At 62.0% G+C, this 226,407-nt stretch carries 208 protein-coding genes, 1 tRNA gene and 1 pseudogene (2 of these 210 running past the window's edge); 126 read left to right on the top strand and 84 right to left on the bottom strand.

What is annotated here, in order from left to right; all coding sequences use genetic code 11:
* From ACMUVN_RS25215 to ACMUVN_RS25205, 3 genes are all read right to left on the bottom strand, one after another.
* On the bottom strand, positions 1-786 hold the 5' portion of the coding sequence (locus tag ACMUVN_RS25215) for a hypothetical protein (protein ID WP_414815600.1). Its footprint begins 72 nt before the window's first position; only the first 786 of its 858 coding nucleotides appear in the window; the start codon lies at positions 784-786; the stop codon falls past the left edge of the window.
* Between the two features lie 323 nt (positions 787-1,109).
* The gene (locus ACMUVN_RS25210; RefSeq protein ID WP_414815599.1) at positions 1,110-1,601 is read right to left on the bottom strand and encodes a hypothetical protein; all 492 of its coding nucleotides are present in this window, start codon (positions 1,599-1,601) and stop codon (positions 1,110-1,112) included.
* Between the two features lie 49 nt (positions 1,602-1,650).
* A complete protein-coding gene (locus ACMUVN_RS25205; protein WP_414815598.1) occupies positions 1,651-1,974 on the bottom strand; it encodes a helix-turn-helix domain-containing protein in 324 nt (107 codons plus the stop codon).
* A 159-nt stretch (positions 1,975-2,133) separates the two neighbouring features.
* Here ACMUVN_RS25205 and ACMUVN_RS25200 point away from each other — a divergent pair, with 159 nt between their 5' ends.
* The 14 genes and pseudogenes from ACMUVN_RS25200 to ACMUVN_RS25135 all read left to right on the top strand — a co-directional run bounded on the left by ACMUVN_RS25200 (position 2,134) and on the right by ACMUVN_RS25135 (position 19,001).
* Positions 2,134-2,739 carry a hypothetical protein gene (locus ACMUVN_RS25200; protein ID WP_414815597.1) on the top strand — a complete coding sequence of 202 codons (606 nt, stop codon included), beginning with the start codon at positions 2,134-2,136 and terminating at the stop codon, positions 2,737-2,739.
* Between the two features lie 22 nt (positions 2,740-2,761).
* On the top strand, positions 2,762-3,184 hold the full coding sequence (locus tag ACMUVN_RS25195) for a hypothetical protein (RefSeq protein ID WP_414815596.1): 423 nt from the start codon (positions 2,762-2,764) through the stop codon (positions 3,182-3,184).
* Positions 3,181-4,371 (top strand): PfkB family carbohydrate kinase, encoded by a 1,191-nt coding sequence (locus tag ACMUVN_RS25190; protein WP_414815595.1) that lies wholly within the window; start codon positions 3,181-3,183, stop codon positions 4,369-4,371. Before ACMUVN_RS25195 ends, ACMUVN_RS25190 begins: the two co-directional genes overlap by 4 nt.
* A complete protein-coding gene (locus ACMUVN_RS25185; RefSeq protein ID WP_414815594.1) occupies positions 4,368-4,964 on the top strand; it encodes a 7-cyano-7-deazaguanine synthase in 597 nt (198 codons plus the stop codon). The genes ACMUVN_RS25190 and ACMUVN_RS25185 overlap by 4 nt, the downstream gene beginning before the upstream one ends.
* Complete coding sequence (locus ACMUVN_RS25180) at positions 4,964-5,674, top strand: restriction endonuclease (RefSeq protein ID WP_414815607.1); 711 nt, start codon at positions 4,964-4,966, stop codon at positions 5,672-5,674. Before ACMUVN_RS25185 ends, ACMUVN_RS25180 begins: the two co-directional genes overlap by 1 nt.
* A 321-nt stretch (positions 5,675-5,995) precedes the next feature.
* The gene (locus tag ACMUVN_RS25175; RefSeq protein WP_414815593.1) at positions 5,996-7,375 is read left to right on the top strand and encodes a hypothetical protein; all 1,380 of its coding nucleotides are present in this window, start codon (positions 5,996-5,998) and stop codon (positions 7,373-7,375) included.
* 171 nt (positions 7,376-7,546) lie between these two features.
* Positions 7,547-7,699 (top strand): hypothetical protein, encoded by a 153-nt coding sequence (locus ACMUVN_RS25170; protein WP_414815592.1) that lies wholly within the window; start codon positions 7,547-7,549, stop codon positions 7,697-7,699.
* Positions 7,696-9,078, top strand: a complete 1,383-nt coding sequence (locus tag ACMUVN_RS25165; RefSeq protein WP_414815591.1) for an anti-phage deoxyguanosine triphosphatase — start codon at positions 7,696-7,698, stop codon at positions 9,076-9,078. Before ACMUVN_RS25170 ends, ACMUVN_RS25165 begins: the two co-directional genes overlap by 4 nt.
* Before the next feature lie 331 nt (positions 9,079-9,409).
* Positions 9,410-12,820: a type I restriction-modification system endonuclease gene (hsdR, locus tag ACMUVN_RS25160; protein WP_414815590.1), complete on the top strand. Its 3,411-nt coding sequence runs from the start codon at positions 9,410-9,412 to the stop codon at positions 12,818-12,820.
* An 80-nt stretch (positions 12,821-12,900) separates the two neighbouring features.
* Positions 12,901-14,449, top strand: a pseudogene (locus tag ACMUVN_RS25155) (N-6 DNA methylase).
* On the top strand, positions 14,446-15,774 hold the full coding sequence (locus tag ACMUVN_RS25150) for a restriction endonuclease subunit S (RefSeq protein ID WP_414815589.1): 1,329 nt from the start codon (positions 14,446-14,448) through the stop codon (positions 15,772-15,774). The pseudogene ACMUVN_RS25155 and the gene ACMUVN_RS25150 overlap by 4 nt, the downstream one beginning before the upstream one ends.
* Positions 15,767-17,032, top strand: coding sequence for a metallo-hydrolase/oxidoreductase (locus tag ACMUVN_RS25145; protein WP_414815588.1), 1,266 nt, complete (start codon positions 15,767-15,769; stop codon positions 17,030-17,032). Before ACMUVN_RS25150 ends, ACMUVN_RS25145 begins: the two co-directional genes overlap by 8 nt.
* A 167-nt stretch (positions 17,033-17,199) precedes the next feature.
* Positions 17,200-18,069: a GIY-YIG nuclease family protein gene (locus tag ACMUVN_RS25140; protein ID WP_414815587.1), complete on the top strand. Its 870-nt coding sequence runs from the start codon at positions 17,200-17,202 to the stop codon at positions 18,067-18,069.
* Between the two features lie 8 nt (positions 18,070-18,077).
* On the top strand, positions 18,078-19,001 hold the full coding sequence (locus tag ACMUVN_RS25135; RefSeq protein ID WP_414815586.1) for a restriction endonuclease: 924 nt from the start codon (positions 18,078-18,080) through the stop codon (positions 18,999-19,001).
* 42 nt (positions 19,002-19,043) lie between these two features.
* Here the strand turns inward: ACMUVN_RS25135 and ACMUVN_RS25130 are convergent, their stop codons facing one another.
* On the bottom strand, positions 19,044-19,964 hold the full coding sequence (locus ACMUVN_RS25130; RefSeq protein WP_414815584.1) for an HNH endonuclease: 921 nt from the start codon (positions 19,962-19,964) through the stop codon (positions 19,044-19,046).
* A gap of 364 nt (positions 19,965-20,328) precedes the next feature.
* On the opposite strand from ACMUVN_RS25130, the gene ACMUVN_RS25125 reads away from it, so the two are divergent.
* The 8 genes from ACMUVN_RS25125 (at position 20,329) to ACMUVN_RS25090 (ending at position 30,606) form a co-directional block, all read left to right on the top strand.
* The gene (locus ACMUVN_RS25125; protein ID WP_414815583.1) at positions 20,329-21,555 is read left to right on the top strand and encodes a hypothetical protein; all 1,227 of its coding nucleotides are present in this window, start codon (positions 20,329-20,331) and stop codon (positions 21,553-21,555) included.
* Between the two features lie 346 nt (positions 21,556-21,901).
* Complete coding sequence (locus ACMUVN_RS25120) at positions 21,902-23,008, top strand: hypothetical protein (protein WP_414815582.1); 1,107 nt, start codon at positions 21,902-21,904, stop codon at positions 23,006-23,008.
* Positions 23,009-23,123: 115 nt separating this feature from the next.
* Positions 23,124-23,669 (top strand): hypothetical protein, encoded by a 546-nt coding sequence (locus ACMUVN_RS25115; protein ID WP_414815581.1) that lies wholly within the window; start codon positions 23,124-23,126, stop codon positions 23,667-23,669.
* Positions 23,662-25,641, top strand: a complete 1,980-nt coding sequence (locus ACMUVN_RS25110) for an AAA family ATPase (RefSeq protein WP_414815580.1) — start codon at positions 23,662-23,664, stop codon at positions 25,639-25,641. The genes ACMUVN_RS25115 and ACMUVN_RS25110 overlap by 8 nt, the downstream gene beginning before the upstream one ends.
* A complete protein-coding gene (locus ACMUVN_RS25105) occupies positions 25,638-26,414 on the top strand; it encodes an ATP-dependent Zn protease (RefSeq protein WP_414815579.1) in 777 nt (258 codons plus the stop codon). The genes ACMUVN_RS25110 and ACMUVN_RS25105 overlap by 4 nt, the downstream gene beginning before the upstream one ends.
* Before the next feature lie 44 nt (positions 26,415-26,458).
* Positions 26,459-27,397 (top strand): DUF429 domain-containing protein, encoded by a 939-nt coding sequence (locus ACMUVN_RS25100; RefSeq protein ID WP_414815578.1) that lies wholly within the window; start codon positions 26,459-26,461, stop codon positions 27,395-27,397.
* A 319-nt stretch (positions 27,398-27,716) separates the two neighbouring features.
* Positions 27,717-28,031, top strand: coding sequence for a hypothetical protein (locus tag ACMUVN_RS25095; RefSeq protein WP_182562302.1), 315 nt, complete (start codon positions 27,717-27,719; stop codon positions 28,029-28,031).
* Between the two features lie 238 nt (positions 28,032-28,269).
* Positions 28,270-30,606 (top strand): hypothetical protein, encoded by a 2,337-nt coding sequence (locus tag ACMUVN_RS25090; RefSeq protein ID WP_414815577.1) that lies wholly within the window; start codon positions 28,270-28,272, stop codon positions 30,604-30,606.
* A 44-nt stretch (positions 30,607-30,650) separates the two neighbouring features.
* Here ACMUVN_RS25090 and ACMUVN_RS25085 read toward each other — a convergent pair whose 3' ends face one another.
* Both ACMUVN_RS25085 and ACMUVN_RS25080 read right to left on the bottom strand, forming a co-directional pair.
* Positions 30,651-32,741 (bottom strand): DUF6538 domain-containing protein, encoded by a 2,091-nt coding sequence (locus ACMUVN_RS25085; RefSeq protein WP_414815576.1) that lies wholly within the window; start codon positions 32,739-32,741, stop codon positions 30,651-30,653.
* A 158-nt stretch (positions 32,742-32,899) separates the two neighbouring features.
* Positions 32,900-32,973: transfer RNA gene (locus tag ACMUVN_RS25080), tRNA-Gln, on the bottom strand.
* Between the two features lie 244 nt (positions 32,974-33,217).
* On the opposite strand from ACMUVN_RS25080, the gene ACMUVN_RS25075 reads away from it, so the two are divergent.
* The 3 genes from ACMUVN_RS25075 (at position 33,218) to ACMUVN_RS25065 (ending at position 36,057) form a co-directional block, all read left to right on the top strand.
* Positions 33,218-34,783, top strand: coding sequence for a Ppx/GppA phosphatase family protein (locus ACMUVN_RS25075; RefSeq protein ID WP_414815575.1), 1,566 nt, complete (start codon positions 33,218-33,220; stop codon positions 34,781-34,783).
* A gap of 8 nt (positions 34,784-34,791) precedes the next feature.
* Entirely contained in the window at positions 34,792-35,511 is a 720-nt protein-coding gene (locus tag ACMUVN_RS25070; protein WP_047613760.1) for an RlmE family RNA methyltransferase, read from the top strand.
* A 162-nt stretch (positions 35,512-35,673) separates the two neighbouring features.
* The gene (locus ACMUVN_RS25065) at positions 35,674-36,057 is read left to right on the top strand and encodes a VOC family protein (protein ID WP_168332590.1); all 384 of its coding nucleotides are present in this window, start codon (positions 35,674-35,676) and stop codon (positions 36,055-36,057) included.
* Positions 36,058-36,167: 110 nt separating this feature from the next.
* Here ACMUVN_RS25065 and ACMUVN_RS25060 read toward each other — a convergent pair whose 3' ends face one another.
* On the bottom strand, positions 36,168-37,592 hold the full coding sequence (locus ACMUVN_RS25060; protein ID WP_414815574.1) for a DHA2 family efflux MFS transporter permease subunit: 1,425 nt from the start codon (positions 37,590-37,592) through the stop codon (positions 36,168-36,170).
* 251 nt (positions 37,593-37,843) lie between these two features.
* Here ACMUVN_RS25060 and ACMUVN_RS25055 point away from each other — a divergent pair, with 251 nt between their 5' ends.
* From ACMUVN_RS25055 to ACMUVN_RS25045, 3 genes are all read left to right on the top strand, one after another.
* A complete protein-coding gene (locus tag ACMUVN_RS25055) occupies positions 37,844-38,836 on the top strand; it encodes an MBL fold metallo-hydrolase (protein ID WP_414815573.1) in 993 nt (330 codons plus the stop codon).
* 302 nt (positions 38,837-39,138) lie between these two features.
* On the top strand, positions 39,139-40,623 hold the full coding sequence (gene guaB, locus ACMUVN_RS25050; RefSeq protein WP_047613763.1) for an IMP dehydrogenase: 1,485 nt from the start codon (positions 39,139-39,141) through the stop codon (positions 40,621-40,623).
* Positions 40,624-40,625: 2 nt separating this feature from the next.
* On the top strand, positions 40,626-41,180 hold the full coding sequence (locus ACMUVN_RS25045) for a hypothetical protein (protein WP_414815572.1): 555 nt from the start codon (positions 40,626-40,628) through the stop codon (positions 41,178-41,180).
* 8 nt (positions 41,181-41,188) lie between these two features.
* Here ACMUVN_RS25045 and ACMUVN_RS25040 read toward each other — a convergent pair whose 3' ends face one another.
* Positions 41,189-42,106 (bottom strand): LysR family transcriptional regulator, encoded by a 918-nt coding sequence (locus ACMUVN_RS25040; RefSeq protein WP_097630492.1) that lies wholly within the window; start codon positions 42,104-42,106, stop codon positions 41,189-41,191.
* A gap of 92 nt (positions 42,107-42,198) precedes the next feature.
* On the opposite strand from ACMUVN_RS25040, the gene ACMUVN_RS25035 reads away from it, so the two are divergent.
* The 3 genes from ACMUVN_RS25035 (at position 42,199) to ACMUVN_RS25025 (ending at position 44,327) form a co-directional block, all read left to right on the top strand.
* Positions 42,199-42,954, top strand: a complete 756-nt coding sequence (locus tag ACMUVN_RS25035) for an SDR family oxidoreductase (protein WP_414815571.1) — start codon at positions 42,199-42,201, stop codon at positions 42,952-42,954.
* Between the two features lie 112 nt (positions 42,955-43,066).
* The gene (locus ACMUVN_RS25030) at positions 43,067-43,483 is read left to right on the top strand and encodes an MAPEG family protein (protein ID WP_414815570.1); all 417 of its coding nucleotides are present in this window, start codon (positions 43,067-43,069) and stop codon (positions 43,481-43,483) included.
* Positions 43,484-43,685: 202 nt separating this feature from the next.
* A complete protein-coding gene (locus ACMUVN_RS25025) occupies positions 43,686-44,327 on the top strand; it encodes a TetR/AcrR family transcriptional regulator (RefSeq protein ID WP_047614404.1) in 642 nt (213 codons plus the stop codon).
* 6 nt (positions 44,328-44,333) lie between these two features.
* Here the strand turns inward: ACMUVN_RS25025 and ACMUVN_RS25020 are convergent, their stop codons facing one another.
* A complete protein-coding gene (locus tag ACMUVN_RS25020; RefSeq protein ID WP_003588350.1) occupies positions 44,334-45,290 on the bottom strand; it encodes a LysR substrate-binding domain-containing protein in 957 nt (318 codons plus the stop codon).
* A 256-nt stretch (positions 45,291-45,546) separates the two neighbouring features.
* Here ACMUVN_RS25020 and ACMUVN_RS25015 point away from each other — a divergent pair, with 256 nt between their 5' ends.
* Complete coding sequence (locus ACMUVN_RS25015; RefSeq protein ID WP_028757089.1) at positions 45,547-45,846, top strand: DUF1127 domain-containing protein; 300 nt, start codon at positions 45,547-45,549, stop codon at positions 45,844-45,846.
* Between the two features lie 90 nt (positions 45,847-45,936).
* Here the strand turns inward: ACMUVN_RS25015 and ACMUVN_RS25010 are convergent, their stop codons facing one another.
* The gene (locus ACMUVN_RS25010) at positions 45,937-46,794 is read right to left on the bottom strand and encodes a DUF937 domain-containing protein (protein WP_028757088.1); all 858 of its coding nucleotides are present in this window, start codon (positions 46,792-46,794) and stop codon (positions 45,937-45,939) included.
* 230 nt (positions 46,795-47,024) lie between these two features.
* Here ACMUVN_RS25010 and ACMUVN_RS25005 point away from each other — a divergent pair, with 230 nt between their 5' ends.
* Positions 47,025-47,909, top strand: coding sequence for a hypothetical protein (locus ACMUVN_RS25005; RefSeq protein WP_414815569.1), 885 nt, complete (start codon positions 47,025-47,027; stop codon positions 47,907-47,909).
* Positions 47,910-47,940: 31 nt separating this feature from the next.
* Here ACMUVN_RS25005 and ACMUVN_RS25000 read toward each other — a convergent pair whose 3' ends face one another.
* The 4 genes from ACMUVN_RS25000 to ACMUVN_RS24985 form a co-directional block, all read right to left on the bottom strand.
* The gene (locus tag ACMUVN_RS25000) at positions 47,941-49,314 is read right to left on the bottom strand and encodes a glutamate--cysteine ligase (RefSeq protein ID WP_028757086.1); all 1,374 of its coding nucleotides are present in this window, start codon (positions 49,312-49,314) and stop codon (positions 47,941-47,943) included.
* A 146-nt stretch (positions 49,315-49,460) separates the two neighbouring features.
* The gene (locus ACMUVN_RS24995) at positions 49,461-50,198 is read right to left on the bottom strand and encodes a 16S rRNA (uracil(1498)-N(3))-methyltransferase (protein WP_127430571.1); all 738 of its coding nucleotides are present in this window, start codon (positions 50,196-50,198) and stop codon (positions 49,461-49,463) included.
* 16 nt (positions 50,199-50,214) lie between these two features.
* Entirely contained in the window at positions 50,215-51,711 is a 1,497-nt protein-coding gene (locus ACMUVN_RS24990) for an inorganic phosphate transporter (protein ID WP_047615309.1), read from the bottom strand.
* Between the two features lie 62 nt (positions 51,712-51,773).
* Complete coding sequence (locus ACMUVN_RS24985) at positions 51,774-52,322, bottom strand: NUDIX hydrolase (RefSeq protein WP_184390426.1); 549 nt, start codon at positions 52,320-52,322, stop codon at positions 51,774-51,776.
* A 264-nt stretch (positions 52,323-52,586) separates the two neighbouring features.
* On the opposite strand from ACMUVN_RS24985, the gene ACMUVN_RS24980 reads away from it, so the two are divergent.
* Together ACMUVN_RS24980 and ACMUVN_RS24975 are read left to right on the top strand one after the other, a co-directional pair.
* Positions 52,587-53,465, top strand: coding sequence for a LysR substrate-binding domain-containing protein (locus tag ACMUVN_RS24980; protein WP_414815568.1), 879 nt, complete (start codon positions 52,587-52,589; stop codon positions 53,463-53,465).
* Positions 53,466-53,563: 98 nt separating this feature from the next.
* A complete protein-coding gene (locus ACMUVN_RS24975; protein ID WP_414815567.1) occupies positions 53,564-54,721 on the top strand; it encodes an adenosylhomocysteinase in 1,158 nt (385 codons plus the stop codon).
* Between the two features lie 14 nt (positions 54,722-54,735).
* On the opposite strand, the gene ACMUVN_RS24970 is transcribed toward ACMUVN_RS24975, so the two are convergent.
* Positions 54,736-55,731, bottom strand: a complete 996-nt coding sequence (locus ACMUVN_RS24970; protein ID WP_414815566.1) for a zinc-dependent alcohol dehydrogenase family protein — start codon at positions 55,729-55,731, stop codon at positions 54,736-54,738.
* Between the two features lie 143 nt (positions 55,732-55,874).
* On the opposite strand from ACMUVN_RS24970, the gene ACMUVN_RS24965 reads away from it, so the two are divergent.
* Positions 55,875-56,726 (top strand): LysR family transcriptional regulator, encoded by an 852-nt coding sequence (locus tag ACMUVN_RS24965; RefSeq protein ID WP_047613770.1) that lies wholly within the window; start codon positions 55,875-55,877, stop codon positions 56,724-56,726.
* A 13-nt stretch (positions 56,727-56,739) separates the two neighbouring features.
* Here ACMUVN_RS24965 and ACMUVN_RS24960 read toward each other — a convergent pair whose 3' ends face one another.
* Complete coding sequence (locus ACMUVN_RS24960; protein WP_097595312.1) at positions 56,740-57,636, bottom strand: LysR family transcriptional regulator; 897 nt, start codon at positions 57,634-57,636, stop codon at positions 56,740-56,742.
* Between the two features lie 161 nt (positions 57,637-57,797).
* Between ACMUVN_RS24960 and ACMUVN_RS24955 the strand changes: the two genes are divergently transcribed.
* The 4 genes from ACMUVN_RS24955 to ACMUVN_RS24940 all read left to right on the top strand — a co-directional run bounded on the left by ACMUVN_RS24955 (position 57,798) and on the right by ACMUVN_RS24940 (position 62,344).
* Positions 57,798-59,237: an FAD-linked oxidase C-terminal domain-containing protein gene (locus ACMUVN_RS24955; protein ID WP_063476397.1), complete on the top strand. Its 1,440-nt coding sequence runs from the start codon at positions 57,798-57,800 to the stop codon at positions 59,235-59,237.
* A complete protein-coding gene (glcE, locus tag ACMUVN_RS24950; RefSeq protein ID WP_063476398.1) occupies positions 59,234-60,433 on the top strand; it encodes a glycolate oxidase subunit GlcE in 1,200 nt (399 codons plus the stop codon). The genes ACMUVN_RS24955 and glcE overlap by 4 nt, the downstream gene beginning before the upstream one ends.
* A 53-nt stretch (positions 60,434-60,486) precedes the next feature.
* Positions 60,487-61,797, top strand: coding sequence for a glycolate oxidase subunit GlcF (gene glcF / locus ACMUVN_RS24945; protein WP_063476399.1), 1,311 nt, complete (start codon positions 60,487-60,489; stop codon positions 61,795-61,797).
* A 106-nt stretch (positions 61,798-61,903) separates the two neighbouring features.
* Complete coding sequence (locus ACMUVN_RS24940; protein WP_047613775.1) at positions 61,904-62,344, top strand: hypothetical protein; 441 nt, start codon at positions 61,904-61,906, stop codon at positions 62,342-62,344.
* A gap of 142 nt (positions 62,345-62,486) precedes the next feature.
* Here ACMUVN_RS24940 and ACMUVN_RS24935 read toward each other — a convergent pair whose 3' ends face one another.
* From ACMUVN_RS24935 to ACMUVN_RS24925, 3 genes are all read right to left on the bottom strand, one after another.
* Positions 62,487-63,161, bottom strand: coding sequence for an outer membrane protein (locus ACMUVN_RS24935; RefSeq protein ID WP_047613776.1), 675 nt, complete (start codon positions 63,159-63,161; stop codon positions 62,487-62,489).
* A 123-nt stretch (positions 63,162-63,284) separates the two neighbouring features.
* Positions 63,285-63,977 carry a L,D-transpeptidase gene (locus ACMUVN_RS24930; protein ID WP_047613777.1) on the bottom strand — a complete coding sequence of 231 codons (693 nt, stop codon included), beginning with the start codon at positions 63,975-63,977 and terminating at the stop codon, positions 63,285-63,287.
* A 136-nt stretch (positions 63,978-64,113) separates the two neighbouring features.
* Positions 64,114-64,863 carry a L,D-transpeptidase gene (locus ACMUVN_RS24925; protein ID WP_047613778.1) on the bottom strand — a complete coding sequence of 250 codons (750 nt, stop codon included), beginning with the start codon at positions 64,861-64,863 and terminating at the stop codon, positions 64,114-64,116.
* A 246-nt stretch (positions 64,864-65,109) separates the two neighbouring features.
* Here ACMUVN_RS24925 and ACMUVN_RS24920 point away from each other — a divergent pair, with 246 nt between their 5' ends.
* On the top strand, positions 65,110-65,739 hold the full coding sequence (locus ACMUVN_RS24920; protein ID WP_047615316.1) for a DNA-3-methyladenine glycosylase I: 630 nt from the start codon (positions 65,110-65,112) through the stop codon (positions 65,737-65,739).
* Positions 65,736-66,239 carry a hypothetical protein gene (locus ACMUVN_RS24915; protein ID WP_047615319.1) on the top strand — a complete coding sequence of 168 codons (504 nt, stop codon included), beginning with the start codon at positions 65,736-65,738 and terminating at the stop codon, positions 66,237-66,239. Before ACMUVN_RS24920 ends, ACMUVN_RS24915 begins: the two co-directional genes overlap by 4 nt.
* Before the next feature lie 4 nt (positions 66,240-66,243).
* Here the strand turns inward: ACMUVN_RS24915 and ACMUVN_RS24910 are convergent, their stop codons facing one another.
* The gene (locus ACMUVN_RS24910) at positions 66,244-66,948 is read right to left on the bottom strand and encodes an HAD family hydrolase (protein ID WP_047613781.1); all 705 of its coding nucleotides are present in this window, start codon (positions 66,946-66,948) and stop codon (positions 66,244-66,246) included.
* 236 nt (positions 66,949-67,184) lie between these two features.
* On the opposite strand from ACMUVN_RS24910, the gene ACMUVN_RS24905 reads away from it, so the two are divergent.
* Complete coding sequence (locus ACMUVN_RS24905; protein WP_183844721.1) at positions 67,185-68,234, top strand: aldo/keto reductase; 1,050 nt, start codon at positions 67,185-67,187, stop codon at positions 68,232-68,234.
* A gap of 65 nt (positions 68,235-68,299) precedes the next feature.
* On the opposite strand, the gene ACMUVN_RS24900 is transcribed toward ACMUVN_RS24905, so the two are convergent.
* From ACMUVN_RS24900 to ACMUVN_RS24890, 3 genes are all read right to left on the bottom strand, one after another.
* Positions 68,300-68,659, bottom strand: a complete 360-nt coding sequence (locus ACMUVN_RS24900) for a DUF305 domain-containing protein (RefSeq protein WP_414815565.1) — start codon at positions 68,657-68,659, stop codon at positions 68,300-68,302.
* Positions 68,660-68,734: 75 nt separating this feature from the next.
* A complete protein-coding gene (locus tag ACMUVN_RS24895; protein WP_183844720.1) occupies positions 68,735-69,100 on the bottom strand; it encodes a hypothetical protein in 366 nt (121 codons plus the stop codon).
* Between the two features lie 57 nt (positions 69,101-69,157).
* The gene (locus ACMUVN_RS24890; protein ID WP_063476687.1) at positions 69,158-69,919 is read right to left on the bottom strand and encodes a hypothetical protein; all 762 of its coding nucleotides are present in this window, start codon (positions 69,917-69,919) and stop codon (positions 69,158-69,160) included.
* Between the two features lie 129 nt (positions 69,920-70,048).
* Here ACMUVN_RS24890 and hisS point away from each other — a divergent pair, with 129 nt between their 5' ends.
* The 3 genes from hisS to hisG are packed head-to-tail and all read left to right on the top strand — an operon-like array spanning position 70,049 to position 73,431.
* Positions 70,049-71,572, top strand: a complete 1,524-nt coding sequence (gene hisS, locus ACMUVN_RS24885) for a histidine--tRNA ligase (protein ID WP_414815564.1) — start codon at positions 70,049-70,051, stop codon at positions 71,570-71,572.
* Positions 71,573-71,617: 45 nt separating this feature from the next.
* Complete coding sequence (locus ACMUVN_RS24880) at positions 71,618-72,739, top strand: ATP phosphoribosyltransferase regulatory subunit (protein ID WP_047613786.1); 1,122 nt, start codon at positions 71,618-71,620, stop codon at positions 72,737-72,739.
* The gene (hisG, locus tag ACMUVN_RS24875; protein ID WP_047613787.1) at positions 72,736-73,431 is read left to right on the top strand and encodes an ATP phosphoribosyltransferase; all 696 of its coding nucleotides are present in this window, start codon (positions 72,736-72,738) and stop codon (positions 73,429-73,431) included. The genes ACMUVN_RS24880 and hisG overlap by 4 nt, the downstream gene beginning before the upstream one ends.
* A gap of 81 nt (positions 73,432-73,512) precedes the next feature.
* Here the strand turns inward: hisG and ACMUVN_RS24870 are convergent, their stop codons facing one another.
* The gene (locus ACMUVN_RS24870; protein ID WP_047613788.1) at positions 73,513-73,950 is read right to left on the bottom strand and encodes a DoxX family protein; all 438 of its coding nucleotides are present in this window, start codon (positions 73,948-73,950) and stop codon (positions 73,513-73,515) included.
* A gap of 211 nt (positions 73,951-74,161) precedes the next feature.
* On the opposite strand from ACMUVN_RS24870, the gene ACMUVN_RS24865 reads away from it, so the two are divergent.
* Entirely contained in the window at positions 74,162-74,872 is a 711-nt protein-coding gene (locus tag ACMUVN_RS24865; RefSeq protein WP_047614411.1) for a glutathione S-transferase family protein, read from the top strand.
* Between the two features lie 67 nt (positions 74,873-74,939).
* Here the strand turns inward: ACMUVN_RS24865 and ACMUVN_RS24860 are convergent, their stop codons facing one another.
* The 3 genes from ACMUVN_RS24860 to groES all read right to left on the bottom strand — a co-directional run bounded on the left by ACMUVN_RS24860 (position 74,940) and on the right by groES (position 78,173).
* The gene (locus ACMUVN_RS24860) at positions 74,940-75,386 is read right to left on the bottom strand and encodes a hypothetical protein (RefSeq protein WP_127430558.1); all 447 of its coding nucleotides are present in this window, start codon (positions 75,384-75,386) and stop codon (positions 74,940-74,942) included.
* Between the two features lie 780 nt (positions 75,387-76,166).
* Entirely contained in the window at positions 76,167-77,804 is a 1,638-nt protein-coding gene (gene groL, locus ACMUVN_RS24855; RefSeq protein ID WP_008529514.1) for a chaperonin GroEL, read from the bottom strand.
* A gap of 72 nt (positions 77,805-77,876) precedes the next feature.
* Positions 77,877-78,173, bottom strand: a complete 297-nt coding sequence (gene groES / locus ACMUVN_RS24850) for a co-chaperone GroES (protein ID WP_004675403.1) — start codon at positions 78,171-78,173, stop codon at positions 77,877-77,879.
* Between the two features lie 396 nt (positions 78,174-78,569).
* Here groES and ACMUVN_RS24845 point away from each other — a divergent pair, with 396 nt between their 5' ends.
* From ACMUVN_RS24845 to ACMUVN_RS24830, 4 genes are all read left to right on the top strand, one after another.
* Complete coding sequence (locus tag ACMUVN_RS24845) at positions 78,570-79,418, top strand: TIGR01459 family HAD-type hydrolase (RefSeq protein WP_414815563.1); 849 nt, start codon at positions 78,570-78,572, stop codon at positions 79,416-79,418.
* 14 nt (positions 79,419-79,432) lie between these two features.
* Positions 79,433-80,416, top strand: a complete 984-nt coding sequence (locus ACMUVN_RS24840) for a bifunctional riboflavin kinase/FAD synthetase (protein WP_414815606.1) — start codon at positions 79,433-79,435, stop codon at positions 80,414-80,416.
* 286 nt (positions 80,417-80,702) lie between these two features.
* Complete coding sequence (gene ileS, locus ACMUVN_RS24835) at positions 80,703-83,594, top strand: isoleucine--tRNA ligase (RefSeq protein ID WP_414815562.1); 2,892 nt, start codon at positions 80,703-80,705, stop codon at positions 83,592-83,594.
* Between the two features lie 129 nt (positions 83,595-83,723).
* On the top strand, positions 83,724-84,353 hold the full coding sequence (locus ACMUVN_RS24830; protein ID WP_047613796.1) for a hypothetical protein: 630 nt from the start codon (positions 83,724-83,726) through the stop codon (positions 84,351-84,353).
* 49 nt (positions 84,354-84,402) lie between these two features.
* On the opposite strand, the gene ACMUVN_RS24825 is transcribed toward ACMUVN_RS24830, so the two are convergent.
* Complete coding sequence (locus tag ACMUVN_RS24825; RefSeq protein WP_097595301.1) at positions 84,403-84,840, bottom strand: nucleoside deaminase; 438 nt, start codon at positions 84,838-84,840, stop codon at positions 84,403-84,405.
* Positions 84,841-84,930: 90 nt separating this feature from the next.
* Between ACMUVN_RS24825 and ACMUVN_RS24820 the strand changes: the two genes are divergently transcribed.
* From ACMUVN_RS24820 to ACMUVN_RS24810, 3 genes are read left to right on the top strand one after another with little or no spacing between them, the layout of a single operon-like run.
* Positions 84,931-86,955 carry a pseudouridine synthase gene (locus ACMUVN_RS24820; protein ID WP_414815561.1) on the top strand — a complete coding sequence of 675 codons (2,025 nt, stop codon included), beginning with the start codon at positions 84,931-84,933 and terminating at the stop codon, positions 86,953-86,955.
* Positions 86,936-87,496 (top strand): 16S rRNA (guanine(966)-N(2))-methyltransferase RsmD, encoded by a 561-nt coding sequence (gene rsmD, locus ACMUVN_RS24815; protein WP_047613800.1) that lies wholly within the window; start codon positions 86,936-86,938, stop codon positions 87,494-87,496. Before ACMUVN_RS24820 ends, rsmD begins: the two co-directional genes overlap by 20 nt.
* Positions 87,497-87,509: 13 nt before the next feature.
* The gene (locus ACMUVN_RS24810; protein WP_047613802.1) at positions 87,510-88,391 is read left to right on the top strand and encodes a patatin-like phospholipase family protein; all 882 of its coding nucleotides are present in this window, start codon (positions 87,510-87,512) and stop codon (positions 88,389-88,391) included.
* Here the strand turns inward: ACMUVN_RS24810 and ACMUVN_RS24805 are convergent.
* The 3 genes from ACMUVN_RS24805 to ACMUVN_RS24795 all read right to left on the bottom strand — a co-directional run bounded on the left by ACMUVN_RS24805 (position 88,380) and on the right by ACMUVN_RS24795 (position 91,170).
* Positions 88,380-88,859: an EVE domain-containing protein gene (locus ACMUVN_RS24805; RefSeq protein ID WP_047613804.1), complete on the bottom strand. Its 480-nt coding sequence runs from the start codon at positions 88,857-88,859 to the stop codon at positions 88,380-88,382. The genes ACMUVN_RS24810 and ACMUVN_RS24805 overlap by 12 nt on opposite strands.
* Positions 88,860-88,862: 3 nt before the next feature.
* The gene (locus tag ACMUVN_RS24800) at positions 88,863-89,234 is read right to left on the bottom strand and encodes a VOC family protein (protein WP_047613806.1); all 372 of its coding nucleotides are present in this window, start codon (positions 89,232-89,234) and stop codon (positions 88,863-88,865) included.
* A 121-nt stretch (positions 89,235-89,355) separates the two neighbouring features.
* Entirely contained in the window at positions 89,356-91,170 is a 1,815-nt protein-coding gene (locus ACMUVN_RS24795) for a monovalent cation:proton antiporter-2 (CPA2) family protein (protein WP_047613808.1), read from the bottom strand.
* A gap of 119 nt (positions 91,171-91,289) precedes the next feature.
* Between ACMUVN_RS24795 and ACMUVN_RS24790 the strand changes: the two genes are divergently transcribed.
* From ACMUVN_RS24790 to lpxK, 6 genes are all read left to right on the top strand, one after another.
* Positions 91,290-92,636 carry a TldD/PmbA family protein gene (locus ACMUVN_RS24790; RefSeq protein ID WP_414815560.1) on the top strand — a complete coding sequence of 449 codons (1,347 nt, stop codon included), beginning with the start codon at positions 91,290-91,292 and terminating at the stop codon, positions 92,634-92,636.
* 76 nt (positions 92,637-92,712) lie between these two features.
* Positions 92,713-93,522, top strand: coding sequence for a 3'(2'),5'-bisphosphate nucleotidase CysQ (locus ACMUVN_RS24785; protein ID WP_184390456.1), 810 nt, complete (start codon positions 92,713-92,715; stop codon positions 93,520-93,522).
* 62 nt (positions 93,523-93,584) lie between these two features.
* A complete protein-coding gene (locus tag ACMUVN_RS24780) occupies positions 93,585-93,833 on the top strand; it encodes a DUF4170 domain-containing protein (RefSeq protein ID WP_047613812.1) in 249 nt (82 codons plus the stop codon).
* Between the two features lie 236 nt (positions 93,834-94,069).
* Complete coding sequence (gene waaA, locus ACMUVN_RS24775; protein WP_414815559.1) at positions 94,070-95,389, top strand: lipid IV(A) 3-deoxy-D-manno-octulosonic acid transferase; 1,320 nt, start codon at positions 94,070-94,072, stop codon at positions 95,387-95,389.
* Between the two features lie 9 nt (positions 95,390-95,398).
* Positions 95,399-96,121, top strand: a complete 723-nt coding sequence (locus ACMUVN_RS24770; protein WP_047613816.1) for an HAD family hydrolase — start codon at positions 95,399-95,401, stop codon at positions 96,119-96,121.
* A 182-nt stretch (positions 96,122-96,303) separates the two neighbouring features.
* Complete coding sequence (lpxK, locus tag ACMUVN_RS24765) at positions 96,304-97,380, top strand: tetraacyldisaccharide 4'-kinase (protein ID WP_184390459.1); 1,077 nt, start codon at positions 96,304-96,306, stop codon at positions 97,378-97,380.
* A 13-nt stretch (positions 97,381-97,393) separates the two neighbouring features.
* On the opposite strand, the gene ACMUVN_RS24760 is transcribed toward lpxK, so the two are convergent.
* Both ACMUVN_RS24760 and mutL read right to left on the bottom strand, forming a co-directional pair.
* Positions 97,394-97,624, bottom strand: a complete 231-nt coding sequence (locus ACMUVN_RS24760) for a DUF2093 domain-containing protein (protein ID WP_003545832.1) — start codon at positions 97,622-97,624, stop codon at positions 97,394-97,396.
* Between the two features lie 172 nt (positions 97,625-97,796).
* Positions 97,797-99,599 carry a DNA mismatch repair endonuclease MutL gene (gene mutL / locus ACMUVN_RS24755; RefSeq protein WP_414815558.1) on the bottom strand — a complete coding sequence of 601 codons (1,803 nt, stop codon included), beginning with the start codon at positions 99,597-99,599 and terminating at the stop codon, positions 97,797-97,799.
* A gap of 290 nt (positions 99,600-99,889) precedes the next feature.
* Between mutL and ACMUVN_RS24750 the strand changes: the two genes are divergently transcribed.
* Positions 99,890-101,611 carry a response regulator gene (locus ACMUVN_RS24750; RefSeq protein WP_063476421.1) on the top strand — a complete coding sequence of 574 codons (1,722 nt, stop codon included), beginning with the start codon at positions 99,890-99,892 and terminating at the stop codon, positions 101,609-101,611.
* A gap of 127 nt (positions 101,612-101,738) precedes the next feature.
* On the top strand, positions 101,739-103,103 hold the full coding sequence (locus tag ACMUVN_RS24745) for a putative bifunctional diguanylate cyclase/phosphodiesterase (RefSeq protein ID WP_414815557.1): 1,365 nt from the start codon (positions 101,739-101,741) through the stop codon (positions 103,101-103,103).
* A gap of 68 nt (positions 103,104-103,171) precedes the next feature.
* Here the strand turns inward: ACMUVN_RS24745 and ACMUVN_RS24740 are convergent, their stop codons facing one another.
* From ACMUVN_RS24740 to ACMUVN_RS24720, 5 genes are all read right to left on the bottom strand, one after another.
* Entirely contained in the window at positions 103,172-103,789 is a 618-nt protein-coding gene (locus ACMUVN_RS24740) for a PRC-barrel domain-containing protein (RefSeq protein WP_063476423.1), read from the bottom strand.
* 222 nt (positions 103,790-104,011) lie between these two features.
* Entirely contained in the window at positions 104,012-104,899 is an 888-nt protein-coding gene (locus tag ACMUVN_RS24735; RefSeq protein ID WP_097542864.1) for an SMP-30/gluconolactonase/LRE family protein, read from the bottom strand.
* Positions 104,896-105,537 (bottom strand): 2-dehydro-3-deoxy-6-phosphogalactonate aldolase, encoded by a 642-nt coding sequence (locus tag ACMUVN_RS24730; RefSeq protein WP_414815556.1) that lies wholly within the window; start codon positions 105,535-105,537, stop codon positions 104,896-104,898. Before ACMUVN_RS24730 ends, ACMUVN_RS24735 begins: the two co-directional genes overlap by 4 nt.
* 13 nt (positions 105,538-105,550) lie before the next feature.
* Positions 105,551-106,468, bottom strand: a complete 918-nt coding sequence (locus ACMUVN_RS24725) for a 2-dehydro-3-deoxygalactonokinase (protein WP_414815555.1) — start codon at positions 106,466-106,468, stop codon at positions 105,551-105,553.
* Positions 106,468-107,235, bottom strand: coding sequence for an SDR family NAD(P)-dependent oxidoreductase (locus tag ACMUVN_RS24720; RefSeq protein ID WP_414815605.1), 768 nt, complete (start codon positions 107,233-107,235; stop codon positions 106,468-106,470). The genes ACMUVN_RS24725 and ACMUVN_RS24720 overlap by 1 nt, the downstream gene beginning before the upstream one ends.
* 121 nt (positions 107,236-107,356) lie before the next feature.
* Between ACMUVN_RS24720 and ACMUVN_RS24715 the strand changes: the two genes are divergently transcribed.
* The 11 genes from ACMUVN_RS24715 to ACMUVN_RS24665 all read left to right on the top strand — a co-directional run bounded on the left by ACMUVN_RS24715 (position 107,357) and on the right by ACMUVN_RS24665 (position 118,666).
* Entirely contained in the window at positions 107,357-108,154 is a 798-nt protein-coding gene (locus ACMUVN_RS24715) for an IclR family transcriptional regulator (protein ID WP_414815554.1), read from the top strand.
* A 261-nt stretch (positions 108,155-108,415) separates the two neighbouring features.
* Positions 108,416-109,150 carry a LuxR family transcriptional regulator gene (locus ACMUVN_RS24710; RefSeq protein ID WP_047613834.1) on the top strand — a complete coding sequence of 245 codons (735 nt, stop codon included), beginning with the start codon at positions 108,416-108,418 and terminating at the stop codon, positions 109,148-109,150.
* 639 nt (positions 109,151-109,789) lie between these two features.
* On the top strand, positions 109,790-110,950 hold the full coding sequence (locus ACMUVN_RS24705) for an Mrp/NBP35 family ATP-binding protein (RefSeq protein WP_028756719.1): 1,161 nt from the start codon (positions 109,790-109,792) through the stop codon (positions 110,948-110,950).
* A 454-nt stretch (positions 110,951-111,404) separates the two neighbouring features.
* The gene (locus ACMUVN_RS24700; protein WP_028756718.1) at positions 111,405-112,382 is read left to right on the top strand and encodes a magnesium transporter CorA family protein; all 978 of its coding nucleotides are present in this window, start codon (positions 111,405-111,407) and stop codon (positions 112,380-112,382) included.
* Positions 112,383-112,400: 18 nt separating this feature from the next.
* The gene (locus ACMUVN_RS24695; protein ID WP_047613836.1) at positions 112,401-114,299 is read left to right on the top strand and encodes a potassium transporter Kup; all 1,899 of its coding nucleotides are present in this window, start codon (positions 112,401-112,403) and stop codon (positions 114,297-114,299) included.
* A 239-nt stretch (positions 114,300-114,538) separates the two neighbouring features.
* The gene (locus ACMUVN_RS24690) at positions 114,539-115,750 is read left to right on the top strand and encodes a cell wall hydrolase (RefSeq protein WP_127430542.1); all 1,212 of its coding nucleotides are present in this window, start codon (positions 114,539-114,541) and stop codon (positions 115,748-115,750) included.
* Between the two features lie 271 nt (positions 115,751-116,021).
* Positions 116,022-116,360 (top strand): AtpZ/AtpI family protein, encoded by a 339-nt coding sequence (locus tag ACMUVN_RS24685; RefSeq protein ID WP_028756715.1) that lies wholly within the window; start codon positions 116,022-116,024, stop codon positions 116,358-116,360.
* A 62-nt stretch (positions 116,361-116,422) separates the two neighbouring features.
* Entirely contained in the window at positions 116,423-117,175 is a 753-nt protein-coding gene (locus tag ACMUVN_RS24680) for a F0F1 ATP synthase subunit A (RefSeq protein ID WP_018245007.1), read from the top strand.
* Between the two features lie 67 nt (positions 117,176-117,242).
* Complete coding sequence (locus tag ACMUVN_RS24675; protein WP_003545854.1) at positions 117,243-117,470, top strand: F0F1 ATP synthase subunit C; 228 nt, start codon at positions 117,243-117,245, stop codon at positions 117,468-117,470.
* 77 nt (positions 117,471-117,547) lie between these two features.
* Positions 117,548-118,171, top strand: coding sequence for a F0F1 ATP synthase subunit B (locus ACMUVN_RS24670; protein ID WP_028756714.1), 624 nt, complete (start codon positions 117,548-117,550; stop codon positions 118,169-118,171).
* 3 nt (positions 118,172-118,174) lie between these two features.
* Positions 118,175-118,666, top strand: coding sequence for a F0F1 ATP synthase subunit B (locus ACMUVN_RS24665; RefSeq protein WP_028756713.1), 492 nt, complete (start codon positions 118,175-118,177; stop codon positions 118,664-118,666).
* Positions 118,667-118,820: 154 nt separating this feature from the next.
* Here ACMUVN_RS24665 and ACMUVN_RS24660 read toward each other — a convergent pair whose 3' ends face one another.
* On the bottom strand, positions 118,821-119,510 hold the full coding sequence (locus ACMUVN_RS24660; RefSeq protein ID WP_063476428.1) for a ribonuclease HII: 690 nt from the start codon (positions 119,508-119,510) through the stop codon (positions 118,821-118,823).
* A 276-nt stretch (positions 119,511-119,786) separates the two neighbouring features.
* Positions 119,787-120,944, bottom strand: coding sequence for a PA0069 family radical SAM protein (locus tag ACMUVN_RS24655; RefSeq protein WP_028756711.1), 1,158 nt, complete (start codon positions 120,942-120,944; stop codon positions 119,787-119,789).
* 139 nt (positions 120,945-121,083) lie between these two features.
* On the opposite strand from ACMUVN_RS24655, the gene ACMUVN_RS24650 reads away from it, so the two are divergent.
* Entirely contained in the window at positions 121,084-121,602 is a 519-nt protein-coding gene (locus tag ACMUVN_RS24650) for a glycosyltransferase family 2 protein (RefSeq protein ID WP_047613840.1), read from the top strand.
* Between the two features lie 188 nt (positions 121,603-121,790).
* Positions 121,791-122,105: a hypothetical protein gene (locus ACMUVN_RS24645; protein ID WP_028756709.1), complete on the top strand. Its 315-nt coding sequence runs from the start codon at positions 121,791-121,793 to the stop codon at positions 122,103-122,105.
* A 22-nt stretch (positions 122,106-122,127) separates the two neighbouring features.
* On the opposite strand, the gene moaB is transcribed toward ACMUVN_RS24645, so the two are convergent.
* The 4 genes from moaB to ACMUVN_RS24625 all read right to left on the bottom strand — a co-directional run bounded on the left by moaB (position 122,128) and on the right by ACMUVN_RS24625 (position 126,573).
* Complete coding sequence (moaB, locus tag ACMUVN_RS24640; protein ID WP_063476429.1) at positions 122,128-122,679, bottom strand: molybdenum cofactor biosynthesis protein B; 552 nt, start codon at positions 122,677-122,679, stop codon at positions 122,128-122,130.
* The gene (locus tag ACMUVN_RS24635; protein ID WP_063476430.1) at positions 122,679-123,575 is read right to left on the bottom strand and encodes a 4-(cytidine 5'-diphospho)-2-C-methyl-D-erythritol kinase; all 897 of its coding nucleotides are present in this window, start codon (positions 123,573-123,575) and stop codon (positions 122,679-122,681) included. Before ACMUVN_RS24635 ends, moaB begins: the two co-directional genes overlap by 1 nt.
* 12 nt (positions 123,576-123,587) lie before the next feature.
* On the bottom strand, positions 123,588-125,423 hold the full coding sequence (locus ACMUVN_RS24630; protein WP_063476431.1) for a tetratricopeptide repeat protein: 1,836 nt from the start codon (positions 125,421-125,423) through the stop codon (positions 123,588-123,590).
* Between the two features lie 133 nt (positions 125,424-125,556).
* Positions 125,557-126,573 (bottom strand): polyprenyl synthetase family protein, encoded by a 1,017-nt coding sequence (locus ACMUVN_RS24625; RefSeq protein ID WP_028756705.1) that lies wholly within the window; start codon positions 126,571-126,573, stop codon positions 125,557-125,559.
* Positions 126,574-126,681: 108 nt separating this feature from the next.
* On the opposite strand from ACMUVN_RS24625, the gene ACMUVN_RS24620 reads away from it, so the two are divergent.
* Both ACMUVN_RS24620 and ACMUVN_RS24615 read left to right on the top strand, forming a co-directional pair.
* Positions 126,682-126,909 (top strand): DUF2007 domain-containing protein, encoded by a 228-nt coding sequence (locus ACMUVN_RS24620; protein WP_414815553.1) that lies wholly within the window; start codon positions 126,682-126,684, stop codon positions 126,907-126,909.
* Between the two features lie 6 nt (positions 126,910-126,915).
* Positions 126,916-127,692 (top strand): tRNA1(Val) (adenine(37)-N6)-methyltransferase, encoded by a 777-nt coding sequence (locus tag ACMUVN_RS24615; RefSeq protein ID WP_028756704.1) that lies wholly within the window; start codon positions 126,916-126,918, stop codon positions 127,690-127,692.
* On the opposite strand, the gene ACMUVN_RS24610 is transcribed toward ACMUVN_RS24615, so the two are convergent.
* Entirely contained in the window at positions 127,689-129,029 is a 1,341-nt protein-coding gene (locus tag ACMUVN_RS24610) for an Nramp family divalent metal transporter (RefSeq protein WP_063476432.1), read from the bottom strand. The genes ACMUVN_RS24615 and ACMUVN_RS24610 overlap by 4 nt on opposite strands.
* Before the next feature lie 196 nt (positions 129,030-129,225).
* Between ACMUVN_RS24610 and ACMUVN_RS24605 the strand changes: the two genes are divergently transcribed.
* The 10 genes from ACMUVN_RS24605 to ACMUVN_RS24560 all read left to right on the top strand — a co-directional run bounded on the left by ACMUVN_RS24605 (position 129,226) and on the right by ACMUVN_RS24560 (position 140,269).
* Complete coding sequence (locus ACMUVN_RS24605; RefSeq protein ID WP_047614425.1) at positions 129,226-130,086, top strand: S49 family peptidase; 861 nt, start codon at positions 129,226-129,228, stop codon at positions 130,084-130,086.
* An 18-nt stretch (positions 130,087-130,104) separates the two neighbouring features.
* The gene (locus ACMUVN_RS24600) at positions 130,105-130,296 is read left to right on the top strand and encodes a membrane protein (RefSeq protein ID WP_047613848.1); all 192 of its coding nucleotides are present in this window, start codon (positions 130,105-130,107) and stop codon (positions 130,294-130,296) included.
* A 292-nt stretch (positions 130,297-130,588) separates the two neighbouring features.
* Complete coding sequence (locus tag ACMUVN_RS24595) at positions 130,589-131,545, top strand: glycine--tRNA ligase subunit alpha (protein ID WP_028756701.1); 957 nt, start codon at positions 130,589-130,591, stop codon at positions 131,543-131,545.
* Positions 131,542-132,093: an AAA family ATPase gene (locus tag ACMUVN_RS24590; protein ID WP_047613850.1), complete on the top strand. Its 552-nt coding sequence runs from the start codon at positions 131,542-131,544 to the stop codon at positions 132,091-132,093. Before ACMUVN_RS24595 ends, ACMUVN_RS24590 begins: the two co-directional genes overlap by 4 nt.
* Before the next feature lie 62 nt (positions 132,094-132,155).
* Entirely contained in the window at positions 132,156-132,707 is a 552-nt protein-coding gene (locus ACMUVN_RS24585; protein ID WP_047613851.1) for a LemA family protein, read from the top strand.
* Between the two features lie 161 nt (positions 132,708-132,868).
* Entirely contained in the window at positions 132,869-134,131 is a 1,263-nt protein-coding gene (locus ACMUVN_RS24580) for a 3-phosphoshikimate 1-carboxyvinyltransferase (protein ID WP_063476433.1), read from the top strand.
* 37 nt (positions 134,132-134,168) lie between these two features.
* Complete coding sequence (locus tag ACMUVN_RS24575) at positions 134,169-136,103, top strand: DUF2207 domain-containing protein (protein ID WP_414815552.1); 1,935 nt, start codon at positions 134,169-134,171, stop codon at positions 136,101-136,103.
* A gap of 64 nt (positions 136,104-136,167) precedes the next feature.
* Positions 136,168-137,439 carry a phosphoribosylamine--glycine ligase gene (purD, locus tag ACMUVN_RS24570; protein ID WP_047613856.1) on the top strand — a complete coding sequence of 424 codons (1,272 nt, stop codon included), beginning with the start codon at positions 136,168-136,170 and terminating at the stop codon, positions 137,437-137,439.
* Positions 137,440-137,544: 105 nt separating this feature from the next.
* On the top strand, positions 137,545-138,006 hold the full coding sequence (locus ACMUVN_RS24565) for a plant virulence effector HPE1-like domain-containing protein (protein ID WP_047613858.1): 462 nt from the start codon (positions 137,545-137,547) through the stop codon (positions 138,004-138,006).
* A gap of 439 nt (positions 138,007-138,445) precedes the next feature.
* On the top strand, positions 138,446-140,269 hold the full coding sequence (locus tag ACMUVN_RS24560; RefSeq protein WP_414815551.1) for a methyl-accepting chemotaxis protein: 1,824 nt from the start codon (positions 138,446-138,448) through the stop codon (positions 140,267-140,269).
* 79 nt (positions 140,270-140,348) lie between these two features.
* On the opposite strand, the gene ACMUVN_RS24555 is transcribed toward ACMUVN_RS24560, so the two are convergent.
* Both ACMUVN_RS24555 and glyS read right to left on the bottom strand, forming a co-directional pair.
* Entirely contained in the window at positions 140,349-140,837 is a 489-nt protein-coding gene (locus ACMUVN_RS24555; RefSeq protein WP_183904241.1) for a DUF523 domain-containing protein, read from the bottom strand.
* A 54-nt stretch (positions 140,838-140,891) separates the two neighbouring features.
* Positions 140,892-143,006, bottom strand: a complete 2,115-nt coding sequence (glyS, locus tag ACMUVN_RS24550) for a glycine--tRNA ligase subunit beta (RefSeq protein ID WP_414815550.1) — start codon at positions 143,004-143,006, stop codon at positions 140,892-140,894.
* A gap of 228 nt (positions 143,007-143,234) precedes the next feature.
* On the opposite strand from glyS, the gene ACMUVN_RS24545 reads away from it, so the two are divergent.
* The 5 genes from ACMUVN_RS24545 (at position 143,235) to ubiA (ending at position 149,626) form a co-directional block, all read left to right on the top strand.
* Positions 143,235-145,544, top strand: coding sequence for a Tex family protein (locus ACMUVN_RS24545; RefSeq protein ID WP_047613865.1), 2,310 nt, complete (start codon positions 143,235-143,237; stop codon positions 145,542-145,544).
* A 133-nt stretch (positions 145,545-145,677) separates the two neighbouring features.
* The gene (locus ACMUVN_RS24540) at positions 145,678-146,937 is read left to right on the top strand and encodes an SAM-dependent methyltransferase (protein WP_028756694.1); all 1,260 of its coding nucleotides are present in this window, start codon (positions 145,678-145,680) and stop codon (positions 146,935-146,937) included.
* Positions 146,938-147,001: 64 nt separating this feature from the next.
* The gene (locus tag ACMUVN_RS24535) at positions 147,002-147,583 is read left to right on the top strand and encodes a histidine phosphatase family protein (RefSeq protein WP_028756695.1); all 582 of its coding nucleotides are present in this window, start codon (positions 147,002-147,004) and stop codon (positions 147,581-147,583) included.
* Positions 147,584-147,694: 111 nt separating this feature from the next.
* Positions 147,695-148,507 carry a MipA/OmpV family protein gene (locus ACMUVN_RS24530; protein ID WP_028756696.1) on the top strand — a complete coding sequence of 271 codons (813 nt, stop codon included), beginning with the start codon at positions 147,695-147,697 and terminating at the stop codon, positions 148,505-148,507.
* A gap of 159 nt (positions 148,508-148,666) precedes the next feature.
* Positions 148,667-149,626, top strand: coding sequence for a 4-hydroxybenzoate octaprenyltransferase (ubiA, locus tag ACMUVN_RS24525; protein WP_414815549.1), 960 nt, complete (start codon positions 148,667-148,669; stop codon positions 149,624-149,626).
* Positions 149,627-149,721: 95 nt separating this feature from the next.
* Here ubiA and ACMUVN_RS24520 read toward each other — a convergent pair whose 3' ends face one another.
* Positions 149,722-150,288: a DUF6101 family protein gene (locus tag ACMUVN_RS24520; protein ID WP_028756683.1), complete on the bottom strand. Its 567-nt coding sequence runs from the start codon at positions 150,286-150,288 to the stop codon at positions 149,722-149,724.
* Positions 150,289-150,589: 301 nt separating this feature from the next.
* Here ACMUVN_RS24520 and ACMUVN_RS24515 point away from each other — a divergent pair, with 301 nt between their 5' ends.
* Positions 150,590-153,919, top strand: a complete 3,330-nt coding sequence (locus tag ACMUVN_RS24515; RefSeq protein ID WP_414815548.1) for a DUF1217 domain-containing protein — start codon at positions 150,590-150,592, stop codon at positions 153,917-153,919.
* Between the two features lie 117 nt (positions 153,920-154,036).
* Here the strand turns inward: ACMUVN_RS24515 and ACMUVN_RS24510 are convergent, their stop codons facing one another.
* The 3 genes from ACMUVN_RS24510 to ACMUVN_RS24500 form a co-directional block, all read right to left on the bottom strand.
* Positions 154,037-155,473 carry an FAD-binding oxidoreductase gene (locus tag ACMUVN_RS24510; protein ID WP_414815547.1) on the bottom strand — a complete coding sequence of 479 codons (1,437 nt, stop codon included), beginning with the start codon at positions 155,471-155,473 and terminating at the stop codon, positions 154,037-154,039.
* 62 nt (positions 155,474-155,535) lie between these two features.
* Positions 155,536-156,510, bottom strand: coding sequence for an L-threonylcarbamoyladenylate synthase (locus tag ACMUVN_RS24505; protein WP_414815546.1), 975 nt, complete (start codon positions 156,508-156,510; stop codon positions 155,536-155,538).
* Positions 156,511-156,571: 61 nt separating this feature from the next.
* Entirely contained in the window at positions 156,572-157,180 is a 609-nt protein-coding gene (locus ACMUVN_RS24500) for a DUF6656 family protein (protein ID WP_028756679.1), read from the bottom strand.
* A gap of 430 nt (positions 157,181-157,610) precedes the next feature.
* On the opposite strand from ACMUVN_RS24500, the gene ACMUVN_RS24495 reads away from it, so the two are divergent.
* Both ACMUVN_RS24495 and ACMUVN_RS24490 read left to right on the top strand, forming a co-directional pair.
* Positions 157,611-158,855 carry an aromatic ring-hydroxylating oxygenase subunit alpha gene (locus ACMUVN_RS24495; protein ID WP_028756678.1) on the top strand — a complete coding sequence of 415 codons (1,245 nt, stop codon included), beginning with the start codon at positions 157,611-157,613 and terminating at the stop codon, positions 158,853-158,855.
* Positions 158,856-159,001: 146 nt separating this feature from the next.
* A complete protein-coding gene (locus ACMUVN_RS24490; protein ID WP_028757704.1) occupies positions 159,002-159,472 on the top strand; it encodes a BA14K family protein in 471 nt (156 codons plus the stop codon).
* Between the two features lie 295 nt (positions 159,473-159,767).
* On the opposite strand, the gene ACMUVN_RS24485 is transcribed toward ACMUVN_RS24490, so the two are convergent.
* Positions 159,768-160,763 (bottom strand): transporter, encoded by a 996-nt coding sequence (locus tag ACMUVN_RS24485; RefSeq protein ID WP_183905856.1) that lies wholly within the window; start codon positions 160,761-160,763, stop codon positions 159,768-159,770.
* Between the two features lie 211 nt (positions 160,764-160,974).
* Here ACMUVN_RS24485 and ACMUVN_RS24480 point away from each other — a divergent pair, with 211 nt between their 5' ends.
* Both ACMUVN_RS24480 and ACMUVN_RS24475 read left to right on the top strand, forming a co-directional pair.
* Positions 160,975-162,753, top strand: a complete 1,779-nt coding sequence (locus ACMUVN_RS24480) for an acyl-CoA dehydrogenase (RefSeq protein ID WP_414815545.1) — start codon at positions 160,975-160,977, stop codon at positions 162,751-162,753.
* 9 nt (positions 162,754-162,762) lie between these two features.
* Positions 162,763-163,518 (top strand): crotonase/enoyl-CoA hydratase family protein, encoded by a 756-nt coding sequence (locus ACMUVN_RS24475; protein WP_063476442.1) that lies wholly within the window; start codon positions 162,763-162,765, stop codon positions 163,516-163,518.
* A 20-nt stretch (positions 163,519-163,538) separates the two neighbouring features.
* Here ACMUVN_RS24475 and ACMUVN_RS24470 read toward each other — a convergent pair whose 3' ends face one another.
* From ACMUVN_RS24470 to ACMUVN_RS24460, 3 genes are read right to left on the bottom strand one after another with little or no spacing between them, the layout of a single operon-like run.
* Positions 163,539-164,549 (bottom strand): MBL fold metallo-hydrolase, encoded by a 1,011-nt coding sequence (locus ACMUVN_RS24470; protein WP_183905854.1) that lies wholly within the window; start codon positions 164,547-164,549, stop codon positions 163,539-163,541.
* A 2-nt stretch (positions 164,550-164,551) separates the two neighbouring features.
* Entirely contained in the window at positions 164,552-165,802 is a 1,251-nt protein-coding gene (locus ACMUVN_RS24465; RefSeq protein ID WP_047615384.1) for a class I SAM-dependent RNA methyltransferase, read from the bottom strand.
* On the bottom strand, positions 165,799-166,584 hold the full coding sequence (locus ACMUVN_RS24460) for a TlyA family RNA methyltransferase (RefSeq protein WP_244604797.1): 786 nt from the start codon (positions 166,582-166,584) through the stop codon (positions 165,799-165,801). The genes ACMUVN_RS24465 and ACMUVN_RS24460 overlap by 4 nt, the downstream gene beginning before the upstream one ends.
* Positions 166,585-166,677: 93 nt before the next feature.
* Here ACMUVN_RS24460 and ACMUVN_RS24455 point away from each other — a divergent pair, with 93 nt between their 5' ends.
* Together ACMUVN_RS24455 and ACMUVN_RS24450 are read left to right on the top strand one after the other, a co-directional pair.
* On the top strand, positions 166,678-167,715 hold the full coding sequence (locus tag ACMUVN_RS24455; protein ID WP_245434913.1) for a DUF4424 domain-containing protein: 1,038 nt from the start codon (positions 166,678-166,680) through the stop codon (positions 167,713-167,715).
* 218 nt (positions 167,716-167,933) lie between these two features.
* Positions 167,934-169,871: a methyl-accepting chemotaxis protein gene (locus ACMUVN_RS24450; RefSeq protein WP_097622951.1), complete on the top strand. Its 1,938-nt coding sequence runs from the start codon at positions 167,934-167,936 to the stop codon at positions 169,869-169,871.
* Between the two features lie 231 nt (positions 169,872-170,102).
* Here the strand turns inward: ACMUVN_RS24450 and dxs are convergent, their stop codons facing one another.
* Positions 170,103-172,019 carry a 1-deoxy-D-xylulose-5-phosphate synthase gene (gene dxs / locus ACMUVN_RS24445; protein ID WP_097542842.1) on the bottom strand — a complete coding sequence of 639 codons (1,917 nt, stop codon included), beginning with the start codon at positions 172,017-172,019 and terminating at the stop codon, positions 170,103-170,105.
* A 317-nt stretch (positions 172,020-172,336) separates the two neighbouring features.
* Here dxs and ACMUVN_RS24440 point away from each other — a divergent pair, with 317 nt between their 5' ends.
* A complete protein-coding gene (locus ACMUVN_RS24440; RefSeq protein WP_097622950.1) occupies positions 172,337-174,325 on the top strand; it encodes a phospholipase D-like domain-containing protein in 1,989 nt (662 codons plus the stop codon).
* A gap of 39 nt (positions 174,326-174,364) precedes the next feature.
* Here ACMUVN_RS24440 and ACMUVN_RS24435 read toward each other — a convergent pair whose 3' ends face one another.
* The 4 genes from ACMUVN_RS24435 to ACMUVN_RS24420 form a co-directional block, all read right to left on the bottom strand.
* The gene (locus ACMUVN_RS24435) at positions 174,365-175,288 is read right to left on the bottom strand and encodes a pirin family protein (RefSeq protein ID WP_047613896.1); all 924 of its coding nucleotides are present in this window, start codon (positions 175,286-175,288) and stop codon (positions 174,365-174,367) included.
* 176 nt (positions 175,289-175,464) lie between these two features.
* Positions 175,465-176,232, bottom strand: coding sequence for an SDR family NAD(P)-dependent oxidoreductase (locus ACMUVN_RS24430; protein WP_047613898.1), 768 nt, complete (start codon positions 176,230-176,232; stop codon positions 175,465-175,467).
* Between the two features lie 86 nt (positions 176,233-176,318).
* Positions 176,319-176,570 carry an exodeoxyribonuclease VII small subunit gene (locus ACMUVN_RS24425; RefSeq protein ID WP_047613900.1) on the bottom strand — a complete coding sequence of 84 codons (252 nt, stop codon included), beginning with the start codon at positions 176,568-176,570 and terminating at the stop codon, positions 176,319-176,321.
* Positions 176,571-176,572: 2 nt separating this feature from the next.
* Positions 176,573-177,508, bottom strand: a complete 936-nt coding sequence (locus ACMUVN_RS24420) for a histone deacetylase family protein (protein WP_047613902.1) — start codon at positions 177,506-177,508, stop codon at positions 176,573-176,575.
* 243 nt (positions 177,509-177,751) lie between these two features.
* Here ACMUVN_RS24420 and ACMUVN_RS24415 point away from each other — a divergent pair, with 243 nt between their 5' ends.
* The gene (locus tag ACMUVN_RS24415) at positions 177,752-178,153 is read left to right on the top strand and encodes an acyl-CoA thioesterase (protein ID WP_047615391.1); all 402 of its coding nucleotides are present in this window, start codon (positions 177,752-177,754) and stop codon (positions 178,151-178,153) included.
* Positions 178,154-178,203: 50 nt separating this feature from the next.
* On the opposite strand, the gene ACMUVN_RS24410 is transcribed toward ACMUVN_RS24415, so the two are convergent.
* Positions 178,204-178,854: a GntR family transcriptional regulator gene (locus tag ACMUVN_RS24410; RefSeq protein WP_047614433.1), complete on the bottom strand. Its 651-nt coding sequence runs from the start codon at positions 178,852-178,854 to the stop codon at positions 178,204-178,206.
* 175 nt (positions 178,855-179,029) lie between these two features.
* On the opposite strand from ACMUVN_RS24410, the gene ACMUVN_RS24405 reads away from it, so the two are divergent.
* The 3 genes from ACMUVN_RS24405 (at position 179,030) to ACMUVN_RS24395 (ending at position 183,474) form a co-directional block, all read left to right on the top strand.
* The gene (locus ACMUVN_RS24405; RefSeq protein WP_132574129.1) at positions 179,030-180,418 is read left to right on the top strand and encodes a malonyl-CoA decarboxylase; all 1,389 of its coding nucleotides are present in this window, start codon (positions 179,030-179,032) and stop codon (positions 180,416-180,418) included.
* Entirely contained in the window at positions 180,415-181,929 is a 1,515-nt protein-coding gene (locus ACMUVN_RS24400) for a malonate--CoA ligase (protein WP_414815544.1), read from the top strand. Before ACMUVN_RS24405 ends, ACMUVN_RS24400 begins: the two co-directional genes overlap by 4 nt.
* Before the next feature lie 198 nt (positions 181,930-182,127).
* Positions 182,128-183,474, top strand: coding sequence for an SLC13 family permease (locus tag ACMUVN_RS24395; protein WP_047613909.1), 1,347 nt, complete (start codon positions 182,128-182,130; stop codon positions 183,472-183,474).
* Positions 183,475-183,540: 66 nt separating this feature from the next.
* Here ACMUVN_RS24395 and ACMUVN_RS24390 read toward each other — a convergent pair whose 3' ends face one another.
* Genes ACMUVN_RS24390 through ACMUVN_RS24380 form a run of 3 tightly spaced genes read right to left on the bottom strand, consistent with a single transcriptional unit; the run spans position 183,541 to position 187,221 of the window.
* Positions 183,541-184,809: a glycerate kinase gene (locus ACMUVN_RS24390; protein WP_183905853.1), complete on the bottom strand. Its 1,269-nt coding sequence runs from the start codon at positions 184,807-184,809 to the stop codon at positions 183,541-183,543.
* Positions 184,810-184,820: 11 nt separating this feature from the next.
* Positions 184,821-185,894, bottom strand: coding sequence for a tartrate dehydrogenase (locus tag ACMUVN_RS24385; RefSeq protein WP_047613913.1), 1,074 nt, complete (start codon positions 185,892-185,894; stop codon positions 184,821-184,823).
* Positions 185,895-185,922: 28 nt separating this feature from the next.
* On the bottom strand, positions 185,923-187,221 hold the full coding sequence (locus ACMUVN_RS24380; RefSeq protein WP_183905852.1) for an MFS transporter: 1,299 nt from the start codon (positions 187,219-187,221) through the stop codon (positions 185,923-185,925).
* A gap of 139 nt (positions 187,222-187,360) precedes the next feature.
* On the opposite strand from ACMUVN_RS24380, the gene ACMUVN_RS24375 reads away from it, so the two are divergent.
* From ACMUVN_RS24375 to ACMUVN_RS24360, 4 genes are all read left to right on the top strand, one after another.
* Complete coding sequence (locus ACMUVN_RS24375) at positions 187,361-188,275, top strand: LysR family transcriptional regulator (RefSeq protein WP_183905851.1); 915 nt, start codon at positions 187,361-187,363, stop codon at positions 188,273-188,275.
* Between the two features lie 245 nt (positions 188,276-188,520).
* Complete coding sequence (gene metG / locus ACMUVN_RS24370) at positions 188,521-190,065, top strand: methionine--tRNA ligase (RefSeq protein ID WP_414815543.1); 1,545 nt, start codon at positions 188,521-188,523, stop codon at positions 190,063-190,065.
* Positions 190,066-190,360: 295 nt separating this feature from the next.
* The gene (locus ACMUVN_RS24365; protein ID WP_097595263.1) at positions 190,361-190,726 is read left to right on the top strand and encodes a hypothetical protein; all 366 of its coding nucleotides are present in this window, start codon (positions 190,361-190,363) and stop codon (positions 190,724-190,726) included.
* Between the two features lie 316 nt (positions 190,727-191,042).
* Positions 191,043-191,240 (top strand): hypothetical protein, encoded by a 198-nt coding sequence (locus ACMUVN_RS24360; protein WP_132574118.1) that lies wholly within the window; start codon positions 191,043-191,045, stop codon positions 191,238-191,240.
* Between the two features lie 152 nt (positions 191,241-191,392).
* Here the strand turns inward: ACMUVN_RS24360 and ACMUVN_RS24355 are convergent, their stop codons facing one another.
* The 6 genes from ACMUVN_RS24355 to ACMUVN_RS24330 form a co-directional block, all read right to left on the bottom strand.
* Positions 191,393-192,532, bottom strand: a complete 1,140-nt coding sequence (locus ACMUVN_RS24355; protein WP_414815542.1) for an ATP-binding protein — start codon at positions 192,530-192,532, stop codon at positions 191,393-191,395.
* A complete protein-coding gene (locus tag ACMUVN_RS24350; protein ID WP_414815541.1) occupies positions 192,532-193,320 on the bottom strand; it encodes an alpha/beta fold hydrolase in 789 nt (262 codons plus the stop codon). The genes ACMUVN_RS24355 and ACMUVN_RS24350 overlap by 1 nt, the downstream gene beginning before the upstream one ends.
* Positions 193,321-193,407: 87 nt before the next feature.
* Positions 193,408-193,944: a GXWXG domain-containing protein gene (locus ACMUVN_RS24345; protein WP_097595260.1), complete on the bottom strand. Its 537-nt coding sequence runs from the start codon at positions 193,942-193,944 to the stop codon at positions 193,408-193,410.
* Positions 193,945-194,097: 153 nt separating this feature from the next.
* Positions 194,098-194,661 (bottom strand): biotin transporter BioY, encoded by a 564-nt coding sequence (locus ACMUVN_RS24340; protein ID WP_047614436.1) that lies wholly within the window; start codon positions 194,659-194,661, stop codon positions 194,098-194,100.
* A gap of 24 nt (positions 194,662-194,685) precedes the next feature.
* Positions 194,686-195,294: an energy-coupling factor transporter transmembrane component T family protein gene (locus ACMUVN_RS24335; RefSeq protein ID WP_047613924.1), complete on the bottom strand. Its 609-nt coding sequence runs from the start codon at positions 195,292-195,294 to the stop codon at positions 194,686-194,688.
* Positions 195,294-195,968: an energy-coupling factor ABC transporter ATP-binding protein gene (locus ACMUVN_RS24330; protein WP_127430512.1), complete on the bottom strand. Its 675-nt coding sequence runs from the start codon at positions 195,966-195,968 to the stop codon at positions 195,294-195,296. The genes ACMUVN_RS24335 and ACMUVN_RS24330 overlap by 1 nt, the downstream gene beginning before the upstream one ends.
* A gap of 272 nt (positions 195,969-196,240) precedes the next feature.
* On the opposite strand from ACMUVN_RS24330, the gene ACMUVN_RS24325 reads away from it, so the two are divergent.
* Together ACMUVN_RS24325 and ACMUVN_RS24320 are read left to right on the top strand one after the other, a co-directional pair.
* On the top strand, positions 196,241-196,411 hold the full coding sequence (locus ACMUVN_RS24325; RefSeq protein ID WP_156148411.1) for a hypothetical protein: 171 nt from the start codon (positions 196,241-196,243) through the stop codon (positions 196,409-196,411).
* A 7-nt stretch (positions 196,412-196,418) separates the two neighbouring features.
* Positions 196,419-197,609: a winged helix-turn-helix domain-containing protein gene (locus ACMUVN_RS24320; RefSeq protein ID WP_047615408.1), complete on the top strand. Its 1,191-nt coding sequence runs from the start codon at positions 196,419-196,421 to the stop codon at positions 197,607-197,609.
* A gap of 198 nt (positions 197,610-197,807) precedes the next feature.
* Here ACMUVN_RS24320 and ribB read toward each other — a convergent pair whose 3' ends face one another.
* From ribB to ACMUVN_RS24305, 3 genes are all read right to left on the bottom strand, one after another.
* Positions 197,808-198,911, bottom strand: a complete 1,104-nt coding sequence (gene ribB / locus ACMUVN_RS24315) for a 3,4-dihydroxy-2-butanone-4-phosphate synthase (RefSeq protein ID WP_029867871.1) — start codon at positions 198,909-198,911, stop codon at positions 197,808-197,810.
* A gap of 12 nt (positions 198,912-198,923) precedes the next feature.
* Complete coding sequence (gene aroC / locus ACMUVN_RS24310) at positions 198,924-200,021, bottom strand: chorismate synthase (protein ID WP_097595257.1); 1,098 nt, start codon at positions 200,019-200,021, stop codon at positions 198,924-198,926.
* A 201-nt stretch (positions 200,022-200,222) separates the two neighbouring features.
* Positions 200,223-203,396, bottom strand: a complete 3,174-nt coding sequence (locus ACMUVN_RS24305) for an EAL domain-containing protein (protein WP_168333489.1) — start codon at positions 203,394-203,396, stop codon at positions 200,223-200,225.
* Between the two features lie 255 nt (positions 203,397-203,651).
* Between ACMUVN_RS24305 and ACMUVN_RS24300 the strand changes: the two genes are divergently transcribed.
* A complete protein-coding gene (locus ACMUVN_RS24300) occupies positions 203,652-203,912 on the top strand; it encodes a DUF1344 domain-containing protein (RefSeq protein WP_003569889.1) in 261 nt (86 codons plus the stop codon).
* 288 nt (positions 203,913-204,200) lie between these two features.
* Here the strand turns inward: ACMUVN_RS24300 and ACMUVN_RS24295 are convergent, their stop codons facing one another.
* The 4 genes from ACMUVN_RS24295 to ACMUVN_RS24280 form a co-directional block, all read right to left on the bottom strand.
* Positions 204,201-204,791, bottom strand: coding sequence for a histidine phosphatase family protein (locus ACMUVN_RS24295; protein WP_097595254.1), 591 nt, complete (start codon positions 204,789-204,791; stop codon positions 204,201-204,203).
* 24 nt (positions 204,792-204,815) lie between these two features.
* A complete protein-coding gene (gene fabI, locus ACMUVN_RS24290; RefSeq protein WP_003588115.1) occupies positions 204,816-205,634 on the bottom strand; it encodes an enoyl-ACP reductase FabI in 819 nt (272 codons plus the stop codon).
* Positions 205,635-205,756: 122 nt separating this feature from the next.
* On the bottom strand, positions 205,757-206,932 hold the full coding sequence (locus tag ACMUVN_RS24285; RefSeq protein WP_028756336.1) for a J domain-containing protein: 1,176 nt from the start codon (positions 206,930-206,932) through the stop codon (positions 205,757-205,759).
* A gap of 298 nt (positions 206,933-207,230) precedes the next feature.
* Positions 207,231-207,689: an RT0821/Lpp0805 family surface protein gene (locus ACMUVN_RS24280; RefSeq protein WP_029867866.1), complete on the bottom strand. Its 459-nt coding sequence runs from the start codon at positions 207,687-207,689 to the stop codon at positions 207,231-207,233.
* 65 nt (positions 207,690-207,754) lie between these two features.
* Here ACMUVN_RS24280 and pdxH point away from each other — a divergent pair, with 65 nt between their 5' ends.
* Positions 207,755-208,375 (top strand): pyridoxamine 5'-phosphate oxidase, encoded by a 621-nt coding sequence (gene pdxH, locus ACMUVN_RS24275; protein ID WP_414815539.1) that lies wholly within the window; start codon positions 207,755-207,757, stop codon positions 208,373-208,375.
* Between the two features lie 5 nt (positions 208,376-208,380).
* Here pdxH and ACMUVN_RS24270 read toward each other — a convergent pair whose 3' ends face one another.
* Positions 208,381-209,418, bottom strand: a complete 1,038-nt coding sequence (locus ACMUVN_RS24270) for a polysaccharide deacetylase family protein (protein ID WP_414815538.1) — start codon at positions 209,416-209,418, stop codon at positions 208,381-208,383.
* Between the two features lie 262 nt (positions 209,419-209,680).
* Here ACMUVN_RS24270 and ACMUVN_RS24265 point away from each other — a divergent pair, with 262 nt between their 5' ends.
* Both ACMUVN_RS24265 and ACMUVN_RS24260 read left to right on the top strand, forming a co-directional pair.
* On the top strand, positions 209,681-210,964 hold the full coding sequence (locus ACMUVN_RS24265) for a D-alanyl-D-alanine carboxypeptidase family protein (RefSeq protein WP_028756244.1): 1,284 nt from the start codon (positions 209,681-209,683) through the stop codon (positions 210,962-210,964).
* 82 nt (positions 210,965-211,046) lie between these two features.
* A complete protein-coding gene (locus tag ACMUVN_RS24260; RefSeq protein ID WP_097595250.1) occupies positions 211,047-211,358 on the top strand; it encodes a pyrophosphatase in 312 nt (103 codons plus the stop codon).
* Here ACMUVN_RS24260 and maiA read toward each other — a convergent pair.
* The 4 genes from maiA to ACMUVN_RS24240 form a co-directional block, all read right to left on the bottom strand.
* Positions 211,355-212,002, bottom strand: coding sequence for a maleylacetoacetate isomerase (gene maiA / locus ACMUVN_RS24255; RefSeq protein ID WP_028756246.1), 648 nt, complete (start codon positions 212,000-212,002; stop codon positions 211,355-211,357). The genes ACMUVN_RS24260 and maiA overlap by 4 nt on opposite strands.
* Before the next feature lie 22 nt (positions 212,003-212,024).
* Complete coding sequence (locus ACMUVN_RS24250) at positions 212,025-212,516, bottom strand: GNAT family N-acetyltransferase (RefSeq protein ID WP_028756247.1); 492 nt, start codon at positions 212,514-212,516, stop codon at positions 212,025-212,027.
* Between the two features lie 17 nt (positions 212,517-212,533).
* Positions 212,534-213,949 (bottom strand): metalloprotease TldD, encoded by a 1,416-nt coding sequence (tldD, locus tag ACMUVN_RS24245; RefSeq protein WP_029867862.1) that lies wholly within the window; start codon positions 213,947-213,949, stop codon positions 212,534-212,536.
* Positions 213,950-214,025: 76 nt separating this feature from the next.
* Positions 214,026-214,685: an invasion associated locus B family protein gene (locus ACMUVN_RS24240; RefSeq protein ID WP_028756249.1), complete on the bottom strand. Its 660-nt coding sequence runs from the start codon at positions 214,683-214,685 to the stop codon at positions 214,026-214,028.
* 316 nt (positions 214,686-215,001) lie between these two features.
* Here ACMUVN_RS24240 and coxB point away from each other — a divergent pair, with 316 nt between their 5' ends.
* The 6 genes from coxB (at position 215,002) to ACMUVN_RS24210 (ending at position 220,305) form a co-directional block, all read left to right on the top strand.
* Positions 215,002-215,886 (top strand): cytochrome c oxidase subunit II, encoded by an 885-nt coding sequence (gene coxB, locus ACMUVN_RS24235; protein ID WP_029867860.1) that lies wholly within the window; start codon positions 215,002-215,004, stop codon positions 215,884-215,886.
* An 18-nt stretch (positions 215,887-215,904) separates the two neighbouring features.
* Complete coding sequence (gene ctaD, locus ACMUVN_RS24230; RefSeq protein ID WP_028757356.1) at positions 215,905-217,605, top strand: cytochrome c oxidase subunit I; 1,701 nt, start codon at positions 215,905-215,907, stop codon at positions 217,603-217,605.
* A gap of 67 nt (positions 217,606-217,672) precedes the next feature.
* Positions 217,673-218,623, top strand: coding sequence for a heme o synthase (locus ACMUVN_RS24225; RefSeq protein WP_028757357.1), 951 nt, complete (start codon positions 217,673-217,675; stop codon positions 218,621-218,623).
* Positions 218,623-218,763 (top strand): hypothetical protein, encoded by a 141-nt coding sequence (locus ACMUVN_RS24220; protein WP_028755765.1) that lies wholly within the window; start codon positions 218,623-218,625, stop codon positions 218,761-218,763. The genes ACMUVN_RS24225 and ACMUVN_RS24220 overlap by 1 nt, the downstream gene beginning before the upstream one ends.
* Positions 218,760-219,368 (top strand): cytochrome c oxidase assembly protein, encoded by a 609-nt coding sequence (locus ACMUVN_RS24215; protein ID WP_414815537.1) that lies wholly within the window; start codon positions 218,760-218,762, stop codon positions 219,366-219,368. Before ACMUVN_RS24220 ends, ACMUVN_RS24215 begins: the two co-directional genes overlap by 4 nt.
* Positions 219,369-219,429: 61 nt before the next feature.
* A complete protein-coding gene (locus tag ACMUVN_RS24210) occupies positions 219,430-220,305 on the top strand; it encodes a cytochrome c oxidase subunit 3 (protein ID WP_063476466.1) in 876 nt (291 codons plus the stop codon).
* Positions 220,306-220,576: 271 nt separating this feature from the next.
* Here ACMUVN_RS24210 and ACMUVN_RS24205 read toward each other — a convergent pair whose 3' ends face one another.
* Positions 220,577-221,218: a chloramphenicol phosphotransferase CPT family protein gene (locus ACMUVN_RS24205; protein ID WP_028755762.1), complete on the bottom strand. Its 642-nt coding sequence runs from the start codon at positions 221,216-221,218 to the stop codon at positions 220,577-220,579.
* Between the two features lie 134 nt (positions 221,219-221,352).
* Here ACMUVN_RS24205 and ACMUVN_RS24200 point away from each other — a divergent pair, with 134 nt between their 5' ends.
* The 6 genes from ACMUVN_RS24200 to ACMUVN_RS24175 all read left to right on the top strand — a co-directional run bounded on the left by ACMUVN_RS24200 (position 221,353) and on the right by ACMUVN_RS24175 (position 225,701).
* Positions 221,353-221,733, top strand: a complete 381-nt coding sequence (locus ACMUVN_RS24200; protein WP_063476467.1) for a DUF983 domain-containing protein — start codon at positions 221,353-221,355, stop codon at positions 221,731-221,733.
* Positions 221,726-222,481: an SURF1 family protein gene (locus ACMUVN_RS24195; protein WP_097595246.1), complete on the top strand. Its 756-nt coding sequence runs from the start codon at positions 221,726-221,728 to the stop codon at positions 222,479-222,481. Before ACMUVN_RS24200 ends, ACMUVN_RS24195 begins: the two co-directional genes overlap by 8 nt.
* A gap of 77 nt (positions 222,482-222,558) precedes the next feature.
* Entirely contained in the window at positions 222,559-223,560 is a 1,002-nt protein-coding gene (gene ispH, locus ACMUVN_RS24190; protein WP_028755759.1) for a 4-hydroxy-3-methylbut-2-enyl diphosphate reductase, read from the top strand.
* A gap of 71 nt (positions 223,561-223,631) precedes the next feature.
* The gene (locus tag ACMUVN_RS24185) at positions 223,632-224,597 is read left to right on the top strand and encodes a homoserine kinase (RefSeq protein ID WP_063476469.1); all 966 of its coding nucleotides are present in this window, start codon (positions 223,632-223,634) and stop codon (positions 224,595-224,597) included.
* Positions 224,594-225,049, top strand: coding sequence for a ribonuclease HI (rnhA, locus tag ACMUVN_RS24180; protein ID WP_028755757.1), 456 nt, complete (start codon positions 224,594-224,596; stop codon positions 225,047-225,049). The genes ACMUVN_RS24185 and rnhA overlap by 4 nt, the downstream gene beginning before the upstream one ends.
* Before the next feature lie 463 nt (positions 225,050-225,512).
* Positions 225,513-225,701 (top strand): hypothetical protein, encoded by a 189-nt coding sequence (locus ACMUVN_RS24175; protein ID WP_183905845.1) that lies wholly within the window; start codon positions 225,513-225,515, stop codon positions 225,699-225,701.
* A gap of 214 nt (positions 225,702-225,915) precedes the next feature.
* On the opposite strand, the gene ACMUVN_RS24170 is transcribed toward ACMUVN_RS24175, so the two are convergent.
* Positions 225,916-226,407, bottom strand: the final stretch of a protein-coding gene (locus tag ACMUVN_RS24170) for a putative zinc-binding metallopeptidase (protein WP_414815536.1). The gene runs 579 nt beyond the window's last position; only the last 492 of its 1,071 coding nucleotides appear in the window; its start codon lies off the right edge, out of view — the gene reads right to left on this strand; it ends in the stop codon at positions 225,916-225,918.

Raw genomic sequence — 226,407 nt, 5'->3', positions numbered from 1 at the left:
TTTAAATGGCATCACGCCTGCGGTGCGCGATTCGAACGATCCGCCGGCAACGGCCTCGAAACCGGCCATGATATGCAAGAAGTCTCCGGACTTGCCTCGTATGTTCTCGCCGGTGGCAACGGCCACCCGGAATTCCCGGACCTCCTCCCAGAATACTTCATCGACCGCGGACTCGGCGTCGATGTCCGGGACGCTCTTCAACAGCGTGACAAGGTCCGCTAGTATCTCGTCATCGCGCTCTCCGCGCCGAATGGACGCGACATCTTCCCATACGCTCGATTTTATGAGACCTCGCGGTGCAATCGAAGCCTTGTCCTCGCAGAGCACGATGCGGCTTATCTCGTTGGTACTCGCGTCGAACTCGATGATGAACCCGTCGAACCCCTTGTCCGCCTGCCGGACGTGGGGCGAGGTCATACAGCCGCTGGGGAAGGCAAGCCTCGCCACGATCCATGACACGTGCTGGAACAGAAGGCCGTCCCGATGACTGATCGCGGTGTCGACCCTGTGTTGCGCCGAAGCCTTCTCCTTGGCTGTACCTGTCCGCAGGAGATCCACATCTTCCTGTTTGGGCGCGGTCAGTTTGTCGATGACGTTCTGCGCCACTCTACCCTTTGGGACGCGGCGACGCGGCTCCAAGGCGTTGATCACTCGCAATGCATTCTCTTCCTGCCTCAAGTAGAGGTAGGCGATGATCTCGACAAGCGTGGCGCGGCCTTTCTTGTCGATCGACCATTCCGCGAAGCCGCATTCCGTCGACGAGAAAGGTGTGAGTGTCAGCGGCATCCCGGATCATCCCTGGCCGCAACGGCCCCACCGCGTTTCTGCAACAAAGGCTTTGGCTTTGCAATCCGGGCCGGCCTAAGGACAGCCGGAAAACGCTCCAACCAGCTTCTTCATTCGGCGATCGGATGCTGGTGCTCAGCCGCGTCGATCTAGGCGTTTTTCCCGGGAGTCAGCTACTATCTGCCCTGAAGCGACCGTCAACGCCAGACCGATAGGGATGACTTCTTCCGCATGATTGGATCGAATTTCTGAACGCCTCGCGTTATTCCACGACAGCAACTGCATTGGGACAATGAAGGTGGGGGATGGTTGAGCAGCAGCAGTCAGGTGAACGAAAGACTTACGTTCATGGCAGAGGACTGGCGAGAGTAGACCACTCTCGTCGTCGAGCCATTCTGCACGATCCGGAACCCGTGGCTTATGTACCAGTGGATCAGAACCTCCAGCCGGCCGTCCCATTTTCGGTCGGCCGCCCAATCCCGCGGCTTTAACCCGACAGGCTCCCCGACGAGAAGGAGGTCGCACCTGCCGCAGGCTCGTTTCAGAGCGTCAAGGAGACGTCCGCCATCTCCGGGGACATCTGACGTTATCATCTCCAACCAGACCACCTTGTCGTCATCCACCCATTTGCCGTCCAACCCCTTGTACTTGCCGAACGTGAGGCTCGCCAAAGCGCCCAGAATTTTGGTCGACCTGCGCAAGGCTTTCGGGACGTCCCAATGCGCGAAATAGAAATCCTCTGGGATGCTGCTTCGTTGCCAGCCATCCCTTAACCTCGAGAGCCTTTCAGCGTTGGTCGTTGGTGGCTGGCCCATATGTTCTCCGAATATTAATGGATTGGCTGATGAGAACGCAAAACAGATCTTATTCGTTTTCATTCAATAGCTGAAGCGCGGCGTTGACGACGTCGAAAAAGAGCGGCGAGCGGCCGGCAGCCTCTGCCACCACCGCCAGCCATTCGTCTGAAACCGCCCGAGCGGGGACTTTTTTGAGCTCTACCTCAATGCGAGCCTTAAGAGCAGGTCTCGGAAACGACGTGCCTGCAATGATCTTGGAGACTGTGGATTGACTGGTGCCAAGTTTGCGAGCCAGCTCGGCCTGCGTCCAACCTTTGCTGTCCCGAAGCCGCTTGATGCCACGGCCTAAGTCGGCGCGCGTTGTAGCAATCTTCGCTGAATCCTCTTGCATGAAACGAATATAAACGAATAATAGCGCTAGAAGTCAAGGTGCGTCGCACTGACTGCCAGCAAGGACGGAGCGAGGATGCTTAACCCTAACGCAGAGGTTTTGCCCGGAGTGAGATGGGGGAGGCCAGAGTGGGTCCCTAGTCCTGCGTTCTGGGCTGCAATGGCAGAGCAGGTGACGGAAGCAAGTCATGGTTTTGTGAATCCGAACGCGACTTTGCACGAGGAGGTCGGTTTCTGCCTATTGGGAGGCTACGGCGTGACCGCCGAAATGAACCACGCCTTCTTCGATGTGCTATGCAATGCGGGAGTATTCAAGGACGGCGCGCTTATCCCAGCCGCGGATATCGAGGCTCTCTTGATGACTCCCGTTTCGGTCGATGGACGGTTGCGACGCTATCGTTTCCCCAGGCAGAAAGCTCAGAGGATCGAAGCGGCAATTCGAAAATTGGAGGCTGATCCTCCAACGCTAGATCAACCGATTGCTTTCCGTGATGCACTGCTTGGCATACCGGGGATCGGACCCAAGACGGCGTCTTGGATTGCGCGGAACCTGCTTGGTGCGGACGATGTCGCAATACTGGATATTCACGTTATCCGGGCGGGGAAAATTATGGGCCTGTTCGGCGAAGATCTCCGTCTTCCGCGTGACTACTTTGCAATGGAGAAGCGCTTTCTTGACCTATGTCACGCGATGGACCTGAAGGCTTCGTTGCTCGACGCTATTATCTGGGGAGAAATGCGGAAACTGAACCGTACAGACTTTTAACTTGTGCCGATACTGTCGTTTCATGGTGCTGCAATCTTCACGCGAAGGTGAGTCGATGTCAGGCAGTGGGCGCAGAAGGTCTTCCGGTTCCTCTCAAGTAAAGGTTTCAACTACGAAAGGCAAAGCAGCCGGGGGAGCGGGCGGCGGAGCCCTCGGATCATACGATCCCTGTGCGCTGGAATTCGATGTCAACCTATCGGGTATTATTGTTGCGACCCTGCCGACCTTAAGCATCGGCATGTCGATGTCCGTCGATCTCACTACCAGCAACGGCTTCGACGTGGTGGTTTGCCTTACTCCAGCGAACGCCATAGTTGGATCGTTGGCCGCTTTTCCTGGTCTTTCGGACTTGATCGGATGTCTGCGCAGCGGCCGCCGATACGTCGCGCAAGTCACCGCAGTCAGCGGATTTACCGTCAGCGTTCACGTCGAGCCTAAACCATGATCGTCGTCGGCGGGTCCTATCGCGAAATCTGTCAGTACCCCGTGTGGGATCGCTTCTTTGGATCAGGCCTCAGGGCTGCGGCGGCGGTCAGCAAGCTTTCGGCAGACGTAAGCTTGGTCACCTATTCTTCGCCTGCGTGGCGTAACGACATCCGTAGTTCGGCCGCAGCTTTCGAAGTGAAGTCATCGCTCACAGACTCTACCGACGGCGTCTCGTTCGAGTACTTCCATCCTCTTTCGACTGCGGTGTTGCATTATGACGCCGGCGTCGACGTTGAGCCCCTTCGCGTCGAGGGAAGTGTCGTTCTGAGGTTCGGCATGGTCGAAGGCACCGCCGTCGTGCGCTCGACATATGCAGTCTATGATCCCCAGACAGGCGTCCTCCCGGAGTCTTTCCATTCGAACGGTTCCCAGGCGGAACATCTCGCTATTGTCCTTAATGGATGGGAAGCTGAGCAGTCGACTGGGTTGCCTTCCCACGAAGCTGGCGAGCTGGTGCTGGCACGGGAGAACGCCGAAGCTGTCATCGTCAAGCTAGGACCCCGCGGAGCGATGGTTCACACCAGAGGCGGAGCCCCTGTTTTGATCCCGCCCTATCGCTCTGACAAGGTCTTCAAAATCGGCTCCGGCGACGTCTTCAGTGCGGCTTTCGCCCACTACTGGGCCGAGGGCGGTCTGCAACCCGCGGAAGCCGCGGACCTTGCGTCGCGCGCCGTCGCGCATTTCGTCAACGGCCATCGATTGCCGCTGCCTACTAGCGAGCATCTTGATCATGGCCCGGCATTCCTTCCCCGCGATTGCTCCGCACAGGTCTATCTTGCAGGCCCATTTTTCACGATTTCGCAGCGCTGGCTTGTCGAAGAGATACGTGACATCCTAACCTCCATGGGCGTGTCAGTCTTTTCTCCGCTTCATGAGGTTGGAACGGCGAAATCGTCTGTGGAACTGGCCTCTGGCGATCTTCAAGGGCTCGAGAGCAGCGCCGTGGTCTTGGCGGTGCTCGACGGCGCCGACCCAGGAACCTTATTCGAGGTCGGTTATGCCCGCAGGGCGGGAATTCCGGTGATCGCGTTCGCCGAGCGAATGGAAGACGCCAACCTCACTATGCTCGAAGGCAGTGGTTGCGTTATCGAGGACGATTTCACGACGGCCCTTTACATGACGGCGTTCGAGGCGTGGTCGCAATGAAGCTGCTTCTTCATTCCGGCGGGCTCGACTCGACCGCGCTTGCATGGAAGCTCAGGCCCGACGTGTGCTTGACCGTGGACTACGGACAGAGACCTGCCCAAGGAGAAATCCGCGCGGCCGGTAGCCTCTGCGATCTGATGGATCTCGATCACCAGGTGCTACGAGTCGATCTCTCCCATCTTGGCGTCGGCTCCCTCGCTGGATCCGTCAGTTCGGACGTTGGATCGGCCCCTGAATGGTGGCCATATAGAAACCAGATGCTGATAACTCTGGCAGGCATGCGCTTCGTCCCCCAGGGCCTCAGTGAAATTCTGATCGGCGCGGTCGCGACCGACGTCCACGCGGATGGCAGGAAGCCCTTCCTCGACGGGATCGACTACCTCATGTCCATTCAGGAAGGGGGAGTTCGCGTATGCGCGCCTGCAAGCCCCGTGGATCCAGTCGACCTCATCCGCGAGAGCGGTATTCCTCACGAGCTGCTCGGGGCGACGTTCTCCTGTCATGTCGCCGAATACCCATGCGGTCAGTGTCGGGGCTGTGAGAAGCATCTGATGACCATGGAAGAACTCGGAAGCGGAGGAGATCGTAAGTGATGCCGCCCTGGCGCACCTATCAGACTGACGTAGCCCGATATCTCACTGAACTTGGATTTTCGGTCGAAGTCGAGAAGGAGGTCGTCGGAGCCCGAGGGGTGCATGAGGTCGACGTGGCTGCGAAGACCGAACTCTTCGGAGTTCCCGTTCTGTGGATCGCCGAATGCAAACTCTGGAATGCCGCCGTTAAGAAGGAACAGGTTACCAGTCTTTACCAAATTGCGCAGGACGTAGGCGCGGACCGGGCATTCCTCCTCTCCGAAAGTGGATTTCAGAGCGGTGCAATCCGGATGGCGCAAAATACCAACGTCACTCTGACAAGCCTCCCAGACTTGATTGATCACGGTCGCGACTCGCTGACAGAGACCCGGTTCCATCGAATCAATCGTGTGGTCGGAGCCGTTCGCAGCCAGTTGCATCCCATCCTTTGGACCGTCCAAGATGCTACTCCCAATCGAAAGCTGATTCCACTATTCGACACAGTCACGGAGCTCTTGGGGGCCTGTTTCGGAGCTCAGCTTGCGGTCGCCAAGGCTCTGAACGATGATTTCCCGGTTAGTTTTCACGGGTTGCCCGACGACAGTGTCGAAAGTGTTTTCCACGACAAGGTCACCCTGGTTGATCGCATGACCTTGGATATGCAGACAGTGGCCGAAAGGGCTATCGAACTAAATGCGTTGTGGGAAAGCGCCAACACCTTCGAGAGTTAGTTCCGAAGGCTGCACTACGCACGCTGTTGAGACCGGTCGCCCTTCCTTTGTCACTATCTGAGCCACCACGACCGCTACCCGACATGATTCCATCCTGCATTGGTTCCAGAAGCCAATTCGCCCGAGGCGCAAGTCAACGGCCGCGCGAACTTAAAGGCGTCCCGGGCGTTGTAGCCCTCAAGAGATTGTTGGGGACTCGCGCCTCAGGGGCTGTCATCGTTTTTGTATTTTGCTAAAGGGAGTGTACGTTGAAAACGCTAATCATCGTTGAGGTGTTGGGCTTGAGTAGAGAGCGGCTACGTGAGTGAGTATCGAAACCCGATGCCGGATTTCCGCAAGGACTACAAGCTTGATCGGCTGGCCGAGCATTTCAACGTTGCCCAATTCGTAAGCTTCGCACCGTCGCAGACTGAGCCGACCCAGCAATACTGTAGGCTCGCCAACCTTCCAGAGAACACGTCGTTCGCGTCCCTGTCATCGGCACTTCAGGCATTGTTCGAAAGGAGCGTCGATGGCACCGTCAACGTCCGTAGTTTCAGTGAGGCAGAATCTCAGAGCCGTGAATTCCTGTATGCGTTGAAAACCGTCGACGAAGCAGAATCGGCGATCAAGCGCATCGCACGCGAGGGCGCTTTTACCATTGCCAACGAAACCATCGATGTATCCGATGGTGGCGTTTCGGGAGTTGCGATGGGTGGTCTGGTCGAGTTTCGTCCGGACGCTACGCCGCGCGGTGTAGAGCGTCCAGGCTTTGCGAGCCTGCCCACGACGTGGGCGACGCAGCTCTTCAAAATCGTCTACGGTTTTGACCCTGCTCTGGACGCCAGCGAAAATGCGCGGATCGAGTTTAGCCTGCATCCACGCGCCCGGGGTTGGCGGCAGACGAATACCATCTTCTGGGAATATGGTGAGGTCGACAATTTCGAACGAGCCGCGGATGTTCGATGGCCCAACGATTTTAGCCGGCTGATTGGTGACAAGGTCTATGGCCTTCTCATCGGCCACATCGCTGGCCTGCCTGTTCCTCGTACCACGGTCATCTCGCGTCGCGTCGCGCCGTTCATATTTGGCAGCGACACCGGGACCGCAGAACAATGGATTAGAACCAGTCCCTTTGTTCAGATTCCAGGAAAATACACGACTGCCCGCGGCTGGCATGACCCGTTCCGCTTGATGCAAAACGAAGACCCTGAAGGTGCGGCCCTCGCGTCAGTGCTCGCTCAACAAGGTGTCAAAGCCGAATACTCGGGCGCGGCCATCGAGGCTTCGGATGGCGAACTGATCATTGAGGGGACAAAGGGCACGGGCGAGGGGTTCATGCAGGGCAGTGTGGTGCCGCAGCCCCTTCCGAGCCATGTCCTTGACGCCGTCAACGCGACCCACGCGGAACTACGTCGCGTACTTGGCAATGTACGTTTCGAATGGGTATTCGACGGAAACACTGCGTGGGTCGTACAGCTCCATATCGGTGTCAGCCAGTCGCTCGGTCGGGCGATCGTACCAGGCGAAGCAAACGAATGGGTTGTTTTCGACGTGAAAAACGGTCTGGAGGCTCTCCGACAGTTTGTCGCAAGCTTGGCGCAGGATACGGGCATCTATCTGAATGGAAACGTCGGTCGAACGAGTCACATCGCGGACGTGGTTAGAAAAGCGGGAATTCCAACGCGCTTAATGGAGTCGGAAGATGACGGAAAATCTTGACGGCGTGGGGGAAGTAAGCGTGGCTGGGGTTGCGCCACTCAATTTTTCGTTCATTCCTTTCAAAATTCTATTGACATACCAAGCACGTGAAAACGTGAACGAAACATAAACGAATTTCATTTATAATGATTCTGTAGCACTGATTTGGTGGTTGGCACACAGGAGGGAAGCATGGCTTACGCAGCAGTAATTGACGTCAGAGAAATAGCCGAGAAGAAAATGGCCACATTTAAGGCGGCCATGAAGCAGCGGGAAGAGCGGCTTGCAAAGGAAGCTGCCAAAAACGCTAAAGCTGAACAGAACAAGACGCGCGATCCCAAGTGAGCACCGGTCAGTTGTACGTCGATGGGGATTTCGAGCGCCCGGCCGAAAAACCCGATGCCCAGCATAAAGAATGGCGCACCCACATAAAGCGTGACTACGGGCGTATCGTGCACAGCGCCAGCTTCAGGCGTCAGCAAGGGAAAACGCAGGTATTCCCGGGACACGAGTCGGATTTCTTTCGAAATCGACTGACTCACTCTCTCGAGGTGGCGCAGATTGCCGAAGGTATCGCTGACCGCCTTAACATCGTCTACAACGACCAGTTAGGCGGCCAAGAAATCGATGGTCGCCTTTGTGCTGTCGCTGGGTTGGTGCATGACATTGGCCATCCACCGTTCGGCCACAATGGCGAACGGGCACTCGATGAGCAGATGCTGGAGTTCGGCGGCTTCGAAGGAAACGCACAAACACTTCGCATTCTTAGTCGCTTGGATAAGAAGGTGAAGTACGCTGAGGCCGTCGGTGGAGATGATCGTGCAGGTTTGAACCTTTGCTATCGGACGCTCGCATCGATCCTTAAATACGACACGGCGATTCCGAAGAAGCGGCCAGAAGGAAGCAAGCCTGTCAAGGGCTATTATGAATCCGAGCAGGTGATCGTGGACGCGATCAAAGAGAAGGTTCTGCGCGGAAAGAACCTGCCTGGAGGCGAGAAGTTCAAGACCATCGAATGTCAAATCATGGATATCGCAGACGACATCGCATATTCGGTCTATGATCTTGAAGACAGCCTAAAAGCTGGGTTCTTGACGCCAGCTACGATCTTTGCTTCGAACGATAAACTGCTCGAGACGGTCGTCGCAGCGGTCGCCAAACAAATCGGCGAACCAGTCACGAAGGAAGATATCCTCACGACTTTCCTGGAAGTTTTCCATGAAATGATCCCTGGTGAGGGAGAGGACGATCCCCTTCAGTTTTTCATAAAGGCGAGCCAGACCTCTGATCAGTTCTGCAGCAATGGTTACGTCCGAACGGAAAAGTCGTCCAGCCTGGTCCATGAATTCATTAACGGGGTGGAGTTCGAGTTCAATCCGGAGTTTCCTGCTCTGTCCAAGGCTTGGTTGAAGCCGGATGTGCGCAAGACGGTAGAGGTGTTGAAGCAGTACACCTTCAATGCGATCATCTATTCGGCACGCGTAAAGCTCGGAGAATATCGAGGCACGGAACTCGTATCGGACATCTTCAAGGCTTTGAAGGCCGACAAGGGCCACCTGCTGATGCCTGATGACGTCCGTGAACGTTATTTGGATGCAACAGATGACGAGACTAAGGCCCGAACGATCTGCGATTTTGTCGCTGGGATGACGGACCGGTATGCCGTGGAATTCTGGGCGCGTCTACGCTCCGACGGCGCGGAAAGCATCTTCAAATCGGTTTGATTCTAAGGGGCAATGATGCCCTAGCGACTAAACTTGCAGTGTCAACCATACCCAATGTGATCGTGGGCGGCGCTTCGTGCTCCCAGCGGAGCAGATGTTGTTGAATTCGATAGGTGGCCTCTGTGCTCGGCCCTTTTGCCACCTACGATATCGACTTCACGAACATTACAATTGCGGCTTTTGGAGCTAGAGGAAATAATTTCCGGATTCGGCCCAAGTTGTCTCATGGTCTCAATTCACAACCGCTGAAAGCTTGCAACTCCAATTTGCTCACCCCGTCAACCTATGGCATGTTTCGATCTAGGGTATTGCGAAGCATCTGGGTGGGGCATTGTCGGCGAATTTCGATCATCTGAAGGAGATCAGCCCTGAACTCCATCGCCTCGGCGTGCTTGCGGAACGGTTCTTTGCCGAAGATGCCAACACCTCGTTGATCAAAGGCCGTCAGTTCGGCGAATACATGGTCAAAGAGATCGCAGCTCTTTCCGGCGTTTATGATCCGACTGCGCGCGAGACCACGCACGATCTGCTTCGACGACTAGCGGCACAACAGGTGCTGCCGCGCGAAGTGTCGGATATTTTTCACGCAATCCGGAAGCGAGGCAATGATGCGGCGCATAGCTTGGCCGGATCGCCAGCGGAAGCGCTCGCCGCATTGAAGTTCTGCCGCGCCCTCGGTGTCTGGTATCGCCGTACCTACGGGCGTGACCCGGATTTCAAACCAGGTCCTTTCGTTCCTCCCAAGCCGTCGTCCGGCATTGATCAGACGACGAAGTCCGAACTTGAAGCGCTTCGCCGTCAGGTGCAGGAGGCAGAACAGAAGCTCGCCGCTGCGCATGCTTCAGCAGAAGAGCTTGCCAAGGCTCGTGCGGCTGCTGAAGAGCTGGCTCGTCAAGCGGCTGCAGATAATGCGGTTTGGGAAAAGACGGCTGTCGAGATGGAGGCCAATCAGGCCTCACTTTCCCGCAAGCTGGCAGAGCTGCAGCAAGCGGCCGAGGTACAGCCTCAGCAATTGCAGATGGAGTTCAAGCAGGCCGGCCTGCAGGCTGCAAGCCGCCTGGAGTTGGACGAGCGGCAGACTCGTCGCCTGATCGATGTCCAGCTTATGGATGGTGGCTGGGAGGCGGACAGCGATCGCTTGAGCTATCAGAAGGGTGCGCGTCCGGAAGAAGGGCGTAATCTGGCGATCGCCGAATGGCCGTCGGATGGCGGACGCGCCGACTACGCCCTGTTCGCCGGCCTTACCTGCATTGGTGTCATCGAGGCGAAGCGCGAGAGCGTGGACGTTCCCTCGACCCTGCAGCAGGCAGAACGCTACGCCCGCACAATTGATCTGCCTCTGGAGCATCGCCATCCCCATGGACCGTGGAAGCACGGGCTGGCCGATCCCTTCCGCGTCCCCTTGGTCTTCGCCACCAATGGCCGCCCCTTCGTGCGCCAATGGCAGACCAAATCAGGCATCTGGTTTTGCGATCTGCGCCGCGATGCCAACCATCCTCGACCGCTGACGGCCTGGTTCTCGCCCAAGGACCTGATCGATATCCTGGAGACCGATCTCGACGCCGCAGCACAAGGCCTTGCCGAGGAAAGCTTCGGCAAGGGCAGAATGCGTCCCTACCAGGAAGAGGCGATCGCCGCGATCGAGGACGCTGTCGTTGCCGGCCAACGCGATATTCTCGTGTCCATGGCCACCGGCACCGGCAAGACGCGCACCAGCATTGCGCTGATGTACCGCCTGCTGAAGCACAGACGCTTCCGCCGCATCCTCTTTCTGGTCGATCGCAAGGCGCTCGGCAAGCAGACGGCCGACGCCCTGGAGACGACCGAGATCGAGGGCCTCTTGAACTTCGCTCAAATCTACAAGGTCGCAGGCCTGGACAAGAAGGTGCCAGAGGATGAGGACCAGGTGCAGGTCGCGACCGTGCAGTCGCTGATCGCCCGCATCCTCAACGAGCCGGATCCGGCAAAACGCCCGACGCCTGGCACGTTTGATTGCATCATCGTCGATGAGGCCCATCGCGGCTATACGCTGGATGCGGAGCTGCGCGAAAGCGATATCGGCTTCCGAAACCTGGATGACTACCAGTCGGCCTATCGCCAGATCCTCGATTATTTCGATGCCGTGAAAGTGGCGCTGACGGCCACGCCCGCGCTCCATACCCGCGAGATCTTCGGCCACCCGGTCTTCCACTACGGCTATCGCCAGGCCGTCGTCGAAGGCTACCTCAACGACCACCTGCCGCCAAAGCGCATCACCACGGCGCTCTCTGAGGCCGGTATTCATTTCGAGGGTGGCGAAGAGGTCGAGATCATCGACCGCACGACCGGGCAGATCGACCTGTTCGAACTCCCGGATGAAGTCTCGCTTGATTATGACGTAGCCGATTTCAACAAGCGGGTTTATTCGGAGGCTTTCAACCGCATCGTCTGCAGGGCGATTGCCACCGAAATTCCGCCGTCAAAGCCGGGCAAGACCCTGATCTTTGCCGCCCGCGACGCGCATGCGGATGACATCGTGCGCCTGTTGGTGGAGGAGCTGCAGGAGGAGCACGGCAAGGACGCCGTGCCGCATAACATGGTGATGAAGATCACCGGCAATGTCGACAAGCCGGATGACCTGATCCTGAAGTTCAAGAACGATCCGTATCCGAAATATGTCGTCACGGTGGACCTGCTCACCACCGGCATCGACGTCCCCTCGATCTGCAATCTGGTCTTCGTGCGCAGGGTCAAGAGCCGCATCCTTTATGACCAGATGATCGGCCGTGCCACGCGGCTTTGTCCCGAGATCGGCAAGGAGCATTTCCGCATCTTCGATGCTGTCAATCTCTATGCCGAGCTGCAGGAAATGACGGACATGCGCCCCGTCGTCGTCAAGCCGGATATCGCGCTTGGCCAGTTGGTCACCGATCTCGACAAAGCGGAGACTGACGAGGACAAGAACTGGGTCGCGGGTCAGGTCATCGTGCGCATGCGCGCCATGGCAAAGCGCATGGACGAGGAAACCCGCGAGAGCTTCGAGCGCCAGACGGGGGAGGCGCCGGAACTGGCCGTACAGCGGCTCGCCACCCTCTCCGGTGTCGAACTGCAGGCATGGCTTGCGGCCCATCCCCGCGCCGTCGATCTTCTGGAGCGCCGCCCGCTGCGCACCGGCAACGGCGATGATGGCGTGGTCATCTCCACCCATGAGGACGAGCTACTGCGCATCGAGGAAATCTTCGGCAAGAACACGACGCCGGAGGATTACATTACCGGCTTCGAGCGTTTCGTGCGCGAGAACATGAACCAGGTGCCGGCGCTGATTGCCGTCACCCAGCGACCGCGTGACTTGACCCGCAAGGAACTCTCGGAACTCGCAGGCCTGCTCGACGAGAAGAACTATTCCGAAGCCATGCTGCGTGCCGCCTATGGCCGCGCCCGCAATGCCGATATCGCAGCCCATATCATCGGCTTCGTGCGGCAGGCGGCGCTGGGCGATCCGCTCATTCCCTATGCCAAGCGCGTGGAAGACGCGATCGGGAAGATCGAGGCCTCGCGCGCGTGGACGGTCAAGCAGAAGGAATGGCTGCGCCGCATCGGCCGGGCGCTGAAGGACAAGCCGGTGGCCGATCCGACTTTGCTCGATCAGGGCGTCTTTGCCGACAAGGGCGGTTTCAGGCGCATTTCGCAGGAGTTCGATGGCGGGCTGGAGGACGTGCTGCACGCCTTCAACGAGGCGATCTGGGGGCCATCCGCCGCCTGAACATACGCGCCTTCAGTTGACCCCCGCCATCCGCCCACTACAAACACGACACGCGATCCCTGATTTGAAAGAATGCCCCCATGAATGCCAATGCCATCGTCCAAAAACTCTGGCGTCTCTGCACCGTGCTGCGCAAGGACGGCATCACCTATCAGCAATATGTCACCGAGCTGACCTATCTGCTGTTCCTGAAGATGATGGCCGAGCGCAATCGCGAGACGGGCAGCCTGCCCAAAACCATGCGCTGGGCGGATCTGGTTGCGGCCAACGGCCTTGCCAAGCTGGAGCTTTACCGCAAGACGCTGGTGACGCTCGGTACTGTCAGCACGCGCCTCGGCAAGGACGATGCCCTCGTGCTGCCGCCCGGCGACAGCGCGACGTCGGAGGAGCGTAAGCGTTATGCCGATGCTCGGCCGCTGCCGGAGATGGTGCAGGAAATTTTCGACAACGCCTCCACCTTCATCCGCGAGCCGCAGAACCTCACGACGCTTGTCACCGCCATCGATGAACTGGACTGGTTTTCCGAGGAGCGCGACCAGTTCGGCGATCTCTATGAAGGCCTGCTGCAGAAGAACGCCGAGGAAACCAAGCGCGGCGCCGGGCAATATTTCACCCCCCGCGTGCTGATCGAGCTTCTGGTGCGCCTCATGCAGCCCAGGCCCGGCGAGGTGATCCAGGACCCCGCCGCCGGCACTGGTGGCTTTCTCATTGCCGCCGATCGTTTCATGCGTGCAGCGAGCGGCGACTATTTCGATCTCGACGGAAAAGAGCAGGAGTTCCAGAAGCGCCAGGCCTTCCATGGCATGGAAAACGTGCCGGGCACGCTGCGCCTGCTGCTGATGAACCTTTATCTGCACGATATCGATAGCGATCATGTGCATCTGGGCGATACGCTGTCGGACAAGGGAACGGCGCTCGGCCGGGCCAACCTCATCCTCACCAATCCGCCCTTTGGTCCTGCGGGCGGCGCACCGACCCGGCAGGATCTGTCGGTCACCGCGTCAGTCTCCTCCTACCAGCTTCCCTTTGTCGAACATTGCATCCGCGCGCTTCAGCCCGGCGGACGTGCCGCCATCGTCGTGCCGGATAACGTGCTGTTCGAGGATGGACGCGGCAAGGCGCTGCGCCAGATGATGATGGACTGGTGCGACCTGCACACCATCCTGCGCCTGCCGACCGGCATTTTCTACGCACAAGGGGTGAAGACCAATGTCATCTTCCTCACGCGCGGCAAGACCGAGACCGGCAATACCAAGGCCGTCTGGATCTATGACCAGCGTGCCCAGATGCCGAAATTCGGCAAGACGACACCGCTGACGCAGGCTCATTTCGAAGGGTTTGGACAGGCCTTCGGCAAGGACCCGCATGGCAAGGAGCGCCGACCTGACGAAGGCGAGCAAGGCCGCTGGCGCAAGTTCACCCGCGAGGAGATTGCCGCGCGCGGCGATAACCTCGATATTTCCTGGCTGCGCGAGGCGGAGGAAGAGGCGGAAGAAGGCCTGATCGAACCCGACGACATTGGCCGCCGCCATCCTCGGCCATCTGCAGGCCGCCATGCTGGAGATCGAGGCGCTGGTGGCGGAGCTGGATGGTGACGATGTCCTCACTATGCGGGAGCTAGCGGAGTGACACCCACCGTACCATCCAACTGGGGTGCGCCTGCCCTTGAAGAACTATGCATTTCGGTCAGTGATGGTGATCATCAAGCGCCACCGAAATCTGTCACCGGAATTCCCTTCATCACGATTTCATCGATAGCAGATGGAAAAATTGCTCTGGAGCGCGCTTCGAGGTTTGTTCCACTCGCCTATAAGGAAGCTTTGGAACCCAACCGTGACCCACAAACTGGGGACATCATTCTATCAGTAACTGGCTCCATCGGAAGAGCAGCGATCGTTGAGAACGCGACCTTTGTTTTTCAACGCCACATCGCGTTGATCAAGACAGCCAGTTCAATCGAACGAAAATACATCTATTACTTCCTCACAAGTCCGTCCACAGGGAGCCATTTGGAAGACTTGGCAACCGGAACGGCGCAAAAGACCCTTCCGTTGTCGAAACTCAGAACGCTGAGAGTTCCCCTCCCACCCCTGGCAGAGCAAAAGCGCATTGTGGCCAAGCTGGATGCGCTGAACGCGAAATCCGCCCGCGCCCGCACCGAACTTTCCCGCATCGAAACCCTCGTCTCCCGCTACAAGCAGGCCGTACTCAGCAAGGCGTTCAGCGGGGAGTTGACGAGGAAGGACTTGCGAGAGCTTGTCGCTCGCATCAAGGCTGGGAAAAACCTTCGGTGCGATGAAAGGCCACCACAACCGCACGAGAAAGGCGTTGTAAAGGTGAGCGCGGTGACATGGGGCGAGTTCCGCGCCGACCAGTCGAAAACGCTTCCCCCGGATTTCGAACCGGACGAGGATACTCGCATCAAGCCGGGTGACTTTCTGTTCTCGCGGGCCAACACGATTGAATTGGTTGGCGCGGTGGTTATCGTCGCCAACGCACCCGACAATCTGTACCTCAGTGACAAGATCCTGCGACTTGAGTTCAACGAACCCGTTGAAGCGTGGCTTCTGTGGTACCTGCGATCCCCGATGGGTCGCGAAGCGCTAATGAACATCTCCTCCGGGAACCAGCTTTCCATGCGCAATATCGGCCAGAAAAGCCTGCTTTCTCTGTCCGTTCCCTACACAGACGCGGCATTGAGAACCGAAATCGTCCGCCGCATCGAATCCGCCTTTGCCAAAATCGACCGGCTCGCCGTCGAAGCAAAGCGCGCGTTGAAGCTTTTGGGCAAACTGGACGAGGCGATCCTCGCCAAGGCCTTTCGCGGTGAACTGGTCCCCCAGGACGAGAATGACGAGCCGGCGGAAAAGCTGCTGGAGCGCATCCGCACTGAGCGAGAGGCGGCACCGAAGGCGAAGCGCGGGCGGGGAAACGGTAAGGGCTTAGATGGGTAGTTTCCTCACATCTGCGGTAGAATCGGAGGAACCGGTCAGTCTGATCGCGCGGCTGGTTCGCTCAGAACCCCTGATTAATGAAAAGCTGGTCCGCACGAAAGCCAATCGCGTCTCCTTCGAGTTCGATACGATAGACGCGAGGATGAGTGCCGATGAGGCGCTCGCCACCATCGCAGACAAGGCCGACCGATCTCGTCTGGCTGTGCTGAAGGTTTTGACGACCGCGGAGCACTTTCGATATCTGACGGATGCCGAGGAAGTTCGCGATGGCCAGTGGTACTTGATCACTTTATTGCCTCGAGGACGGCAGCCAGGTCCTTTCGCTTGGGCGTCCTCACTCGGCGATGGCGGATATGAGGAAAACGTGCCGCTGGTGCTGGATGAGATCCGCTATCTTTTTTCGGAGGGCGACAGTCCTCTGAGCCCAGTCGGAGCGGCCGTCGGAAATGAACGTGCTCTCGCACAGGCGATTGCGGAGGCATGCAAGTTTCCAGAAAGTGCAATTGGAAAGAGCCGAGCTGCGGGCAATCTACTCAGCGGCATAAGCACTCCCCACAAAGTTGTCGTCAGGGATGTGGGGCAGGCGAGCTTCTGCAGCGCCGTCGATACGCGCGGAAATGAACTGTTTCACTTGGATGCGGGCTGGCCGATCTCTTACAACAAGAAAACGGCGTCCAGTAAACCCAGGCTAAAAGTTAGCGATGTCCCAGTGATCCTGTCTCACTGGGATTGGGATCACCTTCATGGTTATCACGCAATTGTGGGCCTTGCTGGTAGTACCTGGATCGCACCAGTGCAGCGGCTTGGACCAGGCGCAAAACTGGTTGCTGAGAAGCTTGCCATCAACAATCGACTTCTGGGTGTGAGCTCCGCGAACGTGACGGCCGGCCCCCTGCGGCTCGGCCGCTGCAAGGTTAAAGCCGGCAATCTCAATCAAACGGGCCTCTGCGTTAGCGTCACCTTGCAATCGGGAAAGACGATCCTTTTCATGGGCGACGCTGACTACGAACTCACTCCGCCCAAATTGTCGAGCCTGCCTGACTTCGTCGTTGCAACCCACCATGGAGCCAAATTTAACGGGGCTGTAGTCTCGCCATATGGGGGCAGTGGCCTGTCCGTAGTTTCGGTCGGCAAAGGAAATGGCTATGGCCATCCCTCAAATGCAGCTATCGCGAGCCATTCAACTGCTGGCTGGTCGATAAGCTACACGTGCGAGCGGGATTGGGTGCCGCGAGGCAACAGGTACCTGGGGCCTTAGCTGGACCTTGATGACCCAAGTGGTTATGCGCCCCACCGGGTTCTGTTCCTCTACCGCCGACTTGCGCGACCGCAGATGAGGACGCTTCCTGCAGAGGCAACAATTGCGTGTATTCGACTGGGCGGCTACATACGACTCTGGGGATTGAAATCTTTTGGGGCGCGTGCATGTCGAAGGTCTTTTTCACCTATGTCTGGGGGAAACCCGGCAACCCCTGCTGGCCCTTGACCTTCGGCACCAAGGCGGCGCGAACGTTGGCGAAGAAGGCACTGTCCGAGGGCGACTACGTCTTCACCGTCGGCACCAGAGGTGAGCCGACCTTGCCGGAATGCAAGGGGCGCGTGCTGGGCCTCTACCAAGTCACCTCGCTCGAAGTGAACACGCAGGACTACATCGAGCAGATCAACAGCGAGGATGTCTCCGAGCGGGCCGTGACCGAGTTTCCTTACGCCCTCCACCCTATCGCGGTCTGGGAAATCGCCGACGAAAACAACGTATTTTCCAAGCTCGCAGGCCCGCTGACGGGCGCGCATCACATGCAGGCGCGTTCGACCGTCGTCGACCTCGAGGCGGAGATCGGCAACAAGCTCCTGGCACTGGACCGGCATCCGGTCATCCTCGCGGAACCCGCGACGATGCTTGGGCGTGGGCTCGTCGCGCTGAAGAACAGCAAGCTCGCACCGAAGCATGAGGGTGAGTTCACAGGTCGCTTCAGCGACCACGACATCTGGTACGTCTACGCGCTTGCCCTCAGGGACCGTCAAGGCCGCGACCTCGCTTTCAAGATCGGCTATGCGAGCGATCCTATGGCCAGGCGCGACGCCTACTGCGCTCCGCTGGCCGCCGAAGTTACGGGCCTCCGTTGGGAGCTGGCGATGAAACAGCCCACGTCCAATGAAGATGAGGCGCGCAGGGTCGAGCAGGCGCTGTTAGCACATTTCACTAGGCACAAGCTCGCCAGCAATGGCGAGATCGTTAAAGGCCCGTCACAGTCAGATATCATGTCGACCATGGCTGTCATCCTGCGCAAGAATTGAGGCGATCAATGATCCCCGACTACCAGACTCTGATGCTCCCGGTTCTGCGCCTCGCCGCCGAGGGTGAGACACGGGTGGCAGCGGTCGCCGAGCGCATCGCCGATGATCTGGGTCTGACGCCGGAGGAGCGTGACGAGCTTCTGCCGAGCGGGCGCCAGCGTCTGCTGCACAACCGCATTCACTGGGCAAAGTTCTACATGAGCAAGGCCGGTCTGATCGCTTCGCCCGCGCGAGGCCGCTTTGTTGCGACGGACAGGGGCAAGGCGCTGCTTGTCACGGCGCCGGAGCGGATCGATGTAGCGCTCTTGATGCGCGAGCCGGAATTCCGCGAATTCTACAGGAACGAAGGTGGCGCCACCGAACAGGAAGGCGCAACCGTGAAGTCGAGCGTCAGCGGGCCTGCAGCGACGACGCCGGAGGAGCAGATCGACGCAGCCCATGCGGCATTAATGGCAGCTTTGCGCGACGAACTGCTGCAGCGCATCCTCTCCAGCAGCCCGGCCTTCTTCGAGCAACTGATCGTCGATCTCCTGGTTGCCATGGGCTATGGCGGCAGCCACAAGGACGCCGCCGCCCAACTTGGTCGCTCCGGCGACGGCGGGGTTGACGGCATCGTCAATGAGGACCGCCTCGGCCTCGACCGCATCTATGTCCAGGCTAAACGCTATGCGCCGGGCAATCCGGTGGGTCGCCCGGATGTCAACGGCTTCGTCGGAAGCCTTGTCGGCCTCGGCGCCACCAAGGGTGTCTTCGTCAGCACGTCGACCTTCAGCCAACCGGCTCGTGACTATGTCAAGCACCTTGCGCAGCGGGTCATCCTGATCGATGGCCGAGAGCTGGCGGACCTGATGATCGAGCACGGCGTCGGAGTGCGGGGCTATCGCACGGTCGAGTTCAAGCGACTCGATGAGGATTTCTTCGGCGAGGAGTGATGGCGGGATCTCGTTACCGGACCGGAAATCAGTTCCGCTGCTTCACCCCTTGAACACGTCGTTGCGATGATACTGCAGGAACTGCGAATGAGGCCGTTCGTCGAAACGTGACGGGACCAGCAGACGCCGCTCCGGATTGATCAGCCGAGTGATGGTGTCGGGGACGCCACCGTCGGCAATCAGCAGGCTGTAATCATCATCGACCGTGATCAGTCCGCGGTCGAACATCCAGTGTACTGTTCCTGACAGCGCGAGGCCGTTGCGAACGCTATCCGGGCCGCCGTCGGCGACAGGTCGAATGTGGGCGGCCTGGACCTCGGAGCGTCCGCCACCATTAATCAGTTTGATGCCCGTGACAGCGCAGGTGTCGTGGTAGACGGTCTTGATGGCCGCGGCGAAGGCTCGGTCCCGGAAAGGACGGTTGACCACCTGCGAGATGATCCGTCGATCGAAACTGTCGACTTCAAAAGGCGCCTGAGGATTGTCCGCAAAGCCGATCCGAGCCTCTTCTGCCGGGTCGGGCGTCGGCCGCTCCCTATTCCGGTGACCAAGCACATGAGCGAAGCCCGCAGTCAGGATGAGGTCGTACTCGGCGTCAGGAACATTTCGTACCGCTCGACCGAACGCGCCCTTGTTGGTCGAGCCGTCCTCCTTGCGCAGGCCACTCTCGTAGTAATGGTCCGCTTCCTTAAACGGGACCGCGTGATCGAAGGGCAGGAAATCCTCGATCAGCGCATAGAAATGATCCGGTGTCGCCGGATCTGGAATGATGTTGACGATCCGGGCCGTCGCGAAATAAGCCTGCTTGCCACCAGACTTCATCAGGTCGCCGCTCGGACGCCTGGGTTCATAGTAGATTATCCAGTCTCCGAGAGCGGCTTCGACTTGACGCAGATAAGTCCGCGGAAAGTGATACCGCTGCTCCGGCAGGTCGTCGTAGGTCGGGTCGATCTTGGTGGTCAAAATGGCCTTCGCCATCGGATGGACGTGCTCTCTCGCTGGAAAATCGGGCTCTCTCGAACTTGCTACCAGGTGGCAGGCTGACGTGAAAGAGCCCGAGTGAGTGTCCCTTTCCGGCCTCGTTTGCGTGATGTGAATGCACGTATTAATTGTTTGCTTTACTTGGGTCTCCCGCAAGCAAGATTCCGCGCCGGTGCGATCGAAGCGGCAAAATTCATAGTATTATAAGTACTTATTTCGATACATTACTTGGCTACATTTATTTACAAAAACCATAGATTGGTGGTCTTGCAGGTTGATACTTGAGATAATGGAGGGGTAGAAGCGAATATGCTTTTACGATCATTCCTCTTACATGGAGTTACCCATGACAAAGACTACCAACGCATTCGCTCTCCCATCCGCCGCTCGCACGTTCTACGAAGCCAACGCTGTCGCAGAAGACATCAAGAACCAGCTCGAAGAGACGGCCATGTTCCTCATCAGCGTTTCGCGCCGTTCGACCGAAGAGACCTTCAAGCTCGGCGAGCATCTTGAACGCGCAGCCGGGCTGCTCCCGGAAGTAACCTTGGAAAAATGGGCTGTGGAGCGCTGCGGTTATACCGCGCGCCACGTCCGAACCCAGCGCGCGGTGTTTCGTAACCTGCGTCGCTACAAGGACATTCTGGTGGAACTGGCCGTCGGTCCGACGGTTCTTGGAAAGTTGAGCGCTGCTGAGCCCGAGCAGATCGAACAGGCCATCGGCATTGCTGCCCAGAACGGCAAGCTCAGGGTGCAGGACGTCGCAGCGATTATGGCCGGCTCGAAAAACGAGGCCAACGCAAAGCCGCAGGTCGATCCGTACGATGTTGGCGGCATTGACGGGCTGAAGGCGATCATTGCGATCAAGGTCCGGGATGGCCTCAAAGCCTTCATCGGGCATCTCGAAGAAATCCGCACGCATGTCAGTGAGGCGTTGCCGAAGAAGAACATCGTCAAGAAGACGCTCGCTGAAAAGACACATCTGACGGCACGTCTTGCGCACAAGGAACTTGAAAGTCTGGCGCAGTTTGTCATGCCGCATTCCAATGCGGCATACGTGATCTCTTGCACGCCCCTTCCTCGAAAGTCTCGCTGGGCCGAGGTAAGCGGGCTGCTCTACAAGATGGGTAGCGAAACGACGTGGCCGGATAAGGGCGAGCTTCGGGCCTGGTTGGAAACGGAAGTCGTACCGATCCTGGAATGGGCCACCTCCAAATCCAGCGCCCCGGCTTGGCCTGGCGCTGAAACCAGTGAAGCGCCGAGCGCGAATGTTCCGGTTGAGGTTGGTGCGGACCGGCCGGTTCCTGCGGATGTCAGCGGCAGCCCTGATCCGGTTGTCATGGGTATCCCCTCGGTAGAGGAAAGGATGGAGTCTATCGCTGCGGCTTTTGGAGCTACTGCCACGATAGAAGCGCCTAGGTCCAAGCTCACACTGGAGGATGACGTTCCTTCCGTCGCTGAGGCTCTTTCCAAACCCGGAAAGCACGTGACGCGTCCGGAGATCGTCGGCCGGATCAAGTCCGCGTCAGGCACTGCGACGAAATCGGCAACACCGCCGACCGCCGCGGCATGATGCGCTTGGCCTAAGACTGGACGGCCGGAAACCCCGGCCTTCCCATAGATATCGAGAGGGCCGCTTGTCGGCCCTTTCTCATGCTCGGCTTTAATCCGCAGTTGAACGGCAACGTTCGTAGGCTGCCAGTCCGCTGAAGATCGAACGCGAAGCGCCATTGTGGCCGTGAGCCCACCGTTAACCTTGTACCGGCTTTGTTCTTTTTTTGCCGATCGGGTGCTTGAGCCCGGTCGCCGGTCCTGCCAGGTTAGGGCCGTTCGGAAGACCGGACACAAAGCGGCCCAAGCCGATGCTACCAACATCGACAAGGGCCTGACCCTCAGCCTTCGTACAAAGGAATCGGGCTATGAGCACGTTTACATCTGCACTCCCCATTGGGGAAGTTCTCCGTTCGACCATCAACACCCACGCCGGCGCCGTCGCTTCGGCCGCCGGATTGCGCGAGCGCCCCTTCGGCTTCAGCCGCGCTTCGGTTCATGCAACGGCTTCCGTTAGCGAACCGGCTGCGCTGCGCCGCCATCCGCACATCGTTCGCCTTCGTGACGTCGAGGCCGATCTCGATCTGCTGATCGATCGCGCCATTGCGGCGATTGCAGACGGCGAACCGGTTGAAGACGAGATCCTCGGTCACTACGTTCACATCGCGTCGCTGGTCCGTGCGGTATCGTTCCGGGAAGGCAAGCTGCTGGAGCAGGCGGTCGAGCGTCTGGCGAAAGCCAATCCGAATGTCACGGTGCTCACCCAGTCGCTCAAACTGCCGCTGGTCAAGGCCGCGCTCGAAGCCGTTTCCGGCAACGACTGGTCTTGCCTCGATGGCATCAAGCTCGACTGCGAGGCGCCGGCCAAGGGAAGTTATACACCGGACCTCATCGTCGTGAACCGGGCACGCCACACCGCCTACATCCTCGACCTCAAGCGCTCGCTCGCCTCCTACGGTGACACCAGTCGTCTCGAAGAACTGAAGATGAAGATGATGGCGTCGGCGATGGTTCTGCCGGATTGGCTCTACAAGAACCACAAACGCCTGATGGTCGACACGGTCGAGGTCGCCATCGTCGATGGCGCCAGCCGCCCGAGCGACCACGCGACCGGTATCTGGGCTCTGTCGGAGATCGACGACCTGTTGGATATCGATGGTGTTGCTGCCTGCATGGCTGAACTGCGCGCCCGCTTCGGCCGCCGCGTTCAGCAACTTCTCGAAGCGGAAGCCCGCAAGGCGCTTGGTGTCGTGGAGGCGGTCGTGTCGAATGCGGCGCCTGCCTCGGCTATGCCAGGCAAGCCGCTGATCGCGTTGAACGGTCCGGCGCGCGGCTACGAGGAAGAGCAGGCGATTGCCGCGCGGGACGAAGACGATAGTGATTACGATCTCGGTTGCTTCGACGAGGATCAGGACGACGAACCGGAACCGGTCCGTATCCGGATTGGGTTTGCCCGCCGTCCCCGCCGGCACTGATCGGCCGCTCGTCCGACGGCACTGATCGCGGCCGCGCCGTGAGCGCGCGGTCTGCTTCCCCATTCTTCCATTCCATGAAAGCCGGATGCCGATGGGCTCCGGCGAGGAGACAGTCATGTCCATTGATACCCACAGCCCGACTGTGGCTGGCTTCCATTGCGAAGCGGTCACGTTCGATATCGTCCGTTCGAAGCCCTGCGATCACAGCAGGTTGGCGAATGTGCCCCACCTCCATTCCGGCGACACCAGGATTGGGCATCGTCATGGTGACGATCCGGCGGTCCTGATCGGCCTGGCGCTTGCCTTTGTCCGGCAAGGCCCTCTTCTGGATGGCATTGTGCCGGAGCCTCTGATGCTGCGGTTGAATGCACTTGCCGATGGTGGCAACCCGGCATGCCGCATACTGCTCGACTGGCTGCGAAGCCGCAACCGGGATCTCGGTCGGTCCCGGAATGAGCATTTGACCCAGTTGGCCCAAGTCATTGCTTCGGCTGAGACCTACCGGCTGCGTCGTTCACCGCGCGAGCGTGTGTTGGCGGCTTCCACCAAGTTTGCCCATCGCGAACGTCGAAAGCGCATCCGGACACGGCCGCGCGATCCAGCGCAGAACCCCGAAACGGCAATTTTTGCCGCGGAGACCGGAGGGCGCGCCGATGGATAAGGTCGCCCGTCTGTTCATCCGCCGTCTTCGGCATCTTGCCCGCCGCGAGGCGCGCCGGATCGCGCTGCGCAACGGTCTGGTGGAGGGCAAGATCGTGGATGTCGAAGGTCATCTGCTCTTCCGCTACACACCGGCCTTCGATACGACAAGGCTGACCGGCAATCCGGGCCGGGATGGTGCCTGGTTCCGGCAGAACTTCGGTGCTTGGCTTGTCGCGCCGAAGGAGAATAGCAATCCGGCTTCTGGCACGGGTGGCGATGTTGCCGTGACGATGAAGATCAGCGACGTGAAGCCCACCTCGCCGCTGGTTGCCTTCCCCCGCAAGCGCCACGGCGCAATCGCAGAGGAGGTGACGCTGGCCAACGGCATCGATCGGCGCGCTTACGCGGTCGGCCTTGTGGATCGGGCAGCGGCAACGCCGCTGGTCAGTCATGTCGTGACGGCCCTTGTGTTGGCGCGCGCGGTACGGAGTAGCGGCAGATCGCTTCGGGAGATCGTTCACACCCTGATCCATGTGACGCCGGTCATCACGCTCCACGCGCCGCTGGATGGCTTCGAGCGGGAAGTGCTGCGGCTCCTGGAGAAATCCGGGCTGGTGCCTGGCGGTCCCTTCGCGATCATCGACGCGGACCACATGTTCGACGACAACCACTTCGATGTTTACGAAGGAGAGGTTCGCAAACGTCTTGTGGTGTTCTCGGGCGCCGGCGTGCATCGCGTCACGGGCAACGCCTTGCGTCGGCGGATGATCAGCGCGCTGTCCCGCGACTTTCCCATCCTTGCCATCGCCGAAAAGCGGTCGGACATTCCCTCCCTGCTGCGCATCTCCGCCGATCTGTCGCTGGAGACGGGAAAGCTTGATCGGAGGTTGGTCGCTGATCTGGTCGACGTGCTCTATCCGGACACGGTGATCGAGAGACTGGGGCTGCCGTCGGATTCCGATGCGCGCTGGTTGTCGCTCGAGGACCTGGTCCTTGCCTTTCGTCCGGGGCGGCATGTTCGGGACGCCCTGTCTGTCGTTGCCACGCTTATCGAACGCAATCGCGGAGACTTCGAGGAACAGGACGGCGATGGCGGCGGGGGTGGCGAAAAGGCATCCGGGTCGGGGCCTTCCAACACCCCCACGGAGAAACCCCAAGGGTCGGGCGATAAGCCGAAGCCTTCCGAGAGTGAGGGTAGCGGTCGCTGGAAGAAGGACAAGCCGTCAGGTGCCGAAGTGATCCAGCCGGAGCCTCTACCGACGCCCGCCGAAATCGGACGGAAATCGCCGGTGACCGTCGAAGCCCTTTCCGGATATGGCAAGGCAAAGGACTGGGCGCTCGATCTCAAGGCTGATCTGGACGATTATCGGGCCAGCATCCTTTCCTGGTCGGAGATGAGCACCAAGCTGTTGTTGTCCGGCCCGCCCGGTACCGGCAAGACGACCTTTGCCCGGGCGCTGTGCAACAGTCTGCAGATTCCGTTGGTCGTCACGTCCGTTTCCACCTGGCTGCAGGGCGGACATTTGAACGATGTGATCGACAAGATGGCGAAGACATTCATCGAGGCCCGGGCCATGGCGCCGGCAATCCTGTTCATCGATGAGATCGACGGCATCGGCAAGCGGCAGTCGGCGGAGCGGGAGTACTCAGACTATTGGAATGCCGTTGTCAACAAGGCGCTCGAACTCCTCGACGGTGCGGTCAAGAGCGAAGGGCTGATCATCGTCGGCGCAACCAATCGGCCGGATGACATCGACGCGGCCATCAAGCGATCCGGGCGGCTGGAGACCCATATAGAAATCTCCAAGCCAGACGTGCCGACGCTTGCAGAAATCCTGGCCCATCATCTCGGTGATGACGTGCAATCGCTTATCCGGGAGCGGATCCCGGACGTCCGGCCAGAAGCCGACGATGGATTCTCCCTCAAGAAGCTCGTCGCCGACCATCTGAGAGAAGAAGCCGAAAGGGAACGCAAAGGAGCAGGTCGATGACAGCGACGCAGAACACCAACACGACGGAAACGCCGGCAGCCGTGCCGCAGGGCAATTCCGTCGACGTGATCCTGAGGCGTCTCGCCACGCGCGCGATGGGTCTGACGGGCGCGGATATCGAACGCATTGTCCGCGAGGCGCGGTTGAAGGCGCGTCGCGGCAAGCGGGAGATCAGCTACGAGGATATTGAAGAAGGTATCCGCGGCAATCGTCCGCCTGTGCCCTATGACCTGCGCTGGCGCTGGGCTTTCCACGAGGCGGGACATGCGGTTGTCCATCATGCCCTCGATCTCGGTCCCGTCCGCGGTCTCAATATCGATACCGGGCAGGGTGGCTACAATCTCGTCGGCTTCCACCTGTGGGCGACCGATACCCGTGACTGGTACGAACACATGCTGACCATGCTCATGGCCGGGCGGGCTGCCGAGGCGCTGGTGCTCAAGCGCATATCGAGTGGCTCCGGTGGCACCGACGATAGTGATCTGGCGCGGGCCACGCGGATCGCCTTCGATATGGAACGGACCCTTGGCTTCGGGACCGAGCATCCGCTGCTCTATCGCCCGCATCGCGATCCGGGCGAAGTGTTCGGTCGTGAACCGGAACTGATGGTGCGCGTTCATGCAAGGCTGGACGCGGCACTCGACCGGGCGGCGGTGATTCTCAGGAGGCGCAGGTCGACCTTTCATGCCCTGGCGAAGGCGCTGTTCGATGCACAGGCAATGGATGAGACAGCGGTGATGCACATCCTGGCAGACGGTGATCTGCCGCCCTAAAGCTGATAGTCATGCGGCCGATGAGGAGAGAAGCGGAGTGCAGGATGAGTGTCGCGGTCGTCGCCCATTGCGATTGGAGCATGGACCACAAAAAGCGCTGGATGGCTGTGGCCATCAAGCGCGGTGGACAATGGCACGTTCAGCCTCCGGAACTTGTCAGTGACACGTCGAGCTTGTTCGACCGGCTGCGGCGTCGCGCCATCGAACCTGGCGCGCTTCTCATCGGCTTCGACTTCCCCATCGGCCTGCCGGAGGCCTATGCGCGAGCAGCCGGCCTCGGTTCTTTCCGGGAGGCACTGACATCATTCGGCTCCGGGATCTGGTCGGATTGGTACAATGTCGCTGATCATCGCGAACGTATCTCGCTGCAGCGCCCGTTCTATCCCGTCCGCCCTGGTGGCACGGTGCGCGCGCATCTATTCGATGCCCTGGGGATCTCTAACGCGTCCTCGCTTTTGCGCATCTGTGAGCGGGCGACCGCCGATCGGCAGGCTGCCTGCATGTTGTTCTGGACGCTTGGCGGCAATCAGGTCGGCAAAGGAGCGATCTCGGGATGGCGGGAAATCATCGTGCCGCGGCTGAATGAGATGGGGCTATGGCCGTTTGACGGAAGCCTGGCCGATCTCGCGGGCAGCAAGCCGGTCATCGTCACTGAGACCTATCCTGGCGACGTGTATCGTCAGATCGGCATGCCCCGAAGTGGATGGAGTAAGCGGCGCCACACAGACCGGATACGGATGGGACAGATTATAGTGCCGTGGCTTGCAGCGCGGCCGAACCTCGATACCGGTCTGCTTCAGCCGTTCATCGACGATGGCTTCGCCTCGGACAAAGCAGGAGAGGATCGTTTCGATGCCGTCATCGGACTGCTGGGGATGCTCGATGTCGTTGACGGCCGGCGGGGTGAAGGCATTCCGGCAGTCGATGCCGTTCGAAAATGGGAAGGCTGGATACTCGGACATCATCGTGATGATGTGGCGTGACTTGAAATGAGGTGTGGCACGTTGGCGTCAACTCACATCAAGTTTCCGGCAACCTGAAACAAATTGCGCTCATTTGATTCCGAACACCGGATTTTTGATTCGGAACTCGGAGTTAGCGATTCGGCAACGCCGTTCGCCGCCGAACAGCTCGTCTTGACGTGAGATGACGTGCCTGCAACTCGAAACAAATTGCGGTCATTTGATTCATGGTTCTGCGCCGGCGATTCAAAGGTCGATATTTCCGATTCAGCCGAACAAGGCTTGCGCCGGTAGGCCGGTCCCCTGACCATTGAAGAGGTCGAGGATCGGGAGGAGCATCATGAACCTGAAGGCAGCAAGGCAGCGACAGAAGGCACTTCGCGACGCCAACAGAAGGGCAAAGCGGCCTGACCGAGATGATGTGGCTCGGGTGGCGCTGTTCTGGCTGATCCGGCGGGCGATTGAGAAGGGTCAGCAGATGGAGCTCGAGAAGTTCCAGAACAAGATCGTCTCAATGCTGACGGATCAGGGTTTCGATGAGCGCGAATGCGACGTAGTGTTCGACGATCTGGTCGCCAAGTACCGGATGGGCGGCTCGCCGTTTCGCAGGAAAATCCACCTGATCTATCCCAACGGCCCCGACCAGGAGGTCTGAGCGCGTCCGTGTCCACTTGGTCTGTTGTTACCGGATCTGCTTGCTCGACGAAGCCGATCAACGCCTAACGGCGTTTGCTTCCTTTACGACTTCTCCCCCCATTACTCCCGAGAACGCCGTTTGATTCTGAATCGGATTTATGGAGAAGCAGACGGCTCCAATCCTTCGTTAATCCGCTTCGCTTAGCTCGGCGGGCCCCTCGCATAGAGGGTCCGAGTAACGAACATGATGAAGTGAAATGACCAAGCTAACTGCAATCAAAGCCTTCCAACGTAAGATCGACGCCTATTGCGAACTGCGTCTCTCGACCGCCTTCTCCGGCGAAGAGGCCGAAGCCCTCAAGGCTTATATGCGGCGACTTATCGAAAGACGGTGTGCGCCACCGCGGACGGCAGGCCGCACCGAATGGGATGTCATTGCCCGCATGACCGGGATCGATGCTCGATCGCTTGCATCGCACCACCGTTTGATCGACCCCGGGTTTGATGCCATCGTTCGTTGGAACAGGGACGACGGGAAAACAGCCGGAGACGCGGAAGAGGGCTCCCGGAAGCCTGTAGGCGCAACGAGAGCAAAAAAGGCCAGCGCCGAGAAAACGAAACCGACAATCAAGTCGGCGCCCCCGGAAACTGCGCGTTCCCAGGCTGCCCCCGTGGTGCATAAGTCTGGCGTGAAGGTCGATTTTCCGGAACCTCTGTTTCGCGAGTGGGATGACCCCGCGGATTTCGCCGAAGCACTCCAGCTCCACATGCGTCGCCACGGTGAGACCTACTGGGTTCTCTATCGATCGGTCGTGCGGGCTGACGAGCCCATGGACAAGAATACACTGTTGAGTTGGATCGAAGGCCGGCGCGTGCCGCGAAGCACAGACAGCTTCGATGTGCTTGGTCGTATCCAGCGCCGTTACCGTCTCCCGGAAGGCTATTTTAAAGCGAAGCTGCCGCATCAGTCGCGATCGGCGTCCGGGTTTAATCTATCGGGTATCGAGCCTGCCGAGCGACGCAGGATCGCGTGGCATCTACCAGATGACTTCAATTCGCTTCCGTTCGCCAAGCGCGAGGAGATACTGGATTGGGTCCGTCGCGTCATCATCAGCGGGTCGACGGATTACCGCAAGTTCCAGGCTGCCGCGGTTAAGCAGCGCTACGCCATCCGTTTTCCCGGCGTATCCTACGGTGGACGCGCGCCGCATGATGGAAAGATCGCGGTACCGGCGAACTACGAGGAGACCTGGATAGAGGATCCTGACCTTGTGTCGGGTGTCGTCGATGCGCCGCCTGCGCTAGCGATGGAAATGGTGGACCTTGTCCGCTTCAAGACCTCGGCACTGACATCGATCGGTTTCCAGCGCAACGGTGTCTGGGGTGAGGATACAGCATCGCAGAAGATCGAGCATCTGGGCCTGATGTTCGGTGCCTTGGCCGCATCCAAGACGGGGGAGATCAGGGGATATGGCGTGCCGGTCCGTCACCTGACCTTCGGGCTGCTCATCTTTCCGGGTGTCTGGGACTGGTATCTGCAATGGCGGGAGAGCCGTCGGGGTTTCTATACGGCGTGGGAAGTCGACATGCTGCGGATCGCCCTGGCGATCACAAAGGAGAGCACCGGATGGCTTCGGCAACATCCTGAACTCTTGGTGCGCGTGCAGCCTATTGCCGGTCTCGTCTCGCAGAGCGAGATCGACTATGCCCGGGAGGATTGGCACGGCGCCTGCGAAGACTTTCATAAACACGCTTCCCACCGTGTGAAGGAAATCCAGCGCATTGCCCGGGTCCATCGTGATCCGTTCGAGCCGATCATGCCGGTGCTTGAAGCCGACAGTCCTGTCGGCGAATATCGGAAGATCACCGAGGAGATCATCCGGCTGATGCCCGACGAGGAGCGCTATCCGCGCCCGGCTGCAGAGGCGGTTCGCTCTTTCCTCATGCTCCGATTGGGGCTGCATTTGGGACTTCGTCAGAAAAACCTGCGGCAGTTGATGCTGTGCCCACGGGGCCACACGCCGCGTCCGGAACGCACGCTCGAAAAGCTAAAACGCGGCGAAATTCGCTGGAGTGACCGGGACGGTGGCTGGGAGGTGTTGATCCCGGCGGTGGCTTTCAAGAACGCCCATTCGTCGTTCTTCGGAGACAAACCATTTCGACTTCTTTTGCCCGATCTGCTCGATCTCTACCGTCATATCGACGACTACGTCGAGCGCCATCGCTCGGTCCTTCTTAAAGGCGCCGCCGACCCCGGGACGTTTTTTGTGAAGACGGTCAAGACGACGAGTACCGACGCGGCCTACGACATCACGACCTTCTACGAGGCATGGCGGCTGACAATCCAGCGCTATGGAATCTACAACCCTTACACCGGGCGAGGGGCGATCAAAGGTCTCCTTCCACACGGTCCCCACAATGTGCGCGACGTGCTGGCAACGCACATCCTGAAGCAGACCGGCTCATACGAGCAGGCGAGCTACGCCATCCAGGATACGGCAGACATGGTCGCCAAGCATTACGGCCGCTTCCTTCCGCAGGACAAAGCGGCGTTGGCAGCACGAATTCTCAATCAGGTTTGGGAAGCAGCCTAGTTTCGCGGCAAGCCGAGGCGGAAATCATTTCCGCCTCGATTGCTTCACTTCTTGCCCTCTCGCGCCCATGGCGGCGGCTGCTTGTTCTCGACCCATGGGAGAAGCTGCAGTGGCTTCGGTTCAATGGTCGCGGTAATGATCGGATAGTGTTTGAGTGCGCTCCGCATCAACGGGAGGCCGGCTGGATTGGTGTATCGCGTGTTCGTTTCACTGCCTTCGCTCAGTCGGCCCGAAATATCATCGATCACCTCAGGCGAAACGCCGGCCTGCTTCAGGGTGTCTGCCATACCATGACGAAGGGCATGAATGGATCGCTCCCACAATTTTTCACCGAGGGCGCCACGCATGACAGGAATGAAGGTGTTGTAGAAACGATTGCCCGGATCGTTCTTCGTCTTATGCGAGAAAAGATCCGGAAAGAGAGCTTCGTATCCCAGTCCCTTGATCGCCTGATAATAGTCGAGGAAGCCCAATCGAACCATTTCGTCGGGCATGGGTAGCAGCCGTTTTGATTGTGCGGTCTTCAATCGCCTAATGCCGTTCGTGCGTAGGATGATGACATATCCGTCCTCGTCCTTCGCAATGTCATCGACTGAGAGGCCGGCGAACTCTTTGCGTCTCGGCCCCAGATAGGTGAACAGGATCGGTAGGTAATAGAGCGAATCGTGGAAGACTTGCTTGCCCGGTTGCCGCCGTTTTCCCCGCAGATGATCCCGCGAGCCCGTATAGATCGGACTCGAGAAAATCGGAGCGATGTCTTGAGGCTTCGGTTTGTACTGCTGGTGACGGATGTCTCCGGCTTTGGGCTTTCTCGGGCGAATGCCTTCGAACGTCCAGTCCTCGATTGCGAAACCGTGGCCTTTCAAATGCTTCAGGAAGTGCTGCAGGTTTCCGAAGTGCTTGCGGATCGTTGTGGAGGCGAGGCCAACCTTCGCCTTGGCTTCCGAAGTCTCGGCCGCCTTGCGCAGTTTCTCGCCTTCGGCACGAAGTTCCGGCGCTGACATGATGCGCATCCGGCTGCTCCGGCCCCAGTCCGTGGGAATGTCATTGAAGTGCTGACGCAACTGACCGATGTGATATTGCTCGATCTGCCCGGAATGCTCCACACCATGCTCGATGAGCACCGATTTGAACATCCGCACCAGCGCCATGGCGTCTCGCCCCGTTTCCGGTGTCCATTCTTCGCCCATGTTCGCGATGAGCTTCTCGCACGCTTGCTCGAAATCTGCGACGGCTACGACCCTCTGGTTTTCGCTTTGAGCTTCAGGCGTTGTTGTTTTTGCCTTCGGCGCCACGCGTGGCGACAGGTCGAGAAAGGCGATTTCCTCTGCCTCCGGGATATCGGTCGCAGTCGGTGCCGGCTTGCTCTCTTTTGCCAGCATCAATGAGGGAGGGGCAGCAGGTTCGACCTCGTTGGGCTTCTCCTCGACCACGGACTTGTTCGCTCTGCCGCCACCCGTGAATTCGCTTAAGGTCCGGTCGACGAGATCGTGTCGATCGTCGATGTCAAGCAGGGCTGCGGCACGGCCTTCGAACATTTTCGACATCGCGCGCTCGCGATTGACGGCGGTGTCGGCAATATCGAACTGATAGATCAATTGCCGGATGCCGTCCTCGAAGCCGGCGCTGCGTGCAATCGTGAGCTCGGCGAGATAGTTTGCCCGGATAGCGTCGATATGCGAAGAAGGCACGCCATTCTTGAGCAGGTAGGTGAGCCCGGGGCAGTCGCCATCGAGGCTGAGGTCCGAGCGGGTCCCGAACTTCGCCAGGAGCTGACAGGCCCAGCCAGCCTCGAGATCGAGTTCCATCTCGACGACGTCGCCGCCCCGGCCATTGCGCTTGGCCATCGTGCTGATGTCATCGAGCCTCTCGAGCTCTTGGTCCCGCACGTGCTCTAACAGGATCTGGAGCTGCTTCTTGGTGGTCATCGCGTCCTTCGAATTCATCTTCAGTTCGGCCAGCCGGGTGTTGAGCTTCCGGCCGATGATCTGAGCCTTTCTATGGTCCGAACAATGAAGGCTGAGTGAAAGACGGCTGCCCGGACGGCAGTGAACGAATGCGGCGGGGATGCGCGGCCGCCAGTAGAAGATGTTTCCGCGGCGGATCAGATTCTCGACCTCGTGGCGCACGGCCATGACGAATACCCTGTCTTCGCCTGAGGGATCTGCCGCGACGCGCTAAGCGCCTGGGCATCACCTTTGGGCACCAGTTCTGGGCATCAGGTCGCCAGTGATGCCAAAACAGGATCCGGCACGACTGGAAAATCAAGGAATTAAGGGCTTTTCGGGAGAATTGGCTGGGGAACCTGGACTCGAACCAAGATTAACGGAGTCAGAGTCCGTCGTTCTACCATTGAACTATTCCCCAGCAGTTGCCGCCGAAGCATGGCTTGGCTGCTGTGCGGCGCTTATAACCAAAAGCGGGCGGATTGCAAATACCCGTTTTGAAAAAATTCGGTGCCGTGCGGAGGACGTGAAACCAGCCGCAAATCCCCTGTCCAAAAAAGAATTTGGCGAATTCGGCGGGCGCTGATATTCTTGCGGCAACGCAAAAATCGAATGAGCGCCTGCTGCATACCTTAGGGACTTGCGCGGCGCGATGGAAAAAGAACGTGGAAGACCCCGAAGGCGGCGCCAAGCCGCAATTAGACGGGGCGTCGGCGGCAGGGCGCAAGGACGGCAAGAAGTCCAGGCGCCGCAAGGGCAAACGTGGCGGGCAATCCCGCAACGCTGCTCATCCCGCTTCGCATGAGCATTCCGGCGGTGCCGGACAGCCTGCGCGCCCGATGGAAGATGCAGCCGGCAATCCGGCCCGCAAGCGCAAGCGCCGCCGTCGTGGCGGCCATGGTGTTGCGCAGAACGGTTCACCTCAACCTCCTGTGATGGAACAGGCCGCAGCGGCAGAGCATGCCGCCCGGTCCGACGGTGATTCGGCGCCGAGCCGGCGCAATCGCCGCAAGCATCGCGGCAAGCGCGGTCTGCAGGGCCGGCCGCTGACATCGGCAAAGCCTTCCAGTGCTCCGCAACAGGAAAGCCGCGTGGAAGAGACGGCGCGCATATCGGTTCCGCGCGAAACGCAGAACGGCGCGGCCGCCAGCCGCAAGGGCTGCCAGGATGGCCCTGTCAATCCGGGTTTTCAGGGGGATCGCCAGGCCGGCGACCATGCCTGGCCGGAGGAACTCTATGCCGCTCTCGATCTCGGCACCAACAATTGCCGTCTCCTCATTGCCCAGCCGACCCGCCCGGGTCAGTTCCGCGTCGTCGATGCCTTTTCCCGCATCGTGCGCCTCGGCGAAGGCCTTGCGGCAAGCGGCCGTCTCTCCGATGAGGCGATGGAGCGGGCGATCGAGGCGCTGCGGATCTGCGCCTCCAAGCTCAGGAACCGGGAGATCCGCCGCATGCGGCTGATCGCCACCGAAGCCTGCCGCCAGGCGGTCAACGGTGAGGAATTCCTCAGCCGGGTCGTTGCCGAAACCGGCCTGACGCTCGAGATCATCGATCGCGAAACCGAAGCGCGGCTTGCCGTCTCCGGCTGCTCCTCGCTGGTCGGTCGCGAAACGCGCTCCGTCGTGCTGTTCGATATCGGCGGCGGCTCGTCGGAGATCGCCGTCATCCGCATCGGCGACAATCGCTTCAGCCGCCTCGCCAACCACATCACCCACTGGACCTCGCTGCCGGTCGGCGTGGTGACGCTGTCGGAGCGCCATGGCGGGCACGACGTCACGCCGGAGGCTTTCGAGGGCATGGTGCGCGAAGTCGAAGGCATGCTCGGAGGCTTCGATTGCCCGGAGATCGAGGTCGCCCAGACCGGCGACTTCCACCTGATCGGCACATCGGGCACGGTGACGACGCTTGCCGGCGTCCATCTCGACCTGCCGCGTTATGACCGGCGCAAGGTCGATGGCATCTGGCTGTCCGATGACGAGGTTTCCGCCATGCAGGCAAAGCTTCTCTCCTGGGATTTCGAAAGCCGCGCCGCCAATCCCTGCATCGGGCCGGATCGGGCCGATCTGGTGCTGGCCGGCTGCGCCATCCTCGAGGCGATCCGCCGCCGCTGGCCGAGCCCGCGCATGCGCGTTGCCGATCGCGGCTTGAGGGAAGGCCTGCTGACAGACATGATGGCCGATGACGGCGTGTGGCGGCGCCACCGCAACCGACGCGGCCAGAGAGCGAGATAGAGGAAGGCATGACCAAGGCACCGATCGCGGGAAACCGCACCGGCCGCAAGCTCGGCCAGCGCGTCAAGAACAAGAAGATGAAGGCCTCTTCGCGCCAATGGCTGGAGCGCCATATCAACGATCCCTATGTGCAGCGCGCCCAGCTCGAAGGTTATCGCGCCCGTGCCGCCTTCAAGCTGCTGGAGATCGACGAGAAACACCATATCCTGCGCGGCGCCAGGCGCATCATCGATCTCGGCGCTGCACCGGGCAGTTGGTCGCAGATCGCCGCCAAGGTCACCGGCTCGACGGATGAGGATATCCGTGTGGCCGCGATCGATTTCCTCGAAATGACCCAGCTGCCCGGCGTGAAGATCCTGCAACTCGACTTTCTCGATCCCACTGCGCCGGAAAAGCTGCTGGAGGCGGTAGGCGGCACGCCCGATCTCGTCATCTCGGACATGGCCGCACCCACCACCGGCCATCACCGCACCGATCATCTGCGCACCATGCATCTCTGCGAAGTGGCGGCCCATTTCGCCGTCGAGGTGCTTCAGGAAGGCGGGCACTTCCTGACCAAGACCTTCCAGGGCGGCACCGAGCGTGAGCTGCTCGCCATGCTGAAGCAGAACTTCCGCCAGGTCGTGCATGTCAAGCCGAACTCGTCGCGCGCCGAATCGGTCGAGATGTTCCTGCTCGCCAAGGGCTTCAAGGGGCGCAAGGCGGAAGGTGAAGCAGAGCAAGCTTGATCTTGGGACCGGTCCTGTCCGATGATGCGACCCTGAGATTAGAGCGCCGTGCGTCCTTTCGGACGCACAAAGGACGCTCTAACACTTTAAACCTGCGCATCGTGCTTTCCGAAAAGCGATTCCGATTTTCGGGAAGCACGATGCGCTAAAACCGCTGATCCCATGCTTCTTTACGTCACGCTCGGAACCAACGACCTTTATCGCGCAGGGCATTTTTATGATGCCGTGCTGCCCGTGCTCGGCTATCGCCGCCAGCGCGGTTCGGAGGAGGAAATCGGCTATGCCGCCGATGGCGATACGCGCTGCCGCTTCTGGGTGGTGACGCCCTTTAATCGCCGTCGGGCGACGTCGGGCAATGGCGTCATGGTGGCCTTTGCGGCCGAGCGCCGGGCGGATGTCGACGCCTTCCATGCGGCGGCGATAGCGGCGGGCGCCGTCGATGAGGGCGGGCCGGGCCTGCGCTCCTACCATGCCCATTTCTATGCCGCCTATGTGCGCGATCTCGACGGCAACAAGCTCTGTGCCGTCTGCGAAAGCCCCGAATAGAGCATGTCGCGCAAAAGTGTGCAGCGGTTTTGCGCTATAGACATGCGAAAAACTAAAGATCTAAAGCCTGGCAAGCGAATCTGAATGATCGCGACACGCTTTAGGCTGCCTTATTTCACCGCGTGCTGCTCGGCTTCAACAGTTGCTGCCGCCATCGCCTTCGAGCGGTGGCCGGAAACGAGCGCGCCGGCATTGCGGTCCATACGGATGAAGGGAATGGTCGCAATAACAGTCAGCCCGGCGATGATGTAGAAGGCGAGGTGGAAGTCGGCGACCTGCAATTCCTCGCCGCTGAGATAGATCGAGCTCTCCAGGATCGCGGCGGCGACCGCGACGCCGAGCGCCAGGCTGATCTGCTGCATCACCGAGCTCATCGAGGTCGCCTGGCTGGCTTCGGCATCATTGATGTCGGCGAAGGCGAGCGCATTGACGCCGGTGAACATGAAGGAGCGGGAGAAGCCGCCGAGTAGCAGCACGCCGATGATGACGAGGTGCGGTGTCGACGGCGTGAACAGGCCGGTGACGACAGTCACCAGCGTCGTCACCATGGCGGCGGCAAGCAGCGTCGTGCGGAAGCCGGCGGCGGCGAAGACGCGCTTCGCCATGAATTTGGTGGTGATCGCCCCGATGGCTCCCACAAAGGTGATGAGGCCGGATTGGAACGGCGTCAGCCCGAATCCGAGCTGCAGCATCAGCGGCGTCAGGAAGGGCATGGCGCCGACGCAGATGCGAAACAGCGTGCCGCCCAAGGTGGAGGCCCGGAAGGTCGGGTTCTTGAACAGGTTGAGGTTGAGGATCGGGGCCGGATGGCGCTTGGCGTGGCGCACATAGAGAAAGCCGCAGGCAAGGCCGATTAGAGTGGCGGTGACGCCGATAATCGGGGGCAGGGCCGGCAGGCTCACCACCGACAGGCCGAAGACGACGCCCGCGGCCGAAAGCGAGGTGAGCACGAAACCGGTGAAATCCAGCTTCGGCGGCGCCGTCGCCTCCACTTCCGGCAGGAAGATCGTCGCCAGCCAGATGCCGATGATGCCGACCGGCACGTTGATCAGGAAGATCCAGTGCCAGCTGAAATAGGTGGTGATGAAGCCGCCGAGCGGCGGTCCGGTGAGCGGGCCGACGAGCGCCGGGATGGTCAGCAGCGCCATGGCCGAGACCAGATCGCTGCGCTTCGTCGTGCGCACCAGCACCAGGCGACCGACCGGGGTCATCATCGCGCCGCCCATGCCCTGCAGGAAGCGGGCGAAAACGAATTCGACGAGGTTGGAGGAGATGGCGCAGAAGATCGAGCCGATGACGAAGACTGATATGGCAAGCCGGAAGATCTTCTTGGCGCCGAACCGGTCGGCCATCCAGCCGCTCACCGGGATGAACACCGCAAGCGCCACCATGTAGGAGGTCAGCGCCAGCTTCAGCGTGATCGGCCCGACATGCAAATCACTAGCGATCGCCGGCAGCGCCGTCGCAATGACAGTCGAATCCATCTGTTCCATGAAGAGGGCGACGGCGAGGATCAGCGGGACGATACGATTCATAGGCGGGAGCCTTGATGGGGCAGCGGATTGAAGCTGGGAAGGCCAGTGCTGTTTAGTCCCAGTTCCCAGCCGTGCCAATCCCCAAATCCGGGTCGTTGACGCGTTCGCTTCACGTCTGCGTGAGACGACTTGCGCATCAACGTCGGCAGTCAAGATTGACATATGTTTACTTGGCCGGAGCAAGAAATCCGGCTGGGATCGACACCGCGGGCCGTGCGGTGACGCATCGCACGTCATAAGAGGATGGACATATGGCAATTTCATCGGGAATAAAGCGGCGCACCCTTTTTGCCGCAGGCTTTGGCATGCTCGCGGCGCCGGCAATTTTCAAAGAGAGGGCCGAAGCGGCCGCAACTGGAGAAAGCAATCATATGGATGGAACGCTTTTGCCCGAGATCAATCAATTCAAGCTCGGTTCCTATAAGTTCACCGTGGTCCGTGACGGCACCAGCATCGTCGAAAAGCCCTATGAAACCTTCGGCACCAATCAGAACCCCGAAACGGTCCAGGCGTTGCTGACCGCAAACTTCCTGCCGGCCGACAGGTTCATGAGCTTCTACACGCCGGCTCTCATCGATACCGGTTCGGATGTCATCCTCGTCGATACCGGCTTCGGCGCTGCCGGCCGCGCTCGCGGCGCCGGCCAACTGACCGAAGGCCTGAAAGCGGCAGGCTATTCGGCCGACGACGTCACGCTGGTGGCGCTGACCCATCTGCACGGCGATCATATCGGCGGCCTGATGGAAAACGGCACGGCTGCCTTCAAGAATGCCCGCTATGTCGTCGGCCAGGCGGAATATGATTTCTGGTCGGACAAGGCACGCGAGGGCACGCCGACCGAAGGCAGTCACAAGGCGGTGCTCGCCAATGTCGCACCGCTCGCCGAAAAGACCACCTTCATCAAGGACGGCGATAGCGTCGCGCCCGGCATGACGGCGATGCTGGCGGCCGGCCACTCGCCGGGGCACATGGTGTTCCACGTCGAATCCGAGGGCAAGCGCCTGGTGCTGACCGGCGATACGGCCAATCATTATATCCTGTCGCTGCTGCGGCCGGATTGGGAGGTGCGCTTCGACATGGACAAGGCGCAGGCGGCGGCTACGCGCCGCAAGGTTTTCGAGATGATCGCGACCGACAAGATCGCCTTCCTCGGCTACCACATGCCGTTCCCGGCGGTCGGCTTCGTCGAGAGGCAGGATGGCGGTTATCGCTTCGTGCCGAAGACCTATCAGTTCGACATCTGATCCGGAGCAATTCCAGCAAAGTGCGCAGCGGTTTTGCCGGGAAAAACGCGAAGCGACTTTCTCGGGAATGCGTAGGAAGAAGGTTCTGAAGCGCGAGCAGCGAATCTGAAAGATCGCGATGCGCTTTAGACGCATGGCACCCATGACGAGCCCGGCGGACGCGTCGGGCTTTTTGCTATTTCCTTCCTGTCATAGACGTGTTACCAGCCCTCGCCAACTTCCAAGCAACTCATGCACACCGCCGGGGCGGACGATTCGTTTCCGGGCCGGGTTGCATTTTTCTTAAATGAAGGAATTTGGCCATGGCACGCATCATAGAAACGGCAACCGGCGCGGACGCGCTTACCTTTGACGACGTGCTGCTGCAGCCGGGACATTCCGAGGTCATGCCCGGCCAGACGAATATCTCCACGCGCATCGCTCGGGATTTCGAACTCAACATCCCGATCATCTCATCCGCCATGGATACGGTCACCGAGAGCCGCCTGGCGATCGCCATGGCCCAGGCCGGCGGCCTCGGCGTCATTCACCGCAACCTGACGCCGATCGAGCAGGCCGAGCAGGTCCGGCAAGTGAAGAAGTTTGAAAGCGGCATGGTCGTCAATCCGGTGACGATCGGCCCCGATGCCACGCTTGCCGATGCACTCGGGCTGATGAAATCCTACAGCATTTCCGGCATCCCCGTCGTGGAGAAGTCCGGCCGCCTCGTCGGCATCCTGACCAACCGCGACGTCCGCTTCGCTACCGATCAGGAACAGAAGATCCATGAACTGATGACCAAGGACAAACTGGTCACCGTCAAGGAAAACGTCGATCAGCAGGAGGCCAAGCGCCTGCTGCATTCGCATCGCATCGAGAAGCTCCTGGTGGTCGATGCCGAAGGCCGCTGCGTCGGCCTCATCACCGTCAAGGATATCGAGAAGTCGCAGTTGAACCCGAACGCTTCCAAGGATGCGCAGGGCAGACTTCGGGCTGCGGCCGCCATCAGCGTCGGCGATGACGGCTTCGAGCGCGCCGAACGGCTGATCGAGGCCGGCGTCGATCTTCTGGTCGTCGACACCGCCCATGGTCATTCGCAACGCGTCCTCGATGCCGTCACCCGGGTCAAGAAGCTTTCCAACTCGGTGCGCATCATGGCCGGCAACGTCGCCACCTATGACGGCACCAGGGCGCTGATCGATGCCGGAGCGGATGCGGTCAAGGTCGGTATCGGTCCGGGTTCGATCTGCACGACGCGCATCGTCGCCGGCGTCGGCGTGCCGCAGCTCGCCGCCATCATGTCGGCGGTGCAGGCCGCGAATGATCAGGACGTGCCCGTCATCGCCGATGGCGGCATCAAGTTCTCCGGCGATCTGGCCAAGGCGATCGCCGCCGGCGCTTCCGCCGTCATGATCGGCTCGCTGCTGGCCGGCACCGATGAGAGCCCGGGCGAGGTCTATCTCTACCAGGGACGCTCCTTCAAGGCCTATCGCGGCATGGGCTCCGTCGGCGCCATGGCCCGCGGCTCGGCCGACCGCTACTTCCAGGCCGAGGTGCGCGACACGCTGAAGCTCGTGCCGGAGGGCATTGAGGGCCAGGTGCCTTACAAGGGGCCGGTCTCGGGCGTCATCCACCAGCTCGCCGGTGGCCTCAAGGCGGCCATGGGTTATGTCGGCGGCAAGGACCTCAAGGATTTCCAGGAGCGGGCCACCTTCGTGCGCATCTCCGGTGCCGGTCTTCGCGAAAGCCATGCCCATGACGTGACGATCACCCGCGAGAGCCCGAATTATCCGGGCGCCGGCCTCTGATCATGAAGGCGGGCAGCGGGATTCCTCTCTGGATCGTCGCGCTGCTCGCAGCCCTCTGCCTTGCCGTGCTCGCCTGGACGACCTTCGGTTTCGTCGTTCCGTTCAAGCACGAAACCGGGCAGGCGGTGCTCGATACCTATTTCGCCGGTTACGATGAGTCGGCGGTCTTCCACATGCAAAAGCTGCTCGATGAGAACGAGACGGCGACCAGGTTGCTGCGCGCCATGTATTTCGGGCCGGAGCTGATCTTTCCGGCACTGCTGACGGCGCTGCTGTTCCTCGCCTTCCTCAAGCTCGGTCCTGCCGGTGCGTGGTTTGGCCGATCGGTGCATCCGCTTGTCGGCAGGGCGATCTATCTGCTGCCGTTCATCTACGGCATCGCCGATTATGGCGAGAACATCTCGAGCCTCATCGCCTTCGGTAATGGTGCGCCCTCAGCGCTTGCAACGCAGCTGCTGCCGTGGATGACGCGGCTGAAATTCGCAAGCCTCGCCATCTGCTTCATCCTCATTGTCCGGCTTGCCATCGGCCGCTGGCTTGCGCCGCGTGAAGATTGAGGGTGCCATCAGCCTGTCCACCGCCACGTCGGATTTGAAAGCCGCGCCACCATGAAATCCGAGAGCACCTCCACCTTCGCAGGTCGAGCCCGGGCAGAGGGCGTGACGAAATAGAGCGCTCCGCTCGGCAGCGTCCAGTCGGGTAGGATCGCTTTCAACCTGCCATCGGCGAGATATTCGTGCGCCATGAATTCCGGCAGCTCTACAACCCCAAGGCCGTGCAACGCCATTGGAATCAAGGCTTGCGAATTGGTGGAGCGCAAGGGACCGGCCGGCACGACAACTTCCTCTTCGCCTGCCTTATTGCGAAAGCGCCAGACGTCCTGGCGCGGCCGATAGGCGTATCCTAGACAATGATCGGCCTTAAGCTCGCGCGGATGTCGCGGCGTGCCGTATCGATCGAGGTACGCAGGTGCAGCGAGAATGAAGGGAGCGACCGCTGCCAGCCTCCGGGCGACCAATGAGGAATCCGGCAGAACGGCAATTCTCAGGGCAGCATCGAATCCGTCTCCCACCAGGTCGACGACGGCGTCGCTCATATGCAGGTCGATAGAAATATCGGGATAGAGGTCGAAAAAATCGGGCAGGATCGGCGCCAGCCAGCGTGTGCCGAAGGCCATCGGCGCGGCAAGCCGGATAAGCCCTCGCGGTCGGCTGGACAGCTCGCGCGCTGCATTTTCCGCAGCCTCTGCCTCCGCATAGAGCCGCGAGGCACTGTCGACCAATCGCAAGCCGAAATCGGTCAGCGCCAGTTGCCGCGAGGTGCGGTTGAAAAGCCGTGCGCCAAGTCTCTCCTCCAGCCGGCTGACGGCCCGCGAAACGGTAGGCACCGATACACCGAGCGTCCTAGCGGCGCGAGCGAAAGAACGCTCTTCGGCCACCTTGGCGAACATGGCCAGGCCTTCGAAATCCGGAAAGTTCGTCATTTCATTCCTGTAACGATAGCTTTCATTTCTTTCTATTTCGAAACGTTTCCCGCGTCCATATCTCAGTCTCGGTCGAACAACAGGAGACGACAATGACACAGAGATTGAGTGGAAAGATCGCAGTGATTACCGGCGCGACATCGGGCATTGGCCTTGCCACTGCCAAGCGTTTCGCCGCCGAAGGCGCCCAGCTTTTCGTGACCGGCCGGCGCAAGGACGTGCTCGACGCGGCGGTTGCGGAAATAGGGGGTAAGGTTGTCGGCATCCAGGCGGACTCGGCAGAGCTTGCAGACCTTGATCGGCTCTATGAACGCGTGAAAGCCGAAGCCGGCCGGATAGATGTGCTGTTCGTCAATGCCGGCGGTGGTTCGATGCTGGCGCTCGGCGAAATTACCGAAGAGCAGTATGACGACACGTTCGACAGAAATGTGAAAGGTGTTCTTTTCACCGTGCAGAAGGCTTTGCCGCTGCTCGGTCCGGGCTCATCGGTTATCCTGACGGGATCGACGGCGGGCTCGACCGGCACACCCGCCTTCAGTGTTTACGCCGCCTCGAAGGCCGCGTTACGAAGCTTTGCTCGCAACTGGATCCTTGATCTCAAGGATCGCGGCATTCGTATCAATACGCTGAGCCCCGGTCCTACAAAGACAACTGGTCTCGTCGAACTCGCCGGCAAAGATGAGGCGCAACAGCAGGGCTTGCTCGAGTATCTCGCAACCCAGGTGCCAATGGGGCGCGTCGGCCGCGCCGAAGAGATCGCCGCCGCCGCACTCTTCCTCGCTTCCGACGATTCGAGCTTCGTCACCGGTATCGAACTCTTCGCCGACGGCGGTGCCGCGCAGGTGTGATGAAATCCGGCGGCCTGCCAATGTTGGATGGCGGGCCGCCGACGCTGGTATCCAGATCGTCTTTCGACTAATGCTCGCGTTGAAAGCAGAAGCGGAAAGGAAACGGCCACATATGACCGGCTATCAAATCTTCTGGCCACTCCTCGCCCATGTGGCCCTGGTCTACGGTCTTTATGCGCTACTCGGCGTGCGGCGCGCGAAAATGGTCCGCGCCGGCAGTATCGCCAAATCGGATTATCGCGAAAACCGGGGCGAGCCGGCCGAAAGCCTCATCGTCAAGAACTGCCTCGCCAATCAGTTCGAACTGCCCGTGCTGTTCTACGCCTGCTCAATTCTTCTCTATATCACCGAGGCCGACAATCTCATCTCTGTCGTCCTCGCCTGGGCCTTCGTCGCCCTGCGCTACGCCCATGCCGCCATTCACGTCACCAGCAACGATATGCGCTATCGCAGCCCGATCTTCGCCGCAGGTTACATCATACTCGCCGCCATGTGGGTGTGGCTCGCCGCATGGATGGGGATGAGCTGAGGCGCGCGTGCGCCTCGTCCGTCACTGACCGGTCACGCGGCTGACACCGTATCGGTACCGGTTGCGATGGGTAAAATCACATCCTGGAATCGTGATCGTCACGGGCTTTTCCCAACCGTTAAAATGCGAGCATTTCCATTTACCGCCGATGAACACCCTGCATGTCATGCCTTCCGCCGCGAACAATAAAAATGGGAACGACATGGGCGCGGAAAGCATGGATCGGATCGGCTTGCGCAGGAAGCCGAAGCAGGAACGCAGCATCCAGAGGCTGGATCTCATTCTTGCCGCGGCTGCCAGGATCATTGCCGAAAAGGGCGTCAGCGCCATGCGGATGACGGAACTCGCCGTCGCCGCCAAAGTGCCGATCGGTTCGGTTTACCAGTATTTTCCCGAGAAGGCGGCGATCGTCAAAGCCCTGTTCGACCAGCACGCTTCGGCGATCCAGGCGAAGACGGCGGCGATGTTTGCCGACGTCAGGTCGCTCGACCAGGCGCTCGACCGCGTCTGCGCCATCATCGACTGGTATTACGATTCCTACCATGACGATCCCGTTTATCTCGGCGTCTGGATGGGAACGGAGACCGATCAGGATCTGCTGCAGCTGAACATCGAGCATAGCGGCCGCGTCGCCGGTATCTTCCACGACGCCGTGCGCGATCTCACTCCCGACCTTTGCGACGAGGATATGTACGCGCGCACTTACCTGTTCAGCCACCTGATCGGCGCCGTCATCCGGCTTGCCGCCGTCAGCGACAAGGAGTTGGCGCGGCGCATGCTCGACCAATGGAAGCGCGTCATCCGCGCCTCCCTTTTCACCACGAGCGTGCCTGCCGCTGCTTGAGTCGGCTTACCAGCTCGGCACCATATTGGCGGCCTTCAGCCGCGGATAAAGGCGTGCCTGGGCGGATTTGACATCGGCCTCGAGAGTATCGTCGACGACGGCAGGGGTGATGTTGTCGAGGCAGGCGGTGATATGCGCCGTGATCGCGTTCATCAGTGAGAGCGAAACGCCCGGCCGCTTCATGATGCCGATTTGCACCGGCGGCAGCGCCGGAAAACCGTCGGCCTGGCTCAGTACTTTCATGCCTGTTCGCAATGCCGATTCCGGCATGACCGAAACCGCCATGCCGGCAAGCACGGCAGCGGCAACGACGGTGCAGGACCAACTGGTGAACAGGATCTGGTGCTCGCGTCCCACAGCATCGAGCGCCGAGCAGGCGAGCTGGCGCCACTGGCAGTCGCGCCGGCCGACGGCAAGCGGCACCGGCGCGTCGTCGCGGATCGGATGGTTGGCCGAGCCCACCCAGCAGAGCGGCTCGGTTCTCACCACATCGGACATGCGCTCGCGCGGATTGTGGGTGACGAGGGCGATGTCGAGCTCGCCTTTGTGCATGCGCTCGGCGAGATCCACCGAAGGCTCGCAGACGATGTAGAGTTCGACATTCGGATGCGTCTTGGCGAAGCGGCCGATGATTTCGGGCATGTAGCGGTCGGCATAATCGTCCGGCGTGCCGATCCGCAGCGTCCCCTCCAGCCTGTTGTCGTCGAAGGCGGCGATCGCCTCATTGTTGAGGCGGATGATGCGCCGGGCATAGTTGAGCAGCTTTTCACCCTCGACCGTCAGCCGGTTGCCGCGCCCATCCTTGATGAACAGCTGCTTGCCAATGCGCTCTTCGAGGCGGCGCATCTGCATGGAGACGGCCGATTGGGTCTTGTAGACCCTGTCGGCCGCCTTGGTGAAGCTGCCGGAATCGACGATGGCGATGAAAGTCTGCAGTTGGTCGAGATCAAGAGGTGCGGACATGGTTTCACCCATAAAGATAGCTGATGATAATCATTAGAAACATTCGTTGGACTGATCAATAGGTCTTTGGCATCTTCGGGATGCAAATCAAAGCAAAGTGAAGGACAGACACCCTGCCTGTCCAAGCGGAATTCAGCTTGCTCCTTCCCGCACGACCTCGCGGGAGGGGTGGGTTGCGTTGCGCGCCGATCTAAAACGTTACAGCGCCCTTCATGCGTCTAAAAGACGTGCGGCACTGTACAGAAAGGAGAGTTCAATGCGCATGACAGACCGGACACTCGAACTCGACTGCGGCAAGCCGACCCCGACGTTTTTCCAGCGTCTGGCGGCAGGCCTCGCACCGTTGGCCTCTCTCTTTCGCGTGTTCCGCAATCGCATGGAGATCAACGCGCTGCATGATCTGAACGACACGCAGCTGAGGGATATCGGCCTTACCCGGGCCGATCTGACCTCCGCGTTCCTGGCGTCGACCTTTTTCGAGGACCCGTCGGAACATCTGACGCGTTCGGCGCGCAATCGCTGGCGCCTGTCGTCTCTTTTGCGCTCCTACGAATAGTAGGAGCGTCGAGTTTCCCCGCAGGGTGATAGCCAATAGCCCTGCCGCTTGACCCGGTGATAGGCTTTCCCAAGCCATCTCCGGGTTTTTTTATTCGGAGGAGGGCTTCGGCCGATAGGTTTCGAAGATCGCTTCCAGGTTCTTCTGGTAGCTCTTCTGCACTTCCAGTCCACTGTCGAACATGGCGTTCAGCATCTGGGTATAGCTGTCGGCATTGACCTTCGCCTCTTCCTTCGACGCCTCCGGCGTCTTGGTCTTGGTCTTGGTCGGGGCCGCCGGCTGCTGGCCGAGCCCGCCCATCATCTCCTGGAAGGCCTTGGCGAAGGGATTGTCGAGGAAGGGGTTCGGCGTCGGCGTTGGCGCAGGCTTCGGCACCGAAAACATCTGCTGCATTGCCTGCGTGAAGGGATTGTCGAAGATGCTGGGCTCCGGGGCCGGCTTCGGCGCGAAGCCGGTACTCTCAAGCCATTTCTGGATGGTCTCGCCCATCGCTGTGTTGACGAAGGGGTTGACCGGCGAGGCCATCTGTCCGGTCGTCTGCTTGAAGAGCCCGCCCATCAGCGTGTCGGCCAGCACCGGCAGCATCCGCTTGTAAATATCCTGGCCGATGCCGGTCATCTGTGCGGCCTGGGCGGCGACCGCGCGCGAAACTTCCTTCGAACCGAAAAGCTGGGCAAGGATGTTGTTGCCGTCGGAAATTCCTTCCGGCGTGAAGGCCCGGCTCATATCCTCGAAATATCGCCCATAGTTGCCGGAGGAGACCGCCTGCATCAGCCCGACGAAATCGTAAGGGTTGCTGGTGCTGCGCTTCAGCCCGGCAGAAAAGGCCGGCATCAGCGCCGCCATCGCCTTCGTCGCCTGTTCCTGCGCGAGGTTGAACTGCCGGGCGATCGCTTCCATCGCCGCGCCGTTCTGCGCCTGCATCATCATGTCGAAGAGTGGCAGCATGGAGGTCCCTTTCCCCGAGTCGTGACGCGTGTCACGTCACTATATCCGGAAATGGTAATGTGCAAACGGCTTTTTGCCATAAGAACTTAGGGAGGAATTTTGCTGGAGCATGCGGCCGAGGCGCCAACGAACGGAGCTGATGAGGCAAAAGCGGCCACAACGACGGCAAGTTGGTCGGGATATATGCTATCCTCACCGAAACCGATCCCTGCGCGCCGGCGTTTCCTTCTATGGCCGAGACGAAATCCCCCGCTGGTCACGACGACGCGCCGCCCGGTGAAGACGGTGAAAAGCCCGGCGCGGATATTTCCTTTCCCTATGACAGGATGACCGTCGAGCAATTCCGAAGACGCTTTCCCCGTGCCCGCTGGAGCGATGCCCGCAAGGCCTGGTTTGTTCCCGGCCGGACGGCGTCCAGCCGCATCGGACGATGGCTTGCCGAGATGGAGGCCGAAGCCGACGCCCACGCCGATGCGAAGGGACGCGACGCCTTCGTCTTCGATCCGATCGACAGTGCCTATCTCGAATTCGGCAAGGCAGGTTTCCGAATTCGCACACCCTATTCGAAAACTGTCGTTGACGAACTGCGCGAGGTGCCGTTCTCACGGTGGGACGGTGATCTCAGAATATGGCACGTTCCTTTCCGGTCCTATGAGGAACTCCGACGCCGGTGGCCTGATATCGAGGCTGCGGCGCGCAGAAACGAACCGGAGGAGAGACGGCGTCGCGCCGAGGAGCGCAAGGGGACCGAACTGGATATACGCAGCAAGCGCCGCTCCGCGGAACGCAAGCGTCATCGTTACCCGCTTCAGAGCGATGACTTGCCGCCGATCGGACGTCCGGTGGCCACCGCCTATGGAATCGTCGTCTTTACCGACATCTCAGGCGAACTGGTCGAACCGGACGTCGTTGCGGACTTCTATCCCGGCGTAACCGAAGATCACGTCTGGGGACATTGGCGGGTTCCCACACTCGAAGAACTCGTCCGCACCTGGCCGTCGAAAGTTCCTCCGGTTGAGGACGCCGAGTGGTGGCTGCCGACGATCGATGAACTGAGACCGGCTCGCCGTACGGCACGATCGCGCGAAGCCAGGAAGCGCGCGAAGGCGCCGTGAACCAACTTGAATTCCTTGAATCAGTCTCGCCTTAGTACTGATAGTCCTCGAAGACGGGTTCCACGGAACCGTTCCAGCGGCCGTGATAGAGCGACAGCAGATCCTCGGCGAGCGTTGCTTTCTTGGCGAGCACTTCGTCGAGCGGCGCAAGGAAGATGGTCTCGTCCTGGCCTTCGCCGTTGAGCTTGCCGCGCGCCTTGAGGCCGGCCTTTGAAATGCCGATCACCTCGCGCGCCATGTCGAAGAGCGGATGGCCGCGGAATTGCGCCTTCAAGCCTTCGGCGGGAACGGCATTGCGCAGGGCGCTGATCTCGGCAAAGCTCCAATCCTTCGTCAGTTCGTCGGCGGCCTCAAGGGCCGTATCGTCGTAGAGCAGGCCGACCCAGAAGGCCGGCAGCGCACAGATGCGCCGCCAGGGGCCGCCGTCGGCGCCGCGCATTTCCAGGAAACGCTTCAGCCGCACGTCGGGGAAGAGTGTCGAAAGATGGTTCGTCCAGTCCCCCATCGTCGGCGCCGGATCGGCGACCTCGCCCTTCAACGCGCCGTTCATGAACTGGCGGAAGGTGACATGGGTACAGTCGTGATAGTGGCCGTCGCGGACGATGAAATACATCGGCGCGTCGAGCGCCCATTCGGCATAATCGCGGAAGCCGAAATCGTCGCGGAAGGTGAAGTCGAGCAGGCCGGCGCGTTGGTTATCGACATCGCGCCAGATATCGCCGCGCCAGGAAAGCAGCCCGTTCGGCTTGCCTTCAGTGAAGGGCGAAGATGCGAAGAGGGCGGTCGCCAGTGACTGCAGCTTCATCGAGACGCGCATCTTTTTGCGCATGTCGGCTTCCGAGGAGAAATCGAGATTCACCTGGATCGTGCAGGTGCGGTACATCATGTCGAGACCCTGGGTGCCGACCTTCGGCATATAGCGGGTCATGATCTCGTAGCGTGATTTCGGCATTTGCGGGGTTTCCGCATAGGTCCATTTCGGACTGCCGCCGATGCCGAGGAAGCGGATGCCCATCGGCTCGGCGATTTCCCGCAGCGTCGCCAGATGCTGGTTCGATTCCTTGCAGGTCTCGTGGATCGTCTCCAGCGGTGCGCCGGAGAGTTCGAACTGGCCGCCGGGCTCGATCGAGATCGCGCCCATGCCGTTCTGCTCGGCAAGGCCGATGATGTTGCCGCCGTCGGTGATCGGCTCCCAGCCGCTTTTCTTCTGCAAGCCGGTCAAAAGGGCCGAAATACTGGCATCGCCGAAATAGGGAACCGGACTGTTGTCGGCGCGGAAGAAGGCGAACTTCTCGTGTTCGGTGCCGATCCGGAAGCGCTCCCGCGGCTTGTTGCCGGCGGCAATGTAATCGGTCAGATCCTGGACCGAAGAGAGCGGTGTCTGGTCGGTAGTGTCGCGGGCCATGCGGGATACCTGTATTCAAAAAGGCGCCCAGGGGGCCGGGCAGTTGGAAGGCTGATTAGGACCCAAGCCACCCATGTTGCAAGTGAAATTGTTTCAACGACGCATCAAAAAAATAGCAGCGATTTCTATGTCAACCCGTTTTCGCCCTAATTCCAGTCGCCGATCGCCGCCTGGACCACCGCCAGCGCCGCAACGGCCGCCGTATCGGCCCTGAGGATGCGCGGTCCGAGCGGAATGGCGGTGACGAAATCGAGGCTTCGAAGCCGCGCCCGTTCCTCTTCCGAAAAGCCGCCTTCCGGCCCGACGAGCAGAGCAAGATGCTTTTCCCGGATCGCCGACAGCACCGGCAGCGGGTTCTGCCCGGCGTCGCCCTCGTCGCAATAGATGATGCGACGCTCGCTCGGCCAGCGGTCGAGCAGGTCGAGAAGCCTCACCGGCTCGGTTACATCGGGGATGCCGAGAATGCCGCATTGTTCCGCCGCCTCGACGACATTGGCGCGCAGCTTGTCGAGATTGGTGATCTTGCCCTGGACGTGCTGGGTCATGACCGGCTGCAGCAGGCCGGCTCCCATTTCCACAGCCTTCTGCACGAGATAATCCATGCGGCCGACCTTGAGCGGCGCAAAGAGATAATGCAGGTCGCAAGGCTGCGGCTGCGGCCGGGTCTCTTCGGTTGCCGTCAAGAGGATGCGTTTGCGCGTAGGAAAAGTGAGGGTCGCCTTCCACTCGCCGTCGCGGCCGTTGAAGAGCAGGATCTCCGCCCCTTCCTCCATCCTCAGCACATTGGCGAGATAGTTGAACTGGTCGGTATTTGCCTCGAGGACGGCGCCGCGGGAAAGCGGCGCGTCGACGAAAAGCCGTTGCATACGGAAATTGGCGCGCATTCGAAAACTCGGGGTTTCACACGAAGAGCGCGAACATAGCCCAATAAATCATTGCCGCAAGCGCCCCCGAAACCGGCACGGTGACGATCCAGGCAGCGACGATCGTCATGAAATGCGACCGTCGCACGAGATAGCGCCGCCGCGTCTCGTGAATGTTCGGCTCCTCCGGCTCGTCGATATCAAAGCTCTCGGCCTTGCGCCTGATATAGGCGATGCGGCGCTTCGAATGACGCGTGTACCATTCGCGGAAGAATCCGACGCCGAAGACCGAGCCGACGGCGATATGCGTGGTGCTGACCGGCAGACCGAGCCAGGAGGCGACGATGACGGTGAAGGCGGTCGACAGCGCGACGCAATAGGCCCGCATCGGATTGAGCTTGGTGATCTCCTCGCCGACAAGGCGGATGAGGCGCGGCCCGAAGAGCAGCAGGCCGACCGAGATGCCGAAGGCGCCGATCAGCATCACCCAGAGCGGCGGATGGCCGATGGCGTCGCCGCCGACGCCGACCGAATGGACGATCGCCGACAGTGGCCCGACCGCATTCGAAACGTCGTTGGCCCCGTGCGCGAAGGACAGCAGCGCCGCAGAGCCGATCAGCGGCAACCGGAACAGCACCCGCAGCGAGCTGTTGCGGTTTTCGAGATCCCGCGCCTGGGCGAGAACGAGCGGCCGGGCGGCAAGCCAGCTCACCAGCCCGATGCCGATCCCGATGAGGATGATGGTGTAAGATTGATATTTGCCGGTGGGCGACAGCTGCAGCACCATATAGGCCATGAAACCGCCGGCCATCACCGCGACCAGCACCGGCACCCAGCGCTTGGCCGCCGCGACCTTATCGTCGCTATAGATGATCAGCGTCTTGACGAGATATAGCAGCCCGGCTGCGATTAGCCCGCCGATCAGCGGCGAGGTGATCCAGCTCGAAGTGATTTCCAGCATCACCTGCCAGTTCACCGGTTCCGGCCCGACGGCTGAGATGCCGGCTCCGATCACTGCCCCGACGATCGCATGGGTGGTGGAAACCGGCGCATTCATCCACGTCGCGAGATTGATCCAGAGGGCCGCCGCCATCAGTGCCGCCATCATGATCCAGCCGAGTATTGCCGGCGGCACCTGGACGGCGTCGACTAAGTTCGAGGAAATTGTCTTGACGACCTCGCCGCCGGCGATGGTGGCGCCAAGGATCTCAAAAATCGCCGCGATGACCAGGGCCTGGCCCATCGTCATGGCGCGCGCGCCGACCGCGGCACCGACATTGTTGGTCACATCATTGGCGCCGATGTTCATTGCCATGTAGCCGGCAAGCGCCGCCGCCGCCACCACCAGCATCGCTCCCGGCCGGTCGAACACGTAGACGCCGGCAAAAAGCATGGCCAGACCGAGAAAGATCAGTCCGAGACCGGGCGCCACCAGCCGCCGCAAAACATGCTTCGCCACGTCCTCGGCATGGGTGATCTTGTCGAGGTCCTTGTCGAGCGTGCGTTTCGTGAGGACTGCGGGACGTGGCGGCATTCTTGTTCCTGAGAATGAATCTGCTTCTACGCTGCTTTTCTAGCAGTGCAAGATGGCAGGAATCATTCCGCCGGAATTTGCTTGGCCGCCGGAATTTGGTTGTCCGTTGAAATCTGCGTCGCCGCGTTGGCCGAAAGCCTGTCGGTCATCTTTTTCTTGAAAGCAAGGAAGAGGTGACGGAGCTCCGGTTCACGCACCCGCCGGGCCGCCTCGTCGAACGACACCCATTCGATGCGGCGCTCGCCTTTTTCCTTGAAGTTCTTCATCATATTGGTGACTTCGAGCGCATAGACCTGCACCTTGCAGACCACCTGCACCCCATCGCGCAGCACTTTGGGATAGGTATAGGCGCCAAGCGTCTCCGGCTCGACCACGCCGCGCACGCCGGCTTCCTCGAAGGCCTCCTGCATCGCGACCTCATGGGCGCATTTGCGCGTCATCGGCCAACCCTTGGGAATGACCCAGCGGCCGGTGTCGCGACTCGTCATCAACAGCACCTCGACCTCGCCGCTCTTCTTCTTAACCCGGTAGCAGAGCGCACCATATTGCTGTCGCGGCGGGCGCCGGAACATCAGTTGCACATCGGAAGCCAGTCGGGCGAAAAGAGTCAATTGTCGGGTCACCTTCACAGTCGTCGTTAGGAATCACTCATATACGTATATCACGGAAAGCTTACGCAATCCAAAATGGCATGACGATTCGAAACGCCATTTGATCGTCGTTCATAGGGAAAATCGAGGTAGGACAGGTTCGGAGAATCCGTCACGCCCTGTCTCGAATGCGTCACATTGCACAGCTGTACAATATGGCGTGATCTTGCCTTTCGTTCAATGGCAAGATCAAGTGATGCACTATGATTTTCGAATGTGGTAATCATGCGTCTACCTCCTCTCAACGCCGTCCGCGCCTTCGAGGCCGTCTGCCGTCACGGCAGCATTCTGAAAGCTGCCGAAGAGCTGAATGTGGTGCGTGGCGCCGTGCGTCAGCAGATCGCCACGTTGGAGAATCACCTCGGCCGCAAGCTCTTCACGCGTGACGGCCGCCGGCTGGTTCCGACGGTGCAGGCGAGCGCTTTCGCCGCCGCAGCGGGCATGGCTTTCGACATCCTGCAGCGCGCCGTTTTGGAGCTCGAAGGCGCCGAGCAAAACCGCATTCGGCTCGGCGTGCCCTCCGCCTTCGCGGTCTGGTGGCTGATGCCGCGCGTCGCGGATATGCAGGCAAGTCTCGGCGATACGGCGGTCGAGATCGTGCCGATGACCGTGGTCGAACCGCTGCAGATGCACCCGGAGTTGGACGCTGTGATCATGGGCGGTGAATACCGGCCGGCCCCGGGGATCACCGCTCTGCGATTCATGGAGGACGAGTTCGGCCCGGTCTCCACACCTTCGCTCGCCGCGACACTATCCAAGGACCCTGCAGCGATGGGTGCACTGACGATGCTCGCCAGCCGCAGCGTTCCGAAGCTCTGGGACGAATGGTTCGCCGAAAGCGGCACGCCGCCGGTCGTCTTTTCCCGCGTCCAGGAATTCGAGGATCTGCTGCTGGCGCTGGGGGCTGCCCGCTCCGGGCTTGGCATCGCGCTTGCGCCGCGTGCTTCGATCGAAGACGATCTCGAACGCCGGCATCTGGTCGCGCCCTACGGCTTCATCTCCCGCCCGTCGGGCTACAGCCTCTGCTGCCGCACGCCGGATGCGAAACGGCCGGCCTTTGTGGCTTTGTCCGGCTGGCTGCTTCGTTGCGGGACGTCGGCCTGAAAGGGCAGATTTTCTGCCCCTTCGCCAGAATTACTTCCATATTCGCAGCCCTGTTGCTCCGCTAAAAACAGCACCAAGGCGCAAATAGGAAAGAGATGATGGAAAAGACCGCAACCCGTATCGATTGGATCGGCGGCAGCTGCCGGCTGCTCACGGCGACGGCCGCCGAATTCGAGCGGACGCGTCCTTTCGAGGGTCTGTCGATCGGTACCGGCATCCATCTCGAGCCGAAGACGGTGGCGCTGTTGATGACGCTGCGCGCCGGTGGCGCGCGTCTCGTCTGCACCGGCAATCTCAACAGTACCCAGCCGTCGACGGTCGAGTTCCTGCGTTCACAAGGCATCACCGTCTTTGCCACGCAGACGACCGATCCCGCCGCCCATCATCAGAGCCTCGAAGCGGTCATCGCCGAGAAGCCGGATCTGCTGCTCGACAATGGCGGCGATCTCTTCGCCATCGCGGCGGAAAAGCCCTATGCCAATCTCCTGGGCGGCACCGAGGAGACCACTTCGGGGCGCACCCGTCTGCTGCCGCTGCGCGAGCGGCTGGAGATGCCGATCCTCGTCATCAACGACAGCCCGATCAAGCAGTTCGCCGAAAACAGGCATGCCGTCGGCCAGAGCCTGTTCGAAAGCTACCTGCGCTTCACCAACCGCTCCACCAACGGCAAACGCGTGACCGTCTTCGGCTACGGCGCCTGCGGCAAGGGCACGGCCGCCTGTTTCCGCAATGCCTTTTCAACCGTCAGCGTCGTCGACATCGATCCGGTGACGACGCTCGAAGCCCATCTCGACGGTTTCGTCACGCCGCTGCGCGACCAGGCGATCCGTTCGGCCGACATCATCATCACCGTCACCGGTTTTGCCGGGATCGTGACGGCAGCCGACCTGCCGCTCGTCAAGGACGGCGCGATCCTGATGAATGGCGGCCATTTCCCGCATGAGATCGATGTCGAGGCCCTTCGCCGCCATCCCGATGTCACCGGCATCGATCGCTACGAGGCCGATCATATCGAGACCTTCCATCTCGCCGACGGCCGCTGCTTCCATGTGCTCGGCGGCGGTCACATGGCCAATCTCGCCGGTCCGCGGCCGCTCGGCAATACGGTCGAATCGATGGATCTCGGCTTCACCCTCCAGGCCCGTTGCCTGGAACGCATCGCCAGGGGCGAGGCCGGTTCCCAATCCTGCGTCGTTCCCGTACCCCGCGATATCGATGCGATGGTGGCGAACGCCTATCTCGATCTGGCGCGCTAATTCTCTCGTCGAGATTAGTCGATCTCGACGACGAGCTTTCCATCCGCCTGCCGGCTTTCGATCAGCCGATGCGCCTCATCGGCATCGGCAAGGGCGAACCGGCGCATGTCGAGCTTGGGCATCACCTTGCCGGCTTCGACGAGCTTCGTCATCTCCCGCATGATCTGACCGTGATGGACGCGTCCCTCGCCGGTCAGAAGCGGCAGCAGCGTGAAGACGCCGGAATAGGTGGCGGCCTTGAAGGAGAGTGGCGCCAGCGCGTGGCTTCCCCAGCCAAGACAGCTCACGACATGGCCGAACCGACTGACGGCACGGAATGCCGTATCGAGCCCCTGGCCGCCGACCGTATCGTAGACCAGATCGAAACCCTTGCCGCCGGTGTGTCTTGCGACATAGGTTTCCACCGTTTCCACGTCACGATCGATCGGTGTTGCGCCAAGGCCGGCGAGATAATCCGCTTTCGAAGCGCCGTCGACCACATAGACCTCGGTTCCGGCAGCCTTGGCGATCTGCGCGACGATATGGCCGACACCGCCGCCGCCGAGTACGAGAACCTTCTGGCCGGCCTTGACCCCGGCGCGGTCGACAAGCCCTTCCCAGGCGGTGATCGAGATGAGCGGCAGGGCGGCTGCCTCGCGCATCGACAGATTCTGTGGCTTTGGCGCCAGCAGCGCGGCGTCGACGGCTGCAAATTCGGCAAGCGATCCCTGAATGCCGCCGACCCCACCGGTCATGCCGTAGACCGCGTCGCCGCGGCGGAAACCACTGACGCCAATTCCGATCTCTTCGACGATGCCGGCCATATCGATGCCGAGTATGGCGGGAAGCGGATGGCGGGCATGGACCGCATTACCGGCCCGGATCTTGAGGTCGAGCGGGTTGACGCCGCTTGCCTTGATGCGCACCAGAACCTGGCCCTCGCCGAGCGACGATTTTGCAATATCGGCGATCCGCAGCGGCGAATTCGGCGTCTCCGCCAGCAGTGCTTTCATCGTTGATTGGACAGGCATGGAACTCTCCTTCGTTCGCAGCGCGGCGTCTGCTGGGGCGTCGGCAATGGCTTTGTGCTGGAAGAAGATGGTGCATTGAAGCGCGAATGAAAATAAAAGATAATGACTGAAATCCATGCATTTTTGTTTGACGGATGCGGGCGATGGAATGGAGCGACCTCAAGCTGTTTCTGGCGATCGCGCGGTTCGGCACGCTGGGGGCAGCAGCCCGCAGCCTCGGGCTGACACAGCCGACGATGGGCAGGCGGCTGCGTGCTCTTGAAGCCTCGCTCGGCCAGACGCTTTTTCAGCGCACGACGGATGGCTTCGTGCTGACTGACGAGGGCACCGCCGTGTTCGCCGGCGCTGAACGCATCGAAGAAGAGGCGCTCGCCATGGAGCGCGTCCTTGCCGGCGGCAGTCGCCAGCTCGATGGCTTTCTCAGGCTGTCCTCATCCGATTGGTTCGGTGCACATGTGCTTTCGCCGGTACTGGCGGAATTCTCGCAAGTCCATCCGAAGGTAGAGATCGAATTGCTGACCGACAGCCGGCTTCTCAACCTGTCGCGACGCGAAGCCGACCTCGTCTTCCGCATCCGGCCTTTCACGGAGGCGGAGGTCATATCGCGCAAGCTCATCCATATCGAATACGGCCTTTACATCAGACGCGGCGCGCCGCACCCCGAAGCTGGCGATGGCACGGGCGCCCGCCTCATCACCATGGACGAGGCTTTCAGCGACATGCCGGATGTCGGCTGGCTGCAGCGCCTGTTGCCGCGGGCCGATACCGTCATGCGCAGCAACAGCCGCGACGTGCAGGCAGCGCTCTGTGCCAACGGTGCCGGGCTCGCCGTTCTGCCGCGGCCGCTCGGCGATTCCCTTGCGGTCGTCGAACTGGTCGATCTCGGTGAACCGCCACCCGGCCGCGACACCTGGGTCGGCTATCACCGCGACATGAAGCGGCTGGCGCGGCTGCGCGCCCTGCTGGACCTCGTCATCGAGAGGCTGGCGCGCTGAACCGGCACTGCCATCAGCGCTCCCAATAGGGGACGGGGCCATAAAGCTCTGCCAGATAATCGATGAACAGCCGCACCTTGGCCGGCAGGAACTGCCGGCTGGGATAGACGGCCGACAGCGCGACATTGTGCGAGCCTTCATAGGCCGGCAGCACCTGCACCAGCCGGCCGGCCTTGAGCTCTTCGCCGATATCCCAGGTGGAGCGCAGCGCGATTCCGAGACCGGCGATGACAGCCTCGCGGATCACCTCGCTGGAATTGGTGATCAGCATGCCTTCCGGCCTGAGACTCAGCGCTCCGTCCGGTCCGTTCAGCCGCCAGGTGTCGTTATTGTGCGCCGGCAGGCAGCGGTGGTGTTTCAGCTCGTCGATATGCTGAGGCGCGCCATGCGCCGCCAGGTAATCCGGCGAGGCGCAGAGCAGCCGGCGCACCGGCGCCAGCCTTCGGGCGACGAGGCTCGAATCGGTGAGTTCGGCGATGCGGATCGCCAGATCGAAGCCGCCGCCGACGATGTCGCTGAATTCGTCCGTCAGCACCAGGTTGATCGCAAGCTCCGGATGCGCCTCCATGAAACCCTTCAGATGCGGCGCAATATGCATGCGCCCGAAGGAGGTCGGCGCCGAGATCTTCAGCGTGCCGTGCATCTGTGCCGAGCGGCCGGAGATATAGAATTCCGCTTCCTCAAGCCCGGCGAGAATGCCGAGGACGCGGTCGTAGAAACCCTGTCCGGCTTCCGTCAGCGAGATCTGCCGCGTCGTGCGTTGCAAAAGCCGGGTGCCGAGCCGGTCCTCCAGCCGCTTGATCCGCTTGGAGACGACGGCCGGGGAAAAGCCGAGCGCGCGCCCGGCGAGAGACATGCTGCCTGTCGAAACGACCTTGGCAAAGATTTCGAGATCACCCAGATTGGTCATAAGGTTTTGCGACTTTTTCCCCTTTTGGCATAAGTGCTTAGCATTTGCGCCGCTTTCGGGAAAGTGCTAAGCCGGTCTGGCGGCGGCAGGGAGGTTCGCGGCCGGTTCCGCTACCCTCTTCCCGCTGTTATTTCCCCGTCGTCAGGGCCAGGGAGAACGCCATGTCCGACGCCATTTCGTTTCTCAGCCCCCGCGCCGATGTCCTGGCGCGCAGAGCCCAGATCGTCGCCGATCTGACCGATCTTCTGCCGCCGGAATGCCTGGTGCATGAGGCGCGCGAGCTGGTGCCGTTCGAGACCGACGCCTTCGTCTCCTACCGCCGTCTGCCGCTCGCCGTGGCCCTGCCGCGCACGACAGCCGAGGTTTCGGCCGTCATGCGCTATTGCCACCGCTACGGCATTCCCGTGGTGCCCCGCGGCGCCGGCACCTCGCTTTCCGGCGGCGCCATTCCGCAGGAGGATGCGGTTGTGCTCGGCCTGTCGAAGATGAACAGCATCCTCGAAATCGATCTGCCGAACCGCGTCGCCGTGGTTCAGGCCGGCGTCACCAATCTCAACATCTCCGAATCCGTCTCTGCGGACGGCTTTTTCTATGCGCCCGATCCAAGTTCGCAGCTTGCCTGCACCATCGGCGGCAATATCGGCATGAATTCCGGCGGCGCCCACTGCCTGAAATATGGCGTCACCACCAACAACCTGCTCGGCGTCAGGATGGTGCTGGTCGACGGCACGGTGATCGAACTCGGCGGCAAGGCGCTGGATGCGGCGGGGTATGATCTGCTCGGCCTCGTCTGCGGCCATGAAGGCCAGCTCGGCATCGTCACCGAGGCGACGGTGCGGCTGATCGCCAAGCCGGAAGGCGCCCGCCCGGTGCTCTTCGGTTTCGAGAGCTCGGAGGAGGCCGGCGCCTGCGTTGCCGATGTCATCGCCGCCGGCATCGTCCCGGTTGCGATCGAATTCATGGACAAGCCGGCAATCGAGATCTGTGAAGCCTTCGCCCATGCCGGTTATCCCCTCGATGTCGGCGCGCTTTTGATCGTCGAAGTCGAGGGGTCGGAAGCGGAGATGGACGCCACGCTGAAGGACATCGTCGAGATCGCCCGCCGGCACGCGGTGAAGACCGTGCGCGAATGCCAGTCGGCGACCGAGGCGGCATTGATCTGGAAGGGCCGCAAATCCGCCTTCGGCGCCACCGGCCGCATCGCCGACTACATCTGTATGGACGGCACCGTGCCGCTCAGCCAGCTTTCCTATGTGCTGAGGCGGACCGCCGAAATCGTCGATCATTATGGTCTGCGTGTCGCCAATGTCTTCCACGCCGGCGACGGCAACATGCACCCGCTGATCCTCTTCAACGCCAACGATCCCGAGGATGCCGCTCGCGCGGAAGCCGCCGGCAACGACATCCTGAAGCTCTGCGTCGATGCCGGCGGCTGCCTGACCGGCGAACATGGCGTCGGCATCGAGAAGCGCGACCTGATGCGCCACCAATATTCTGAGGCTGACCTTGCCCAGCAGATGGCGGCGCGCGCCGCCTTCGATCCCGGCTGGCTCCTCAACCCGTCGAAGGTCTTTCCGCTCGAAGGGCGCCCCGCCGCATGATCGATCTGATGCCGACGAGTGAGGAAGAGGCGGCGGCAATCGTCCGCGCCCACGCGGAAAGCGGCCAGCCGCTCGCGATTTGCGGCGGCGATAGCCGCTCGGGCTTCGGCAATGCCGTTGTCGCCGAAGGCCGGCTGCGCTCGACCGGGCTTTCCGGCATCGTCGCCTATAATCCCGGCGAAATGGTCATGACCGTTCGAGCGGGCACGCCGCTCGCCGAGGTCGAGGCGGCGCTGTCTGAGAGCGGCCAGATGCTCGCCTTCGAGCCGATGGATCATCGCCCTGTGATGGGGACGTCCGGCGAGCCGACCATCGGCGGCGTGTTTGCCGCCAATGTCTCCGGCCCGCGCCGGCTCATCGCCGGTGCCGCCCGCGACAGCCTGCTCGGTGTGCGCTTCGTCAACGGCAAGGGTGAGATCATCAAGGCCGGCGGCCGGGTGATGAAAAATGTCACCGGCCTCGATCTCGTCAAGCTGGTCGCCGGCTCGCATGGCACGCTGGCTTTCCTCACCGAAGTCACCTTCCGCGTGCCGCCGCGCCCGAAGACGGAACAGACGGTGGTTCTATCAGGCCTCAACGATGCCGAGGCGGCCAACGCCATGGCGGCGGCGATGGCGCTGCCGGTCGAAATCTCCAGTGCCGCCCATCTGCCGTTGACGGTGACCTGGAAATTCCTCGCCGGCACATTGCCCGAGGGCGAGGCGACGGTTCTGCGCATTGAGGGCCTGGCCGGTTCGGTCGACGTGCGCATTGAAAAGCTTGTCGCGGCAATGTCCGCCTTCGCCACGGTCACCAGGCTGGAGCAGCCCGACAGCCGCAGGCTCTGGCAGGAAATCCGCGACGTGCTGCCCTATGCCGACGGCACCGCGCGGCCGGTCTGGCGCGTCTCGGTCGCCCCCGGCACCGGCCATCAGCTGGTCGCGGCGCTGCGCCTCGAGGCCGGCGTCGACGCTTTCTATGACTGGCAGGGCGGTCTTGTCTGGATGCGCATGGAGGCCGGTCCTGAAGCCGAGCTGGTCCGCCGCTTCATCAAGGCGCTCGGTGGTGGCCATGCGACGCTGATCCGCGCATCGGCCGAGGCGAGGGCAGTCACCGCGGCCTTCCACCCCGAGCCCGAGGCGGTGGCGATGCTGTCACGGCGGGTGAAGGAGAAATTCGATCCGGCCGGCATATTCAATCCGGGGAAGATGGGGTGAGGGAGAAGATGAGCACAACCCCCGATATCCTCCAAAAGCGGAGGTCCCTCTAAATGCAAACCAACTTCACCCCGAGCCAGCTGCTCGATCCCGCTGTCGCCGAATCCGAGCAGATTCTGCGCAAATGTGTACATTGCGGTTTCTGTACCGCCACCTGTCCCACCTATGTGACGCTCGGCAACGAGCTCGACAGCCCGCGCGGCCGCATCTACCTGATCAAGGACATGCTGGAAAACGGCCGCCCCGCCGATGCCGAGGTCGTCACCCATATCGACCGCTGTCTCTCCTGCCTTGCCTGCGTCACCACCTGCCCCTCCGGCGTCGATTACATGCACCTGGTCGATCACGCCCGCGCCCATATCGAAAAGACCTATAAGCGCCCGTTGATGAACCGGCTGACGCGCGCCATCCTTGCCGCCGTGCTGCCCTATCCCGGCCGTTTCCGCCTGGCGCTCAATCTCGCCCGTCTCGGCCGGCCCTTCGCCGGCCTGATGCGGGGTGGCGCACTGAAACCTTTCGCCGCCATGCTGGCGCTTGCGCCGCGCCGCATCCCGGCCGCTTCAGCCTTCGCAAAACCCGGCAGTTATCTGCCCGAGACGGAACGGCGCGGCCGGGTGGCGATCCTTTCCGGCTGCGCCCAGCCGGTGCTCGATCCCGGCATCAACGCGGCGGCGATCCGGCTGCTGACGCGGCTCGGCGTCGAGGTCGTACTGCCGGAGGGCGAGGTCTGCTGCGGCTCGCTGGTCCATCACATGGGCCGCGCCGAACAGGCGCTTGCGAGCGCGCGCGCCAATGTCGATGTCTGGACACGCGAGATCTACGGGCAGGGCCTCGATGCGATCATCATCACCGCCTCTGGCTGTGGCACGACGATCAAGGATTACGGCCACATGCTGCGCCTCGATCCCGCCTATGCCGCAAAGGCGGCCAGGGTCTCGGCGCTCGCCAAGGATATCACCGAATATCTCGCCACTCTCGAGCTGCCGGCACACATGCCGAAGGGCATCACGGTCGCCTATCATTCCGCCTGTTCCATGCAGCACGGCCAGCGCATCACGCTCGCGCCGAAGCAATTGCTGAAAGCGGCGGGCTTTACAGTGCGCGATCCGGCGGAAGGTCATCTCTGCTGCGGCTCTGCCGGCACCTATAACATCATGCAACCGGAGATCTCGGCTGCGCTGAAGGCACGCAAGGTCAAAAACATCGAGGCCACCAAGGCCGATATCATTGCCACCGGCAATATCGGCTGCATCACCCAGATCGCCACCGGCACCGGCATGCCGATCCTGCATACGGTCGAACTGCTCGATTGGGCTTATGGCGGCGCTGTGCCGGAAAAATTAACAGGTTTGCCGCTAGGCTGAAGCTACTACAGCGCCGCGCGTCTTTTCAGATGCGCAAAGGACGCTGTAGCGCTTTAATTGCTGCATATGCAGCAGGCCCGTCGGGCCGGTCTCGGGAGGTTGGGCGATGTGGCGGGGAATGATCGTGCTTGCGGGACTGCTCGGAGCGGCAGGCGCCGCCCATGCCGACAGTCGTTTGTTCTGTTCCGCCGACGACAAGGAAGCGCGTTTCACGCTCGAAAGCGGTTTCGAAAGCGATGCCGGCCACAAGCTCAACCATTTCCGCGGTGCGCTTGTTGTCAAGGACCAGGCGCAATCGACGGTATTCGGAAAACGTGTTTTCGAATCGCAGCATCTGACCAATCACTGGTCGCGTGACGGCGAACTGCTCCTGGAGGTTCTCGACGGTGGTGATGACGACACCGGCGGAGCAACGCTGGATCTCGTCGTGGTTGCCGGCGAACGCGGCAAGCCGTCGGCAAATTTCAGCGGCACCTATTCCCTGACGATCGCAGGCGGTGAAAAGCCCTATGCCGTCCAGGGCAAGGTCAGCTGCGGCACGAAATAGAGCAATTTCAGGAAGTACGAAGCGGTTTTACCAGGCAAAGCGCAAGGCGGTTTTGCCTGGGAATTGCGTAACGATAAAAGGTTAGAGCGGTTTTGCGCTTTTATGCGCTGAACCGCTCTCACGTCGCAGCCGAAATTTGTTCTTACCAGTGGAATGAAACGCCGACGTTGACGGCATTCGTGAAGATGTTGGTCTTCAGGTCCACGCCGTTGTCGATCGGCACGTCGATGCGCGAATAGGTGCCCTTGTATTCGACGAAGGTCGACCAGCGCTCGGTCACCTTGAAGTCGACGCCGGCCTGGGCCTGCAGCGTCACGCCGCCGAATTCATATGCCCAGGTCTTGCCCTCGGGGCGAATCACTTCGACATGCGGAATGTTCACGCCGATACCGGCGCCGAGATAGGGCGTCCAGCGGCGGGTCGGATCCTGGAAGCGGTAGAGGCCGTTCACCGTGAGCAAGTTCAGGCCGTCGGTGAATTCGAAGTGCGACCAGCCGGTCTTGGCCAGCGTATCGTCGTCGGCATAGACCTTGTCATGGGTATAATCGAGCGAAATACCCCAGTTCGGCTTGTTGAAGTTCTCGAGCCACCAGGTGACGCGGCCGCCGTAATAAGGCGGGCTGCCGAAGGACTTGCCTTCCCAGCCGGCGGTAAAATGGGTGCCGTCGGAGAGATCGACGCCGCTGTGCGGTGCGGTCTGATAACCGCCATAGACAGAGAATTGCAGATCTTCCGCCGAGGCGGAAACTGCTGAACAGATTGTCAAAAACGCGATGCCCGCAAGTAGCGAAGCGGAGGAACGCAGCGCATATGTCATTGAATAGCCCCGATATTGCAAATATGTCGACTCTTAGGCAGGTGTGCCAGCTTTCGGCCGCAAAGTCTAAGCAAAACAAAAGGCGCGTCGAAATGCGCCTTTCGTTTTTTTCGTCAGTGTTGCTCAGCCGCCAAACATCGTGCGCAGCACGTCGATGCCTCGGTCCTCGAAAGCCACCTTGCCCTGCCGGTTGCCGGGGCCGATGACGATCACCTTGGTGCCGACAGGCGCGCGGTCGTAGAGGTGCGTCACATCCTCGTTCATCATCCGGATGCAGCCGGAAGACATGTTGAGGCCGATCGTCCAGGGCTGGTTGGTGCCGTGGATGCGGAAGATCGTGTCGCGGCCGCCCTGGTAGAGATACATGGCGCGGGCGCCGAGCGGATTGTCCTCGCCGCCTTCCTGGAAAGCAGGGATGATGTGGCCCTTGGCGGCTTCGCGGCGGCGCATCTCGGCCGGCGGCGTCCAACTCGGCCATTCGGCCTTGCGGCCGATCTTGACGATCCCCGACCAGCCGAAGCCGTCGCGGCCGACGCCGATGCCGTAGCGGGTGGCGCGGTTGTTGCCTTCGACGAGATAGAGATATTTGTTGTTTGTATCGATGATGACGGTGCCGGCCGCTTCCGTCGTCACCAGGCGCACTTTCTTGCGCTTGAACTGCGGCTTCACGTATTTCGGCATCTGCGCCACGCGCACGATCTGCGCCGGGGCTCGTGTATTGTCCGGCGCGGAGCCGGCGGGTGCAGCAAAGGCGGATGTGGACATCAAGGACAGGACAAGTCCGGCGGCAGCCAGACCCGGCATCAATTTGATCATGATCGATTCCCCTCAAGCAAATTCGCTCGAAGCTACATGAACTTCTCCCCGATTCAAGATCGGCGTGGCCGGATAAAGCTCTTTTGGAGAAGGGAGCCGGCTATTCTCTACGGCTCCCCAGGTATTTGCCCGGTCGTTACATGACGATGACGCGGGTTCCGACGTTGACGCGGTCATAGAGATCGACGACGTCTTCGTTGCGCAGGCGGATGCAGCCCGAGGAGACGGCACTGCCGATCGACCAGGGCGCGTTGGTGCCGTGGATGCGGTAAAGCGTCGAGCCGAGATACATGGCGCGGGCGCCGAGCGGGTTTTCCGGGCCGCCGTCCATGCGCGCCGGCAGGTAATGGCCCTTGGCGGCTTCGCGGCTGATCATTTCGGAAGGCGGCGTCCAGTCCGGCCATTCCGTTTTGCGGGTGATCTTGTGGGCGCCGGCCCATTCGAAGCCGGGCTTGCCGACGCCGACGCCGTAGCGCCTTGCCTTGCCGCCTTCCATCACCAGATAGAGGAAGCGGTTGTTGGTATCGATGACGATCGTGCCGGGCTTTTCCGTGGTATCGTAATCGACCATCTGCGGCAGGAATTGCGGCTCGATCGGACGGCGGATCGACGGGATGCCGGGATTGATCGCCGAAACGGTCTGCGGTGCGGCCTGCGGCGCCTGGCGCAGCGCGCGGCGCTGGAAGATTCCGCGCTGCGGCTGCCGGATGACCGGCCGCTGATAGACGACGGGACGAACCGCGCCGCCGCCGAGCTGGTTGATCCAGGGCGCCGTCAGATCCGGGCTGAGCACGACCGGCGGGCGGGTGGCGTAGCGGTCGTCTGCAAGGGCGGCCGTGGAGACGATGCCGAAGAGGGCTGCGGCAAGAACAAGCTGTTTCATCATCGGACGAACTCTCTACAAATGACCGAAAATGGCTGGCGGGACTTCTCCGCCCGGGCGGACATGTTCCGCCCGCAAAGACGCTGCCACTCTATCCGCCAGCGAATGGTAAAGATCGATTCATGAAAAGCCGACCGACCGGATAAACTTTTCGTCAGGGTTACCGTTCGGTTTGGAAAGACGGTTTGCAAATGGTAAAGCCGGAATCATCAGCGGAGAACGAAGCGGACCCCCGCAGAATGAAGGATCATGAGCGCGACAGGCATCATCATCGGCGAGGACGGCAGGAGCCGCTGCCACTGGCACGCCAATCTGCCCGACTACCTCCGCTATCATGACGAGGAGTGGGGCCGCCCCGTCACCGACGACATCCGCCTCTTCGAGAAGATCTGCCTCGAAGGCTTCCAGTCCGGCCTTTCCTGGCTGACGATCCTGCGCAAGCGCGAGAATTTCCGCGCCGCCTTTTCAGGCTTCGATTTCGACAAGGTCGCTCTCTTCGGCGACGAGGATGTCGCTCGCTGCCTTGGCGATGCCGGCATCATCCGCCATCGCGGCAAGATCGTCTCGACCATCAACAATGCCAAGCGCGCGATCGCCCTCAGGGACGAGTTCGGCTCGCTCGCCCGTTATTTCTGGCGCTATGAGCCGGGCCATAACGAGCGGCCTGTTGTGGTCGACCGCGAGCATATCGTCGCCAATCCGACGACGCCGACATCGGTGATCATTTCGAAGGATCTGAAGAAACGCGGCTGGACCTTTGTCGGCCCGACCACAGTTTATGCTTTCATGCAGGCGATGGGTCTCGTCAACGATCATCTGGAAGGCTGCTTCTGCCGGCCCGAGGTCGAGGCGATGCGCAGCGCCCTGGTCCGTCCATGAAAGATCTGTCCGTGAGAATATTGATAACAGCCGCTGCCCTGTTTTTCCTGCCGGTCTCCGCCATGGCGCAGACACCGCAGCTCGATCCCGGCGAGAAGCTGGAGAAGCTGCAATTCCCGGCCGTCACCATGCAGCTGAAGGGCTGGACGAAGTTCGGCAATAGCCATGTCTACACGCTGCCGGTGCGCACCGGCCAGCACGTGAAGGTCAGTTTTTCCACCAAGAGCAAATTTGCCTTCCTGGCGATCTTCGACCTGTCGAAGCCGGATGACGAGGCCTTCTTCGGCACCGACGAGGATGGCATGAGCTTCGAGACGACGGTCAAGGAAGACGCCACCTGGCTGCTGCGTCCCTATTATTCCAAGGTCTCGCCGCGCCGCGGCCTCGGCGCTCCGTTCAGCATCCTGATCGAGCCCTTGGCGGCCGCCCCACAACCGCCGCAACCGCCGGCCGAGCCCGAACGCCCGTCGCTGTTTCCGAAGGCGCCTGCCAAGCAATGAGGCTCTAGCCGAGCCGGTCGATCAGTTCGCGCAATTCCCCGAGATGGCCGATCTTGCGGAAACGCGGCGCTTCTTTCGGTTCATCGACATGTTCCAGCACCCAGGTGAGTTCGTGCGGCACGAAGACGCCATAGCTGCCGGCGGCGATTGCCGGCACGATGTCCGATTTCAGCGAATTGCCGACCATCATCGCCCGCTCCGGCCCGTCGCCGACCTTGGCGAAGATGCGCCGATAGGTGACGGCGGTCTTGTCGGAGACGATCTCGACGGCATCGAAGAAATCGCCGAGCCCGGATTGGGCAAGCTTGCGTTCCTGATCGAAGAGATCGCCCTTGGTGATCATGACAAGCAGGTACTTGCCGGCAAGCCCCTCCAGCGTATCGCGCACATGCGGCATGGTCTCGACCGGATGGGAGAGGAGCTCGCGGCCGATATCGAGGATCTTGGCGATCACGCCCGAGGGAACCTTGCCCTCGGTGATCTCGATCGCCGTCTCGATCATCGACAGCGTGAAACCCTTGATGCCGAAGCCATAATGGCGAAGATTGCGTTTCTCGGCCTCCAGCAGCCGCTCGGAAATCTTCGGTCCTTCGGCGAAATCGGCAAGAAGCCTGGTGAAATGCGCTTCCGTCAGTCGGTAATATTGTTCGTTTTGCCAGAGTGTATCGTCGGCATCGAAGCCGATCGTCGTCAGTGGTCGCGTCGTCATATGCGCACCTCTTAAAATATGGCCGGCAATCTATCGGCTGCCTGTGTCGAGACAAGGGCGTCATCTTCGGCACGGTTGGGCGCAGCGTTGAAAAGCGCCGCTGCCGCACTAAATGCACTTTGCCTCACCCTGCAGCCAGCCACGGCTGTGCCTGTCGCGCGCAGGCCAATAATCAAAAAATGAAGTTCAGCGGTTCGCAAGCCCTCTTGCGGCAGACACAAAGGAATTTTTCCACCATGCGTTACAACCAGCTCGGAAATACGGGACTTTTCGTCTCGGAAATCTGCTTGGGCACCATGACCTTCGGTGAAGCCAAGCAAGGCAGCATGTGGGGCGCCATCGCCGATGTCGACCAGAATGCCGCCGACCGGATCGTCGAACGCTCGCTTGCTTCAGGCGTCAATTTCATCGACACGGCCGATGTCTATTCGGCCGGCGAGTCCGAAAGGCTGCTCGGCCAGGCGCTGAAGAACCTCGACGTCCCCCGCAAGGACGTCGTCATCGCCACCAAGGTCTATGGTGTGATGGGCGACAAGCCGAACGACCGCGGCGCCTCGCGCGGCCACATCATGGATTCCGTCGAGGCGAGCCTCGAGCGCCTGCAGACCGATCACATCGACCTCTATCAGATCCACGCGACCGATACGGTGACGCCGATCGACGAGACGCTGCGCGCCTTCGACGATCTCGTCTCCCGCGGCCTGGTGCGCTACATCGGCGTCTCCAACTGGCAGGCCTGGCGCATCTCCAAGGCGCTCGGCCTGTCCGAACGCCGCGGCTTTGCCCGTTTCGAAACCGTGCAGGCCTATTATTCCATCGCCGGCCGTGACCTCGAACGCGACATCGTGCCGATGATGCAGGAGGAGAAGCTCGGCCTGATGGTCTGGTCGCCGCTCGCCGGCGGACTGCTCTCCGGCAAGTATGGTCCCGGCGCGCCCGGCAACGGCGAGGGCCGCCGCGCCAGTTTCGATTTCCCGCCGGTCGACAAGGACAAGGCCTGGGCCTGCGTCGCCGTGATGCGCGAAGTCGCCGAAAAGCACGGCGTCAGCGTCGCCACCGTGGCGCTCGCCTATATCCTCGCCAAGCCCTTCGTCACCACAGTCATCATCGGCGCCAAGCGGGTCGACCAGCTCGACCAGAACCTCGCCGCCGTCAAGCTGAAGCTCGATGAAGACGATATGAAGAAGCTCGACGAGGTGAGCGCGCTTGCTCCGGAATATCCCGGCTGGATGCTGGCACGACAGGGCGCCGGCCGCCGCCCGGCCGATTTCGAGCCGAAGGACTGACCTCGCCAACATAAGTCTTGGGGAACGCCTGACATCCCGGCGTTCCCCTTTTCATCCACGATCGACTATTTGCCGTGGGCCTTGAGCCAGGCGGTCATCTGAGCGATCTCGGCTTCCTGCGCCTTGATGACGGCTTCGGCGAGCTTGCGGATATCGGGATTTTTTCCATATTGAAGCTCGATCCTGGCCATATCGATCGCGCCCTGATGGTGCGGGATCATGCCGCGGACGAAATCCGCATCGGCATCGCCGCTATATTCGATCATCATATCCTTGTGCATCTTGGCATTGGCCTCGCTGAAGGCGTGGCTTGCCGCATCGTGATTGCCCATCGGCTTGCTCATATCCATCGGTTTGTCTTCGGCAAAGACGGGAGCGGCAATGATGGCGAGCATGGCGGTGAGGGCGATGATTTTCAAAGACATGAGAGTTCCTTCCTCTGTCTGACAATAGGTTTGCCGGGCGGCTGAGCCACCCGATTGGCATGGATTGCTATGGTGTCAGGACAATCGGGGAGGGGGCGACTGCGGTGTCGGCTTTTCGTCGTCGAGGGCGTGGGCAGGCGCCGGGGCGGGATAGCTGAAGGTCGGCTTTCCGCCATCAGTGACCATCACCGCCGGTGGCAACAGCAGGCAGGCGGCGCAAAGCGGCATATGCGCGGAATTGCCGCCGGCGCAGGGGCCTTTCGAGGGCTCAGTCTTGCCCGCCGCCTCGGACATAGCCATGCCGTGCATTTCGTGATGCATGCCGGTTTTGACGGCAACCGGTGCATTCATCGATGCGCAGGTCGGACAGCCTGCCCATGCGGACATGGCGCTGTAGACCAGCCAGCCGAGAAACATCGCGATGAGGGCGAGCATGCGCATGCTGTTTTATAGGCGAATGACTGATGCAAGCCAAGCCGATCGGCGATCACATCCTGATCACCAGCTGGCAATGACCTTGTGCTCGATCCGGTAATCCTTGCTCTCTTCGCCGAGCGGCGCCACCGGCCATGTCCAGGTAGCTTTTGCCGGCGGCGGCAATACGCCATGCAGCAGGTCTGCCTCCTCATGCGTCCTGCCGTTGCGGTCGATGACGGCATAGGCGATGTCGGTCACCAGGCAACTGCGGCAGGAGAGGCCCGAAAGCCCGGTCAGATGCGCCGCGATCAGCCTTTCCACCGTGTCTTCGGGCATTCGCCCGGTCTCGGCGTCCGAGCGCCGTTTCACGCCGCGACCGATCTGCGACAAGAGGTTGGCCGAAACCACCAGATCGAGATAGGGCACGCTCCTGAGGAAGCCGAGCGGTTCGGGCTGCCGGCCGGCGGCAAGGTCGTCATAGCCGGAGAGGTCGCGCTCGATCAGCCGGACATTGCGGTAGCCCTTGGCCGACAGCCACAGCCGCACCGAGGCGAGATGAACGAGATCGACCAGCACGACGGTATCGAAATCGCGCGCCAGTTCCTCGATCGGCACGTCCCGCAACAGACCGGAACCGAGCACGACGGCGGTCCGCTTCTGCCTGAGACCGGCCGCAGCCGCGCGGATCGCAGTCCGGCTCTTCTCCTCATGTTCGGCCCAATCCGCCGCACAGCGCCCGGCCCGCGACCACAGATTGACGGAATAGCGGATGAACTTTCGATGCGGCTTGCCGGTCAGCGGCAAGGTCGCGGCATAGAGAAGCGCTTCAGCGATCATGAGCATATCCGCATTTCTGATGAATGCCTCCGGTTCAATCGATTCTCCCTGCGGCATCAAGACCCTTCGCCCTTGCCGCTCCCCGCCCGATCGGTTAGGAAACCGCCACTGTCACAGTCAGCGGAATTCCCGGAAATGAACGACAAGCAGAAGAAACCGCAAAAGCTCAAGGCCCGCCTGCCGCGCGGCTTCGTCGACCGCACGGCCGCCGACATCCGCGCCGTCAACGAGATGACGGCAAAGATCCGGGAAGTCTATGAGCATTATGGTTTCGATCCGCTCGAAACGCCGCTGTTCGAATATACCGATGCGCTCGGCAAATTCCTGCCCGACAGCGACCGGCCGAACGAGGGTGTCTTCTCCCTGCAGGATGACGACGAGCAATGGATGTCGCTGCGTTACGACCTGACGGCGCCGCTCGCCCGTCATGTCGCCGAGAATTTCAACGAGATCCAGCTTCCCTACCGCACCTATCGCGCCGGTTACGTCTTCCGCAACGAGAAGCCGGGCCCCGGCCGCTTCCGCCAGTTCATGCAGTTCGATGCCGATACGGTCGGCGCGCCGGGTGTTCAGGCCGATGCCGAAATGTGCATGATGATGGCCGACACGCTTGAGGCCCTCGGCATCAAGCGCGGCGACTATGTCATCCGCGTCAACAACCGCAAGGTTCTGGATGGCGTGCTCGAGGCGATCGGCCTCGGCGGCGACGACAAGGCCGGCCAGCGGCTCAACGTGCTGCGCGCCATCGACAAGCTCGACAAGTTCGGCCCGGAAGGCGTGGCATTGCTGCTCGGCCCCGGCCGCAAGGATGAATCCGGCGATTTCACCAAGGGCGCCGGGCTTGACCAGGAGAAGATCGACAAGGTGCTGTTTTTCGTCGGCATCAAGGATTATGCCGAAAGCGCTCAACGCCTCGCCGAGCTCGTTGCGGGAACCTCGAGGGGTGGCGAAGGCGTCGAGGAGCTGAATTTCATCGCAGCGCTCGTCACCAGCGCCGGCTATCAAGCCGACCGGATCAAGATCGATCCCTCGGTCGTGCGCGGTCTCGAATATTATACCGGCCCGGTCTATGAGGCCGAACTCAGCTTCGACGTCACCAATGAAAAGGGCGAGAAGGTCGTCTTCGGTTCGGTCGGCGGCGGCGGCCGTTATGACGGTCTCGTCTCTCGTTTCATGGGCCAGCCGGTTCCGGCGACGGGCTTTTCGATCGGCGTCTCTCGCCTGATGACGGCGCTGAAGAACCTCGGCAAGCTCGGCGCCAGCGAGGTGATCGAGCCGGTGCTGGTCACCGTCATGGACGGCGATGTCGAGGCGATGGGCCGTTATCAGAAAATGACGCAGCAACTGCGCGCCGCCGGCATCCGCGCCGAGATGTTCCAGGGCAACTGGAAGAAATTCGGCAACCAGCTGAAATACGCCGATCGCCGCGGCTGCCCTGTCGCCATCATCCAGGGCGGCGACGAGCGCGCCGAAGGCGTCGTGCAGATCAAGGATCTGATCGAAGGCAAGCGGCTTTCCGGCGAGATCGAAGACAATGCCAGCTGGCGCGAAGCACGCGTGGCGCAGGAGACGGTGCCGGAAGCCGACCTTGTGGCCAAGGTGAAGGAAATCCTTGCTGCGCAGGCTGAGGATCGGAAGAGGGCACCATCGAATGTCTGAGGCGTACCTTCAGGCACGCCCTTCGCCTACTATTTGGAGCTCGGCATGCCCCTGATCAACCTCCCCGAATTCTCCAACGACCTGCTGGCCGAATTTACCGCGCGCAACGCCGAGCGCATCGATACGCCTGTCATTCAGCCGGCCGAACCTTTCCTGGACATCGCCGGTGAGGACCTGCGCCGCCGCATCTTCATGACGGAGAGTGAAACCGGCGCCAGCCTTTGCCTGCGTCCCGAATTCACCATTCCCGTCTGTCTGCGCCACATCGAGACGGCGACCGGTACGCCGAAGCGTTATGCCTATCTCGGCGAGGTTTTCCGCCAGCGCCGTGACGGCGCCAATGAATTCTACCAGGCCGGCATCGAGGATCTCGGCGATATCGACCTGTCAAACGCCGACGCCCGCGCCATCGGCGATGCCACCGGCATCCTCGCTCGCCTGCTGCCGGGCCGGCGACTGTCGGTGACATTGGGCGACCAGGCAGTGTTCGAGGCCGTCGTCCAGGCGCTCGGCCTGCCGCTCGGCTGGCAGAAGCGCCTGATCCATGCCTTCGGCAACATGACGCAGCTGGAAGCGCTGCTGGCCAGCCTCGTCAGCCCGCAATTCGTCACCGGCCTGGACGACGATATTGCCAGGCTGGTCGCATCCGGCGACGAGCAGGCGCTGGTCGTCCATCTCGAGCGGGAGATGCAGAAGACCGGCTATTCGACGAATGCCAGCCGCTCGCCCCTGGAGATCGCCCGGCGCCTCAAGGAAAAGCTGATCCTCTCCGAAACCCGCCTCGACGATGCGGCCTTCCAGGTGCTGGAAGAGTTCCTGTCGCTCGACGTGCCGCTCATCAACGCGTCCGCGGCCCTTGCCGGTTTCGCCGATGCTGCCGGCCTGAAACTCGGCAACGCGCTCGCCCGCTTCAATGGCCGGGTCGCAGCCCTTGCCAATGCCGGCGTCGATCTTTCCTGCCTCGACTACCGCGCCGCCTTCGGACGGCCGCTCGATTATTACACCGGCCTCGTCTTCGAGGTGACGGTGGAAGGCTCGAGCGCGGTGCTCGCCGGCGGCGGTCGCTTCGATCGGCTGCTGACCTTCCTCGGCGCCACGGACCGCATTCCTGCCGTCGGCTTCTCCTTCTGGCTCGACCGTATCGAAACCGAAAGGGCAGCCGCATGACCATCACCATTGCGCTTCCTTCCAAGGGCCGGATGAAGGACGACGCTTCGGCGATCTTCGAGCGTGCCGGCATGCCGATCTCGGCTGTTGGTAACGACCGCTCCTATCGCGGCCGCGTCGAAGGCTGGGACGATGTGGAAGTCGCCTTCCTGTCGGCTTCCGAAATCTCTCGCGAAATCGGCAACGGCAGCGTCGATTTCGGCGTCACCGGCGAGGATCTGATGCGGGAGGGTTTTGCCGAGATCGACAAGCGCGTCGAATTCTGCGCCCGGCTCGGTTTCGGCCATGCCGATGTCGTCGTCGCCGTGCCGGAGATCTGGCTGGATGTCGACACCATGGCCGATCTCGTCGATGTCGCCGCCGATTTCCGCGCCCGCCACTCCAGGCGGCTTGCTATCGCCACCAAATACTGGCGGCTGACCCAGCAGTTCTTTTCGAGCCAGCACGGCATCCAGCTTTATCGCATCGTCGAAAGCCTGGGGGCCACCGAGGGCGCTCCCGCCGCAGGCTCGGCTGACATCATCGTCGATATCACCTCCACCGGCTCGACATTGCGCGCCAACCACCTGAAGGTGCTCCAGGACGGCGTCATCCTGCATTCGCAGGCCTGCCTCGTGCGCGCCCGCAAGGAGAGCCATGCCGACGAACCGGCGGTGCAGGCGATCATCGATGCGGTGCGCGCCGCCCTCTGATCTCGGCTACATAACGGCACAAGAAAAACCCGCCGTCGGATGACGGCGGGTTTTCTGTTTCTGGGAGGATGTCTGCTGGTGTCAGGCCGTTGCGTAGGCGCCGCGGCGGGCGTCGAGCGAGTAGGCGCCTGCGCCATTGGTGGCGAGCATGATATAGGCGCCGGCGAGCGTGATGTTCTTCATGAAGTTGACGAAGTTCAGGCCGCTCAGCCAGGCGTTAGCGGCGGCCGGGAAATCAGGAACGTTGATCGGCGAGAAGTGGAAGACGAAGCCGGTAAAGACGCAGAAGACGGCAAGCAGCCAGCCGACGATGCGGACCTGGAAGCCGACGAGCACGGCAAGGCCGGTTGCAAGCTCGAACAGGCCGGCGAGATAGGTGAGCGCGGTGGAAGCCGGCAGGCCGGCGCCGGCGATCATGCCGGCGGTCGATGCCGGATCGGTCAGCTTGCCGAAGCCGGCGAAGATGAACATGAAGGAAAGAAGGATACGGGCGATCAGGATGATGACGTTGTTCGACATGGACGTTGTCTCCGTTTGATTGGCTCTGGAGATCTTGGTGCCCCGGCACCGGTTGGACCTCGGATGCTTCTATGTCGCTCTTTTCCTTCGTTGTGGAAAGATAAACGGAAGCGGACAGATCGTTCAACAATATGGAACGATCTCCTGGTCGCCGCGGCTTGCCTTTACCGAGCCCGGTCTTTTATGGTCGGCGCCCAACATGGAGATTCCGATGGCAGATCTTTCCGCATTTCCGATCACGACGCGCTGGCCGGCGAAAAATCCCGACATCATCCAGCTCTATTCGCTGCAGACGCCGAACGGGGTGAAGGTTTCCGTCGCCCTCGAAGAACTCGGTCTCGCCTACGAGCCGCATTATGTTTCCTTCGCCGCCAACGAGCAGAAGTCGCCGGAATTCGAATCTCTCAACCCGAACGGCCGTATCCCGGCGATCATCGATCCGAATGGCCCGGACGGCAAGCCGATCGGCCTTTTCGAATCCGGCGCCATCCTGCTTTATCTCGCGGAAAAAACCGGCAAGCTCATCCCTGCCGATGCTGCCGGCCGCTACGAAACCATCCAATGGGTGTTTTTCCAGATGGCGGGCATCGGTCCGATGTTCGGCCAGTTCGGGCATTTCTACAAATTCGCCGCCGACAAGGTCGCCAACAATTCCTACCCGGTGGAGCGTTATCGCGACGAGTCCAAACGTCTGCTCGGCGTGCTCGAAGACCGGCTGAAGGGCCGCCAGTGGATCATGGGCGATCTCTATACGATCGCCGACATCACCACCTTCACCTGGGTTCGCGGCGCCGATATCTTCTATGGCGGCCGCGAGGTTCTGGAATATGCGAAATTCCCCGCCGTCTCGGATTGGCTGGAGCGCTGCATCGCCCGTCCGGCAAGTGCGAAGGGCCTCAACATACCCGTCAAGCCGGAATAACGGAGAGGCCGACCGGAAATGCCGAAGGCCGCCCTTGAGAGCGGCCTTTTCTTTGCGCTGGCGGTTTTTATCGGCGGCTTGTGATCTGCCTTGCGCCTTCAAGCTTGAAGCGCGGGAAGATGAAGACGCCGGACATGCTGCCGCTGTATTTCTCTTCGAGCCCGTTCGACTCGCCCATGCAGAACAGCGGCTGGCGGAAGCCATTCGGCATGATGATCGTCGTCGAAAAACAGAAGGAGGAATTGAGCGTCGCCGCCTGTTCGAACAGCTCCAATATGTGGCTGCGGTCTTTGGTATCGTAGCAGCGTATCAGGCTTAACAGCCCGCATTCTTGTGCGGAGAGGCCATGCAGCATGCCGCTCCATTCGCCGAGGCGGAGCATGCCGCTCGACAAATCTCCGATCCAGCTTTCGGAGATGGAAAACTGCGCCAGCATCTCGTGATTTTGATTGGTGTCCTCAAGCGAGCCGGGCATCAGGGGCAGGGCTGCATTGGCTTTGGCGATCTTAAACAAGGCGTTCTCCCGTTCGCATGCGGCTTCTCCGCCGCACGTTCGGCAAACACAAAGAAACAGGATCATGTCGCTGCGGACATGATGTCCGCCCATCCGGCAATCGTCACCGCGTTCACGGCCTCCGGAAGCGGAGCCGTTGAAGCCGAACATTCGCGTATCGCCGTTTCGCGCTCCGACCTCGTCTATTAGCGAAAAATTATCGCCGGGCGCACTTTAATTGCAGCGCGGATTTATAGGAGCTTTTGGCCAAACGGCAACGGCTTTTTAAGGGGTATTCGGATCGGGATCATTTCTCGTGAGGCCGCGCTTCCGGGACATTTCAGGAGAATCGGCGGTGGAGGATCATCTTCGAGGGCATTGGAAGCGTTTTCACCTGATGCGGAGGCCGGAAACGGCACGGCAACGCCGCGATCTCGCACCGATGTCGGCATACTGCAAAGGTGCAGCGACGCAAGCTTCACGCAAGCTTCGGCCCGGGGGCGGGCAATAGACGGCTGGTTAGATGGGTTGATCAGCTGAATCGGGCGTGCCGCGTGGTCGAATCGCCGCTGCATCATTCCTGAAATCGGAAGCGGCTGAAAAGACATCGGCGGTGCCGTAAGGGAAACGAAAAGGGCGACCCGAGGGCCGCCCTTCCTGTTCCGGATGCCGGAATGGTGTCAGTGCAGGCTTTCGCCTATCACATCATGTCCATACCGCCAGTTCAGCGCGCTTGACGCGCTGAACCATCTTAGATGATGGGCGGTTTCATGAACGATGCTGTGAAAGGCCGTTGGCCTATCACATCATGTCCATACCGCCCATGCCGCCCATGCCGCCCGGCATAGCCGGAGCGTCTTTCTTCGGCAGCTCGGCGATCATGGCTTCGGTGGTGATCAGCAGCGATGCAACGGAAGCTGCATCCTGCAGGGCGGTGCGAACGACCTTGACCGGGTCGATGATGCCCATGCCGATCATGTCGCCATATTCGCCGGTCTGGGCGTTGTAACCCCAGTTGTCCTGATCCTTGTCGAGGATCTTGCCGATGACGATCGAAGCTTCGTCGCCAGCGTTTTCAGCGATCTGGCGAGCCGGAGCCTGCAGAGCACGGCGAACGATGTTGATGCCGGCTTCCTGGTCGTCGTTGATACCCTTGGAGGTGATCTTGACGGAAGAACGCAGCAGGGCAACGCCGCCGCCCGGTACGATGCCTTCCTGAACGGCAGCGCGCGTCGCGTTGAGAGCGTCGTCGATGCGATCCTTCTTTTCCTTCACTTCGACTTCCGTCGAGCCGCCGACGCGGATGACGGCAACGCCGCCGGCGAGCTTGGCAAGACGTTCCTGCAGCTTCTCGCGGTCGTAGTCGGAGGTGGTTTCTTCGATCTGCGCCTTGATCTGGGCAACACGGCCTTCGATGTCGGACTTGGCGCCCGAACCGTCGACGATCGTGGTGTTTTCCTTGGAGATCGACACCTTCTTGGCACGGCCGAGCATGTCGAGCGTGACGGATTCGAGCTTGATGCCGAGGTCTTCGGAGATGACGGTGCCGCCGGTCAGGATGGCGATGTCTTCGAGCATGGCCTTGCGGCGGTCGCCGAAGCCAGGCGCCTTGACGGCAGCGATCTTGAGGCCGCCGCGCAGCTTGTTGACGACGAGCGTTGCAAGGGCTTCGCCTTCGACGTCTTCAGCGATGATGAGGAGCGGCTTGCCGGTCTGGACGACGGCTTCGAGAACCGGCAGCATCGACTGCAGGTTCGACAGCTTCTTCTCGTGGAGGAGAATGAAGACGTCTTCGAGGTCGGCGATCATCTTTTCCGGGTTGGTCACGAAGTAGGGGCTGAGGTAGCCGCGGTCGAACTGCATGCCTTCAACGACTTCGAGTTCGGTTTCGGCGGTCTTGGCTTCTTCAACCGTGATGACGCCTTCGTTGCCGACCTTCTGCATGGCTTCGGCAATGTCGAGACCGACCTGACGTTCGCCATTGGCGGAGATCGTGCCGACCTGGGCGACTTCTTCCGAGGTGTTGATCTTCTTGGCCTTGGCCTGGAGATCCTTGACGACTTCGGCCACGGCGAGATCGATACCGCGCTTCAGGTCCATCGGGTTCATGCCGGCGGCAACGGCCTTGGCGCCTTCGCGAACGATCGCCTGGGCAAGAACGGTTGCAGTCGTGGTGCCGTCGCCGGCGATGTCGTTGGTCTTCGAAGCAACTTCGCGGACCATCTGGGCGCCCATGTTTTCGAACTTGTCTTCGAGTTCGATTTCCTTGGCGACGGAGACGCCGTCCTTGGTGATGCGCGGTGCGCCGAAGGACTTGTCGATGATGACGTTACGGCCCTTCGGGCCGAGCGTGACCTTGACTGCATCGGCGAGAATGTCGACGCCGCGCAGCATCTTTTCGCGCGCGGTGCGGCCAAACTTGATTTCTTTAGCTGCCATGTTTGTGACTCCTGAATTCGAGTTGTTCGGGCAAAAGGCCCGTCAGCCATTTCGGGAAAGCAGGTCGGCCGATCAGCCGATGATGCCCATGATGTCGGCTTCCTTCATGATCAGAAGGTCTTCGCCGTTGATCTTGACTTCGGTGCCGGACCACTTGCCGAACAGAACGCGGTCGCCAGCCTTGACGTCGAGTGCAACGACCTTGCCGGACTCGTCACGAGCGCCGGAACCGACGGCGACGATTTCGCCTTCCTGCGGCTTTTCCTTGGCGGTATCGGGAATGATGATGCCGCCCTTGGTCTTTTCTTCGGACTCGACGCGACGAACGACGACGCGGTCGTGAAGCGGACGGAAATTGGTGCTTGCCATTGTCTAATCCCTCGATCGAATGACATTCGCGGACCGGAGCGGCCCACATGGATAGGTGTTAGCACTCCCTTGCGGTGAGTGCTAGCGACGAGCATTTAGGGATGGCTCCGAAAGGAGTCAATGAGAGCAATCACGAATTTTTGTGCCGGAATTGTGAAGAGACCGGAGAATAGTCGGAGATTGCAGGCGAAACCATGGCGCGACCGGGCTTTGCCGGAGTCCGTCCGCCCTTGACGATCTGCCGCTTCGGGATGAGATCGGCAAGCCCCATTTGCCATCCGCGCCATCGGATTGCCGTTTGGGATCTTCGCATTGGCCCGGCAGCGAAGAAAATGCCTTGCCATCGCCTTGCGCCTTTGCAATGTCACCGTGACCAAAGCAAATCGGGAAATCGGAATGGCCAAGCGGATAGAAAACTTCTCTAACATAACAGGTCACTATGATGTGGTGCTCTGCGATGTCTGGGGCGTCGTTCATAATGGCGTCGATCCGTTTCCGAAGGCGGCTGCCGCCCTTGAAGCGGCCCGCGCAAGCGGCGCCGCCGTCGTCCTCATCACCAATTCGCCGCGCCTTTCCTGGCAGGTGGTCGAGCAGTTGCGCCAGATCGGCGTTCCCGACAGCGCCTATGACCGGATCGTTACCTCGGGCGACGTCACGCGCCGGCTGATCTCCGAAGGGCCGAAGACGGTCTTTCTGCTCGGCCCCGAGCGCGACAAAGCGCTACTCGAAGGCATTGGCGTCGAGCGCCGGCCGGCGGGCGAAGCGCAATCGCTGGTCTGCACCGGCTTTTTCGACGACGAGACGGAGAAGCCGGAGGATTACACCGACATGCTTCTCGAGTTCAAAGCCCGCGACGTGCCGATGATCTGCGCCAATCCCGACCTCATCGTCGAGCGCGGCCATCGCATGATCCCCTGCGCCGGCGCCATGGCCGCCTATTACGAGCAGCTTGGCGGCAGCACCCGCATCGCCGGCAAGCCGCACCAGCCGATCTACGAGGCGACGCTGGCCGCTGCCCGCGAGCTTCGCGGCGATTTCCCGGTCGAGCGCGTGCTGGCAATCGGCGACGGCATGCCGACCGATGTGCGCGGCGCCTTGAATTACGGCCTCGACCTTCTCTACATCAGCGGCGGTATCCACGCCAAGGAATACACCTTGAACGGCGAGACCGACGAGGCGATCCTCCACGCCTATCTCGAACGGGAAAGCGCCGCGCCGAAGTGGTGGATGCCCCGCCTTGCATGAAGAGAAGCCAGCCGATGACCGTCTTCCACCGCAATGAAACCCGCGAACCCTTGCCCGCCCATCTGAAGGGCGGCGTCATTGCCATCGGCAATTTCGACGGTGTGCATCGCGGCCATCAGTCGGTGCTCAATCGCGCGCTCGAAATCTCCAAGGCCCGCGGTATCCCCGCTTTGGTACTGACCTTCGAGCCGCATCCGCGCACGGTCTTCCGGCCGCAGACGCCGGTCTTCCGCCTGACGCCGGCGCCGCTGAAGGCCCGCATCCTGGAAACGCTGGGGTTCAGCGCCGTCATCGAATATCCCTTCGACTACGAATTCTCGCAGCGCTCGGCCGATGATTTCATCCATTCGATCCTGAAAGATTGGCTCGGCGCCTCCGAAGTCGTCACCGGCTTCGATTTCCATTTCGGCCGCGGCCGCGAGGGCGGCCCCGCCTTCCTGATGAATGCCGGCCATAGCTACGGCTTCGGCGTCACCCTGATCGATGCTTTTCGCGATGAAAACGCCGATGTTGTCTCGTCGAGCCATATCCGCGCGCTGCTGAAGGAGGGCAATGTCAGCGAAGTCGCCGGCATGCTCGGTTACCGCTATACGGTCGAAGCCGAAGTGATCGACGGCGAAAAGCTCGGCCGGCAGCTCGGTTTCCCCACAGCCAATATGCGCCTGCCGCCCGAGGTCGATCTTGCCGCCGGCATCTATGCCGTGCGTTTCCGCCTCGAAGACGGCACGCTCCACGATGCCGTCGCCAGCTACGGCCGCCGCCCGACGGTGACGGAAAATGGCGCGCCGCTGCTCGAAACCTATCTTTTCGATTTCAGCGGCGATCTCTACGGTCAGCTTTGCTCCGTCTCCTTCTTCGGCTATCTCAGACCCGAACTGAAATTCGACGGCCTCGATCCGCTCGTCGCCCAGATCAAGCGCGATGAAGAAGAGGCGAGGGCGCTGCTTGCGGGCGTCAAGCCGCTCAGTGCGCTTGATGGGAAACTGTGCTTTTCCTGAGGTCGCCTTGAGCGCGGCTGTCGCTGGGGCACCGGCGATTCCAGCCGCTGATGCCGACTGCAGGCCGCGAATTCTTCTCTTCCTTTTCCCGGCAAAAACGCCTATGAACCGGCGCGATGATGAAATTTTGGCTGGCGATGACGATGCGAATTATCGGCCCGGCCTTCCGCGCGCGCTAAGCGGCCGGAAGGTCCGGGTTTTTGGCGCTTGGATACGAGCGCTGCCGTCACCAGCTATTTCACGCCCGTTGCGCCCTTCCTGGGCTGCCAGAAAACGATTGTCAGACATGACCGACACAGCCGAAAAGATCGACTATTCGAAGACCCTCTATTTGCCCGAGACCGATTTCCCCATGCGCGCCGGCCTGCCGCAGAAGGAGCCCGAACTCGTCAAGCGCTGGCAGGAGATGGGTCTCTACAAGAAGCTGCGCGCTTCTGCCGCCGGCCGCGAGAAGTTCGTCCTTCACGACGGCCCGCCCTATGCCAATGGCAACATCCATATCGGCCACGCGCTGAACAAGATCCTCAAGGACGTCATCAACCGCTCATTCCAGATGCGCGGCTACGACGCCAATTACGTGCCCGGCTGGGATTGCCACGGCCTGCCGATCGAATGGAAGATCGAGGAGAAGTACCGCGAGAAGGGCAAGAACAAGGACGAGGTCCCGGTCAACGAATTCCGCCGGGAATGCCGTGAGTTCGCCACCGGCTGGATCAAGGTCCAGGCGGAAGAGTTCAAGCGTCTCGGCATCGAGGGCGACTTCGACAATCCCTATACGACGATGAACTTCCACGCGGAATCGCGCATCGCCGGCGAGCTTCTGAAGATCGCCGCGAGCGGCCAGCTCTATCGCGGTTCCAAGCCGATCATGTGGTCGGTCGTCGAGCGCACGGCGCTGGCCGAGGCCGAGGTCGAATACCAGGATTATGAGAGCGACACGATCTGGGTGAAATTCCCGGTCGTCGAAGGCCCGGCCGCGCTCAAGGACGCGTTCGTGGTCATCTGGACGACCACGCCCTGGACGATCCCCGGCAACCGCGCGGTCTCCTTTTCCGCGCGCGTCTCTTATGGCCTTTACGAAGTGGCGGCCGCCGAGAACGACTTTGGTCCGCGTCCCGGCGAAAGGCTGATCTTTGCCGATAAGCTGGCCGAAGAATCCTTCGCCAAGGCCAAGCTGCAGTACAAGCGCCTGAGCGATGTCTCTGCGGCCGACTTCGCAGCGATGACCTGCGCCCATCCCTTCAAGGGTCTCGACGGCGGCTATGAATTCCATGTGCCGCTACTCGATGGCGATCACGTCACCGACGATGCCGGCACCGGCTTCGTGCACACCGCACCCAGCCACGGCCGCGAGGACTTCGATGCCTGGATGTCGGCTGTCCGCACGCTCGAGGCGCGCGGCATCGAGACCAAGATCCCGTTCCCGGTCGACGATGGCGGCTTCTACACATCGGATGCCCCCGGCTTCGAAGGCGCCCGCGTCATCGACGACAACGGCAAGAAGGGCGATGCCAATGACCGCGTCATCAAGGAGCTGATCGCCCGCGGCGCGCTCTTTGCCCGCGGCCGGCTGAAGCACCAGTATCCGCATTCCTGGCGTTCGAAGAAGCCGGTGATCTTCCGCAACACGCCGCAATGGTTCGTCTATATGGACAAGACCCTTGCCGACGGCACGACGCTGCGGTCGCGCGCGCTGAGCGCGATCGACGACACCCGTTTCGTGCCCGCCGCCGGCCAGAACCGCCTGCGCGCCATGATCGAAGGTCGCCCGGACTGGGTGCTGTCGCGTCAGCGCGCCTGGGGCGTGCCGATCGCCGTCTTTGCCGACGAGCATGGCGAGGTCCTGGTCGATGACGCCGTCAACGCCCGCATCCTCGAAGCCTTCGAACATGAGGGCGCCGACGCCTGGTTTGCCGAAGGCGCCAAGGAACGCTTCCTCGGCAATGACCACGACCATTCCCGCTGGAAGCAGGTCATGGATATCCTCGACGTCTGGTTCGATTCCGGCTCGACGCACACCTTCACGCTCGAGGACCGCCCGGACCTGAAGTGGCCGGCCGACCTTTATCTCGAAGGTTCCGACCAGCATCGCGGCTGGTTCCATTCGTCGCTCTTGGAATCGGCCGCCACCCGCGGCCGTGCGCCTTACAACGCCGTCCTCACCCATGGTTTCACCATGGACGAGAAGGGCGAGAAGATGTCGAAGTCGAAGGGCAACGTCACCGCACCCCAGGAAGTGATGAAGGATGCCGGCGCCGATATCCTGCGCCTCTGGGTGATGACCTCGGATTATGCCGACGACCTGCGCGTCGGCAAGACGATCATCCAGACCAATGTCGACGCCTACCGCAAGCTGCGCAACACCATCCGCTGGATGCTCGGCACGCTCGCCCACGACAAGGGCGAGGAGATCGCGCTCGCCGATCTGCCGGAGCTGGAGCAGCTGATGCTGCATCGGCTTGCCGAACTCGACGAGCTGGTGCGCGAGAACTATGACAGCTTCGACTTCAAGAAGATCGCCCGGGCGCTGATCGATTTCGCCAATGTCGAGCTTTCGGCCTTCTATTTCGATGTCCGCAAGGATGCGCTTTATTGCGACGCGCCGTCGAGCCTGCGCCGGCGCGCCAGCCTGCATGTCATCCGGCAGATCTTCGATTGCATGGTGACCTGGCTCGCTCCGATGCTGCCCTTCACCACCGAGGAGGCCTGGCTGTCGCGCAACCCGTCCGCCGTGTCAGTGCATCTGGAGCAGTTTGCCCCGGTCGCCAAGGAATGGCGCAACGATGACCTGGCCGAGAAGTGGAAGAAGATCCGCGCGGTGCGTTCGGTTGTGACCGGCGCGCTGGAAATCGAGCGCAAGGACAAGCGCATCGGCTCCTCGCTGGAAGCGGCTCCCGTCGTCCACATCGCCGATCCGGACCTGCTGAAGGCGCTCGAAGGTCAGGACTTCACCGAAGTCTGCATCACCTCGGCGATCCAGATCAAGACCGGCGAAGGCCCGGCGGATGCCTTCCGCCTTGCCGAGGTGCCTGAGGTCAGCGTCGTGCCGAAGCTGGCCGAGGGTGAAAAATGCGCCCGCTCCTGGCGCATCACCCGGGATGTCGGTTCCGATCCTGAATATCCCGATGTCTCGGCCCGCGACGCCGCCGCCCTTCGCGAACTCGCCGCGCTCGCGTGAAGAATATTACCGGGTGAATTGCGCTTTCGCGGTTCATCCGGTAAAAGCTGCCTGAAAATGGCCGGATTTTTGCGTCAGGGGGACGGTTGTCCGGTTGGGCGACGATTGCACCGGGGTGGAAGGGTTTTCATGTTAACATCGCATTGGTTCCGTATGGGCGCCTGCCTGTCTGTCGTCATGGCGGGATGCTCGATGGTGTCCGGTTGCGCCAGCAGCCCGACCTACGGCACCGACAAGACCGCCATGGAACAGCTGACCGACGATCTCGGCCAGTCCGTGTCGTTGACCGGACCGGACCCGAAGAACAAGGGCGTCAAGTACACGCCGCGTCCGACGCTGGTGCTGCCGGCCGAGGCGCAGAAGGAAAACCTGGTTGCGCCGCAGCCGACGGTCGCCAACAAGGACAATCCGCAATGGCTTGAATCGCCGGAGGAGACCCGCGCCCGCCTCGTTTCCGAGGCCGACGCGAACTCGGACAATCCGAATTACCGCTCGCCTCTCGCCAGCTCGGCGATCGAAGGCGGCCGGCGCACGACGGAAGCCCAGACCAAGGCCTATCGTGAAGCCCGCGCCCTGCAGAAGGGCTCCTATGTCGATCAGCGCCGCTATATATCCGATCCGCCGCCCGGTTACCGCACTGTCGACGATCCGGCAAAGCTCGATGATCTCGGCGAGCCAGAGCTCAAGAAGCAGAAGAAGCGCAAGAAGGATGCAGCGGTCGCCAACACCGGCAAGCAGTGGTGGAACCTCCTGCAATAGCTTTTTCGGCGCCGACAGGAATGACGGCGCCGCGCACAGACGCCGCTGATTACGGCGCCTCTCTCCGTTGCGAAAAGAATCTCCGCAAGATCTCGGCCGATTGCACCTCGTTGAAGCCGGAATAGACCTCCGGGGCGTGGTGGCAGGTCGGCTGCGCATAGAATCGCACGCCATTGTCGACGGCGCCGCCCTTCGGATCCTCGGCGCCGTAATAGAGCCTGCGGATACGCGCAAACGAGATGGCTGCCGCGCACATGGTGCAAGGCTCGAGCGTCACATAGAGATCGGCGCCGACAAGACGTTCCTGCCCAAGCGCGTCGCAGGCGAGCCGGATTGCGGCGATTTCGGCATGCGCGGTCACGTCATTGAGCTCGCGCGTGCGGTTTCCCGAGCGTGACACGGCAATGTCGTCGACAACGACGACGGCGCCGATCGGTACCTCGCCGCGTTCTCCGGCGGCGCGCGCTTCTTCAAGCGCCATCTCCATGAAACGATTTGTCTTCACGATCGCACGAATTTCCACTTAACCGCAGATGCGTGACCTGATAGACAGGCCCAAAAGGCAGGCAAACAACAAATGACACCCAAAGACAAGCCAAAACGCCCGGGCGCAAAGCCGTTTTCACGGGACACCGAGCCGAAGACCGGCGCCAAGCCGGGCGGTGGCAAGCCGGCAAAGGCTGCGATCGCCGCCGAGGCCGATGGCGAGGCCAAGGCCGAACGCATTTCCAAGGTGATGGCGCGCGCCGGCGTCGCCTCCCGCCGCGACATCGAACGCATGATCATGGAAGGCCGGGTAACGCTGAACGGCAGGGTTCTCGAAACCCCCGTCGTCAACGTCACGCTCGCCGACCGCATCGAGGTCGACGGCGTGCCGATCCGCGGCATCGAGCGCACCAGGCTCTGGCTCTATCATAAGCCGGCTGGCCTCGTGACCACCAATGCCGATCCGGAAGGCCGGCCGACCGTCTTCGACAACCTGCCGGAAGAATTGCCGCGCGTCATGTCGATCGGCCGTCTCGACATCAATACCGAAGGCCTGCTCTTGCTGACCAATGACGGCGGTCTTGCCCGCGCGCTGGAACTGCCGGCGACCGGCTGGTTGCGGCGCTACCGCGTCCGCGCCCATGGCGAGATCGATCAGGACGCGCTCGACAAGCTGAAGGACGGCATCGCCGTCGACGGTGTGCTCTATGGCTCGATCGAGGCGACGCTCGACCGCACCCAGGGCTCGAACGTCTGGATCACCATGGGCCTTCGTGAAGGCAAAAACCGCGAAATCAAGAACGTGCTCGGCGCGCTCGGCCTCGACGTCAACCGCCTGATCCGTATTTCCTATGGCCCGTTCCAGCTCGGCGACTTGCCGGAAGGCCATGTCGTCGAAGTGCGCGGCCGCACGCTGCGCGACCAACTCGGCCCGCGCCTCATCGAAGAAGCCAAGGCGAATTTCGACGCGCCGATCTACAATGCGCCAGCTGTCGCTGCCGAGGAAGAGGCAGAGCCTGCAGTGCCGGAAAAGCGCGAGCGACCGCGCCGCGACGAGGACAAGCGCGAACGGGCGCTGAGTCGCCTCGACACCAAGCGCGACGACCGCCACGGCGGTGGGCGCAGAGATGACGATCGCCGCGACAGCGGCCGCAGGGACGACGACAAGCCGAAGCGTCCCCAGCCGCTCGGCCAGCGCCGCAGCGCCAATGTCTGGATGGCGCCGGGCGCCCGGCCGCTCGGCGAAAAGGCCGCGGCGAAAGCCGCCAAGAATGCACAGACAGCACGCAAGCGCGGCGAGCAGGCGCCGGCAAAGAACGCTTTCGACCGCATCGAGGACCGCCCGCGCACGCAGGTGAACCGCGTGCGCGAAGATGATGGTGAATGGATCCGTTCGAGCGAGCAGCCCCGCCGCAAGGATGAGGCTGAAGGTTCCGGCCGCAAGCGTTCCTTCGGGGACCGCCCCGCCCGTGAAGATCGCGGTTTTGGCGACCGCCCGGCGCGCGGCGAACGCCGCCCGCGCGAAGCGGGTGACGAACGTCCGCGCACCAGAAGCTCCGCCGGCGAAGGCCGTCCGGAGCGCCCGCGCGGCGACCGGCCTTTCGGTGACCGTCCCTCGCGTGGGGATCGCCCCTTCGGCGACAAACCGCGCGGTGATCGCAGGCCGCGTGCCGACGGCGACGAGCGTCCTCGGGCTGCCAGAGCCTCCACCGGTGAGACCCGTTCTGAGCGTCCGCGCGGCGAGCGGCCCTTCGGTGGCCGTCCCTCGCGTGGCGATCGTCCCTTCGGCGACAAGCCACGTGGGGATCGCAAGCCGCGTGCGGATGGTGACGAACGTCCGCGGGCAGCCAGAAGCTTTACCGGCGAGGGCCGCTCGGAGCGTCCGCGCGGTGAAAGATCGTTCGGCGACAAGCCGTCGAGTGCCAGGCCTTCGGGTGATAAGCCGCGCGGCAAGGGTTTTGCCGGCAAGCCCGGCGGGGCCAAGAATTTTTCCGGCAAGCCGAAAGGCGCCAAGTCGAGCAGTGACAGGCCGGGCGGTGACAGGCCTGCAGGCGGGCCGTCCAAAGGTGGTGCGAAAGGAAAGGGAATGACACGCGGTGCGGATCGTCGGCGGTGAGTTTCGCGGACGGCCTCTCGCCGTGCCAAAATCCAACGATATCCGGCCGACTGCCGACCGGACGCGCGAGAGCCTGTTCAATATATTGAGCCATGCCTATCCGGAATGTGTTGACGGCACCCGGATCCTCGACCTTTTTGCCGGAACCGGCGCTGTCGGCCTCGAAGCCGTTTCGCGCGGCTGTCGCCACGCGCTCTTCGTCGAAAACAGCGTCGAGGGCAGGGCGTTGCTCTGGGAGAACATCGATGCGCTCGGCCTGCACGGCCGCACCCGCATCCTGCGCCGGGATGCGACCGATCTCGGCAGCGTCGGCAATCTCGAGCCCTTCGACATGCTCTTTGCCGACCCGCCCTACGGCAAGGGGCTCGGCGAAAAGGCGATGGCGGCGGCGGCCGAGGGCGGTTGGCTGCGGCCGGGCGCGATTGCGGTGCTCGAAGAACGCGCCGATATTGTCGTTTCCGTCCACCCTTCCTATGTTTTCCTCGAAAACCGCATCTTTGGCGATACGAGGGTGCATTTCTTCCGATATCAGCCGCAATAAGCGGGGGCGGGGCGTGCAGCAGGCAGAGATCATCAGTCCGAAACTGCCTGCGATCAGCGATTTGCCGACGGTTGCGGTTGCCTTCGGCGGCGGCGGCGCGCGCGGGCTTTCCCATATCCACATCATCGAGACGCTGGATGAACTCGGTATCCGCCCGGTGGCGATATCGGGTTCCTCGATGGGCGCGATCATGGGCGCCGGCATGGCGGCCGGCATGTCCGGCGCTGAAATCCGCGAACATGCGCTGGCGACCGTCGGCAACAAGACGGCCGTCATCGCCCGCATCTGGGGCCTGAGGCCGGCGACGGTGCGCGATGCGGTGGCCAAGGGCGTCCGCATCGGCCAGTTCAATCTGGAGCGGATCCTCAAGGCCTTTCTGCCATCCGAGCTGCCGGCCCGTTTCGAGAACCTGCTGGTGCCGATGAAGGTGATCACCACCGATTATTACGGGCAGTGCGAGGTGATCATCGAGCAGGGCGAGCTGTTCCCGGCGCTCGCCGCCTCTTCCGCCATTCCCGCCGTCTTCATGCCGGTGCGCCTGCGCGACCGCGTGATGATCGACGGCGGCATCAGCAATCCCGTGCCCTATGAATGCCTGATGGATCTTGCCGACATCGTCATCGGCATCGATGTCGTCGGCGCGCCGGAAGGCGATGGCACCCATATTCCGAACCGCATGGAAAGCATCTTCGGCTCCGGCCAGCTGATGATGCAGACGGCGATCACGCTGAAACTGAAGCTCCGCGCGCCGCATATCTTCCTGCGCCCGACGGTGGGCCGCACCGGCGTCATGGATTTCCTCAAGGCCCGCGAAGTCCTCGCCATGTCCGTCGGCGTCAAGGACGACCTCAAGTTCGCCCTCGACCGCGAGATCGAAGCGCGGCTAAAGCGCTAAAGTGCACTGCACGGGAACCGTTGCTTGTTTCCGGGCGACATCCATGCGCGGTTCAGTGAGCATCGCTTCGGCTATGAGTTCGGCATCGTCATTGTCGATTTCGAAGAGACCAAAGCGCAATCGATAGCCCCAGCCTCCCCGGTCGCTTGTGAAAGACAGCCGGCCGAGCAACGGCCGGATCGGCGTTTCCACGGCTCGCCACCAGGCGACATCGCGCCTCCAGGGGCGGAAACCGGGGTCAACGTCCACCTGATATGCCGCCGTCTCCTCGACCACGCCAATTGCCGTGAACGCCTGCAGGCGATCCTTGCAGCCAAATGTTTCGGTCGGCGAATAATAGATCACCCGGTCGCCAGGCGCGCTTCGCTTAAGCGGTGCGGCCTTGCCATGACAGACCTGCATGAACCCGGCTTCGCGGCCGATGCGGACATGATTTGCTGATGCGACAGCGATCCAGCTGCGGGACATGTTTCAGTCCTCCGCAACGTTGTAGACGCGCAGGCGATGCCCGTCGGGGTCGGCTGCAACAAAGGTGCGGCCGAAATCCAGGTTGGTCGGCGGCAAGAGGATGGTCGCGCCCTTGACTTGCCATTCGGCGTGAAGCGTATCGACCTTATCAGCTGTCGCGACCTTGAAGCCGACGTCGCAGCCGCCGCCCGTGGCAGCCGGCGCCGGCTCCACGCCCGCTTTGCCCCAAAGTCCCAGGGCCAGACCCGAGGGCAGGATGAACATGGCGAAGGTCGGGCTGAACTCAACTGGATTCTGCCCGAGCAGTTGGCCATAAAAGCCGGCGCTTTTTGGCACGTCGGCTACGAAAAGTAGAATGCTGTTGCTGTCGATCATTGGTGAGCCTCCTGTTTGGGTCAGGAGGATCGTCTACAGAGACATGCTGACAGATTCTGGCAGTAGCATTCGCCTCTGCCACCGTTCAATCCGGTCAAGTTTCGCACGTCCCGGAATGGATTTATGCGTCCGCCGTCGCATCCGCGGTGCCCGCCAGCAGATCATCCTCGAAGGGATCGACGGCGCGCTTCGGCTTGACCAGCGGTTCGGGACGGACCGGGTGGGAAAACAGCATGTCGCGCCCGGCCTGCAGCCCTTCGGAAACCTGCAGCGCCAGGCGGGCCTCGTCGCGCTTGCGGATATCCTCGCCGATTTCGTAGGCGTCGACCTCGGAAACGCCGAGCGCCTCCAGCGTCCGCCGCCCGAAGAGCAGGCCGGATTCCAGCGTTTCACGCAGCTCGTAATCGACGCCCTTGTTGCGCAGTTCGATGGAATGGATGCGGTCGTAGGAGCGCACATAGAGCCTTGTGTGCGGATAATCCGCCTGCACCAGCTCGACCACCTTGTCGGTGACTTCCTTCTTCTGGGTGCAGACGAGCACGATCTTTGCCCGGTCGATGCCGGCCGAGCGCAGCACGTCCTTGCGGGTGCCGTCGCCGAAATAGATGCGGAAGCCGAAGGAGGAGGCCTGGCGGATGCGGTCGGCCGAAAATTCGATGACGGTGACGCTGCGTCCGCCGGCAAGCAGGATCTGGGCGGCGATCTGGCCGAAACGCGAGAAGCCGACCATCAGCACGTCGGCGCCCGCGCCCTCGAAATCCTCGTCCAGCTCCTCCCGTTCGTCGCCGTTGAGCAGCCGCTTCGAAAGCGCCGCCCCGATCGGCGTCAGCGCCATCGACAGCGTCACGATCGCGACCAGCAGCGATGCCGTGCTGGTCGACATCAGTCCGGTCGTACCCGCGGCGGTGAACAGCACGAAACCGAATTCGCCGCCCTGCGGCAGCAGGAAGGCGATGCGGATCGCATCGTCGTGTGGCGAGCCCGAGACCCGGCAGAGCCCGTAGATGATGATCGCCTTGACGGCCATGACGATCGGCACGGCGACGATGACGAAGAGCCCGTTATCGAAGAGAACGTCGAGCTGCAGCGACAGGCCGACGGCGATGAAGAAGATGGCGAGCAGCACGCCGCGGAACGGCTCGATATCCGCCTCCAACTCGTGCCGGTAGGAGGATTCGGCCAGCATCACGCCGGACAGGAAGGCGCCCATCGCCATAGAAAGTCCGGCAAGCTGCATCAGGCTCGCCGATCCCATGACGACGAAGAGCGCAGCGGCGATCATTGCCTCGCGCGCGCCGGTCCGGGCGATGATCTGAAAGAGCGGCGTCAGCAGGTAGCGCCCCGCAACGATCATCGCCGCGACCGCGCCGACGGCCACGGTGAAATCCAGGAGCGGCGCGTTGCTGCCTTTGCCACCGCCGTCGAGAATGGTGATCAGCGCCAAGAGCGGCACGATCGCCAGATCCTGGAACAGAAGCATGGAGAAGGAGCGCTGCCCGTATCGCGTATTGACGTCGCCGTCGCCTTCGAGGATCTGCATGGCAAAGGCCGTCGAAGACAGCGCCAGGCCAAATCCGGCAACGATGCTGCCGCGCCAGTCGAGAACGCCTGAAAGCCACGCCAGCGCGGTCAGCGCCAGCCCGCTTACCACCACCTGCGCCGTGCCGAGGCCGAAAATGTCACGCCGCATCTGCCAGAGGCGCGAGGGTTTCAGCTCCAGTCCGATGATGAAAAGCAGGAAGACGACGCCGAGCTCGGCGACGGCGAGGATCTGTTCGCCATCGGTGATCCCGTGGAAGACAGGGCCGATGACGATGCCGGCGGCGAGATAGCCGAGCACCGTGCCGAGCCCCAGCTTCTTGAAGATCGGCGCGGCGACCACGGCTCCGCCGAGCAGCAGGATCGTTTCGGAAAAAAGGGCATTGGGCGCTGACATGCTGGCAATTTCTTTCAACGGCGGGAAGCGAGCAAGCAGCCCCGATAAAGAATCGGTGGCGGCGGCCTTGATGCTTGGGAGAGTGCACAATAAATGGAAGCCGAAGGAAAGGCCAAATCATGTCCTCTGAAATTGATTCCTCGACACTTCTTTCCCGCGCAAGTCAACTGATCGATCTGGCAAGGAAGGCAGGGGCCGATGCCGCCGACGCCGTCGTCGTCCGGTCGCGCTCGCAATCGGTGAGCGTCCGCCTCGGCAAGGTCGAGGGCACGGAATCTTCCGAAAGCGACGACTTTTCCCTGCGCGTCTTCATCGGCAAGCGCGTCGCCAGCGTTTCGGCCAATCCGGGCTTCGATCTCCAGGCGCTGGCCGAGCGCGCCGTCGCTATGGCCAAGGTTTCGCCGGAAGATCCCTTCGCCTGCCTGGCAGATGAGGCGAGCCTGTCGAAATCCTATCCCGACCTGCAATTGCTCGACACCACCGAGGTCTCCTCCGAACTGCTGCGCGAGGCGGCTCTTGCCGCCGAAGCCGCAGCCCTTGCGGTCAAGGGCGTCACCAATTCCTCCGGCGCCGGTGCGTCGGCCGGCATGGGCGGCCTCGTTCTTGCCACTTCGCACGGTTTCGAGGGCAGTTACATGGCCTCGCGTTTCGGCCATTCCGTCAGCGTCATCGCTGGCGAAGGCACTGGCATGGAGCGCGACTATGATTACGACAGCCGCCTTTATTACGGCGAGCTCGACGATCCCGCCGAAATCGGCCGTCGGGCCGGCGAGCGGGTGATCAAGCGGATCAATCCGCGTCAGGTGCCGACCGGCAAGGACGTCACCGTCATCTTCGACCCGCGTGTCGCCCGCGGCTTCGTCGGCCATATCGCCGGTGCGATCAATGGTGCTGCCGTCGCCCGCAAATCGAGCTTCCTGCGCGACAGGATGGGTCAGCAGGTGTTGAAGTCAGGCCTGTCGATCACCGACGATCCCTTGATCGTGCGTGGGCCCTCCTCGCGGCCCTTCGACGGCGAGGGCGTGTCCGGCGAGCGGCTTGTCATGATCGAGGACGGCGTGTTGAAACACTGGTTCCTTTCGACCTCGACGGCGCGTGAATTGGGTCTTACGACCAACGGCCGCGGCGTGCGCGGCGGCACATCAGTCTCGCCTTCCTCCAGCAACCTTGCCTTGGAACCCGGCGACATCTCGCCGGAAGAGCTGATCCGCAGCGTCGGCAACGGTTTTTATGTCACCGAATTGATCGGCCACGGCGTCAACATGATCACCGGCGAATACAGCCGCGGCGCCACCGGCTTCTGGATCGAGAACGGCGAACTGACTTTCCCGGTTTCCGAGGTGACGATCGCCTCGAACCTCAAGGACATGTTCATGCGCCTGACGCCGGCAAACGACATCGATCGCAAGTTCGGCGTCGCAGCCCCCACCTTTGCCATCGAAGGCATGACGCTTGCAGGGCGCTAGAGCATGATGCCGAAAACTGTGCGCGGCTTTCGGACGACATCATGCTCTCATGATAGTTCAGAAACGGATTGATCTGATGAGCGACATGGAGAAAGCCCGCTGGCAGAGCGATCTCACGCTGATCGTCGATGCTGCGAAGGAGGCGGGTGCCGTCGCTTTCGGCTTCTTCAACCAGTCTCCGGAAGTCTGGTGGAAGAATGACGACCGCTCGCCCGTCAGCGCCGCCGATTTCGCCGCCAACAAGACGCTCGAGACCATTCTGCGCAAGGCCCGGCCGGATTATGGCTGGCTGTCTGAGGAAACCGACGACGATGCCGACCGTCTCTCACGCGAGACCTTGTTCATCATCGATCCGATCGACGGCACGCGCGCCTTCCTCGGCGGCCAGAAGGTCTGGTGCGTCAGCGTCGCGGTGGTTCATCGCGGCCGGCCGGTTGCCGGCGTGCTCTATGCCCCGGCGCTCGAAGAGCTCTATGAGGCGGTCGAGGGCGGCGTGGCGCTGAAGAACGGCGTGCCCTTCACCGTCTCTGTCGCCGGCCCGGAGGAAATGAGCCGTCTTGCGATCGGCGAAGACTTGCTGAAGACCTTGCCGCCGGAATTCCAGGAGCGGGTGACGCGCGAGAGATACATCCCTTCGCTGGCCTATCGCATTGCCATGGTGGCGGACGGTCGTCTCGAAGGCACCTTCGTCAAGGGCAATTCACATGATTGGGACCTTGCCGCCGCCGATCTGATCCTCGCCTGCGCCGGCGGCGGTCTCGTCGATCTCGAAGGCCGGGCGGTCGTCTACAACAGCGTCGAAGTCACCCACAAGGTCCTCTGTGCAGGTCCGGCGCCCCGCCTCGGCGAATTCCTCGCGGCCTTTGCAGGACGACGAGACAGTTGACGTTTCCGTCAAAATCCCGCAGATGGGATGGCGGAGGAGAATAGGCAGAAAGAGAAGAAAAAATGACTGAATCCGGTGACAAGAAGCAGCTTTTGCATCTCGTTTTTGGCGGCGAACTGGAAAGCCTCGATGACGTCCAGTTCCGTGATCTGAAGGGTCTCGATATCGTCGGCATTTTCCCGGATTATGCCACGGCGCTGACGGCCTGGAAGTCGAAGGCGCAGCAGACGGTCGACAATGCGCATATGCGCTACTTCATCGTCCACATGCATCGTTTGCTCGATCCGCAGGAAAAGGCCAAGGGCAACTGACCTCGGCCACGAAGCTGAGTCAGGGACCTCGGCCAGGAGCTTCGGCCGGGCACCTCGGGATGTGCCGCCGGCGCGGCCGCTCGTCGAGCGGGCTTTCGTGCATCGGGCGCCGTCGATCCGGATTGGTCGATCCGGATTGTTTGACGCATTCTGAACAAATTGATCGGCCATTGCGGCCGCAACGATAATTAGGGAATGGGTGTGATGTCGATCGGTTTTGATCGGAGGCTGGCGCAATGAGCTCCCGGATGGCGCGGTTCGGTCTGAGCGCATACCGTCTGGCGGGAACCGTGGCCTCTCCGGTCGTCGGCCTCTATATCACCTACCGCACCGCCAAGGGTAAGGAAGACCGGGCGCGCCGCCTGGAGCGCTTCGGTTATCCGAGCGCCAACCGGCCGCAGGGTCCGCTCGTCTGGTTCCATGCCGCAAGTGTCGGGGAAACCAACGCCGTCATCCCGCTGATCCGTGAAATCCGCCGCCGCGATATCCACGTCATCCTGACGACCGGCACCATCACCTCCGCCAAGCTCGCCGCCGAGCGCCTCGGCCAGGAGGCGATCCATCAATATGTGCCGCTCGACCTGAAACCCTCCGTCAGCCGCTTCCTCGATTATTGGCAGCCCGACTGCGCCATCATCGCCGAATCCGAGATCTGGCCGGCAACAGTGCTGGAGCTTGGCCGCCGCCGCATTCCGCAGATCCTGATCAATGCCCGCATGTCGGATCGCTCCTTTGCCCGCTGGCGCCGCCGCCCGGCGATCGCCGAAGCCTTGTTCGAGAATCTTGCCCTCGTCATTGCCCAGTCGGATGTCGATGCCGAACGTTTTCGCGATCTCGGCGCTGTCCCGGTCATCACCTCGGGCAATCTGAAGGTCGATACCGACGCACCGCCTTATGACAGCGCCGTCCTGTCCCGCTATAAGAAGCAGATCGGCGACCGCAAGACATGGGCGGCGATCTCGACCTTCGACGGCGAGGAGAATGCCGCCGCCATCGTTCATCGGGCGCTCAAGGAGCGTGATCATCAATTGACGATCATCGTGCCGCGTCATCCCGAGCGCAGCGACGAGATCGAGGCGGCTCTGGTCAAGCAGGGGCTGAAGGTCGCCCGCCGCACCCGCGACGACGTCTTGTCCGCCGATGTCGATATCTTCCTCGGCGATACGATCGGCGAAATGGGCCTCTATTTGCGACTGACGGAAATCGCTTTCGTCGGCCGCTCGCTCTTTGCCGAAGGCGGCCAGAATCCGCTGGAGCCTGCCATGCTCGGCTGCGCCATTCTTTCCGGCGGCCATGTGCAGAACTTCCGCGATGCCTATCAGAAGCTTGCCCGCAGCGGCAGCGCCCGCATGGTGCGCGATACCGAAATGCTGGCCAAGGGCGTGCACTACCTGCTGATCAACGACGAAGCCCGCCGCAATATGATCGAGGCCGGCATCACCGCCGTGCACGAGATGCGCGGTGCGCTGACGGCGACAGTGAAGGGGCTGGAGCCCTATATCAACCCGTTGACGGTGAAGGCGCGGCTGCTGCCCAAGGCCGTGGCCCAGCTCTGAGGAACGAAGATGTCGGCAGCCGCCCCCATCAAAGGCATTCTTTTCGACAAGGACGGCACGCTGCTCGACTATGACGAGAGCTGGCTGCCGGTAAACCGCGAGCTGGCTCGCATCGCCGCCGAAGGGGATCCGCTTCTCGCCGACCGGCTGCTTGCCGCCTGCGGCATGGATCCGGTGACCGGTCATATCGTTCCCGACAGCCTGCTTGCCGCCGGCAATACCCGCCAGATCGCCGAGGGCCTCGTGGCCGCCGGCTCGATGGTCGATGTCGGCGAACTGACGGTGCGCCTCGACGCGCTCTTTTCCAGCGCCGCCGAATTTTCCGTGCCGGTAACCGACCTTGCCGGCTTCTTTTCCCGGCTGCATCGGCGCGGCTTCAAGCTCGGCGTCGCCTCCAGCGACAATGAGCGGTCAATCCGCCAGACGGCGGAGCGCTTCGGTTTTGCCCGCTATATCGACTACGTCGCCGGCTATGACAGCGGTTTCGGCGTCAAGCCGGAGCCGGGCATGGTGCTCGGCTTCTGCGCCGCGACCGGTCTTTCGCCTGAAGAGGTCGCCATGGTCGGCGACAACAATCACGATCTGCACATGGGCCTGAATGCCGGGACGGGGCTGAGGATCGCGGTGCTGACCGGCACCGGTTCGCGGGATTCGCTTGCCGCCGCCGCCCATCACGTGCTCGACGATATCACCGCCATCGAGACGCTTTTGCCGGACCTGCAGCCGGCCTGACCGGTAAGGGCTTGCATTTTTTCAGGTTTTGGCTTCTCAATCCAGCCGATCGAAAAGCAGGGGACCGGCTGCGGCTGGAGCAATTCCAGCAAAAGTGCACAGCGGTTTTGCCGGGAAAAGCGCGCAGCGACTTTCCCAGGAATGGCGTGAGAACAAGGCCGGCAGGGGAGCGGGACGGCAAGATGATATCCGAAGCGCCGCCGTTCTGGTGGAGGAAAGCCGATTGGCGAGCCTGGCTGCTGCTGCCGCTTTCTTTTCTCTATGGCCGCATCGCCGGCCACCGCATGGCCCATGCGCGCCGCGCCTCCGTTCCGGTTCCGGTCATCTGCGTCGGCAATTTCACCGTCGGCGGCGCCGGCAAGACGCCGACGGCGCTGACGATCGCCCGTGCCGCCAAGGCGAAGGGGCTGAAGCCCGGTTTTCTCAGCAGGGGTTACGGCGGTTCGCTCGATGTAACCACCGTCGTCGATCCCGATCATCACCGGGCGGTTGCAGTCGGCGACGAGCCGTTGCTGCTTGCCCAGGAGGCGCTGACGGTGATTTCCCGAAGGCGTGTCGAGGGTGCTGCGCGCCTGGTGGCGGAGGGCGCCGATCTCATCATCATGGATGACGGGTTCCAGAGCGCCCGGCTGGCGATCGACTATGCCCTGCTCGTCATCGATGCGACCCGCGGCCTCGGCAACGGCCATATCGTGCCGGGCGGCCCTGTGCGAGCGCCGATCCGCCAGCAGCTGCGTCATGCGACGGCGCTGCTGAAGGTCGGCGGAGGCAATGCGGCCGACAGGATCGTCCGCATGGCGGCGCGGGCGGCAAAGCCCTATTTCACCGCATCGCTGAAAGTGCGGGGCGACAATACGCTCGCCGGCACGAAGGTGCTCGCCTTCGCCGGCATCGCTGATCCTTCGAAATTCTTCCGCACAGTGGAATCACGCGGCGCCGAAATCACGGTCGCCAAATCCTTCGGCGACCACGAGCACCTGACCGAGGAAGAGATCGACGACATCCTGACGACCGCCGAGCACCAGGGCCTTCTGATCGTCACCACCTCCAAGGATTTCGTCCGCCTCTCCGGCCATCCTGGCAAGGCAGCACGGCTCGCCGAAAAGAGCCGGGTGATCGAGGTCGACATGGTGTTCGACGATCACCTCGCGCCCAGTCTCATCATCGACCGGGCGATCATCGCCTGTCGCGAGCGGCGCCTGCGGGAAATGAAGCCTGCCAGCCAGGGCAATCCAGGAAAAGCTGAGCCGCAGTTTTAAAGTGATAGAGGGCTTAACGCCGTTGGTTCGGCAGCACGCCGGCGCGTTTGTCGGCATCGATGGCCGAGATCACGTCGGCATAGGGCTCCTGCCGGGCGACGCTCCAGTAGCGCAACTCGTCGAGCGGGATCTGTTTCCCCGTCATCGCGCAGACGACATAGGAGCCGGGCGAGAGAATCTGGAAATCGCCATCGAGATACCGGATCTTCGCCTCGCGGTTTCCGTGCCCTTCGAACAAATTCATGCGCTCCGTTCCCTGCAGTCTGTCATTAGAGCATGTCGCGCAAAAGTGTGCCGCGGTTTTGCGATCACGACATGCGGAACACCAAAGATCTAAAGCGAGGCAAGCGAATCTGAAAGATTCGCGACACGCTTTAGTCTGCCATACTCTCGAAAGGGCTGCTTTTCCAGCTTTTTTAGCTTCTGCCGAAAAGCCGCTCGATATCGCTGAGCTTCAATTCGATATAGGTCGGCCGGCCGTGATTGCACTGGCCGGAGCCGGGCGTCACTTCCATTTCCCGCAGCAGCGCGTTCATTTCCTCCGGCCGCAGCCGCCGTCCGGAGCGCACCGATCCGTGGCAGGCCATGGTCGCCGCCACATATTCGAGCTTGGCCGACAGGCCCGACGCCGTATCCCATTCGGCAATCTCATCGGCAAGCTGGCGGATCAGGCCATGCGCATCGACCTCGCCGAGCATCGCCGGCGTCTCGCGCACGGCGATCGCCCCGGGGCCGAAACGCTCGATCGCCAGGCCGAGTTCGGAAAGCTCCGCCGCATGCTGCATCAGCCGGTCGCAATCCTCTTCCGGAATGTCGATGATCTCGGGGATCAGCAGCACCTGCGAAGCGAGCCGCTTCGAATGCAGCGCCTTGCGCATCGCCTCGAAGACCAGCCGCTCGTGCGCGGCATGCTGGTCGACGATGACCAGCCCGTCCTCGGTCTGGGCGACGATGTAATTTGCGTGGATCTGCGCCCGCGCCGCGCCGAGCGGATAGCGCGCGGTTGCTTCGGGGGCGGCCGGCTGCGGCGAAAACTGCGGCTCGGCCCGCGCCGTCGGCATCGACAGCCCGTCGAAGGACGCCTGCGGCCGTTCGCTGAGACCCGTTGCCGGCTGATGCGGCCGGAAGGGCGAGGTCTCGGCCGACCATGGCGCCTGCGGCCGCTGCGCCTGCGGCTGGAAGCCGGGGCGGAAGGAGCGCAGCATGTCGCTCGCCCCGGTCGTTGCCGCCCGACTGCCGTCGCGGGCCAAGGCCTCACGGATGGCGCCGACGATCAGGCCGCGCACCAGACCCGGGTCGCGGAACCGCACGTCGGATTTTGCCGGATGCACGTTGACGTCGACAAGAGCGGGATCGAGCGTGATCGACAGCACCGCCACCGGATGGCGTCCGGAAGGGATCGTCTCTGCATAGGCGCCGCGGATCGCCGAGAGGATCAGCTTATCCTGCACCGGTCGACCATTGACGAAGGCGTACTGATGGGCGGAATTGCCGCGATTGAAGGTCGGCACGCCGGCAAAACCGGTGAGCGAAATCTCCTCGCGCACGGCGTCGAGCGCAATGGCGTTGTCGCGGAATTCCTTGCCGAGCACCTGCGCCATGCGCGCCAGGTGATCGTCGCCGGTCGCCGGAAATTCCAGCGTTGTGCGGTCCGAGCCCGACAGCACGAAGCGTACGGCGGGAAAGGCGATCGCCATGCGCTTGACGATCTCGGTGATGGCGCCGGCCTCGGCCTTCTCCGTCTTCAGGAATTTGAGCCGGGCCGGTGTGGCGAAGAACAGGTCGCGCACTTCGACGATCGTGCCGGGATTGGCGGCGGCCGGCCTGATATGCGCGATTTTGCCGCCGGCGACAGCGATCTCGTGGCCGCCGGCGCTGTCGCGCCTGCGGCTGGCGATGCTAAGCTTGGCGACAGAGCCGATCGAGGGCAGCGCCTCGCCGCGGAAGCCGAGTGTGCGGATGTCCTCGAGCGTCTCCGATATCTTCGAGGTGCAGTGGCGCCTGACCGCCAGTTCCAGATCGGCCGCGTCCATGCCCGAGCCGTTGTCGCTGACGCGCAGCAGCGCCTTGCCGCCGCCTGATGTGGCGATCTCGATGCGGGTCGCGCCCGCGTCGAGCGCGTTTTCGATCAGTTCCTTGGCAGCGCTCGCCGGCCGTTCGATGACTTCGCCGGCGGCAATCTGGTTGATGAGCGTTTCGGAGAGCTGTCTGATGGCCATGGGCTATTTTCGGGGATTCGCGGGCTGGAGGGAAGGGGTTGGCGCAAGCTTTCCCTAGGCGTGATCGGGGCCTCCCTCAAGATCGGGGGCGCCGCTGCATAATTTCATCCTCAAATCGGAACCGATCTAAGGATGAAATTATGCAGCAGTTCAAAGTGTTACAGCGTCCTCTGCGCGGCTGGAAAAGACGCGCGGCGCTGTATTGTTAAGCCGGTTTTAACATAAAAATGGCATTTCTATTCATATACCTCCGGAAGCTGCGAAATCGAACAGATGTGGGACGCAATAGCATGAGTGCCGGCTTCGAAAAGGCGGACACATCATCAGAAATCGATGGGACCTCCGTCGAGGCCGATCTGCAGACGGCGCTTTTCGATGTGGTGTGCGACAGCCTTTCCGCAGCGTTCATCATCTACGACAAAAACGACCATCTGATCTTTGCAAGCCGCCAGACGCTGGAGTTCTTCCCGCTGCCGCCGGAGATGCTGAAACCGGGCACCCGGCTTCGCGATTTCCTCGGGGCGATGTATGACACCGGCATTCGTCAGCAATATGCTGCGAAGCAGGGCGGCTCGCTGAGCCGCGAGGACTGGCTGTCGCAGAAAATCGCCTCGCATTGGCGCGAGCGCTTCGAATCCGTCGAGCGCCATGGCGCCGACAGCTGGGTCCGCTTCGTCAAGCGCAGGCTGCCGGGCGGTTACGGCGTCACCATCATCTCCGACATTTCCGAGGACAAGAAGCGCGAGGAGCAATGGCGTTCGGATCTGGAGCGCGTACAGCTGACCGAGGACATTCTCGACAATCTGCCGTTCCCGCTCTTCGTCAAGGACCGCAATCTCACCTATGTGGCCGTCAATCTCGCCTTCTGCGAAAAATATCAGACGACCGCCGACGAGGTGCTCGGGCGCAAGAGTGGCGATCTCTTCTCACCGGAGATCGCCAAGCGCTTTGAGGAAAGCGATCGTCATGTGCTGGAGACCGGCGAAATGTCGGTCTCGCGCCAACGACAGATCTCCCGCGACGGCATCGAGCGCGACATCGTCAGCCGCAAGCACCGTATCGGCAAGCCCGGCCGCTATTTCCTGGTGTCGACCACGCAGGACCTGCCGCGCGACGGCGCCGATCTCGACGAGTTCGGCCGGGCCTCGGCGATCACCACGTCAAGCAATCAAAGCTATCGCCGGGCCTATGTGCCGGTGCCGAGCGCCGTCGAGCGCCGCGAACCGGCGGCAATGGAAGCGATCGTTCCGGAGAATTTCTCGGGCCGCAAGGTCCTCGTCGTCACGGCCGACCTCGCCGCCGAGACCGCCGCGCTGCGGACCCTGTCGAAATACGGCTTCGAATCCTGCTCGGTCCGCGGCGAGGACGAAGAGGAGCGCTTCCTGGAAATCGCCACCTCCTCCGGCATCTCGCTCGATCTCCTGATCATCGACAATCAGATGGGCATGCGCTGCCTCGAACTCGCCGAGCAATACGGCATCCCGGCGCTGGTCATGGACGGTTTCCAGATCGCCAACGAGCTCACCTTCCAGATCGCCCGCCATTTCAATCGCAACAGCCGCAGTGCTGCCGGTTCGGATACGGATTGGGAAATCAGCATCTCCGACGACGTGGTCGGCCTGCAGGTTCTCGTGGCCGAGGACAATGATATCAACCAGATCGTTTTTTCGCAGATCCTCGAAGGCCTGGGCTACAGCCATATGATCGCGGCGACCGGCGACGAGGTCGTGCGGATGTGGGCCGAACACCGGCCGCAGATCGTGCTGATGGATATTTCCCTGCCGGGCTTCAACGGCTTCGAGGCAGCGCGTCTCATCCGGCAGATGGAGGAAACCGGTGGCGGAGCCCGCACCCCGATCATCGGCGTGCTCACCCAGGCCTTCGAGCGCGACCGCGCCGAATGCGTCAAATCAGGCATGGACGACGTCATCATGAAACCCGTCAGCCCCGACATGCTGGAGACCGTATTTCAGAAGTACCTGATGGATGAGGCCGTGCGGGCGCGAGGCTAGGCGGAGAGCCCCGTCAATTCCCTAAATTTTGGGGCGGTTCAGGCGGCAGAAGCCGATGATTTACTATCGAATTGTTAAGACATGCCGGTCATTCTTTGCATGGCTCCGGAGGAAAGCTCGGGTTTGGATGATAAAATCGGCGGACATAGCCTTCTTGACCGTCGGTCAGAACGAGCTTCAGGCGATGGCCTATACCGATCCGCTGACCGGATTGGGAAACCGCAATCGCATGCGCGACAAGGTCTTGCAGATCTCTTCCGAGCGTGCCAGCGACCCGGCCCCCTTCACCATCGGCATCGCCAATCTCGACAGTTTCAAACCGATCAACGATCTCTTCGGCTCGGCAGCCGGCGATGAAATCCTTTGCCAGGTCGCCCACCGCCTCAAGGCTTGTATTCCCGATGGTGCATTGGTCACCCGTCATGATGGTGACGAATTCGCTTTCGTGCTGCCGCTGATTTTCGAGCGGGCGAGTGCCGAGAAATTCGGTCAGATGATCCGCGAGGTTCTGTCGGCTCCCTATGACCTCGGTGACCGCAACGTCCGTCTCTCCGCTTCCCTCGGCTTCTCCATCTATCCCTTCGCCGGAGAGGATTGCGATGAACTGCTGAAGAGCGCCGAAACCGCCCTCTACCGTTCCAAGCGCCGCGGTCGCGGCCAGATCACCGTCTACTCGCGCGAGATCGCCCAGGAGATGAAGCGCGCGACGCAGCTGGAGCAGGCGCTCAGAAACGCCATCATCTCCGATGCGATCGATGTGCATTTCCAGCCGATCGTCTCGCTGTCCAACAACCAGGTCGTCGGTTTCGAGGCGCTCGCCCGCTGGAACGATCCCGATCTCGGCGTCGTCCCGCCCGGCGTCTTCGTGCCGCTCGCCGAAGAGCGCGGCTTCATCGACGCGCTGTCGGAAGCACTGCTGCGCAAAGCCGCCGAAGCCGCCCTTTCCTGGCCACGCGACCTCTTCCTGTCGTTCAATCTCTCCTCGGCTCAGCTGATGGATCCGGGCACCAGCGGCAGCATCCTGTCGATCCTCGGCCGCGTCGGCTTCGATCCCCATCGCCTGGAGCTGGAGATCACCGAGACCGCGGTGATGAGCTCGGCCGATACCGCCCATCGCATCATCGCCGATCTGCGCGCCGCCGGCGTGCGCATCTCTCTCGACGATTTCGGCACCGGCCAGTCGAGCCTCGGGCGCCTGCGCGACTTCATCTTCGACAAGATCAAGATCGACCGGGCCTTCGTCTCACGCATCAATTCCGACCGCGCCTCCGAACATATCATCAAGGCGATCCTGACCATGTGCGAGGGTCTGGAGCTGGAGGTCGTGGCGGAAGGGATCGAGGATTATGCCGAGGCGGTGAAGCTGCGCACGCTCGGCTGCGGCATGGGCCAGGGCTATCACTTCGGCCGTCCGGCCGACGGTATCGCCACGCTGCGCTTCCTGCACGAGAACTATTACGATCCGACCATGGTGGAGCGGGTCAGCGCATAAAGCGATGGCGCCCCTAGGAGCGCCATCGCCTACGCTATACTACCGCGCGTGGTTTAGTTGACCCCGGTCTACTTGGCCGTGGTCGAGCCTGTTGACGTGGCGTCGGTCGGCAGGGCGGTACCGGTGGCCGGTGCCTTTTCAGCCGACTGCATGGCCAGCGTCTTGAACTCAGGTGCGGCCTTCAGCGATTCAGCCGTTTCGCTTGTCGTCAGTTTGACGCTGCCGTCCTGGGTGTTCTGGGCGACGGTGATCTTGTCCATCGGCACGGCGACGTTCTTTTCGCCGATACCGAGGAAGCCGCCGACGCCAACGATCGCGGCAACCAAGCCGCCATCCTTCTTCATGATCAGGTCGTTGACGCTGCCGATACTTTCATTGTTGCCGTTATAGACCGACTGGCCGATATAAGTATTGGCGCTGATCTGATCAGGAGCCTGTTCGGTGATATAGCCGGCCTGAGCCGTGTCTGTCGTCGCGGCCGGGGCGGGAGCCTGTGCGGCATCGCCTGCGGGCTTGGTGACGTCAGGAGTGATCGGCGGCTTCGGGGCTGCCGGATCGGCAGGCGCCGCTTGGGTCGGAGCGGCGGGATCCGCCGGCTGCGGGGCCGTCTGTGAGAATGCCGCCGGTGCGAAAGCCGTGGCAAACAGCGCGCCAGCGGCAACGGTCGTCAAGAGTTTGCGTGTCATTTCGAACCTACCTTCAGTTCCCTAGAGTGATCGCTGACCCGGCAATATCTGTGTGATTGCCGCGCCGGTTCGAAGGGAAAATGACTGGTGGGCCGATTGGTTCCGGTTGAAAACACGGAAAATTTCTCGATTCTCACGGAACATTTATCGAAGAACTGCTGCAAAAACGAGAAAAGGCGCCCCGGTCGGGAGCGCCTCTGGAGGTCGTTGGCAAAGCCGGATTCAGATCACATAGACCGGATCGAACGCGCCTTTGACCTCGATGCCGAGTTCCAGAAGCGCGCCGGCGCTCGGCTGGGCCGAACGGGCATTTTCATCCAGCCCTTCCCAGGCGGTGGTGACCGCCAGCCGGTCGGCATTGACGCCGATGAAGGCGGGGCAGGAGGGCTGGACGGCAGGAACCTTGTAGCGGGAGATGCGCAGGCCATCGGGATTGTAGCGGTCGACGACCCCCGCACCCCAGCGTGCATTCCAGATATAACCATCGGCATCGACCACCGAGCCGTCGATGTCGCCGGGCTCGTTCATGCTGTCGACGAGCACGATCGGTTCGCCCGAGGGCAGGCCGGTCTGCGGATCGACCATGACCCGCATCAGCCGGTTGATGCGGGAATCCGTATAATAGCCGACCGTGCCGTCCGGCGAGAAGCAGATTGAATTCGGGATGCTGATGCCGTTGAAGATCTTCGTCACCTTGCCGCTGGCGACATGATAGATGGCGCCGGCCTGGTTTTCCGCCCGCTTGCTCATCGTGCCGATCCAGAGTGCACCGGAAGGATGGGTGCGGCCGTCGTTCGAACGGTTTTCCGGCCTGTCGTTTTCGAGCGCGGCGTAGAAGGTGAGGTTGCCGCTGGCCACGTCGCGCACGAAAAGCCCTTCCTCCGTCGCGATCAGCTGCCGTCCGGCGTCGATGCGGGCAAGTACGCTCGCCATCACAGGCAGCGGATGCACCTTTTTCGCGCCTGTCGAAAGATTGAGCTCATGCAGTTCCTTGCCCAGGATGTTGAACCACCAGACGGTATTGCTGTCCGGATCATAGGTCGGGCCTTCGCCGAGGACGGAATTGGTGTTGCAAAGGGTTTTGCCCTCGAACTCATAAATATCGGTCATACGCTCACGCTCCCAATGGCTGCATCATAGGCGTAAATGGTCGCCTTGGCGCGCTCGGCAACCTCTGACGCGGTCATTCCGGGTTTGTAGATGCTGGTGCCGAGGCCGAAGGCGAAGATGCCGGCCTTGGTATAATCGCCGAAGTTCTTGTCCGATACGCCGCCGACGGCGGCAATCGTGAGTTCCGGCGGCAGGATGGCCCGGATCGCCGTGATCCCGGAAGGACCAAGCACGCTTGCCGGAAAGAATTTGAGACCGGTGGCGCCGGCGCGTGCTGCCGCCAGCGCCTCGGTCGGGGTAAAGACACCCGGCATCGTCACCATGCCGTATCCGCGCGCCCGGATGATTACCTCAGGCTCGACATTCGGCGTGACGAGCAGCTTGCCGCCGGCAGCATGCAGGCTGTCGACCGCCTCGACCGTCAGCACAGTGCCGGCGCCGATCAGCACGTCTGCCGACGCCATCTTCGCGGCGATCTCGATGGATTTGAACGGTTCGGGCGAGTTGAGCGGGATCTCGATCGCCGTCAGGCCGTTTTCGATCAAGGCGCCGACGACGCTTTCGGTCTCTTCAGGCCGGATGCCGCGAAGGATGGCGATCAGCGGACGCTTCATGTCGGGGAAGGGGATACGGGTCATCGTGTCAGCTTTCTCAATTCGGCCAGATGGCTTCGGCGGCAGCCGAAAGCCCGCGGCGCACGGCGGCGTCGGCGTCGATGGCGGTGAAGGCAAGGGAGAGGGTTTTGAAGGCCTGTTCATAGAGCGCCTGCAGGCGCCCGGAGGCAACGAGGGTGATGTCGGTGCCGTTGACCGCATCCTGCAGTGCCCCGGCGATTTCGAGGCCGATCAGCGTGCCGGAAAGCCGGGCTTGCGCGGCAGCGGCTGAAATGCCGTGCAGGAGCTGGCCCGAGCGGGCCGTGAACAGCAGGTTGGAGGCAAGGGCCGGGCGCGCGAAAGCCGCCGAGACCGCCGCCTCGAAGGCCGCCGCATCCGCCGGCTGCTCTTCCGCCCCCGCAACCGCATGCGACAGGATCGTGTGTTTGCTGATGACGTCGAAAAGCTCGCCGGTCATGAAGGTCGAAAAGCCGGTAACTTTGCCGTCCGTCACATGCACCCATTTCGAATGCGTGCCGGGCATGCAGACCGCCTGCGCTCCGGAGCTTGCGCGGCCGAGCGCGCCGAGCAGCTGGGTTTCCTCGCCGCGCATGACGTCGGGTGTGGCGATATCCCGCTGGGCAAGGCCCGGCAGGATGCGGATGTCGCGGCTTTCGCCGGGCACGGAGACCGCCCCGGTGAGGATCGCGGCGAGCGGCGCCGGCACGTCGATATAACCGGCCTCGACCCAGCCTTGCCTGGCGCCGGCCATGCCGCAGACGATCACCGGCAGGTTTTCCGGCGCTTCGATGGCAGCGAGATGGCTGGCAAGCACGGTGGAAAAGCCGGTCTTTGCGGCGCTCGTCATACCTTCGCCGCTGCGGCGTTCGGCACGGACGGTGCCGTCCCGGTCGATCAGCCAGAGCCGGAAGCTGCTGGTGCCCCAGTCCACCGCGACATAAGCGGGATTTGCCATTACAGAACGCCTCCATCGACAATCAGGGACTGGGCGGTCATCGCCGCCGCGCAGTCGGATGCAAGAAACAGGCAGGGACCGACGATCGCATCGGGCTTGAGTGCGACTTTCAGGCACTGGTCCTCGACCGAACTCGCAATGCTCTCCTCGGTGAGCCAGAGCTGCATCTGCCGCTCGGTGACGACCATGCCGGGCAGGATGCAGTTGACGCGGATATTCTCCGGCCCGAGCCTGCCCGCCATGCTCTTCGTCAGCCCGACGACTGCAGCCTTGGCCGCCGCATAGGCGGGAAAGCCGCCCATGTTCAGCTTGAAGGCGATTGACGACATATTGATGATCGCCCCGCCGCCGGCCGTCCGCATCGACGGCACGACTGCCTGCGAGGTAAAGAACACATGCCTGAGGTTCACTGCCTGGTTGTTGTCCCAATAGGCTTCGGTCACCGCGTCGAATTCATGGCGGTCGTCCCAGGCGGCATTGTTGACCAGCACGCGGATCGGTCCGGACCGCGCAACGACGGTATCGACCGTGCGCCGGATCTGCTCGATGTCGCGCAGGTCGGCATGGTGAAAGGAAACCGGATGCGCCGTCTCGCGCGACAGCCTTTCGGCGAGCTCGCGGCCTGCGGTCTCGGCGATATCGATGAACGACACCTTGGCGCCCTGGCGCGCGAAACCTTCGACGATCGCAGCGCCGATGCCCGATCCGCCGCCGGTGACGAGCACGGCTCGGTCCTTGAACTCGGGAAATTGTGCTGTTGGCATCATGGTCACTGTCATCGCCAGCGGCGCCTCCCGATCTTATCGCTGTTCCATTATTTGGAACCTAATTTGACTATATGGAATTATCGAATTACACTGGCCTCTCTGTCAAGAGGTGGACGAGGCGATGAATTCAAACGGCGACCGGCCAGCACAGTCACACGAAACCGGCACGCTCGGCAAACTGATGGTTCTGCTCGATCTCGTCACCCATGCCGATGCGCCGCTGCGTTTCACCGATATCCTGGCTCTTGCCGGCCAGCCGCGTGGCACGCTGCATCGCCAGCTGAGTCACCTGGTGGAGGAAGGCCTGCTCGAACTCGATGGCGACGGCCGTTATGCGCCGGGCCTGCGCCTGCTCGATTTCGCCGCGCGCAGCTGGGCGCGCAACGAATTTCGCCTGATTGCCGAGCCGCACCTCGCCGATCTGCAGCAGGCGACCGGCGAGACGGTGCATCTCGGTGTTCTGAGAGGCCAGTCGATCATCTATCTCGACAAGGTCGAAGGCAGGCAGCCGGTGCGCATGTATTCGCAGATCGGCAATGCCTCGCCCTGTTACTGCACCGGCGTCGGCAAGGCGGCCCTGTCGCTGCTGCCGGCCGAGAGCCTCGGCGATCTCATCGCCGGCCTGAGCTTCACCAGCTTTACCGCATCGACCCATGTCTCGGCCGAAACGCTGCTGGAAGAAATCCGCGAAATTGCCGATCAGGGCTTTGCCTTCGACCGTGAGGAGCACGAGGCCGGCATCCGTTGCGTTGCCGCACCCGTCTGGTCGGAGGATCGGACTTTTATTGGGGGCGTTTCGATCACCGGCCCGGCCTATCGCCTGTCGATGGAACTTCTGCGCCAATGGGCCGTTCCGGTTCAGCTGGCAGCTGGGAGGATCATGGAAGGCATGCGCGTCCGTCTGGGGCCGCGCCGCTGACGGAAAAAATCGCAGTCCGCCCGCCGCTGGACGCGATAGCAGAGCATGCTTATGGTGAGCGCGATATTGAGATTTGCTGGCGAATCACCACAACTAGAACGGTCAGCGAAATCTACAACCATTCAACGGCCGAACGCTAAACGCCAAAGCCGATCCCATGTGATCCCAAGCGATCATCATTCCCTATGCAATCGAAACACCCATGGCGGGCAGGTTTCGCAAACGGTTTGCCGGCCGCTGTGCCGAAGATGAAGAAATGTGATGGCACCCTTGTCGCAAGCATCCCCGGAAGAAGACGATCATGTTCAGGAAATAGCCGGACTGAAGACCCAGTTCGATATTTTCCGTTTCATGAAGCGTGTGACCGAAGCCTATCGCAGCCGGGCCTTCATGGTTCTCAACCTGCCGCCCGTCACTTCCTTCGATCTTCAGGGCAGCACGGTCATCACCAGTTGGCCGGCCGAGCTTCTGGCGCTTTACGACCAGGAAGGCCTGATGGTGAACAGCCCGGTTCTGAGGCGCTTGAGAACATCGGCGCGACCCTTCTTCTACGACATGTCGCGCCAGAACTGGTCGCGGGACGACGGCAAGTCCATCCTCGTCGTCTCCCTGTTCGAGCGTTTCAAGATGATGCGCGGCGCCTATTTTCCGACGCATGAGCCCTCCGGCCTGCGCGGCGCCGTCTCTTTCGCCGGCGACCGCGAACCCTTCAGCCCGGCCGAGATGCGCGAACTCTGCTATATCGCCATCCATGTCTTCGACAGGCTCGCCGAGATCCGCAACCTCGATACGCGCATCACCGACACGCTGACCGACCGCGAGATCGATTGCCTCAACTGGACGGCGGCCGGCAAGACCAGCGCCGAAATCGCCGAAATCCTCACGCTGTCCGAGCACACGGTCAATCACTACCTCAACCGCGCCACCAAGAAGCTCGACACAGTTAATCGCACCCAGGCGGTCGCCAAGGCGCTGCGCATCGGCCTGATCAAATAAGTTGCAAAAAACAACCGCGTGCTTTCGCAGCCGCCCAGCGCTTAGGCATATCTATCCCGCTGAGTGCCTGCCGCAGGCGCTTTGGCGCTGTTTTTCGCCGATTTTTCATCTGGCACGCTTTCTGCTTCTCTTTTGTCAAAGGTCCAGAGGGGACTGAGCCAGCGCCAGGAAATGGCGCGGCCGACACACCGCTGCCCGACGCCGATGCCGCTTTCTCCCGGCCCTTCGGTGTCGGCGGCGGTTGTTGCGTTTTGGCACCGCTTCTTTCGCAGCTGCTGGTGACCTGGCCTGTCTTCGGCATTTTTTGCTGGCCTTTTTTCCGGCTTGCTCTAGTTCGCCCCGCATTGCGCCGGTTCTCGGGGAGACCGTTGCGGCCATCAGGGCGAAAGCCCGGCGGACTTGATGGCCGCAACGGATTGACAATTCTCCCGCCCCTTTGGGCGCGTCGGCCATCGATTGTCCTCCCGATGATTTTGTTTGGCGAAGGCCTCCGTCTCCACTATCTCTACTGCATGATGTCAGCCTTAAATCGGCATGGATTTAGGCTGACGTCATGCAATTCAAAGTGCGACAGCGTTCCTTGCGCGTCTTGAAAGACGCGCGGCGCTGCCGTCTGCAAGAAGCAGCAATGAGGGTGGAATGACCGACGTCACCAAGGAACAGGTTCTCGAAACGCTGAAGACCGTGCGCGGACCGGATCTCGAGCACGATATTGTCGAGCTCGGCATGGTCTCCGACGTCTTCATCTCCGACGGCAAGGTTTATTTCTCCATCACCGTTCCGGCCGATCGCGCCCAGGAGCTGGAGCCGATGCGGCTCGCCGCCGAGCGCGTCATCAAGGAAATGCCCGGCGTCAAGGGCGCCCTCGTCGCCCTGACCGCGGACAAGAAGGCCGCCACTGCTGCTCCCGCTGCCCGCCCTGCGCCCAACCCGCCGCACGGTCATGCCGGCCACGATCACCATGCGCATGCGCCGCAACAGCCGCCGCGCGCCGGCAAGATCGGTGTGCCGGGCATCGGCGCCATCATCGCCGTCGCCTCGGGCAAGGGTGGGGTCGGCAAGTCGACCACCGCCGTCAACCTGGCGCTCGGGCTGCTGGCCAACGGTCTTCGCGTCGGCATTCTCGATGCCGACATCTATGGTCCCTCGATGCCGCGGCTCTTGAAGATATCCGGCCGCCCGACACAGATCGACGGCCGCATCATCAATCCCATGGAGAATTATGGCCTCAAGGTCATGTCGATGGGCTTCCTCGTCGACGAGGAGACGGCGATGATCTGGCGCGGGCCGATGGTCCAGTCGGCGCTGCTGCAGATGCTGCGTGAAGTCGCCTGGGGTGAGCTCGACGTGCTCGTCGTCGACATGCCGCCCGGCACCGGCGACGCGCAGCTGACCATGGCCCAGCAGGTGCCGCTTGCCGGCGCCGTCATCGTCTCGACGCCGCAGGATCTCGCGCTGATCGATGCCCGCAAGGGCCTCAACATGTTCCGCAAGGTCGAAGTGCCGGTGCTCGGCATCGTCGAGAATATGAGCTATTTTATCGCCCCGGACACCGGCACCCGCTACGACATCTTCGGCCATGGCGGCGCCCGCAAGGAGGCCGAACGTATCGGCGTGCCCTTCCTCGGTGAAGTGCCGTTGACGATGAACATCCGCGAGACCTCCGACGCCGGCACGCCGCTCGTCGCCTCCGAGCCGAACGGCGTCGTCGCCGGCATCTATCGCGGCATCGCCGCCAAGGTCTGGGAGCAGCTCGGCGGCCAGCCGCAGCGCCCGGCGCCGGCGATCGTCTTCGAATAATGCATTGCATGATTTAAATTCGATGCGATGCGCTTTCGGGTGCCGAATCACCGTCGCGAATACCCCAAATTGTGGGTGAAACGTGGTGAAAAGCCGCGCTTCACGGAAGATGTCTTGATTATTTCATGGCTTTGCTTCATATGCCGCGGCGCCATGATGGCGTTTGCTGCAGATGCTCAATGACGGCCGTCTTCATTCCGAAGGATGTGGCCCGCCTGCGAGTTCGGAGTTGTCTTGTCGATCGAAGGATTGGTAACTGCGATGCGGTGGAGCACAATGCGCATGCCGGCCTTTGAGGTCGGATGCAGCCGGAGTCGTATGAACTTTCTTGATCCGCTTCCGCTTCGACCGAGGACAAGCGACCGTCGCGCTGCCGCGTTGGCGATCGCATGGAAAGGCTTTCGATGAAAAGTGCATTGGCCGCGAAGCGCCGTGAGCATCGGAGAGGCTGCCGGTGATCACCGCTTACTGTTCCAATTGCAGGTCGGTCGAGATCCGCGATCTGTCGCATGCCGCATCCTTTCCCGAGGATGTCGTGTGGATCGACATGATCGAGCCGACCCGCGACGAGGAGCTCTATGTCGAGAAGATTCTCGGCATCGAGGTCCCGACCCGCGATGATCTCAAGGATATCGAGCCTTCCGCCCGGCTCTATGTCGAAAACGACGCCGTTTTCATGACCGCTTCGCTGCTCTGGAAGGCTGATACCGACGCGCCGACGCTGACCGATGTCGCCTTCATCCTGGCCGGAAACCGCCTGGTCACCATCCGTTATGCCCATCCCAAATCCTTTGCGCTGTTCATTGCCGCCCTTCACCGGCTGCCGGAAAACTGGCGCAGTGGCGCTGCTCTTCTCGCCAAGCTGCTGGAGACGATCGTCGACCGCACCGCCGAGATCCTCGAGATCTCCGTCTCGCGCATTGACATCCTGTCGATGCATGTCTTCGGTGATCGGGCAAGGAAGGTGCGCAAACCTTCGAACTATCTCGAGGAGAAGCTCAGGGATATCGCCGGCCATCACCGGATGATCAGCAAGGTGCGCGACAGCCTCGGTTCGCTGTCCCGCCTGCTGACCTTCTTTCACACGATCCCGGCAATCCAGCAGGATCGCGAGACAAAGGAGCTCTGCCGCACCGTTTCGCGCGATATCCAGTCGCTGTCGGAGCATGCTTCCTTCGTCGCCGCCAACATTACTTTCCTGCTCGACGCCTCGCTCGGGCTGATCAACATCGAGCAGAACTCGATCATCAAGATTTTCTCGATTGCCTCGGTGGTGTTCTTGCCGCCGACATTGGTCGCCTCCATCTATGGCATGAATTTTCAGGTCATGCCGGAGCTGACCTGGGTCGCGGGTTATCCCTATTCGCTGGCCCTGATGGTGATCTCAGCCGTCATCCCCTTTTTCTTTTTCCGCTGGAAAGGCTGGCTCTGAGGAGCCTGTTGCAACTTCATGTCCGAAGAGAGCCATCCGAACGAATCCCATATGACGCCGCGAAAGCTGTTCTATCTGGCGCTGGGTTCCGTCGGCGTCGTCTACGGCGATATCGGCACCAGTCCGCTCTATGCCTTTCGTGAGGCGCTGAAGCCGGTGGCCCATGACGGCGTCACCCGTTTCGAGGTCATCAGCCTGATTTCGCTGATGATCTGGGCGCTGACGATCATCGTCACCATCAAATATGTGCTCTTCCTGCTGCGCGCCGACAATGACGGCGAGGGCGGCACGCTGTCGCTGCTCGCCCTTCTGATGAAGACCGCCAACGGCCATACCGCCATCCTGATGCTGCTCGGCCTGATGGGGGCTGCCCTCTTCCTCGGCGATGCGATGATCACGCCGGCTCTATCCGTGCTGTCGGCCGTCGAGGGTCTGAAGCTCGTCACCCCCAGCCTTGCGGAATATATCGTGCCGATCTCGGTGGTGATCCTGGCGCTGCTCTTCGTCGTGCAATCGCGCGGCACCGGCGCCGTTGCGAGGTTCTTCGGGCCGATTACCGCCGTCTGGTTCCTCGTCATGGCTGCCGCCGGCATTTCCCATATCTCGGATGATTACGGCATTCTTGCCGCCTTCAATCCTTATTATGCGGTCAGCTTCCTGCTGCATGAAGGCTTCTACGGCGTCGTCGTGCTCGGCGCCGTCTTCCTGACGGTGACGGGCGCCGAGGCGCTCTATGCCGATCTCGGCCATTTCGGCCGCCGCCCGATCCAGTGGGCCTGGTTCCTGCTGGTCTTCCCGGCGCTGACGCTGAATTATCTCGGGCAGGGCGCGCTCGTCCTCGGCAATCCGGCGACGATGTCCGATCCCTTCTACCTGATGTACCCGAAATGGGCGCTGTTGCCGGTCGTCATCCTGGCGACCGCCGCGACGATCATCGCCAGCCAGGCGGTCATCACAGGCGCTTTCTCGATGGTGCGCCAGGGCATCAACCTCGGCTTTCTGCCGCGCATGGAAATTCTCTTCACCTCGGAAACCAATACCGGGCAGATCTTCGTGCCTTCGGTCAATGCCGTGCTGTTCATCGGCGTCATCTTCCTGGTCCTGAGTTTCAAGACGTCGGACGCGCTGGCGACCGCCTACGGCATCTCCGTTACCGGCGCCATGGTCGTGACCTCGATCATGGCCTTCGAATTCGTCCGCGCCCGCTGGAACTGGTCGCTGCCGGTTGCGGTGATCGCGCTCGCGCCGCTGGTCGTGCTCGAATTGATCTTCCTCGGCGCCAACCTCTTGAAGATCCATGACGGCGGCTACATCCCGATCATGATCGCCACCGCCTTTACCGTCGTCATGTGGACCTGGCGCCGCGGCACCGCGATCCTGATGGAAAAGACCCGCCACACCGATATCCCGCTTGCCTCCTTCGTCAGCTCGATCGAGCGCAAGAGCGAACATTCGCCGGCCCAGGTGCCGGGCACCGCGATCTTCCTGACCAGCGATCCGGAATCAGCCCCCGCCGCCCTGCTGCACAATCTCAAGCACAATCATGTGCTTCACGACCGCAACGTCATCCTGACGATCCGCACGGTCAACAAGCCGCGTGTGCCGAGCCAGGACCGCTATAAGGTCGAGCAGATTTCTCCGCGCTTCTCCCGCGTCGAACTGCTCTTCGGCTTCATGGAATCGCAGAACGTCTCGCAGGCCTTGGCGACGCTGCGCAAGACCGGGCTGAAGTTCGACATCATGTCGACCTCCTTCTATCTCGGCCGCCGCAAGCTGGTGCCGGACGCCAAGTCGGGCATGCCCTACTGGCAGGACCGGCTCTACATCGCGCTCGCCAATGCCGCCGCCAACCCCTCGGACTACTTCCGCCTGCCGGCCAACCGCGTGGTGGAACTGGGCTCGCACGTCATTATTTGACACGGGGGGCAAAGACCCCGCCCCACGAGGGGGGAGGGGCTTAACCTGTTGCTCCGCATCTCCCAAAACTCCAGCTCGGCAAACGACGAGATGATCGCGGGCAAAGCGATCGTGGTCGGCTAGTCCCCCGCCCCTGTGGGGAGGGGACTTTTCCAACACATTAGAACATCCAAACGTGCTCACAGTCACATTCCGGCACGGTCCGTTAACCGGACGTCAAGGTTAATGCGGGATTTTTAATGGAATGTTCCCGCGTTCCATGCCCGGAGTTCGTGTTGCGTCGAAAGAGCCCTTCCCGTAGCAAGCTGCGTCTTTTTCCCGAGAACTGGGTGTCTCCGGTCATCTTCGGTCTTGCCGGCTGGCTGATTTTCCCGAGCGTCGCATCCCATGCCGATCTCGCCGCCATGCTGGCCGGCCTCGATCATCAAGGCGAGAACTGGCGCATGGTGCTGACCAATTCGCCGGCCGGCTCCATCCACCAGGCCGAACTCGCTTTCGCCGAGCCGATGGTGACCGGTTCGATTTCCGCCGGCGCCGGCATGGTGCTGCCCGATGGTCGCAAGGTCGCCTTTACCGCCAAAGACAAGGGTCACGAGGACACGCCGGACGAAGATCGCGTCAACCGCTCCACCAAGAAGGGCCGTGTCGTTGCCGTCGAGAAGATGCAGCCGCCGAAGGACTTTTCCGCCGGCTCCATTCTCGAGCGCACCAAGATGCTCTTCACCCCGAGCTTCGACCTCAAGGACAGGTCGGCCTTCGTCAAGCCGAAAATCCAGGGCAAGGAAATCGAGATCGCCACTTCTTTCTATAAGAAGCAGCCTGTCGTGACCGACAATGGCGTGCCGGCAATGCTCGCAAGCCTCGTCACCAGCAACAAGGCCGATGTGCTCGCCACCGCCTATGCACCGCCGGCACCCGACTATTCCCGCCAGTCGCCGTTCGATTCCATCCTGACCGAGCAGGATAGCGGCCGCTTCGTTCCGGAGATTGGCCCGCGCGATCATGCCTGGGCCGCAAGCGTGCTGGCGCCGAGCGTCTTTTCCGCCCGCGAACAGCAATGCCTTGCCTCCGGCATCTATTTCGAGGCGCGGGGGGAATCGGTGAAGGGCCAGGCGGCCGTCGCCCAGGTCATCCTCAACCGCGTCCGCAATCCTTCCTATCCCAAGACCATCTGCGGCGTCGTCTATCAGAACGAGGATTGGCGCAACCGCTGCCAGTTTTCCTTCGCCTGCGACGCCATCAAGGACAGGGTGAACTCGGAATATCATTGGCGAGTCGCCCGCGATGTGGCGATGGCGGTGACGGCAGGCAAGATCTGGCTGCCGCAAGTGGGCTCGGCGACGCACTACCATGCCGTCTATGTCAGGCCGAAATGGGCAAGGACCATGGAAAAGGTCGGTCGCATCGGTCTTCACGTCTTCTATCGCACCTATGGCGGCGGCTGGAGCTGAGATAAATCGCCTGGGCAAGGCGATTTGCGGGGCTTTAAAGCGGATTCTTTCCATCGAATTTAAGCGATCGGCCTTAAATTGGCCTATCTCTTTGATTTGACGAATTTATTTTCTCGCTGGACAGAAGCTGTCTACGCCTTGACTATACCAATCCCTAAAACTATGTTGCGCGCGACTTCAGAACGGGCCGGAAGGGTCTCAACCTTCGTGTCCGGGGTCCGAATGACCGGGGTAGCGGGAGTGCGGGCGACGGGCAGACGAGGAGAGATCCATGGCGGACGACCGCGAGGAAAGTCTTGAAAAGCGCCGTGCGCAATTGGGAGCGAAACTCGCGACCAAGGGCGTCGAGACGGGAGAGGACGAGGCTAGGGAAGCCCGCGCCGAGGTAAGCCGCAAAGGTTATGCCCAGGCGATGAAGCTTTCCAGCGAGTTCATTTCCGCAATCGTCGTCGGTGCTCTGCTTGGCTATCTCCTCGACCGTTTTGTTGGCACGGCGCCTTGGGGTTTGATTGTTCTTCTGCTTCTCGGATTTTGTGCCGGCGTTCTGAACGTGCTGCGTTCTGCGGGGGTGGTGGCCCATCCCCTGGACGACAAGGGCGACAAGAAATAAGGACCGGTTCCGGTCCAGTGCAATGACCCCGCGTTCTGCGGGCCAAAGAGAGAGAACAAGCGGTGTCTAACGATCCGACTCATCAGTTCCTGATCCAGAAGATTGTGCCGATCGAAATCGGCGGAATTGATTTTTCGTTCACCAATGCATCGCTCTTCATGGCCGCTTCTGCTGCCGTTGCCGTAGGCTTCCTCTATTTCGCGACCTCGAACCGCGCCATCGTGCCGGGTCGTTCGCAGTCGGTCGCGGAAATGTCCTATGAGTTCATCGCCAACATGCTGAAGGAAGGCGCGGGCAAGCAGGGAATGAAGTTCTTCCCGCTGGTCTTTTCGCTCTTCACCTTCGTCCTGACGGCGAACCTGCTCGGCATGTTCCCGTATTTCTTCACGGTCACCAGCCAGATCATCGTCACCTTCGCGCTCGCGCTCCTGGTTATCGGCACGGTTCTCGTCTACGGCTTCTATAAGCACGGCTTCCACTTCCTGAATGTCTTCGTGCCGTCGGGCGTACCGGGCGTTCTGCTGCCGCTTGTTGTCACGATCGAAATCATTTCGTTCCTGTCCCGTCCGATTTCACTCTCTGTTCGTCTTTTTGCGAACATGCTCGCCGGTCACATCACGCTGAAGGTGTTCGCAGGCTTCGTCGCCTCGCTTGGAGCCCTCGGTGCTGTCGGTGTCGGCGGAGCCGTTCTTCCCCTCATCATGACCGTCGCCCTGACCGGTCTCGAGTTCCTCGTCGCCTTCCTCCAGGCTTACGTCTTTGCGGTGCTGACTTGCATGTACCTCAACGACGCAATCCATCCGGGCGGGCACTAAGGATAACGACATCGACGTCAAAGGGCGTCAGTCATTCGCCGCAACAACCATTTCAAAGGAGTTCAACATGGAAGCGGAAGCAGCAAAGTACATCGGTGCAGGCCTGGCTTGCTTTGGTATGGCCGGTACGGCTCTCGGCCTCGGCAATATCTTCGGCAGCTACCTCTCCGGCGCACTGCGCAATCCGTCTGCCGCTGACAGCCAGTTCGGCCGTCTGGTATTCGGCTTCGCCGTTACGGAAGCTCTGGGCATCTTCTCGCTGCTCGTCGCTCTCCTCCTCCTCTTCGCCGTCTGATATCGGCGAATAGATGGATCACGGCCTGCGACCGCAAGCCGTGATCCTTTGCATTTGCAGTCCACCTGGAGGTGAGCATGTTTTTTGTGACCCCGGCTTACGCTGAGGAAGCACCGGCGGCAGCGACGGGTACGGATGCGCATGCCGCTCCGGCCGCAGGCGAGGTCCATACCGAGACTGGTGTTGCCGAAGGCGAACACGCCCGCGGCCCTTTCCCGCCTTTCGATTCGACGACCTTCGCATCCCAGCTGCTCTGGCTGGTGATCACGTTCGGCGTCTTCTATTTGCTCATGCAAAAGGTCATCGCGCCGCGCATCGGGGCCATCCTCGATCAGCGTCACACGCGCATTTCCCAGGATCTGGAAGAAGCAGGCCGCCTGAAGGCGGAAGCCGACGCCGCCGTCCGGACCTATGAAGGTGAACTGGCCGCTGCGCGCGCCAAGTCCAACGCGATCGGCTCTGCCGCACGCGACGCCGCCAAGGCCAAAGCCGAAGAGGATCGCCGCGCTGTCGAGGCGAGCCTGTCGGAAAAGATCAAGGCTGCCGAAGTTCGTATTGGCGAGATCAAGGCCAAGGCCTTCGCCGACGTCGGCACCATTGCCGAGGAAACCGCGGCTGCCGTGGTCGATCAGTTGATCGGCGGCACCGTCGCCAAGGCCGATGTCGCTGCTGCCGTCGCAGCTGCCAAGAAGGAGGCTTGATCGATGGAATTTGCCTTTGACGCAACTTTCTTCGCCTTTGTCGGCCTCGTCCTCTTCCTGGCGCTGGTCGTTTACCTGAAGGTTCCGGGCATGATGGCACGGTCGCTCGACGACCGCGCCGACCAGATCCGCAACGAATTGGCCGAAGCCAAGCGTCTGCGCGAAGAGGCCCAGCACCTGCTCGCCGAATACCAGCGCAAGCGCAAGGAAGCGGAAGCCGAAGCGGCCCACATCGTTGCCGCCGCTGAGCGCGAAGCCGAAATGCTGACCACTGAGGCGAAGAAGAAGACGGAAGAATTCGTCGCCAACCGCACGGCGCTTTCCGAGCAGAAGATCAAGCAGGCCGAGGCCGAGGCGATGAAGGCGGTGCGTTCCGCTGCCGTCGATCTCGCAATCGCGGCCGCCGAAACCGTGCTTGCCAAGCAGGCCGATGCCAAGGTTCAGTCCGAGCTCTTCGGCAATGCCGTCAGCCAGGTCAAGACGCGGCTCAACTGAGCTGTATCGAAAAGATTGAGAGCGAAGGCCGGGCATGTCCCGGCCTTTTCTTTGTTGATGACTCGGCCTTGTGCTGGGGCGAGCCGCTGGTCTCGTCCCATCCTTCGGACCGCCGTAAACGGGGCGAAGGGACCATGCCGCGACCTCTCCGTTCCTACTCGGAAATAAGCTGATCCATCTCGGGACCATCCTCGACCTTGCGCAACGGCCGGAAGCTCATCCGGTGCAGGGAGCAGGGGCCGTGTTTTTCGATGCCGGCGCGGTGCTGTGCGGTGCCGTAGCCCACATGCGCGGCAAAGCCGTAATCCGGAAACACATGATGCGCGCGTGCCATCATCCGGTCGCGCGTCACCTTGGCGACGATCGAGGCCGCGGCGATCGAGACCGAGCGGGCATCGCCCTTGACCACCGCCTGTCCGGGGCAATCGAGGCCGGGCGGCACGTCGAGCCCGTCGGTCAGCACGTAGCTTGCCGGAATGGCGAGGCTGCAGATGGCGCGGCGCATGGCGTCGAGGCTAGCCTTGCGGATATCGGTCTCGTCGATGCGCGTCGAGCTGGAGGAGGCGATGGAGACGGTCGCGGTCGCCAGAATCTGCGCGAACAGTTCCTCGCGCCGTTGCGCCGAAAGCTGCTTGGAATCGTTCAGACCCTCGGGGATGCGTTTGGGATCGAGGATGACGGCAGCGGCGACCACAGGCCCGGCCAGCGGCCCGCGGCCTGCCTCGTCGGCGCCGGCAACCGGCCAGTGGCCGGCCCTGCGGGCTTTGAGCTCGAGTTTGAAATCCGGCACGAGCGGAGCCGTGTCGAAAAGCAGGGGAGAATCGGGTGGCGTGCGAGGTTTCATGCGGCTGAACCTCGCACGCCAACCCGATTTCCCGCAAGTCCCCGGATCAGGGCGGCGGCCGGGGACCGGTCCGGCGGATGGTGGCGGTCAAGGCCATCCGCGGGAATTGCGCTCGGGGCTCGAAGACAGGGCGGTTCTATCGAGAAGCCGATGCGCAAGCTACAAGCAATTCCAGGAAAAGTGCGAAGCGGTTTTCCGTTCGGAATTGCGTAAAGGCCAGAGAGCAGTTCCCGGCAAAGCGCGAAGCGGTTTGCCTGAACTGCGTAAAACAAAAGGTCAAAGAAGCGACAGCTGGACGCCGCTGCCGTCGGGCGGCACGAACAGGTCGTCGCGCAGCGGCACGCTGCGTCGCGTCAGGCCGAAACGCCGGGCTGCCATCTCAAATCGCCTGGCGATCTGCCAGGCATAGGGACCGGCGCCCTTCATCCGCTTGCCGAATTCGGCATCGTAATCCTTGCCGCCGCGCATCGAGCGCACCAGCGACATCACATGCCGGTAACGATCGGGGTAATGTTGCAGCAGCCAATCACGAAACAGCGGGCTGACCTCGAGCGGCAGCCTGAGGATGACATAGCTCGCCTCGGCGGCGCCGGCAGCCTTGGCCGATTCGAGAATGCGCTCCAACTCGTGATCGTTCAGCGCCGGGATCAGCGGGGCGGCCATCACAGCCGTCTGGATGCCGGCTTCGGCAAGGGTGTGGATCGTCTCCAGCCGCCGCGGCGGTGTTGCGGCCCGCGGCTCCATCGTCCGGGCAAGCTTGCGATCCAGCGTGGTCACGGAGATGCCAACGCGCACCAGGTTCTTGCTTGCCATCTCCCGCAGAATGTCGAGATCACGCAGGATCATCGCCGATTTGGTGACGATCGAGACTGGATGGTTTGCCTTGTTCAAGACCTCGAGGATGCCGCGCATGATGCGCCATTCCTTTTCGATCGGCTGATAGGGGTCGGTATTGGTGCCGATGGCGATCACCCGCACCTTGTAGCCGGGTTTGGCGAGCTCCCGCTCCAGCAACTTTGCCGCATCGGGCTTGGCAAACAGCTTCGTCTCGAAATCGAGCCCTGCGGAAAGCCCCATATAGGCATGCGTCGGCCGGGCGAAACAATAGATGCAGCCATGTTCGCAGCCGCGATAGGGATTGATCGAACGGTCGAAGGAAATATCCGGCGATTCGTTGCGGGTGATGGCCGTGCGCGGCTTCTCGACCTGCACTTCCGTCTTGAACGGCGGCAGTTCTTCCCATGTCTGCCAGCCATCGTCGAAGGTCTCCCGCTGCAGCGCTTCGAACCGCCCCGTCGGGTTCAATCCCGCCCCACGCCCGCGCCGCCGATCGACCTCGACCCTTAGACCCGAGGAAACGATCATCGCATCGGCAATATCTGCCGTATTGGCAGGCGCGAATGCGGCCTGCCCTGCCAGGGACTGCTCTCTCATCGGATTCTCCCGTGGCGGAAAGCCATCGCCTCCGCCCGTTTTGCTGATTAAATTCCTATCGGCAAAATGAGAACAATGCAAGAACAAAATAAGGAAAACGGCGCTGGCAAAAATTTGTGCGGCGCATTATAAACAGTCAATGTTGACGGTTGTTCTCGAATGTCAGGATCAGGAATCTGAACTGGCGCAGACTTTATCGGTCTTGGTGGCAGGCGCAGTGGAGGGGCTGGTGAGCGATGTGATCGTGCTCGATCACGGCTCTCGCGACGGCACCTCACGGGTGGCCGACGCTGCCGGCTGCCGCTTCCATTCGCAATGGGATATCAAGGATATCGTCCGCTCGGCGCGCGGCGAATGGCTGCTCTTTGTCGAGCCGGGCGCCAGACCGCAGGCGGGCTGGATCGATGAGATCGCCGAATATGTGGCGCTGAACAAGCTGCCGGCGCGCTTCACTGCGTCGAGGGGCTATCGCCGCCCGTTCTTCCAGCGTGTCGGCCGGGCCGTACCGCCGCTGGAACTCGGTTTCCTGGTGCCGAAAAAGCTGGCACTCGCCACCGCCAAAAGCGGCATGCGGCTTGCCGAATTCGTCAAGGGCCAGAAACCGCGGCGGCTGGCGAGCGAGCTCATTCCGTCCTGGGTCGCCCGCGCCGCACGGTAGCTGCCGCGATCCCCTCCCACCGCTCGCGCAAAAGATGGCGCCCAATAGGATTTCGCGCTATAATTCAAACATGGCGCCGTCGAAGCGCCGCGCTTCGCAACGGAATGGCCATGGAATGCCGGTGAACGGCAGAACAGGTCAGCGACAATCTCCTCTTCTGCCGGGTACCCGGCGAAAGGAGGTGCGTCATGACACGCGGTATGATCTACGGCCTGCTGGCCGTCATATTGCCGATATTGGTGATCGCGCATCCGCATTCGGCAGCATCGCAGATGATGCGCAGTTGCGCAGGCCGACCCGAAATCGTCAATTTCCTGGACAAGAACTTCGCCGAAAAGCTCACGGCAGTCGGACTGATCAACCAGAACGCCATTCTTGAGGTCTATGCCGCCGAAAGCGGCACCTGGACCCTCATCGTCACGGATGTTCACGGCGTAAGCTGCATTCTGCTGTCGGGTGATAGCTGGGATACCATGCCCGTCCTGCCGGGCCTGGCCACATAGGAATGCCGCTCTTGCAGGCAGTCTACTTCGTCGCGCCGCGTTTCAGGTGCTCGTCCAGCCGCGGCATGATCTCGACGAAATTGCACGGCATGCTGCGGTAGTCGAGTTGGCCTTTCAGAATGCCGTCCCAGGCATCCCGGCAGGCGCCGGGCGAACCCGGCAGTGCGAAGATGAAGGTGGCATTGGCAACGCCTGCCGTGGCGCGCGACTGGATCGTCGCCGTGCCGATCTTCTCGTAGGAGATCCGGTGGAAGATGGCGGAAAAGCCGTCCATCCGCTTTTCGAACAAAGGCTCCAGCGCCTCGGGCGTCACGTCGCGGCCGGTAAAGCCGGTACCACCCGTGGTGATGACGACGTCTATGTCTTTGCTGTCAATCCAGGCCTTTACCCGGGAGGCAATCTCCGTGCGATCATCGGGCACGATGCCACGGTCGACCAGCCGGTGGCCCGCTTCGGTGATCCGCGCCGCCAACGTGTCGCCTGACTTGTCCGTCTCCGGCGTGCGCGTGTCCGAGATCGTGAGAACCGCAATACCGACCGCGATGAAGGGCCGCTTTTCGTCCAGAGCTGCCATCACATGCCTCCCGAAACCGTTTCCGTCGCCTGGAAATACCAGTCGGGCCGCGCGCCGTGAAGAGCCGCGGCCGCATCTTCGGCAGCAGTCATGGTGGTAAAGATGCCGAAGCAGGTGGCGCCGGAGCCGGACATGCGGGTCAACAGCGCGCCGCTGGCCTGCAGCATCGCCGAGATCGCCGATATCTCCGCCACAAGCTCACGCGCCGGCGGTTCCAGATCGTTGCGGGCGGCACCGATCGCCGCGAGCCAGTCGGCAGTCCCGGGCACGCGCGGAGCCAGGCTCAAGGCCGGATTGTCCTTTGTCGCCAACCGGCGGAAAACTTCGGGCGTCGACACGCCCTTCAGCGGATTGGCAAGCACCATGGCAAAGGCCGGCAGATCGGGCACCGGTTCGATCTTTTCGCCGATGCCGCGGGCAATCAGCGGCCGGCTTTCCATGCACATCGGCACGTCGGCGCCGAGCTTCAGCGCCAGCATAGCAAGCGCGTCCTCGGGCAACCTCGTGCCCCAGAGGCGCATCAGCCCCCGCAAGGTCGCAGCTGCGTCGGCCGAGCCGCCGCCGATGCCGGAGGCGATCGGCAAATTCTTCTGGAGGTGGATATGCACAGGGAAGGCGAGGGCTCCGACCGTCTCGCGCAGGAGATCACGCGCCCTCAGCACGAGGTTGGTGCCGCCATCTTCGGCAAGCGCGCCGCCGAAACGGCCTGACAGGGTGAAGGCGTCGGCCTGTGCGGGCAGGAAACCCAGCCGGTCGCCATGCTCTGCGAAGGTCACCAGCATATCGAGCAGATGATAACCGTCCGGCCGCTGGCCCGTCACATGCAGGGCCAGGTTGATCTTCGCGCGCGCCTCTTCGGTGACGCCGAAAGCGTCGGCCAGGCCCTCTTCAGGCATGCGTCCCGCCCGTCAGGATTTCTTGTCGACCGGCGGCGGCGTGACGGGGGCCGGATCCGGCTGCTTCTTGTCGGCCGCCTTGGCATCGTCGCTGACGGGAGGCAGGCCGTTGGCGACCTTGTCCTTGATCTTCGGGATCTCGGCAGCCTCAGGCTCGGAGCTGAGCGCCCGGTTCCACTGGTAGACGGCTTCGAGCTTGCGCCCGACGCGCCAATAGGCATCGCCGAGATGGTCGTTGATCGTCGCGTCGCCGGCCTTGATCTGGGCAGCCCGCTCCAGCTCGTCGACGGCATCGTCGAAGCGGTTGAGGCGGAAATAGGCCCAGCCGAGCGAATCGATGATGTAACCGTCGTCAGGGCGAAGATCGACGGCCTTCTTGATCATCCCGAGACCTTCGTCGAGGTTCCGGTTCATGTCGATCCAGGAATAGCCGAGATAGTTCAGCACCTGCGGCTGGTCGGGGTTGAGCTCCAACGCCTTGCGGAAATTCGGCTCCGCCTGGTCCCACTTCTTCAGCCGTTCATAGGCAATGCCGCGCTGGAAGAAGACGCTCCAGTTGGCGCGGCCGGGAATGGGGCCGATCGCTTCGACGGCCTTGTCGTAATTGGCGGCCATCGCCTCGTAGTCCTTGGCATCGGAGAGCACGCTGCCATAGGCGAGGTAGCTGCGGATGTCCTTCGGGTCGGAGGTGATCAGCGCCTGCAGGTGCTTGCGCGCCTCCTCCACCTTGCCGCCCTGGGCAAGGGCAAGGCCGAGCTGCAGCTCGGAGATGCGCCGCATCGGCGAATTCTCCGGCACTTTCTTGTAGAGCGCGATGGCGCGGTCCATCTGGTTCTGCTTCTCGGCGATGCCGCCAAGCAGCACCAGCGTATCGGCGCTGTTCGGATCGAGCGCATTGGCCGTCTGCAGGTAAAGCGAGACGATGTCCTCGGCGCCGTCGCGGTTCAGTGCGCCGCCGACCGAAAACAGCACGCCGGCAGCCCCTTCTTCGGCTGTCTTGACCTGCTGTTCCTGCTTCTCGTCCTTTTCGATGCTGTCGCGCAGCGCGTTCAGCGGCGCATAATTCGGCAGCAGGTTGTCACCGACGGAAACGGCGTCGAGCGCCTTCTGCTTATTGCCCTGCGTTGCTTCGAGGCGGGCAAGCGCCATCACCGCGCGCATGAAGGTGTCGGGCGCCGTCGCACCGCCTTCCTTGTCGAGCACGGCATCGTTCAGATGCTTGCGGGCGGACTTCACATCGCCGGTGGCGATGGCGATCGCCCCGGCATTGTAATTCTGGAAGATGCGGAACCAGTCCGGTCCCTTCATCTTCTCGACCATGGTGAGCGCTTCCTTGCCGCGGCCGGCGCCGACGCGGGCCCAGGCAAGCAGCAGGTCGTTCATCATCCGGTCGAGATCGTTCGGCCCCTTATATTTCAGGATGGCCTCGGCGGTCTTGTAGTCGTCGCGGCGCACGGCATCCATGCCGCGCACGATCGTGGTGATGCGCTCGACGGAAGGATCGCCCTTCAGGTCGTTGGCATATTTGACGCCCTCCTTGATGTCGCCATTGAGCAGCAGCGAGATCATCAGCCGCTGGCGAATCTCGGGATTGCCGGGTTCGATCTGCAGCGCCTTCTTGTAGAGTTCGATCGCGGTTTCGTAGTCATGATCGACATCGGCCGTGCGGGCGGCGAGGAAGGCGCCGGAGAAACTGGTGACGCTATCGGCATCGAAGAAACTGTCGGTCTTTGCGGCATCGCCCGTCTTGGCCGCATCCTCGGCGTTGACGCCGCCGACGCCGCCCAGCGAAAGGACAGCGGCCAGCGCTGCGCTCGTAAGAAGACGGATGGCAAATCTCTGCCGCATTAGGAAACCTTTCTTCGACAGCGTCCCGGCAATGGGGCCGGCCGCAAAACAAGTTGCGATCACTGATTCATAACAGGATGGCTTTTTTGAAGCGGCGCTGCAAGAAAATCAGCCTGCGATCAAGGACGATTGATCAATTGACGCGCTCGATGCAGAAGTCGATCACTTCCATCAGGGAGGATTTCCAGACGGTATCGGGAAGCGGCGCAAGCGCATCCCGTGCGATCGTGCCGTAATGGATCGCGCGGCCGATCGTGTCGCTCAGCGTGCCATATTTGGTGATCAGCCCCAGCGCTTTTTCGAGGTTGGCGTCGGTGCTGTTGCCGGCTTCGATCGCATCGCGCCAGAACGCGCGCTCGTCCTCGGTGCCGCGGCGATAGGCGAGAATGACCGGCAGAGTGATCTTGCCCTCGCGGAAATCGTCGCCGACATTCTTGCCGAGATCGGCAGCCTTGCCGCCATAGTCGAGCGCGTCGTCGACGAGCTGGAAGGCGAGCCCGAGATTCATGCCATAGGATTTCAGGGCGTTGCGGCCGGACCGGCCGGCCTCGGCGACGATCGGCCCGACTTCGGCGGCGGCGGCAAAGAGAGCGGCCGTCTTGGCGCGGATGACGGAGAGATAATCGTCTTCCGTCGTCTCCATGTTCTTGGCGACGGAAAGCTGCAGCACTTCACCTTCGGCGATCACGCAGGCGGCCGAGGACAGGACGTCGAGCGCATCGAGCGAGCCGACATCGACCATCATGCGGAAGGCTTGGCCGAGCAGGAAGTCGCCGACCAGCACGCTTGCCTGGTTGCCCCAGATCATCCGTGCCGTCGATTTGCCGCGGCGCAGATCGCTCTCGTCGACGACGTCGTCATGCAGCAGCGTCGCCGTGTGCATGAACTCGACCGATGTGGCGAGCTTGACGTGGTTTTCGCCCCTGTAGTCGAACAGCGAGGCGGAAGCCAGCGTCAGCATCGGCCGCAGCCGCTTGCCGCCGGATGAGATCAGATGGTTCGCCACTTCGGGGATCATCTGCACGTCGGAGCCGGCCTTGGACAGAATGAGCTGGTTTACTCGCTCCATATCCGCCCTGGTGAGATCGACCAGCGGCTTTATGGATGCCAGTTTGTTTTTGCTTTCTTCAAGCGGTATGACCACGCCCAACGACCCGGACTCCTATTCATTCATTGCACCTGACAATAGAAAGGGGCGATGGACGCGGCAAGGGGTGAATTGTCGCGCTGAGCGAAATTGGAAGGAAAACGACGGCAAATGCATGAGCTTATCCGCGCCAACGACCCCGTTCTTCTCTCCTATGCCGAGAGTTTGATGAAGGATGCCGGAATTCACTGCTTCATCGCCGATCAGGGCACGAGCGTGCTGGAGGGCTCGCTCGGCATGCTGTCGCGCCGCCTGCTGGTGGACGAGGAGATGGCCGATCAGGCGCGCCGCATCCTCATCGATGCCGGTCTCGGCGGCGAGCTGCGCGAGCGGAAGTGAGCTCCGATGGCAGGCGAAACCACTGACACCATCGATGCCTTCCACCGCGGCGCCTTCCATGTGGTGCAGCCAAAGGGCAGGGGCCATCGCGCCGGCATGGATGCGATGCTGCTTGCGGCTCTCGTCGCCGACGATCGCCCGGTCAGGGTTGCCGATCTCGGCGCCGGCGCCGGTGCCGCCGGCCTTGCCGTCGCCTCGCGGCTTGCCGATGCAGAGGTGGTGCTCTTCGAGCGCTCGGCCGAGATGGCCGATTATGCCCGCCGCAGCATCCTCTTGCCCGGCAATGCCCATGTCGCGGACCGCGTCAGCGTCGTCGAGGCCGATGTGACCCTGACCGCCAAGGCGCGCAACGATGCCGGCCTTACCGATGAGAGCTTCCACCATGTCATCATGAACCCGCCCTTCAATGATGCCGGCGACCGGCGCACGCCGGATGCGCTGAAGGCCGAAGCCCATGCGATGACCGACGGCCTGTTCGAAAGCTGGATCCGCACGGCCGGCGCCATCATGATCCCCGGCGGCCAATTGTCGCTGATCGCCAGGCCTCAGTCGATCGCCGAAATCATCCTCGCCTGCGGCCGTCGCTTCGGCGGCCTCGAAATGACAGCCATCCACCCGCGTCCGGGTGAAAATGCCGTCCGTATCCTGGTGACCGCAATCAAGGGATCGCGGGCGCGGCTGTCGCTGCGCGCGCCTCTGATCATGCACGAAGAGGGGAGCCACAAGTTCTCCCCTCTCGTCGATGATTTCAACAATGGCCGGGCGGCTTACACCAGAATCTAGCCGGTGACGAAGTCGAAGAGCAGCTTGACGTTCAATCCGGCGATGACGACCGCGATCACATAGGCGATGCCGCTCAGCCAGCGCGGCGCCACCAGCTCGCCCATCTTGGCCTTGCTGGCGGTGAACATGACAAGCGGGAAGACGGCGAAGGAAAGCTGCAGGCTGAGCACCACCTGCGTCAGGATCAAAAGCTCGGCCGTGCCTTGATCGCCATACCAGATGGTGACGATTGCCGCCGGCACGATGGCGATGGCGCGGGTGATCAGCCGGCGCATCCATGGCTTCAGCCGGATCTTCAGGAAGCCTTCCATGACGATCTGACCGGCAAGCGTTGCCGTCACCGTCGAATTGAGGCCGCAGCAGAGAAGCGCGATGCCGAACAGCGTCGGCGCGATGGCGAGGCCGAGCAGCGGCGACAACAGCGAATGCGCCTCGCCGAGTTCGACGACGTCGGTCTTCCCATGCGCGTTGAAGGCGGCAGCCGCCAGGATCAGGATCGAGGCGTTGATCAGCAACGCGAAGCACAATGCGACCGTCGAGTCGATCGTCGCAAAGGTCAGCGCCTCCTTCTTCTCAGGGATAGTATGGCCATAGGCCCGCGTCTGCACGATGCCGGAGTGGAGGTAGAGATTGTGCGGCATGACGGTGGCGCCGAGAATGCCGAGCGCCAGGTAGAGCATCTCGGGATTGGTGACGATCTCGGTGGTCGGGAAGAAGCCGGTGAGGACGGCGCCCCATTGCGGGTCGGCAAGCAATATCTGCACGCCGAAGCAGATCGCGATGACGCCGAGCAGCGCGATGATGAAGGCTTCCACCCAGCGGAAGCCGAGCTTCTGCAGGAAGAGGATCACGAAGACGTCGAGCGCGGTGATCAGCACGCCGAGTTCGAGCGGGATGCCCATCAAGAGGTTGAGGCCGATCGCCGTGCCGATCACCTCGGCGATATCGGTGGCGATGATGGCGATTTCGGCAAACGCCCAGAGCGGCACCGAGACATATTTCGGAAAAGCGTCGCGGCAAGCCTGCGCAAGATCGCGGCCGGAGGCGATCGCCAGGCGGGCGCAGAGCGATTGCAGCACGATCGCCATCAGGTTGGAAAGCAGTGCGACGGTGAGCAGCGCATAGCCGAATTTCGAGCCGCCGGCGAGCGAGGTCGCCCAGTTGCCGGGGTCCATGTAGCCGACGGCGACCATATAGCCCGGCCCGGCGAAAGCCGCCGCCCTACGCCACATCGAGCTGTGACGCCCGGTTCCGACGGTGCGGTAGACATCGGACAGCGACGCCTCGCCGCGTTCGTGCCGCCAGCCGCTCTTTGCATTCGGATTGAGGACGTCCATGCGATTTCCACCTGTTTTAGCGTCGGTGCACTATGACGGATTAGAATGATAATGCAATTCATTCGCAACAAGAAAATCAATCCCGATGCTTCGGGCCGATGTTTTCAGGAACGCGGCCATTGCGTTTGGCGTTCCAGCGCATACATGGATGCCGATCGCAAATTGCGAGCGTGCGACCCGAAGCAAAGGATGGGAAATGGCCGGATTCTTGAGAAAGCTGCTGCCGAAACGGTTCCGCAAGGACGGCATCACCATCCCGGTCGTCCGGTTGCAGGGGGCGATCATCAGCGGCGGCGGCCAGTTCCGGCCAACCCTCAATCTCGCCAATGTCTCCCCGGTCCTGGAAAAGGCCTTCGCCATGAAGGACGCGCCGGCGGTTGCCATCTCCATCAATTCGCCGGGCGGCTCGCCCGTGCAGTCGCGGCTGATCTTCACCCGCATTCGCGAGCTCGCCCGCGAGAAGCAGAAGAAGGTTCTGGTCTTCGTCGAGGATGTCGCCGCCTCCGGCGGTTACATGATCGCGCTCGCCGGCGACGAGATCATTGCCGATGCCACCTCCATCGTCGGCTCGATCGGCGTCGTCTCCGGCGGGTTCGGCTTTCCCGAACTGTTGAAGAAGATCGGCGTCGAGCGCCGCGTCTATACGGCGGGCGAAAACAAGGTGATCCTCGATCCGTTCCAGCCGGAAAAGGAAAAGGATATCGAGTATCTGAAGAGCTTGCAGCTCGAAATCCACCAGGTCTTCATCTCGATGGTGCGCGAGCGTCGCGCCGGCAAGCTGCAGGACGATGCGGCGGTCTTCTCGGGCCTGTTCTGGAGCGGTACGCGCGGCCTTGAACTCGGCCTCATCGATGGCCTCGGCGACATGCGCCAGGAATTGAGGCGGCGCTACGGCCAGAAGACCAAGCTGGAGCTCGTCACCGCCGGCCGCGGCCTGTTCGGCCGCCGGATTCCCGGCGTATCGCCCGTCTCGCTCGAAGGGGCTGCATCCGGTCTCGCAACAGGGCTTGTCGAAGCGGCGGAAGAGAGAGCATTGTGGAGCCGTTTCGGGCTTTGAAGGGAGCAAGAGAGGGGCATGCCGCAGTTAATTACCATCCTCATCCTGGTTTTCTCAGCCTGGTGGCTCTACCGCCGCTTCGTCTCCGATGCCCGCAAGCTCGCCGAAAAATCGCGCCAAGCTGAAAAGGAGCGTCAGACCGGCGCGATCGGCACGCTGGTCAAGGACCCGGCGACGGGCGAATACCGGCTGAAGCGCGAGGGAGAATAAGGGGCCCGACTGTACCGGCCTCTCACCCGGCGCTTGCCCCTCATCCGCCTGTCGGCACCTTCGCCCCGCTCGCGAGGAGAAGGGAAATATGCCGCACCGGCAGCCTCAATCTCGCCGCAGCGTTTGGCACGTCCCCTCGATCCGCGAGCGGGGAGAGGGTTATGGTGAGCGGTAACCGAATTCCTCTTCCATATCGCCGCAGCCGTCTCTCCACCGCTGTAAAAGTCTTGACCCCCGTCGCCCTCCATGGCACCTGTCGCGCCGATAATTCCCAAGCAATCGGTGCCGTTCGATGTCAGCTATCCCAGACCATATGAACCCGAAGCGCTCCTTCCAGGCGCTGATCCTGACCCTGCATAGCTACTGGGCGGACAAGGGTTGCGCGGTGCTGCAGCCCTACGACATGGAAGTCGGCGCCGGCACCTTCCACCCTGCCACAACGTTGCGCGCCCTCGGCCCCAAGCCGTGGAAGGCGGCTTACGTGCAGCCGTCGCGGCGCCCGTCCGACGGGCGCTATGGCGAGAACCCGAACCGGCTGCAGCATTATTATCAGTACCAGGTCATCCTGAAGCCGAACCCGCCCAATCTGCAGGAGCTCTATCTCGGCTCGCTGGCGGCGATCGGCCTCGATCCGCTGCTGCACGACATCCGTTTCGTCGAGGACGACTGGGAAAGCCCGACGCTCGGCGCCTGGGGCCTCGGCTGGGAATGCTGGTGCGACGGCATGGAAGTCTCGCAGTTTACCTATTTCCAGCAAGTCTGCGGCATCGAATGCTCGCCGGTCGCAGGCGAACTGACCTATGGTCTCGAACGTCTCGCCATGTATGTCCAGGGCGTCGACAATGTCTACGACCTGAACTTCAACGGCCGCGAAGGCGACGAGAAGATCAGCTATGGCGATGTCTTCCTGCAGGCCGAGCAGGAATATTCGCGCCATAATTTCGAATTCGCCAATACCGAGATGCTGCATCGCCACTTCGTCGACGCCGAGAAGGAATGCCGCGCACTGCTTGATGCCGGCGCGCCGGGGGATAACGCCAACCAGCGCCTGCACAAATGCGTCTTCCCGGCCTATGACCAGTGCATCAAGGCCAGCCACGTCTTCAACCTGCTCGATGCCCGCGGCGTCATCTCGGTCACCGAGCGTCAGAGCTACATCCTGCGCGTACGCACCCTTGCCAAGGCCTGCGGCGAAGCCTTCCTGCTGACCGACGCCGGCGGCGTCAATCTGGCCAAAGAGGCGGCGTGACGCAAAACCCTGTCGGCCGTATCATCCATATCAACGGCTGGCCGGGCACTGGAAAGCTGACTGTCGGTCGCTTGCTGGCAAAAAGGCTCGGCGCGCGGCTCATCGACAACCATACACTGCTCAATCCTGCCGAGGCTCTGTTCTCCCGCAGCGATCCGCTGCACGCCTCGCTGAGAGGGCAGATTCGTCACGCGGTTTTCGACCATGCCGCGCGGGCGGACCCTGCCGAAAGCTTCGTCTTTACCGATGCCCTGTCGGACGACGCAGATGACGCTGCGACCTTCTCCTGGTACAGCGATCTGGCCGCCGCGAGAGGCGCCGATCTCGTGGCGATCCTGTTCGATTGCGCCCCGGAGGAAAATGCCAGGCGTCTTGTTGCTCCCGGCCGGGCTGAGGCGCTCAAGCTGACGGATACGGCGACGTTACAACGGCTGAGGGCAAACCATAAACTGCTGCGTGGGCTGGCTGAACGCACCGTCGAAATCGACACGACAGGCTTTTCACCGGAGCAGACGACGGCCCGGATCCTCGCCGATATCGGCGTTTGACGGCAGCCGGCAAACCCGCGTAGTCTCCGCCCCGACATTACTTCGCTGCGGGGGGATTCGCGATGTATATTGCGCTTGGCGTCATCGTTCTGGTCGCGCTCTATCTCGTCTTCATCTACAACGGCCTTGTTCGCGCGCGGCAGATGGCGGAAGAGGCATGGTCGGGCATCGACGTCCAGCTCAAGCGTCGCGCCGACCTGATCCCGAACCTGATCGAGACGGTCAAGGGTTATGCCGCCCATGAAAAGTCGACACTCGAAGAGGTGGTTGAGCTCCGCAACAAGGCGCAGGCCGTGCCATCGGGCGATGTCGCGGGCAGGGCCCAGGCGGAAGGGCTGCTCGGCCAGGCGCTCGGTCGGCTCATCGCGCTCGCCGAAGCCTATCCCGATCTCAAGGCCAACCAGAATTTTGCCGAGCTGCAGGCCTCGCTGGAAACCATGGAAGGCGAGCTGCAGATGGCGCGCCGTTATTACAATGGTGCCGCCCGCGACCTGAACGTCAAGGTCGAAAGCTTCCCGTCCAATCTCGTCGCCGGCCAGTTCGGTTTTGCCAAGCGGGACTATTTCGAAATCACCAATGAGGCCGATCGCGCCGTCCCCAGCGTGAAATTCTGACGATCCGGCATTTTGCCTTTGCAAGAAAGCGATTAAGAGCAAGGGCAGATTTGCGGCCGGCTAGAGCATGTCGCGCAAAACCAAAGACCTGAAGCGTGGGCCAAGCGAATCTGAAAGATCGTGACGCGCTTCAAGGTTGCCCCATGGACGGAAGAAACAGCATGACACGCACAGCCAAACTCACGATCATCCCGCCGGGCGAGCCGCTTTCGGGCCGCGCCATGCCACCGGGCTCCAAGTCGATCACCAACCGCGCGCTTCTGCTCGCTGGCCTTGCCAAGGGCACCAGCCGGCTGACGGGCGCGCTGAAGAGCGACGATACGCGGTATATGGCCGAAGCGCTGCGGGCCATGGGGGTTTCGATCGACGAGCCCGATGACACCACCTTCGTCGTCACCGGCAGCGGCAGGCTGCAGCCGCCGAAGGCGCCGCTCTTCCTCGGCAATGCCGGCACCGCGACACGCTTCCTGACGGCGGCCGCCGCCCTGGTCGACGGCACCGTCATCGTCGACGGCGACGAACATATGCGCAAACGCCCGATCGGCCCGCTGGTCGAGGCGATGCGCACGCTCGGCATCGACGTGAGCGCCGAAACCGGCTGCCCGCCGGTCACCGTCAAGGGCACCGGCCGCTTCCAGGCCGACCGCATCCGCATCGATGGCGGCCTGTCCAGCCAGTATGTCTCGGCGCTGCTGATGATGGCGGCCGGTGGTGACCGGCCCGTCGACATCGAACTCGTCGGCGAGGATATCGGCGCGCTCGGTTATATCGATCTGACCACCGCGGCGATGAAGGCCTTCGGCGCCAAGGTCGACAAGACCAGCCCGGTGACCTGGCGCGTCGAGCCGACCGGCTACCGCGCCGCCGACTTCATCGTCGAGCCCGATGCTTCGGCTGCAACCTACCTCTGGGCCGCCGAGGTTCTCACCGGCGGCGCGATCGATCTCGGTGTTCCCTCCGATACCTTCTCGCAGCCCGATGCCCGCGCCTATGACATCATCGCCACATTCCCGCACCTGCCGGCAGAGATCGACGGCTCGCAGATGCAGGATGCCGTTCCGACGCTTGCCGTGCTTGCCGCCTTCAACGAGACGCCGGTTCGCTTCGTCGGCATCGCCAATCTGCGCGTCAAGGAATGCGACCGCATTCGGGCCCTGTCCACGGGGCTCAACAATATCCGCGAAGGTCTGGCTGTCGAGGAGGGCGACGATCTGATCGTTCATTCCGATCCTGCTCTCGCCGGTCAAACGCTGCCGGCCGAGATCGATACCTTTGCCGATCACCGTATCGCCATGAGTTTCGCGCTCGCCGGGCTGAAGATCGACGGCATCACCATTCTCGATCCCGATTGCGTCGGCAAGACTTTCCCTGCCTATTGGCGGACACTGGCGGCACTCGGCGTGACATATCGGGACAAGGATTGACGAAAACGCAGCCGAGGCTGCCGACGGAGAGACAGGGATGGGGCGTCGGTTTTTCGGATTTTGCTTTGCACTGCTGTTGATGCTCGCCGCCCCGGCGGCCTTTGCCGCCGAGGTGATCGACAATTTTGCCTCCGACATCGTGCTGGAAAAGAGCGGCGCGATGACGGTGACGGAAACGGTCACCGTCAATGCCGAGGGCGACCGGATCAATCACGGCATCTTCCGCGATTTTCCGCTCTATTTCACCGATGCCTCGGGCCGTCGCCGCAGCGTCGATTTCGATATGGTGTCGGTCCAGCGCGATGGCGCGGATGAGCCCTGGCACACTGAATCGATATCGGGCGGCATCCGCATCTATGCCGGTTCTGCCGATGTGACGGTGACACCGGGCCGTCATCGATATGCCTTTACCTACAGGACCAACCGGCAGATCCGTTATTTCGACGATCATGACGAACTCTATTGGAACGTCACCGGCAATGGCTGGATCTTCCCGATCCGCTCGGCGACGGCGACGGTGACGCTGCCGCCGGGTGTCACTGCCACCGAGACGACCTTCTTCACCGGCCGGCAGGGCGCAACTGGAAAGAACGCCCGCGCCAACGAAACCGGCGCCGGCATCGTTTTTTCCACCACCGCGCCTCTCGGTCCCAGCGAAGGTCTGACCTTCGCCATCCGCATGCCGAAGGGCTCGATCGATCCGCCGAGCACGGATATGGAAAGCACATGGTGGCTGAAGGACAACCGTGATTATTTCATCGGCTTCGGCGGCCTGATCCTGGTTTTCGCCTATTATCTCAGATCATGGCTGAAGGTCGGTCGCGATCCTGCCCGCGGCGTCGTCGTGCCCCGCTGGGACGCGCCTGATGGTATCTCGCCGGCACTGGTCAACTACATCGACAATAAGGGCTTTTCCGGCGAGGGCTGGACCGCCCTTTCCGCCACCGCCCTCAATCTTGCGGTTCGCGGTTACGTCAAGCTCGAAGATCTGAAGAATTCGATTGTCATCCGCGGCACCGGCAAGGCGCTCGGCAAAGAGAAATTCCAGGCCGGCGAGATCGAACTGCTGAAGGCCGCTGGCGGCGCCGGCAAGACGCTGACGATCGACAAGGCCAATGGCGAGCGGGTGAAGTCCGTCGGCCAGGCTTTCCGCTCGGCGATCGAGAAAGAGCACCGCGGCAAATATTACAATTCCAACCTCGGTTATACCACGGGCGGCATTGCGCTCAGCGCCGCCGCCCTGGTGGCGCTGTTCGTCTTTGGGTCGCTGCAGCCCGATACCATCGCGCTGATGCTGATCCCGATCGCCATCTCGGTCTTTGTCGCGGTGTTCGTCGCCGGCTTCATGCGGTCGCTGCATCGCGGCAGGTCGCTGTTCGGCAAGATCATCGCCATCATTGCCACGGCGATCGGCGTTTTCGTCGGCATCAGCATCCTGGCGACCGTGGTCCTGGCGCTTGCCTCGTCGCTGGTGGAACTGCATGAAACGCCGATGCTGTTTGCCGTCGGCGGCATAGTACTGCTCAACATCCTCTATTTCTTCATCATGGGCGCGCCGACCCCGCTCGGCGCCAAGATGATGGATGGCATAGACGGCTTGCGCCAATATCTGACGCTGGCCGAGAAAGACCGGATGAACACGGCAGGCGCGCCGGAAATGTCGCCGCAGCATTTCGAGACGCTGCTGCCCTATGCGGTGGCGCTCGGCGTCGAAAAGCCCTGGTCGCGCACCTTCGAGACCTGGCTTGCGGCGGCCGCTGCCGGTGCGGCTGCGGCCTATGCGCCCGCCTGGTATTCCGGCAATTTCAACAGCGGCAGCTTTTCCGATCGTATCGGCGGCTTTTCCTCGTCGATGGCCTCGACCATCGCTTCGACGATTCCGGCACCGCCGCCATCCAGCTCATCCTCCGGTTTTTCCGGCGGCGGTTCGTCGGGCGGCGGCGGAGGAGGCGGTGGAGGCGGGGGCTGGTAGCTTTCCCGCTTGACCTTTGGGCCCTTGGCCCTTAACCGCCAGGGGCAAAAGGAAAGGGTCGCGCATGAAGGTTCTGTTGATCGGATCGGGCGGACGCGAGCATGCGCTCGCCTGGAAGCTGGCGCAATCGCCGTTGATGACCGAATTCTACGCCGCACCCGGCAATCCCGGCATCGGCGAACACGCCGTCCTCGTGCCCATCGACATCGCGGATCATGAAGCGGTCGCGGCCTTCTGCAAGGACAAGGCGATCGATTTCGTCGTCGTCGGCCCGGAGGCGCCGCTGGTTGCCGGCATCGCCGACCGCTTGCGTGCCGATGGCCTTGTGGTTTTCGGTCCGTCCGCCGCTGCGGCCCAGCTCGAGGGCTCCAAAGGCTTCACCAAGGATATCTGCGCCCGCTACGACATTCCCACAGGCGCCTATCAGCGTTTCAACAATGCGCCGAAGGCCAAAGCCTATATCCGCGCCCAGGGGGCGCCGATCGTCGTCAAGGCCGATGGCCTTGCCGCCGGCAAGGGCGTGACGGTCGCGATGACGCTGGATGAGGCCCTGGCCGCGGTCGACGACTGTTTCGAAGGCGCCTTCGGCGCTGCCGGCGCCGAAGTGGTCGTCGAAGCCTATCTCGACGGCGAGGAGGCGAGCTTCTTCTGCCTCTGCGATGGCAAACATGCGCTGCCACTTGCAACCGCCCAGGATCACAAACGGGTGGGCGAGGGCGATACCGGCGTCAATACCGGCGGCATGGGCGCCTATTCGCCGGCGCCTGTGATGACCGCCGAGATGGTCGAGCGCACCATGAAGGAGATCATCGAGCCGACGATGCGCGGCATGGCCGAGAGCGGTCATCCCTTCTCGGGCGTGTTTTTCGCCGGGCTAATGATCACCCGGAAGGGACCGGAGCTGATCGAATACAATGTCCGCTTCGGCGATCCCGAATGCCAGGTGATGATGATGCGGCTGAAGAGCGATCTGCTGCCGCTGCTGCTTGCCACCGCCAACGGCACGCTCGACCAGGTCAAGGCCGAATGGAGCGACGATCCGGCGCTGACGGTGGTCATGGCCTCCAAGGGTTATCCGGCCGCTTACGAGAAGAACACGCCGATCCTCTCCCTGCCGGATGCAGGTAAGGGCGAGAAGGTGTTTCATGCCGGCACGGCTCTGAAGGACGGCGCGCTGGTTGCGACCGGCGGCCGCGTGCTGAACGTGACCGCCACCGGCGGCACGGTTGCCGAGGCCAAGGACCGCGCCTATGCGCTGCTCGACAGGGTGACTTGGGAAAACGGCTTCTGCCGGCGCGACATCGGCTGGCGGGCGATCGAGCGCGAAAAAGCCTGAGATACGGTGTAAACGACCGCATTCTTTAAATTTTTACCCTTTCCCCTGACGGGATGGAAACAAAGCTGCGCTATACCGCTCCCATAGTGAGACGGAGGTGCGTTGATGCGTCAGATTTTCCTCGGTGCGGCAATCCTGCTGATGGCAGGTTCTGCGATGGCGTCCTCGATAGAGGTGGTCGGCAAGACCGCGCCGCGCGCTGACGGCAGCATCGTCACCGAAAGCTGTGCCAATTGTCCGCCGCTCCAGGCCGAAGTGAGCAAGAAGGACTACACGGTGCCGGAGCTGAAGCCCGGCGTCCTCCAGGCGAGTGAAATCCGCGACGTCGGCGGCGAAAAAAAGATCTATCGCACCGAAGGCTGGATGGGCGGCTCGCCCGTCGTCTTCGTCAGTAAGGCGACCCCGGAAGCGATGCTTGCCGCAGCACCGTCCGCCCAGCCGGCCGACGGCATCGACATGAGCGCAACGACCGCAGCCGTCATCGGCGGCGACGCCAAGCCTGTTGCCGCCGGCATGGCGGAACAACCGGCAGCGCTGAACGTTTCCGAATTCGAACTGCGCTTTTAGAGCAACTTCCAGGAAAAGTGCGAAGCGGTTTTCCGTCCGGAATTGCGTAAAGGCAAAAACTTCCCTGCCCCGCCTGATCAAGGTTTCGATCGTTTGGGGTTCCACCACCGGTGGACCGAATGCACCCTCGATGAGCAGCGAGGGTGCATTCCTGTTTTGATGCGCCGGGCAAGCCGAGAATTCGAAAAGGAAATGATTTTAGGCCGGCGGATGAAAATCCGGCGGTTTGCCTTGTAACTCCACCCCCTAATTTTGAGGGAAGGTCACATCGCGTTCAATAAAGTTAAAGCTTTTTTATAGGGTAAGCATCAATTGTTACTTACCCGGTCGCAGCATGTTTGTTTTAGCAGCGGTAGACGCGCCGCCTTGTTTGGCGCGCTCGCACAGGCGGTAGAAAACCGCACCGGAATGCAGCCACCCATTCCCGTTGCGAGGCAACATGAAAAATTTGAAGATATCGAAGCAACTCATATTGCTGGTCGTCGGCCTGATGATCGCCTTTGCGATCGCCACCTCCCTGCAGATCCGCTCCTCGGTCGATGCGATCTACAAGGAGCGCTATGACATGCTCCGCGCCGAGGTTCAGTCGGCGGTCTCCGTTCTCAAGCTTTACCAGGCCAAGGTAACCGCGGGCGAAATGACGCTTGAGGATGCCCAGAAGCAGGCCTATGCCACCGTCAACGGGATGAAATACGATCCGGACGGCTATTTCTTCGGTTATAGCTACGACGTCCAGATGGTGTTCCACTACGATGCGTCGAAAGTCGGGCAGATCAACAAGGGCCAGCCGGACAGCAAGGGCAAGCTCTATCGCGATGAGCTGGTCAAGCTCGGGCAGCAGGGCGGCGGTCTCGTCGAATATTATTCCACGGTCAAACCGGGCCAACCCGTCGGCGATTATCGCAAGACCGCCTATGGACAGGCCTTCGAACCCTGGAAGATCGTCGTCGTCACCGGCGTCTACATGGACGATCTCGATGCGCAGATAAACAGCACGATCCTGACTGCGCTCTCCGGCAGCATCGTTCTGTTCTTCCTTGCCATGGCGGCCGCCTACGTCGTCATCCGCGGCATATCGGGGCCTCTCAACAACGTCCATGCCGCCCTGAAGGCCGTCGCCGAGGAGGACGTTTCCATCGCCATCCCGCATATCGGCATGAACAATGAAGTCGGCATGATGGCCAAGGCGACGCAGTCGCTGCAGGAAAAGATCAGGGAGCGCCATGCGATGTCGGACCGCGAGGCGGCCCAGCAGTTGGCGCTGGAAAGCGAGCGCGAAAACAATCTGCGCCAGCAGCAGGACGAGACGATGCTCCAGGCGCGGGTGGTGGCGACCATCGGCCAGGCGCTGGAGCTGATCGCCCGTGGCGACCTCACCGTGCGCTGCGCCGATCTCGGCCAGAAATACGCCGCCCTGCGCGACAACTTCAATGATGCGCTGTCGCATCTCGAAGCTGCCATGGCCAAGGTCAGCGCCAAGGGCACCGATATCGGCACCAGCAAGGAAGAGATCCGCCGCGCCTCCAACGAGCTGTCGCAGCGCACCGAGCGCCAGGCGGCCAGCCTGGAAGAAACCTCCGCGGCCCTCGACGAACTCACCGTTGCCGTCCGTCAGACGGCTGATGGCGCCCATGAGGCGAGCAAGCGGGTCCACTCGGTCAGCACCGAAGCCAACCATAGCGATGCGATCGTCACCCAGGCGATCGAGGCGATGAGCGGCATCGAGAAGTCGTCGTCGGAGATTACCAAGATCATCGGCGTCATCGACGAGATCGCCTTCCAGACCAACCTCTTGGCGCTGAATGCCGGCGTCGAGGCCGCTCGTGCCGGTGAATCCGGCAAGGGTTTTGCGGTCGTCGCCCAGGAAGTGCGCGAACTTGCCCAGCGTTCCGCCGCGGCGGCCAAAGAGATCAAGGACCAGATCGCCCGCTCCTCCAGCCAGGTCGACCATGGCGTCCGTCTGGTCGGCGAGGCCGGCGAGGCGCTGAAGCGCATCTCCGACCAGATCAAGGCCGCCAACGAGATCGTCGCCAAGATCGCCCACAGCGCTTCCGAACAGGACACGACGCTGCGTTCGATCTCGTCGTCGATGAACCAACTCGATGCCGCCACCCAGCAGAATGCCGCCATGGCCGAAGAGACCACGGCATCGGCCGAGACGCTCGCCAGCGACACCGACGAGCTGATCGACCTCATCCGCGGCTTCCGCGTCAGTGTCGAAAGCGCTGCCCCGGCCATGCATCAAGGTCGCCGCGCCGCTTAAACGGCGCGGAGGCAACAAGCCTTTTCATCACCAAATTCTTAGCGGCCGTCGGTTCTCCGGCGGCCGTGCCGTTTGAAGCTCATTGCGCGATACGTTCGATCAGCCGTTCGATCTCCCGATCGGAAAACACCTCGATCCCTTCAGCTTTCAGCGCTGCCGCCGTCACGCCGTTGCCGGCCTGCTTGCGGCCGGAAAAGGTGCCGTCATAGATGAAACCGGATCCGCAGGACGGACTGCCGTCGATGAGCAGCGCATAACGGCAGCCGGCCTGCCTGGCGAGCGCCACGGCATTTTCTGCCGCCAGCAGGAACTCTTCCGTCACATCGGCGCCCGTCAGTTCGACAACCCGCGCCTTGCCGGCCAGCACCTCTTCGCCGGTTGCGGCCTCTGCGATCTCCGCCGGCGACCGCGGCACCGTCATGCCCGCCGAGATCTCCGGACAGATCGTCACCAGCCGGCCCTCGGCCCGCCATGTCTCGATCACCGGATGAAGCAACGGCTTCGCCCGCCCGTCATAGCGGACGGCGTGCCCCATGAGACAGGCGCTGACGAGAATCTTGCTTTGCATGTCTGCTTGAATAGCGCCGTAATGGCGGCAACGCCATCCGGCCGAAGCAGAACATCACCCCGAAATCTTCGAGAAATCCGCAACCGTTCCGGTCGCCTCGCGGATCAACCGCAGCAGGGCGAGACGGTTGGCGCGGATGGCGGCGTCCTCGTCGTTGACGAGCACGTCTTCGAAGAAGCGGTCGACCGGGCCACGCAGCTTGGAAAGCGCTTCCATCGCCGAGCGGAAGTCTTCCCGGGCGACCGCGTCCGAGGCATCCTTCGAGGCGCCTGATATTGCGGCGAACAGCTCTTTCTCGGCATCGAGCGTCAGAAGCGCCAGCGACACGCCATCGGCAATCACAGTGCCCTTCTTTTCCTCGGCGGCGAGCAACTGCGTCGCGCGCTTGGTGCCGGCAAGCAGGTTCTTGCCGTCTTCCGAGGTGATGAAGGCCGTCAGCGCTTCGACGCGGCGCGCAACCATCAACAGGTCGTCGGCATCTGAAGTCAGCACGGCATCGATGAGATCGTGACGGGCGCCCTGATCGCGCAGATAGACCTTGAGACGGTCGTGGAAGAAGGAGAGGAGATCGATATCCTTCGTCGTCGCCAGCAGCGGCAGGCGGATCCTTCGCTCCAAGAGGATCCTGACGACGCCGAGGGCCGCCCGCCGCAGCGCGAACGGGTCCTTCGAACCGGTCGGCTTTTCATCGATCGCCCAGAAGCCGATCAGCGTATCGAGCTTGTCGGCAAGCGCGACCGTGATCGCCACTCTGTCCTCCGGCAAGCGGTCCGACGGACCCTGCGGCTTGTAATGGTCCTCGATCGCTGCGGCAACGGAGGCATCCTCGCCCTGCAGCGCCGCATATTTGCGGCCCATCAAGCCCTGCAGTTCCGGGAATTCGCCGACGGCTTCGGTGCGCAGATCGGCCTTGGCCAGCACGGCGGCGCGATCGACGAGAGCCGGGTCGGCGCCGGTGATGTCGGCCAATTGCTTGGCGAGCGCGCGGATGCGGGCGACACGCGCGCCCTGTGTGCCGAGCTTGGCATGGAAGGTCACGTCAAGCGCATCGAGCTTGGCCATGCGCTGGTCGAGCGGCTTCTTGATGTCGAGGCCGAACGTTGCCGCCGAAGCTGTGAGCGTCTCGAGATCCGGCAGGTTGCCCTGATCGCGTTTCCAGAAATGCAGCGCATCCGAAAGCCGGGCCCGCACGACCTTGCCGTTGCCGTGGACGATTTCCTTGCCGCCGTCGCTTGCCTGGATATTGGAGACGAGGATGAACTTGTTAGAAAGCGTCTCTTCACCCTGTTTGCGGGTGACAAAACACTTCTGGTTGGTCTTGATCGTCAGCCGGATGATTTCCGAGGGGATCGAGAGATAATCCTCCTCGAAGCTGCCCATCAGCACCTGCGGCCATTCGACGAGGCCGGAGACTTCCTCCAGCAGGCCTTCGTCTTCCACCAGCTCCAGCCCGTTGGCAAAGGCGATGTCGCGGGCGTCGTGCAGGATGATGTCCTTGCGGCGTTCGGCATCGAGGATGACCTTGGCCTTTTCCAGGTGCGCCGCATAATCGTCGAAGCGCCGGACGGTGATCGCCTCGGGCGCATGGAAACGATGGCCATAGGTGATGTTGGAAGCGGTGATGCCGTCGATCTCGAAGGGGATGACGGTGGTTTCTTCATGCTCCGGGCCGAAGGTGCAGACGATCGATTGCAGCGGCCGCACCCAGCGCAGCGCGCCGGGCTTGGAGGAAGCCTTGCCCCAGCGCATCGATTTCGGCCAGGGAAAATCGCGGATGATGCCGGGCATAATATCGGTGACGATCTCTTCGGTCGCGCGGCCGGGCCTGGAGATGACCGCGACGTAGAAATCGCCCTTCTTCGGATCGCTCACCACCTGCGCCTCGGAGACCGAGGAAAGGCCGGCGCCGCGCAGAAAACCTTCGATCGCCTTCTCGTTGGCGTCGGTGCGCGGTCCCTTGCGCTCCTCGCGCACATCGGCCGAGCGCGCCGTCAGGCCGTGAATGTCGAGCGCCAGTCGCCGCGGCGTCCAGTATTCGCGCGCGCCCTCATAGGACAGGCCCGCTTCGACAAGCGCATCGGTGACGAGCTTCTTCAGGTCGCCGGCAGCCTTGCGCTGCATGCGGGCCGGAATCTCTTCGGAGCGGAGTTCGAGAAGAAGGTTTGGCATGTCGAATTTCCTTGCCTCCCGCGACCGGGGAGGGATGGCGTGGGCGCCGGGTCAAAACGTTGCTTCTGCTAGCAAAGAATGGCGCATCTGCACAACCGCAAAATCGCCGTCTTTCCGGCATGCTTATCCTGTGGATCGGCGTCTGCCTGATAACTCCAACATTGCCTTGCCGCTTTTCGCCGCTATGGTCCCGCCACCTCAGTCGAAACAGGAAATCCCAGGAACCCCATGGCCGCAGACCTCCGTTTCCTCGCAGCCCGCATCTCCGCCGAAATCAACGCCCGGCCCGACCAGGCCAAAGCCGCCATCGAGCTGCTCGACGAAGGCGCCACCGTGCCCTTCATCGCCCGCTACCGCAAGGAAGTGACGGGCGGGCTCGACGATACGCAGTTGCGCAATCTCGCCGAGCGGCTGGTCTATCTGCGCGAACTCGAAGCCCGGCGCGACGCGATCGTCGAATCGATCACCGGCCAGGGCAAGATGACCGACGAGCTGATGGCCAAGGTCTCAGGCGCCGTAACCAAGGCCGAGCTCGAGGATCTCTATCTCCCCTATAAGCCGAAGCGCCGTACCCGCGCCGAAATCGCCCGCGAACGCGGCCTCGGCCCGCTTGCCGAGGCAATCCTCACTGAGCGTACCAGGGAACCGGCGGTCCTGGCCGAAGGCTTCCTCACAGCAGACGTGGCGGATGTGAAGACGGCGCTCGAAGGCGCGCGCGACATCATCGCCGAAGGCATTGCCGAAAATGCCGACCTGCTCGGCAGATTGCGCGCCCACATGCGCCAGGCCTCGCTGCTGAAGGCGAGGGTCGTCGACGGCAAGCAGGCGACCGGCGAGAAGTTTTCCGATTATTTCGATCATTCCGAACGCTGGGCGACCGCGCCGGGACACCGCGCGCTCGCCATGCTGCGCGGCTGGAACGAGGAGGTGCTGACGCTGACGATCGAGGCCGACGCCGAGACCGCCTCGCCGAACAAGCCGGTCGAACGCATGATCGCGGCCGCCTATGAGATCGGTGCGAGCCGCCCCGGCGATCGCTGGCTGATGGAGGTCGCAAGCTGGACCTGGCGCGTCAAGCTCTCCATGTCGCTGTCGCTCGACCTGATGCGGGAATTGCGCGAAAGAGCCGAAGAGGAGGCGATCCATGTCTTCGCCCGCAATCTCAAGGATCTGCTTTTGGCAGCACCCGCCGGCTCGCGCGCGACGATGGGCCTCGATCCTGGCATCCGCACCGGCGTCAAGGTCGCCGTCGTCGACGGCACCGGCAAGGTGGTGGCGACATCGACCGTCTATCCCTTCCAGCCGAGGAACGACGTGCGCGGCGCTCAGGTCGAGCTCGCATCGCTGATCCGCAAGCACAATGTCGAACTGATCTCGATCGGCAACGGCACCGGCAGCCGCGAAACGGAAAAACTGGTGGCCGATATGCTGGCCGAGTTGCCGGCGCCGAAGCCGACCAAGGTCATCGTCTCGGAAGCCGGCGCCTCGGTCTACTCCGCCTCGGCGACCGCGGCGGCCGAGTTTCCCGATCTCGACGTGTCGCTGCGCGGCGCCGTCTCCATCGCGCGGCGCCTGCAGGATCCGCTGGCCGAACTCGTCAAGATCGAGCCGAAGTCGATCGGCGTCGGCCAGTATCAGCACGACGTCGACCAGCAGAAGCTGTCACGTTCGCTCGATGCCGTGGTGGAAGACGCGGTGAACGCCGTCGGTGTCGATCTCAACACCGCGTCTGCACCGCTGCTGTCGCGCGTTTCCGGCCTCGGCCCGTCGATCGCCGATGCCATCGTTCGCCACCGCGACAGCGAAGGCCGTTTCGAGACGCGAAAGGATCTCCTGAAGGTCGCCCGCCTCGGCGGCCGCACCTTCGAGCAATGCGCCGGTTTCCTGCGCATTCCCAACGGCAAGGAGCCGCTCGATTCCTCCTCGGTGCACCCGGAGGCCTATGGCGTCGCCAAGAAGATCGTCGCCGCCTGTGGCCGCGACCTGCGTGCGCTGATGGGCGACAGCGCCGTGTTGAAATCGGTCGATCCGCGCCAGTTCATCGATGAGAAATTCGGTCTGCCGACGGTCAAAGACATCATCGCCGAGCTGGAAAAACCCGGCCGCGACCCTCGTCCGAGCTTCAAGACCGCGACCTTTGCCGAGGGCGTCAACGAAATCTCCGACCTGAAGCCCGGCATGGTGCTGGAAGGCACGGTGACCAATGTCGCCGCCTTCGGCGCCTTCGTCGATATCGGCGTGCACCAGGATGGTCTGGTGCATGTGTCCCAGCTTGCCGATCGCTTCGTCAAGGATCCCCACGAAGTCGTCAAGGCGGGCGATGTCGTCAAGGTGCGGGTCGTCGAAGTCGACGCGAAGCGCAAGCGCATCGCTCTGTCGATGAAACGCGATGACGGTTCTGCCGCACCGCCGCCGCGTGGTGATTCTCGCGGCAACCAGGGCTCCCGGCCGCAGAACGAGCGCCGGCCGGCGCCTGCCAAGCCGGAGAGCCAGGGCGCCTTCGGCGCGGCACTTGCCGAAGCCATGAAGAGAAAATAAGGGTTTAGCCGGTGTTTCGGCAAAAATGCAACAGTTTGGCAGCGTTCTGAACGGAGTGCTAAATCCGGCGCTTGTAAGGCGAAAGAGAGCTACTAAGTTGATGTGACCATCCTGTCACATTTGCGAGGCGTCCATGGCGTCGGCTTTCCTTTCGATCGTCCAGCAAATCATCCGCAAGGGTTCATTGAAGCTTACCCTTGCCAATGGCGAGACCCACACTATCGGCGACGGCACGGGTGAAACCGTTGTCGCCCGCCTTGCCGATCAGGAGGCCGAGGACGCCATCCGGCGCGACCCGACCATGAAGCTCGGCGAAATGTACATGCAAGGCCGGTTCATTCTCGAACAGGGCAACATCTACGATTTCCTGTCGCTGGTGAAACAGAACACCACCAACGAAATCTTCGATTTCAAGATGGCGGCACTGCTCCTCGGCCGCATCGCCTGGCAGCAGCTGAAGAGCCGCGTGCCGGTCAATCGCAACAAGCACAACGTCGCCCATCACTACGACCTGTCGGCCAAGCTCTTCGATCTTTTCCTCGACGAGGACTGGCAATATTCCTGCGCCTATTTCGAACCGCCGGGCATCGGTCTCGACGAGGCGCAACTCGCCAAGAAACGCCATATCGCCGCCAAGCTTCTGCTTGAACCGAACCAGCGCATCCTGGAGATCGGCTCCGGCTGGGGCGGCATGGGCATGTATCTGACGGAGGCGACCGAAGGCGCCGATTTCACCGGCATTACGCTGAGCGAAGAACAGCTCAAGGTCTCGCGCGCCCGCGCCGAAAAGCGCGGTCTTTCCGATCGCGTGCGTTTCGAGCTGCAGGACTACCGCACCATGACGGGCAGGAAGTTCGACCGCATCGTCTCGGTCGGCATGTTCGAACATGTCGGCATCGGCAATTACGGCAATTTCTTCCGCAAGGTATCAGATCTCCTCGACGATAACGGCGTCATGGTGCTGCATTCGATCGCCCGCCCGAAGCCGAGCTTCGGCACCAATGCCTTCATCGAGAAATATATCTTCCCGGGCGGCTACATCCCTTCGGTCGGCGAGGTGGTGCCGCCGCTCGAAAAGGCCGGGCTGCTGGTCAAGGATATCGAAATCCTGCCGATGCATTATGCCTATACGCTGCGCCATTGGCGCGAGCGTTTCGTGGCGCGCAAGGCCGAAGCGGTGGCGCTTTACGACGAGCAGTTCTTCCGCATGTGGGAATTCTACCTGGCGGGTTCCGAAATGGGTTTCCGCTGGGACGAGCTCTTCATTCTGCAGATCCAGCTCGCCAAGAACCAGTTCGCCGTTCCCGACAACCGCAGTTACATCGCGCGCAACGAGGCCAAGCTGAAGGAATTCGAGGCGAGGCGTGCGCCGCTTGAGAAGGTGGCGTTCTGATCCCGAAGTGCCGTGGCCCGCAGGACCTTCGTCGAGGGACCGGCTATCATGAAAGGACGTGCGGATGAGCAGTGCGTTTCCCGAGATCTACCTGGTCCGCCACGGTGAAACCGAATGGAGCCTGTCCGGGCGCCATACCGGACGCAGCGATATTCCCCTGACGGCGAATGGCGAGGAGGCTGCCCGCAAACTCGCCGGCCGGCTGGCGGGCCTCTCCTTCTCCGCCGTCTGGTCGAGCCCGTCCGCGCGGGCCCGCAAGACCTGCATGCTCGCCGGATTCGGCTCGGGCGCGGTGATCAAGGAGGAACTCGCCGAATGGGACTACGGCGCCTATGAAGGCATCACGACCAAGGCGATCCTTGCCGACCGCCCCGGCTGGCAACTGTTTCGCGACGGTTGCCCGAATGGCGAATTCGCCGCCGATGTCGGCGCCCGCGCAGACGCCGTCATCCATGCGCTTCGCGAAGCGGCAAGCACCATCCTGATCTTCTCGAGCTCGCATTTCTTGCGCGTGCTCGCCGCCCGCTGGCTCGGCCTGCCGCCGGAAGGTGGGGCGTATTTCTCTCTCGATACGACCAGCATCAGCGTGCTCGGCTATGAGCACGACCTGACGGAACCGGTCATCCGCCGCTGGAACCAGCGCTAGTGTACGATCGCCTCCCTCGTTGCCGTGGTTAACATTGGGGTAACGAGATCCGGATAAATGGAGTGAGCGCCGCCTCCGCGGCTTTTGTTTTGCGTTTTCTGGAGTGCGGACGTGTTTCATCGATCAGTCGTATCGATCTCTTTGGCCATTGCCCTTTTTTCTTTTGGTTCGGCAGCCGCGCAGGAAAGCGGCCAGCATTTCTGGTCCGGCGACTGGTATCTGAGCGTCGGCGTTGCCGGCTTCTCCGCGCCGAAATTCGAAGGCTCGTCGCATAATGAATTCAAATTCAGCCCGCTGATCTCGGTCGGCCGCCAGGGCGCCGGGCCGCGCTTTTCTTCGCGCAACGACAATCCTTCCTTCGCCCTCATCGACAAGGGCGCCTTCCGCGCCGGTATCGTCGGCAGGTTCGTCCCGTCGCGCGATGACGGCGACGGCAACGAGCTGAAGGGCATGAAGAAGGTCAAATGGGGCGCCGAAGCCGGTGGTTTTGTCGAAGTCTACCCGACCGATTTCCTGCGCGCCCGTGCCGAAGTCCGCCAGGGCATCCGCGCGCATGACGGCGTCGTCGCCGATCTCGCCGTCGATGCCTTCACCGATATCGCGCCCGACCTGCAGCTATCAGGCGGTCCGCGCGCGACCTTCGCCACCAGCGGCTATTACGACGCCTATTACGGCGTCAACGCCAGGCAGGCGGCGGCAAGCGGGCTTGATCCCTATAAACCCTCGTCGGGCATCCAGTCCTATGGCGCCGGCACGGCGCTCACCTGGAAGGCGACGGAAAACCTCCAGGCAAGTTCCTTCCTCGAATATAAGCGGCTGGCCGGTCCCGCCGCCGACAGCAGCCTCGTGCGCGAACGCGGCTCGAAGAACCAGCTGCTGATCGGCGTTTCAGCGACCTACAAGTTCAATTTCTCTCTGCAGTGAGGGACGGCACTGCGCGTCGTTCAGGCGCGCAACGACGCCGTAACGCTTTGAATCGCCGCATAATTTCACCCCCGGATCGATTCCGGTCGAGGGAATGGCGAGCAGCGGCGCAATGATCGCTTCTTGACCGGATCGGCGGCCCGCCGCTAGATGAGCGGCATGCACGATACTGGCGACTTCCACGACCGCGTTTCCGACGCACCTTCCGATAACTGGGTCTACCGGATCCTGCCGGCATGGCTCTGGCCCTATGCGCAGCTTGCGCGCTGGGACCGCCCGATCGGCTGGCAGCTCTTGATGTGGCCGTGCTTCTGGTCGGCGACCCTTGCCGCCAATGCGGCGATCGGCGAGGGGATCTACTCCGGCAGCGTGCTGGTGTCTCACCTGTTTCTGTATTTCATCGGCGCGGTCGCCATGCGCGGCGCCGGCTGCACCTATAATGATCTCGTCGACCACGAGATCGACATGGAAGTGGCGCGCACGCGGTCGCGTCCGCTCCCCTCCGGCCGCGTCACCCGCCGCCGGGCGAAGATCTTCATCGGCCTGCAGGCGCTGGTCGGCCTCTTCGTGCTCTTGCAGTTCAACTGGTTTACCGTTTTTCTCGGCGTGCTCTCGCTTGGCATCGTGGCGCTTTATCCCTTCGCCAAACGTTTCACCGACTGGCCGCAATTCTACCTGGGACTTGCCTTTTCCTGGGGCGCATTGATGGGCTGGGCCGGCATATCAGGCGGTCTCTCCTTCGCTGCCGTCCTGCTTTATGCCGCCTCCGTCGCCTGGACGATCGGTTACGACACGATCTATGCGCATCAGGATAAGGAGGATGACGAGCTGATCGGCGTCCGCTCCACCGCGCGGCTGTTCGGCGACAGGACGCGGCAATGGCTGATCGGCCTTTATGGGCTGACGCTGGTGCTGATGTTCATCGCTTTTCTGCTCGCCGACGCCAATCTCATCGCGTTTCTGGCTTTGCTCGGCGCCGCCGGCATGTTCGCCTGGCAGATCGTCCGGCTCGATATCGACGATGCCGCCCAATGCCTGGCGCTCTTCAAATCGAACAACCGCGTCGGCCTGATCATCTTCTTCGGCCTCTTCGTCTCGCTGCTCTTCGCCATTCCCTGAATGGGACGATGCATGAAACGATAAACCCGGCGCGGGCGCCGGGTTTCAAAATGGTTCCGAAGCGACGTTCCCGAATGGAATTGTCGCGTTTTTGTTCAGTTGCGGGCGATGATTTCCTTACCTTCGATCTTCATCGCGACACCCAGCCGGCCGGTGGTGCGGCGCACGAGGAAGCGCGGGCGGCGATTGGCGAAGTAGGAATGACGGCGGCGGGGCTTGATGTCGCTGGTGCGCAAGGCGCCAATATGCTCTTCGAGCGGACGCGCGACGCCGTCGGCTTCGACCATCAGCATCGGGATGCGGAAGGCTTCGGACCAGTTGCGCCAGTCGGCGGCGATGTCGCTGAGATCATGGGCGACGAGCAGCGGAATGCAGAGCTCCGGATCGGCGTGGTGAAGCTCGAGCGTCACGGTGACTTCGCCGTCGCCATGGTCGATGGCGCGGGCGGCGACACCCTGGAAGACGCGCTTCGGCAGCGCAATCGAGAGCGGCAGGCCGCTGGAGGGCAGGACCTTGCGCAGGACCGCGCCGCGTTCGTCTATCGTGATACTGACGTCATCCGAACAATCATGGATGGCATAGCTGACCTGCTGGGGAAAGCGGGACGGATCGAGGCGTAACGTCGTGCCAGCCCAGGCGGGCTTCATAACGGGATTGTTCATTTCATTCTACCCTTGTCTTACCTGAGAGCCGATTTCCGGTCTTCTCCTTGGGACTTTTCGTCCTCTATGGCCGACAATAGGCACCCGCCCTTCCGTACAGCTTAAAAATTGCGGTTAAGAAAACTTTGCCTCCTCTGATGGTTATCAAAACCGAATCCGGCAAGGTTTCCGGAAGGTGAACGGTGCGATGTCCTGAAACGATGCATCCAGAGGTAAGCCTCAGGTAAGCTTTCCATGGCAAAATGTGCTCACCAGCAGTTCGTCGTTCTTTTAGAAATTTTGGGTGAAAAGGGCGCTTTTCATGATCTCGGCTTCCCTCGCATATACGATCCTGTCGCGGGATATGACGTCCAGCCTCAACAAGGTTGCGTCGCAGGCGACGGTCAAGAAGGATGCTCAGTACTACGCCGACCATATCAACAAGGTCGAAAACGTCGACGACTTCCTCGGCGACTACAAGCTCTACAGCTATGCGATGAAGGCCTATGGTCTCGAGGACATGACCTATGCCAAGGCCTTCATGAAGAAGGTGCTCGAAAGCGATCTCACCGACCCCGACAGCTACGCCAACAAGCTTTCCGATACGCGTTACCGCGAGTTCGCCGCCGCCTTCAATTTCAACGCGCCGGCCAAGGATGTGCAGACGGACGCACAGGAAGACGACCTGATCGGCCTCTACAAGCAGTCCTTCATCGATGCCGACAAGGCCGCGGCCGCCGAGAGCACCTATTACAGCAACAATATCGATAGCGTGCAGAGCGTCGACGACCTTGTTAACAACACCCGGCTGCGCACCTATGTGCTGAAGACCTTCAACATCGATCCGACCTACGCGTCGACGACTTTTCTGCGGCAGGTGCTGACGAGCGATCTCAGCGACCCCACGAGCGTCGTCAACACCCAAGGCGGCGACAAGTACAAGGCGCTTGCCGCCCAGTTCAGCTTCAATGCCGACGGCACCGTCAACGGCACGGCGCAGACCGCCGCGCAAAAGGCCTCGGTCATCGAGTCCTACACCCTGAATTCCCAATCCGTCATCATCGACAATTCGGTCGGCTCGGATGTCTATTACGTCGGTCAGACGGCGGCGGACTACAACAAGGCCTATTACACGGCGAAGATCGGCACGATCACCAATGTCGACGATCTGGTCGCCGACAAGCGCCTGACTTCCTACATCACGACGGCCTACAGCATGGGCGCCGACTTCACCGCGGCCGCGCTGCGCACGGTGCTGACCGATCCCAGTTATGCACAGCTGATGGGCTTTACCAATGTCTACAATGCTTTCAACTTCAAGGCTGACGGGTCGGCCTCGAGCACGGCGCGCGTCCAGTCGGTCGATCAGTCAAACAATCTGAAGGCGGCCGCATCGAGCACGACCAACTATTATTCCGTCACATCGCAGTCGAGCAGCATCACCAATGTCGACGCCCTGCTGGCCGATAGTGTGCTGGCGCGCTACATCAAGGATGCCTACGGTCTCGGCACGAGTTTCAGCAATGCCGACCTGAAGAACATCCTGACCGATTCCACCTATGCCGCGGCCCAGGGCCATGCCGATCTCAATGCCGACTTCAACTTCCAGGCGGACGGCTCGATCAACGGTTCCGTGATCCAGACTGCGGCGCAGCGGAAATCGACCACCGACAAGTCGGCGGCGAATGCAGCGCACTTCAACAGCATGATCGGCAGCGTCACCAATGTCGACGACATCATGTCGGATGCGGTTTCGGTCAGCTATCTCAGAAACAGCATGCAGATCGCAGACAGCGTCTCCGACGCGACGTTGAGGACTTTCCTCGTCGACCGCACGGCTGCCAGCGCCCAGGGCTACAGCGACGTTCACGACCTCTTCAATTTCAAATCGGACGGTTCGATCGCGACCCTTTACGCCTCGCAGACGGCGACGCAAAGCGCCAGCACCACCAGCAAGGCCGACAATGGGGCAGTCTACTACCAGTCGACCATCGCCGGCATCTCGAACGTCGACCAGTTGCTGACCGACCAGAAGCTGAACAATTTCGTGCGCAACGCCTACGGCATCCCGTCGACGGTCAACGATGTCGCTCTTCGCGCTATCCTGACCGATCAGAGCGGCACCGGCACCTATGCCGACGTTGCCGCCGCCTTCAATTTCAAGGCGGACGGCACGCTCGAGGACGGCATGGCTGCGCAGACGGCGTCCCAGATCAGCAGCACGAAATTTGCCGCCTCGGCGCGCACGGATGATTATTCCGCCAGGATGTCGACGATCAGCAATGTCGATGAGCTGCTTGCCGACAGCGCCATCACCAATTTCCTGAAGAGCACCTACAATCTGCCGTTCAATATTTCGGACGCCGATCTGAAGAGCATCCTGACCGATGCGACGGCCGCTGCCGCAGCCGGCCATGCCGATCTCAATGCCGACTTCAATTTCGCTGCCGACGGCTCGCTTCCTGTCGCCACCTCGGCCCAGACGGCCGATCAGGCACAGACCACCAACGACAATTATGCGGCGCGCTACGACGACGAACGCGACGAGGCGATCGACGAGGTCCTATCCAACTACCAGAAGCTTATGGCCGACAGCAGCAGCCTGCTGAATTTCTCCGACGTCACCAGCGTCAATGATTTCCTGCGCAGCAATTCGTCGGCCGATTTCAGCAAGGGCAACGACAACCTGCCGGATCTCTTCCACGTGGCGCTGCAGGCCTTCGGTCTGACCGACCAGGAGGTCTCGCGCTCGATGATGCGCAAGATCCTGACGAGCGATGCCTACGACCCGAATGGCTATGTCGCCTCGCTCAAGGATGAACGCATCACCAACCTTGCCCGCGCCTTCAATTTTGGCCCCGACGGCAAGGCGGCATCACCCTTCCAGGCACTGCCCGACGCGACCATGGCCAAATACGCCACCGACTACAGATCGCATATCACCATGCTGATGAAGGACGGTCCGGTGAAGGACAAGGCGGCGAAGGACGCGACGGCTGAGGTCGACTATTTCGCCAAGGGCATGGCGAAGGTGAAGTCGCTCGACGATTTCCTCGACGACAGCCGCCTGACCGACCTGGTGCTGAAAGCGAACAATCTTGACCCGAAGGATTACGACAAGGCGACGCTGAAGAAGATCTTCACCTCCGATCCCGACGACAAGAAGAGCTATCTCAACGCCACCGCCGATGCTCGTTTCAAGGACATCGTCGCCGCCTTCAACTTCGACAAGGACGGCAATCTGACCCGTGCCAAGATGGGCACCATCCAGAACAAGGCGGCCGAGGAGCACACCCAGGAGCTCTATGTCCAGCAGACGATGGAAACCCAGGAGGGCGAATCCAACGACGGCGTTCGCCTGGCGCTCTATTTCAGCCGCAAGGCCCCGAGCATCACCTCGATCTATTCGATCCTCGGCGACAAGGCGCTCTATCAGGTCATCACCACGGCCTACAGCCTGCCGTCGCAGATTTCGGGCATGGACGTCACCAAGCAGGCCGATCTCATCAACCGCTTCGTCAAGCTCGAGGATCTCCAGGATCCGAAGAAGGTCGACAAGCTGCTGCGGCGGTTCACCGCTATGTACGACGTCCAGAACGCCACCCAGCAGTCGCCGGCACTGCAGATCCTGACCGGCGGCGGCACGCAGTAAATCTAAGGTAATTTCAGGAAAGCGGGCAGTGGCGCAAATGGCTGCCCCTCACCCTAACCTTACCGGGGTCGACCCCGGTCGGTGGCGGCAGCCGGATGAGGGCCGGTCTCGCCGACCTCACGGCTCGAGGCTGACGACCTTGTCCGGGTTCATGATATTGGCGGGGTCGAAGGCGCGCTTGATGCGGCGCATCAGCTCGATTTCGATCACTGGGCGGATTGCCGCCAGTTCGTCGCGCTTCAGCTGACCGATGCCGTGCTCGGCCGAGATCGAGCCGCCATGGGCAAGCACCAGCCCATGCACGATATGGTTCATTTCGCGCCAGCGGGCGATGAAGGCGGCCTTGTCGGCGCCGACCGGCTGGGAAATATTGTAATGGATATTGCCGTCGCCCATATGGCCGAAGGCGCAGATGCGGGCGCCCGGCATCGCCGCCATCACCGCCTCTGCGGCCTCGGCCATGAAATGCGGGATCCTCGACACCGGCACGGAGACATCGTGCTTGATCGACCCGCCTTCCGGCTTCTGGGCATCCGACATGCTCTCGCGCATGTGCCAGATCGCCTTCTGCTGCGCCAGGGAGGCGGCGATTGCGGCATCCAGCACCAGCCCGGCCCCAAACCCCTGTTCCAGCACGCCGTTCATCATCCGCTCCGCCGTCTCGGCCGAGTCCGAGGTCGAAATGTCGATGAGCACGTACCAGGGATAGGCGGCATCCAGCGGATCGCGCACGCCGTCGATATGGCGCGTGGTGATCTCGACGCCGAAACGCGGCATCAGCTCGAAACCGGTGAGCGAGGTGCCGCAGAGGCTGGAGGCCAGGTTGAAGAGGGCAAGCGCATCCTCGACCGAATTCAGGCCGGCAAACGCCACCTGATGGCCGAGCGGCTGCGGGAAGAGCTTCAGCACGGCGCCGGTGATGATGCCGAGCGTGCCTTCGGCGCCGATGAAGAGATCGCGCAGATCGTAGCCGGTATTGTCCTTCTTCAGGCGGCGCAAGCCGTCCCAGATTTCGCCGGTCGGCAGCACCACTTCGAGGCCGAGGCAGAGCTGCCGCATATTGCCATAGGCAAGCACGGCCGTGCCGCCGGCATTGGTGGATAGATTGCCGCCGATGCGGCAGGAGCCCTCGGAGCCGAGCGACAGCGGAAACAGCCGCCCATGCGCCTCGGCTGCCTTCTGCACCTCGGCCAGGATGGCGCCGCCATCGGCCACCAGCACGTTCGCCACCGGATCGACATCGCGGATCCTGTTCATGCGATCGAGCGACAGGATGATATCGCACTTGCCGGCACGCGGCGTCTGGCCGCCGACGAGGCCGGTATTGCCCGTCTGCGGCACGATCGCCGTTCCGGTCTCGGTCGCAAGCTTCATGATATCAGAGACTTCCTCGACCGAGCCCGGCTTCAGGAGGAGAGGGGAGGAGCCGCGATAGAGCCCGCGGTTTTCGATCAGATGCGGCGCCAGATCGGCCTCGCCGCGAAGCGCGTATTTTTCGCCGACGATGGCGACGAAGCGGTCGAGCAGTTCGGTGGAAATGCTGGGGCTGCTCATCGGGCTCGATCCTCCATTCTCAAGGCGACCGCAAAGCGGTCGTCCGGGCCAATCCAGGTCTTTCAGTCGCGGGGTGCGGCTGCCCGCTGCAGGCGGTCGTTGATCGCTTCGCCGAGCCCCTCTTCGGGAATCGGCGAAAAGGCGATGCTCGATGCCCCGCTGGCATCGGCCCGCTTCATGTAGTCGAAAAGATTGGCCGCCGCCTCGGCGAGATCGCCGCGCGGGCTGAGGTCAAGGACGATCCGCGCGCCGTTGGCGCCGGAGACCGCCGCGCTGCCGAAGGCGATCAGCGCTTCGCCGGGTTCCACCGTCGTCGCATTGAGGCGCACCGAAGCGCCCGGCGCGTAATGCGAGGCGAGCATGCCTGGCGCCTCGATTGCCGCCGAGGCCGTTTTCGCACGCAGCAGCGGCTGGCCCGCGACGCGCTCGATCTCGCGCGCCGCCAGTCCACCCGGTCGAAGCAGCCGCAGCCGGCCGCCCTCTGCCTTGACGATCGTCGATTCGACGCCGACGGCACTTGGGCCTGCATCGAGGATCAACGGGATCCGCGCGCCGAGATCGGCGTCGACATGGGCGGCACTCGTGGCGCTGATCCCGCCCGACGTATTGGCGCTGGGCGCTGCGAGCGGCCGTCCGAAGGCGGCGATCAACGCGCCGGCAAACCCTTCCGGCACACGGACGCCGACGCTGTCGAGCCCGGCGGTCGCCAGCGAATGGATCGGACTATCAGGCTTCAGCGGCAGCACCAGCGTCAGCGGCCCGGGCCAGAAGGCCGCAGCGAGTGCCCGCGAGAGCGGGTCGAATTCGGCATGTTCTTCGGCCATTGCCAGATTGGCCATATGGCAGATCAGCGGGTTGAAACGCGGCCGTCCCTTTGTCTCGTAGATGTGGGTGATGGCGACAGGATTGGTGGCGTCGGCTGCAAGGCCGTAGACGGTCTCGGTCGGGATGGCGATGGCAAAGCCGTCGGCAAGAGCGGCTGAGGCCGCTTCGATCGCTGCCTGCCTGTCTGCCTTTATGTCGATTATGCGCGCCATGTCCTGCCCATAAATTAGCCCCGGCAGTCATTAGGCTTTCCGTCGGCGGCGATCAATCGCCTTATAGCTGCCGGATGATTTCACGCAGCTGTTCGTTGCGGGCGCCGAGCAGGAGGATGTTGCGGATCGCTGCCTGCGGATCATGGGTACGGAAGAGCAAGCCGTTGCCGCGCACCGACCGGTCGATGGTCATCTTTTCCGTGGAGTTCTCGCCCGGTTTGATGGCGACGGCGAAATACATGCGGGAATAGCCGACATCGATGCGCTCGAAGAAATTGTCGTTCTCGCCGATGTCGGAATAGAAATTGGCGATGTAGAAAGCCCAGCTCACGTCCTCGTAATGGGCGAATTTCGTCCGCGAGGCGGTGACGTGGCAATAGCCGAGATGCGGGCTGTCCTCCAGCGTCCGGTGGAAGATCATCTTCGGAAACTGGATCGAGTGGTGAAAGCCGTTGATGTGCTGATGCGTCTTCTCGCCGGCAACCTGCAGCTTGCGCGCGGTCTTTGCTGCGACCTCATCATGGGTGAGATAGCGCTTTTCCTCTGCCAGCCAGTGGCGCCGGTCGCGGGGGATGCGGCCGGTGCGCAGGAATTCGGAATGCGCGGCAATCAGCTGCGGCTCCTGCGATCTGCTCGCATCTTTCGCGTCGAAATAACGGAGTTTGGCCATGGTTCGCGTTCTTCGGTCGGTCGGTAATCGTTAGAAGGATAAGACGGTATGCTTAAGGCGATGTTAAAAATGAGCCGGTGGCCGGCCGGCTGACCGGCAGGCGCCGGCAGATGTCGCAAACGCGACGGCGATCGATGTCAGGCAGCCGACCTCTTGCGTGACGGCTCTTTACGCCATGTCGCAATTGAGGATAATTGCCCGGAGAGTCGGACGATGAGAGTCGGGCGATGTGATCGACCGGGATGAGCCGCTTCAAGCCTTGCCGCATCCTGTCGTCAATTTCGAAGCCGATGTCGCATTACAACCAAGCGGCAACCATGCTCGGTGATTAAATGGCGCCATGAACAATTCTCCCGAAGGAGAAGGAAGCGGGCGCGCTTCCGCCAGCCCTCTGTTCGAGGGTGGCAACCGGGTGCACGAGGACATGAAGATGGATATTCGCAGCAACGTTTTGCGTCAGCTCAAGAGCCGCCGTGAGGGCTTCAGCCTCGAACAGCCGTTCTACATAGACGAGGATTATTTCCAGCTCGACATGGAGATGATCTATTATCGCGACTGGCTGTTCATCGGCCATGATTGCGAACTGCCGAAGCCGGGCGCCTATTTCACCGTCCAGATCGGCAGCTATCCCGTCGTCATCGTCCGCGGCAAAGACAATGTCATCCGCGCCTTCCACAACAGCTGTCGCCATCGCGGCTCGCGCGTCTGCACCAAGGAGCACGGCTCCTCCGTGCGGCTCGTCTGCCCCTACCATCAGTGGACCTATGATCTCGAAGGCAAGCTCGCCTTCGCCCGCCACATGGGCGATGATTTCGACAAGACCGGCTTCAATCTGAAACCCGTCCATTGCGAAGTCGTCGCAGGCTATGTCTTCATCTGCCTTGCCAACACCGCCCCGGATTTCCAGCCGGTGCGCGACAAGATCGAACCCTATGTCGCGCCGCACCGGATCAGCGAGAGCAAGGTCGCCTTCCAGAGCACGATCATCGAGAAGGGCAACTGGAAGCTCGTCTGGGAAAACAACCGCGAGTGCTATCACTGCGCCGCCAATCATCCCGAACTCTGCCGCACCTATCCCGAAGCCCCGAGTGTCACCGGCACGGATGGCGGCGCCGACGATCCGGAGATCGCCGGCCATTGGGCGCGCTGCGAGGCTGCCGGCCTGCCGAGCAAGTTCCAGATTTCGCCGGACGGCCAGTTCCGCACCGCCCGCATGCCGCTGATCGAAGATGCCGAAAGCTACACCATGTCGGGCAAGCGCGCCGTCAAGCGCCCGCTCGCCGACGATATCTCGATCAGCCATATCGGCACCATGCTGCTCTTCCACTACCCGACGACCTGGAACCACCTGCTCGGTGACCACGCCATCTCCTTCCGCGTGCTGCCGCTCAGCGCCAACGAGACGGCGGTGACGACCAAGTGGCTCGTCCACAAGGACGCCGTCGAAGGCGTGGATTACAATCTAGAGGAACTGACCCACGTCTGGACCGAGACCAACGACCAGGATCGCCGGATCGTCGAGGAAAACGCCTTCGGCATTCACTCGCCCGCCTATGAGCCCGGCCCCTATTCGTCGCTGCATGAAGGCGGCGTCATGCAGTTCCTCGAATGGTATTCGAACTTCATGGTGAACCGTCTGCAGGGCGACCAGGCGAAAATCTCGGCCGTTGCCTGAACGCACACTGGCTGAGCCGGGCGGTTAATGTCCGGTTCAGTTCGGATTCTCTAAAAGGAAGCTGCCGGTCCCGGCGGCTTTTGGAACCATTCAGGGGCAAAAGCGTTGCTAGGCAGGCGGTGCTCGCTGTTGAATGGGAGAAAACAATGATCGGGCTGAGAAACAAGATTGCAACCGCAGTTCTGGCCGCCGCCGTCGTTCTGACGGGCTTTGCGCCGTCGCAGGCCATCCAGATGCCGACCGCTCCGCAGGTGGAAAAATCCTCGGCGGTCGAGGACGTCCAGTACCGCCGTTATTATCGCCGCGATTATTACCGGCCCGGCTATCGCCCCGGCGCCTATTACCGGCCCGGCTACTACGGCGGCTATCGCGGATATTCCTATTATCGCCCGGGCTATCGCCATTATAACGGCTACTGGTATCCGCTCGCCGCCTTCGGCGCCGGCGCAGTCATCGGCGGCGCCATCGTCGCCCAGCCGCGTTACGTCGAGCCCGCGCCCCGCATGGGTTCAAGCCACGTCGCCTGGTGCGCCAACCGCTATAGGTCCTATCGCGCCTACGACAATACGTTCCAGCCCTATAACGGCCCGCGCCAGCAGTGCTATTCGCCGTATTGAGGCAGGAAGCGCGCCGCGCTTTCGATCGCTCCGTGTCAATGCGGTGTGATGTGGTAGTCGTAACACCGCGCCATTCGCTGCATCGGCGGCGAGTTTGGCTGGAGCGTTCCCCCACCCTCCGTCATCCTCGGCCTTGAGCCGAGGATCCGTGCCCGCTGCTGATGGAGGCCCACATGGATCCTCGGGTGAGGCCCGAGGATGACGGAGGGTGGGGCGAGCTCTGTGGCAAGTTCCGCGACGTGTGATGGATAGCGAACCCAAGCTTCCCCCGCCAGTCACGCCAAACGCTTCCGCCTCAAAGAATATCCACCCGCCGCAGCAGCCACCAGGCAAACGCAATGGACGCGACGATCAGGGCGACGGCGTATTCGGTGCCGTAGTCGCCGACGGCGAAGGGCAGGTTGGCGGTGTTCATGCCGAAGAAACCGGTCACCAGGGTCGGCGGCAGCAGGAAGGCCGTCATGATCGACAGCAGATAGAGGTGGCGATTGGTTTCGGAGGATTGTTTCGAATCGATTTCTTCGTGCAGCAGGCGCGCCCGGTCCTGCAGCGCATAGATATCGTGGTCTACCGTTTCCAGCCGGCTGGTCAGGCGCCGCGCCACATCGTCGAAGCCGAAGGGCATCTCGTCGTCGTCGGCCGCCGCCGCACGGCGCATCAGCGCCAGCACCGTGCGCAGATGCCGATGCAGCCTGACCACGGTTCGCCGCACAGGCGCTAAGCGCCGGCGTTCGTCGCGCGGCGCGTTGTCGTAGACGATATCCTCGATCTGGTTCAGCTCTTCGGTGAGTTCGATGACGATCGTAATCAGCGTGCGCTGGAATTCGATCACCAGCAGTTCGAACAGATCGACCGGCCGCGAAAATTTGCCCGGGTTCTTCTCGATCAGCGCCCGCGCCCGTTCGACGCTGCGCAGCGGCTGCAGCCGCGTGGTGATGATGAAGCGATCGGACATGGCGAAATGCAGCCAGCCGAGATTGTTGGTGTCCTGGGCGAAATCGCGCTGGCAATCGACGAGCGTGCCATAGAGCATCTGCTCGTCGACGGTGATGGCCGCATGCGTATCCCGCGTCGTCAGCGCCGATTTCGCATCCTCCGTCAACCCGTCCAGGGTTTCGAGCAAGGCCGGCACCCGGGCGTCGACGAGGTTGAGGTGCAGCCAGTAGAAACAGTTGTCGGCGGCCAGTTCCGCCACCGTCGCACTATTGTTTAGTCGCACCGCGGTCTTTTCGTCGGGCGAGAAACGATAGGCCCAGACGAAACCGGGTATGGTGACGGGCAATGTATCCATTGGTCGCCGATCCTTTGCGAAGGCGATATCGTTCTTTAAAGTGTCTTCATGACGTTCATTTGCGCAAGGGTGCAAGAGCCAAGCGCCATGTTCAGGCAAACTATCACATGGCAGCCAAAGAAATCGAAATTGACGTTTACGTAAAAATCAATTAGCCCTTGCCTCGGAGGGGCTTTGCTGGGGTGCGAGGCCGTCTGCGGAGGAAAAGAGCATGTACAAGGCGCCCGTCGAGGAAATCGCGTTCACGTTGAAGCACGTAGCGGGCATGGGCGAGGCGATGTCACAAGGGCTGCTCGGTGATCTCGGCGAGGATCTCGTCGACGCCATCCTGGCCGAGGCGGGACGTTTTGCCACAGAGGAAGTGGCGCCTCTCGCCGACATCGGAGACCGCCAGGGCGCCCGTCTGGAGGGCGGCGAAGTCCGGCTGCCGGATGGCTGGCGCGATCTCTATCGCAATTGGATCGCCGGCGGCTGGAACGGACTGACCGCCCCCGAGGCGTTTGGCGGCCAGGCGCTGCCGCATATGCTGAATGTCGCGGCGCTGGAAATGTGGAACTCCGGCTCCATGGCCTTTGCGCTCGCCCCGACGCTGACGATGGGCGCCATCGAGGCGGTCAGCACCCATGGCAGCGCTGCGCTGAAAGACAAATATCTGGAGAAGATGGTGTCAGGCGAATGGACCGGCACCATGAACCTGACCGAGCCGCATGCCGGCTCCGATCTCGGCGTGCTGAAAGCCCGCGCCGAACGCCGCGATGACGGCAGCTACCGTCTGTTCGGCCAGAAGATCTTCATCACCTGGGGCGAACATGACGCAGCCGACAACATCATCCATCTGGTGCTGGCCCGGTTGCCGGACGCGCCGGCCGGCACGCGCGGCATCTCGCTCTTCCTGGTGCCGAAATTCCTGGTCAACGACGACGGATCGCTTGGGCCCCGCAACGATCTCTTCTGCCATTCGCTCGAGCACAAGCTCGGCATCCATGGTTCGCCGACCTGCACGATGATCTACGGCGACGGAAAATTCGGCAGTGAAAAAGGCGCTGTCGGATGGCTGGTCGGCGAGGAGAACAAGGGACTGGCCTGCATGTTCACGATGATGAACAACGCCCGCCTTGCCGTCGGCATGCAGGGCGTGGCGATCTCGGAGGCCGCCACCCAGAAAGCAGTCGCCTATGCCAGGGAACGCACCCAGGGCAGGGCGCCGGGTTCAACCAGCGCCGGCATGAGCCCGATCGTCGAACATCCCGATGTCGCCCGCATGCTTCTGACCATGAAGGCGCTGACCCAAGGGGCACGCGCCATCTCCTATGCCTGCGCTCACGCGATCGACATGTCCCATCGCGCCGGTGACGATCGTCGCCACTGGCAGGAGCGCGCCGCTTTGCTGACGCCGATCGCCAAATCCTTTTCGACCGATGCCGGCGTCGACGTCGCCTCGCTCGGCATTCAGGTGCATGGCGGCATGGGCTTCATCGAGGAGACAGGCGCGGCGCGGTATCTCCGCGATGCCCGCATCGCCCCGATCTATGAGGGTACCAACGGCATCCAGGCGATCGACCTCGTCACCCGCAAGCTGCCGCTCTCCGGCGGCGAGCAGGTGAACGGCTTCGTCACCGAGCTTCAGCAGATCGCCGATAGCGTCCGCGGCTCCAATCTCGATGGTTTCGGCGAGACTGCCGTAAGGCTCGATGCCGCGATCGTCGATCTCGAACAGACGACCGCCTGGCTGATGAAGGCGCTTGCCGAGGAGAGAGCCGCCGAGGCGCTCTCGGGCGCAACGCCCTATCAGCGCCTCTTCGGCCTCGTGCTCACCGGCTGTTACCTCGCCAAGGGCGCTCTCGCCGAGGCCGCCGATGGCGCAGGTGAGGGCCGCATCGCGCTCTGCCGCTTCTCTGCCGAAAACCTGCTCGCCGAGACCGCAGCCCTTCGCGACCGGGTCGTCAATGGCGCGGCAAGCCTTGCCGCCGCCCGCATCCTGCTTGCCTGAGGAGACCCCATGACCGACCACATCATCGTCGAGCAGCCTTCCGCCTATCCCGGCGTCCAGTCCATCCGCTTCAACCGGCCGGAAAAGAAGAACGCCATCACCCGCCCCATGTACCGCATCATGGCCGATGCTTTGAATGCGGCCAATGCCGATCCCGGCATCCGCGCCACCGCCTTGCTCGGCACCGAAGGCTGCTTCTCGGCCGGCAACGACCTGAACGATTTTCTCGCTGCCGCAATGGGCGGCCGCGGCCTGGAGCAGGAGATCCTCGATTTCCTCTATGCGCTGGTGAATGCCGAAAAACCCGTCGTTTCCGGCGTCGATGGTCTGGCGGTCGGCATCGGCACGACGATCCATCTCCATTGCGACCTGACCGTCGCCTCCAGCCGCAGCCAGTTCCGCACGCCCTTCGTCGATCTGGCGCTGGTGCCGGAGGCCGGTTCCAGCCTCGTCGCGCCGCGGCTGATGGGACATCAGCGCGCCTTCGCCATGCTGGCCGCCGGCGAAGCATTTTCGGCCGAGGAGGCAAGGCAAGCCGGTCTGGTCTGGAAGGTTGTCGAACCAGGCGAGGTCGATTCACTGACGCTTGGCCTGGCTGCCAAACTCGCGGCCAAGCCGCCGGAGGCGCTGCGCATCGCCCGCGATCTTATTCGCGGCGATCGTGGCGAGATCATCGCCCGGATTGACGAAGAGGCCCGCTATTTCTCCGCGCGGCTGAAAAGCGCCGAGGCCCGGGCGGCCTTCGAAGCCTTCATGCGCCGCTAAACGTCGCCTGACATCGTTTTTCAGGCAGCCGGCACATTGAATACTTCGCCGGCCCTGAGCGGCCGAAACCGTTCGGGGGGAATATCATGCTCGCTCATTGCGTCTTGCAACGCTCTTGCCGGCGCGTCGACCGCTTCATTTGTCAGTTGGAACGTGGCGAAGTGATGCCCGGCCACATAGGCCGCATTTGCTAACTTCATCCCCATCACCGCCTCCCGCGGATTCTGGTGCTGCCCTTTCATGAACCAGCGCGGCTCATATGCGCCGAAGGGTAAAATAGCCAAGCGAAAGCTGCCATGTTTCCGCTGTGCCGCTTTGTAATTGATGCCGTGGTGAAAGCCCGTATCTCCGACGTGATAAATTTTTCCGGCTGGAGTCGACAAAACGAATGACGCCCAGAGTGCCATCCGGCGATCGGTGGTTCCGCGCGCGGACCAATGGTGTGCCGGCTCTGCATCAATGCTTATTCCGGCGTGGGAAATGTGCTCGCCCCAGTCCATCGATGTCGTCTGTATATCGGGCACGGCACGGCGAATGATCGTGTCATTGCCGAGTGGCGTCACGACACGCGGCCGATGCTTCGCACCCAACCGCCTGAGCGTTGCGATATCGAGATGATCATAGTGATTGTGCGATACCAGCACGAGATCGATTGGCGGCAAATCATCGAACGCGATGCCTGGTGGGACGACGCGCTTGGGTCCGGCAAAAGCGAAGGGACTTGCGCGTTCCGACCACACCGGGTCGGTGAGGATATTGAGCCCGGCGACCTGCACGAGCAGTGTTGCATGACCAACCATGGTCACCCTTAGATCCTCGCCGTCCACGCATGGATCCGGCTTGGCCGCCGGGTACGGACTTGGGACCGATTGCGGCCAACGCTGACGGCCACCGCCGAATTGCCAGCGCAGCAGATCGCGGAAACCAAGGGGCTCGATGCCGTCGGGATTGAAGAAATGCGTGCCGTCGAAATGATCGGACACCGGGCCGTTATAGTAGGGGTTGCGCCTTTTGGTCTTTCCGACAGGCACGCCTATTTCTCCAGTGTCGCCACCACCTCGACATGCGAGGTCCAGAGGAACTGGTCGATCGGCGTTACGCCAGTGATCCGGTAGCCGCCCTCGACGAGGATCGCGAGGTCGCGCGCCAGCGTCAGCGGATTGCAGCTGACGGCCGCGATCTTCTTCACGCCTGAGCGGGCAAGTTCCTTGCACTGGAATTCGGCGCCGGCGCGCGGCGGATCGAAGACGACGGCGTCAAAGGGCTTGAACTCCTGCGTCATCAGGGGACGGCGGAAGAGATCGCGCTTTTCGACGCTGACCGGCTTCAGCCCCTGGGTGTTGCGGGCGGCGTGATCGAGGGCTGCGAGCGCCTTTGCCTCGGCTTCGACGGCATGCACGCGGCCGATCCGCGCCAGCTGCAGCGAAAACGTGCCGGCGCCGGCAAACAGATCGGCGATCCGTTTCGCCTTGCCCACATGAGCGAGCACCAGCTCCGCCATCGCCTGTTCCGCCGGCTTCGTTGCCTGGGTGAAACCGCCCGGCGGCGGCGCAACCTGGATGCCGCCGAAATCGACCAGCGGCTTCGACGGCTCGATGAGGATTTCGCCGTTCAGCGAAACGCGGGCGATGCCGCGCAGGCTGAGCACCGTCTCCACCGCCTTGCGCCGCTGCGGGTCGGAGAGTTTCTTCACCTCGTCGACCGAGATATCGAGGCCGGAAAGCGTTTCGAGCACGGAGATCCGGAAGGGCTCGGCATTGGTCGCCAGCGATGCGGCAATCGCCCTGATCGCCGGCAGTCGGGCGATGATCCCTGCCGACGAGATCGGACACTCCTCGATCGCGACGATATGATGGCTTTCGGCCTGGTTGAAGCCGATCAGCATGTCCTTCTCGGTCTTGCGTGCCGCAAACACCACGCGCCGCCGTTCGCCAGGGCGGGCCGGAACGATCTCGCCGACCTCGGGTGTCAGCCCTTTCGATTTCAGCGCGTCGATGACCAGCTGGCGCTTGAAGGCGCGGTAGGGGGCATCTGCCAGGTGCTGCAGCGTGCAGCCGCCGCAGGTGCCGTTCAGGCCATCCGGGCCGAAATGCCGGCAGGGCGGCTCCTGCCGGTCGGGCGAGGGCGTGGTGATCGACATGATCGTGCCCTGGCTCTTGACGCGGGCGATCGCCACCGTTTCCCCGGGCAGGGAGAAGGGTACATAGACAGGTCCGCCGGCATTGCTGGCGATGCCGTCGCCCTGGGCGCCGAGTTTTTCGATCGTGACGGTTTCGGTGCTCACGGTTTCAATCCTGCCAGAAGGAATTCCTGATTGCCGTCGCCGCCGGAAATCGGGGAGGGGATGAGGCCGAGGCTGTTCCAGCCCATGTCCTCGATGAACCAGCGCTGCAGTTCGGCAGCGACGGCGGGCGCCGAGGCGGGATCCTTCAGCAGTCCGCCCTTGCCGATCGCCTCGCGCCCTGCCTCGAACTGCGGCTTGACCAGCAGCACGGCGATAGCACCCGGCTCGGCGATCTCCAGCGCCGGCGCCAGCGCCAGCTTCAGCGAGATGAAGGAGACGTCGGAAACGATGAAGGTGGCGGGATGGCCGATATCATCTGCCGTCAGGTTGCGGGCGTTGAGGCCTTCCTTGCTGGTCACGCGCGGGTCGCCTGATATGCGCGGATGCATCTGCCCATGGCCGACATCGATCGCGGTGACATGGACGGCGCCCCTTTGCAGCAGCACCTCGGTGAAGCCGCCGGTGGAAGCGCCGATATCGAGACAGTGATGACCAGCGGGATCGAGCCGGAAATGCTCGAGCGCGGCGGCAAGCTTCAGCGCGGCGCGCGAGACATAGTCCTGCGCCGGATCGTCGATCTCGATGACGGCATGCTCGCCGAACAGCGCGCCGGCTTTGGTTACCACCTGGCCGCCGATCCTGACGGTGCCGCGCTGGACGGCGTCGCGGGCGCGCGAGCGGCTGGCGAAAAGGCCGCGGGAGACGAGAAGCTGGTCGAGACGTTGACTGTTTTGATCGGACATCGGCTGTGAATGACCGGCAAAGCCGCCGGTTGCAAGCATTTTGTTCCCAAGAGTGTCATTGACCCTCAAAAGCTTTCGGCGATAATCCTGCCGCGGCGATCGCGGGGCGGGCCGCAGACACGGGGGTGTTTTATGCTGAAGCTCTTCACTCTGCCTGTCGTGGGGCCCGTCGCGGTGGGGCCTATCGCTGCGGGGCTTGTTGCGGCGGGGATAGCATCGCCCGCATTTGCGAACGATACGATGGCCGAGGTCAAGACCGGCGGGCTGATCTTCGCCCAATCCGACGATGTCAGCATGGCGCAAGAGGATCTTTTCATCTCCGCTTCGGAAGTGCGGGTCGACTATGTCTTCGAGAACAGCTCCGACAAGGATGTCGAAAGCCTGGTCGCCTTCCCAATGCCTGACATCACGGGCCAGATCGACAACATCTCCGCCATATCAGATTATGACAGCGACAATTTCCTGCATTTTTCCACCGTGCAGGATGGCAGGCCGATCAGCGCCAAACTGCAGCAGCGCGTCGTCTCGCTCGGTATCGACGTCACCGACGAGTTCGCCAAACACGGCATTCCTGTCCTGCCCTACAGCCAGAAGACCGCCGAGGCGCTCGCCAAGCTTCCCGAAGCGGTCCGCAAGGACTGGATCGCCCGCGGCCTGATCTATTCCATGGGTGCGGGCGATGCCGGGGGCGATCTCGTGCCGCTCTGGACGCTGCGCTCGACCTATTGGTGGCGCACCACCTTTCCGGCGAAGAAGAAGGTCAGCGTCGAGCATCGTTACAAGCCGGCCGTCGGCGGCACCGTCGCCATCAGCTTTCTCGAAAATGGCGAGCCGAAGGGCGAACGCTTCGAGGAATATTCCCGCAAATACTGTCTGGACGGAGATTTCGTCAGGGTTGCCCAGCAGCGGGCCAGGGAAGCCGAGGCCGGAGGGGCGAACTATACCGAAAGCTGGATCTCCTATGTGCTGTCGACCGGCGCCAACTGGGCGGGGCCGATCCGGCGCTTCCAGCTGACGATCGACAAGGGCAAGCCCGCCAGCCTCATCAGCTTCTGCGGCAGCAACGTGCAGAAGATCGGTCCGACGACCTTCCGGATGACGGCTGAGGATTTCGATCCCGCGAAGGATTTCGACATCCTGATCCTCAATCCGCCGGAGGCGGCACAATAATCATCGGCCCCGACCGCCGCAGCGCACAAATTTAAACAAATTTAAAGCCCGTCCGCATAGGTTTGGCTTGATTGCAGCGGTTCGTCCGAACTGTTTCGTGCCATGACGGCGCCGGCATCCTATCGCCAATCATGTTCTCAGGTTCAGAAGTCCCTGCGGTTGCGCCTTTCGCGCCACCCGCCTTTTGCCGCGTCGACTGTCGTCAGGAGAAATCACCGATGTCCGCCAAAAACATATCCTTGAACGGTAAGCTTGCGGCCACGTTCGCAGCCCTCATTCTCATCTTCGTCGCCGTTTCCGCTTTCGTTTATTCCAAGGCGATGGCGTCGGCGGCCGCTTCCGCCGAGCAGGAAAAGTCCGAGCTGCTCGTCAACCAGATCGACGATGCGCTGCAGGCGATGCTCGAACAGGCCGTCAATCTGCGCGGCTTCATCCTTTTCCGCAGTGACAGCACCTATGGCGATGTCTTCGCCAATCGCGAGCGCATGCTGAAGGCGATTGCCGCTGCCAAGCAGACGGCGGCTGATGAGCCGCAGCTGGTCGAGATGATCGACGGCATGCAGAAGGCCGCCGACCTCTATTTCCATGAACTGGCCGAGCCGCAGACCAAGGCGCGCAAGGAAACCGACATGCCGATCGAAGAGGTCGTCAAGATCGGCGTCAACGCCACCAAGGGCCAGCTCGACGGCTTCCGCCAGGCCTCCGCCAAGATTAAGGCCAGCGCCCGTGAAAAGTCGAATGCGCTCGCCGCGGTCCGCGCCGATGCCAACCGCGATCTGAAGACGACGCTGCTTGCCGGCGGCATCCTCGCCTCGCTGGCCGCTGCCGTGCTCGCCTGGCTGATGTCGCGCACCATCGTCCGCCCGGTCGTCGGCATGACCGCGGCCATGGATCGCCTCGCCGGCGGCCAGAACGACATCGAGGTTCCGGCGGTTGAGCGCGGCGACGAAATCGGCCGCATGGCCCAGTCGGTGCTGGTGTTCAAGCAGGCTGCCATCGAGAAGCTGCGCCTTGCCGGCGAGACCGACCGCATGCGCGATGACGCCGAGCGCCAGCGCCGGGCAAACGACGAGCAGAAGGCGCGCGAGGAAGGCGAGCTTCGCCATGCCATCGACGCTTTGGCGGGCGGCCTTGCCGAGCTTGCCAATGGCGATATGGCCGGTCGTATCCAGACGCCGTTCGCCGCGCAATATGACAGCCTGCGCAATGACTTCAACCAGGCCGTCGAAAAGCTGCAGGCCGCTCTGCAGTCGGTCGGCCGCAACGCCTCGGCGATCAATGCCGGCGCCGGCGAAATCCGCTCGGCTGCCGACGATCTCGCCCACCGCACCGAGCAGCAGGCTGCCGCCGTCGAAGAGACCGCTGCAGCGCTTGAGGAAGTGACGACGACCGTACGCGACAGCGCCAAGCGCGCCGAGGATGTCGGCAATCTCGTCGAGCGCACCCGCCTCGGCGCCGAAAAATCCGGTGAAGTCGTCCGCAAGGCGGTCTCCGCAATGCAGCAGATCGAGAAGTCCTCGGGCGAAATCTCCAATATCATCGGCGTCATCGACGACATCGCCTTCCAGACCAACCTCTTGGCTCTGAACGCAGGCGTCGAGGCAGCGCGCGCCGGCGATGCCGGCAAGGGCTTTGCCGTCGTCGCCCAGGAAGTGCGCGAACTCGCCCAGCGTTCGGCCAAGGCCGCCAAGGAGATCAAGGCTTTGATCACCACCTCGGGCGAACAGGTCGTCGCCGGCGTCTCGCTCGTCGGCGAGACCGGCAAGGCGCTGGAAGCGATCGTTTCCGAGGTGCAGGAGATCAACCACCACGTCAACGCCATCGTCACCGCCACCCGCGAACAGTCGATCGGCCTGCAGGAGATCAACACCGCCGTCAACAACATGGACCAGGGCACGCAGCAGAATGCCGCCATGGTCGAGGAGCAGACTGCGGCAAGCCATGCGCTCGCCCAGGAGGCAAATGCCCTCGACGAGCTGCTGCGCCAGTTCAAGCTCGGCGAGGCAGCCCCAGCGCCGCGGGCAACCGTTGCCACCGCAAACGCCCGCCCGGTCGCCTCTCCGGCCCACGCTCTCACCCGCACCGTCGCCAAGGCCTTCGGCGGCAGGCAGGCGAGTGCCGCGGCTACCGTTCAGGAAGAGTGGACGGAGTTCTGAGAAGCGCTTTCTTCGGAAAGGCACGTTGAACAAAGGGGGCGGTGCAGTGATGCGCCGCCTTTTTCTATTGAGATGACCTGCTTGGCGGCCCCCTCATCCGCCTGCCGGCACCTTCTCCCCGAGGGGAGAAGAGTTTTGCGGCGACGTTTCGATTCCCTCTTCTCCCCTCGGGGAGAAGGTGCCCGTAGGGCGTATGAGGGGGCCACACGGCACGCCCTCACATAGCCTCGGCTACCCAGCAACCCCAACCGCAACACCGCGCCCCAGCGCCTTGAACACCGTCGAGACGATGCCGGCGCGGTCGAGGCCCGCATGGGCGTTCATCGCTTCGGGCTTGGCCTGTTCCATCCAGATGTCGGGCATGACGAGCGAGCGCAGTTTCAGGCCGTTGTCGAGCAGGCCTTCGTTGGCGAGGAAGTGCATCACATGGCTGCCGAAGCCGCCGATCGAGCCTTCTTCGACGGTGATGACGATCTCGTGGTGGCGGGCAAGCTGGCGGATCAGCTCGTGATCGAGCGGCTTGGCGAAGCGCGCATCGGCGACCGTCGTCGACAGCCCCGCGGCGTCGAGATCCTCGGCGGCGAGCAGACAATCGGCCAGCCTTGTGCCGAAGGAGAGCAGCGCTACTTTGGTGCCTTCCTTGACGATGCGGCCCTTGCCGATCTGCAGGATTTCGCCGCGCGCCGGCATGTCGACGCCGACGCCTTCGCCGCGCGGATAGCGGAACGAGATCGGCCCGGCATCATAGGCGACAGCCGTGCGCACCATGTGCTTGAGTTCGGCCTCATCGGCGGCCGCCATCACCACGAAGCCGGGCAGGGTGGTGAGGAAGGCGGTGTCGAAGGAGCCGGCATGCGTCGGCCCGTCGGCGCCGACGAAGCCGGCGCGGTCGATCGGGAAACGCACCGGCAGTCCCTGGATCGCCACGTCGTGCACGACCTGGTCGTAGGCGCGCTGCAGGAAGGTGGAATAGAGGGCGGCGAAGGGCTTGTAGCCTTCCGCCGCAAGGCCGGCGGCGAAGGTCACGGCATGCTGTTCGGCGATACCGACATCGAAGCAGCGCGACGGAAAGAGCTCGGCGAGCTTGTCGAGGCCGGTACCATTCGGCATGGCGGCGGTGATGCCGACGATCTTGTCGTCGAGCGCAGCCTCCTGCACCAGCGCTTCGGCAAAGACGCTGGTATAGCTCGGCGCATTCGGCTTGACCCTGGCCTGGGCGCCGGTGATGACGTCGAACTTGTTGACGCCGTGATATTTGTCGGCAGCTGCTTCCGCCGGCGGATAGCCCTTGCCCTTCTGGGTGACGACGTGGATCAGCACCGGTCCGCGGCCATTGTCGCGCACATTGCGCAACACGGGCAGCAGGTGGTCGAAGGAATGCCCGTCGATCGGGCCGATATGGTAGAAGCCCATCTCTTCGAACATCGTGCCGCCGGTGACATAGCCGCGCGCATGCTCGACGGCGCGGGTGATCGCCCGGTCGATGTTCTTGCCGAGATAGGCCGTCAGCTTCTTGCCGAGATCGCGGAAGCCCATATAGGTGCGGCCCGAGGCGAGGCGGGCGAGATAGGCGCTCATCGCGCCGGTCGGCGGCGCGATCGACATGTCGTTGTCGTTGAGGATGACGATCAGCCGGGCATCGAGCGCGCCGGCATTGTTCAGCGCCTCATAGGCCATGCCGGCCGACATCGCCCCGTCGCCGATGACGGCGATGACCCGGCGATCGGTCTTGTCGAGATCGGCGGCAATCGCCATGCCGAGGCCGGCCGAGATCGAGGTCGAGGAATGCGCCGCCCCGAAGGGATCATATTCGCTCTCGGCCCGGCGGGTGAAGCCGGACAGCCCGTCTTCCTGGCGCAGCGTGCGGATGCGGTCGCGCCGGCCGGTGAGGATCTTGTGCGGATAACATTGATGGCCGACATCGAAGATCAGCCGATCATCAGGCGTGTCGAAGACGCTGTGGATGGCGATCGTCAGTTCGACGACGCCAAGACCGGCGCCGAGATGACCGCCGGTACGCGACACCGCATCGATCATCTCGTCCCGGACTTCGCGGGCGAGCTGCGGCAGGTCGCGATCCTCGAGCTTGCGCAGGTCGGCGGGATAGATGACCTGGTCGAGCAGGGGGGTCTTCGGCAGTTGTGTCACGGGCGGGCGCTCTTTCTTGCTTTTCCTTGTTCCGCTTTATTCGATTAGATTGCGGCAAAACAAGTGCATTTCAGGAACCGAAGGTTTTCACCCTAGAGCATGACGCTGAAAAGTGTGAGCGGTTTTGCACGATATCACGCTCTATTTCTGTGGTTAATCGAAGCCGGGTCGGCGAAATCGCCATGAGGTGGGGAGGCCCGATCTTCGCCGGGGCGTGTGCCGCTTCTCCCTGCTGTCGCGGTGGCAACCGAAGGAGAGGCGCTTGAATATGACACGGAATGGTAGCAAAGTCGCCGCACTGGCTGGGGGGACGGGGCATGGGAACGATTGTTGCAGCGCACGCCTATGTGAACAACGAGGTCGCCTATGTGGCCTGGGACATAGACGCCAAGATCGATGGATGTCTCGGATTTGAAGTCGTCCGCGTCTATCTCGACGAGCAGGGGAACGTCGCGAAAAGACCCGATGGTGCGGATGACCGCGTAACCTGTGCCGCGTGGGTCGCCTTCAAGGGTCAGCGCAATCGACACTGGCTGCCGCAAACGACGTCGCTCTGGCCGGTGCAGAAGCTGTCCTGGCGCGATCTCACGCTGCGCAAGCGGCGCAACGAAATGAGACGGCGGCCGGACGAGGTCCACCTGCGTTACGAAATCCGTCCGCTCGGCGACCTGAAGCCGGGCATGCAGGCAGCACCCGATCCGACGCCGCAGCTCGTCGAAATCAACAAGCGGGACGGAAACGGCAGGCCGGTCAAGAAGGCCGACGGCACCTATGAGAAGATCGCGGTCAAGGCCTATGAGGGCCCGCCGCGGCCGCTCGGTTATCTCGGGCCGGCTGTCGCCAGCAATCCCGTCCATGTGACGCGCAAGCGTGGCGCCTTCGAGTCCACCTTCACCAACGGCATCCTCGCCGCGCAGTGGCTGAGAAACGTCCTGCTGGAGGACGGCGTGAAGCAGCCGAACGAGCTGATCGAGATGATTTCCAACCCGTCGAACGGCATCCGCAAATATCTTGCCGGCGATGTCATTCCGATGCTCAAGGGCTTCATCAATGCGCCCGGCCGCTTCCTTGTCGCCCTCTACGAACTGGAGGACGAGGAACTGCTGGAGCTGCTGCTTGCCAACAAGGACAAGTTGCGCATCATCCTCGCCAACACCGGAAAGGTCGGCGACGCCTGGGATGTGCGCAATGCGCATGCACGCCAGGCGCTGGTCGATGCCGGCGTCGAAATTCACCACCGGATGTTCAACAATTCGAGCCAGATCGGCCACAACAAATTCGTCGTGCATATTCCGTCCGATGGCGCTGCGCGCAGCGTCTTCACCGGCAGCACCAACTGGACGGCGACGGGGCTTGCCGGCCAGTCCAACAACGCGTTGATCGTTCGGAACGATGCGGTTGCCGCCGCCTATGTCACCTATTGGGAGCGGATGCTGGAAGACAATGCGACGCTGGAAGCGCCCATCGAATTTGATGACGGCATGCCCGACAACCAGCAGAGCAAGGAGTTCCGACGCTTCAACGAGACGCCTTCTCTTGTCCCGATCGGCGATGAGGCCTCGGGGCATTCGGTCGAGGCGTGGTTCTCACCGAACATGCAGAGCCGCAGAAAGGGCAAGGCAACGCCGCCCGATCTTCGCGAAGTCTACCGGCTGATGCGCCGTGCCGAACATGCGGTGCTGTTTCTGGCCTTCTATCCCGGTCAGTCGGGCAGGGATTGCATTGTCGGCGAGGCGATCGATATCGGCCTCAAGGACCAGAAGCTGATCGTCACCGGCGCGGTTTCCAGCGCCCAGGCCATGCCCAACTACGTCGCCGGCAAGAAGAACGATCCCGACGATGAGGACGACGATGTCGACGCCGTCTCGCCCCACACATTCGAGGAGGCCAATGTCTCGATCGTCCGGGCTTCGCGGATCGACGACCGCCAGCTGTTGGCGGATTTCGGCGCGGAGGAACTGACGGCCAAGAAGGTGGGCGCCATCATCCACGACAAGGTGCTGGTGATCGATCCCCTGTCGGAGGATTGCGTCGTCGTGCTCGGCAGCCACAATCTCGGCTTCAAGGCCTCTTACGGCAATGACGAAAACATGCTGATCGTCAAAGGCGACCGCGCGCTTGCCGAGGCCTATGCGGTGCATATTCTCGATGTCTATGACCACTATCGGTTCCGCGCCGTCGAGGCGGAATTGAAGCGCCAGGGCAAGAAGGGCTGGTCGGGCTTTCTCAATGTCGACGACAGTTGGCAGGAGGGCTACGTCAACCGCACGAAGGGCGCGCTGACGCGATATTTCGCCAAGGGTTGAAGGTCCGGAGAGGTCGACAGCCGCGCTCCGCTGCTGCCGTCAGCCCTCCGGCAAAGGCACGAATTCCTCTTCGTCGCCGGGCACGATGTCGAAGCGGCCGGAGCGCCATTCCTCCTTGGCCTTTTCGATCCGCTCTTTCGAGGACGACACGAAATTCCACCAGATATAACGTTTCGAATTCAGGCTGGCACCGCCGAAGAGCATCAGATGACAGCCATCGCGGCCGGCTTCCAGCGTGATTGCATCGCCCGGCCGGAAGACCAGCAGCTGGTCGGCGGCAAAACGGTCGCCCGATATGACGACCTCGCCCGAGAGCACGTAGACGGCGCGCTCTTCATGGGCCGCGCCGAAGGGAAATTTGGCGCCGGGCTGCAGGTCGAGATCGACATAGAGCGTGTCGGAGAAAACGCCGACCGGCGACGTCATGCCTTCGAACGAGCCGATGACCACACGCCCGCGCACGCCTGTTGTCTCGATCAGCGGCATCTCGGTCTTTTCCGTATGGGCGAAGGAGGGATCGATCTCCTCCTTGTCGTCGGGCAGCGCCAGCCAGGTCTGCAAGCCCGACATCAGCAGCGGATGGCCGCGCAGATTGTCGGGTGTGCGCTCGGAATGCACGATGCCGCGGCCCGCCGTCATCAGGTTGATATCGCCGGGGCGGATGACCTTTTCGGTGCCGAGGCTGTCGCGATGGCGGATCTCGCCGTCGAAGAGATAGGTGACCGTCGACAGGCCGATATGCGGATGCGGCTTGACGTCGAGCGCCTCATCCGGCTTCAGGATCGCCGGACCCATGCGGTCGAAGAAGATGAACGGCCCGACGAGCCGCCGCTGTCTCGTTGGCAGCGCGCGGCGCACCTGAAACCCGCCGATATCGCTGGTGCGCGGGATGATCAGGTTCTCGATTGCGTCGCAGGCGAAGGCATCGCCGGGCAGGGGATCTTTACCGGGAAAGAAGGACATCAGGGATCTCCGATCGCAAAGGCTTCAGGCACAGATAGTGCCTGGAGCGCCGCACGTCCAATCGGACGCGCTAAGGACGCTCCAGCACCTGAAAGCGCGCCGCACGTCCAATCGGACGCGCTAAGGACGCTCCAGACGTGAAAGTGCGCCGCGCGTCCAATCGGACGCTGCATGGCTCAGATCGCCGTGAAGCCGTTATCGACGAAGAGATGCGCACCGTTGACGAAGCTCGACTCGTCGCTGGCGAGATAAAGGGCGGCGCGCGCCACATCCTCCGGCTCGCCGATCCGTCCCTGCTGGGCGGCAATGGCGGCGTCGGAAACATCGACACCGAGCGCCTGCAGGTCGGCCACCTCGCGCAGGCCGTGCGGCGTGCGGATGAAGCCGGGGCAGACGGCGTTGCAGCGGATGTTGCGATCACGGAATTCCACGGCGATGGCGCGGGCAAACATATGCACCGCCCCTTTGGTCGTGTCGTAGAGCACTTCCATCGGCGTGGCGGCGACCGCCGAGATCGACGAGGTGCAGACGATCGATCCGCCGCCGCTTTCAATCATCTTCGGCAGCACCGCCTTGGTCATCAGGAACATCGAGCGCACATTGACGGCGTGCAGCCAGTCCCATTCCTCGACGGTCGTTTCCAGGAAAGGTTTGATGACGATCGTGCCGGCATGGTTGAAGAGCACGGTGACGGCGCCATAACGCGCCTCGACACCGGCGACGGCGGCATTGACGGCGGCTTCGTCGGAAACGTCAGCCGTCCAGCATTCGGCCTCGCCGCCGGCATCACGGATCGCTTTGACGGTCTCGGCGGCTGCATCGCCATTGCGGTCGATGATCGCAACGCGCGCGCCTTCCGCTGCAAAAAGCTTCGAGGCGGCACCGCCCATGCCGGTCGCGCCCCCCGAGACAATGGCGACCTTGCCCTTCAATCTGTCCGACATTTTTCCGTCCCCTCATTGTTTGCAAGGGGATCATAGATCGGTCTGAAGCCGATCGCCAAGCGCCTTAAAGAGAGTTCCGGTACGCCTCAGGCGCCGTCGAGCGGCTCGACGGCCTGCGGCTTGCCGGCGCGGTCGAGCCGGATCTTCTCGATGCGGTTTTCGGCGGCCGAAAGCAGGGTTTCGCAATGTTTCTTCAACGCTTCGCCGCGCTCATAGATTTCGATGGATTCATCCAGCGCCACATCGCCGCGCTCCAGCCGGGCGACGATGCTTTCGAGTTCGGCAACCGCCTTTTCGAAGGAAAGGCCCGATACCTCAGGCTTGGCGCTGTCAGTCATTCTCAACCCTTCATCATTCGCAGAATATGCATGCCCGCCGATTCGGCGAGTCCCTCGAGATCATAACCGCCTTCGAGCAGGCTGACGACCCGGTTCTTGGCGTGCCGGTCGGCCAGTTCGAGCACGCGCCCGGTCGCCCAGTCGAAATCCTCGCCGGTCAGGTTGATCTGCGCCAAGGGATCGCGGTGATGGGCGTCGAAGCCGGCGGAGATGATGATCAGATCCGGCCGGAAATCGTCAAGGGCCGGCAGCACGCGCGATTTGAACGCCTCGCGGAAATGGTCGCTGCCGACATTCGGCGAAAGCGGCGCATTGACGATGGTGTTGTGCTTGCCCTTCTCGTCCTTGGCGCCGGTGCCGGGATAGAGCGGCATCTGATGCGTCGAGCAGAACAGCACCGAGGCATCGTCCCAGAAGATATCCTGCGTGCCGTTGCCGTGATGCACGTCCCAGTCGACGATGGCGACACGCTCGGCGCCATGCATTTTTTGTGCGTGGCGAGCGGCGATCGCCGCATTGTTGAAGAAACAGAAGCCCATCGCCGTCATCTTCTCGGCATGGTGCCCCGGCGGGCGGGCGGCGACGAAGACATTGTCGGCCCGGCCGGTAAAGACGTCGTCGACTGCGGCCATCGCCCCGCCTATGCCGGTCAGCGCCGCCTGCAGGCTCTTTGGGCTGGCATAAGTATCGGCTTCGATCTGGTTGATCTCATCCTCTTCCTCGGGGATCTCCCGCATCACGGCGATGAGATGTTCTTCGGGATGGGCCAGCAGCACCGCATCCTCGCTCGCCTGCGGCGCTTGCCGGCGCTCCAGCCGCTCGAAATTCGGATGTTCCAGCGCGACATTGATGGCGCGGATCCTGTCCGATCGCTCCGGATGGCCGGCGGGGGTCACGTGTTCCAGGAAGATCGGGTGTTCATAAAGACGGGTGCTCATGGAGACACTCTATCGGTCGCTTATGTCATGTGCCACAGCAGATGGGGCATCGCCCGACGATTTCAACAAGCGCCGTTGCCGCGCCGTCCGACCGCCCGCTCTATTTTTGCGGCATTGCGCCGGTTACCTCGGAGGCGCTGTAACACTTTGAACTGTTGTATAATTTCATCCCTAAACCGGTTTCAGTTTAAGGAATTATGCAGTACTGTCATCAATGGGGAACTTTGTAAGGCAGTTGCGTTGATGAGTCAGTCGAAACGTCCTGATGTGACGGACATACGCGTGCCGTTTCGCGATGTCGATATGAACGGCCGAATGTTTCTGGCCTCCTATATTTCCTATGCCGAATCCGTACTTGCAAGCTTCTGGTCGTCGCGGCCCGATGTCGATGACGAACCGGTCTATAGCCCCAGCAAAGTTTCCTGCATGCTCCACCGCCCACTGCACTACGACGAGCCGGTCACCTTCACCACCACCGTCGACAAGATCGGCATGCATTCCATCGGCTTCCTCGTTTCGATCGACACCGGGGAGGAGCGTGCCGCCGAGGTCGAGATCATCTGGCAGGCCCGCACCCGCGAGGACCAGTCGCCGGCCTCGCTGCCGGAGGAAACGCGCGACTGGCTGTATCGGTTTCTGGATTAGGGTGCCGTGCGGACGGCGGGATACGCTTCCGTTTTCAAGCTGGAGTCCAATCACCTGGCCGCCATGCTTGCGACCAGATCGCTGAACCTCTCTCCCTGAATGCCGACATGCGTCCGCAGCAGGCGGCGGGCTTCGTCGCCGTCTCCGGCAAAGATCGCCTCGACGATGGCGCAATGTTCGGAGAAGGAGGTCGACAGGCGGTTGCGCACGCGCAGCTGGAGGCGGCGGTAGGGCCGCAGGCGGCGGTGCAATTGCAGGCATTGCTCCTCGAGGAACTCGCTGCGGCCGGCTGCGTAGATGGCCTTATGGAATTCCTCATTGTCGTAATAATAGGCGTCGCTGTCACCGGCCGCGGCCGATTGTTCGCAGCGGCTGTGGGTGGCGGTGATCGCTTCCCGGGAGGCCTTGTCCAGCCGTCGGGCGGCGAGCGACCCGGCCAGGCCCTCCAGCTCGGCCATCACCTCGAACATTTCATAGACGCGGTGCGGCCCCGGATCGATGACAATCGCGCCTCTGCGCGGCCGGATTTCGATGAGGCCGATCGCATCGAGCTGCATCAGCGCCTCGCGCACCGGTGTGCGGGAAACCCCGAAACGCGTCGCAAGCACCATTTCGTCGAGCCGCTCACCGGGGGAGAACTCGTTGGAAAGAATTGAATTTTCAATTTCATCCCGAAGCCATCGGCCGACATTTTCGGACATACGTTTCACTTCCATCATACATAAACACGATTCTTGTATACACGATTGTTGACCTCATGTACGAAGAGTGGCATTCTACATACTACCGGTGAAACCCGACGATGGGAAGCAGCCGTCAAAACGATCCGTGCACCCGCGGCCGGCAGAAGAAACCAGCGGAAGAGAGGAGAATGGCATGTCTGAGGCTTCCTTCTTCACCGACATGCTGCAGAGCATCACCGATCGCGGACGCCAGCTTCTGTTTTCCGGCGCGCGCGCCACGCAGGCCGCAGCCAAGGCCGATCTCCAGACGCTCTGTGAAATGCTGCTGTCGAGCCGGGGCGAAGCCTCGGGCATGGCGCTAGCCGCCGAGATTCTCGATCGCTGGGAGGCGCTCGACAGTGAGGGCGCGCAGGCATTTCTCGATATGCTGCATGAAAAGTTCGGGCCCGACACGGTGAGGCTCGACCAGGCGATTGAAAACTACCGCACCGACAAAAGCTCTGCCGCAATCATTGCCCTCCACCAGGCAGCCGAGCCGCGTCGACAGGAGCTTCTGCGCCGATTGAACCATGCCCCGAACGGCACGGCCAAGCTCGTCCGGATGCGCCAGCAGCTGCTTGCGTCCAAAGACCAATCCGAAGGTTATCACGCGCTTGACGCCGACTTCACCCATCTGTTCGGCTCCTGGTTCAATCGCGGTTTCCTGACGCTGCGTCCGATCGACTGGACGACGCCGGCTTACATCCTTGAAAAGATCATCAAATACGAGGCCGTGCACGAGATCGCCGGCTGGGAGGAACTGCGCCGCCGTCTGGCGCCGGCCGACCGTCGATGCTTTGCCTTCTTCCACCCCCGGCTGGCCGACGAGCCGCTGGTGTTCGTCGAGGTGGCGCTGACACGATCGGTGCCGAGCGCGATCGGCGATGTGCTCGTCGAGGGCAGGGAGCAGATCAATGCCGACGAGGCGACGACGGCCGTCTTCTATTCGATCTCCAACTGCCAGGACGGCTTGCGCGGCATCTCGTTCGGCAACTTCCTGATCAAGCAGGTCGTCGAAGACCTGCGCAGAGATCTGCCCGGCCTGAAGAATTTCGTAACGCTGTCGCCGGTGCCGGGTTTTGCCCGTTGGCTCGCCAAGGCGCGCCCGGAAACGCTGACGGCGCTCGACGACCCGAAATGGCCCGACAACGAGAAGACGGCGGCCGAAGTGGAGCGCGTGCTGCTGCCGCTTGCGGCGCGCTATTTCCTGACCGAACGGACGCCGGAGGGCCGCCCCGTCGATCCCGTCGCCCGCTTCCATCTCGGCAACGGCGCTCGACTGGAAAGACTGAATTTTCTCGGAGACCGCTCGGCCAAGGCGATGCAGCAGGCCCACGGCCTGATGGTCAACTATCTCTACAAGCTCGACGACATCGTGGCCAACCACGAGGCCTTAGCGCAGCGCGGCGAGGTGATTGCCTCGCCGGCCGTCAAAAGCCTGCTCAGCCAGACCGACGAAAGCCGCCGCAGCGGCAATGGCCAGCAAGGCTCCCGGCCATTCGCACAGATAATGAACACCACGCTTGGAGGAGGGCGAAAGTGAGCAACCATCTTTTCGACGCCATGCGGGCGGCTGCGCCCGGTGACGCACCGTTCATCCGGATCGATGACACCCGTACATGGACCTATGACGACGCCTTCGCTCTTTCCGGCCGGCTTGCCGGCGCGATGGACACGCTCGGCATTCGCCCGGGCGACCGGGTGGCGGTGCAAGTCGAAAAAAGCGCCGAGGCATTGATCCTCTATCTCGCCTGCCTTCGAACCGGCGCGGTCTACCTGCCGCTCAACACCGCCTATACGCTGGCCGAGCTCGATTACTTCATTGGCGATGCGGAGCCGCGTCTGGTGGTCGTGGCGCCGGCTGCCCGGGAAGGCGTGGCGGCGATCGCCAAGTCCCACGGCGCGATCGTCGAAACGCTCGATGCCGATGGCCGCGGCTCGTTGCTGGATCTCGCCCGCGATGAGCCGGCCGACGTTGTCGATGCCTCGCGCACTGCTGACGATCTGGCGGCAATCCTCTACACTTCGGGAACGACGGGCCGTTCCAAGGGGGCGATGCTCACCCATGGCAACCTGCTCTCGAACGCCCTGACCTTGCGGGACTATTGGCGCGTCACATCAGACGACCGGCTGATCCACGCCTTGCCGATCTTCCACACCCATGGGCTGTTCGTCGCCACGAACGTTACGCTGCTCGCCGGCGCCTCGATGTTCCTGCTGTCGAAATTCGACGCCGACGAGGTCGTTTCGCTAATGCCTGAGGCAACGATGCTGATGGGCGTGCCGACCTTTTACGTGCGCCTCCTGCAGAGCCCGCGCCTCGACAAGCAAGCGGTCGCCAACATCCGCCTGTTCATCTCCGGTTCGGCGCCACTGCTTGCCGAAACCCATACCGAGTTCCTTGCCCGCACCGGTCACGCCATTCTCGAGCGCTACGGCATGACCGAAACCAACATGAACACGTCGAACCCCTATGAGGGGAAACGCATTGCCGGAACGGTCGGCTTCCCGCTGCCTGACGTGACGGTGCGCGTCACCGATCCCGCCACTGGGCTCGAGCTGCCGCCTGATGAAACCGGCATGATCGAGATCAAGGGGCCGAACGTCTTCAAGGGCTATTGGCGTATGCCGGAAAAGACCGCGGCCGAATTCACCGCCGACGGTTTCTTCATCAGCGGCGATCTCGGCAAGATCGACCGGGACGGCTATATCCACATCGTCGGCCGCGGCAAGGACCTGGTGATTTCGGGCGGATACAACATCTACCCGAAGGAGGTCGAGGGCGAGATCGACCAGATCGAGGGTGTGGTCGAGAGCGCTGTCATCGGCGTGCCGCATCCCGATTTCGGAGAAGGTGTCACTGCCGTCGTCGTGCGCAAACCCGGCGCCGTGCTCGACGAAAAGACCATCGTCAGCTCCCTTCAGGACCGTCTCGCCCGCTACAAACAACCCAAGCGCATCATCTTCGCCGACGACCTGCCGCGCAACACGATGGGCAAGGTTCAGAAGAACATCCTGCGGCAGCAATACGCCGATCTTTATACAAGGACCTAGAGCAATTCCAGGAAAAGTGTGAAGCGGTTTTCCGCCGGGAATTGCGTAAAAACAAAGACTTAGAGCGGTTCTGCGTTTCCATGAAAAGCTGAACCGCTCTAAGGCGGTCGCGCCCTCTGGGAGGAGGGTGCGCCGGCATCCCGCATCGATCTTGAACACAACAGCTACGGCGCTGGAGGCGTCGGAGGGAGGGGAATCATGGGTATTGAATTACTGGCCATAGGCCTGCTGGTCGCCATGTTCATCATTGCGACGATCCAGCCGATCAACATGGGTGCGCTCGCCTTTGCCGGCGCCTTCGTGCTCGGCTCGATGATCCTCGGCATGAAGACCAACGATATATTTGCCGGTTTTCCGAGTGATCTGTTCCTGACGCTCGTCGCCGTCACCTACCTCTTTGCGATCGCGCAGATCAACGGCACGATCGACTGGCTCGTCGAATGTGCCGTGCGCCTGGTGCGCGGGCGGATCGGCTTGATCCCCTGGGTGATGTTCCTGGTCGCCGCCGTCATTACCGGCTTCGGGGCTCTTGGGCCGGCCGCGGTCGCCATTCTCGCGCCCGTCGCCTTGAGCTTTGCCGTGCAGTACCGCATTCACCCGGTCATGATGGGCCTGATGGTGATCCATGGCGCGCAGGCGGGCGGCTTTTCGCCGATCAGCATCTATGGCGGTATCACCAACCAGATCGTCGCCAAGGCCGGCCTGCCTTTTGCGCCGACCTCGCTGTTTCTCTCCAGCTTCTTCTTCAACCTGGCGATCGCGGTGCTGGTCTTCTTCATTTTCGGCGGCGCAAAGGTGATGAGGCAGGACGCCGCATCGCTTGGCCCCTTGCCCGAACTCCATCCCGAGGGCGTGTCGGCGTCGATCAGAGGTCACGGCGGCACGCCGGCAAAACCGATCAGGGAACATGCCTATGGGACGGCGGCCGATACCGCGACGACGCTGCGCCTGAACAATGAGAGAATTACCACCTTGATCGGCCTGACGGCGCTCGGCATCGGCGCCCTGGTCTTCAAGTTCAACGTCGGCCTCGTCGCCATGACCGTGGCGGTCGCCCTGGCGCTGTTGTCGCCGAAGACCCAGAAGGCGGCAATCGACAAGGTCAGTTGGTCGACCGTGCTGCTGATTGCCGGCATCATCACCTATGTCGGCGTCATGGAGAAGGCCGGAACGGTCGATTACGTGGCGAACGGCATATCCAGTCTCGGCATGCCGCTGCTGGTGGCGCTGCTGCTGTGCTTTACCGGCGCCATCGTCTCGGCCTTCGCCTCCTCGACCGCGCTGCTCGGCGCGATCATCCCGCTCGCCGTTCCCTTCCTCCTGCAAGGGCATGTCAGCGCCATCGGCGTGGTCGCGGCGATCGCCATCTCGACGACGATCGTCGATACCAGCCCATTCTCCACCAACGGCGCCCTAGTCGTGGCCAATGCGCCGGATGACAGGCGCGAGCAGGTGCTGCGGCAGCTGCTGATCTACAGCGCGCTGATCGCCATCATCGGCCCGATCGTCGCCTGGCTGGTGTTCGTCGTGCCCGGGCTGGTGTGACGGCGCATGTCGGCAGACGCGCTTGCCGGCCTGACGGTCGCCCACTCCTCAGGCTTGATCACCGTGTCAGACGATGAGTATGGCGCGGATATCGTTGACATTGGTCAGGGTCGGCCCGGTTTTGACGAGATCGCCGATCTCGTCAAAGAATGAATAGCTGTCGTGCGAAGCGAGATGAGCCCGGGCATCGAGTCCCTTCTTGAGGCCGCGCTCCAACGTGTCGGGAGTGACGACTGCACCCGCCGCATCTTCGGTGCCGTCGATGCCGTCGGTATCGCCGGCAATCGCCCATATTCCGGCATGTCCCTTGAGGGCCACCGCAAGCCCGAGGAGGAATTCGGTGTTGCGGCCACCGCGGCCCGCGGCTTCGCGGCCGATCGACACCGTTCCTTCGCCGCCCGACAAAAGAACGGCAGGTCCGCGAACGGGAAGCCCCTTGATCTTTGCGGATAGGGCGATGCCCGCCATGACCGTGCCGAGCTCGCGCGCCTCTCCCTCGATGGCATCGCCGAGGACAAGTGGTTGCAGGCCTGCGCTGGCGGCCGCTTTTGCCGCGCTCTCCAGGGCCAGCGAGGGGGCGGCGATGATGCGGACATCGCTCTCGAGATCGGCGGGCTTCGGCGTCTCGTCACCGCTGTCGAGGACGGCGCGTGCCGTATCGGGCAGGACGATCCTGTAGCGGGATAGGATGCCGCGAACCTCGTCGATCGTGCTTTGATCGGCGATCGTCGGGCCGGAGGCGATGGATGCGGGATCATCGCCCGGCACATCGGAGATAACAAGGGTAACGACTTTCGCGGGCCGGGCGGCCAGGCCGAGACGGCCTCCCTTGATCCGCGAGAGGTGTTTGCGAACGGCGTTCATCTCGGAGATCGTCGCGCCGCTCGCCAGAAGCGCACGATTGACGCTCTGCTTGTCCGCTAAAGTCATGCCGCCCGCCGGAGCGACCAGAAGCGCCGACCCGCCGCCCGAGATGAGAGCAATCACCAGATCGTCCGGTGTCAATCCGCGAACGGCCTGCAAAAGATCGGCAGCCGCCGTTTGGCTCATCGCATCCGGAACGGGGTGCGATGCCTCGATGATGCGGATACGACCGGCAGGCACCGCGTGACCATAGCGTGTGACGACGACGCCGGAGACATCGACATCCGGCCAGGCGCTGTCGAGAGCGGCGGCCATGGCCGCCGACGCTTTTCCGGCGCCGACGACGATGCATCGGCCTCTCGGCTTGTCCGGGAGGTTCTTAAGAATCGCCCGCTGCGGATTGGCGCTTTCGACCGCTGCGTCAAAGATCTGATGCAGCACTGCCCGTGCTTTCTGATCGGTCCAGACCATCGGTGGATCGTTCAGACGTTCGATGCGTGGATTGCATCGACGACCGCGTCGGTGACTTCCTTGGTGTTGGCCGTTCCGCCGACGTCTGGCGTCAATATGCCTGCCCCCGTCACCCGTTCGACGGCCCGCATCAGGCGTGCGGATGCATCTGTTTCACCGAGATGGTCGAGCATCTGCGCCGCTGTCCAGAAGGTCGCCACCGGGTTTGCGATGCCCTTGCCGGTGATGTCGAAAGCAGAACCATGGATCGGCTCGAACATCGACGGGAAGCGGCGTTCCGGATCGATGTTGGCGGTCGGCGCGACGCCGAGGCTGCCCGCGAGCGCGCCGGCAAGGTCCGAGAGGATATCGGCATGGAGATTGGTGGCGACGATGGTGTCGAGGCTCCTGGGATTGAGGGTCATGCGGACGGTCATGGCGTCGACGAGCATCTTGTCCCAGGTGACATCGGGGAATTCCGTGGCCACTTCGGCCGCGATTTCATCCCACATCACCATGCCGTGCCGCTGGGCATTGGATTTGGTGACGACGGTCAGGAACTTGCGCGGCCGGGACTGGGCGAGCTTGAAGGCATAGCGCATGATGCGGGTGACGCCGACGCGGGTGAAGATGGCGACCTCAGTGCCGACCTCTTCCGGCAGCCCCCTATGGGCACGGCCGCCATGGCCGGAATATTCGCCTTCGGAGTTTTCGCGGACGATAACCCAGTCCAGATCGCCCGGGCCGCAGTTGCGCAGTGGCGGCGTGATCCCGGGCAAAATCTTCGTCGGGCGAACATTCGCATACTGGTCGAAGCCCTGGCAGATCGGCAGCCGCAAACCCCAGAGCGTGATGTGGTCGGGAACATCCGGCGCGCCGACGGCGCCGAAATAGATGGCGTCGAACTTCTTCAGCTGCTTCAAGCCATCGGCCGGCATCATGACGCCGTGTTTTTTGTAATAGTCGGATCCCCAGTCGAAATTTTCGACGTTGAACTTGATCCCGCCTTCGCGCTTCTCGATGGCAGCCAGGACGCGTGTGCCGGCCGCGATGACTTCAGGACCGATGCCGTCGGCGGGGATGGTGGCGATTGCATATTCACGCATGGCTATTCTCCGATCGTGTCAGGGGTGATCAGTGTTGACTGGCGGCGCGGGTATCAGCCGCCTTGGGGCCGGACCGCGCCAGGACGAGTGTGAGGATTGCCGAGATCACCAGGAGCCCGGCGACGAAATAGAGGCCACCGGCGAAACTCCCGGTCGTGTCCTTGATCCACCCGATCATCGACGGACCGACGAAGCCGCCGAGATTGCCGATGGAGTTGATGGTGGCGATGCCGGCCGCCGCAGCCGGGCCGGACAGGAACAGGGTCGGCATGCTCCAGAGCGGCGGCTTCGAGCAGCTGATGCCGATGTTGACGAGGGTGAGAGCGATCAGGACCATGTATACGCTGGTCGCACCCGTTGCGAAGGCCAGCCCTGCGGCCGCCAGCAGGCAGGCGCCGACCACGTGCCATGTCCGTTCGCCCGTCCTGTCGGAATGACGCGCCCAAAGAACCATGGCGACCACGGCGAAAATGCCGGGAACAGCATTGATGAAGCCGACCTCGAACGCCGACAGGCCGAACTGTTTGATGATCTGCGGAGCCCAGATGCCCAAGGTGTAAAGCCCGGCAGAGGTGCCGAAATAAACCAGGGCGAGGGCAAAGACGCGGATGTCGGCCAGTCCCGCCAGGATGCTGTGGCTGGCCAGGCTTTTGCCCGCCTGTTCGGCATTCATTGTTTTGACGAGCCAGCTGCGCTCTTCATCCGTCAGCCATTTCGCCTTTTCCGGGCGATCGGTGAGATAGAAGAGGACGATGACACCCAGGATGATGGCTGGGGCTGCTTCGATCAGGAACATCCACTGCCAGCCGGCAAGGCCGAGAAGACCGTGCATTTCCATCAGCGCACCGGAGACCGGCGACCCCAGGACCGTGGAGAGCGGTGCTGCGGCCATGAAGATCGCGGTCACCGCGGCGCGGCGGCGGGCCGGGAACCAGAAGCTGAGATAGAGGATGATACCGGGGAAAAAGCCCGCTTCGGCGACGCCGAGAAGAAAGCGCAGGATGTAGAAGCTGGTGGTCTCCTGCACGAACGCCATGAGGCCGGAGACGATCCCCCAGCTGATCATCACCCGAGCGATCCAGATGCGGGCGCCGACCTTGTTGAGAATGAGGTTCGAGGGAACTTCGAAAAGGAAATAACCGACGAAGAAGATGCCCGCGCCGATGCCGAAGACGGTGGACGAGAAGCCGAGGTCCTCATTCATCGTCAGGGCGGCAAAGCCGATATTCACGCGGTCGAGGAACGCGATGAAATACAGCAGCATGATGAACGGTACGATGCGGAATGTGATTTTGCGCAAGACACGCGTTTCCAAGTCGTGAGTCACGACGGTCTCCTCCCGGAATGGATGATAACAGAGCGCACCTCCTGCGCTTGTGAACATCTATGACCACCGCCGGCTTGATCCTCAAGCGACACAAGAATATATAAAAATTTGATATAATCGAATTCCGGAGCAGACGTTCGTGGACCTGAACCAGCTTCGATGTTTCGTGTCGGTGGCCGATGAGCTTCATTTCGGGCGGGCCGCCCAAAAGCTCGGCCTCCTGCCGGCGTCGCTGTCGCGGCACATACGCCTGCTTGAGGAATCCCTCGGGACGCGGCTGATGGCGCGAACGACGCGCAGCGTGTCGCTGACGGAAGACGGCCTCGTCCTCCTGGAAGGCGCGCGGGAGATCCTGGCCAAGACCGAAGCTCTTCAGCAACGGTTCCACACGTCCCGCCAGGCAAGAGCGGATGTGCTGCGGATCGGGGCGATCGACAGCGCGGCAGCAGGGCTCGTTCCGATGTTGCTGCACGATTTCCGGCAGCAGTGCCCCGACGTCTCGACGCAGTTGTTGGAAGACAAGACAATCAGGCTGATCCCCAAACTCTTGTCGGGCTCATTGGATTTGGCATTCATCCGCGCCCCCGATATCGTCGACCCCAAGCTGAAGACGATGTTTCTTTTCCATGAGACCGCGGTCGTCGCCATGTCCGAGAACCATCGGCTGGCGTCGAGAGCCAGCGTGAGAATCGAAGACCTCGCCGACGAACCGTTGATCGTCCCGGAGCGTCGGTCGCGCCCTCATAGCCACGACCTGACGATGAAGCTGTTCATCGAGGCGGGACTGCAGGCACGGGTGGCCCAGCTTGCGGAAGAAAAGCAGACGATCGTCAACCTCGTGGCCGCGCAGATCGGGCTGGCGATCGTACCCCAATGGACATCCCGGCTCGCCGTCAGCGGCGTCCGTTACATCGCTCTGGACATGGAAGGCAGGGCTGCCATGAACAAGCTTCCCCTCTCGGTCGCGTGGTTGAAGGGCGTCCGCGATCCCGGACGAGACCGCATTCTGACCATGCTTCAAGACAAGCTGGCCCATTATGCCGAGCTTGCCTGACACTCGAGATTGCCGCTGCGTCACAATGACGGCGGGCACCACCGCGCACGCTTGTTCGAAACGGCTCTCGATGATAAGAAAATCGCATGGACAACACCCTGATCAGCACTTTCGTGATGATGATGCTGCGCTCATAGCGTGGCGGGTTTCGTGCGTCCATAATGCACCAGTGACCGCCCTCGAGGCGGTCTTTTCATGGGTCGATCCGTCTCGCGGGGCAAACAGCCTTTCGAAAGGAAACGCCGATGAACAAGATCTACATCACCACCTCGATCCCCTATGTGAACGCCGCGCCGCATGTCGGCTTCGCCCTCGAACTCGTCCAGGCCGATGCCTATGCCCGCCATTTCCGGCTTCTCGGCCACGACATCAGGTTCCAGTGCGGGACCGACGACAACAGCCTGAAGAACGTCCGGTCGGCGGAAGCCGCGGGGCTGCCGGTGAAGGACTTCGTCAATGCCAATGCCGACAGGTTCGAGCGCCTTGGCGGACTGCTCGATATCTCCAACGAGGAATTCGTCCGCACCTCCCGCGATCCCAGGCATACCGCCTGCGTTCACGCCCTGTGGAGGGCATGCGCTTGTAATGGCGACCTCTATCGCAAGGCATATGAAGGCCTCTATTGCGTCGGTTGCGAGCAATTTTACGAGCCGTCCGAACTCGATGACGGGCGCTGCCCGGAACATGGCATTGCCCTTGAGGCCATCCGTGAGGAGAACTGGTTCTTCCGTCTCTCCCGATATGGCGACCGGCTGCTTGAACTCGTCGAGACCGGCACGCTTCGGATCGTTCCAGCCCATCGGCGCAACGAGGTCCTTGCCCTGCTGCGGCGGGGCCTGAGCGATATCAGCGTGTCGCGCAGCGCCGAGCGGGCGCGCGGTTGGGGCGTTCCCGTCCCCGATGGGGATGAGGTCGTCTACGTCTGGTTCGATGCCCTGGCGAACTATCTCACAGGTCTCAGCCACGGGTCCGATCCAACCCTGCTGCAGCACTATTGGAACGGCGGCCAGCGCATCCACGTCGTCGGCAAGGGTATCTCCAAATTCCACGCCATCTACTGGCCGGCTATCCTGCTTTCCGCCGGTCTGCCGCCGCCATCGTCGATCCTGGTGCACGGCTACGTCACGGTGGACGGCCGGAAGATCGGCAAGTCGGCCGGCAACGGGATCGATCCGGAAGGCATCATCCAATCCTACGAAACGCCGGATGCGCTGCGATATTTCCTGCTCCGGCACATTCGATCGGCAGACGACGGCGACTTCTCGGGCGAGCGTCTTGAAGCCGCCTGGTCGGGAGAGTTGGCAGGGCAACTCGGCAACCTCGCCAACCGGGTGCTTGCGCTACTGTCCGCCTCGTTCAACGGCATCGTGCCGCCCGTGCCGGACAATGACTTCGTCGAGGCGGCGGCCCTCCTTCCGGCGAAGGTGGCTCAGGCCTTCGATGCCTACGAACTCCATGTCGGCCTCGCGGATATTTTCGAATTTGTCGGCGAGGCGAACAGGCGGTTCACACAACGCGCACCATGGGCGGATGCCAAAACGCTGCTTGACGATCTCGCGCCGGAGGACCGGAAGGCGACCGCCGCGCGTCTCGGCGCTTGCCTGGCCGAACAGGTCCACGGCCTTGCGATCGTGGCCCGCTGCCTCCTGCCGTTCTTGCCAAGCTCGGCCGCAAAGCTGCATTCCAGGCTGAGGATACCGGCTCCGCGCCTCTACCGGGACCCTTTGATCGTGGCTGGGATCAAAGCCGCTCCGCAGGCCGTGCTCTTTCCCCGCAGAGCGACGGCTTGAAGGGGAACCAGTCTAGGGATTCTCTGCGCTGCAATTTAGGCAGCGCGGAGTTCGAGCCTGCTAGGAGGAGGCAACGCGGAAAACGCATGACCGGAGATTCCGGTGGTTTTCGCTCGGGTCTTCCCGGCTCGGACACTTGTTCTTGATGACCGATGATACGCTTGCTATGATTCACTTCTGGGGGCCCCTCCAAACCTGCTGCCGGGTTGAAGGGCAGATTTTCCATTGAAGGCGACCGTGTCCATAAAGGTCGAAGTGTAATCGGCAGACTTCGACCAAGACAACGGATCGTCTGATGTTACACGCCACAATTAAGTTTGCTCCCTCCAATATAGCTGCACTGAAAAAGGCACTGAGAAAACAGTACGCGAATGTCAGATCATCGCATGCCGATGAAGCACTGGCTGCCTCGTTTGGGTTCAGATCATACGCAGCAATGCTCAGCGTTTTACATCAAGTCAGTGGCTCGGCTCGGTTGATGATTCAATTGGACGCTGCTCTGCTCCTGGTTCGCCTTGAGCAACTGGGATATAACGGGATCCCTCTACAAGCCTTGCGGCGGCTGACTTGGGAAGTGCCATACCCTGACCGCTGGCAAGACGACGAATTGCAACAGTCTCTCAAGGGCCGCTTCGCACCAATTGCAGCGAATTCGGAATGAAGAGCAGATTCCTTCCGCGTCGCGTCCCCATGCCTGGCGTGGAGACCCATTGCTGAGGTCTGCCATGCGCCGCCGTAAGAGGCGTAGCACGACTATGACGCGGGCGGCCGAACGAGAGCCCATCACGCCCGCCCTTGATGCAGCCGGCGACTTCCTCTGCTCACGGAGCAAATAGCTCTCTTTTTTGACGTGATCCTGAATGTCATGAAAGTTTCATATTCAGGCTATTTCCAGGAGTGGGAAAGTAATCTACTATTTTAGTCAGGAAACGAGATTTCCTGAAACAATGAAAGGATACTGATTGGAGACATTTCTTGTGGCTACCGGAATCGTTGGAGGCTTCGCACTGATCTTTGCGCTGATCGCAAGGGCAGAAAGAACCACCCAGACCACCGCAAACACCAAGCGCAGGTGGGGCAATTCGGAAGGCTCCGGCGATGGAGGGGGAGGCTGGTTCGACGCCTCAGGCGACGGCGGCTGTGATGGCGGGGGAGATGGTGGAGGAGGAGACTAAATCAAACTGAAATCGATAGAATGCCCGACCGCCTCAAGGCGGTTTTTTGTTGCCCGGATTCCGGGCTGGGCCGAGATGGCGACCGGCTTCTGTGCCAGGCGCGCACCGACAGCAACGAATAGCCGCACACGCCTGCCGGTTATGTGGCCCTATCAATCCAACGGCATCACAAAGGTGAAACGCGTCTCGTTATCATCGGAACTTACAATGATCGTCCCGGCATGGGCGCGGGCGATTTCCGAGGCGATGTGCAGACCGAGCCCCAATCCTCTTTGACTTGTCCCGGCTTCGCCCTTGAAGAAAGGTTGAAAGAGCCCTGTCATCGCATCGCTGGAAATCGGGGCGCCGCCATTGGCGATCCAAAGCTCCAGCCTTTGCTCGCCAGTTGCCGCAGAAAACCGCACCGGTTCATCCGGCGTTCCATGGGTCAGGGCATTTCCCAGAAGATTGGAGACCAGCTGACCGATCCGGCCGCTGTCGCAATTTATCGGTCCGTCGAATTCGATGCTTACCTCGATTGCGCGGTCGGGATGGCTGGAGCGGAGTTCATCGATGACCTGCCGCAAGATCGGCTCGAGATCCTCCACTTGCCTCTTGAGCGTGATGCCGCCGCCCAATTGTCCGCGCGCGAAGTCGAGCACGTTGTCGATCAGGCCGGACATGCGGATGACGCTGCCCTGCATCAAATCGAGAATTTTCGTGGCGCGATCGGTCTGCTCTTCCTTTCGCAGCATGCGCGCCGCGGCCGCGATCGAGGCAAGCGGGTTGCGCAGGTCATGGCCGAGGATGGCGATGAACTGTTCCCGCAGCTCGGCGGTTTCCTGTTCGAGCTCGAGCTGGGATTTGACCATGGCACTGGCCGCGTCCGCGGCGGCGCGCGCGTCGACCAGTTCCCGTTCATACCGGCGACGCTCGGCGGCCTGAAACATCGTCACACGGGTGAAAAGCAAGGCGCCGTCTTCGGCACGCCTTTCCATTGCATTGGCGAGCACGGGCAGCTTTCTGCCATCTGATGTCACAAGATCGAGGGCAACCTCGTTGAAAAACCCCTGCATGCGCAGCAAGGGCGCAAAATGGGTTTCGTAGAATATCCGGCCCGGCATGTTGAGCAGATCATGGAGCCGTTTGCCGAGAAGCTGATCGGCAGGGATGCCGATCCAGGCCGAAAGCGTCCGGTTCACCTTGACGATGCGCCCGTCCGGCTGCAGCGAAAGATAGCCGCAGGGTGCGTTTTCGTAGAGGTCCTCGAGGTCCTCGGCCGGCGGGGAGCCTTGCGTGCCGGCGCCGGTCATCAGACGAACCGCCGGATTGCCGATATGACCTCGCCGGGAGCGCTGAGGTTGGGGCAGTGGCCACTGGCGTTCAGCACGACCAATTGACTATCGGGGATCTGTTGATGGACGAATTCGCCGATCTCTTCGGAGGCGATGATATCGTCGCGGCATTGAAGGATCAGCGTTCTGGCGGTGACGCGCTGGAGGTCGCTGCGATTGTCCGACGTGAAGGTCACCCGTGCGAAGGCCTTGGCGATCTCGGGATCGGTGCGGCAGAAACTGTTTGTCAGCTCTTCGGCGAGTTCCGGTCGATCCGGATTGCCCATGATGACAGGCGCCATGGCGGCAGACCAGCCCATGTGATTGTCGTCCAACGACTGCAGGAGGTCGTCTATATCAGCCGCGCTGAAACCGCCGATATAGTCACCGTCGTTGATATAGCGCGGCGACGGCCCGACAAGGACCAGGCTTTCAAACAGGTCCGGCGCCTCAAGCGAGGCGATGACGCCGATCATCGCGCTGACGGAGTGCCCGACGAAGACCGTTTGCGTCAGGCCGAGCGCGCGGCAAATTTCCACGAGGTCATCGGCATAACCGGATAGGGAAGAATATTTTCCGGCATCATAAGCCGCAAGATCGGATCGTCCCGCGCCGACGTGATCGAACAGCACCGTCTTGAAGTCACCTTCGAAAGACGGCGCCACGAAGCGCCACATGTTCTGGTCGCATCCGAATCCATGCGAAAAGATCATCGCACGCTGACCATCGCCGCGGATTTGAACATGATTTCGATCGATGACGGTCATTTCGTCCTCTTCCCTGCTTTCGTAGCATGTTCGGGCTGTTTTGGATTGAGGAAAGATTATCCAGCCGCCAGCCGTTTGCTGCACAGCTCAGTCCATCACTTTCCGGAGCTTGAAGAAGAACCGCCGGGAGTCGTCGCGCACGCACATCATTCCGGCAATCTCGTCATCGTCAATCCTCCGGAAGTAGTCCACGATCGGCTGTTTGTCGTAGATCATCGCAGCCGTTTCGATGCCGTCGAGGGCCTGAAGCCGCAACGAAGCGGTCGTGCCTCTCGCTCGAAGCATCTTCTGCAGGTATGAGAACCAGCTGCGGGCGACGAACGTCCGGCCAAAGGGCGCCAACTTGATCGCCAGCCTAACCGGTAAGAAACTTGGCTCGAGCGGCACGAGCCGGCCCGGTCTCCACGTGAAGAGCAGGGCGTCCGCCCGCATGTCGGAATGGAAACGCTTGCCAAACCAGTTGAGATTCTCGAGCACGCCGTCCAGTGGATGATCCGACGGAATACCGAGGCCGCTCCAAAGGCCGACCATTTCCTTCGGCTGGACAGGATCCAGCGAGCGGAACCAGGCAGCCATCTCCTCCTGCTGGTCGCCTCGCATGGGTTCTCCTTCAGGAACGTTCATTGCGGAAAAATGAAAGGAAGGTTTGGAAGTTCCCGTTCCTGCGGACGGGGCGGAGCGTCCGGTGAACGCTTTCGCTTTTGGCCATCTGCGTCTTTAAGCCCAACGGCCCCCGAAGGGGCCGTCGGGTATTCGTAGACAATAACGGCTTGTGCGTCAGGCGCGCGACGGCAGCAGGGGATAACCGACCATGACGGCACGGCCAAGCAGGGCTGCGACGAAAGCCTTGATTACATCGCCGGGAATGAAGGCCATCGAGCCGACGAAGGCTTTCGTGAAGCCGAGGCCGGCGACGGTGGCGAGATAGGTGATGCCGAAGGCGTAGAGCACGACGATGCCGCCGGCCATGGCGGTGAGGAAGAAGCTCACCGTCTGCACCAGAGCGGATTGCTGATGGTTGACCAGCCGTTCGCTGAGATAGCCGGTGACGAAGGCGGCAAAGATCCAGCCGATCAGGAAGCCGGCCGTTGGTGACGCGAAGATCGCAAGCCCGCCGCGGCCGCCGGAAAGCACCGGCAGGCCGATGGCGACCAGCACCAGCACGATCAGCACGGCAATCGCCCCGCGCCGGGCTCCGAGCACGACGCCGGCCATCATGACGCCGAGGGATTGGGCGGTGATCGGCACCGGAATGAAGCCGAGCGAGATCGGCGGCAGCAGGCCGAGCGCCACGATGATCGCGGCAAAGAGGGCGGTAAGAACGAGGTCGCGAGTGCTCATCATGAATTCCGTGTTTATTAATCTTTAACTCACATGCCGCCGAATACCGCGCGCGTCAATCGCCGCGGCGATATTATCCGCATCCCTGAGCGTCAGGATGATCAGCGGCGCAAGCAGCGTTATCGGCCGGATTTTCAGCCCGCGCGCCCTGTGCGCCTCGCGAATCGCCTGATAACGGCCGACGATCTCAGGCACGAAACGCAGCACCAGCCCAAGCGCCAGGCCGATATCGTCGGCCTGCACCCAGCCGGTGCGTTCGAGCGGGCGGGCAAGGGCGGTCACCTCGTCGATGAAGGCGGTGATCGACGTCGTCGCCGTCACCGTGGCGGCGAGCAGCATCAGTGCGGTCAGCCGCAGCAGGGGTACCAGCGCCTGCTGCCAGGGATTGAAGATCAGGTTGAAGAGCGCCACGACCGCAATCGTCAGGAAGATCGGCCGCAGCCGCCTGAGGGCATCGGCAAACGGCAGGCCGACCATGCCATAGAGAACCGCCGTCAGCAGCACGGCGATCGAAAGCAGGACGAGATTCCCGCTGATAAACAGCAGGACGCCGAAGGCCGTCAGCGACAACAGCTTCAGCCGCGGCGAAAGCCGGTGCATCACGCTGTTGCCCTCGACATAGAGCGATTGCATCAGGCGGCGATCTCCCTGTAGCGGGCGATCGCCTCGGCAGCCGGCGCATCGGCGGCAAGCCGGCCCTCATGAAACAGCAGCACCCGCTCGAAATCGGCGATCAGGTCGAGATCATGGGTGATGACGATGGCGCTTTCCGAGAGCCCGGCGATGATCCTTTCGACCAGCGCCCGGTTCTTGAGATCGAGCTGGTTGGTGGGTTCATCGAGGATCAGAATGCCCGGCCCCGTCGCCAGCACCGAGCAGAGAGCGGCCACCTGCAGCTCGCCGCCGGAAAGCTCGTGCGCGCGGCGATCGGCCAGCGCCTCAGCGCCGAAGCGGGCCAGCACCGCCTGGACCTTCGCCTCGATCTCCGCCTTGGTGAAGCCGCGCCGCTTCAGCCCGAAGGCGATGTCGTCTTTGACGATCGGCAGGATGATCTGGTTCTGCGGCGATTGGAAGATGAAGCCGACATCGGCCACCGCAGATTTCTCATCGCCGGTGTCGCGGCCATTGACGGTGACGCGGCCGATCGACGGCTTGGTCAATCCGTTGATCAGCCGCGCGAACGTGGTCTTGCCCGAACCGTTCAGCCCGATGACGCCGATGCGTTTCCCACTGATGCCAAGCGTCAGCGGCTGCAGCGCCACCCGCGCCCCGAAACTGACCCCCGCACCTTCGAAACGAATATCCAAACCCATCCCTCGCATTTTTCATCGGCTGAGATTGCCGATGCCGGCCCCTCATCTGCCTGCCGGCACCTCTGCCTGGGTCGGGCCACGTGTCTCGACCCGTCCTTCCGACCCCCGCTCGCGGGGAGAAGGGATATGCCGCGCCGGCTTCCTTTACCCTCGACGTTGCGTTTGGCACGTCGCCTCGCCCCGTTTGCGGGGAGAGGGTTAGGGTGAGGGGCAGCTGCAGCCAATGCGCCAACCTGACAGCAGTGCTTCTACACGGGGAATCGAGGATGATGAAAGCGCAAATCGCGATGTTGATATTGGCTCGATATCGGGTGGCCGGAGCAACTCCAGCAAAAGTGCGCAGCGGTTTTGCGTCCGGGATTGCGGAAAACAAAGCGAGCGCATTTCCGTCACTCGAAGAAAAACGGAATGCGCTAGGAAGATTTTCCGGATTATGATGCGGTCATGACGAATCTGCTTTCCAATTCCGACGCCCGCCGTGTCTTTCTTGCCAAGCAGGGCCTCAGCGCTCCGCCGAACCGCGCCTTGACCAAGGACGGCCTGCTGCAGCTCATCCATGAGCTGGGTTTCGTCCAGGTGGACAGCATCCAGACGGTGGAGCGGGCGCATCACCAGATCCTGTTTTCCCGCAACCAGACCTACAGGCGCGAGCATCTCACGGCACTGCTCGAAAAGGATGGCGCGCTGTTCGAGCACTGGACGCATGACGCTTCCATCCTGCCGAGCGCCTTCTTCGTCTATTGGAAACACAAGTTCCGTCATCAGGAGCAGGTCATCATCGAGCGCTGGCGCAAATGGCGCGGCGAGGGCTTCGAGGCGGCTTTCGCCGAGACCTATGAGCGCGTTGAGCGCGATGGCGCGATCCTCGCCCGCGAGATCAAGGCCGACGGTCACGTTTCCGGCGGCTGGTGGAACTGGCATCCGAACAAGACGGCGCTCGAATATTTCTGGCACACCGGCAAGTTCGCCATCGCCGGCCGCTCGAACTTCCAGAAGATCTACGATCTCACCGAGCGCGTCGTCCCGGCCGAGTTCCGCGAACCGGAGGTGAGCCGCGAGGAATTCGTCGACTGGGCCTGCCGCAGCGCGCTTGCCCGGCTCGGCTTTGCCACCCATGGCGAGATATCGGCCTTCTGGAACCTGGTCTCGCCCGATGAGGCCAAGGCCTGGGTCTCAGCCCATCGCGACGAACTGATCGAAGTGCTGATCGAGCCGGCGCTCGGCGGCAAGGCGCGCCCGTCCTGGGCCTTTGCCGATTTCCTCTCGACCCTCGACGATTACCCCGGCGCGCCGCCACGCATCCGCGTGCTCAGCCCCTTCGACCCGATGATCCGCGACCGCAACCGCACCGAACGCCTGTTCGGCTTCTTCTACCGCATCGAGATTTTCGTGCCCGAGCCGAAGCGCGAATATGGCTACTACGTCTTCCCGCTGCTCGAAGGCGACAGGCTGATCGGACGCATCGACATGAAGGCGGATCGGAAAAAATCGACGCTCGACGTCAAACGGCTCTGGCTGGAACCGGGCGTGAAACCTTCGGCCGGGCGATTGGAGCGGCTGGAGGCGGAGTTGGATCGGGTTGCGCGGTTTGCGGGTGTGGAGAAGGTGGTGCTTTTGGATGGGTGGAGAGGGTAGTCGAATTACCCTCTGTGCCTCATCACGCACTCCCTCATCCCTGTGCTTGTCACAGGGATCCAGCGCACCCAAGTCCTTGGGTGCGGGAAACTCTCTTCGTAGAAGCAAATGAGTCATTCACGGCGCGGACGCGCCGTGGCTGGATTCCTGTGACAGGCACAGGAATGAGGGATGGCGAGGGTCGAAGCCCAAGCCTCCTCAGCAGATCTCTGTCTTGCTGATCTTGATCCCGAAACCTTCCAGGCCGACATAGTGGCGCTCGCGGCTGGTGAGCAGCTTGATCGAGCTGACGCCGAGATCCTTGAGGATCTGGGCGCCGAGGCCGATTTCCAGCCATTCGCTGTCGCGTGTCTGGGCTTCGGCATGGGCTTCGCGGCCCTGGTTTCGGGCCTTGCGGCCGTTGTCGTGGTGGCCGACGCCGACCGAGCCTTCGCGCAGATAGACGATGACGCCGCGGCCTTCCTCGGAAATCTTCCGCATGTAGAAATCGACCGGGCTGTTCTTGCCGAAGAGATCTTCGGCGACATTTTCCGGATGCAGGCGCACCGGGATGTCGACGCCGTCGCGGATGTCGCCGAAGACGACGGCGAGATGCTGCATCGGGTCCCAGGGCAGGGAATAGGTATGAGCCTTGGCCTTGCCGAACGGCGTGTCGACGTCGAAGCTGGTGCCGAGCTCGATCAGCGTTTCCTTGCGCTGGCGATAGGCGATGAGATCGGCGACGGAGACGAGTTTCAGCCCGTGCTGTTCGGCGAAGTCGACCACCTGCGGACCGCGCGTCACGGTGCCGTCATCGTTGACGAGTTCGGAGATGACGCCGATCGGCGGCAGACCGGCAAGCTTGCAGAGGTCGACAGCGGCTTCGGTATGGCCGGAGCGCATCAGTACGCCGCCTTCGCGCGACACCAGCGGGAAGATGTGGCCGGGGCGGACGAAATCGGCGGCGCCGACATTCGGATTGGCGAGGTTGCGCACCGTCAGCGTCCGGTCGTCGGCGGAGATGCCCGTCGTCGTGCCATGCTTGAAATCGACCGACACGGTGAAGGCCGTCGTATGGGCCGAATCGTTTTCCGCCACCATGGCGTTGAGGTTGAGGCGCTTGGCCTCTTCCTTCGGCATCGGGGCGCAGACGATGCCGGAGGTGTGGCGCACGATGAAGGCCATCTTCTCCGGCGTGGTATGGACGGCGGCGACGATCAGGTCGCCTTCGTTTTCGCGGTCATTGTCGTCCATGACGACGACGATCTCGCCGGCTTCGAAGGCCCTTATGGCGTCGACGACGCGCTTTTGGTCATAAGACATGGGCGAGCGCTCCTATTTCAGACGGCCGGTCTGGCCGCGGTCGCGAAGATAATGGTCGGCGATCGCGCAGGCGACCATCGCCTCGCCGATCGGCACGGCGCGGATGCCGACGCAGGGGTCGTGCCGGCCCTTCGTTCGGATGTCGACATTCTTGCCATCGGCATCGATCGACTGGCGTTCGGTCAGGATCGACGAGGTCGGCTTGACGGCGAAACGCGCCACCACCGGCTGCCCGGTGGAGATACCGCCGAGAATACCGCCGGCATTGTTGGAAAGGAAGATCGGCGTGCCGTCATTGCCCATGCGCATCTCGTCGGCATTGTCTTCGCCCGAGGTTTCGGCAGCGGCAAAACCATTGCCGATTTCCACGCCCTTGACGGCGTTGATCGACATCAGCAGCGAGGCGATATCCTGGTCGAGCTTGGCATAGATCGGCGCACCGAGACCGGCAGGCACGCCTTCGGCGATCACTTCGATGACCGCGCCGATCGACGAGCCGGTCTTGCGGATGCCGTCGAGATATTCCTCCCAGACCGGCACGATCGCCGCATCCGGCGAGAAGAACGGGTTCTGCCCGACCTGGTCCCAATCCCAGTTGCGGCGGTCGATCTTGTGCTTGCCGATCTGCACCAGCGCGCCGCGCACGGTAACACCTGGTACGATCAGGCGGGCGATGCCGCCGGCGGCAACCCGCGCGGCGGTTTCGCGCGCTGAGGAGCGGCCGCCGCCGCGGTAATCGCGAATGCCGTATTTGAGGTCGTAGGTATAGTCGGCATGGCCGGGGCGGTACTGCCGGGCGATCTCGCCGTAATCCTTGGAGCGCTGGTCGGTATTTTCGATCAGCATGGAGATCGGCGTGCCGGTGGTCGTCATCGTCTCGCCATCGGCGTCGAGCATGACGCCGGACAGCACCTTCACCAGATCGTCCTCGCGCCGCTGCGTCACGAAACGGGATTGCCCTGGCTTGCGCTTGTCGAGCCAGACCTGCAGCTCCTCGAGCTTGAAGCGCAGCCCCGGAGGGCAGCCGTCGACGACGCAGCCGAGCGCCGGACCATGGCTTTCGCCCCAGGTGGTTACGCGGAAGAGGTGACCGAATGTATTGTGCGACATGTGTTCCCACGGTGGCGCGCCAAAGCCGGTTGCGCCATTGCTTGAAAAGGCGCGACACTCATAGGCCAAAAAACCGTCCAGGCAAAAGCCTTTCTTTGCGTCAAACCGGCAGGTGCGGAAATGCTGTTTCGGTCTTCTGGCGCGACCCTCTTTTCGCGGGCTGGGAAGGGGTCAGGCTGAGGTCGATCGGCAGGGCGGCGGTCATGAGGCCAGCCGCCACCCCGTTCCTGTGGCTTCCGCAGAGAAATCGTCGAAGGAGAGGGGCCGCGAGAAGGCAAAGCCCTGCAGGATATCGCAGCCGAGATCGCGCAGCAGTTCGGCATGCGCTGCCGTCTCCACCCCTTCGGCCACCGTCTCGACGCCGAGCGAGCGGGCGATCTCGATGATCGAGCTGACCAGCGCCCGCTCCTGCGAGGCGTTGACGATTGGCTTCACCAGTTGGCGGTCGATCTTCAGCCGCTTGGGCTTCAGCTTCAACAGGCTGACGATCGAGGTATGGCCAGTGCCGAAATCGTCGATCTCGATATCGATGCCGAGCGCCTTGATGCGTTCGAGATTCTGCGAGGCAACATCTTCGCTCTCGTCAAGGAAGATCGATTCCACCAGTTCGAAGGAGAGTTCGCCGGGGCGGATATGCAGATCGGCGAGCGATTCCAGAAGGCTGCCGTCATGCAGCCGCCGCGCCGAGACATTGACCGAGACCTTGGGCACGGTGATGCCGTGCGCCGCCCAGCGCATCTTGTCGCGCAGCGCCGTTTCCAACACGATCCGGTCGAGCATCTGCACGACATTGATCTCGTCGGCGATGCGCAGGAACTTGTCCGGCGTCAGCAACCCCTTGGAAGGATGCTTCCAGCGCACCAGCGCCTCGACGCCGGTCAGTTCCATCGTCCGGGCCGAGAATTGCGGCTGGTACCAGGCGGTGAATTCGCAATTGTCGATGCCGGCGAGGATCTCGTCGGCCGTGCGCTTGGTGTTGATGATATCGGCCTGGAGATTGTGATTGAAGAATTCGAAGCGGTTGCGGCCCATGCTCTTGGCGCGGTAGAGCGCGATATCGGCATTGATCAGCACCTTGCGTGCATCGACATGGATGCCGTTGGCAAGCGCCACCCCGATCGACACGCCGCAGCGGCAGGAGAAACCCTGGAAATCGATCGGCTGGCGCATCTCCTCGATGATCCGCGCCGATAGCTGCGCCATCTCCTTATCCCCGACGTCGAGCGCGAGGATGACGAATTCGTCGCCGCCGATGCGCGCGACGACGTCGCTGCCGCGGACATTCTTGGCGAGCACCTTCGAGGCATGCACCAGCATCGCATCGCCGGCGGCATGGCCGAGCGTGTCGTTGATGTCCTTGAAGCGGTCGAGATCGATGTGCAGGATCGAGAATTTCTGCCGCTGTTGGCGGCCGTCATTCGTCAGGCTTTCCAGGGCGATGTCGAGCTTGCGGCGGTTGGCGAGCGCGGTCAGCGGGTCGTGCAGCGAATTGTGCTCGATCCTGTTCTTGGCAGCCTCGAGCTCGATATTCTTGGCGACCGCCTCGTCCTTGGCGGCCTTCAGCCGGATCGTCATCAGCACGTCTTCGGTGGCGTCGAAGGCGATGCCCATGATCTTCATCTCGCCGGTCCCCGTCTGGTGGACCTTGCCGACCGAGCGCACATAACGCACCGAGCCGTCGTCGACGATCACCCGGCAGACGAGTGTGTGCGTATCTCCGTTCTGCCTGAGGTGGCGGGCGCTTTCGAGTGCGAGAGACCGGTCCTCGGGGTGGATGCAGCCAAGCCAGGTCTCCTCGGTCATGAAGCCGTTGCGCGGCGCAAGCCCATAGAGCTCGTGCATGCGCTCGTTCCAGATCGAGCCGCCCCGGCCCGGCCGCGCCTCCCATATGCCGCACTGATAGGAATTGAGCGCCAGGTCGAGCCGGCTCGAAAGCTCGGCGAGCTGCCCCTCGCGGCTCGACAGCTCTTCAAGCGCCAGCTCCAGCTCGGCATTCTTGACCTCGCTCATATCCTTGGCCTTGCGCAGCGTGTCGGTGGTCACCGCATCGGCGGTCACGTCCCAGACGATGCCGATCGTCTTGCCGACGCCGCCGGCATCCGTATAGAAGGCGCCGACCGAGCGCAGATGCCGGATGCCGCCGTCGCCGAGCAGGATGCGGTATTGCGCCGTGCAGGCAACGCCGGCGACGCTGCAGCTGAAGAAATGCACCTCGGCGGTTTCACGGTCCTCGGGCAGGACCGCCGCCAGCCATTCGTCGAGCGCCCGGCTGCCTTCCTGCGCCGGCTTGCCGTGCAGGGCCGCCGCGCGTGCGTCCCAGAGCAGGCTGCTCGAATCATCCTGCAGCTCCCAGATGCCGATATTCGAAGATTCCAGCGCCAGATTGAGCCGCTGCGACAGTTCCAGCAATTTCGCTTCGCGCGTCTCCAGCTCGGTAATGTTGCGATTGCGCTCGCCGAGCAGGAGGGTCGCGAAGAAGATCGGGATGATGATGATGCAGCCGGCGGCAACGACGATCAGCCGCAGCTCGGTCTGGTTTTCCGGGATCGCGTCCCAGCCGCTGTTCGGCACGACGGAAAGCTCCCACTTGCCCCCGGCAAAGCCGATCTTCTGGCGCATCGGATCCTTGGCGTCGATATCGGACGACCCGAAGAAGGGGGCTGCCGTCGCGCTCGCCGCCGGCAAGCCGATATCGCGGATGGCGATGGAGAGATGGTCGAGATGCGGATAGCGTTCCTGGTTTTCGCGGTCGCGCGCCGGCATCAGCCCGGTCGCCTCGTAGAACATCTTCTGGTCGATGACGAGCTCGACCGCTCCCCAGATCCGCCGCTGGCCGTTCTCCTTGACGAAGACCGGGAAGAATATGGCAAAGGCACCCCGGCCATCGGTGCTGACCGGACCGTAGAAGCGCGCCGACTGGTCGCCGGTGGCGGGCGTTATCGCCTGGCGGAAGAAGAGGGCTTCGCGCACGTCGCGGCCGATCCGCTCATTACCCGATTGCGGCGGGTAGACGTTGCTGACGATGAAATCAGGTGCGACCGCGATATGAATGAAAGGCGGATTCTGGATCAGCAGCCAGTTGATCTGGCGCTCCATCTCGTCCCGGTTCGCCGCGCTGACGGAGATCAGGTTGGCAAGGTCGCGGACGATGCTGAGGTCCATGCTGATCTCAGCCATGACCCGGGCGCGGATGAGATTCGCCTCGCTTTCGGTGCGGATATGAAGTTCGCGTTCATAAGCCGCAGTATTGGCCCGGTCGAGGCCGAAGCCGACCATGATGACGACAAGGGCGACGAGCGACGAAACCAGAAACGAGACGCGGGTATTCTTCAACACGCGCCGCAACTGCTTGCTGTCGCTCAGCCTCGATAACAAAATGAAACTCCCCTGTTGGCGAGCAACTGTAGGACGCGCGGGTTAATTTACGATTGCCCGCAGGCAGTGCCGAAAAATCCTGGGAAGGGAAAAACCGCAGTGAATGCGGCATCTTGATTATATTTAAAATCCTATTCATCAATTGGGCGGGAAAAGCCATTCTTACGGGCAATTTTCGCCATATTCAGGAGCTTATCTGTGGCCAGTCATTTTTTCGTGCAGCCTCTCGTGCAGCGTTTCAAAAGGATTGTCGCCATGCGTTTCGTCGTCGCCACGCTTTTGGCAACAGCAAGTTTCCTGTCGCCGATGAGCGGTTTTGCCGAGAGCGCCGATGTCGAGGCGACGATCAAGAAGGTCGACACCGCCAACCTCGTGCTGACACTCGATGACGGCAAGACCTATCAGGCGCCCGAGGAATTCAATTTCGACGGCCTCGAAGCCGGCGTGAAGGTGATCGTCTTCTATACCGAGGTCGACGGCAAACGCGTCATCAACGATCTCGATATCGTCAAATAGGCAATTCTCTGCAGTATGACCGGGTGAGGTCGCGCTCATGGTTGCCCCTCACCCTAATCCTCTCCCCGCTCGCGCGGCGAGGGACGTGCCCTACGAGATGTAGATGGGGACGGAGAGGGCGCGGCATGTCTCTTCGCCCGGTTTACGGGGGTCCGAAGGACGGGTCGAAACGAGGGGCTCGACCCCGGCTGGTGGCGGCAGCCGGATGAGGGGGCTCATATCGGCAATCTCCCGGGCCAAACAAGTCGCTCCTATCCCCTCCGACCTAACTGAGCGCCCTGCGGCGCCCTACAGCCAGACGATCGTCCGCTCGGCGGTGTCGATCCTGGCGATCCGGTCCTGCGGGATTGCGCCTTCCGCAGCACTGCTCTTCGGCAGGTCTGAAATCGTCTGGAAAAGCGTGCGGATGACGCCGCCATGCGTCACGCAGACCGTCGGGCGATCGACGGATTGCAGCCATGAGCCGGTGCGCCAGGAGAGGATTTCATAGCTTTCCGCGTCATCGCCGGGCGGGATGAAATCCCATTTGGAAGCGTTGCGTTCCGCCACCCGCTCGCGCTGCGTCGCCTTCAGCTCCTTGAGCGTCGAGCCCTCCCAGTCGCCGAAGGAAATCTCCACCAGCCGCGGATCGGTGCGATAGGCGAGCGGCGGCAGGCCCATGGCGGCGCGCATGATTTCCATCGTCGCGCGCGTGCGTCCGAGCGGGCTTGCGACAAAATCGAATTCGTCGACTCTGTTGCCGAGAATCTCGGCCAGCGCCACGCCGTTCTGCCGGGCCTGTTCCAGGCCCGTGGCATTCATCGGGATATCTTTTTGACCTTGCAGGCGGCGCTCGGCATTCCAGGCGGTCTGGCCGTGTCTGATCACGTAGATAAGCACGGTCTCAGCCCCACTCGAAATGCTCTAGTCCTTGACGACGGAAATGTCGGGCGCGTCGACCGCCTTCATACCGATGACATGATAACCGCTATCGGCATGGTGCACTTCGCCGGTGACGGAGCGCGACAGATCCGACAGGAGATAGAGGCCGACATCGCCGACTTCCTCGATGGTGACGGTGCGGCGCAGCGGCGCGTTATATTCGTTCCACTTCAGAATGTAGCGGAAATCGCCGATGCCCGAGGCGGCAAGCGTCTTGATCGGTCCGGCCGAGACGGCGTTGACGCGGATGTTCTGCGGTCCGAGGTCGACAGCGAGGTACTTGACGCTCGCTTCGAGCGCAGCCTTGGCGACGCCCATGACGTTATAGTTCGGCATCACCTTTTCGGCGCCGTAATAGGTCAGCGTCAGCATGGCGCCGCCATCCGTCATCAGCTTCTCGGCGCGGCGTGCGACCGAGGTGAAGGAATAGACGGAGATCTGCATCGTCTTGGCGAAATTGTCGGCCGAGGTGTCGACGTAGCGGCCGGTCAGCTCGTCCTTGTCGGAAAAGCCGATCGCATGCACGAGGAAATCGATCTTGCCCCAGAGCTTTTCGACGTTGCCGAAAACCTCATCGATGGTGGCTTCGTCGGCGACGTCGCAGTGGCCGACGAGCGTCGCGCCGATTTCGGCGGCGAGCGGCTCGACGCGCTTCTTCAGAGCATCGCCCTGATAGGTGAGCGCGACTTCTCCGCCCTGCGCATGAATGGCCTTGGCAATACCCCACGCAATCGAACGATTGTTGGCGACACCCATGATGACGCCGCGTTTGCCTGCCATGAGGCCGGATGCTTGAGCCATATTTCGCTCCCTAGGAATTCTGATCGATCCTGCCTATGGCATAGGCCGTTAATCGGTTCAAGCTTGGCCTGGATCATCAACTGTTAGGTATCGTAACAAAGGGTGCGATTGTCATAAAAATTTCACAGGAACAGGCCTTCGCGCATGCTCCGCATGAGATCGGTGACTTTGTCGTCGGGCTTTTCCCACAGGATAATGCGCAATTCGACGACGAGATCGCCTCTCCCACCCTCTTCGCGGGGCAATCCCTGGTCGGGGATTCTGATCGTCTTGTCCGAGCCCGACCATGCGGGAATGGTAATCTTGAGCGGCCCGCTCGGCCCCTCGATGCGCGCCTCGGTGCCGAGCACGGCATTTTCGATGCTGAGCGGCAGCACCGCGTGCAGATCGAAACCGTCGACGGTGAAGCGCGGATCGGCTGCGATGCGGATGTTGATGACGGCGTCGCCCCGCTGCATGCCCGGCAGCTTGAAGCCTTGACCCTTGAGCCTGATCTCATGACCGTCCGTCGTGCCTGCCGGCAACGCGAAGCCGATTTCGCGGCCCTCCGGCAGCGACGCGGTGATCCAGCCGCTCTTCAAGACGTCGTCGATCGTCACCGTCGCCGTCGTCACCTCATCCGGTGCCTTTTCCAGGCCGGTATCCTTGGCGCCGGTGAAACGGCGCACCAGGTTTGTCAGGATGCTGAGCGGCAGCGGCAGGTTGGCGCCGGCATTGGCCGCAGCCTCGCCGGTCTCCTCGTCGCCCTTGGGCTCGGCCTCGGCGGCGTCGCCGTCTGCGCGCCTGCCGGTCTCGCCCGTCTGCTGATTCTGTGTCTGCTGGTATTGTGCCTGCTGGGCGCGGCCCTGCGCCTGGCCGCCGGCCGCAGCGCGCGCCTGGGCGCCGAAAATGCGCTCCACCATCTCGTCGGCAGGCTCAGCCGCTCCCGCCTGTTGCCTGGCGCCTTCGGCGGCCGACTTCTGGGCGGCGCGTGCAAGCTCTTCCATCACCCGCTCGGCATTGGCCTGCGCCGCCTTGGCGCGGATCGCAGCCTCGCGCGCGGCCTGGCGCTGCTGCATGATCGTCTGTTCTTGTTTCTTGGCTTCCGCCATCCGCACGGCATTGTCGAACAGGCTGCGTTTGCGCGGGTCCTTCAGCGTTTCATAGGCGCGGCCGATCTCGGCGAACCGGGCCGTCGCCGTCGGGTCGCCCTGATTGTGGTCGGGATGGGCTGATTTGGCCATGTTGCGCCAAGCCGCCTTGATCTCGTCTGCTGCCGCGTCGCGCTTGACGCCCAGAATTTTGTAAGGATCGCGCATGTCAAAACCGCCGGTGTTGCGATGCGGGAAGCCACGTCCTTGCCCGGCACCCCGAAACTCCAATATCAAGTGCGCGGCGCCACCCGCCGCAAAGGCAGGGAGAGCCACTCTCAACGCCGATCGTGCGTTGGAGTTGCTAATCACTTCTTATTTCTATGGAGAGATGTGGGGTGTTTCGCCCCGAATGGTTAGCTCTTTGCTAAGCATTCGGCGGAAAGGCGTCGGGCGTTAACCTGTCGGCGAGCCGGATCAGCTTTCCCGCGGGATTAACTTCCCGCGGGATCAACTTCCCGCGGGATCAACTTTCCGGCTGAAAGCTCAAAAGCTGCCAGTTGCCGCCGCCGACGAGGCAGGTCTTGCCGTAGAATTTGGCGATGCCGACATAGGAATGCCGGGTCGTGCGGAACTGGCGGCAGACCTGGCCTTGCTCGTTGTTCTCGACGATGGTTTCGATGACGCCGGCGCTGCCCGTCGATGCATTCGCCCAGGGAAGCGGCTGGCCCTCGAGCCGCTGCACGTCGGCCGAGGTCACGGCGTTGCGCACGGTCATCTCGTCGGAAAGCGTGTCGGTGCTCGGCGGCGTCTGCGGCACGGTGCCGGTGGCAACCGACCGGTCGACCTTGGCCTCGCTCAAGAAATCCATGCCGCTGCCAACGCAGCCTGAAAGCGAAAGCATGGCGACGCCGATGACGAAGAACGCGCTGCTGCGTCGCCGCAGGCTCTTTGTATGGCGATATGACTTTGCTATGACTTCCACCCTGCGTCCTGTCCAGTTACCAAAAGCTGGGCGAGTTTTGAATAATCCGGGGCATTTGAACCAATATGTCGGCAAACGAGTTAACAAGCGGTGACTTTACCGAAAGTGGCGAACCCTTCAAGCTCTTTGCCGAATGGCTGAAAGAAGCGGAGGCTTCCGAACCCAATGACCCGAACGCGGTGGCGCTGGCAACGGTCGATAAGGATGGTCTTCCCAATGTCCGCATGGTTCTCCTGAAGGGGTTCGATGAAGACGGTTTCGTCTTCTACACCAATTTCGAGAGTCAGAAAGGCCGTGAAATTCTGGGCCAGAAAAAGGCCGCCATGTGCTTTCACTGGAAAAGCCTGCGCCGCCAGGTGAGACTGCGCGGCCCCGTCGAGATCGTCACCGATGCCGAAGCCGACGCCTATTTCAAGACGCGTGCGCGCGGCAGCCGCATCGGCGCCTGGGCGTCCAAACAGTCCCGCCCGCTCGAGAGCCGATTCGCGCTGGAGAAAGCCGTGGCCGAATATACCGCCCGTTATGCCATCGGCGAGATTCCGCGCCCGGCCCACTGGTCGGGCTTTCGCATCCGCCCGACCTCGATCGAATTCTGGAAGGACCAGAAATTCCGCCTGCATGACCGTGTCGAATTCCGCCGGCCTTCACCGGAAGGCGAATGGGACAAGGTGCGGATGTATCCCTGACAGGCTTACCTGCCCATCAGCTTCAGCGGGATCCCGGAGGCGAGCGCCGAGACGTAGCGCCGCTTCTGGTAGAAGCCGTTGAGCGAAAGGCGCGGGAGATAGCCGGTCAGCTGTGCTGCCGGCAGCCCGGGTTGCGTGGTGACCGCGAGGGTAAAGCCGAGATTGCGCGCAATGCGCGCCTCGCGGGCGGTCGCAGCCGCCGGCGTGCCGTAGGGATAGGCGATCGTATCGGGACGGATGCCGGTCACCGCCTCGACATAATCCGCCGAAACCTGCATTTCGATTCGCGCTTCGGCTTCCGGCAGGCGGGCGAGCGCGCGATGGCTGATCGTATGGGCGCCGAGGGATGCGAGCGGATGTGTCGCCAGCCATTGCAATTCGCCGGGACCCATCACCAGATCGCGGACGATATCCGTCGGCTCGATGCCGTTTTCCCGTGCCAGCATATCGATGGCGGCGACGGCGTGCGCCTCGTTGGAGCCGTGGATGTAAGCGGCGAAACGATCGAAGGCAGTCCATTGCTGCTGCGGGCTGTCGAGCCCCAGCCGCTCGCTGCCGCGGCCGAAATCGAAGCGGATTTCCGGTGCCCGGCGCAGGAGGATGGCGAGCGTCTCCCACCAGATACTGTGCGAGCCCTCGGCAAAACCCTTGGCGACGAATACCGTAAACGGCGCCTGATGCCGCGCGAACACCGGCAGCGCATGTTCCACATTGTTGCGGTATCCGTCGTCGAGCGTGAAGGCTGCGAACGGCGGCCCGCCCTCGGGTTCCGCCAAGAGCACCGGCACCTGATCGAGCGGCACGAAGCGATAGCCCTTCCGCCGCAACCGGCTGAGCGCCGAATCGAGAAAACGCGGGGTGATTTCGAGATGCGCATTCGGCGCGAAGGCTTGCGGTACATGCGGGCGGACATGGTGCAGCGTGAAGACGACGCCACGTCCGCGCGCTTCGCGCATCAGTCCGACAGCGGCGAGCAGCCAGGAAAGCTCGAGCCCGGCGCCGATCGCCGCGCGTTTTGCCAACCGCTTGAATTGTCCCGTCATGCGCCGTCCGTCCCTTGCCTTTGCGGGAACCTAGCAGCGGCGACTTAAGCCTTGCTGAATCCCGATTCGGCACGGGTCTTTGATTTCTTGTTAACCAAGGCGATGAAAAGACTAGAAAAATGATAGGCGTTGCCTCAAAGTCGCGCCAAACTTACGGCTTCTGTCACATTACGGCACAAATGCCGGTCCTGTCGCGGATCAACGTTTGAAGGGCCAGCGCATCATGGGCCAGCGTCAGGGGCAAGCAGATGAGGGGAAGTGTATGAGAAAGCTTTTGGCGGCTGTTTTGACCGTAACGCTTGCCGTTTCGGCGCCGCTTGCAGCCCTTGCCGGCAACGCTTCGCTGATCCTCGATGCCCGCACAGGCAAGGTTCTCGCCGCTGAAAACGCCGATACGCTGAACCATCCGGCCTCGCTGACGAAGATGATGACGCTCTATCTCACCTTCGAGGCGCTGAAACGCGGCAAGATCGCCTGGGATACTCCGATCACAATGTCGAAATATGCCGCCGCCCGGCCGCCGACCAAGCTTGGCGTCAAGGCCGGCGGCACGATCACCGTGCGCGAGGCGGTCTATGGCATGATCGTCAAATCCGCCAATGATGCCGCCTCCGCCATGGGCGAGAAGCTCGCCGGCTCTGAAAGCGCTTTTGCCCGGATGATGACGGCCAAGGCCCGCCAGCTCGGCATGAGCCGCACCGTCTTCGTCAACGCCTCCGGCCTGCCGGACGGCCGTCAGGTCACCACGGCGCGCGACATGTCGACGCTCGCCGTCGCGCTGATGAAGAATTATCCGAACGAATACCGCCTGTTTTCGGCGGCAAGCTTCAATTTCCGCGGCCGCACCGTGCGCGGCCACAACAATCTCATGTACCGCTACCAGGGCATGGACGGCATCAAGACGGGCTACACCAACGCCTCCGGCTTCAACCTCGTCAGCGCCGTCAAGGACGGCAACCGCCGCGTGGTCGGCGTCGTGCTCGGCGGCCGCACCGCCCGCAGCCGCGACGCCAAGATGGCTGGTTTGCTCGACCGTTACCTCGGCCGTGCCTCCTCTTCCGGCGGCGCCAAGCTGGTGGCGAGCGTCGGCGCCAAGGAGGCTGTCGAAGTCGCGTCCGCCGCCGACGATTCCGATGTTCCGGTGCCGCTCAACGCACCGCGGCCGGCCGATGATCTCGGGGCCAAGAGCCTGGCTTATGCCGACGACGCCGTCGTGCCGCTGGAGCGTCCGGTCGCGATGGAGGAGATCCTGAACGCCGGCAAGACGCCGAAGACATCGGCAGAGAGGGCCGATGGCGACTGGCAAATCCAGATCTCGGCTGCTCCCAGCGCCGATGCGGCGCGTGCGCTTCTCGCCCAGGCGCAGTCGGAAGGCGGCGCGCCGCTCGTTTCCGCCTCGCCCTATACCGAGGCGGTCGGGCAGGGGGCCAACAGGATCTATCGCGCCCGCTTCGTCGGCTTCGCCAGCAAGGATGCCGCCGTCTCGGCCTGCGATGCACTGAGACAGCGCTCCTATGACTGCATGCTGCTGCCGGACCACAGCTGATCGCCGCGACACCACTGCGACAATTCACCCTGGACAAGCAACGGGAATCAGCGTCTCCTCCGTAAACAAAAGGAGAACATCCATGTTGCGTCGTCTCGCCGACCAGTTCGAAATCTCATCCTCTGTTCACGTCGCTGCCAACAACATCGAGCGCGATGCCGACTGGTTCCTGCTGAAACTGCAGGAGGAAATGGGTGAACTGACCCAGGCATGGAACCGGCTGACTGGCCGCGGCCGTGCGAAAGGCCGCTCTCCTGAAGACATGCAGCGCGACCTGGCCGACGAGACCGCCGACGTTCTCGGCCATCTTCTGCTGTTTGCCCGCCACAACGATCTCGATCTTGCCGCCGCGATCGAACGCAAGTGGCTGTTTCGGCCGGGCAACACGTTTTAAGAGGGATCGTCTATCTTCGGAAAATCCGGCTGCGCCTCCGGCCTTGCCGACCGGAAGGCTTCAAGCGTCACGCAGCGCTGTTCGACCGCAAGCAGCAGCGGATAGGGCGAAAGATCATGGCCGAGACGGCGGGCATTGCTCATCTGCGGAATGAGATGCAGGTCGGCCCAGCCCGGACGATCGCCGAAACAGAAGGGCGACGAGACCTTGCGCTGTCTGAGCGTCTCTTCGAGCGCGGTAAAGCCGAGGCCCAGCCAGCGCGCGAGCCACCGTTTCACCTCGGCTTCGCCAGCGCTGAGTTCATCGCGCAGGAAATGCCGGACGCGCTGAACTGTCAGAGCGTGCATTTCCGCAGCGATATGGGCGGCAAAACCTCTCGCCTCGGCGCGCAGTGCGGGATCCTCGGGCAGGAGGCTCGGGTCGGGATAGGCCTCCTCGATATAGGAGAGGATCGCTGACGACTGCGGCACGACACGGCCGTCGCCGATATCGAGTGCCGGCAGCAGCCCCTGCGGATTGAGTCTGTGATACTCTCCGGGCTCAAGCGAACTCACCGGAACGTAACGATAGGAAATGCCCTTGAGGTTGAGGGCGATCCGCACCCGTTCACCCGCCGAATTCTGCCATCGCGAGATCAGCAGCATCATTACCGTCCCAAAGCTGGAGTCAGCCGACCTTATATCGGTAGAATTTGCTGTCCACCGCCATCAGCGGAAAGGAGCGGGGCAGAGCGCTCTTGGCAATCTCGCTAAAGCCGTTCTTCTCGTAAAAACGATGCGCGGCGACGAACTTGTCCGTCGTGCCGAGGAAGATATCGGTGATGCCGGCATCCCTGGCGTGAGCGATCAGGCGATCGAGGAGCAGCGCCGCCACGCCGTGTTCGCGGCCGCGAACCTCGGCTGAGACGAACATCTTGCGCAGCGCCGCCTGGTTGTTGCCGATATCCTTCAGCCCGACCGTGCCGACGATGGCGCCGTCCTTGACGGCGACCCAGAACTGCCCTTTGCCGGACTGGTAGAAATCCGGGATGACCCTGAGATCCGGCTGCGCATCCGCGGTGATGTCGATGCCGAATTCCTCGCGCTGGATCGGCAGGATCACCGAAAGCACGGCATCGGCGTCATCTGATGTGAAGGTTCTGATTTCGATGTCCGCCATCTGAGAATCCTTTCGCCTCAGGTCTGCGTGCCGCCGACCGTCACCTGATCCATGCGCAGATGCGGCTGGCCGACGCCGACGGGAACCCATTGGCCGGCCTTGCCGCAATTGCCGATACCGGTATCGAGCTTCATGTCGTTGCCGATCATCGACACCCGTTTCATTGCATCCGGTCCGTTGCCGATCAGCATGGCGCCCTTGATCGGCGCGCCGACCTTGCCGTTCTCGATCAGATAGGCCTCGGTGCAGCCGAAGACGAACTTGCCGGAGGTGATATCCACCTGGCCGCCGCCGAAGGAGACGGCATAGATGCCCTTCTTCACCGAGGCGATGATCTCCTCGGGCGTCTTGTCGCCACCGAGCATATAGGTGTTGGTCATGCGCGGCATCGGCACATGCGCATAGCCCTGGCGGCGGCCGTTGCCGGTGGGCGCCATACCCATCAGCCGGGCATTCTGCCGATCCTGCATGTAGCCGACGAGCTTGCCGTTTTCGATCAGCACGTTGTAGGCCGACGGCGTGCCCTCGTCGTCGATGGTGATCGAGCCGCGGCGGTTGTCGATCGTGCCGTCGTCGACGACGGTGACGCCGGGCGCGGCGACCATCTGGCCGAGAAGGCCTGAAAAGGCCGACGTCTTCTTGCGGTTGAAATCGCCTTCCAGCCCGTGACCGACCGCCTCGTGCAGCATGACGCCCGGCCAGCCGGAGCCGAGCACGACGTCCATCGTGCCCGCCGGCGCATCGATCGCCTCGAGATTGACGAGCGCCTGGCGCAGCGCCTCGTCGGCGCCATATTGCCAGCTGCCCTCGGCGATGAAGTCACCGAAGCCGATGCGCCCGCCATGGCCGTAGGAGCCGCTCTCCTGCCGCTCGCCTTCGCCGACCATCACCGAAATGTTGATGCGCGTCATCGGCCTGATGTCGCGCACGCGGTGCCCGTCAGCGCGCAGGATATCGACGACCTGCCAGCTGGCGGCGACCGAGGCCGTCACCTGCCGCACCTTATCGTCCTTGCCCCTGAGATAGGCGTCGATGTCCTGCAGGACCTTGACCTTTTCCTCGAAGCTCGGCTGGCCGATCGGGTTCTCGTCGCTGTAGAATTTCTTGTTGGTGCCCTGGGGTGCGGCGGCATAGGAGCCGGAATAGCCGCGCGTCACCGCGCCGACCGCATCGGCCGCCCGCTTCAGCGCTGCCACCGACAGATCGCCGGCATGCGCGTAACCCACAGCTTCGCCGGCAACGGCGCGCAGGCCGAAACCCTGTTCGGTGTTGAAGCTGCCGCCCTTCAGCCGGCCATTGTCGAAGGTCAGCGCTTCCGCCTGCGCATGCTCAATGAACAGTTCGCCGTCATCGGCGCCGGACAGCGCCTCGGCCACATGCTTGCGCATCGTCGCTTCATCGGCATCGAAAAGCGTCAGGAGATCGGTGGTCATGTCTTGTGCTCCGCTGAAGAGCAGGAGTGCTCATAGCCGATGTAGGTCTGTTGGATAGTCCGAGCAAGCCCCGGCCTCAGGGCAGGGCGTCGAAGCCTTCGGCGAAGCCCTTGAGGTCGACCGGGATGCCGATGCCTTCTTCCGGGGTCTGGAAGACGATGAAGGTTGCCTGGGCGCCGCTGCGGAAGGTCTTGAGCAGTTCGTCCTCGAGCACGACCTCGGCATAACAGCCATCGGCGAAGCAGCGGACGAAATAGGCGCGGCCGATATCCTTGCCGTCGACATTGAGCCCGAGGCCGTTCGGCAGCAGCACGCCGAGCGGCGCGAGCACGCGGAGAATCTTCGACTTGCGGTCGGCCGTCTTCAAGACGACGACGGAAAGCCCGACTTCCGGACGATCCTCGGCGATGACGTTCTGCATCAGCGCGCATTGTTCGGTCGCAGCCCCGGCCGGCTTGTCGCAGACCACAGACCATGCGCCGTGATTGGACTTCACCGTGCCCGGCGCCTGTGGCTGCGTCTGGCCGGGCGTCACCTGTTCGATATTCGGCTTGGCGGCATTCGGCTGTTGCGGCGCGGGGGCAGGGGCCGGCGCGGCAGCGGGCGGCTTGGCCTGTGACGGCGTGGGTTGCTGTGCGAAAACGGGCGTCGTCGCTGCGGCCGCGATGCTGGCAGTCACGAGAAGCGACTGCACGAGGGAACGGAAACCCATGGAAACCTCTGGATATCGAATCATTGCGGCTATTGTTGAAGCTGCCCACCAAAAATGAAAAGCCCCACCCCGTGAAAACCGGGGGACTGCGGCGGAAATTGGACCTTTCCGAAATAATGTGCGGCGCGCGGATTGGCCGGAAAGCCGATTTTTCATATGCTGATGAAAAACTTGGGATGTTTTGCCGTTCAGGGCTGCCTACACTTTGAGCAAAAATGCCGCATAGACAATTGCTCTGACCTGTTGCGGCAAATGCCAAACTGTGGTTTGAAGCGCTGAAGATGGCAAGGATTCTGCGTTCTATTTTGCAGGTCAAGCGCTCGAGGGAGATAATAAGGTGATGAAGAAGGCTTATGCAGCCCTGACCACGCTGGTCTGTCTGCTTTTTGCTTCCGGCACATATGCCGACCAGCCAACGCCGTGGCAGGCAACGCTGCAGCCGGCGGCAACGCCGATCATGCGGGAAATCCACTGGTTCGAACAATATACCCTGTGGTTTATCGTTCCGATCACGCTCTTCGTTCTGGTCCTGCTCATCGTCGTCTGCGTCAAGTTCCGCGCCAGCGCGAACCCGGTTCCCTCGAAGACGAGCCACAATACGCTGATCGAGGTTGCCTGGACCGTGGGGCCGGTCCTGGTGCTGCTTCTTCTCGCCATTCCTTCGTTCAACCTGCTGACGGCGCAGCTGACGCTGCCTGAAAATCCCGACGTCACCATCAAGGCGACCGCCACCCAGTGGCAGTGGAACTATGAATATGAAGGCTCGGGCGAAAGCCCGCTCGCTTTCGATTCCTACCTCCTGAAGGATCAGGACCGCGCGAGCGCCGGCAAGGAAGACAAGTCGATCTATCCCAGGCTTCTCGCCGTCGATAACGAGCTGGTCCTGCCGGTCAACAAGACGGTCCGCGTTCTCGTGACCTCGGCGCCGACCGACGTCATCCACGCTTTCGCCATGCCGTCCTTCGGCGTCAAGATCGATGCCGTGCCGGGCCGTCTGAACGAGACCTGGTTCAGGGCCGAGCGCGAAGGCCTGTTCTATGGCCAGTGTTCCGAGCTCTGCGGCAAGGACCATGCGTTCATGCCGATCGCCATCCGCGTCGTCTCCGAGGACAAGTACAAGCAGTGGCTGACCACGGCCGCCAGCGACCTGCCCGGCGCCTACAAGACACTCATGGCCGCAACCGATGGTCCCGCAAAGACCCTCGACGTTGCCGAAGCACAGTAATTAAAGGGGATCGGGACAATGGCTGGACCTTCCGCTCACGACGATCATTCTCATGATCACGCCCACCACGACCACGCGCATGACGATCACCATGATCACGGGCACAAGCCGAGCTTTGCCAATCGCTGGCTGTTCTCGACCAACCACAAGGACATCGGCACGCTCTACCTGATCTTCGCGATCATTGCCGGCATCATCGGCGGCGCGCTGTCGGTTGCCATGCGCATGGAGCTGCAGGAGCCGGGCATCCAGATCTTCCACGGCCTGGCCTCGATGGTCTACGGCTATGAAGGCGATGCCGCGATCGACGGCGCCAAGCAGATGTTCAACATGTTCACCACAGCGCACGCGCTGATCATGATCTTCTTCATGGTCATGCCGGCGATGATCGGTGGTTTCGCCAACTGGATGGTGCCGATCATGATCGGCGCGCCCGACATGGCCTTCCCGCGCCTGAACAACATCTCCTTCTGGCTGATCGTTCCCGCCTTCGCGCTGCTGCTGCTGTCGATGTTCGTCGAAGGCCCGGCAGGCGCCTATGGCACGGGCGGCGGCTGGACGATGTATCCGCCGCTGGCGACAAGCGGCACGCCGGGACCGGCGGTCGACCTTGCGATCTTCGCGCTCCACATTGCCGGCGCCTCGTCGATCCTCGGTGCGATCAACTTCATCACCACGATCCTCAACATGCGCGCTCCGGGCATGACGCTGCACAAGATGCCGCTGTTTGCCTGGTCCGTGCTGATCACCGCCTTCCTGCTGCTGCTGTCGCTGCCGGTTCTGGCCGGCGGCATCACCATGCTGCTCACCGACCGCAACTTCGGCACCTCCTTCTTCTCTCCGGAAGGCGGCGGCGACCCGATCCTTTACCAGCACCTGTTCTGGTTCTTCGGTCACCCCGAGGTCTACATCCTCATCCTGCCGGGCTTCGGCATGATCAGCCACATCATCTCGACCTTCTCGAAGAAGCCGATCTTCGGCTATCTCGGCATGGCCTACGCCATGGTCGCGATCGGCGCCGTCGGCTTCGTCGTCTGGGCCCACCACATGTACACGGTCGGCCTGTCGCTCGACGCGCAGCGCTACTTCGTCTTCGCCACGATGGTCATCGCCGTTCCGACGGGCGTGAAGATCTTCTCCTGGATCGCGACGATGTGGGGCGGCTCGATCTCGTTCCGCACGCCGATGCTCTGGGCGATCGGCTTCATCTTCCTGTTCACGGTCGGCGGCGTCACCGGCGTCCAGCTTGCCAATGCCGGTCTCGACCGCTCGCTGCATGACACCTATTACGTCGTGGCCCACTTCCACTACGTTCTGTCGCTCGGCGCCGTCTTCGCGATCTTCGCCGGCTGGTACTACTGGTTCCCGAAGATGACCGGCTACATGTACAACGAGTTCGTCGGCAAGCTGCACTTCTGGATCATGTTCATCGGCGTCAACCTGGTGTTCTTCCCGCAGCACTTCCTCGGCCTCGCCGGCATGCCACGCCGCTACATCGATTATCCGGATGCCTTTGCCGGCTGGAACTATGTGTCCTCCATCGGCTCCTACATCTCGGCCTTCGGTGTGCTGATCTTCCTCTACGGCGTCTTCGAAGCCTTCGCCAAGAAGCGCGTCGCCGGCGACAATCCGTGGGGTGAGGGTGCGACGACGCTCGAATGGCAGCTGCCTTCGCCGCCGCCCTATCACCAGTGGGAACAGCTTCCGCGCATCAAGTAATTTGCGCGGACATCAGGACGCCGCATTCGATACGGCGTCCTGATCTTGAGACATGCAGGACGGAATGATGACGGTCATCGACAATCACGGGGCGCTTGCAAAGGACGGCGAATTGTCGGAAGCGAGTGCGCGCGATTATTTCGAATTGTTGAAGCCACGGGTGATGTCGCTCGTGGTCTTCACTGCCTTTGCCGGTCTTGTGCTGGCGCCAGGCCATATCCATCCCGTCCTCGGCCTGATCGCCATTCTCTGTATCGCCGTCGGCGCCGGCGCCTCCGGGGCGCTGAACATGTGGTATGACGCCGATATCGACGCCGTCATGAGCCGCACCGCCAACCGTCCGATCCCGGCCGGCCGCATCGCGCCGTCGGAGGCGCTCGCGTTCGGCCTGGTGCTCTCGGGCTTTTCGGTGGTGATCCTCGGCCTGGCCGTCAACTGGCTCTCGGCCGGCATCCTCGCCTTCACCATCTTCTTCTACGCCGTCATCTACACCATGTGGCTGAAGCGCTCGACGCCGCAGAACATCGTCATCGGCGGCGCCGCCGGCGCCTTCCCGCCGATGATCGGCTGGGCCTGCGTGACCAACAGCGTGACGATCGAGAGCACCGTGCTCTTCATGATCATCTTCCTGTGGACGCCGGCGCATTTCTGGGCGCTTGCCCTCTTCAAGATGCGCGATTACGAAGCCGTCGGCGTGCCGATGCTGCCGAATGTCGCCGGCGAGCGGGTGACCAAGCATCAGATTGTCGCCTATGCGGTGCTGACCGCCATCTGCGCAGTCTTGCCGACCGTCCTCGGTTTCGCGAGCCTCGGCTATGGCTTCGTCGCTGCGGCGCTCGGCGCGATCTTCATATACTGTTCCATCGCCGTCTGGCGCATGCCCGACGGCGATCTGAAGATGATCCCGGCGAAGAAGCTCTTCGGCTTCTCGATCTTCTATCTCTTCGCCGTGTTCTCCGCCTTGATGATCGACCGGCTGGCTTCGGTGCTGGTCTCGCATGCGGGAGGTTGGTTCTGATGGAAATGGTCAAGCTGACGGAAGCGCAGCGCAAGTCGCGCCGCAACCGCAACGTCGCCCTCGGGCTGGTGCTTGCCGGCCTCGTCATTCTCTTCTACGCGATCACCATCGTGAAGATCGGCGGGGGAATGGCTGGATGAGCGAAAACGCCGGTACACCGAAGAAGCAGGGCCGCAACAACGGCGCCGTCGTGATGATGTGCCTGAGCTTCGTCTTCGGCATGGGGGCGATGAGCTATGCCGCCGTACCGCTCTACCGCATCTTCTGCCAGGTGACCGGTTATAACGGCACGACCCAGCGCGTCGACCAGGTGTCGAGCGTCGTGCTCGACCGCACCATGCGCGTTACCTTCGACGCCAATGTCGCGCCCGGCCTGCAGTGGGACTTCAAACCGGTCGAGCGTGAGGTCAATCCGAAGATCGGCGAGACCATTCAGGTGAATTTCACCGCCGAGAATCGCTCGAACGAAACCCAGCGCGGCCAGGCGGTGTTCAACGTCACCCCGGGCGAGGCAGGCGTCTATTTCAACAAGGTGCAATGTTTCTGCTTTACGGAAACGGACCTGAAGCCGGGCGAGAAGCTCGACATGCCGGTGGTGTTCTACATCGATCCTGACATCGTCAAGGCGGTGGAATCCAAGAACATCCATACGGTGACGCTGTCATATACGTTCTACCCGAAAGAGGGTCCGAAGCCGGTGGCTTCGCATGAGGGTGGAGCGGAGAAGATTGAAAAGAAACTTTGATCAAGGCTCGTTTCCGGCTATGCCGGGAGCGGAGTGAAGGAAGACATCCGGGGATAGCTACATGGCCGATGCTCATCAGAAGAATCACGACTATCACATCATCGATCCGAGCCCGTGGCCGATTCTCGCCTCGCTCGGCGCCTTCATCATGGCGATCGGCGGCGTCTGCTACATGCGCTACCTGAACGGCGGTTCGTTCAAGGTCGCCGGTGCGGAGCTTGCCAATCCCTGGCTTTTCTATATCGGCTTCGCGCTGGTCATCTATGTCATGTACGGCTGGTGGGCCGATACGGTGAAGGAAGCCCATGATGGCGCCCACACCCGCGTCGTCTCGCTGCACCTGCGCTACGGCATGATCATGTTCATCGCTTCGGAAGTGATGTTCTTCGTTGCCTGGTTCTGGGCCTATTTCGACGCCAGCCTCTATCCGAACGAAGCGATCCAGGCCTCGCGCCTGCTTTACACCGGTGGCGTCTGGCCGCCGAAGGGCATCGAGGTCCTCGATCCCTGGCACCTGCCGATCTACAACACGGTCATTCTGCTGCTCTCGGGCACGACGGTCACCTGGGCGCACCATGCGCTGCTGCACAACGACCGCAAGGGCCTGGTCCAGGGCCTGACGCTGACGGTGCTGCTTGGTATCTTCTTCTCCAGCGTCCAGGCTTACGAATATGCCCACGCGCCTTTCGACTTCAAGAATTCGATCTACGGCGCGACCTTCTTCATGGCGACCGGCTTCCACGGTTTCCACGTTCTGGTCGGCACGATCTTCTTGGCTGTCTGCCTGATCCGCGCGCTGCGCGGCGACTTCACCCCGAAGCAGCATTTCGGCTTCGAGGCAGCCGCCTGGTACTGGCACTTCGTCGACGTCGTCTGGCTGTTCCTGTTCTTCTGCATCTACGTCTGGGGCGGCTGGGGCGCTCCGGTCGCCGGCTGATCGGAACGATATTTGAGAAAAGGCGGGCCCGGTGCCCGCCTTTTTTTGGTGGACTTCGTTTTTGCTTGGCCCCGTGCCGCGGCTGTTCGGTTCGCGCGGGTGGCTGCCCCTCACCCTAACCCTCGCCCCGTTTACGCGAGGGGACGTGCCAAACGCAGGGTTGAGATTGAGGGAGGTCGGTGCGGCATGGTCCCTTCGCCCCGTTTACGGGGAGAAGGTGCCGGCAGGCGGATGAGGGGCTGGCATCGGCGCGCGCCCGCTCACCATCGCCTCAGCGCGCCCCGGCGATCCGTTCGAAGGCCGAAGGTTCGGGAATGCCGAGATCCAGCTGATGGCGGATCGCCTCGGCGCATTCGAGCGGTGTCAGCACTGACGTATCGACCTCCATATCGTAGATGCCGGGCCGATGCACCTCGTCCTGCCAGCGTTGCACTGGTTCTGGAATGGGCACTTCCTCCGTGGCCCTGAGATAAAGCGTCTCGCGCCCTTCCTGGGCAGTTTCGCGCCGCTGCATGATTGTCTCGATCGGACAGCGCACGCCGACGAACAGCACGGGAAAATCCTCCAGTCGCCGGGCGCAATCGGCAAGAATGCCGAGCGGCTTGGTATAGCTGTCATGGTGGCCGAGATCGGCGATGACATTGAGGCCGAACCCGGCATGGATGGCGATCGACTCGTAGAGGGCGGCATAGAGGAACGGCACCAGCTCTTCGAGGTCCGGCCGTTCGCCGCCCGGCCTGAGGCCGATGCCGGGCAGATAGCGCTTCGGTGTCATGGCATTGTAGCTGTCAACGCCGAGGTTGATCCACGGCCCGTCGAAATGTTCCTGGACTGCGCGCGCAATGCTGGATTTTCCGCTTCGCGGCGCGCCGTTCAGGATGATGATCTGTGCGGAGTGGCTATCGTTAGTCATCAGTCTTCTTCTGTTTGGCGCGAATCGCTGAGGCGAAAAAGCGCAGGCATTTCCCTTCGTCCTGCGAATAATTTATGGGAGAGTTAAGGCAGCGTCGAAAAAGCCGCGGCCGCAAGGTTACGCAAAGGAATGGCATGAACGAGGACAGCGCCCATTTTCCCCCCGTCGATCCGGTGAAAACCGGCATCAAGGGCTGCTGCCCGCGCTGCGGCGAGGGCAAGCTGTTCGATGGCCTGTTGGCGCTGAAGCCGCGCTGCGCCGCCTGCGGCCTCGATTATTCCTTCGCCGATTCCGGTGACGGCCCGGCCGTCTTCGTCATCCTCATCGTCGGCTTCATCATCATCGGCATGGTGCTGTGGCTGCAGGTGAATTACGGGCCGCCGATCTGGGTGCATATCATGCTCTTCGGCCCGCTGACGATCATCCTGTCGCTGCTGACGCTGCGCTGGTTCAAGGGCATCCTGATCGCCATGCAATACCGTCATAATGCCCGCGAAGGACGCCTGAGTGATTGATATCGACCATGCCGCCCCGCGCCGCCGGCTGCCTGTGGCAACCGGCATCCTGGTGCTGATCGCGCTTGCCATCCTGATTTCGCTCGGCACCTGGCAGGTGGAACGCCTCCATTGGAAGGAGGGCCTGCTTGCCGATATCGCCGAACGGCAGGTCGCAGCACCCGTGCCGCTGGCCGATATCGAGGCGATGGCGGCTGCAAGTGGCGATATCGAATACCGCAAGGTCACCGCCACCGGCCGCTATATCAACAACAAGGAGCGGCACTTCTTCGCCACCTGGCGCGGCCAGACCGGCTATTACATCTATACCCCGCTGGAGCTTGCCGATGGGCGCGCGCTCTTCGTCAATCGCGGCTTCGTTCCCTTCGAGAACAAGGAGCCGGAAATGCGCATGCAGGGCCAACTGACGGACCAGCAGACCGTCACCGGCCTGGCGCGCCAAAAGCTTCCCGGCAAACCGTCCTGGGTGGTGCCCGACAACGACGTCGCCAAGAACATCTTCTACTGGAAGGATCTCGACGTCATGGCGGAGAGCGTCGGGCTGGACAAGGCCCGCGTCATTCCCTTTTTCGTCGATGCCGATTCCACCCCGAATCCGGCCGGCCTGCCGATCGGCGGCGTCACCCAGGTCGACCTGCCGAACGACCACCTGCAATATGCCTTCACCTGGTACGGGCTCGCCGCCGTGCTCGTCGTCGTGGTGGCGATTTCCTGGTTCCGCAGGGGGAGCAAGGCACCCCCGCAATAGTATCGCTTCAATTCCTGGCCATATTGGGCTAGAGGTCCCTTATTCCCATGCGGGACGGAATTCTTGACGGAACAGACATGAATATTGCGGCGAAACCTCCTTTGACGATCAGGCTCTGCGGCCCGCGCGGCTTCTGCGCCGGCGTCGACCGCGCCATCCAGATCGTCGTGCTGGCGCTGAAATCCTATGGCGCGCCGGTCTATGTGCGTCACGAGATCGTCCACAATCGTTATGTGGTCGAAGGGCTGGAGGCCAAGGGCGCCGTCTTCGTCGAGGAACTGGACGAAATCCCGGCCGAACATCGCGCCCAGCCGGTGGTCTTCTCCGCCCATGGCGTGCCGAAATCCGTGCCCGAGGATGCGACAAGCCGCAACCTCTTCTATCTCGACGCCACCTGCCCGCTGGTCTCCAAGGTCCACAAGCAGGCGATGCGCCACAATCGCCTCGGCCGCCATGTCGTCCTGATCGGCCATGCCGGCCATCCCGAGGTGATCGGCACGATGGGGCAACTGCCGGAGGGCTCGGTGTCGCTGATCGAGACGATCGAGGATGCCGACGCCTATACGCCTGCCGATCCCGACAATCTCGGCTATGTCACCCAGACGACGCTGTCGGTCGACGATACGGCCGGCGTCATCACCCGCCTGCATGAGCGCTTCCCGAACCTGACGGCGCCGGCGGCCGATTCGATCTGTTATGCGACGACCAACCGCCAGGAAGTGGTGAAGCAGGCGGCCCCCGGCTGCGATCTCTTCATCATCGTCGGCGCCCCGAATTCGTCCAATTCCAAACGCCTCGTCGAAGTGGCGCTGAGGGCAGGGGCGAAGAAATCGATCCTCGTGCAGCGCGCCGCCGAGCTCGACTGGGATGAGATCGGCGCGATCTCGACGCTCGGCCTTTCCGCCGGCGCCTCCGCCCCGGAGGTCATCGTCAACGAGATCATCGAGGCCTTCCGCGCCCGCTTCGACGCCCGTGTCGAACTTGCCGAGACGGTACAGGAAAACGAACATTTCCTCGTCAACCGCGAACTGCGCAGCATCGAGCTGACGACGGCCGACATGGCCTTCGTCAACGGCTAGATCGAGCCTTGTCGCAGCCCGGCCAGTCGGTCGGGCAATCCAATATCAACAATGCAAAGACGAGACCTCACTTGGCAGTCTATACCGATATCGCCGAAGACGATCTGAAATGGTTCCTGACGGAATATGACGCAGGCACGCTGCTATCCTACAAGGGCATCGCCGAAGGCGTCGAAAACTCCAACTTCCTGCTTCACACTTCCAAGGACCCGCTGATCCTGACGCTCTATGAAAAGCGTGTGGAAAAGACCGACCTGCCTTTCTTCCTCGGCCTGATGCAGCATCTCTCCGCCCGCGGTCTGTCCTGCCCACTGCCGCTGCCGCGCCGCGACGGCGCGCTGCTCGGCTCGCTGTCCGGCCGTCCGGCGGCACTGATCTCCTTCCTCGAAGGCATGTGGCTGAGAAAACCGGAGGCCAAGCACTGCCGCGAGGTCGGCCGGGCGCTGGCCGAAATGCATGTGGCGGGCGATGGTTTCGAGCTGAAGCGGGCGAATGCGCTGTCGATCGACGGCTGGCGGGGGCTCTGGGAGAAATCCGAGGCGCGCGCCGACGAGGTCGAGCCCGGCCTGCAGACCGAGATCCGCAGCGAACTCGATTTCCTCTCGGCCGCCTGGCCGCAGAGCCTGCCTGCCGGCGTCATCCATGCCGACCTCTTTCCCGATAACGTCTTCTTCCTCGGCGATGAGCTCTCCGGCCTGATCGATTTCTATTTCGCCTGCAACGACCTGCTCGCCTATGACGTTTCGATCTGCCTGAATGCCTGGTGCTTCGAGAAGGATGGCGCCTATAACATCACCAAGGGCACGGCGATGCTTGCGGGTTACCAGAGCGTCCGGCCGCTGAGCGAGGCCGAGATAGCTGCCTTGCCGGTGCTGTCGCGCGGCTCGGCGCTGCGCTTCTTCCTGACCAGGCTCTATGACTGGCTGACGACGCCCGAAGGCGCCATGGTCACCAAGAAGGACCCGCTCGAATATCTCCGCAAGCTGCGCTTCCACCGCCAGATCAAGTCGCCGGCCGAATACGGATTGAGCCTATGAAACACGTCGATATCTTCACCGACGGCGCATGCTCCGGCAATCCCGGCCCCGGCGGCTGGGGCGCCGTGCTGCGGTATGGCGATGTCGAAAAGGAGCTTTGCGGCGGCGAGGCGGATACGACCAACAACCGCATGGAGCTGCTGGCGGCAATTTCGGCGCTATCGGCCTTGAAGACGCCTTGCGAGGTCGATCTCTATACCGACAGCGCCTATGTCAAGGACGGCATCTCCAAGTGGATTTTCGGCTGGAAGAAAAACGGCTGGAAGACCGCGGACAAGAAGCCGGTGAAGAATGCCGAGCTCTGGCAGGCGCTTGAGGAAGCCCGCAGCCGCCACAAGGTGACGCTGCACTGGGTCAAGGGCCACGCCGGCCACCCCGAAAACGAACGCGCCGACGAACTCGCCCGCCGCGGCATGGAGCCGTTCAAGAAGGGCAAGGCGGTTTCGTTTTAGCCTGGCACGGCAGATATTGATTCGCGTTGCCAAGACATCCGATTCGCGCCAGTCGGCCCATTTTGTCGTCAAGACTCCACGCGAAACATACAGAAAACTTACGATAGGGACTAATGCTCACAGGAAAAATGCAGCGTTAACAAACCGTTAGCAGTATCCCTGTAACAGCCTGATTCCATACAGATTTCGGGCGTAGGAAGTCAATAGAAACAGCCGCTTAGCGCAGGCTTTAGACAGCCGTGCCCGTAAGCATCCGTTGACGATGCTCGCTGTTTACACTCATATTTCCTTCGCCTGCGTTCGCGGGTCGATACGACAAAGGCCGGGGTTGCAGCCCCGGCCTCGTGTCGAATGTACCGGATGCCTCGGTCGGCAAAACGGATCACCCCTAACACCCCGAAGATACGCGGGGAGGCTGGTCTGTCAAGCCGATCGAGGTTCCTAACCCAAAAGGAACTCGAAAATGAAGCATATATATCGTCTCACTCTCGATGATGCCGTGCAGGTCTGGCTCGCAAGATGGAGCGGCGCGTACCAGCACGAAATCGCCGCGCGCTTTAGCGTCAATCAGGGCCGCGTTAATGAGGTTCTCAAGGGCAAGCGCCACTCCGGCAGCGAGCAGATCGCTCGGGAAAAGCGAGACCTTCATTGATTTAAGGGGCGTCTCGCGCCCCCTTAAGCTTGAAGACCTCCGCCGGAACTGTCAAACCTTCCGGCGGAGGGTAGCTGTTGGCAATACGTCAAGACAGATTGCTCGGACGCTCGATATTCCGAGCCAAAGTATAGTAGGGCCACATTCAATTGCTCTCATTGCGGCGTGCGCGCCAACCCGTGACGGTCGATTTGGCAACTGGCAAGAACACCTCCTACTGCGCCGTCCCCGCGCCCTGGATCAGCCGGTGCAGATATTCAAGCTTGGCCACGACAGGTGAAGACAGCACGAAGGGGTAGGAGTCCGGCTGGCCCATGCTGCGCTGGATGGCGTTGATCGCGAGGCTCAGCGGCACCCAGGCGCTGACCAGCTGTTCGGCGCTTCTGGCCCTATAGGGGATGAAATCCACCTCGCCTGATATTTCCTCATGGCCGCGCGGATCGATCGCGATGCCGAAGGCGCGGGCCGTTTCCAGCGTATCGACGATATGGAGGTAATGGGCGAAGCATTCGGCGAAATCTTCCCAGGGGTGCGACGCCGCATAGGCGCTGATGAAATTGTCCTGCCATCCCAGGGGGGCGCCGCCGGCATAATGGCTCTGCAGGGCTGCGGCATAATCCTGCCGTTCGTCGCCGAAGACGGCGCGGAAATCGGCAAGGTCGCCGCGATCGCGCACCAGCTTGTTCCAGATGAAATGGCCGGCCTC

It is taken from the genome of Rhizobium sp. IY2 (assembly GCF_047532935.1).
In the GTDB taxonomy this organism is placed as follows: Bacteria; Pseudomonadota; Alphaproteobacteria; order Rhizobiales; family Rhizobiaceae; genus Rhizobium; species Rhizobium anhuiense.
This window is presented reverse-complemented; position numbering and strand designations above follow the sequence as displayed.

What these genes read in the sequence shown, in the direction of transcription:
- ACMUVN_RS25210 (WP_414815599.1), bottom strand. Translation starts at nt 1,601, where the DNA reads ATGGGCCAGCCACCAACGACCAACGCTGAAAGGCTCTCGAGGTTAAGG.
- ACMUVN_RS25205 (WP_414815598.1), bottom strand. Translation starts at nt 1,974, where the DNA reads ATGCAAGAGGATTCAGCGAAGATTGCTACAACGCGCGCCGACTTAGGC.
- ACMUVN_RS25200 (WP_414815597.1), top strand. Translation starts at nt 2,134, where the DNA reads ATGGCAGAGCAGGTGACGGAAGCAAGTCATGGTTTTGTGAATCCGAAC.
- ACMUVN_RS25195 (WP_414815596.1), top strand. Translation starts at nt 2,762, where the DNA reads ATGGTGCTGCAATCTTCACGCGAAGGTGAGTCGATGTCAGGCAGTGGG.
- ACMUVN_RS25190 (WP_414815595.1), top strand. Translation starts at nt 3,181, where the DNA reads ATGATCGTCGTCGGCGGGTCCTATCGCGAAATCTGTCAGTACCCCGTG.
- ACMUVN_RS25185 (WP_414815594.1), top strand. Translation starts at nt 4,368, where the DNA reads ATGAAGCTGCTTCTTCATTCCGGCGGGCTCGACTCGACCGCGCTTGCA.
- ACMUVN_RS25180 (WP_414815607.1), top strand. Translation starts at nt 4,964, where the DNA reads ATGCCGCCCTGGCGCACCTATCAGACTGACGTAGCCCGATATCTCACT.
- ACMUVN_RS25175 (WP_414815593.1), top strand. Translation starts at nt 5,996, where the DNA reads ATGCCGGATTTCCGCAAGGACTACAAGCTTGATCGGCTGGCCGAGCAT.
- ACMUVN_RS25170 (WP_414815592.1), top strand. Translation starts at nt 7,547, where the DNA reads ATGGCTTACGCAGCAGTAATTGACGTCAGAGAAATAGCCGAGAAGAAA.
- ACMUVN_RS25145 (WP_414815588.1), top strand. Translation starts at nt 15,767, where the DNA reads ATGGGTAGTTTCCTCACATCTGCGGTAGAATCGGAGGAACCGGTCAGT.
- ACMUVN_RS25140 (WP_414815587.1), top strand. Translation starts at nt 17,200, where the DNA reads ATGTCGAAGGTCTTTTTCACCTATGTCTGGGGGAAACCCGGCAACCCC.
- ACMUVN_RS25135 (WP_414815586.1), top strand. Translation starts at nt 18,078, where the DNA reads ATGATCCCCGACTACCAGACTCTGATGCTCCCGGTTCTGCGCCTCGCC.
- ACMUVN_RS25125 (WP_414815583.1), top strand. Translation starts at nt 20,329, where the DNA reads ATGACAAAGACTACCAACGCATTCGCTCTCCCATCCGCCGCTCGCACG.
- ACMUVN_RS25120 (WP_414815582.1), top strand. Translation starts at nt 21,902, where the DNA reads ATGAGCACGTTTACATCTGCACTCCCCATTGGGGAAGTTCTCCGTTCG.
- ACMUVN_RS25115 (WP_414815581.1), top strand. Translation starts at nt 23,124, where the DNA reads ATGTCCATTGATACCCACAGCCCGACTGTGGCTGGCTTCCATTGCGAA.
- ACMUVN_RS25110 (WP_414815580.1), top strand. Translation starts at nt 23,662, where the DNA reads ATGGATAAGGTCGCCCGTCTGTTCATCCGCCGTCTTCGGCATCTTGCC.
- ACMUVN_RS25105 (WP_414815579.1), top strand. Translation starts at nt 25,638, where the DNA reads ATGACAGCGACGCAGAACACCAACACGACGGAAACGCCGGCAGCCGTG.
- ACMUVN_RS25100 (WP_414815578.1), top strand. Translation starts at nt 26,459, where the DNA reads ATGAGTGTCGCGGTCGTCGCCCATTGCGATTGGAGCATGGACCACAAA.
- ACMUVN_RS25095 (WP_182562302.1), top strand. Translation starts at nt 27,717, where the DNA reads ATGAACCTGAAGGCAGCAAGGCAGCGACAGAAGGCACTTCGCGACGCC.
- ACMUVN_RS25090 (WP_414815577.1), top strand. Translation starts at nt 28,270, where the DNA reads ATGACCAAGCTAACTGCAATCAAAGCCTTCCAACGTAAGATCGACGCC.
- ACMUVN_RS25085 (WP_414815576.1), bottom strand. Translation starts at nt 32,741, where the DNA reads ATGGCCGTGCGCCACGAGGTCGAGAATCTGATCCGCCGCGGAAACATC.
- ACMUVN_RS25070 (WP_047613760.1), top strand. Translation starts at nt 34,792, where the DNA reads ATGACCAAGGCACCGATCGCGGGAAACCGCACCGGCCGCAAGCTCGGC.
- ACMUVN_RS25065 (WP_168332590.1), top strand. Translation starts at nt 35,674, where the DNA reads ATGCTTCTTTACGTCACGCTCGGAACCAACGACCTTTATCGCGCAGGG.
- ACMUVN_RS25060 (WP_414815574.1), bottom strand. Translation starts at nt 37,592, where the DNA reads ATGAATCGTATCGTCCCGCTGATCCTCGCCGTCGCCCTCTTCATGGAA.
- ACMUVN_RS25055 (WP_414815573.1), top strand. Translation starts at nt 37,844, where the DNA reads ATGGCAATTTCATCGGGAATAAAGCGGCGCACCCTTTTTGCCGCAGGC.
- guaB (WP_047613763.1), top strand. Translation starts at nt 39,139, where the DNA reads ATGGCACGCATCATAGAAACGGCAACCGGCGCGGACGCGCTTACCTTT.
- ACMUVN_RS25045 (WP_414815572.1), top strand. Translation starts at nt 40,626, where the DNA reads ATGAAGGCGGGCAGCGGGATTCCTCTCTGGATCGTCGCGCTGCTCGCA.
- ACMUVN_RS25040 (WP_097630492.1), bottom strand. Translation starts at nt 42,106, where the DNA reads ATGACGAACTTTCCGGATTTCGAAGGCCTGGCCATGTTCGCCAAGGTG.
- ACMUVN_RS25035 (WP_414815571.1), top strand. Translation starts at nt 42,199, where the DNA reads ATGACACAGAGATTGAGTGGAAAGATCGCAGTGATTACCGGCGCGACA.
- ACMUVN_RS25030 (WP_414815570.1), top strand. Translation starts at nt 43,067, where the DNA reads ATGACCGGCTATCAAATCTTCTGGCCACTCCTCGCCCATGTGGCCCTG.
- ACMUVN_RS25025 (WP_047614404.1), top strand. Translation starts at nt 43,686, where the DNA reads ATGGGCGCGGAAAGCATGGATCGGATCGGCTTGCGCAGGAAGCCGAAG.
- ACMUVN_RS25020 (WP_003588350.1), bottom strand. Translation starts at nt 45,290, where the DNA reads ATGTCCGCACCTCTTGATCTCGACCAACTGCAGACTTTCATCGCCATC.
- ACMUVN_RS25015 (WP_028757089.1), top strand. Translation starts at nt 45,547, where the DNA reads ATGCGCATGACAGACCGGACACTCGAACTCGACTGCGGCAAGCCGACC.
- ACMUVN_RS25010 (WP_028757088.1), bottom strand. Translation starts at nt 46,794, where the DNA reads ATGCTGCCACTCTTCGACATGATGATGCAGGCGCAGAACGGCGCGGCG.
- ACMUVN_RS25005 (WP_414815569.1), top strand. Translation starts at nt 47,025, where the DNA reads ATGGCCGAGACGAAATCCCCCGCTGGTCACGACGACGCGCCGCCCGGT.
- ACMUVN_RS25000 (WP_028757086.1), bottom strand. Translation starts at nt 49,314, where the DNA reads ATGGCCCGCGACACTACCGACCAGACACCGCTCTCTTCGGTCCAGGAT.
- ACMUVN_RS24995 (WP_127430571.1), bottom strand. Translation starts at nt 50,198, where the DNA reads ATGCGCGCCAATTTCCGTATGCAACGGCTTTTCGTCGACGCGCCGCTT.
- ACMUVN_RS24990 (WP_047615309.1), bottom strand. Translation starts at nt 51,711, where the DNA reads ATGCCGCCACGTCCCGCAGTCCTCACGAAACGCACGCTCGACAAGGAC.
- ACMUVN_RS24980 (WP_414815568.1), top strand. Translation starts at nt 52,587, where the DNA reads ATGCGTCTACCTCCTCTCAACGCCGTCCGCGCCTTCGAGGCCGTCTGC.
- ACMUVN_RS24975 (WP_414815567.1), top strand. Translation starts at nt 53,564, where the DNA reads ATGGAAAAGACCGCAACCCGTATCGATTGGATCGGCGGCAGCTGCCGG.
- ACMUVN_RS24970 (WP_414815566.1), bottom strand. Translation starts at nt 55,731, where the DNA reads ATGCCTGTCCAATCAACGATGAAAGCACTGCTGGCGGAGACGCCGAAT.
- ACMUVN_RS24965 (WP_047613770.1), top strand. Translation starts at nt 55,875, where the DNA reads ATGGAATGGAGCGACCTCAAGCTGTTTCTGGCGATCGCGCGGTTCGGC.
- ACMUVN_RS24960 (WP_097595312.1), bottom strand. Translation starts at nt 57,636, where the DNA reads ATGACCAATCTGGGTGATCTCGAAATCTTTGCCAAGGTCGTTTCGACA.
- ACMUVN_RS24955 (WP_063476397.1), top strand. Translation starts at nt 57,798, where the DNA reads ATGTCCGACGCCATTTCGTTTCTCAGCCCCCGCGCCGATGTCCTGGCG.
- glcE (WP_063476398.1), top strand. Translation starts at nt 59,234, where the DNA reads ATGATCGATCTGATGCCGACGAGTGAGGAAGAGGCGGCGGCAATCGTC.
- glcF (WP_063476399.1), top strand. Translation starts at nt 60,487, where the DNA reads ATGCAAACCAACTTCACCCCGAGCCAGCTGCTCGATCCCGCTGTCGCC.
- ACMUVN_RS24940 (WP_047613775.1), top strand. Translation starts at nt 61,904, where the DNA reads ATGTGGCGGGGAATGATCGTGCTTGCGGGACTGCTCGGAGCGGCAGGC.
- ACMUVN_RS24935 (WP_047613776.1), bottom strand. Translation starts at nt 63,161, where the DNA reads ATGACATATGCGCTGCGTTCCTCCGCTTCGCTACTTGCGGGCATCGCG.
- ACMUVN_RS24930 (WP_047613777.1), bottom strand. Translation starts at nt 63,977, where the DNA reads ATGATCAAATTGATGCCGGGTCTGGCTGCCGCCGGACTTGTCCTGTCC.
- ACMUVN_RS24925 (WP_047613778.1), bottom strand. Translation starts at nt 64,863, where the DNA reads ATGATGAAACAGCTTGTTCTTGCCGCAGCCCTCTTCGGCATCGTCTCC.
- ACMUVN_RS24920 (WP_047615316.1), top strand. Translation starts at nt 65,110, where the DNA reads ATGAGCGCGACAGGCATCATCATCGGCGAGGACGGCAGGAGCCGCTGC.
- ACMUVN_RS24915 (WP_047615319.1), top strand. Translation starts at nt 65,736, where the DNA reads ATGAAAGATCTGTCCGTGAGAATATTGATAACAGCCGCTGCCCTGTTT.
- ACMUVN_RS24910 (WP_047613781.1), bottom strand. Translation starts at nt 66,948, where the DNA reads ATGACGACGCGACCACTGACGACGATCGGCTTCGATGCCGACGATACA.
- ACMUVN_RS24905 (WP_183844721.1), top strand. Translation starts at nt 67,185, where the DNA reads ATGCGTTACAACCAGCTCGGAAATACGGGACTTTTCGTCTCGGAAATC.
- ACMUVN_RS24900 (WP_414815565.1), bottom strand. Translation starts at nt 68,659, where the DNA reads ATGTCTTTGAAAATCATCGCCCTCACCGCCATGCTCGCCATCATTGCC.
- ACMUVN_RS24895 (WP_183844720.1), bottom strand. Translation starts at nt 69,100, where the DNA reads ATGCGCATGCTCGCCCTCATCGCGATGTTTCTCGGCTGGCTGGTCTAC.
- ACMUVN_RS24890 (WP_063476687.1), bottom strand. Translation starts at nt 69,919, where the DNA reads ATGCTCATGATCGCTGAAGCGCTTCTCTATGCCGCGACCTTGCCGCTG.
- hisS (WP_414815564.1), top strand. Translation starts at nt 70,049, where the DNA reads ATGAACGACAAGCAGAAGAAACCGCAAAAGCTCAAGGCCCGCCTGCCG.
- ACMUVN_RS24880 (WP_047613786.1), top strand. Translation starts at nt 71,618, where the DNA reads ATGCCCCTGATCAACCTCCCCGAATTCTCCAACGACCTGCTGGCCGAA.
- hisG (WP_047613787.1), top strand. Translation starts at nt 72,736, where the DNA reads ATGACCATCACCATTGCGCTTCCTTCCAAGGGCCGGATGAAGGACGAC.
- ACMUVN_RS24870 (WP_047613788.1), bottom strand. Translation starts at nt 73,950, where the DNA reads ATGTCGAACAACGTCATCATCCTGATCGCCCGTATCCTTCTTTCCTTC.
- ACMUVN_RS24865 (WP_047614411.1), top strand. Translation starts at nt 74,162, where the DNA reads ATGGCAGATCTTTCCGCATTTCCGATCACGACGCGCTGGCCGGCGAAA.
- groL (WP_008529514.1), bottom strand. Translation starts at nt 77,804, where the DNA reads ATGGCAGCTAAAGAAATCAAGTTTGGCCGCACCGCGCGCGAAAAGATG.
- groES (WP_004675403.1), bottom strand. Translation starts at nt 78,173, where the DNA reads ATGGCAAGCACCAATTTCCGTCCGCTTCACGACCGCGTCGTCGTTCGT.
- ACMUVN_RS24845 (WP_414815563.1), top strand. Translation starts at nt 78,570, where the DNA reads ATGGCCAAGCGGATAGAAAACTTCTCTAACATAACAGGTCACTATGAT.
- ACMUVN_RS24840 (WP_414815606.1), top strand. Translation starts at nt 79,433, where the DNA reads ATGACCGTCTTCCACCGCAATGAAACCCGCGAACCCTTGCCCGCCCAT.
- ileS (WP_414815562.1), top strand. Translation starts at nt 80,703, where the DNA reads ATGACCGACACAGCCGAAAAGATCGACTATTCGAAGACCCTCTATTTG.
- ACMUVN_RS24830 (WP_047613796.1), top strand. Translation starts at nt 83,724, where the DNA reads ATGTTAACATCGCATTGGTTCCGTATGGGCGCCTGCCTGTCTGTCGTC.
- ACMUVN_RS24825 (WP_097595301.1), bottom strand. Translation starts at nt 84,840, where the DNA reads ATGGAGATGGCGCTTGAAGAAGCGCGCGCCGCCGGAGAACGCGGCGAG.
- ACMUVN_RS24820 (WP_414815561.1), top strand. Translation starts at nt 84,931, where the DNA reads ATGACACCCAAAGACAAGCCAAAACGCCCGGGCGCAAAGCCGTTTTCA.
- ACMUVN_RS24805 (WP_047613804.1), bottom strand. Translation starts at nt 88,859, where the DNA reads ATGTCCCGCAGCTGGATCGCTGTCGCATCAGCAAATCATGTCCGCATC.
- ACMUVN_RS24800 (WP_047613806.1), bottom strand. Translation starts at nt 89,234, where the DNA reads ATGATCGACAGCAACAGCATTCTACTTTTCGTAGCCGACGTGCCAAAA.
- ACMUVN_RS24795 (WP_047613808.1), bottom strand. Translation starts at nt 91,170, where the DNA reads ATGTCAGCGCCCAATGCCCTTTTTTCCGAAACGATCCTGCTGCTCGGC.
- ACMUVN_RS24790 (WP_414815560.1), top strand. Translation starts at nt 91,290, where the DNA reads ATGTCCTCTGAAATTGATTCCTCGACACTTCTTTCCCGCGCAAGTCAA.
- ACMUVN_RS24785 (WP_184390456.1), top strand. Translation starts at nt 92,713, where the DNA reads ATGAGCGACATGGAGAAAGCCCGCTGGCAGAGCGATCTCACGCTGATC.
- ACMUVN_RS24780 (WP_047613812.1), top strand. Translation starts at nt 93,585, where the DNA reads ATGACTGAATCCGGTGACAAGAAGCAGCTTTTGCATCTCGTTTTTGGC.
- waaA (WP_414815559.1), top strand. Translation starts at nt 94,070, where the DNA reads ATGAGCTCCCGGATGGCGCGGTTCGGTCTGAGCGCATACCGTCTGGCG.
- ACMUVN_RS24770 (WP_047613816.1), top strand. Translation starts at nt 95,399, where the DNA reads ATGTCGGCAGCCGCCCCCATCAAAGGCATTCTTTTCGACAAGGACGGC.
- lpxK (WP_184390459.1), top strand. Translation starts at nt 96,304, where the DNA reads ATGATATCCGAAGCGCCGCCGTTCTGGTGGAGGAAAGCCGATTGGCGA.
- ACMUVN_RS24760 (WP_003545832.1), bottom strand. Translation starts at nt 97,624, where the DNA reads ATGAATTTGTTCGAAGGGCACGGAAACCGCGAGGCGAAGATCCGGTAT.
- mutL (WP_414815558.1), bottom strand. Translation starts at nt 99,599, where the DNA reads ATGGCCATCAGACAGCTCTCCGAAACGCTCATCAACCAGATTGCCGCC.
- ACMUVN_RS24750 (WP_063476421.1), top strand. Translation starts at nt 99,890, where the DNA reads ATGAGTGCCGGCTTCGAAAAGGCGGACACATCATCAGAAATCGATGGG.
- ACMUVN_RS24745 (WP_414815557.1), top strand. Translation starts at nt 101,739, where the DNA reads ATGATAAAATCGGCGGACATAGCCTTCTTGACCGTCGGTCAGAACGAG.
- ACMUVN_RS24740 (WP_063476423.1), bottom strand. Translation starts at nt 103,789, where the DNA reads ATGACACGCAAACTCTTGACGACCGTTGCCGCTGGCGCGCTGTTTGCC.
- ACMUVN_RS24735 (WP_097542864.1), bottom strand. Translation starts at nt 104,899, where the DNA reads ATGACCGATATTTATGAGTTCGAGGGCAAAACCCTTTGCAACACCAAT.
- ACMUVN_RS24730 (WP_414815556.1), bottom strand. Translation starts at nt 105,537, where the DNA reads ATGACCCGTATCCCCTTCCCCGACATGAAGCGTCCGCTGATCGCCATC.
- ACMUVN_RS24725 (WP_414815555.1), bottom strand. Translation starts at nt 106,468, where the DNA reads ATGGCAAATCCCGCTTATGTCGCGGTGGACTGGGGCACCAGCAGCTTC.
- ACMUVN_RS24720 (WP_414815605.1), bottom strand. Translation starts at nt 107,235, where the DNA reads ATGATGCCAACAGCACAATTTCCCGAGTTCAAGGACCGAGCCGTGCTC.
- ACMUVN_RS24715 (WP_414815554.1), top strand. Translation starts at nt 107,357, where the DNA reads ATGAATTCAAACGGCGACCGGCCAGCACAGTCACACGAAACCGGCACG.
- ACMUVN_RS24710 (WP_047613834.1), top strand. Translation starts at nt 108,416, where the DNA reads ATGGCACCCTTGTCGCAAGCATCCCCGGAAGAAGACGATCATGTTCAG.
- ACMUVN_RS24705 (WP_028756719.1), top strand. Translation starts at nt 109,790, where the DNA reads ATGACCGACGTCACCAAGGAACAGGTTCTCGAAACGCTGAAGACCGTG.
- ACMUVN_RS24695 (WP_047613836.1), top strand. Translation starts at nt 112,401, where the DNA reads ATGTCCGAAGAGAGCCATCCGAACGAATCCCATATGACGCCGCGAAAG.
- ACMUVN_RS24690 (WP_127430542.1), top strand. Translation starts at nt 114,539, where the DNA reads ATGGAATGTTCCCGCGTTCCATGCCCGGAGTTCGTGTTGCGTCGAAAG.
- ACMUVN_RS24685 (WP_028756715.1), top strand. Translation starts at nt 116,022, where the DNA reads ATGGCGGACGACCGCGAGGAAAGTCTTGAAAAGCGCCGTGCGCAATTG.
- ACMUVN_RS24675 (WP_003545854.1), top strand. Translation starts at nt 117,243, where the DNA reads ATGGAAGCGGAAGCAGCAAAGTACATCGGTGCAGGCCTGGCTTGCTTT.
- ACMUVN_RS24670 (WP_028756714.1), top strand. Translation starts at nt 117,548, where the DNA reads ATGTTTTTTGTGACCCCGGCTTACGCTGAGGAAGCACCGGCGGCAGCG.
- ACMUVN_RS24665 (WP_028756713.1), top strand. Translation starts at nt 118,175, where the DNA reads ATGGAATTTGCCTTTGACGCAACTTTCTTCGCCTTTGTCGGCCTCGTC.
- ACMUVN_RS24660 (WP_063476428.1), bottom strand. Translation starts at nt 119,510, where the DNA reads ATGAAACCTCGCACGCCACCCGATTCTCCCCTGCTTTTCGACACGGCT.
- ACMUVN_RS24655 (WP_028756711.1), bottom strand. Translation starts at nt 120,944, where the DNA reads ATGAGAGAGCAGTCCCTGGCAGGGCAGGCCGCATTCGCGCCTGCCAAT.
- ACMUVN_RS24650 (WP_047613840.1), top strand. Translation starts at nt 121,084, where the DNA reads ATGTTGACGGTTGTTCTCGAATGTCAGGATCAGGAATCTGAACTGGCG.
- ACMUVN_RS24645 (WP_028756709.1), top strand. Translation starts at nt 121,791, where the DNA reads ATGACACGCGGTATGATCTACGGCCTGCTGGCCGTCATATTGCCGATA.
- moaB (WP_063476429.1), bottom strand. Translation starts at nt 122,679, where the DNA reads ATGGCAGCTCTGGACGAAAAGCGGCCCTTCATCGCGGTCGGTATTGCG.
- ACMUVN_RS24635 (WP_063476430.1), bottom strand. Translation starts at nt 123,575, where the DNA reads ATGCCTGAAGAGGGCCTGGCCGACGCTTTCGGCGTCACCGAAGAGGCG.
- ACMUVN_RS24630 (WP_063476431.1), bottom strand. Translation starts at nt 125,423, where the DNA reads ATGCGGCAGAGATTTGCCATCCGTCTTCTTACGAGCGCAGCGCTGGCC.
- ACMUVN_RS24620 (WP_414815553.1), top strand. Translation starts at nt 126,682, where the DNA reads ATGCATGAGCTTATCCGCGCCAACGACCCCGTTCTTCTCTCCTATGCC.
- ACMUVN_RS24615 (WP_028756704.1), top strand. Translation starts at nt 126,916, where the DNA reads ATGGCAGGCGAAACCACTGACACCATCGATGCCTTCCACCGCGGCGCC.
- ACMUVN_RS24610 (WP_063476432.1), bottom strand. Translation starts at nt 129,029, where the DNA reads ATGGACGTCCTCAATCCGAATGCAAAGAGCGGCTGGCGGCACGAACGC.
- ACMUVN_RS24605 (WP_047614425.1), top strand. Translation starts at nt 129,226, where the DNA reads ATGGCCGGATTCTTGAGAAAGCTGCTGCCGAAACGGTTCCGCAAGGAC.
- ACMUVN_RS24600 (WP_047613848.1), top strand. Translation starts at nt 130,105, where the DNA reads ATGCCGCAGTTAATTACCATCCTCATCCTGGTTTTCTCAGCCTGGTGG.
- ACMUVN_RS24595 (WP_028756701.1), top strand. Translation starts at nt 130,589, where the DNA reads ATGTCAGCTATCCCAGACCATATGAACCCGAAGCGCTCCTTCCAGGCG.
- ACMUVN_RS24585 (WP_047613851.1), top strand. Translation starts at nt 132,156, where the DNA reads ATGTATATTGCGCTTGGCGTCATCGTTCTGGTCGCGCTCTATCTCGTC.
- ACMUVN_RS24580 (WP_063476433.1), top strand. Translation starts at nt 132,869, where the DNA reads ATGACACGCACAGCCAAACTCACGATCATCCCGCCGGGCGAGCCGCTT.
- ACMUVN_RS24575 (WP_414815552.1), top strand. Translation starts at nt 134,169, where the DNA reads ATGGGGCGTCGGTTTTTCGGATTTTGCTTTGCACTGCTGTTGATGCTC.
- purD (WP_047613856.1), top strand. Translation starts at nt 136,168, where the DNA reads ATGAAGGTTCTGTTGATCGGATCGGGCGGACGCGAGCATGCGCTCGCC.
- ACMUVN_RS24565 (WP_047613858.1), top strand. Translation starts at nt 137,545, where the DNA reads ATGCGTCAGATTTTCCTCGGTGCGGCAATCCTGCTGATGGCAGGTTCT.
- ACMUVN_RS24560 (WP_414815551.1), top strand. Translation starts at nt 138,446, where the DNA reads ATGAAAAATTTGAAGATATCGAAGCAACTCATATTGCTGGTCGTCGGC.
- ACMUVN_RS24555 (WP_183904241.1), bottom strand. Translation starts at nt 140,837, where the DNA reads ATGCAAAGCAAGATTCTCGTCAGCGCCTGTCTCATGGGGCACGCCGTC.
- glyS (WP_414815550.1), bottom strand. Translation starts at nt 143,006, where the DNA reads ATGCCAAACCTTCTTCTCGAACTCCGCTCCGAAGAGATTCCGGCCCGC.
- ACMUVN_RS24545 (WP_047613865.1), top strand. Translation starts at nt 143,235, where the DNA reads ATGGCCGCAGACCTCCGTTTCCTCGCAGCCCGCATCTCCGCCGAAATC.
- ACMUVN_RS24540 (WP_028756694.1), top strand. Translation starts at nt 145,678, where the DNA reads ATGGCGTCGGCTTTCCTTTCGATCGTCCAGCAAATCATCCGCAAGGGT.
- ACMUVN_RS24535 (WP_028756695.1), top strand. Translation starts at nt 147,002, where the DNA reads ATGAGCAGTGCGTTTCCCGAGATCTACCTGGTCCGCCACGGTGAAACC.
- ubiA (WP_414815549.1), top strand. Translation starts at nt 148,667, where the DNA reads ATGCACGATACTGGCGACTTCCACGACCGCGTTTCCGACGCACCTTCC.
- ACMUVN_RS24520 (WP_028756683.1), bottom strand. Translation starts at nt 150,288, where the DNA reads ATGAACAATCCCGTTATGAAGCCCGCCTGGGCTGGCACGACGTTACGC.
- ACMUVN_RS24515 (WP_414815548.1), top strand. Translation starts at nt 150,590, where the DNA reads ATGATCTCGGCTTCCCTCGCATATACGATCCTGTCGCGGGATATGACG.
- ACMUVN_RS24510 (WP_414815547.1), bottom strand. Translation starts at nt 155,473, where the DNA reads ATGAGCAGCCCCAGCATTTCCACCGAACTGCTCGACCGCTTCGTCGCC.
- ACMUVN_RS24505 (WP_414815546.1), bottom strand. Translation starts at nt 156,510, where the DNA reads ATGGCGCGCATAATCGACATAAAGGCAGACAGGCAGGCAGCGATCGAA.
- ACMUVN_RS24500 (WP_028756679.1), bottom strand. Translation starts at nt 157,180, where the DNA reads ATGGCCAAACTCCGTTATTTCGACGCGAAAGATGCGAGCAGATCGCAG.
- ACMUVN_RS24495 (WP_028756678.1), top strand. Translation starts at nt 157,611, where the DNA reads ATGGATATTCGCAGCAACGTTTTGCGTCAGCTCAAGAGCCGCCGTGAG.
- ACMUVN_RS24490 (WP_028757704.1), top strand. Translation starts at nt 159,002, where the DNA reads ATGATCGGGCTGAGAAACAAGATTGCAACCGCAGTTCTGGCCGCCGCC.
- ACMUVN_RS24485 (WP_183905856.1), bottom strand. Translation starts at nt 160,763, where the DNA reads ATGGATACATTGCCCGTCACCATACCCGGTTTCGTCTGGGCCTATCGT.
- ACMUVN_RS24480 (WP_414815545.1), top strand. Translation starts at nt 160,975, where the DNA reads ATGTACAAGGCGCCCGTCGAGGAAATCGCGTTCACGTTGAAGCACGTA.
- ACMUVN_RS24475 (WP_063476442.1), top strand. Translation starts at nt 162,763, where the DNA reads ATGACCGACCACATCATCGTCGAGCAGCCTTCCGCCTATCCCGGCGTC.
- ACMUVN_RS24460 (WP_244604797.1), bottom strand. Translation starts at nt 166,584, where the DNA reads ATGCTTGCAACCGGCGGCTTTGCCGGTCATTCACAGCCGATGTCCGAT.
- ACMUVN_RS24455 (WP_245434913.1), top strand. Translation starts at nt 166,678, where the DNA reads ATGCTGAAGCTCTTCACTCTGCCTGTCGTGGGGCCCGTCGCGGTGGGG.
- ACMUVN_RS24450 (WP_097622951.1), top strand. Translation starts at nt 167,934, where the DNA reads ATGTCCGCCAAAAACATATCCTTGAACGGTAAGCTTGCGGCCACGTTC.
- ACMUVN_RS24440 (WP_097622950.1), top strand. Translation starts at nt 172,337, where the DNA reads ATGGGAACGATTGTTGCAGCGCACGCCTATGTGAACAACGAGGTCGCC.
- ACMUVN_RS24435 (WP_047613896.1), bottom strand. Translation starts at nt 175,288, where the DNA reads ATGTCCTTCTTTCCCGGTAAAGATCCCCTGCCCGGCGATGCCTTCGCC.
- ACMUVN_RS24430 (WP_047613898.1), bottom strand. Translation starts at nt 176,232, where the DNA reads ATGTCGGACAGATTGAAGGGCAAGGTCGCCATTGTCTCGGGGGGCGCG.
- ACMUVN_RS24425 (WP_047613900.1), bottom strand. Translation starts at nt 176,570, where the DNA reads ATGACTGACAGCGCCAAGCCTGAGGTATCGGGCCTTTCCTTCGAAAAG.
- ACMUVN_RS24420 (WP_047613902.1), bottom strand. Translation starts at nt 177,508, where the DNA reads ATGAGCACCCGTCTTTATGAACACCCGATCTTCCTGGAACACGTGACC.
- ACMUVN_RS24415 (WP_047615391.1), top strand. Translation starts at nt 177,752, where the DNA reads ATGAGTCAGTCGAAACGTCCTGATGTGACGGACATACGCGTGCCGTTT.
- ACMUVN_RS24410 (WP_047614433.1), bottom strand. Translation starts at nt 178,854, where the DNA reads ATGTCCGAAAATGTCGGCCGATGGCTTCGGGATGAAATTGAAAATTCA.
- ACMUVN_RS24405 (WP_132574129.1), top strand. Translation starts at nt 179,030, where the DNA reads ATGTCTGAGGCTTCCTTCTTCACCGACATGCTGCAGAGCATCACCGAT.
- ACMUVN_RS24395 (WP_047613909.1), top strand. Translation starts at nt 182,128, where the DNA reads ATGGGTATTGAATTACTGGCCATAGGCCTGCTGGTCGCCATGTTCATC.
- ACMUVN_RS24390 (WP_183905853.1), bottom strand. Translation starts at nt 184,809, where the DNA reads ATGGTCTGGACCGATCAGAAAGCACGGGCAGTGCTGCATCAGATCTTT.
- ACMUVN_RS24385 (WP_047613913.1), bottom strand. Translation starts at nt 185,894, where the DNA reads ATGCGTGAATATGCAATCGCCACCATCCCCGCCGACGGCATCGGTCCT.
- metG (WP_414815543.1), top strand. Translation starts at nt 188,521, where the DNA reads ATGAACAAGATCTACATCACCACCTCGATCCCCTATGTGAACGCCGCG.
- ACMUVN_RS24365 (WP_097595263.1), top strand. Translation starts at nt 190,361, where the DNA reads ATGTTACACGCCACAATTAAGTTTGCTCCCTCCAATATAGCTGCACTG.
- ACMUVN_RS24355 (WP_414815542.1), bottom strand. Translation starts at nt 192,532, where the DNA reads ATGACCGGCGCCGGCACGCAAGGCTCCCCGCCGGCCGAGGACCTCGAG.
- ACMUVN_RS24350 (WP_414815541.1), bottom strand. Translation starts at nt 193,320, where the DNA reads ATGACCGTCATCGATCGAAATCATGTTCAAATCCGCGGCGATGGTCAG.
- ACMUVN_RS24345 (WP_097595260.1), bottom strand. Translation starts at nt 193,944, where the DNA reads ATGAACGTTCCTGAAGGAGAACCCATGCGAGGCGACCAGCAGGAGGAG.
- ACMUVN_RS24340 (WP_047614436.1), bottom strand. Translation starts at nt 194,661, where the DNA reads ATGAGCACTCGCGACCTCGTTCTTACCGCCCTCTTTGCCGCGATCATC.
- ACMUVN_RS24335 (WP_047613924.1), bottom strand. Translation starts at nt 195,294, where the DNA reads ATGCAATCGCTCTATGTCGAGGGCAACAGCGTGATGCACCGGCTTTCG.
- ACMUVN_RS24325 (WP_156148411.1), top strand. Translation starts at nt 196,241, where the DNA reads ATGATGAAAGCGCAAATCGCGATGTTGATATTGGCTCGATATCGGGTG.
- ACMUVN_RS24320 (WP_047615408.1), top strand. Translation starts at nt 196,419, where the DNA reads ATGACGAATCTGCTTTCCAATTCCGACGCCCGCCGTGTCTTTCTTGCC.
- ribB (WP_029867871.1), bottom strand. Translation starts at nt 198,911, where the DNA reads ATGTCTTATGACCAAAAGCGCGTCGTCGACGCCATAAGGGCCTTCGAA.
- aroC (WP_097595257.1), bottom strand. Translation starts at nt 200,021, where the DNA reads ATGTCGCACAATACATTCGGTCACCTCTTCCGCGTAACCACCTGGGGC.
- ACMUVN_RS24300 (WP_003569889.1), top strand. Translation starts at nt 203,652, where the DNA reads ATGCGTTTCGTCGTCGCCACGCTTTTGGCAACAGCAAGTTTCCTGTCG.
- fabI (WP_003588115.1), bottom strand. Translation starts at nt 205,634, where the DNA reads ATGGCTCAAGCATCCGGCCTCATGGCAGGCAAACGCGGCGTCATCATG.
- ACMUVN_RS24285 (WP_028756336.1), bottom strand. Translation starts at nt 206,932, where the DNA reads ATGCGCGATCCTTACAAAATTCTGGGCGTCAAGCGCGACGCGGCAGCA.
- pdxH (WP_414815539.1), top strand. Translation starts at nt 207,755, where the DNA reads ATGTCGGCAAACGAGTTAACAAGCGGTGACTTTACCGAAAGTGGCGAA.
- ACMUVN_RS24270 (WP_414815538.1), bottom strand. Translation starts at nt 209,418, where the DNA reads ATGACGGGACAATTCAAGCGGTTGGCAAAACGCGCGGCGATCGGCGCC.
- ACMUVN_RS24265 (WP_028756244.1), top strand. Translation starts at nt 209,681, where the DNA reads ATGAGAAAGCTTTTGGCGGCTGTTTTGACCGTAACGCTTGCCGTTTCG.
- ACMUVN_RS24260 (WP_097595250.1), top strand. Translation starts at nt 211,047, where the DNA reads ATGTTGCGTCGTCTCGCCGACCAGTTCGAAATCTCATCCTCTGTTCAC.
- maiA (WP_028756246.1), bottom strand. Translation starts at nt 212,002, where the DNA reads ATGCTGCTGATCTCGCGATGGCAGAATTCGGCGGGTGAACGGGTGCGG.
- ACMUVN_RS24250 (WP_028756247.1), bottom strand. Translation starts at nt 212,516, where the DNA reads ATGGCGGACATCGAAATCAGAACCTTCACATCAGATGACGCCGATGCC.
- tldD (WP_029867862.1), bottom strand. Translation starts at nt 213,949, where the DNA reads ATGACCACCGATCTCCTGACGCTTTTCGATGCCGATGAAGCGACGATG.
- ACMUVN_RS24240 (WP_028756249.1), bottom strand. Translation starts at nt 214,685, where the DNA reads ATGATTCGATATCCAGAGGTTTCCATGGGTTTCCGTTCCCTCGTGCAG.
- coxB (WP_029867860.1), top strand. Translation starts at nt 215,002, where the DNA reads ATGAAGAAGGCTTATGCAGCCCTGACCACGCTGGTCTGTCTGCTTTTT.
- ctaD (WP_028757356.1), top strand. Translation starts at nt 215,905, where the DNA reads ATGGCTGGACCTTCCGCTCACGACGATCATTCTCATGATCACGCCCAC.
- ACMUVN_RS24225 (WP_028757357.1), top strand. Translation starts at nt 217,673, where the DNA reads ATGACGGTCATCGACAATCACGGGGCGCTTGCAAAGGACGGCGAATTG.
- ACMUVN_RS24220 (WP_028755765.1), top strand. Translation starts at nt 218,623, where the DNA reads ATGGAAATGGTCAAGCTGACGGAAGCGCAGCGCAAGTCGCGCCGCAAC.
- ACMUVN_RS24215 (WP_414815537.1), top strand. Translation starts at nt 218,760, where the DNA reads ATGAGCGAAAACGCCGGTACACCGAAGAAGCAGGGCCGCAACAACGGC.
- ACMUVN_RS24210 (WP_063476466.1), top strand. Translation starts at nt 219,430, where the DNA reads ATGGCCGATGCTCATCAGAAGAATCACGACTATCACATCATCGATCCG.
- ACMUVN_RS24205 (WP_028755762.1), bottom strand. Translation starts at nt 221,218, where the DNA reads ATGACTAACGATAGCCACTCCGCACAGATCATCATCCTGAACGGCGCG.
- ACMUVN_RS24200 (WP_063476467.1), top strand. Translation starts at nt 221,353, where the DNA reads ATGAACGAGGACAGCGCCCATTTTCCCCCCGTCGATCCGGTGAAAACC.
- ispH (WP_028755759.1), top strand. Translation starts at nt 222,559, where the DNA reads ATGAATATTGCGGCGAAACCTCCTTTGACGATCAGGCTCTGCGGCCCG.
- rnhA (WP_028755757.1), top strand. Translation starts at nt 224,594, where the DNA reads ATGAAACACGTCGATATCTTCACCGACGGCGCATGCTCCGGCAATCCC.
- ACMUVN_RS24175 (WP_183905845.1), top strand. Translation starts at nt 225,513, where the DNA reads ATGAAGCATATATATCGTCTCACTCTCGATGATGCCGTGCAGGTCTGG.